The sequence below is a fragment of the Streptomyces sp. NPDC036764 genome, assembly GCF_055609385.1.
On sequence record NZ_JBVJPT010000001.1, the window covers coordinates 2,089,188 to 2,308,440 of the forward strand.

The following is a 219,253-nucleotide window of genomic DNA, read 5'->3' on the forward strand; positions in this document are numbered from 1 at the left end:
CGCGGCCACTACACCGAGGACGCCCGGCAGTTCGCCGACTGGAAGGTCGACGCCATCAAGGTCGACTTCCTGTGCGGCATCGGCGCGAAGCTCGATCCGGGGCCCGCGTTCAAGGAATTCAGCGACGCCGTCGCCAAGTCCGGGCGCAGGATGCTGCTGAACCTCTGCAACCCGCTCACCGACGACTGGGGCCTGCCGCACACGCCCGAGCAGGACGCACACAACACCTACGCCTACGCCCCGACGATCGCGGACTCCTGGCGCACCGGCACGGACATCGCCTGGGGCACGCCGAGCCCGGGCCAGTGGCCCAACGTGCTGCGCAACATGGACGCCAACGCCTGGCACCCCGAGGCACAGGGGCCCGGCCACTACAACGACCCCGACTACCTCATCCCCACGCGCCGCATGGCCGACGGCTCCTTGGAGCTGACCGAGGAGGAGTCGACCACCCAGTTCGTGATGTGGGCCGAGATGGCCTCGCCGCTCGTCCTCGGCTCCGACCCGCGCACCCTGTCCGCGTCGATGATCAGGACGCTGCGCAACCCCGAGATCATCGCCGTGAACCAGGACCCGCTCGCCATACAGGGCGTCCGGGTGGCCACCGACTCCGTGGGTGACGTCTACAGCAAGGTCCTCGAAGGGCACGGGCGGCGCGCGGTCGTGCTGCTCAACCGCTCGGACAAGCCGGCCGAGCGCACGGTGAACTTCGCCGACGCCGCGCTCGGCGGGCCGGTCAAGGTGCGCGACCTCAGAGCCCGCGCCGACCGCGGCATGCACACCGGGTCGTACACCGTCGAGGTCCCCGCGCACGGGACGGCGTTCCTGAAGCTCACCGGCGAAGACGCCCTGCCGGGTACGAGCCTGGGCGAGAAGGCCACCGCCAGCCCGGCCGTCGTACGCGCCGGGGACACGCTCAGCACCTTTTTCCGCGGACCGCGCGGGAACCTCGTCCAGCACACGGCGTCCGCCGACGGCGGCTCGCGCACGAGGGACCTCGCAGGTCCGGCGGGTGGCGGGATCCTCGGCCAGCCCGCCGCGTACGCCTCCGCCGGCGGCCGGATCGACGTGTTCGTGCGCGGCGCCGACTCCCGTGTCTACCGGCGCGTGTTCGCCGACGGCCGCTGGGGCGGCTGGCAGAGCCTGGGCGGGCGGGTGACCGACGCGCCGTCGGTGGCGTTCACCGACCCCGCGCACTGGACGCTCGTCGCGCGCGGGGAGGACGGCCGGGTCGCGCAACGCGAGCCGGCGTCCGACTGGACGTCGCTGGGCGCGCCGGGTGAGAGGCCGGTCTACGGCAGGCCCTCCGCCGCCGTCGACGCGCAGGGGCGTGTCCATGTCGCCGTGCGCACCGCGGCGGACGACATCTGGACGCGCTCACGGGACGCCTCGGGGGAGTGGTCGGGGTGGACCTCGCTCGGCGGGACCGTCAGCGGCAGCCCGACCCTGGTCGCCGTGGGGGACGCCGTGGTGCTGTACGCACGGGCGGGTGACTACACGCTCTGGCAGCAGCGCTACGAGGGCGGCGCCTGGCAGGGCTGGACGAAGCGTCAGGAGTTCCCCAGCGCCGCGTTCGAAGGCGCGCTCGGGGCGGTCGCGGGACCGGGCGGTGCTGTCGACGCCGTGTTTCGCGGGGTCGACGGGGACGTCCACCGGGCCCAGTTCAAATAAATTAGTAATTAATCTTGACGTGGCCGAAGTGCCACGCGAACCTGGATCCGCCGCGAGCGGGCCCCCTGTCGTCAGGAGGGCCGGCCCGCCGCGGGGATCCACAGGGAGCACTCCATGCCGAACCCGCACACCAGCCGACGGCGCTTCCTCGCCGGACTCGGCGCCACCGGCACGGCCGCGCTGCTCAGCGGCTGCGTCACCTCGACCTCGTCCTCGAAGTCCTCCTCCGGCGGCGCGGTCACCCTCCAGTCCAACCTGTCCGCGCCGCAGGCCAAGGCGGCGATGGAGGACCTGGTCGCCGCCTACGGCAAGACGGACGCCGGCGACGTCAGCCTCAACACGGTCGCCGCGGAGACCTTCCGCACCCAACTGCCGACGTATCTGACCTCCGCCAACCCGCCGGACGTCTACACCTGGTACCCCGGCTCGGTGGCGGACGCCTACGCGAAGAAGGACCTGCTGCTCGGCCTCGACGACCTCTGGGGCTCGTCCGACCTCAAGCGCTACTCCAAGGCGCTGCACTCGCTGTGCACGTCGAGCTCCGGCAAGAAGGTCTTCGTCCCGGCCACGTACTACTGGTGGGGCATGTTCTACCGGAAGTCCAACTTCGCCAAGTGGGGCGTGAGCGAGCCGAAGAGCTGGGACGACTTCCTCGACCTGTGCGACAAGCTCAAGAGCAAGGGCGTCGCCCCGATCGGCCTGGGCGCCGGCGGCAACACCGCCTGGGTGGCCTCCGCGTGGTTCGACTACCTCGACATCCGCATCAACGGCGCCCAGTACCACCGTGAACTCCTCGCCGGGAAGCACCGCTTCGACGACCCCGAGGTCCGCAAGGTCTTCGACCGCTGGCAGGAAGTGCTGCCGTACTTCGACCCGAACGGCACCGCCGGCGCCTTCCAGGACGCCACGACCGCGCTGCTCAACGGCCGCAGCGGCATGATGCTGATCGGCACCTTCTTCGCCGACGCGGCGCCCAAGGACGCCCTCGACGACATCGACTTCTTCCGCTTCCCGGTCATCGACTCCAAGGTCCCCCTCGCCGAAGAGGCCCCCACCGACGGCTACTTCGCCAGCGCCCGCACCGGACGCAAGGACGGAGTGCTCGACCTGCTGGGTTACCTCGCCACCGCCGAGGCCCAGGAGATCTACATCAAGGGCTCCTCCGGCACCGTCCTGCCCTGCCACCCCGACGCCAAGGACTCGGGCACCCCGCTGGTGAAGAAGGGCCGCAAGCACATCGAGGAGGCGGCCGAGATCACCCAGTTCTTCAACCGCGACTCCAGCGACGCCCTCCAGCCCACCGCCGACAACGCGCTGACCAAGTTCCTCGCCAAGCCCAAGGAGATCGGGTCCATCCTCACCGACTGGCAGCGCGAAGCCGAGAAGATCTGGAACGCCTGACATGGCCGTCCTGACCGCCCCCCACCACAAGCCCCCGGTCCCGGCGCCGTCCCGTGGCGGCCGGGCCCGGGGCCCGCGGCGCACACCCCCACTGGTGCTCGCCTTCGTCCTCCTCCCGCTGCTCGCCGAGGCGGTGTGGGTGTTCTGGCCCGCGCTCCAGGGCTTCTATCTCGCCCTGACCAGTTGGGACGGCGTGTCGGCGCCCAGGTTCGTCGGCCTGGACAACTTCCGGGAGATGGCGGGCGACGACGTCTTCCGCAGCGCCGTCGGCCACACGGTGCTCTGGCTGGTGCTGTTCGGCGGCCTGTCCGCCCTGCTGGGCCTCGCCGCCGCGATGCTGCTCCAGCAGGAGCGGCGCGGCGTCGGCTTCTACCGCGCCGCCCTCTTCCTGCCCGTCGTGTTCTCGCTCGTCGCCACCGCCCTGGTCTGGCAGGCCGTCTACCAGCCCGACGGCGTCCTCAACCAACTCCTTCAGTCCGTCGGCCTCGGCAGCCTGCGGCACGCCTGGCTCGCCGACCAGGACACCGCCCTGTACGCGGTCATCGTGCCCGCGCTGTGGCGGCAGATCGGCTATGTGATGGTCCTGTACCTCGCCGGCCTCAAGGGCATCGACCCCGCCCTGTACGAGGCCGCCAAGGTCGACGGCGCGAGCGCCTGGCAGCGCTTCCGCCACGTCACCGTGCCCCAACTGCGCAGCGTCAACGCGGTCGTCCTGTCGGTCATCATCATCGACTCGCTGCGCTCCTTCGACGTCGTGTGGTCGCTGACCCGCGGCGGCCCCTACCACTCGTCCGAACTGCTGAGCACCTACATGTACTCGACCGCCTTCCAGTCCCTGCGGCTCGGCTACGGCTCCGCGCTGGCCGTCGTCATCTTCCTGCTGGCGTTCGGCGTCATCGCCGCCTATCTCGTGCGCGCCTTCCGGGAGGCCGACTGATGTCCGCCAACTCCACGGCCGTGCGCCGCAAGCGGGCCGCCACCGCCGGGTTCCATCTCTCGGCCGGCGCGCTGGCGCTGCTGTGGCTGCTGCCCATCGCCCTGGTCGTGGTGACCAGCCTGCGCTCCTTCGACGACATCGCCGCGAACGGGCTGGGCAGCCCACCCCACTCCTTCACCTTCGACAACTTCCGCCTGGCCTGGGTCGACGGCGGCCAGCAGCGCGCCCTGATCAACAGCCTGCTCGTCACCGTGCCCTGCGTCCTGGTGACGCTGACCCTGGCGGCGATGGCCGCGTTCGCGCTCAGCCGCTACGAACTGCCCCTGCGCCGCTCCGTGTTGCTGCTCATGCTCGGCGGCAACCTGCTCCCGCCGCAGATCCTGCTGATCCCCGTGTCCAAGCTCAGCGAAATGATGGGCGTCTACGACACCCTGCCCGCGCTGATCGGCGTGCAGATCGGGTTCGGCGTCGGCTTCTACGTCTTCGTCCTGCACGGGTTCATGCGGTCCATCCCCGCCGAGATCCAGCAGGCGGCCGTCGTCGACGGAGCCGGACCCTGGCAGATCTTCTGGCGGATCATCCTCCCGCTGACCCGCCCTGCCCTCGCCGCACTCAGCGCCCTGTCCTTCACCTGGATCTTCAACGACCTGCTGTGGGCGATCACCGTGCTGCGCAGCGACACCAAGATGCCGATCACCGCGGCCCTCATCGGCCTCCAGGGCCAGTACGTGTCCATGTGGAACGTGATCGCCGCCGGCTCCGTCATCGCCGCCGCCCCCACCGTCGCCGTATTCCTGCGCTTCCAGCGCCACTTCGTGGCCGGCCTGAACCTCGGAGCGGTCAAGTGACGCCGTACCAGCGCTGGACTCTGCGCACCGAGAACACCAGCTACACCGTACGGCTGTCCCCGGACGGCCCGTGGGCCGAGCTGGACGCCTGGGGACCGCACGGAGTCGAGACCGGACCCTCGGCGCTCGACTGGTCGCACCGCACCCACTTCATCACGCCCGCCGACGCCGCCCCCGCCGAGTATCTGCCGCACGGACTGCGGCCGTTTAACGGCGCGGACCTCACCGCCGAGCGTGCGGACGGCGAGAGAGGCGTGTGGTGGGACTTCGAAGGGGCGGAGGAGACCGAGGGGAAGCTGCGCCTCGCCTTCACCGACGAGGTCCTCGGGCTCCGCACGGTCCTCTGCTACGAGACCGTGCCGGGCACGGATGTGATCCTGCGCTGGACCGAGCACACCGCCTCGTGGGAACTGCGCCTGGAACGCCTCGACTCGGCAGCCGTGAACGTGCCCGTGACGGCCGGGGCCCGCCTCACCTACCTCACCGGCCAGTGGTCCCAGGAGTTCCAGCGCACCCAACTCGACCTGACCCGGGGCACGTTCACCATCGGCAGCACCCAGGGCGTGCCCGGTCACGCCTATGTGCCCTGGCTCGCAGTGCAGGACCTCGCCACGGACCACGGCCCCGCCTACGGGCTCGCCCTGGAGTGGCCCGGCAACTGGCACATCACCGCCGAGGCCGAGCCCGGCGGCGCGGTCCGCGTGCGTGCCGGACGCGTCCCGCACGAGGGAGCCGTGCTCCTGGCGCCCGGCGCCACCCTGACCACGCCCCGCCTGGCCTGCGCGTTCAGCCCGGACGGACTCGACGGCCTGTCCCGAGTCTGGCACCGCTACGACCGCCACCTCACCGGCGACCGCCTGCACCGCACCCGCAAGGTCCTCTACAACTCCTGGGAGGCCACCGGCTTCGACGTCGACGCCGCCGGCCAGCTCGAACTCGCCAAGGCGGCGGCCGGCATCGGCGCGGAACTGTTCGTCGTGGACGACGGCTGGTTCACCGGCCGCCGCGACGACACCGGGGGACTCGGCGACTGGTACCCGGACCCGGCCGCCTTCCCGCAGGGCTTCGACCGGTTCGTCGAGGACGTACGCGGTCTCGGCCTCGACTTCGGACTGTGGGTCGAGCCCGAAGCGGTCAGCCCCGGCAGCCGCCTGCACACCGAACACCCCGACTGGGTCTACCGCATCGACGACCGGCCCGCCCGGCTCGTCCGCAACCAGCTCCTGCTCGACCTCGGCCGCACCGACGTCCAGGACTTCGTGATCGGCACCCTGGACCGGCTCCTCGGGACCTACGCCATCGGCTACCTCAAGTGGGACATGAACCGCCCGCCCACCGAACGAGGCCGACCCGGCGCCGGGCACGTCGACCTCGACGCCGAGCACGTCGCCGGATACCTGCGCGTCCTGGACCACCTGCGCACCGCCCACCCCGACGTCAGCGTCGAGGGCTGCGCGGGCGGCGGCGCCCGCATCGACCACGCGACGCTGGCCCGCACCGACGTCGTCTGGCCCAGCGACAACACCGCCCCGCTGGACCGGCTGAGCGTCCAGTACGGCTTCCTGCATGCGCACGCGCCGCACGTCATGAGCTCCTGGGTCACCGACGCACCGGGCGTCTTCGACCCGCGCCCGCGCAGTCTCGCGTTCCGCTTCGTCAACGCCATCTGCGGAGTGCTGGGCATCGGCGCCGACCTGCGCGTCTGGACCCCGGACCAGCGGGCCGAGGCCGCGCGGTGGATCGCCCGCTACAAAGAGGTGCGGGACGTCATCCACCACGGCGAGGTCCGGCTGCTCGGCTCCCCGGCCGACGCCACCTGCGGTGTCCAGTACGACGCCGGCGAGCGCACGGTCGTCGCCGCGCTGAGCACGGGCCGCCTCGACGGCGCACCCCTCGTGCCCGGACGCCCCGACCGGCTCCGGCTGCGGGCCCTGAACCCGGCGGCGCACTATCGGGACACGGCGACCGGAACGACGTACAGCGGAGCCCATCTGCTGCACTACGGGCTGCCGTTCGCCTGGAGCGCCGATCATGACGCGGATCTGGTGGTACTGACACGTGAGTGAGCCGCATATGTTTCCCCAACGGCCTGTCTCCGCACCCGGACCCCCCAGGGGCGCGGGGAACTGCGCGACCAGCCACGACGAACCCGCAGCCACCGGAGCTCACGAAGGAGTCGACCCCACGATGGACCAGTCCCCACGCCGGCACGGTGACCGCTTCGCCGGCCGCACGGCCGTGGTCACCGGCGCGGCCTCCGGCATCGGCGCCGCCACCGCCGTGCGCCTGGCCGCGGAGGGTGCCGCAGTGGTGCTCGCCGATATCGCGGAGGAGACCGGCGCGGCGGTCGCCGAACGGATCGCGAAGGACGGCGGCCGGGCCCGGTTCGTGCGGGCCGACGTGGCGGCCGAGGACGACTGGCGCCGGATCGTCGCCGCCGCCCACGACTTCGGGCCCGTGGACGTCCTCGTCAGCAACGCCTACACCGTCGACGTCGCTCCGGCCGATGAGCTGACCCTGGAGTCGTGGCAGCGGCAGCTCTCCGTCAACCTCACCGCGAGCTTCCTCGGCTTCCGGGCGGTACTGCCCGACCTGCGGGAGCGGCGCGGCGCGACCGTACTGACCTCGTCCGTCCACGCGCGCGTGGGCATCCCCGGGCACCCGGCCTATGCCGCGTCCAAAGGCGCCCTGCTCTCCCTGTGCGGTCAGCTCGCCGTCGAGTACGGGCCCGAGGTGCGCGTCAACGCCGTCCTGCCCGGGCCGATCCTGACCGCCGCCTGGGACCGGGTGCCGCCCGAGGACCGCGAGCGCAGCATCGCCGAGACGGCCGCCCGCCGCTTCGGCAGCCCCGAGGAGGTGGCCGCGGCCATCGCCTTCCTGAGCGCCGACGAAGCCTCCTACATCACCGGCACGAGCCTCGTCGTGGACGGGGGCTGGAGCGTCGTGAAGGCCTCGGCATGACCGGCACCCCCGTCCGCACCCTTCAGCAGAAAGGCTGTACGACATGACGCCCTACGCCCGCCGCGGCGTGCACGGCCAGACCGTGGAGGCCCTCGCCCGCCGCATCCTGGGCGGCCGGATCCCCGAGGGAGCCACGCTCGACCTGGTGGCGCTCCAGAGCGAGTTGGACGTCAGTCTCACCGCGCTGCGCGAGTCCCTGAAGGTGCTCGCCGCCAAGGGCATGGTCGACGCACGCCAGAAACGCGGCACGTTCGTCCGGGCCCGCGCCGACTGGAACCTCCTCGACGCCGATGTACTGCGCTGGCAGTTCGAGGGCGCCGACGAGGCCACCGACGCCGACCGGACCCTGCTGCGCAACCTCGCCGAGGTCCGCGCCATCGTCGAACCGGCCGCCGTGCGCCTGGCCGCCGAACGCCGCACCGACGCCGACCTCGCGGCCCTGGAAGCGGCCCTGGATGCGATGGGCGGGCGGGGCACCGACCCCGGGCAGGCCGTGGAGGCCGACCTCGCCTTCCACCGCGCGCTGCTGACCGCCACCCACAACGAACTGCTTCAGCGCATGGAGATGGTCATCGAGCCGGGCCTCGCCCACCGCGACCGCATCGTGCACAGCCACCCCCACAGTGAGGACCCCGTACCGGCCCACCGCGCCGTCCTGGACGCCGTACGCGAGCAGGACGCGAGTGCCGCCGAGACGGCGATGCGGGCCCTGCTCGTCCAGGCCGGGCGCGACCTGGACCGCATCGACGGCCCCGACGACACGAAAGGCACCGGCGGCAAGTGAAGATCACGCGCATAGAAACCTTCCTGGTACCGCCGCGTTGGCTGTTCTGCCGGATCGAGACCGACGACGGCGTGGTCGGCTGGGGCGAACCGGTCGTCGAGGGCCGGGCCGAGGTGGTCCGTGCCGCCGTGGACGTCCTCGCCGAACACCTCGTCGGCCAGGACCCGCTGCGCATCGAGGACCACTGGCAGGTGCTCAGCAAGGGCGGCTTCTACCGTGGCGGCCCGGTCCTGTCCAGCGCCGTCGCCGGGATCGACCAGGCCCTGTGGGACATCGCCGGCAAGACCTACGGAGCCCCCGTGCACGCCTTGCTGGGCGGGCCCGTGCGCGAACGCGTCCGCGTGTACGCGTGGGTCGGCGGCGACGAACCGGCCGAGCTCACCGAACAGGTCGCCGCCCAGGTCGAGGCCGGTTTCACCGCGGTCAAGATGAACGCCGCCGGCGCCACCTCGCCGATCACCACCCCGGCCGAGACCGCGGCCGTCGTCGCCCGCGTGGCCGCCGCCCGTGACGCCCTCGGCCCGGACCGTGACGTCGCCGTCGACTTCCACGGCCGCTTCACCGCCGCGAGCGCCCGCCGTGTACTCGCCGAACTCGCTCCGCTGCACCCGCTGTTCGTCGAGGAACCCGTCGTCCCCGAGCACGGTCACCTGCTGCCCGGCCTGGTCGCCTCGACGCCGATCCCCCTCGCCACCGGCGAACGCCTCTACTCACGCGCCGAGTTCCTGCCCGCATTCACCGCCGGCATAGCCGTCGCCCAGCCCGACCTGTCCCATGCGGGCGGCATCTCCGAGGTCCACCGCATCGCCTCCCTCGCCGACACCTACGGCGCACAGCTCGCCCCGCACTGCCCGCTCGGCCCGATCGCGCTGGCCGCCAGCCTCCAAGTGGCGTTCGCGACACCGAACTTCCTGATCCAGGAGCAGAGCCGCGGCATCCACTACAACAAGGACGCCGACCTGCTGTCCTACCTCGTCGACCCCGCCCCGTTCCGGTTCGTCGACGGCCACGCGCCCCGCAACGACGCCCCCGGCCTGGGCATCACGATCGACGACGCCGCCGTACGCGCGGCCGACCGCTCCGGACACGCCTGGCGCAACCCCGTCTGGCGGCACTCCGACGACTCCTTCGCCGAGTGGTGACGTAAGTGCTGACCATCACCACCGACGCCGAGCACGGCGGCCGCTGGACGTCCCTGCGCTCACCCTCGCGCGAATGGCTCTGGGGCCGCGCGGCACCGGAACGGGACAAGGCCGCGCCGGGCGACGCGTTCGTGGACGCGGGCGGACTGGAGGAGTGCGTCCCCACGGTCCGCGGCCTGCCCGACCACGGCGACGTCTGGTCACGGGCCTGGACCCGGACCGGCGACACGGAACACGTCCAGGGCGAGTCCTTCACCTTGGCGCGGACCATCCGCACCACGGCCGACGGTGTGCAGGCCGACTACACCCTCACCGCACCGGCCGGCTACCGGTTCGTATGGGCGGCGCACGCCCTGCTGGACCTCTCCGGGCGCGCGACCCTGCACATGCCCGACGGCGCCCCCACCCGCCTGTTCCCCGAGGCCGCACAGCTCCTCGGCGAGCCCTGGCCCGCCGACGCCCCCTGGATCACCGGCCCGTGGCCCACACCCTACGGAGTACCGATGGGCCGGCTCGGACCCGACGACGGCACCGCGGTCGGAGCCGTCGTGGACACACCGCTGGCCTGCGTCCACGACGACCACGACCGGCTCGCCCTGGAACTGCGGGCGGACGGACAGCCCGTGTCGATCGCCCTGTGGCGCAACCTCGGCGGCTTCCCGCAACCGCACCCGTACCGGAGCACGGGCGTGGAGCCCATGCTCGGGCGGGTCTTCGACCTCGCCGACGCGGGCCCCGACGACGCCGCGCGGGTACCGCCGTCCGGCGAGGTCCGCTGGCGGCTCATGCTCACCGGGGCCTGCCGATGCCCCTCGACCCCCGCACCGAAGGAGCACCGTTCGTGGACCTGACAGCCGCGCTGGCCGCCCACCGCCTGGTCGCGATCGTGCGCGGCGACGACGCCGACGCCGCGCTGCGCACGGTGCTGGCCCTGGTCGAGGAGGGCGTCGAACTGGTCGAGGTCTCGCTGTCCGGCAAGGACGCCCTCTCCGTCATCGAACGCGCCCGCCACGCCCTCGGCTCGGACCACCCGCTCGGTGCCGGTACCGTCCTGACCGCCGAGGACGCCCGCGCCGCACACCGTGCCGGAGCCGGCTTCGCGGTCACCCCGGGACTGGGTGAAGGCGTCGTCGCCGCACAGGAGTTGGGCATGCCGGTCCTCGCCGGAGTGGTGACCCCGACCGAGATCATCGCCGCCCGCGCCCTGGGCGTGGCCGCGTTGAAGGTCTTCCCGATATCCCAGTTCGGGGGAGCGGCGTATCTCAAGGCCCTGCGCGGGCCGTTCCCCGACGCGCCGTTCGTCCCCGTCGGGGGTGTCGACGAGACCGTGGCCCGCGCCTGCCTCGCGGCCGGTGCCCTCGCGGTCGGCGTCGGCTCACCCCTGATCGGCGACGCGGCCGACGGCGGCAGCATCGACTCCCTGCGGGAACGCGCCCGTCTGTTCCGCACCGTCGTGGCCGAGGCGGCGAGGCCGTGACCGCCGAGCTGCGCCCCGACCGCCTCGAACTGGGCGAGGGCATCCGCTGGACCGGAACCGGCATCATCCTGGTCGACATCCTGGCGGGCCGCCTCCTCTCCGCCCCGCACGAACCGACGGCACCCCTGCGCACACTGGCCCAACTCCCCGTCCCGCTGGGCGCCGTGGCCCCGGTGGCAGGGCACTCCGGCACCTGGATCGCCGCTGCGGGCACCGGCATCGCCCTGCTGCACCCCGACGGCACCCTCGACTGGCTGGCCCGGCCGGAGGACGACGCCCCGGTACCGATGCGCATGAATGACGGCGTCGCCGACCCGTTCGGCCGCTTCTGGGCCGGCAGCATGGCCTACGACGCCGACGAGGGCGCCGGTTCCCTGTACCGCGTCGACCGGGGCGGAACGGCCGTACGGGTTCTGGACGGCATCACGGTCCCCAACGGGCCCGCGTTCACTGCCGACGGCGGTCTGATGTACCTGGCGGACAGCGCCCGGGGCCTGGTCCGGCGCTACGCGGTGGACCAGGTGACCGGCGACCTCGGGGCACCCGAGGAGTTCGTGACGATCCGCGACGGCAGCCCCGACGGTATGGCGGTCGACGTCGAAGGCGCCGTGTGGATCGCTGTCTGGGGCACCGGCACGGTACGCCGCCACCTGCCCGACGGCACGCTCGACCGCACACTGCGGCTGCCGGCCCGGCAACCGGCCGGCGTGTGCCTCGCCCACGACGTCCTGCACATCACGACCGCCCGCGTGGGTCTGGCGGTGCCGGGTGATGACGACGGCGCCCTGTTCACCGCCCGCGTCGACGTGCCGGGCACCCCGACGCCGGTCTGCCGGCTCGACACCGTCCGGCAGGCCTCGGCTCTCGGGGGTCGGTCATGACCGGCGCTCGGGCAGCCGGGACGGCCACTCCCTGGCGCCCTGCTCCCGGCCTGGTCGTCCCGTCCGGCACCCCGGCGCCCGCCTGCTGGCTCGACATCGTCTGGCATACGTCGGGCCCTCGGGGATCGGTCGTGATCGGCGCTCGGGCAGCCGGGACGACCGCCCCCTGGCGCCCCGCTGCCGCCCCGGTCGTCCCGCCCGGCACCTCGACGCCGGTCTGCCGGCTCGACACCGTCCGGCACCCCTCGGCTCTCGGGGATCGGTCATGACCGGCGCACGAGCGTCCGCGACGACCGCCCCCTGGCACCTCGCTCCCGGCCCGGTCGTCCCGCCCGGCACCTCGACGCCGGTCTGCCGGCTCGACACCGTCCGGCACCCCTCGGCTCTCGGGGATCCCGCATGACCGGCGCACGAGCGTCCGCGACGACCGCCCCCTGGCACCCCGCTCCCGGCCCGGTCGTCTGCGTCGGCGAGACGATGGCGGCCCTGGCCCCCGATCCACCGAGCCCTCTGCTGACCGCGCCGCGGCTGCGGCTGTCGGTGGCGGGGGCCGAGTCGAACGTCGCCATGTACCTGGCCGACCACGGCATCCCCGTCGCCTGGCTTTCGGCCCTCGGCGACGACCCACTGGGGCATCGCGTCCGCGCCACGGTCGCCGCGCCCGGCGTCGACGTGTCGCACGTGCGCACCGACCCCGACCGCCCGACCGGCCTGCTGATCAAGGACCCTGACCCCGCCGGAACGCGCGTGCACTACTACCGGCGCGGCTCGGCAGCCTCCGCCCTCGGCCCCGACCTGCTGGACGGTCCGCCGGTGCGCACGGCCGCGCTGCTGCACCTGACCGGGATCACCCCGGCGCTGTCGGCGTCCTGCCGCGAACTGGTGACCCGCGCGCTGACCGGCGAGCCCGGCACACGCCCGTACGCGGTGAGCTTCGACGTCAACCACCGCGCCGCCCTCTGGCCGGCCGGCACCGCCCCGGCGGTGCTGCGCGAACTGGCCGACCGGGCCGACATCGTCTTCGTCGGCCTGGACGAGGCGCAGGCGCTGTGGGGCGAGAACCTGACCGCGCTGGCCGTACGGGCGCAGCTCCCGAATCCGCGCATCCTCGTCGTCAAGGACGGGGCGAGGGCCGCGACCGCGTTCACCGAAGAGGGCGCCGTCACCGTGCCGACGCCGCGCGCGACGGTGGTGGAGGCGGTGGGCGCCGGCGATGCCTTCGCGGCCGGCTTCCTCGCGGGTCTGCTGCGGGGCACGGGTACGACCGGCGCCCTGCGCCTTGGCCACATCACCGCCGGGTCCGCCCTCCAGGTGACGGGAGACCACGGCCCGTTGCCCGACCCGGGCGAGACGGAGGCACTGCTCGCCCTCTCGACGCGGGAGTGGGCGCGACGCGCGCTCGTGTCGCCGTCAGCGTGAGCCTCTCCGGCGCTTCGATGCGCGCTCATGTCGCCGTCGGCGTGAGCCTCTCCGGCGCTTCGATGCGCGCTCGTGTCGCCGTCGGCGTGAGCCTCTCCGGCGCTTCGATGCGCGCTCATGTCGCCGTCAGCGTGAGCCTCTCCGGCGCTTCGATGCGCGCTCATGTCGCCGTGGGCGTGAGCCTCTCCGGCGCTTCGATGCGCGCTCATGGCCCCGTCGGCCTGAGCCTCTCCGGCGCTCAACGCGCGACAGGCGATTCGCCCGCCTATGCTCCATTTGTGTGACGACTATCTTCCAAGAGCTGGTGGCGAAGGAGCGCGCGGCCGAGCAGGCGCACAGCCGCGTGGAGGAGCTGCGCGGCATGTACGGGCCGCCGACGCAGCAGGGCGGCTGGAGTCCGGTGCAGACCGAGACGTACAACACGGCCCTGCGCGCCTGGCGGGACCTGGCCCGGGAGGTGCGGGTCGCGCTGGCCGACTACGCCAGGGAGCAGGGCGAGGCGCGTGGTGACGTCGAGGAGCAGGTGAAGAAGGCGGTGTGGCACACGGACCAGGGTGGCGCCGGGGCGTAGAGGAGCGGGGTCCCGGCTGCCGGCCCTGCTCTTGACGCACTGGGTCTCGTTACGCAACTCTGGAGGTCAATAACCTTCAATGAAGAAGGAGTCGGTGCGGGGTGGAGTGGACGGGCGCGCGCTATGCGGACACACCCACGGTCGAGGTACGGGCGTGGATCGACGCGCCACCGGACCGGGTGTGGGAGATCGTCTCCGATGTGTCGTTGATGCCGGGCATGAGCGACGAGCTCCAGTCGGTCCACTGGCTCGACGGCGTGTCCCGGCCTGCCGTGGGCGCTCGCTTCGTCGGCCGCAGCAGGCATGAGGCCCTCGGGGAGTGGGAGACCACCTCGCACGTCATCGAGTGCGCGTCCCCGCGCGTCCTCGCCTGGGCTGTCGAGGACCCGTCCCGGCCCTCCGCCGTCTGGCGCTTCCGGCTCGAAGGCAAGGACGGCGGAACAGAGCTCTCGGAGTGGATGCAGATGGGACCCGGCCGGTCCGGGCTGTCCTTCGCCATCGACGAGATGCCGGACAAGGAGCAGAAGATCGTGTTCGTGCGCATGCGGGAGTTCGAGCGCAACATGACCGCCACGCTGGGGCACATCAAGAAGCTGGCGGAGGGGCGATGAGGACCGCGACGACGATCGAGGCGTCCGGACTCGGTTCCTGGCGGCAACAGGCGGACTTCGTCGCGGAGGCGGAGAAGCTCGGCCTCGACATCTGCTGGGTCGCCGAGGCCTGGGGCTCCGACGCGCCCTCCGCCCTCGGGTACTACGCCGCCCGCACCGAGCGCATGCTGCTGGGCTCCGGCGTGATGCAGGTCGGCACACGGACGCCCGTGGCCCTCGCGCAGACCGCGATCACCCTCTCCAACCTGTCCCAGGGGCGCTTCCTGCTGGGCCTCGGTCCCTCGGGCCCGCAGGTGATGGAGGGGCTGCACGGCGTCTCCTTCGCCCGCCCGCTGGCCCGCGTCCGCGAAACGGTCGAGATCGTGCGGCAGGCCCTCGACGGCGGCAAGATCGACCACACCGGCGACGAGTACCGCATCCCGCTGCCCGGCGGGGACGCCGTCCCCATGAAGCTGTCGATGCGGGCCGAGCACCCCGTGCCGATCTACCTGGCCGCCCTGTCACCGGCCATGCTCCGGCTGACCGGCGAGGTGGCCGACGGCTGGCTGGGCACCAGCTTCGTGCCCGAGGGAGCGGCGGACGCCTACTTCGCCCCGCTGGACGAGGGCCTGGCACGCGGCGGACGCGCCCGCGCCGACCTGGACGTCTGCCAGGGCGCCGAGGTCGCCTTCGCCCCCGACGAGGAGGCGCTGAGCGCCATGGTCGCCGGCCGCAAGAAGGAACTCGCCTTCAGCCTCGGCGGCATGGGCTCGGCGTCCACCAACTTCTACAACCGCGCCTACAGCCGCCAGGGCTGGGCCGACGTCGCCGCGGAGGTACGGCAGCGCTGGCAGGCCGGGGACCGGGACGGGGCCGCAGCGCTGGTCACCGACGACATGGTGCTCGCGACGACGCTGATCGGCACCGAGAGCATGGTCCGCGAGCGGCTGCGCGTGTGGCGCGACGCCGGCGTGGACACCGTCCGCCTGTACCCGGCCGGTGCGGACCTGACCGCCCGCCTCGACACCCTGGGCCGCGCGATCGAGCTGGTCCACGAGGTCGGAGAGCGGGCATGAGCGCGCGTACGTCCTTCGCGAACTGGCCGTGCTCCATCGCGCGGACCCTGGACATCGTCGGCGACGCCTGGACGCCCCTGGTCCTCAGAGAGGCGTTCTACGGCAGCCGCCGCTTCGACGAGTTCCAGGGCGAGTTGAGGATCGCCCGGAACACGCTCGCCGACCGGCTCCGCCGACTCGTCGAGGCCGGGCTGCTGGAGAAGCGGCTCTACGAGAGCGAACCGCCCCGGCACGAGTACCTGCTGACGGAGCAGGGCCGGGACCTCTTCCCGGTGCTCGCCGCGATGGCCCGCTGGGGCGATCGCTGGCTCGCCGGCCCCGAGGGACCGCCGATCACCCTGCACCACGAGGCGTGCGGCCACGACGGGCATGCCGAGGTGGTCTGCTCCGCCTGCGGAGAGCCGCTGCACGCCGACGACACCGCCGCGCGGCTCGGCCCCGGCTACCCCGACCGGCTCAGGTCCCGGCCCGATGTGCGGCGCCGCTTCGCACCGGAGTGAACGGGAGCCGGCCGACGTCAACGGATGCGGTGCTGCTTCCAGAAGGGGTTCAGGTCCTTGTCCGTCACGGACTGCGCGGCCTTCTTGAAGGCGGCGGTGGTGGAGACGCCGTACCAGTGGTCGCGGGCGTAGCGCTTGAGCAGACGGGCCATGATGTCCGCGCCGAGCGTGCGTTCCAGGTCCGCGAGAGCGCAGGAGCCGGCCGTGTAGACCAAGTGGTACTCGCCCCGGTGCGCGGCCCAGTACGCCATCGAGTTGGTCAGCGCCGTGCTGTCGCTCGGCCAGTCCTCCTCCGACCAGCAGTCGCGGGTGTCCCAGCCGTAGAAGCGCGCGTTGGCGTACTGGGCGAAGCTCTCGTCCAGCCAGGGCGCGCCGTACTCGTCGTTGCCGACGATGCCGTACCACCACTGGTGAGCCACCTCGTGCACGACGGCGCCGCCCTCCTCGGTGGTCCCGAGGAGGACCAGGCCCGGATACTCCATGCCGCCGCCGAACCCGCTGGTCATCACCAGGTCGATCTCGCCGTACGGGTAGCGGCCGAACTCCTTGCCGAACCGGTCCACGGCGGCGGCACCGTCCTTACGCGTGAGGCGCACTCCCGTCGCGGACGTCTCCGGCGCCCAGTACGACTTCACCCGCACGCCCCCGGGCGTCGTGTCGACGGCGGTGCGGAACGGACCCGCCGCCCAGGCGAAGTCCCGGACCCGCTGCGCGACGCTGACCGTGAGGGTGCGACCGGGCCTGCCGGGACGCGTCGAGGTGCGGCCGGTGGCGGGGATCTTGAGGTTCGAGGGGTGGTCGAGGGCCACGCGGAAGTCGCTCGCCAGGGTGTAGAAGCTCTCGCCCGTCGACACATACGGATCGAGGTGCCACCCCTTGGCGTCGTGCACGGCGAGCACGGGCAGCGCGTTGCCCAGGAAGCGGAAGGCACCCTCGCGGCCGAAGCGGTCGTTGCGTTTCGGCACGGTGATGGACACGTCGAAGGAGACGGAGGCGCGCTCACCGTGCGCGAGTGGCTTCGGCAGGGCGATCCGGAGCGCCGTGCAGTGCACGGTCGGCCGGCCCGCGGTACCTCCGCGCACCCTGGACACCTGGACCGCCGCGGGTGTGCCGGTGGCCGTACCGCACTTGTCCACGCCATTGCCCCACAGGCGTATGTACACCTCACGCAGCGGATCTGCGGCGGCGTTGCGGAAGGACACCCGCTGCCGTCCGGTCCAGCGGGAGCCGTCGGCGTTGCCGCGCAGCGACACCTCGTAGCGAGGCCGATCGGGTGTCGCCGGCTCGCTGCCGCGGACGCCGGTACCGGTCGGCGCCGCGGCTGCGGTGAGGGCCTCGGGCCCGGTGCCGCCCTGCGTCATGAGCAACGCGAGCAGGACAACGAGCAGACGGGCAACGGCTTTTGACGTCCACGCAGGTAACGAGGGCATGACAGCGGATCATGCCACAATGTGTGAAGTATTGGCCCAGACTGTGGGAATGGAGTTCTTCTGCTACCACCGTGACCGGCCCGATTCCCTGGCACTGCGCGAGCTGCTGGTGGAGGAGCACTGGTCGTACATGGACCTGTTCGCCGAGCAGCTCATCGCACGCGGCCCGACGTTCGCGCCGGACGGTGAGACGCCGACCGGCAGCGTGCACATCGTCGACCTGCCCGATCCCGCCGCCGCCCGTGCGTTCGCCTTCGACGAGCCCAACTACCAGGCCGGCGCGTACCGGGACGTGCTGCTGCGCCGGTGGCGCAACATGCTGGGGCGCACCATGTGGGACTTCCCCGGAGGCCGCAGCGAAGGCAATCGGTACCTGGTGCTGGGCCTCGGCCCGGACCGGGCCGCCGAGCCGGCCGAACCGCCCGAGAACGACGAACTCATCGCCTACGGACCGCTGCTGTCCGACGACGGCACCGCCTGGCTGGGCACGGCGGCGCTGGTACGCGCAGCGGACGCGACGACGGCACGCGCCGTCCTGAAGGTCGACCTGTACGCCGATGTCGAGGTCCACGACTGGGAGTTCGGCGGCCGCCGCTGAGGCGCCGGCTTCAGGCGAGCGGCGGTCGTAGCGTCGCGGGCGTGGGGCCGTCAGGGCGGACCGTGAAGCCGTACTTCGCCTTCGCGGGGGTGGCGGAGAACGCCACGACGTGGGCCGGCAGCAGATGTTCGAGCAGGACGGTCGACTCGCGGAGCGCGAACTGCACGCCCAGGCAGGCACGAGGGCCGATGCCGAAGGGGAAGTAGGCGCCGGTGTCGGTGGGGCGGCCGCCGGGGGAGAGGAAGCGCCGAGGGTCGAAGTGCTCCGGATCCGGCCACAGTTCGGGATCGCGGTGGGTGAGATAGGGGCAGACCAGGAGATCGGTGCCCGCCTCGACACGGTAGCCGTCGAGGGTGTCGTCCTCGGCGGCGTGGCGGGGCATGAGCCACGCGGACGGGTACAGGCGAAGCGTCTCGTGGACCAGTGCCTGGATGGCCTGGCGGCGTTCCTCTGAGTTTTCCTCCCCGGCGGCGAGCGCTTGCTCGCGAGCGGCGGGGTGCCGATCGAGAAGCAGATACAGCCAGGTCAGGGTGCTGGCCGTGGTCTCGTGCCCCGCGGCGAGCAGCGTCACCAGCTCGTCGCGGATCAGTCGGTCGGTGTACTCGGGCCGCTCGGCGCCGGCTTCCGTGAGTACCTGAAGCAGGCCCGGCCCGTCAGGGCCGACCTCCCCGGCGCGGGCGGCCTCGATCGCGTGCCGGGCCACCGCGTCGATCCGGGCGAGATCGGTGGCGACAGCCGCCCGGGCGGCCTCCGTGTCGGCGGGCAGCGTCGGCAGAGTTGCCCCCACGGCCTCGATGGCCTCCAACTCGCGCTGGGTCTCGTCGTCGAGAGGGTGGCCGGTGAGGGAGCGCCAGATGGCGTCCAGGGCGAAGCGATGCATCTCCCGCCCTACATCCAAGGTCTTGCCGGTACGGGCGTACTCGGCCCAGCGCTCGGCGGTCGTCCGGGCCGCCTCGGTGATCCGCCGGTCGTAGCGGCGCATCCCGGTTCCGGTGAACTGGGACTGGAGCAGACGGCGTTGCCGCTTCCACGCCTCGCCCTCGGCGGACAGGACGCCGTCGCCGACCAGCAGCCGGGCGCGGTGGGAGCGCTTGACGTACTGCTCCGGGTGGCGGGCGAGTACATGCTGGACGGCCCGCGGCTCCGTGACGAGAACGGTGCGGGCGGGCCCGATCCGGAACGCCGCGACACCGCCGACGCGCTCGCGCACCTGAGTCAGCAGCTCGAGCAGTTCGCCGCTCTGCGAACGCCACCGCTCCACGAGCTCCGGTTCGGCTTCGGGCACCGGCCGGGCCGTGCCGGACGGGTGCGGGAGGGAGCCGGGGCCGGCTTCGGTGTCCATGTTCCATCTCCTGGGTGAGCCGCTGGAGTCGGCCGCGACGGCGCGTGCCGACGCCACGGACTGTACGGGAGCGGACCCACTTGACGGAGGTATGTCCGGGGGCGGTCGGGAGCGCGGGCGACGCACCGGCACCCCCCCCGCAACGCCGGACAGGTCCGCCTACTTGGCGACCCAGAGCCCCAGACGGTTCCCCTCACCCTCAGCCGCCCGCCGCAACGCGTCCGGGGAACCCAGCAGGCCCGACGGCAGATAGCCGGACCGTACGGTCGGCTCCCATCCGTGCACCTGGACCGCGAGGGCGGCAAGGGCGAGGGCGTCGAGCGGCAACAGGGTCCTGGGAGCGGGATCCGTTTCCACGGCCGAGGACACGCTCTGCCGGTGCTCGACCAGCCGGGCGGCGAGAGCCTGCTCGAAGGCCGACGGGTCGTCGTCGAGGAGGATCCGCAGGAGCCGGTGGTCCGGCGACAGGGCACCGGCCGCGTCCAACTGCCGCGCCGCCTCGGCGCGCTCGTCGGCGTCCGGCTTGCACAGGGTGACGGTCGGCCAGTCGCGGGGCAGGTGTCCGCTCGCCTGGGTCAGATAGCCGCACAGCGCGTCCATGGCGGCGAGGTCCGCCGGGTCCGACGCCGACGTCAGCTTCGAGTACGGAACCCCCTCACGGATGGCGGGCGCGTAGTCTCCGCGCAGCAGCAGACCGATCACCCGCTGCCACTCCCACACCGCGCCGCTGACCACGCACAGCGCGAACGCGTCGAGCCACGCCCGGGCATCGGGAGCCTCCTCCACGGCGTCCGCGAAGGAGACGTCGTCGGTGCTCAACGTCTCGCCGATGAGCGGGAAGGGGATCTCCTGATCGCCGTTGGGGAAGCAGCCGGCGCTCAACACCCCCAGAGCACACTCCGCCGCCGTACGTAGTACGGCCCGTGACGGCTCGTCGAGTGCGGGGTCCTCGATGGCGCGAGCCGCGGCATGGTCGAGGAGCTCGTCGCGCATCCTTCGCAACATCCCCAGGGACGGGCCGTCGTATCGCATCGAGTGCCAGTACCGCCTGGCCCGCCCGCCTATGTCGTCCAGTGCCCGGGCCGTGAGCTGCTCGCCGACCTCGTGGCACGCCACTTCCCGCACGCCGCCGTCCTTTCATGATCCTCACTCGGACCCGGCATGTTACGCGGAGGCGGTCCACGCCCGTCGGTCACCTTGCGCAGGCTGCTCGGAGGGAGGCCGGCGGATGTCGTCGGCGTCGCCGTCGTCCTCTTCGAGGTCGGGCCGTCGGGCGGGCTGAACGACGGCTTCAACCCTTCGTTCGCTCGTCCGAGCTCGCGGCGAACGCCCCCGCCGCGGACGTCCCTGCCGGCTCCTCCGCCGCTTTCGGCGTCACCGCGCGACCGCCCGGATGGCGAATCGCGCACAGGAAGCCGACGCCCAGGGCGATGGCCATGCCGTAGAACACCCACTGGTTGGCCTCGGCGAAGTCCATGCGGATCGCGCTCATCGCGTTCCGCGTCGCCGTCGCGGCGGGCCCGGTCCCCGTGGGCGTACTGGAATCGCCGTTGCCCGTGATGGACTCGGTGATGTCATGGGCCACGTCGTGCGCGACGTTCGACGGCAGGCCGCGGGACTCCAGGGTGTTCACCACGTTGTTGTTGGTGGCGTGGCTCAGGATCGTGCCGAAGACCGCCATACCCACGCTCGCCGCGAAGTTGCGCACGGTCTGGGTGACTCCGGTGACCTCGCCGTAGGAGGGACCGATGGCCCGGTTCACGGCATCGGTGGAGGCGGGGGCCAGGATGAAGCCGATGCCGGCGCCGGCCAGGGCGGCGTACGGCCACTGGTCGTGCATCGAAAGGTCGGTGAGCTTGCCGGCCCACAGGGCGAACCCGACGGCACCCACGATCGTGCCCGTCTTCAGTGCCGGGCGCGCCCCCTGCTTGTCGAGGATCCGGCCGCCCCACTGCGAGGCGATGGCGAACCCCGCGAAGAAGTACAGCAGGAACAGCGCCGCCTGGTTGGGCGAGGCGCTCAGGGACACCTGGGCGTACACGGAGGCGAAGAAGAACAGCGGTACGAAGGCGAGCATCGAGAAGAACAGCACCGCGGCGTCCACGCTGAACGCCTTGTCCCGGAACACCCGCAGATCGATCAACGGGTGCCGCACGCCTCGCTCGTACCGGACGAACGCGTAGAGAATCGCCAGGCCACCCGCGATGCAGCCCCATGTCGCGGCGCTGTCCCAGCCCCACGCCCACGCCTGTTGGAAACCGAGGACGCACAGGCCCATGCCGACGGCCATCAGTACGGCGCCGGGCACGTCGAGAGTGCCCGGGCGGCGCCGGTCCGCGATTCGGGCCCAGGCGGTGAGGACGAGCGCCACGATCGCCACGGGAACGTTGACCCAGAACACCGCGCGCCAGGTCCACGCCGTCAACCAGCCGCCCAGCAGCGGGCCGAGGGCGGTCAACGCGCCGGACAGCCCGAAGAACAGGGCCAGGGCACGACCGCGCCGCTCGGGCGGGAACACCGCCACCACCACGGCCAGCGCCGCGGGGAAGAGCAGGGCCGCACCGAAACCCTGGGTCGCCCGGAAGGCGATCAGCCAGCCCTGTGCCGCGTCGCCCTTGGGCACGCAGCCGCACAGCACCGACGAGACGACGAACACCAGCGTGCCGGCCACGACCACCCGGCGCGGCCCGTACAGGTCCGCCATCCTGCCGCCCAACGCGAAGAACGCGGCCAGGGACAGCAGGTAGGCGTTGACGACCCACTGCATGCCGGAAGCCGACAGGCCCAGTTCGCGGACGATGTCGGGAGCGGCGATGGAGACGATGGTCTGATCGATGAACGTCATCGCCACGGCGAACATCATCGCCGCGAGGGCCACGGTCTGTCGTGGTGCCGACCGGGATGCGGACGCGGTCTCGCCACGTCCTGGAGACGTGCCACTCACCCGTCCAGTCTGCGTCAGACCGGCCGACGTCGCATCACCAGCGACTCACGCGGACATCGAGGCTCCCGGCGCCGTTCGCGGTGGAGGACGGTCCGTCCGGGGCGGCCGGTCGCGAACCGACGTACCGTCATGTCCCCCCGGCCGGCGCGTCCATGGCCGGCGTGGCCCGCCCGCAGGTGGTCAACCCGCCCTGTCCACCGCTGCGTCGAGCATCGGGCCGAGCTCTCGGGACACCGTCGTCAGGGCCCGTACGTCCCGCTCCGCCCGTGCCATCAGGATCGCCCCCTCCAGCGCGCTGATCATCAAGGTGGCGAGCCGCCCGGCCCGCTCCTGCGGTACGCCCATGTCCACCAGGGCGCGGCCCACCGGCCCGGCCCAGGCGGCGAACGCGGCGGCCACGGCCTCTCGCGTGGAGTCCGTGGACTGCGCGCAGTCCACGGTGGCCGCCGCCACGGGGCAGCCGCCCGCGAACCCGACGGCCTCGTACTCGTCGGTCCACTGGCGGACCATCTCCGCGAACAGCCCGCTCGGTGTCGGCTCGGGCAGCGCGGCGAGGAAGCGGGCGACCCGGTTGCCGGCGTACCGGCCCGCCCACCCGACCGCCTCGTTGACCAACTGCTCCTTGCCGCCGGGGAAGTAGTGCTGGAGCGAGCCGCGCGGTGCCGAGGCGTGCGCGGCGACCTCACGCATTCCGGTGGCGGCGACCCCGTCCCGCCGCAGGAGTTGGGCCGCGCTGAAGACCATCCGCTCGCGTGGCCCCCGTTCCGACACCGCCATCCCGACCTCCGTCCCCGTCCATCCGCTTTTTCGAAGCTGTCGGCTCCCATCCTATGACAGCGGTCATATCGGCCCGGTACTATGACCGCTGTCATAGGCAGTAGTGGCCGCTACGACGCCTCGGCCTCGGCACGCGAGCGTGCGACAGCGGTACTGGAAAGCGGCGGTGCATCGTGTACGTGGGTTTCATCGGCCTCGGCGTCATGGGACAGCCCATGGCGCTCAACCTGGCTCGGGCGGGAACACCCCTCGTCGTGTGGAACCGCAGTCGCGACCGCTGCGAACCCCTGCGCGCCGCCGGAGCCGAGATCGCCGCCGGCCCCGCCGAGGTCTTCGAGCGGGCGGGGACCGTCATCCTCATGCTGGCCGACGAGACCGCCCTCGACACGGTCCTCGGGCGAGGCACCCCTGACTTCGCCACCCACGTCGCCGGCCGCACCGTCGTCCACATGGGCACGACCTCGCCCGAGTACTCGACCGCACTCCAGGACGCCGTACGCGCGGTGGGCGGCCGCTATGTCGAGGCCCCGGTCTCCGGCTCCCGGGCCCCCGCCGAACAGGGCGAACTCGTGGCGATGCTCGCGGGCGACGACGACGCCGTCGCGGCCGTACGCCCGCTTCTCGCCCCGATGTGCCGCGAGACGTTCGAGTGCGGCGGCGTACCGGGCGCCCTGCTGATGAAGTTCTCGGTCAACCTGTTCCTGATCACCCTGGTCACCGGCCTGACCGAGGCGTTCCACTTCGCCGGGCGGCACGGGCTTGACCAGGGCCTGCTCCGGGACGTCCTGGACGCCGGCCCCATGGCGAGCGCGGTCTCCCGGGGGAAGGCGCCCAAGCTGCTGGGCCGGGACTTCGCCGTCCAGGCGGGGGCAGCCGACGTCCTGAAGAACAACCGGCTGATCGCCGAGGCCGCCCGCAAGGCCGACATCGCGTCCCCGCTTCTCGACGTCTGCCACGCCCTGTTCGGTGAGACCGTCGACCAGGGACACGGCGGTGAGGACATGGTGGCCGTCCTCCATGCCCTGGAGGCCCGCACTGCGGGCGGCCACACACCACCCACGTTCCCGGGTTCCGCAACCCGAGTCACCGGCGGCTAGGCGCCCGCCCGTTCCTGGAGCAGCGCGCGCTCGGCCGGGCCAGGCCCCCGTCGATGGGGCCGCCGAGCCGCCTTCAGGGCAGCAGTCGCCGTTCCTTCGCCACGGCCACCGCGCCCGCGCGGGTGTCGACACCGAGTTTGTCGTAGATGCGGCGCAGATGGGTCTTGACCGTGGCCTCGCTGATGAACAGGGCGCGGGCGATGTCACGGTTGCCGATGCCGCGGGCGAGCTGGGCGAGGATGTCGCGTTCGCGGTCGGTGAGGGTGGGGCGCGGCCGGCGCAGGCCGGCCATGACACGGCCGGCGACCGGGGCCGACAGGGCGGTCCGTCCCTCGGCGGCCGCGTGGATCGCGGCGAAGAGCTCGTCGGGGCGCTCGGCCTTGAGCAGATAGCCCGTCGCCCCCGCCTCGATGGCACGGGTGATGTCGGCGTCCGTGTCGTAGGTGGTCAGAACCAGGACATGGGTGCGGGCGCCGGGGGAGGAGGTGAGGCGTCGGGTGGTCTCGACGCCGTCGATGCCCTCGCCCAGTTGCAGGTCCATCAGCACCACGTCCGGGGTGAGCTTCGCGGCCAGCGCGAGCGCCTCCTCACCGGTGCCGGCCTCGCCGACGACCTCGATGCCCGGGGCGCTGTCGAGCAGGGCGAGCAGCCCGGCCCGTACGACGGCGTGGTCGTCGCAGAGCAGGATGCGCACGGGAGCGCGGTCGAGGGTCATCGGGGCGCCTCCAGGGGGACGGCTGCGGACAGGACGGTGCCCTCGCCGGGCATGGACTCGACGGTCAGGGTGCCGCCGAGCGCGCGCAGCCGGGCCCGCATGGCGGGCAGTCCGTGGCCGCGTCCGCCGCCGGGGGAGTCGGGCAGGGCGGCGGGATCGAAGCCGTCGCCGTCGTCGGAGACGTCCAGGACGACCGCGTCGTCGAGGACGGTCAGGGTGAGGGCGGCGCTACCGGCGCCGGCGTGCTCGCGGACGTTGGCCAGCGCGCCCTGGGCGACCCGCAGCAGGGCCGAGCGGACCCGGTCGGGGAGCCGGGGGAGCCGGCCGTCACCGTCGATGTGGACGCGTACGGCCAGATGGGCGCCGGACTCCCGTGCGGCCAGGGCGCGCAGCGCCTCGTCGAGGCCCTCGCCGTCGGCCAGGTCGGCGGGCGCGAGGTCGTGCACGAAGCGCCGGGCCTCGGCGAGGTTGTGCTCGGCTACGGACGCGGCGGTGCGGACATGGGCGCGGGCCTTGTCCGGTTCGGTGTCCCACACCCGGTCCGCCGCCTGGAGCAGCATCCGCTGGCTCGACAGGCCCTGGGCGAGCGTGTCGTGGATCTCCATGGAGAGCCGCTGCCGTTCGGCGAGGGTGCCCGCGCGGCGTTCCGAGGACGCGAGTTCGTGCCGGGTGCGGATCAGGTCGTCGATCAGGACGCGCTGGCGTGCGGTGTGCCGTTCCATCTGGAGGAAGACGGCGGTGGCCAGGGCGGCGACGGCCGGCGGCGCCAGGACCAGGTTCGGGTCGAAGCGGCCCGCGAGCTGCACCTGCGCGGCCACGACGAACACGGTCAGGACCGCCACGAGAGCCAGGGCCGCGCGCGGCGGCAGGGTGCGCAGACCCGTGTAGAACAGGGGTACCGCGCACCACGCGAAGCTGGGCGCGAGCACGACCAGGACCATCCACACGACGACGGTCGACGCCAGCCATGCCGTGTGCCGCCGGGCGGGCCGCAGCCCCGAGTCGCCGGCTCGGGGCCCGACCAGATGCAGCACCGCCAGCACCACGGACAGCGCGATGATCCACGGCGTACGCGGTTCGCCGGGGTGACGCAGCAGGAAGCGGGCGAGCGCACCGCCGAGCAGCAGGAAGAACGCCGCGTGCATCACGGCGCCGAGCCACCTGGTGTCCACGGTGGACGGTTCGTACGACCGGTTCCCCATCCGGGGCCGCCTCCCTCCCTGCTCGTGGGCCTGAACTGGGCAAACACCTCCATTGTGGCCCGGTGCGGCCCGGGGTGGGTCAACCGATCGGATGACCCCGGTGTCGTCCGTCCCGTTGCCCCATGGCAGCCGGAACGTCGACCGTCCGGAGCCGTTTGCGGGCCGAGGGTGGAGAGCGGACGAAGCGGGGCGGCAACCGGGCCGCCCGCCCACCGAAGGAGTCGACCGACCCATGAACCCCGTGCACAAGAAGTTCTCCCGCCGTGCCCGCGTCGCCACCGGCGGTGCCGTGCTCGCCGTCGTCGCCCTGGCGGGCTTCGGCGCGGTGTCCGCGAACGCCTCGGCCCCGGCGACGACCCCCGCGGCCACTTCGGCCGCCGCCCCGGCCCGGGCCACCACCACCTCCACCCACCTGACGATCGATGCCGCCACCGAGGCCGCGCAGGCCGCGCTCGACGCCGCCGAGAAGGAGAACCAGCGCGTCACGGTCGCCGTCGTCGACCGCAACGGCAACACCATCGTCACCCTGCGCGGCGACGGCGCCGGCCCGCAGTCCTACGAGTCCGCCGAGCGCAAGGCGTTCACCGCCGTCTCCTGGAACGCCCCCACGTCCCAGCTCACCGAACGTCTCCAGCAGGCCCCGACCCTGAAGGACATCCCCGGCACCCTGTTCCTGGCGGGCGGTGTCCCCGTCACCGCCGACAACGCCCCGATCGCCGGCATCGGCGTCGCGGGGGCTCCGTCCGGCGCGCTGGACGAGAAGTTCGCGCAGGCGGGCGCGAAGGCGCTCGGACGCTAGTCCCCGCAAGCGCGGAGCGAGTTCATCTCCCGGTGGCCGCGGCGCACGGTGCCGCGGAGGGGGCGGAGCACCACAGGGTGCCCGCCCCCGCCCTGCTCACCCCGCGGCGCGTGCGCCGGTACGGCGCCGGCGAACGGTGTCGGTGGAGGCCATTAAGCTCCCGCCCATGAGTGAGGGAGACAGAGGCCCCGGCAGACGGGTCGTCGACGGGCGCTTCGAGTTGGAGGCCCGCCTCGGCGGCGGCGGGATGGGGACGGTCTGGCGGGCCAGGGACCTGGTGCTGCACAGGCTGGTGGCGGTCAAAGAGGTCCGTCCGCCCGACCGGGACCTGGCCGAGTACGACCCCGAGGGCGCGCGGATGCTGCGCGAGCGCGTGCTGCGCGAGGCCCGGGCGCTGGCCCGGATCGACCATCCGAACGTCGTCACGATCCACCACATAGTCGACGGTGGTGAAGCCACCTACCCGTGGATCGTCATGGAGTTGGTCAGCGGCGGCTCGCTGGCCGACCGGCTGGAGCAGGGGCCGATGCCGGCCGCCGAGGCCGCCCGCATCGGCCGGGGAGTGCTGGCCGCACTGGCCGCCGCGCACGACGCCGGGATCCAGCACCGGGACGTCAAACCCGCCAACGTCCTGCTGCGATCCGACGGGCGTCCCGTGCTCACCGACTTCGGTATCGCCGCGATCCGTGAGACGACGACCAACCTCACCGCCACCGGCTCCATCATCGGCACGCCCGACTTCATGGCCCCGGAGCGCATATCGGGCCACGAGGGCGGTGCCGCCTCCGACCTGTGGTCGCTGGCGATGATGCTGTACACCGCGCTGGAGGGCCACCACCCGCTGCGCCGCGGCACGCCCCTGGCCACCCTCGCCGCCGTCCTCAGCGACGACGTCCCGCCACCCGTGCGCGGCGGCGCCCTGGGCGGAGCCCTGATGAGCGTGCTCGTCCGGGACCCCTCGGCACGGCCGTCCGCCGCCGAACTGGACCGCAGGCTCGCCGAGTTCGAGTCATGGCCGACCGGGCCGGCGGCCGCGGCGCACACGCCCACCTCCTACCCGCTGAACCCGCCGACCCCTTCCACCACCATCTCCCCCTCGTACCCGGGGACTTCCGCCTCGTCGACGTACCCGGGGACTTCCGCCTCGTCGACGTACCCGGGGACGTCCGCCTCGTCGGCCACGTCCGCCCCGTTCGGCGCCCCCACCCCGGCCCCGATGCCCGCGCCCGTCCCCGCCGGTTTCGGGCCGCCGCTTCACCCCGGATCCGCGTACGCCGCACCCCAGCCGGTCACCGCGCCCGTGCGGGCGGGACGTCGGCGTACCCCCAACCTGCCCGTCCTGCTGAGCGTTTCGGGGACCTCCCTCGCTGGCGCCGTGGCCCTGCTGTGGTGGCTGCTGCCCCTCGGCGGCGGCTCGGGCGATTCGGGTGATTCGGGTGCGCGAGGCCCGTCCACCACCTCGGCGTCGAAGCCGACCCCGTCATCGACCGCTTCGTCGGACGGGTCGTCGAGCGCCGGGGCCCCCGCCGCACAGCGGTCGCAGGACTCGGAGTCCGCCGGGCTGCTCACCCCGGACGGCATCCGTACCGCCATCAAGGCCCTGGAGAAGGAGACCGGCCGGAAGAGGTTCGGTGACTTCAGCGTCTACCAGGACTTCGTGTCGGCCGATGTCATGGTCGACGGCAGCGACACCAAGTGCGACTCCTACACCTACCGCCTCGGACGCGGCGTCGAGAAGGGCATCATCAAGAGCTCCCTCTCGGGCGGCGATCAGCCCTTCACCCTCGACGACTTCAACTGGGACGCGGTTCCCGCGCTGCTCGCCGAGGCCGACAAGAAGCTCAACGTCAAGAACCCGGACATGCGTTACATCCTGGTGAAGCAGCCCAACGACCTCTTCGACACCCCGCTCGGTATGGCCGTCTACCAGACCGACGAGTACGGCGCGGTCGGCTACCTGGAGGCCGATCCCCAGGGCAAGGTGACCGACGTGTCACCGGCGGAGGGCTGACCGCCCAACGTCGGAGTCGTGCCGCGGGCAGGCAGGTGAAGAGACCTCCGCGGTGAGATCCCGCGGTCATGAACTGTCGACGCCCTCGTCGAGGAGCTGACGAAGTAACACCATGGCCGTCACCGCAACACCTCCCGCCACCCGTCCGCCGACGGCCCCGTCCCGGACCGGCGCGGCCGCCCTCGTCCTGCTGGTCGCGGCCCTCGCGGTCGTCGACATCACGCAGGGCACGGCCGCCGTCGGCGCCGGTGAGGTCCTCAAGGCGCTCACCGGCCGGGCGGATGCGGCCGACGCCTCCGTCGTCATCGCCTCCCGGCTGCCGCGAATGGCCGCCGGACTCCTCGTCGGAGCCCTGCTCGGCATGGCGGGCACCGCCTTGCAGGCGGTCAGCCGCAACGTGCTCGCCTCGCCCGACACCCTCGCCGTGAACGCCGGTTCCTACATGGCGCTCGGGCTGGTCGCGGTCACCGGTGTGTCGCTGCCGCTGCTCGCCTCCTCCGGCGTCGCGTTCGTCGGGGGCCTCGCGGCGGCGGCCGTCGTGCTCGGACCGTCCGGCCTGGGCACGGGCACCGTCCGCCTCGTGCTCGCCGGCAGTGCTCTCGCCCTCGGCCTGTGTCCGGGCGGGGACTCATGGGACATGGCCCGGTACCCGGCTCAGGTTCCGGGGAGGATACGGCGCGTTTCGTAGGCCCACATCGCGATCTCGACCCGGTTGCGGGCGCCGAGTTTGGCCATCAGGCTGGCCAGATGCGTCTTCACCGTGCTGAGGCTGATGTGCAGTGCATCGGCGATCTCGGTGTTGGTCAGCCCGCGAGCGACGGCGAGGAGCACCTGCTCCTCGCGGGCGGTGACGGGGGAGACCGGCTGGGCCACGGGCCGGCCGGCGGGCAGGTCCGCGAATGCCTGGAGCAGACGGACGGTGACGCTGGGCGCGATGAGCGCCTCACCGTCGGACGCCGACCGTACGGCCTGCGCCAGAAGGTCCGGTCCCGTGTCCTTGAGGAGGAATCCGCGGGCGCCGGCACGCAGTGAGCCGTAGACGTACTCGTCGAGGTCGAACGTGGTGATGACGACCACGGCCAGCGGGTCGGCGACGCCCGGGCCGGCGACCAGCCGGGTGGCCTCGAGCCCGTCGAGTACGGGCATGCGGATGTCGAACAGGCAGACGTCGGGGCGTAGTTCGCGGGCCAGACGTACCGCTTCCCGCCCGTCGGCGGCCTCGCCGACCACCTCGATGCCGGGCTGGGCGTTCAGCATGATCCGCAACCCGGTGCGGATGATCGTCTGATCGTCAGCGACGAGGACGCGAATGGACACCGCTCTCGTTCCTCGCTCTCGGCAGTTCGGCTTCGACATGCCAGCCCCGGTCGGTACCCGGGCCGGCTCGTAGTGTGCCGCCGAGCAGGGTCGCGCGCTCGCGCAGTCCGGTAAGTCCGTATCCGTCGCGACCCCGGCCGGTGCGCCGGCCGTTGTCGCGCACGCTCACCCGTACCGTGTGCCGTTCCTCGGCGACCCGAACGACGAGCTCGGTCGCGTCGACCGCATGGCGCAGCGCGTTGGTCACCGACTCCTGCACGATCCGGTAGACGGCCGCGTCCACGGCCGGGGGCAGCGCGTCCAGTTCGCCGTCGAGCCCCAGGTCGACCCTGAGGCGACCACCCGGGGTGCGCACCAGGCGCTCCAGATCCGCGACTCCGGCAGGGGGCGCCAGCTCGGCGCCGACCCCGCGGTCGCGCAGCGCGGCGACCATGGCGCGCATTTCCTCCAGCGTGCGCGCCCCTTCCTCCTCGACCCCCTCCAGCGCCTCGACGGCTGCGGACGGGTCGGCGCCCGCGAGCACCCGGCCCGCCTGGGCGATGATCACCATGGCCGACACGTGGTGGGCCACCGTGTCGTGCAGTTCCCGGGCGAGCTGCTCGCGCTCGCGGGAGCGCACCTGCTCCAACTGCCGCTCGCGAGCGGTCACCCGGAACCGCACAGCAGCCCCGATCACGCCGGGCAGCAGCAGGAAGGCGAGGCCCACGACGTTTTCGAAGACCGGGGTCTCGTCCGTGACGGAACACAGCGTGCCGGACGCGAGGATCACCGCGCCGCCCAGCACGGTCTCGCGTCCCGATCCCCACCGGGGCAGCGCGTACACCAGCACGAGCACGACCGCGCCGGTGTACAGGCCGACGGGCTCGCGCGGTGCGCCGACGAGCGAGGCCAACGGAAGCAGGATCACCGAGCCGAACGCCAGCGTCACCATCGCCAGCGGGCGGGTCCGGCGCCACAGGGGCAGCAGGCACAGCCATACGGCGAGCACCACCGCCACCGGCCGCCACACGACGTCCTCGCGCAGGGTGGCCTCCAGCGCAACACCGGCAAGGCCCGCGGCGAGCAGCGCCCAGTCACGCCGCACCCGGGCGGGCGCGTCGGGCGGCCGGGGTTCGGTCCAAAGGGTTCGCAGGTCGTCTCGGAGCACGGTTCTCAGCCTAGGGACCGCGGCGTGCCGCGCATCGGCCGAAAGGACGGTTCGTCACTCCGCCCCGGGGCCGACGGATCCGCGGCCCGCGGGCCGATGCCGAAGAGCGCCGTGGCGACGAGCCTCGGCATCGGCGGCCGTACAAGGACGGCCGACGAGGTGGTTGGAGGACCCGATGCTCTCGAAAGCCCTGTTGCGCCTGGGCGCAAGCGCCGCCCGCCATCCCTGGCGGGTGATCGCGGCATGGCTGGTCGCCGCCACGCTCGCCGTCCTCGCCGCCGTCGCCTTCGGCGGGCGGAATGCGGATTCGATGACCGCTCCGGGACTGGACTCCCAACGGGCCGCGCAACTGATCGAGCGGGCCGGCACCGGCCAGGAGGGGATGACCGCCCAAGTGGTCGTCACCCCCCTCGACGGCGCTGCGACGTTCTTCGACCACGGCGGCGCGCGCACCGCTCTCACGCGGCTGCAGACCGAGATGCGGCGGCTGCCGCACGTGCTCGGCACGAGCGACCCGGCGGGGGCGCTCGACGCGGGCGGGGACACCGCCGTGCGCGGCGGCCTCGTCTCGGCCGACGGGCGGATCGCGGTCGTCCGGGTGCAGTACCCCGACCAGAGCCGGCTGTCGGCCGAAGACCTCGACGCCCTCGTCGATCTCGGCGACCGGCTGCGCGCCGAACTGCCCCTGCGCATCGAGATGGGCGGGAACCTCTTCTACGCCTTCTCCGACCCCGACGGCGGCGCGAGCGAGCTGATCGGCCTCCTCGCCGCGGCCGCGATCCTGTTCCTGGCGTTCGGTTCGCTCGTCGCCGCCGCGCTGCCGATCGGCATGGCGGTCTTCGGACTGACCGTCGGTGTCGCCACGATGACCGTACTGGCGGGGGTCACGGACGTCCCCACCTTCGCACCGGTCCTGGGCAGCATGGTCGGGCTCGGAGTGGGCATCGACTACGCGCTGTTCGTGCTCGCCAGGCACCGGGAGTACCTCGCGCGCGGGCTCGATCCGCACGAGGCGGCCGGACGAGCGGTGGCCACGGCGGGGCGGCCGGTGGTCTTCGCCGGCGGAACCGTCGTCGTGTCGATCCTCGGCCTGGCGGTCGCGAACGTGCCGTTCATGACGGTGGGCGGGCTTGCCGTCTCGATCGTCGTCCTGACGATGGTGCTCGCGTCGGTGACGCTGCTGCCGGCCTTCCTCGGCGCCGCCGGCCCGCGCCTGGCCCGGGCCGGCCGGATCGGCCGGGCTCTGCAGACCAGGAAGCCGGCCCGACTCGCACGGCGGCGGGACCCGGCGGCAGGCGCCGCCCCTGCCGCCGGGTGGCGGCGCTGGATCGGGCACGTCAGCCGGCACCCGGTGCCGTACGCGGTCGGCGCGGCGGGGCTGCTGCTGACCGCGACGCTGCCCGTGCTCGGCCTGCGCGTCGGCCTGCCCGACGACGGCTCACTGCCCCACAGCCGTACCGAGCGCCGGGCCTACGACCTCGTCGCCGAGGGGTTCGGCCCGGGCACCAACGGTCCCCTCGTCATCGCCGCGGACCCCGCCGGTGATCCGGGAGTGCTGGACCGACTCGTCGGGGCGGTCGCGGCGGATCCGGGCATCGCATCCGTCGCGCCGACGCACATCGATCGGGCCACCGGCATCGCGACCCTCGTGGTGTTCCCGACCACCAGCCCTCAGGACAAGGCCACGGCCGACACCATCGCCCGGCTGCGCACCGACGTGCTGCCCACGGCGATCGGGCACGGCCCGGCCAGGGCCCACGTCGGCGGTGCCGCCGCGAGCCTGTCCGATGTGGGCCAACGCACCAGTGAGCGCCTGCCGGTGTTCGTCGCCGCCGTGCTGGCGATGTCGTTCCTGCTGCTGATGCTGGTCTTCCGCTCGATACTCGTACCGCTCAAGGCGGTACTACTGAATCTGCTGAGCATCGGCGCGGCCTACGGCATCATGGTCGCGGTCTTCCAGTGGGGCTGGGGAGGCGCACTCATCGGGCTGGAAGCGACGGTTCCGATCGTGTCGTTCATCCCGATGTTCCTCTTCGCCATCCTGTTCGGCCTGTCGATGGACTACGAGGTGTTCCTCCTCTCCCGCGTACGCGAGGAGTACCTGCGCACCGGCGACAACGGCACGGCGATCGTTGAGGGCGTCTCGCGCACCGCCCGGATCATCACCTCGGCCGCCCTCATCATGGTGGCGGTCTTCCTGTCCTTCGCCGTCGCCGAGGACCCCTCCACCAAGATGTTCGGGCTCGGCCTGGCCACCGCGATCTTCATCGACGCCACGGTCGTACGCATGGTGCTGGTACCGGCGACCATGACACTCCTCGGCCGGACCAACTGGTGGCTGCCGAAGTGGCTGGACCGGATGCTTCCCCGCGGCCCGGTCGGCACCGACGACACCGACGCGGAATCCACGGGTGAGGCCCCGCGTCCACGGCTGGTTGACCGTTGACTCAACTCCTGCCCGCCCTTGGCGTCCGGCACCTCAGCGCGTCACCCACGGGCATATCGAGTCGTGATCATCGGGTGGTCCTGGTGAGGTCCTTGATCCAGATCATCGAGGCGCGCAGGTGGAGACCGGCGAGGTGGCTGTCGGGAGTCCTGTCGTATCGGGTGGCGATGCCTCGCCATGCCTTGAGCTTGTTGATCAGGCGTTCGACGGTGTTCCGCTCCTTGTAGAGATCGGCGTCGTGGCTGACGGGTCGGCCACCTCTGGAGCCCTTCTTCTTCCGGTTGGCGGCCTGGTCCTTCTTCTCCGGGATGACCGCCTTGATACGGCGTTTGCGCAGGTGGGCGCGGTTTCCGCGGGACGAGTACGCCTTGTCCCCGGCGACCGCGTCCGGCCGGATGCGGGGTCGGCCGACGGGCCCGCGTACCCGTACCTTCTTCAGGACTGGCGGGTGCGCTCCCTGCCTCCCACGTTCACCAGCATGTTGAGATCGCTGAGGTAGGTGACCGCGCTGACGCTCACCTCGGCCCGGGCGGCCATCTGGACGCCTTCGAGGGACGTGCCGCCGAGAGGGTGGGCGACCTCCCAGCCGTTGTCGGCATCGCGGCCCCCGCGGGTGAGGCCCGCCTGCTGTGTGCGCATACCTCTACGGTCGCCGACTTCGCGTGCCCTGTCTTGGACGAAATTCCGGCGGCCCGCACCAGGGCGCGGGCCGCCGGAAGAGACGGGCGAGACGGGCGTCAGGCCGTGGCCGGCAACACGTGGTCGCCCGCCTTGTCCGTGCTCAGGCACAGGGAGCAGACCACCGCGTCATGGGCGGCGCAGGCCGTGAGGTCGGGGCGTTCGTAGGGCTGGTGGCAGACGTGGCAGTCCAGGGTGAGCGCGCTCGGGTTGCCGTCGGAGTCCAGGAGGGGCTCGGCGATGCCGTCGTCGGCGCGGCGGAGGTAGTACCTGCCCTTGGTGACGACGGCCATCAGCGGTGTGAGGACGAAGGCGATCACCGCCGCGGCGACGGGGGAGTACGGCTGGAGGGCGTCGCCCAGGGCGTGGAAGTACATCGCGATCGACAGTCCCGACGCGGCGACGAACGACACCACGCCGACCGGGTTGACGGCATGGAGCATGCCGCGGCGGAACTCGGGCTGGAGCGGGGAGAGCTTCAGCAGGTACTTGTTGACGCCGATGTCGGTGGCGACGGTGACGACCCAGGCGATGGCGCAGTTCGAGTAGAAGCCGAGGATGCTGTTGAGGAAGCTGAACATGTCGGCTTCCATCAGCGCCAGCGCGAAGGCCAGGTTGACCAGGACGAAGATCATGCGGCCGGGGTAGTGCCCGGTGACACGCGTGAAGGAGTTCGTCCAGGCCAGCGAGCCGGAGTACGCGTTCGTCACGTTGATCTTGATCTGGCTGATGACCACCAGGGCCACGGCCAGCGGGACAACCATCCAGGACGGCATCATCGCGTCGAAGGCGCTGCGGAACTGCTGGATCGGCTCGGGCGCCGCGGCCGGTCCGACCTCGGCGAGGATGTACACGGCGAGGAAGACGCCGATGGCCTGCTTGAGCGCCCCGAGCACCACCCAGCCGGGCCCGGCCATCACCACGGCCGTCCACCAACTGCGCTTGTTCTGCTCGGTCTTGGGCGGCATGAAGCGCAGATAGTCGATCTGCTCGCCGATCTGGGCGATGAGGGACAGGCATACGCCCGCGCCGAGGAGGACGGAGGCGGTGTTGACGCCGCCTTCGCCGTCGGTACCGGCGTAGGAGAGGAAGCGGTCGACGGTGCCGGGGTCGTTGGCGATCAGGTAGACCAGCGGGGCGACCATCAGGATCAGCCAGATCGGCGTGGTCCACACCTGGAGCCTGCTGAGCGCCTTCATGCCGTAGATCACCAGCGGGATGACCATGAGCGTGGAGACCAGATAGCCCAGCCACAGCGGGAGCCCGAGGCCGAGCTTGAGGCCCTGGGCCATGATCGAGCCCTCGAGGGCGAAGAAGATGAAGGTGAAGCTCGCGAAGATGACGCTGGTCAGCACGGAGCCGTAGTAGCCGAAGCCGGAGCCGCGGGTGATCAGGTCGAGGTCGATGTTGTAGCGGGCCCCGTAGTAGGCGAGCGGGAAACCGGTGACGAAGATGACGACGGCGGCGACGGCGATCGCGACGAGCGCGTTGCCGGTGCCGTGCGCCAGGCCGATGCCGGCGCCGATGGAGAAGTCGGCCATGTAGGCGATCCCGCCGAGGGCGGTGGTGGCCACGACCATCGGGCTCCAGCGGCGGTAACTGCGGGGCGCGAAACGGAGGGTGTAGTCCTCCAATGTCTCCTTGACCGCCTGGTCGGCCCCGGTTTTCCCTGGGTCCGCCGGTCCTGACGTCGTCACTCGTGACTCGGTCGTGCTCATCACGCCTCCCGGTGGGGCTGGGTGCGGGTGCTGCGGTGAAGTGGGCAGCCCGGCATGACGTCATCGGCAGGACGGGGGAGTCGACGGACCGTCATGAGCGGTTGCGGCGGCCTGTATACGACGCTGATCCCACAGCCGGTCACGTTAGATAGGTGTTGTTACCACGGGGTTTTCCTTGTCGTGAACACGACGTTTCGGAGGGTCGGCGGCCGGGACTTCTCGGGGCTGTCGTCGCGTCCCGCGGGGCCGGCGTGGTCGGGCATGAGCAGCAGGTTGGCGACGTGCGGGCGCGCCACCGGCGACCGCCGACGCCGGCCCGCCGGCATCTGTGGCCCCACCTTTCCGTGGCGCCACCGCGGATCGCACCGGTTTCGCACGCGTAGCCGGGCTCTGCCTGGGAACCAGCAGCGGTGGAAGCAAGAACTAGTCACCACGGCCGCAACGCAGAGTGGGCCGAAGAGGGTGTGATGGCGACCGAATCGCGTGGCGGCGACAAACCGTCGTCCGAGGAGACGCAGAAATGGCAGGCCACATTCGACGGGGGCGTCGGCGATGTGACCAGAGCCCGCCTGAGCGCGGAGCGGTTCCTGACGGCGCTGGAGCGAGCCTCACCACCGGCGACGCCCGAGTACCGGGACGACATCGTGCTGGTCGTCACCGAACTGGCGGCCAACGCCGTCCAGTACGCGCCGGGGCCGATCGGACTGACCTTGCGCAGGGCGTTCGACGGTGTGCATGTGACGCTCAGTGACACGAGCACCACCGAACCTGCGCCGCGCCCGTTCCACCCCGGCACCGGCCGTGGCGGCGGCATCGGCTGGTATCTGATCCAGACCCTGTGCGACGAGGTCAGCGTGGTGGTGCGGGCGGACGGCAAGGACGTGCACGCCTTCCTGCCCTGGTGAGCCGCCGCCCGGCGAACGGGCGGTTCACATGAGCGGCACGAACACGCTGACCGTCTTGCCGCCCTCCCGGCGGCGGTCGATGTGGATCTCGCGGGACAGCCGGATGATCAGCGGCCACCCGTATCCGCTGCCCTCGTGCGCACGGGGCAGAGTCCCGGGCCCGTACGCGGCCGAGGGGACGGCGTCGCTGTAGTCCTGCACGCTCAGCCGCACCCCCTCGGCGAGCGGGGTCACCTCGAACCCCGCCAGGCCGCCGCCGTGCCGGATCGCGTTGGCGACCAGCTCCGACACGACCAGCAGGAGATCCATGACGGCTGTCTCGCCGGCCGTGCCGGACGCGGGACGCCAGCGCTCCTCGACGACCGACCGCGCATAACTGCGCGCCGCCGCGGCACTGGTGATCGGTACCGGCCGGGTGCGCGCCCTGGGGCTGTCCCGGTCCGGACGGCGCTCCGCCGGCCTCATGGCCGCTCGTCGGTCGCCTGCGGGATGCGCATCAGGTGCCGAGCATCTCGGGCGCGCACCAAGTGGACTGCGGTCGCCGTCACTTCACCACTCCTCGCTCGCTGTCGTCCGCGCCTCGTCGGCCCCGTCCGTCCGTGCTGCTTCGTACCCCTGGGGCTCCGCTACCCGAGGGCGTCCGAATCATCGGGCAAGGAGGCGTAGTAGCCACCGACGGCGGACAGGTACTCGGGATCGAGTGTCTCCCGGTCGGTGCCGAAACGCGGAGCAGCCTTGGCCTCCGCGCGGGTACAGCTCACGGTGATCACCCGGGTCTCCTCGGCGATGCCGCTGACCAGGCCGGCCGGGATCAGCAGACTCCTGCCGAATACCCAGGCGCCCGTGTCCACGATCAGATGCTGCAAGGGAGTGTCGTCGGCCTGGCGATCCACATGGCCGATGGTCCCGTCGCTCGCCTCGACGGTGTACCCGGTGAGCGTCCGTCCGTGCTGATGACCGCTGTCCGGCGGGTACGACCAGATTCTGTCGGTGCTCACATCGTTTCCTTCTCGGTGTCGTCGGTTTCCTCGCGGTGGCTCGGGCGGGTCAGGCGACGGTCGCCGACTCTCTCGCCGCGGCGAGCAGGTGGTGGGCCCGCTCCAGGGCCCGTCCCACTTCGCGTGTCCCGGTCGACACGCACAGCGTGTATGCCAGGTCCTGCGCGCGCAGTTCGCGCCGGCGGCCGGTGGCCTCCGGCCCGTCGCCGTCGTGTGCCATGAGCGCCTCGTACTCCTCGACGAGGCCGCGAAGTATCGCCGGATGAGGCGTCAGCACGGCTCAGCCCTCCTGGGAGTGTTCGTCGCACCCGCCGCCGAGCGCCTCGTCGCGCACCCGTGCGCAGCACCGGCTGATGAGCCGGGAGACGTGCATCTGCGAGATGCCGAGCTGGTCGGCTATGCGGCTCTGGGTCATGTCCTCGAAGAAGCGCATGTAGAGGATCGTGCGCTCGCGTTCGGGCAGGCGCCGCAGCCCTTCCTTCGCCGCCTCCCGGTCGACGACGACGTCGTACGCCTCGTCGCACCCGCCGATCGTGTCGGCGAGGCTGAAGCCGTCCTCGCTCGAGGACATCTCGGCGTCGAGGGAGAGGGTGCTGAAGCTGTCGAGCGCCTCCAGGCCCGCGTTGACCTCGTCCTCGGTGAGTCCTGTGTGGGTGGCGATCTGGGCGGCCGACGGGTTTTCGCCGCCGCAGGCGGTGAGGTCGCGGCGAGCCACGCGGACCTTGTTGCGCAGGTCCTGGACGCGACGGGGAACCCTCAGGGCCCACATCCGGTCGCGGAAGTGCCGCTTGATCTCACCGGTGATGGTGGGCACGGCGTAGCTCTCGAAGGCGCCTCGTCCGGGCTCGTACCGGTCGACGGCCTTGACCAGTCCGAGGGCCGCGACCTGGCGCAGGTCCTCCAGGGACTCGCCGCGGTTGCGGAAACGGCCGGCGATGCGATGGGCCATGGGCAGCCAGGCCCTGGTCAGTTCGTCGCGGATCGCCTCCCGCTCGGGCCCGTCGGGCAGAGCGGCGAGGCGGGCGAAGTCGGATCCGGTGTCGGGGGCGTCGTCGTGGACGCGCCTGCCGGACACGCGGGGGCGGGCGGTGTTGTCGGAAGCTTGCGCGGACGTCTCGACCAACATGAGGGAACAGCTCCTGAAGTGGCGTGCTCAGAGATCTCCGTGGGAAACGGTGCACGGGGCACGAGGCCCCGGATCGGTCACGGCTGTCGCACCGGTGCGCCTCCGGTCCGAAGCACGAAAACCCGCATGCCCCGCCATCGACGACGCAAACAGGGTGCGGCGGATGACGACGCCGACCGGGAACACGAGGGATTGGCCTCCGGCAAGGGGGCGTTCGCGTACGACGTTTCGCGTACGACATGTCCGGATCGGCCGCGTCCAAGGGCGGTTTCCGGCCACAACCCACCCCCGATCGGTGATCCCTGTCACGCAAGGGGAGTGAGTCGGGCGAGTCCGGGCACGCGGGCAATTGGCAACTGGTTCCGGTAAGGGAGGGCGTCATGGGAGCCGTGACGGCGGCGCGTGCAACGGCCACGGCACAAGACAGGGGCACCGCGGACGAGGCGGCACTGCCGCTGATCGAGGATCCGACGAGGGTGAGTCCCAAAGACGCACGGGAGTTGTCGCGTCAGTTCTTCGACCGACTGGTCGTGCTGGAGGAGGGCACGCGCGAATTCCAGTACGCACGCAACACCCTGATCGAGCTGAACCTGTCACTCGTGCGGTACGCGGCATCCCGCTTCCGCGCCCGCGGGGACTCCGTGGAGGACGTCGTCCAGGTCGGGACCATCGGACTGATCAAGGCCATCGACCGCTTCGAGGTGTCCCGGGAGGTCGAGTTCACCACGTTCGCCGTCCCGTACATCGTCGGCGAGATCAAGCGGTTCTTCCGCGACACGAGTTGGGCGGTCCATGTGCCGCGCCGGTTGCAGGAGGCGCGCGCGGAGCTGGCCAGGGCGACGGAGGAACTCAGCTCGCGGCTGGGCCGTGTGCCGACCACTCGCGAGCTCTCCGAGCTGATGTCGCTGTCGGAGGAAGAGGTCATCGAGGCCCGTAAGGCGTCCAACGGCTACCAGTCCGCCTCCCTCGACGCGGCCGTCACCGGCGACGCCGAGAACGGTGAGTCCGTCCTGGCCGACCTGCTCGGCGCGGAGGACCCGTCTCTGGAACTCGTCGAGGACTTCCACTCGTTGGCGCCCCTGATCGCCGGGCTGGACGAGCGTGAGCGCCGGATCATCCATCTGCGCTTCGTCGAGGAGCTCACCCAGGCGCAGATCGCCGAGCGGATCGGCGTCTCCCAGATGCACGTCTCGCGTCTCATCAGCCGCATCCTCAAGCAACTTCGCGCGGGTCTGCTGGAGCCCGGGGTCGCCTGAGCAGCGCGTCGCACGCGCGACGCCGTCCGAGATGGGCCGCGGCCGACCAGGCCGCGGCCCACCGCCGTTCGGACCGGGTCTTTCGAGGTTCCAGATTCCGGCCGGCACCCGTCGAGACCAGCTCCGGCCGGCGCCCGTCGTGACCAGCTCCCGCCGGCACCCGTCGAGACCAGGTCCCGGCAGCACCCGTCGTGACCAGCTCCCGCCGGCACCCGTCGTGACCAGGTCCCGGCAGCACCCGTCGTGACCAGCTCCCGCCGGCACCCGTCGTGACCAGCTCCCGCTCTGGCATCCGGCGGGACCAGCTCCTGCCGGTCTCCGGCGATGCCCCTCGGGGCCTGGCGCCGTGGACACCGGTTCCGACCGGTCTCCGGCGATGCCCCTCGGAGCCGGGCTCCGTCGAGCCGCGTTCCCGGCGTGCTCCGCCGGCGCCCGTTCCGAGTGTTTCCTTCAGCCGCCCTGATCCGACGGACAGGCCCTAGTCGACATCACCCGGGTGCCCGCACCGCGCCGCCAGTGGAATCACCGCGGTCACGCGCTTTCCGCCGGTGGGAAGATCCGACACCAGCACGGTGCGGGACAGCCGGCACACGATCGGCCAGCCACGGCCCCCGCACCGATGCCGGCCCTGCTGGTCGAGCGGGTCCAGAGCCACCGGCCGCTGTCGCTCGTGGTCGCTCACGGACAGATACAGGTTCTGGCCGACGACTTCGACGTCGAAGCCGGTGATGCCGCCGCCGTGCAGCAGGGCGTTGGTCGTCAGCTCGGACGCCACCAGCAACGCGTCCGACAGGATGTCGGGCGCGCAGGCGGCGCCCCGGATACGTGTCTGTTCGGACAGGAACCGCCGCACCGCTCCGCGTGCCTCGGCCGGTGAGGCCGGGCTCCGCGGCTCGTGACGGCCACGGCCCGCGCCCGCCGAGCTCCTGGTGGCGCCGGTCCGGTAGTTCTCGCTCATCCTTTCGCTCCCTGACAGAGGCGGGGAGGCGGAGGAACCCGCCGACCGTCCGTGACGACGCCCGATCAGGCCCGAGTCCTCTTTCCCCTCCCATCGCGTGTGGCGTTCTCCTTATTCGCGTGACCGGTCCGCGGGCCGCCAAACCGCCGCACATGCACCAGAGTGCGAAAAGCGGCCAGAGACTCGACGGCGTACGTCTCGCTCGCACGTGCCCTGTGTGGTGGGGATGTTCGGGGGTAGGCGGGCGAACGCACCGACGGGCCGTCCCGCGAGGTTTCCTCGCACCGGTGAGGCATCGAATCCGGCAGCCGGGGCACCCGTCACCGTCGCCGACGCCTATGGGAGGTACTTGTGTCCGTTGCCCAGAATCCCTTGTCGATCAAGGTGGAAGTGCCCCGGGAGGACGCCGTGCTGCTGACCGTCGAGGGGGACCTGGACATGGATACGGCGACCGAGTTGCAGCACCACCTGGCCAACCAGCTCCATCACGGCCGACGGCACTTCGTGCTCGACGTCGCAGGCGTCCCCTTCATGGACTCGTCCGGTATGAACATCGTCCTGCGGGCGTATCAGGAGGTGCGGGAGATCCCGGGAGGGGTGTACCTCATCTCCCCGAGGCCCGCAGTCCGGCGGATCATGGATCTCACGGGCGTCAGCATCACCGTCCCGATCGTGGAGAGCCTCGAGGAGGCACTCGCCGCCGCGGACGCCCGACCGGCGAACCCGGAGCCGTAGGCCACGGCCGCCGGCGCCTGGCCGGGGGAGTGAAGACCGCTCCCCGAAGAGGCAGTTCAGCGATCGACACCCGCACCCGAATCGATAACAGTTGCCGTTTGACAACTATGGCCATGAGGCAACAGAGTGAGCGGGTCAAGCGCGGGAGGGGTGTGGAACGTGCCGGTCAGCAACGACGACGGCCCGCGTCGCCGGGCAGCGGTGCGCACGCCGTACCGCCCCGGCGCCGAACCGGGACGCGGAAGTGTTTCAGGCGCTTTTGACGTCGGCGGCCTCGCCCGCCTCGTCGCCCTCGTGGATCTCCGCGGACGCCGCGGCGCAGAACGCCTCCAGGCCCTCCAGCAGCGCGGTGCGCTTGGCTACGGGCATCTGCTCCAGCACGGACTGGAGCGCGGCTTCCCGTCGCGCGCGCAGTTCCGCCAGGAAGGTCCGCCCGCGCCGGCTCAGGTGCAGTTGCAGTTCGCGGCGGCTGGAGGTGCTGGGCGCGCGCTCCACGAACCCCACCGCCTGCAGGCGGTCGCACAGCCGGCTGGTCGACGGAGGCGTGGAGCCGAGGGTCTCGGCGAGCATGCGCAGGTTGATGCCGTCGCTGTGCTCCAGGATGAACAGCACTCGGATCTGAGAGGCGGACACCGGGGCCGTCGACGCGCGGCCCCACAGGACCTCCAGCAACTCGGCGGCCTCGGAGGTCACACGCGCCACCTCGTCCGGCCGCGGTTGCGAGTACGGGGAAGTCACGGCTCCACTCTTCCAGGCTTCGTGGGCACTGTCAGCCCACCGGTTCGGGCAATAGGTGCAGAACACTAGATACGGACAAGAAGGACCGGCGGGTGGCGTCCGCAGCAGCGGGTCCAACACCGTCACCGTGACAAGAATGGCGTATCCAACATCGTGAACAGATTCGTGGCAGCCGAGCGGGCGCTTCGCTCCGCGGCCCCGCACCAACTGGTGGACGCGGTCCGCGAAGCCCTGTGCAACGACTACGCGGCGAAGTCCGTCCAGCTCCTCCTGGCCGACTACGCCCTGGCCACGCTCCAGCCGGTGCACCCGGCCGCGAGCGCGCCCGAGTCCGTGCCGGCGCACGGCAGCCCGGCCGGACGGGCCTTCGGTTCCCAGGAACCGTTCGTCGAGAAGCTCACCGACGGCGAGGTGCGCCTGTATCTGCCGGTGACCGTGCGCGGCGACCGGCTCGGCGTCCTGGCTGTCACGATGCCCTCCGCCGGCCAGGCCGAGGACTGCCTGGACGAGCTCGCCGACGTGGCCCAGGTGCTGGCGCACGAGGTGATCGTCGCCGACCGGGACACCGATCTCTACCTGCGGGCTCGCCGCACCGACCGGCTCACCCTGGCCGCCGAGATGCAGTGGCAGCTCCTGCCCGGCCGGGCCTGCGCACGCCCCGAATACGCGCTGGGCGCCCAACTGGAGCCCGCCTACGCGATCCACGGCGACAACTTCGACTGGTCGGCGTCCGCCGACCGCCTGATGCTCTACATCACCAACGGCATGGGCGAGGGCATCGAGGCGTCCCTGCTGACCAACCTGGGCATCAACGCCCTGCGCAACGCCCGCCGTGCGGGCCTGTCCATCGCGGACCAGGCCGCACTCGCCGACCAGGCCGTCTACGCCCAGTACCGCGGGGACGCCTACCTCTCCGTGCTCCTGCTCGACCTCGAACTGAGCACGGGCCGGCTCCAGGTCGTCGACGCCGGCTCCCCGCAGATGCTGCGGCTGCGCGGCCGTGGCGTCGACGCCCTCGACATCGAGGCACAGCTCCCGCTGGGCATGTTCGAGGAGACGGACTACGTCGCCCATGAGCTGGAGATCGAGCCCGGCGACCGGCTCCTGTTCGCCAGCGACGGGGTGTACGCGGTCGTCGCGCCGGGCGGGGAGCGGTACGGGGAGCGCGCGCTGGCCCGCGCCATCGTCTCGACCAGCCTGCTGCCCGCCGCCGAGGTCCCGCGTGCCGTCCTGAGGGAACTGGCCGGTCACCGCGGCACGTCCGTGGCCGACGACGACGCACTCGTGCTCTGCCTCGACTGGTTCGGACCGCGACAGTCACCCTGAGTGAACCGTCCGGCGCTCCCCGGACGGTCGGGGCGGCGCGCACCACGAAGAAGGAGGGAAGCAAGTGCCGGAGCAGCAGACGGCAGAAGGCCCGACCGGTCCGGCGCAGGAGGTGGGAGACTTCCTGCGGCTGCGCCGCGAGCAGATCGCCCAGCGGTGGGCCGACGCGGCGGTGTTCCGCACGGTGTTCACCGTCTCCCGGGACGAGGCCGTGGAAGCGGGCCGGGCCGTGGTCGAGGCGCTGGCCGCGGTGGCCGCCTCAGGGCGCGTGGAGGACTCGGAGGCAGACGGATTCACCGTCGTCCGCGAGCAGTTGGCGCGCACGGTGCACTCACGGGCCCGCGCCGGCGCCACCATCGGACAGATCTCGGCCGAGGTGGACGCGCTGCGCCCGCCCGTGACCGACCTCTTGCTTGAGGAGCTCAGCGGCAGGCCGGCCGAGCACCGACGGGAATGCGCCACGGCCCTCGCCGTGCTGATGGGCACCCTGCGCCTGGTCATGCTGGAGACGACCATGGTCTCCGGACAGGAACTCATCAACCGCCAGCGGCTCGAAATCCTCGAGATCGCCACCCCCGTCATCAAGCTGTGGGAAGGTATCGTCGCCGTACCGCTGATCGGCACCCTCGACAGCGCCCGCAGCCAGGTGGTGATGGAGACGCTCCTGGACGCCGTCGTCGAGCAGCACGCCCGTTTCGCGATCCTGGACATCACCGGAGTGCCGACCGTCGACTCACTGGTGGCGCAGCATCTGATGAAGACCGTCGCGGCGGCGCGGCTGATGGGGGCGGAGTGCATAGTCTCCGGGATCCGGCCGGCCATCGCGCAGACCATCGTCCACCTCGGCATCGACCTGAGCTCGGTGCTCACCCGCGCCAGCCTCGCGGACGCCCTGGCCTACGCCCTCCAGCAGCAGGGCGCGCACATCGTGGCGAACCCCGCCGCCGCGGAGCTCCGGTGACGGGCGCCGCCACCTTCCCGTACGAAGGCCATGTGCCCGTGCTGCGGCTGGGCAATGTCCTGCTGATCGCCCTCCAGGGCGATCTGTACGACAGCACGGCGGAGCAGCTCCGGCAGGACATCGGCGAGACCGTCTCCGACAGCGCGATCAGCGGGGTGGTCATCGACCTGTCCGGCGTCGAGATCGTCGACTCCTTCATGGGCCGTGTCCTCAGCGACGTCGCGGCCATGACCCGGCTGCTGGCCGCGCAGACCGTGGTGGCGGGGATGCGCCCGGCGGTGGCCATCACCCTGGTCGAACTCGGCCTGACCCTGCCGGGACTGCGCACCGCTCTGCACACCGAGGAGGCCCTGCGTCTGCTCGGCGCCGCGGTCTCGGCCCTGCCTCGCGACGGGCGTGCACGCCGGGAGAGCCCGTGACCCACAGCACCGGCAGCGTCTCGGCCCGCCTGCCGATCCAGTCGGACCTCGATCTGGTCCGGGTGCGCCAGCATGTGCGGCAGATGACGGCCCGACTCGGGTTCGGTCTGGTGGAACAGACCAAACTCGTCACCGCCGCCAGTGAGCTGGCGCGCAACGCCCTCGTGCACGGCGGCGGGGGCCGGATGGAGTGCACGGAGGTCACCAGCGGCGGGGTACGGGGACTGCGGCTCGTCTTCAGCGACGACGGCCCCGGCATCGCCGACCTGGAACAGGCACTGTCCGACGGCTACACCTCCGGCGAGGGGCTGGGTATGGGCCTGGGCGGCGCCCGCCGTCTGGTCCACGAGTTCTCCCTCGACAGCCGGCGCGGCGTCGGTACCACCGTGACGGTGACGTCCTGGATGTCCGGTCCGCCCCGCCCGCGGAAGGCGCCCTGATGCCGCGCGTCTGGGAGGTGCCCGTGCACGACTCGACCCGCGTACGCGACGTCCGCGTGGCGGCCCGGGACGCGGCTCGCCACGCCGGGCTGGCCGACGACCGGGTCGCCGTCGCCGAGCTCGTGGCCACCGAACTCGCCACCAACCTGCTCAAGCACGCCGGTGGCGGACGGGTGCTCCTCGACCTCGTCGGCCCGCTGGTACCGGCCCACGGCGACGAGCGGATCCTCCTGGTGCAGATCATGGCCATCGACCACGGCCCGGGCATGCCGGACACCGCCGCCGCCCTGCGCGACGGATACTCGACCGCCGCCTCCCTCGGCGCCGGTCTCGGCACCTGCCTGCGCACCGCGGACGACTTCGGCCTGCACAGCACACCGGGGCGCGGAACGACGGTGATGGCGAGGATCGCCCCCCACCGCCACCGCGACACCGTCGGCCCGCACCCGGCGCCGCCTCCGGTACGGGCCGGAGGAGTCAACATCCCCCTCGCGGGAGGGGAGTTCTCCGGCGACGCGTGGGCCTGCGTCCGCGCCGCCGAGCGCGTCACGCTCCTGCTGGCCGACGGCCTCGGCCACGGCCCCCAGGCGGCCCGCGCCTCCTCCGCCGCGGTGGCGGCACTGCGGACCGCACCCAGTCTGCCCCCGGCCGACCTGCTGCGGCGCATGCACACCGCCCTGCGCGAGACCAGGGGCGCGGCCGTGGCTGTCGCCCAACTCGACCTCGGAACAGGTCAGTTGCACTTCGCCGGAGTGGGCAACGTGGGGGCCCGGCTGCGCCACGGCGACCGCTGGCAGGGTCTGGTCTCGTACCCCGGCATCGTCGGTGCCCACCTCCCCGCGCGGCTGCCGCAGCACCAGGAGCGCTGGACCCACGACAGCCTCCTGGTCCTGCACAGTGACGGCCTGCCGAGCCGCTGGAGTCCCGGACCGGCCGCCGAAACCCTCTCTTCCCTCGACCCCGCCGTGATCGCCGCCTCGATCGTGCGGGACGCCAGCAGCCCCGCCCGCCCGGTACGCGACGACACCGCCGTCGCCGTGCTCAGACCTCTCCCCCCGGACCGCCCCTGATGACCCGCACCTGGAACGTCCGCACCGTCACCGACGCCGCGCAGGCCCGCATCGCCACGGCCCGGCTGGCCGCCGCGTGCGGTGTGACCACCGTGGAGCGCACACGCCTGGTGACCGCGCTGACCGCACAGCTACGGCAGTGCCTCACCAAGGGAGGCGAATGGCGGGTCGGCGCCCGAGCGACCCTGTCGCCCTGCGGGGGCGAGTTCCACATCGAGGTGGCCCCGGCCAGGCGCCGCCCCGAGGACAGACAGCCGCCGTGGCGTGCCTGCGTCCCCTGCGCCGAGGACGCGGACCTCTCCGGGACCGAACCCGCGGCCGACGACCCGGCGGTCCTGGCCGAGGCCCTGTTCGGCGCCGACGAGGACGCCGCCCTGCTGCTGGACCGCCTCGACGAGCAGGAGTCGCTCGTCGCGTTCCACCGCGAGGAACTGCACCAGACCAACCAGGGCGTCCTCGCGCTCCACGCCGACCTGGACGCCGCCGGCCGGGCCCAGCGCGAACTCTTCGACGCCGAGCAGAAGGCCCGCCAGGAGGCGGAGAACGCCCGCGGCCGGCTGACCTTCCTCGCCGATGCCAGCGCCGCCCTCACCGCCTCGCTGAACCACGAGGCCATCGTGCGGCTGCTCCCCACACTGCTCGTTCCGCGCTACGCACGCACCGTCGACGTCTGGCTGTTCGACGACGTGGACGACGCCCTGCGCGGCGGCCCCCGCCCCGCCGCCGCCGTCCTCGCGGCCCGCCGCGGCCGCCCGCAGTACGCCGCCGACCACCCCGGGGGCCTCCCCGGCGTCGACGACCAGCCGCCCTCGGCCATCGACTCCGGCCGGCCCCTGCTCTGCATCCCCCTGCTCACCCGCCGGGCACCCCAGGGCGTCCTCACCCTGTCGCCGCCCGACCAGCGCTGGGACGCCGACGACGCCGTCATGCTCATCGAGCTCACCCGGCGTGCCAGCATCGCCCTGGACAACGCCCGGCGTTTCGAGCACAACCGGGACATCGCCGAGACCCTGCAACGCGCCCTGCTCACCGAGTTGCCCACGACCGCGGGCCTGAGCCTGGCCGCGCGCTACCTCCCGGCCACGCGGGGCCTGAACGTCGGCGGCGACTGGTACGACGCCATCCGCCAGCCCGACGGCAGCCTGATCACCGTCGTCGGAGACGTCACCGGGCACGGCCTGCACGCCGCGGTGATGATGAGTCAACTGCGCACCGCCCTGCGCGCCTACGCCGTCGACGGCAGCAGCCCCGGGCGGCTCCTGACCCGACTGCACGAATTCCTGCACCGCCTGCGCCTTGACCTGTACGCCACCGCCGTCATCGCCCGCATCCACCCGCACCAGGACACGCTCACCTGGGCCGCCGCCGGCCATCCGCCACCGGTGCTGCGCGCCCCCGACGGCCGTGTGCACACGCTCGACGCCAAACCCGGCGCCATGCTCGGCATCCCGATGGAGCAGCAGATCGACGACCACACGGTGGCCCTCCCCGCCGGATCGACGCTCGCGCTCTACACCGACGGTCTGGTGGAACGCCGCTCGCACGGGATCGACCCCGGCATCCAGCGTCTCGCCGAAGCGCTCGGCGGCTTCGACCCCGCCGAACTCGACGGCGACCTGGAGGCGACGGCCGACCGGCTGCTGCACCCGCTGCTGCGGGACTCCGAACACGACGACGACGTATGCCTGTTGCTGTGCCATGTGCACGGCGACGCGGGCGGGCAGCGGACGACTCAGTCCTGAGCGCAGCCCCCGGCGTCCGCCTCGTGAAGGGTACGCAGCACCTGTTCGAGCCGCCTGCGCCGGTCGGGCGGAACGGCGTCCAGGGCATCCGCCAGGCGCAGGGACAGCCGCTCGCTGACGTCCGAGAGGAGCCGGCGCCCCTGGAGGGTGACCTCCAGGCGCACCTCACGCCGGTCGCCGGGGCGGACGTACCGCCGCAGCAGCCCCGCCGCTTCGAGCCGGTCGCACAGACGGCTGGCGGTCGGCAGTCCGATGCCCAGGTGCTCGGCCAGGGCGGTGACATTGAGGGAGGGGCGACGGGCTACGGCCTCCAAGGCGCGTATCTGCCGCGGCGGCAGGCGCGGACGGACGTCGTCGACGGCTGAGAACCACAGCGCCACCAGGTTCTTCACGGCATCGGCGAGCTGCCCGCCGACGACGTGGGAGGGGCTGTCGGGTTCCTGTTCGCGGCACATGGTCCGTCATCCTTCGAAGACCGCGGTCGACACCGGCCTGGGCTGCATCAATGCAGGGGCCTACCCGAACCGGTCGAGAGTACACGGCCATGACAGACGCGATTGGGGCGTTGCCGGGTTCAACGGGCGGCGCTACGGGGGTCCACATGGATCTTGGGGCCGGGGCCGGCGCCTTCCGGCCGCCCGCCCGCGAGGACGGGGCCGACCTCGTCCAGGCTCACGGTGGCCGCGACGAGGGGCCTGGGATCGACTGCTCCGGACGCGTACGCCCTGATGGTGGCGTCCAGGCCGGGAGAGGCGGACAGGACGCCCACCGCCGTCACGTCCTTCAGCACGAGCGTGCGGGTGTCGATCCGGCTCGGTTCGGCGGCCAGCCCGATGTACACGACACGCCCGCCCGGTTCGACCAACTCCAGTGCCCTGTCCGGCAGATGGGCGGCGTTCGAGGCGTCGACGACCGCGTCGAAGGGCAGATCCGGAAGCGAGCCCTCGTCCCACATGTGCTCGAAGCCCAGGGCCCGGGCGAAGGCGGGTGACCGGCCGGCGCGGTCCAGCAGGTGCACTTCCGCGCCCGCCGCCCGCAGGAACATCGCGACCAGCAGGCCGATCGTCCCGGGCCCCAGCACGAGCACACGGTCCCCGGCGCGGGCCCCCGTCGCCTGCGCGGCACGCAGGGCGTTGCCGCCCGGCTCCACGAGCGCGCCGAGCACGGCGTCGACCGAGTCGGGAAGCGTGTGCAACGAAGATGCCGGTACCGCGAGTCGCTCGGCCAGAGCACCGTCCCGCGCGCCGCGGATCCCGACCTCCTGGCGCTTCTCGCACACATGCCGACGGCCCCGAAGGCACCGGCGGCACTCGCCGCAGCCGAGCATCGTGTCGCCCATGACGCGCCGGCCGACCCACCCCGGGTTGACACCGTCGCCGACCGCAGCCACGCGCCCGGCCCACTCGTGGCCCGGCCGCATCGGGTAGGTGGAGTGCCCCTGGTGGAGGTAGGCCATGGCACCGGTGAAGAACTCGATGTCGGTTCCGCACACCCCGACCCGCTCGACGTCGACCACGACCTCCCCGGGCGCGGCCACCGGCACCGGGACGTCCCGCACCTCGTACGTGCCCGGGGCGGTCAGGACGAACGCGCGCATGTGGTCCACCAAGGTGCTCTCCGGAGTGGGCGGGTGTGGGGGCCAGTTTGTCCGTGCGGATCGCGCGTCAGGTGTACGGCTCGCCGAGCGGACCGAGCAGGGCGCGGATCTCGTCGAGCGCGTCGACCAGCTCCGCGAGCGGGGTCCGGTACGCCAGCGCGCTGACGCTCACCGCCCCGGAAGGAACGGCCGGCGAGGTCGGATAGACGGGAAGGGCCAGGCAGTTGACGCCGGTCTCGTTCTCCTGGTCGTCGAGGCCGTAACCCCTCTCCCGGGTGACCGCCAGCTCTTGGTGCAGGGCGGCGGCCGTACACAGCGACCGTGCCGTGCGACGCTCCAGCGGCCGGTCGCCGATCCACGCCGCCACCTCGTCCGCGCCGCCCAGCTTCCGGGCGAGCAGCAGCTTGCCGACGGCGGTGGTGTGGGCCGGATTGCGCCCGCCGATCGTGGACGTGAGGCGCACAGCGCCGGTGGGCGGGTCGACCTTGGCGCGGTAGACGATCTCGCGGCCGTCGAGCACCGCGTAGTGCGCGGTCTCGCCGAACCGGTGCGCCAGCGCTTCGAGTACGGGGTGCAGCCGAACCTGTTCGGGACGGGCCTCGTGGTGGGCGAAGGCCATCCGCAGGAACTCGTCGCCCAGCACATAGCGGCCGCGGGCGCCCCGGTCGGCCAGCCCGGCCCGACGCAGCGCACCCAGCGCCCGGTGGACCGTCGGCTTGGGACTGTCGACGACCCGGGTCAACTCCTCCAGCCCCACCCCTTCGGGATACCGGGCGAGCTGCTTCAGCACCGCGAGCACCCGGTCCGAGCCCACAAGGCGGTTGCCGTCGGCGGCAGGTGATCCGTCCCCGCCGGGGGCTGTCGATCCGTCGTACCTCTGCGTATGCTCCATGGCGTTCCAGACTGTAGACCTCCATACCGACTGCCGGAAGAGGTCCCATCGTGAGGCTGCGCAGCGCACAGTGGTACGAGGGCCAGGACCGCAATGCCTACATCCACCGGGCGTGGATGCGCAGAGGCGTCCCCGGCGACGCCTTCACCGGCCGGCCGCAGATCGCCATCGCCAACACGGCCTCCGACCTGACCCCTTGCAACGCCCACCTCGACGAGGTCGCGGCTTCCGTGCGCAACGGCGTGTACGAGTCCGGCGGCATCCCGCTGGACCTGCCGGTGGTGTCGCTCGGCGAGACGAACGTGCGGCCCACCGCCATGCTCTGGCGCAACATGGCGGCCATGGCCACGGAGGAGATGCTGCGGGCCAACCCCATCGACGGCGTCGTCCTGCTGGGCGGCTGCGACAAGACGATCCCGTCGCTCCTCATGGCCGCCGCGTCGGTGGATCTGCCCGCGGTGGTCGTGCCCGGCGGGCCGATGCTGACCGGGACGTTCCGCGGTGTGCCGCTCGGCTGCGGCACCGATGTGTGGCGGCTGTCGGAGGAGGTGCGGGCCGGCACGCTGTCGCAGGAGCAGTTCACCCGCTCCGAGTCGGCGATGATCCGCAGCCGTGGCCACTGCAACACCATGGGAACCGCCTCCACGATGGCGCTGGTCGCCGAGGCGCTGGGCACGGTCGTCCCCGGCGTGGCCGGAACACCCGCCCCCGACAGCCGCCTGCTGGAAGCCGCTCACCACTCGGGCAAGCTTGCGGTGGACATGGTGGCCGCGGACCGCCGCCCGGGCACGTTCCTCACCAAGGCGTCCTTCCACAACGCGATCGTCGCCCTGGCCGCGATCGGCGGCTCGACCAACGCGGTCGTCCACCTCCTCGCCATCGCGGGCCGCCTCGGCGTCGACCTCTCCCTCGACGACTTCGACCGCATCGGCTCCCACGTCCCGGTCCTGGTCGACCTCCAGCCCGCCGGCCGGTTCCTGATGGAGGACTTCCACCGCGCCGGCGGCCTGCTCGCCGTCCTGCGCGAGGTCCGTGACCTGCTCGACCCCGACGCCCTCACCGTCACCGGCAAGCCGTTGGTCGACGCGCTCGGCGACGCCCCGATCCGGGACGGCGAGGTCATCCGCACCCGAGCCGCGCCCCTGGTCGCCGAGGGCGGCATCGCCGTGCTGCGCGGCAACCTCGCCCCCGACGGCGCCGTCATCAAGCCCGCGGCGGCCTCCCCGCACCTGCTGCGCCACCGCGGCCGGGCCGTCGTCTTCGACTCCATCGAGGACTTCCACGCCCGCGTCGACGACCCCGGACTCGACGTCGACGCCGAATCCGTCCTCGTGCTGCGCGGCTGTGGCCCCAAGGGCTATCCCGGCATGCCCGAGGTGTCGAACATGCCCTTGCCGAAGAAGCTCCTCGAACAGGGCGTGCGCGACATGGTGCGCGTCTGCGACGGCCGGATGAGCGGCACGGCGTACGGCACGGTCGTCCTGCACGTGGCCCCCGAGGCAGCGGCGGGCGGCCCACTCGCCCTGGTGCGGACCGGTGACTTCATCACCCTCGACGTCGAGGCCCGACGCATCGACATCGACGTACCCGCCGACGAACTCGCCCGCAGAACCCCGAGCGAGGCCACGGTCGACGCCTACGCCAACCCGCGGCGCGGCTGGGAACGCCTCTACGTCGACCACGTCCTCCAGGCCGACACCGGCGCCGACCTCGACTTCCTCGTGGGGTCCAGCGGTTCGGAGGTGACCCGGGAGTCGCACTGACCGCAAGCGGGCTGGTCAGACGGAATCTCCCTGCGAGCCCTCTACCGGCTGGCTGTGCGAGGAAGGCGGGTTGAGCCTGGAGAAATGGATCACCCGCCGCCGGCTGGAAGGCGCCCGCACCGACCTCGCCGCGACCGACCAGTCCCACCGGACCATCGAATCCATCGCCCGCGCCTGGGGATTCGCCAACCCCGCCCACTTCTCCCGCAGCTTCCGCGAGGCATACGGCACCACACCGGGCTAATGGCGGCGACATGCCCAGAGCGGCGTCCACCTCCCGCAGAGGGACGAGCCGTGACGGCGTGATCCGTACCCGCGCCGCCCCGACCGGCATCGGCGTACAACCCTGAAGCCGGGTGAGTGGTCTCTACCACCGTACGAACCAATCAGACCGTTCGGTACAACTCGGTTCAACGGGGGAACACATGAGCCTGTCCAGCAAGCACCGGCGCAACCGCGCCGCCCGCACCGCCACGGCCGCCGTCACGCTCTTCATGGCGGGTGCGCTCGGGGCCGCGGGGGCCGGTACGTCCAACGCCGGTACGTCCGACGTCGGTTCGTCCGGCGCCGCCAAGGCGGCACCGCAGACCCGTCAGATCGCCTCGTCCGTCCTCGGCAGCGACTACAAGATCACACTGACCGCACTGCGCTCTCCCGAGGACGAGCTCGCCGCCTCCGTGCGGCTGCAGGTCTTCACCCAGAGCGGTGGCGCCTGGAAGGAGTCCGACCGCGTCACCGTGGGCGAGGTCGACGGCTGGTTCTGGTACCCGCTCACGGGCAAGGGCGCCGTCTGCGACTTCACGACCGCGAGCACCGAGCCCGCCCCGCTGACGGTGAGCCTGCTGGTCACGCCGTCCATCGGCTGCTCCGACCCGGTCCACTACCTGGTGAAGGAAGGCCGGGTGTACGCCGACTGACGGCCGGAATCCGGTCAGTTGCGGGTGACCGCGGCACGCGCCGACTCGTCGACGTGGAGCGTGAAGACGTCGGGGCGGGCGTAGTGGCCGGTCGGATCGAAGTCGAAGCGGGCGCGGGTGAGGTCGTCCAGGTCGAGTTCGGCGGTGAGGATGCCCTCGCCGTCGCGCAGCGGGCCGGCGAGGACCTCGCCCAGCGGAGAGACGATGACCGAGCCGCCGCCGATGAGGACGGTGTCGGGCTCGTCGCCCTGGACGGGGTGGAGGTCGGCGGGCAGGGCGTCGCGGCGCAAGTACTGGTTGGCGCTCAGCACGAAACAGCGGCCTTCCAGGGCGATGTGCCGCATCGTGGCCTGCCAGGCGTCTCGGTCGTCCACGGTCGGCGCGCACCAGAGGTCGACGCCCTTGGCGTACATCGCCGTACGGAACAACGGCATGTAGTTCTCCCAGCAGATGGCCGCGCCCAGGCGGGCGGCGCCGGTGTCGACGACCGGGAGGGTGGAGCCGTCGCCCTGGCCCCACAGGTAGCGTTCGGCGGCCGTCGGCATGAGCTTGCGGTGCAGGCCCAGGTAACCGTCGGGGCCGAAGAAGAGCGCCACGCAGTACAGGGTGCCGCCCTGCCGCTCGACCGCGCCGACGACGGCGTGGCAGCCCAGTTCCCGGGTGAGCGCGGCCAGAACGTCGACCTCGGGGCCGGGGACGTCGATGGCGGCGGCGTGATAGCGGCGGAACAGCTCGCGGCCGGCCGGTGTACGGCGGCCGACGCTGATGTCGAAGTCCAGGCCCTTGGGGTAGCCGCCGAGGAACGCCTCGGGCAGTACGACGACGTCCGCCCCGCGGTCGGTGACGGCCTCCCGGACGAGCTCCTCGGCGCGGCTCAGCGCGGCCTTCGTGTCGAACAGCGGGGCGGCCGCCTGGACGACGGCGGCCGTCACGGTGGAGCGGGACGTGCCGGCCGCGGCGGTGGAGGGGCTCGTTGAGGTCATGGCGTCGACCCTAGGAAGCCGATCGATCATCCAGCAAGCACAACGCCGTATCCCATCGGGACCTGTCAAAGACTCGCGAGCAGGTCGTCCAGCGGCGCCGGTACGCGGTCGGCGTCGAGGGCCTCGACGAGGACACGGCCGTAATGGATCTTGCGGCCCTTCTTCGTGCTGAGGAAGCGCCGCAACTGCTGCTGTGGGGCACGTCCCTGCTGCGCGGGCTGGTTCAGGAAGGTCCGCAGGGCCCGCAGTTCGCCCTCGGCCCGCACGAGCTCCTGCACCCGGTCCACGCCCAGCGCGCGGATGAGTTCGTCCTCCAGGTCCGCCGCGCAGACGAAGAAGCTCGGTCGGGTGGCGTCGGAGTCCGCCAGGCCGCGGGTGTAGTAGCCGCGCTCTCGCTCGTCGCACAGCCCCGTGAGACGCAGGCCCAGGCCGGATGTGCCCAGGAGACGGGCGTAGCGCCCGATGCTCATCGCGCCGCCCATCGCCAGGACGCAGATTCCCTCGGCCTCCAGATCGCGGCCGCGTCGCTCGGCGAGCGCGTTGACCGCCGCGACGTCGCTCGGCCCTTCGAGCAGGACGGCCGCGCGCACGGGCAGCCGCGTGGCCAGTTCGCGTGCGGGGCCGTCGGGGCCACCGGCCGCCCACGCGGTGACCGCTTCCCGGAACGCCCCCATGTCGTCCATCAGGGCCTATCCAGGCGACGCCCCGGTATAGCGGGGTGGGGGATGGCTTCTCTGGGCTGCCCTGACCCCAACTTGGTGTAAGGATTTGCAGTGTTCACCTGTCCACTCTCCACTGTGCTAGACCGGTTGTGTCTGTGTAGTCATTGTGTGACTGTGACCAGGACGGTTCGCCGGTTCCCCAGCGGAGTGTACGACCTCGGGCTCCATGTGGTGTGGTGCCCGAAGTACCGCCGTCCGGTCCTCGACGGCCGGGTCGCGGAACGCCTGGACGAACTGATCCGGCAGAAGGCGGACGAGCGCGGGTGGGAGATCATCTCCCTTGAGATGATGCCCGATCACGTGCACCTCGTCGTCAAGCACGACCCGAAGTCGTCGGCCTCGTACGTCGCGAACCAGTTCAAGGGCTTCACCTCCGGCGTCTTGCGGTCGGAGTTCCCGCGCCTGATGTCACGGATGCCCACGCTGTGGTCGTCGTCGTACTTCGCCGCCTCGGTCGGCTCGGTGAGCGCCGCGACGGTGGAGAAGTACATCAACACCCAGTGGGAACGTCCCGGGAGCAAGGGGAAGGAGGAGCGGCCTTGATACGGGCGTACAAATTCCTCCTTCGCCCCACGACTGGTCAGGAAGCCTTGCTTCGCGCGATGCTGGCCGATCACAGCTCGCTCTGCAACGGAGCGTTGCAGGCCACCTTGCGGCGGCTGGACAAGGCGTTCCAGGCATTCTTCCGGCGGGTGAAGGCAGGCCAGAGCCCCGGTCTACCCCAGGTTCAAGGGCGTCGGCCACTTCGACACCGTCACGTTCCCGAAGGACGGGGAGGGCTGCCGCTGGGACTCGACCCCGCACGATGCGCAGACTCGTGTACGCCTGCAAAGCATCGGACATGTGCGCGTCCACCGGCACCGGCCCGTGAAAGGCTGTGTCAAGACAATCTCGGTGAAGCGGGAAGGCCGGCGCTGGTACGTCGTCCTCGCCTGCGACAACGTGCCCGCCGAATCCCTTCCGGCCACCGGCTCGATCGCCGGTATCGACATGGGAACGGTGCACTTCTACACCGACTCCAACGGCGAGCACGTCGAGAACCCGCGCTTCCGGGGACGCATGGCTGACGAGCTGTCCGCCGCACAACAACACCTCTCGACCTTCCCCAAGCGCACCCGTCGACGGACCAAGAGACACTGGGCCGCCGCCCGCAAGGTCGCCAGGCTGCACGTCAAGATCCGGCGGCAGCGCCTTGACTACCACCACAAGACCGCGCTCGACTCTCGCCGACCTCGGCCTTGACGCCGCGCCCCGCGCTCGGGTGTCCACCCGGGACCCGGTCGCGCATGGCTCCCACAGTGCGGGTGAATCCGCCGCCCAGTGCGTTGATTCCGGGGACCTCTCGTGCGGCGATCCCGGCGATCTTCTCCACCACCCCGTCCGCGATGGTCGTCCGGCCGCGGGTCTCCGGTGGTTCTGAGGCCCGGGCCGTGCGGCCTTCAGCGTCGTGCCCGCGCCGGTGCGGGGCTCATCGGGATCAGGTTTCTGCAGGGGTGAACCGTTCGGCTCCGTCATTCGAAGCCACCTCCTGGGGCGGTGCGTGGACTGCCGTACCCGGGCGGCTGTCGGTCGCTGCGTTTCGTGCTGTCCGCCCAAGTACCGTGCAGAGCACCGGACATGCCCGGGCGGCATCATGTCCTGGCACCGCCCGGGTACGCCGCCGCCGAGGCGGTGATCGCACGCGGCTGCCCGAGCACGAGGAACCACGCTTGGATCACGGGCCGTGCTTGTGGAGGCGCGGTGCTGCTGGTGCGTCGCTGCCGGCTGACGCCCGCCGTGGTGCGGCTGCTGCTGGGCTGATCTCGGGCTCCGGGCCCTCGCCCTCGGCTGTCCCGACGGACCGCCCCGCCGTCCCCGTCTCTGTCACTGTCGCTGTCCAAGCGGCGCAGTACAGCAGCAGCCTGGCCATGAGGTTGATCCACAGCACGACGGCGACCGGCACGGCGAAGGCGCCGTACATGCTCTTCCCCGCAACGCCCTGCAGGTAGCCGGTCAGCAGCCACTTGAGCAGTTCGAAGCCCACCGCACCGATCAGCCCGGCGACCACGACCGCACGCCGGCCGGGATGCACCCGCGGCAGCCGGGTGAGCACGTAGACCAGCAGGAGGAAGTCGACGACCAGGGCGATGACCAGGCCGGCGAAGAACAGCAGCGCTCGTCCCGCCCCGCCCTCGATGCCGGCCTTGTCGGCGGCCCAGCCGACGGCGATATTGGCGAATACCGAACTGCCGATCGCGCCCAGCCCGACCGCGCCGAGACCGACCAGCACGACGGCGTCCTTGACCCTGAGCAGGATGGGATTGCCCGGGTCCTGCTCCTTCTCCCACACCGCGCGCAGGCTCCCGCGGAGGGCGCCGACCCAGTTGATGCCGATCACGAGCAGCAGCGCGCCCGCGATCAGCCCGACGGATCCGGCATGCGCGACGAGACTGTCCAGGTCCAGCAGGTCGGAGAGGCCCGGCGCCTGGTCGGCGATCTCGTCCTGGAGGTCCCCGAGCTGGTCGTCGCTGAGCAGCTTGGCGCTGATCGCCGCACCCACGGTGATCAGTGGAAAGAGTGCGACGAAGCTGGTGACGGTGATGGCCGCGGCGAGCCGGGCCCAGTGGACTGCATCCAGCCGCTCGAACGCCCGCCCAGCGTGCGTACGCATCAGCTTTCCGATCACAGGCAGCCTGCTCAGCCATTCCATGAGAAACACCCATTCCCTGCGTACCCACAGCCCAGAAGATAGGCATCCAGCGGAGGGCTCGCACCGCCTTCCGATGTATGAGAGCCCGCCGGCCTGGATCGTCAGTGGGCGGCCCGGTGGTGGAACCAGTGGACCTTGTGACGGGGGCGTTCGACCAGTCTGGCAGGGGGCTTCGTCAGCCCCTTCCGCCTGCGCCGTCTGCGCGCGGGCGGAGCCGCGTTCGTTGATCAGAACGACCCGTTCCTGTTCGCCCGCGGCAGTCTCGCGCTGAGGCTGTTTGAGCCTGCGACGTGCGGTGCGGCCGCGACGAGTGGCGTGGCGTGTACCGGTCAGGATCAGGATCGGCCCAAGCAGAGCCGCCGCCCCGACGACGATGCCGTAGAGGAAGAGGGTGCCGGTAGAGCCGCTGACGTGCCGAGGGCGATCCGGATGGCCAGTACACCGATGAGGACGTACACCACGCCCCGTGCTCAAAGCCCGCCCGCCCGGCGGCAGTCAGTGTCTGCTTCTCCGCCGAGTGGCGGGTCCTGGGCCTGGCGGCCCGGCGCTGCCCGTGCATCCGGGACGTTGTCACGGCGCTCTCCTCCGATCGTTGGCCTCGGCCATGACATGGTCGCGCAGGCGTCCACAGGTGCGGGTGATCAGGCGGGAGACGTGCATGGGAGATGCCGAGTTGCAGGGCGATGCGGTGCTGTGTCATCTCGCAGAAGAACCGCATGCAGAGGATCTGCCGTTCGCGTTCGGGCAGCGCCCGCGGCAGCGGGCGGAGCGCTTCACGCTTGACGATCAGGTCGAAGCCGGGTTCGCCCGCACCCGGCTCGTCGCCGCCTTCCTCACCGGAACTCTCGCCCGCTCCCGCGTCTACCAGGCCACCACGGTCACCCGGTTGCGGATCGACGGGATGAGCAAAGAAGAGGACTACGCCCATGGCGGCGAAGTAAGTCCGGCCGCCGACACACTCCACCTCGACAAAGCGACACATACGTTCACCGTCTACCTGCCGCCGCCGCGGTGACGCCGTCGGCGGGGTGGCGCTCTTCGAGCGTTCTGCCTGCTCAACGGATTCGGGGGCAGGGAAGGGGCAGGCCGGAGTTTGAGTTCCACGAGGTGGGCTGCACAACGGAGGCGTCCGACGGCCGTCCTGGACGAGCGCACCGCAGAGTTGAGCTCACAGCTCCCGGTGCCGTCCGCTGGGCACGCATGCCGTCACCGCCGGTCTGGCAGGCGGAGGTACCGCAGCCCCCGGCGCAGCTCCCGCTGTATCGGTTCCGGGAGCGCCTCGTCCTTGGTCGTGGCGACCAGGGCCGCGGCAACGTCCCGGAGCTTGATGTTGCAGTGCTGCGACACGTCCACCAACAGGTCCCAGGCCCTGTCGCTGGGACATGGGGCCAGGACCATCACCATGCCGCGTGCCTGGTCGATCACCGCGCGGCTCGTCAGCGCGCGTCCCAACTGCTCGTTCCTGGCGCGCAGTTCGACGACTTCGGTCAGTAGAGCCGTTTCCTCCGACGACGCCACGGCCGTCAGCAGCGGCTGTTCTTCGCGGGGCGTGGTGAGCCGGCGCATGGTGCATACCTCACTGGGCAGTCATCCCGTCCATAGGTGGTCAGCGGCGCGCCAGTTGCCGTTCTCCGGCCGCACCGGGCCGGTAGGCCAGTCCGTAGTGCTTGAAGATCGCTTCCTCTTGTTCGGCGGGCAGCACGTCGTCGGTCCCGATCGAAGGGGCCTGCTTCACCAGCGTTCTGACATAGCCGACCCTGAGATAGTCCGGCCCGGCGATTGCGTCCTCAAGGGGGACGAAGACCAGGCGGTGCCGGGTGGGCAGTCCGGTCCGTACCGTGGCCATGGCCGGCTCATCGGTGGTGGTGTCCACATAGACCGCCTCGAGAACACCGATCTTGTGCGACTCGGTGTCGACGACATCGCGGTTGCGCCATTCTCGGACGTCGGCTGCGTGAATCATGACCTTCTCCTTCCTGATGGCTCGTCCGCCGGCGGCGAGTCGCACCCCCGGTCTTCCGCGTAGAGCCGCCCCAGCGCCCGCCGCAGCGCCCGCTGCATCAGCGGCGAGAGCGGATCACCCTCCCAGGCAGCGACCATGGCCGCAGCCACGTCCGGAAGACTGGTGTTGCACTGCCGCGAGATGTCCACCAGCAGGTTCCTGGCCGGCCCACGGCGGCAGGGGGCAAGGGTCATCACCATGCCGCACGCCTGATCGATGACCATACGGCCGGCCAGTGCCCGCCGCAGATGATCATTCTCGGCGCGCAGCGCCACGACACCCTGGCCCGCCGCATTCTCAGCCCAGGCCTCAGCCGCCACATCCCACCAATTCTCTGGGAGCAAGGTTGTGCGATGCATGACATCTACCTCTCCACGAATTCCAAGCGTCCGGTGTGGTTGAAGCCGCCCCGGATTCTCTGGATGTCGGGCAACTTCATCGGTCACCCGCGGCGTTCATGGTCCCGACGGTCCTCGCGCCTCCAGCGCGCCCGGTGCCGGCGGCTGTAGCGACGGTTCCAGCGGTCCTGACGATGCCGGCGGTTCTCGTAGTCCCGGTAGTCCCCGAGATCGGAACCGTCGTCACGGATCCACCCTCCCCCGCGATCGCGGCCGTGCCGGGTGGCGCCGAAGACCAACACGGCCGCGGCCACCCACCAGATGGGGTTGATGAAGCCGAGGCCGAACAAGAACACGACCAGGATGAGAAGCAGAACGAACACGGCGGGCCTCCCGGAGCGGAACAAAGCATCACTGCCGGGGGCTGGGGCCTGTACGAACAGCGTAGCCCTCCCCGGAGGTTGCGGATAGCGACCCACGTCAGCGTGCTCCGCCGGGACCGGATGGCCACTTGCCGTCTGTCCACGGAGTGCGGCGAGGGCTAGCGTGTGCGGTACGGCCCGAGTCCCCGGCAGCGTCGATCACCTCTCGCGCTCCTTCGAGGGCGCACCTTGTGCATCAGTGCCGGAACCTGCCCCGCCCCCAACGGGCCGCTCCCGCACCCGCCGTCGCCACGCGATCCCGGTGCGGCCTCGATGCGCCCCATGCGGGCACCGTCCATCCGCTGTCCGCCGTGTCGCACCTATCCACCGACAGGCGATACACATGTACGCGCTGATCGTTCCCGCTTCGACCCCCTTCGTCCTGCTCGCCACCCTGATGGCCCTGTCCTGGTGGGAGGACCACATCCTGCCGACGCCGCCGACCGAGCAGGCCGAAGCCCCCGCCGAGCTTCCGTTCCCCCCGGCGGCCCCAGCACAGCTCCCAGAACTCCTCAGTGTCGACACCGCGTTGACAAGGGAGGTTGCCGGGCGTTGACTGGCAGTACGGTGTAGGGCTGTGCCACTCCGGATTGTTCGGCGGCATTCCACCTTCCCGCTTCGCCCGGACCCCGCGGAATCAAGGAAATCCCCGCGATCTGGAGGTCCGGCAATGATCCTTTGGATTCTTCTCCTTCTGCTGATCCTGGTGGTGTTCGGGTTCGGCTTCACTATGCAGATCCTGTGGTGGGTCGCCGCCGTCCTGCTGGTCGTCTGGATCGTCGGCTTCGCGATGCGCGGACGCGGCGGTGGCGGCCGCCGTTACAGCCGCAGGTAGTCCATTCCGGAGCTCGACCCTGCCCGCAGGAACAGCGGCCTGTACAGCGATCACAAGCGGGACCCCACTCACCAGACAATCAGGAGGCCGGCCATGAGCGTCGGACGGACGATCAAGCACAAGACACAGGCATTCAAGGGCCGGGTCACCGAGCGCTTCGGCCGGACCACTCGCAACAGGCGACTGCAGCGCGAAGGCAGGACCGACCGGGTCGCCGGAAACCTCAAGCAGTCCGGCGACAAGGCCAAGGACGCCTTCAGGCCGTGACCACGAACGCCCCGAGTGGTGCCCACGTCGTGTGGACACCACTCGGCGGGCCCCAACGCTCGTTCAGCCGACAGGAATTGACGGCAATGAAGCAGACCCACGTGCGAACCGAGAGCCAAAGAGGGCAGCCATGTTCATTGTCGTGATCATCGCTGTGATCGTCATCGGCTCGGCCACCCTCCTCTACCTCGGACGCGGACGAGTCCGAGGCCATGGCGGGCGCGGGCTGAAGCGGCGTTTCGGCCCCGAGTACGCCCGCGCCGTCGCCCGCCAGGACGGCGACACCAGGGCCGCCGAGCAGGAACTCGGCGAGCGCGTCAAGCGGCACGGTTCCCTCACGGAGCAGCCGCTGTCCGCCGAGGCCCGCGAGCGCTACGTGACGCAATGGGCCGCCATCCATGAGCAGTTCGTCGAATCACCGCAGCAGTCCGTCAGAGCGGCTGACGCGTTACTGGCGCGCCTGGCAAGGGACCGCGGCTTCCCCGACGGCGAGCGGTTCGAGGACCAGATCGCCGCCCTCTCCGTCCACCACGCCCACTACGTCCAGGGCTACCGCAGCATGCACGCGGCGGCCCGCGGCCAGAGCGGCACCGAGGAAATGCGGGAGGCCATGGTCGAAGCCCGAAGCCTCTTCGAGGCACTGGTCACCGAACAGCCGACCGTCCCGCCCCGGCCCTCCGCCCCTGACGGCCAAGGCCACGCGCCATGGCCACTGACCCGACGCCACGCGAAGGGAAGTAGCACCTGATGTCCCACGACGCAGCACACACACCGCAACTCCAGACTGGGGGCCCGGATCCGACACAGCTCGCCCCGCAGGCACCCCGCACCGAATCCGCTCACTCACCGCGCGAGCCCGGCACCAGCCTCGACGGCCCCGATCGCGAGCCCGGCCCGGACCTGATCCCGCAAGAGTGACCGGGACAAGCTGACCCTGCGCCTCCAGCAGGCCCTGACCACCTTCGTCGACAACCCGCTCCAGGCGGTGGAAGAGGCCGACGCGGTCTTCGACGAGGTCGCCACCGAGTTCACCGACGCCCTCGCGGAACGACGGGGCGTCCTGCGTTTGGCAGGCCCCGGACACCGATGTGCAGACCGAGGAACTACGGCTCGCGCTCACGCGGTACCGGGAAATCACCGATCGGCTGCTGTACATGTCAGCGTCTGCCGGTCACTGATCCCGTCGCCTCTGCGGGAAGCACGGCCGCCGCGGTCCGACCGGGGAACACCACGCCGGTCGGACCGCGGAGGCCGTGTTCTGGAACCAGGGGGATCCCACGGCTCGCCGGAATCACAGTCACGGTCGGCAACGGCGTTCGGTACGACCGGCATCACTCGTGCCGCCTTGCGCCCACTCGGCCTGCTTCGCTCGGCGGTCCGAGGACCGCCCTGGCCTCGGACCGCGCGGCGTGCCGCCTGACGAACTGCGGCAACAGCCCCCACAGGCCGCCGCACACCATCAGTGTCGCGCTCCCCGCGATCACACCCTCGACCCGGCCGAGCACCACGTCCACGACCAGGAGCACGGAACCGGTGAGGGCCAGCATCAGGACGCTCATCCCCGCCCCCGCGAGCCGTGACGAGGCCCGCACGATCTCGGGCTTGGCCCCGCGCTGAAACAGCGTGCGGTGCAAGGCGGGCGGCGCCGTGAACACTGTGCCCAGACAGCGGCCCGAGGTGAGTGGGTCTCTCGCCCCCTCACCGGGTCCGCTCTGGGGGGCTTCATCTGCCTAGGTCACGTCTGGATACGGATGTCGCCATCGACCACAATGAGCGGATAGACCTTGAGGCTCCGGTAGGACTGGCCGTTCTTCACGGCGCCCGTGGCGATGTCGAACTCGGAGCCATGGCACTGGCACATGATCACCGTGTCGGCGAGCAACCCTCCGGAGAGCGGGCATGGGTCTTCAGCGCACGTGCACAGATCATCGAACGCGTAGAGATCGCCGCCGACCCGCGCGATGGAGATACGAAGTTTGACATCGCTTAGGTAGAAGGGGACGACAGAGCCGTCATCAATCGCGTCGGCCCGCGCGACCGTTCGGAAGGCTCCGGCTGTGAGTTCGGTCATCTCACTGCTCCTTGACGCGGGTGTTCGGTTCAGTAGGGGTATTCAGGGATGACGTCGGCCTTCTTTGCGTCGAGTCGCAGTTCGCCCGGAGCGCCGGCGGGCACGACGGGCCGGTGCGGCATCAAGGGTGCGATGCGCTCGTAGCCGGAGCCCAGCGGCGGCCTGATGTCCGGTTCTCCCTTGTTCGGCCAGAGCGACATCGCCCGCTCTGCCAGGGCGGTGATCATCAGGGACGGGTTCACACCCGGATTGGCCGGCATGACGCTTCCGTCCATGACGTGCAGCCCCGGCTGACCGAACATGCGCAGGTAGGGGTCGACAGCTCCGCTGTCGCTGCTGTCACCGATGGGGATCCCTCCAACGAAGTGGGCCGAGGCGCCACGGTTGATGACTTCGAACAACAGTGCTCCCTCGTGGCCGCCCATCTTCTCTGCGAGCCGGCCGACGTAGTCCTCGACTGCTGGGATGTGCACCAAAGGCGCGGCTTCGGCGCCGTGGCGGCTTCGCAGTCGGCCTTCGCCCCAGTACAGCTCAATCGAGGTGTCGGTGGTCTGCGAACACAGCATGATGACAGTCCGCTCGGACCAGCGACGCGCATCGTCGAAGGCGAGAACCGGACCCGGATGTTGCACAAGGTCCTTGATCCAGGAAGCTGTCGGGTGCTTCTGCTCGCCGTCGTGGTGCTGGGTCACCAGGTAGGCGAACAGGTTGCTCCCCTTGCCCCAGTAGACAGGTTCGATGCTGGTCACCGGGTCGGGCCAGACGCCAGACGTGATCGACACCGACCCCGGGGTGAGCCAGATCCTCTCCGGATCTTGCGTCCACTCGCCATGAGTCTGGGATATCGCCAGCAGCTGCTCTGAATTCGTCCTGGCCCGTTGTCCGAGCTGGCTGGACAGACCGGTCAACCGTCCCTTGTGCTGCATGTGATGCAGGAGCTTCGCCGAGCCGTAGGCGTGGGCGGCGACGATGACCTGTCCGGCGGTGTAGGTACTGCGTTGCCGGTGGCGGCGCTCAACTCGCTGCGCCCATCCCGGGTGACGGGTACGGACTTCGAACCCGCCGCCGTCTAGCGGCGCGAGATCGTACGCCTCGTTCAGCTCGTGGACTTTCGCTCCGAGTTTCTCCGCGAGGTAGAGGTAGTTCGTCGTCAGCTTGTTCTTGGCGTTGCGCCCGCAGCCGTTGTTGCAGTTCCCGCAGGAGATGCAACCGGTGCGCCGTGGCCCCATACCGCCGAAGTAGGGGTCATCGGCCTCGACACCCGGGCGGCCGAAGTAGACACCGACCGGTGCCTTGTTGAAGGTCTCACTTCTGCCTATCTCTTTCGCGACCTGCAGCATGTACCGGTCAACATCGGTAGGCAAGTAGGGATAACGGACGACACCCAACATCCGGGTCGCCTGGTCGATGTAGGGAGCGAGTTCCTCGGACCAATCCGTGATGTCCGCCCACTCCCGCGCCTCGAAAAACTTCCTCGGCGGGACGTAAAGCGTGTTGGCATAGACATGCGAGCCGCCCCCGACGCCCGCCCCGGACAGGATCAACACATCGTCGAGGTACTCCATCCGCTGGATCCCATAGAGCTCGGCGGCTGGGAACCACAGGAATCCGGGAAGATTCCACTGCGTTCTCGGGATCTCTTCATCGCTCCATCTGCGGCCCGACTCCACGACACCAACGCGGTACCCCTTCTCCGCGGCCCGTAGCGCCGCGACGCTTCCCCCGAACCCCGAGCCGATGATCAACACGTCGTAGTCGAAGCTCGTCATGAGTTCACTCCTCTCGGGCTATCGCGACTCGCTGCCACAAAACAGGCATCAGTGCCCGAGACTCGCCCCCGACGTCGCAGGGAGCTCATGCCATACCCTTACTAAGCATCTCTCTACGTGTCGCTCGCCGCCTGTTGGCGCCCTCACAAATCCACGTCGCCCGGTAGCGCACGACGGCCGGGGCGCGCCGTATCTATTGATCGTTCATGGCAGGAGCCACGCAAAGCATTGGTTCCGATCATGGATGGGTAGGCGCGTTGGCGACTGTCTGCGCAGGCGTAGCCGCGAGTCGGTGCTATCTCCCGGGTAGCTGTCGCGTTTCCGTATGCCGCGGTGTCTCGCGCCGGTCGGGGCGATCCGCTTACGTGCCGAACTGGCTTGCCGCAGCCACCAGCAGTGTGTACTGATTGCCGTACGTTGCGTACTTGTCCATCATCCGTGTGACGAGGTCATTCATCGAGCGACTTCGGGCTGCTGCCTTGTCGAAGTCCTCGATGTAGCGCCGGCTTTGATCGAGAATCCGTTGTGCGTTGTCATCGGGCGCATCCGGGTCCTTATGACCCACGATGATTTTCTCTGGTCGGAGGGCGGCGAGGGCGTCGAGCGTGTCGAGCCACTCGCTTCGGGTTTCCGGTGTGGAGTTGAATAGCCACATGTGGATGTTGTTGTAGGCGACATCGCCGGAGACAACTGTGGCGAGATCTGGAACGTGGACGACGGTGTTGATGACGCCGTCGCTCCGACCGAGAGCGATGGGACGTACTGCGTGACCATCGATCTCCAGTTCGGCTGACATGAGTTCTGTGGGTATGGCAGCGTTCTCGTCGAATTGCCCCCCGAGCCAGCCTTTCCAGTGCTCCAGTGATTGAGCTGACCGGTGCGCTTCGGCAACCACCTCAGGGAGGGTGACGAACTGGGCCTGCGGAAAGGCCGCCAGCGTCGGCCCGGCACCGAAGAAGTGGTCTGGGTGCCCGTGGGTGATGTAGACCATCGAGAGGTTCTTGCCCGAGGCCTGCACCCAGGCGGCCAGCCGTTCACCCTCCGTGGTGGTGATCAGGGCGTCGACCAGGAGGGCGTCCGTGCTGCCACTGATCAGCGTCGCCGTGGTGGCTGGCCATGTTGCCTGTTGCGGTGCGGTCCACCCTGGTGGATTGGGAATGGGCTTGTAGCCGCTGTTGAACACATCGATGGAGATGGTCATTTGATCTCTCTCGTCTCAGGCGTGTGCTGGTGTGCAGTGCCGTGCGGTTTCATTGGATCGACCTGTCCGGCCTGTCCACCGTGGCGACGACGCCGGTTCGGCGCTCCAGGGCAACAAGCGCTGGAGGCCCACGGGATTTGGTGAGCAAAGCCGCGGGGCTGATCGGAAGCCGCTTCTATGCCGACAGGCGTAGCCTCTGCGGGATGAAGAGCTTGAGCTTCCGTGGTTCGTCTGCCCTGGCACAGTGAGACTGAGCCCGTCGCTACCAGCACATCAATGCCGACCCGATCACGCATGTTGAGGCGAGGCCGCGGCGATGAAACAACGACTGGGGCGCGCAGGGCTACGGGCACTTTGAACCCGTAAATACCCGGATATGACCTGAATGGGTGTGGCGATTCGCTCGTGTGCTTCGCCGCGAATGCGGGTCTATCGCGCGGGGACAGGCTTCCATCGGCCAGCCCATCCCTCGAAGGAGAGCATCCATGACGCCGTCCCCTGCGCCGCGACCCCGCCGCCGCCGAATACACGCCGCCGCTGCCGCACTGCTCACCGCGGCGGCTCTGTCGACGTCGGTGCCGGCCTTCGCCGACGGAGGGGCCGTAGCCCCAGGCACCGACACCGAAGCAGGCGCCGCCGGCAGTAAGCCCACCGTCGTACTCGTGCACGGCGCGTTCGTCGACGCATCCAGTTGGAACGCCGTCGTCGGACGCCTTCAGAGCAACGGCTACCGGGTCATCGCTGCTCCCAATCCGCTGCGCGGTCTGCCTGCCGACTCCGCCTACATCGCCAGCGTCCTGCGCAGTGTCAAAGGCCCCATCGTCCTGGTCGGCCAGTCGTACGGTGGCGCGGTGATCAGCGAGGCCGCCACCGGCAACCCCAACGTAAAGGCGCTCGTCTACGTCTCCGCCTTCATGCCGGACAAGGGCGAAACGCTCGGCCAGCTCGGCGCTAAATTCCCCGGCAGCGAGCTCAATCCGGCCCTGGTGCAACTGCCCATCAAGAACGCGGACGGCTCCACGGGCACAGATCTGTACGTCTCGCCAGACAAGTTCCGCGCCGTCGCGGCCGCGGACCTCCCCGAGGCCGCCACAACGGTGGCAGCCGCAGCCCAGCGTCCCATCTCGGCCACGGCCTTCACCGACAAAGTCACGTCCGCCGCGTGGAGGACCATCCCGTCCTGGGTCGCCGTCGCCACCAACGACAAGGCCATCTCGCCCGACTTGGAGCGCTTCCAGGCCAAGCGCGCCGGCTCGCACGTGGTCGAGATCGACTCCTCACACAGCGTGATGATCTCCCACCCCGAGGCCATCACGGACCTCATTCTCTCCGCCGCCCGCGCGGAGTCCCCCACCCCGGCCCTCGCCGAAACAGGACTCACCACTCTCGAGCGCGTCGGGGCCGGCGGGGCCGGCGCAATGCTCATCGCGGGCGCAGGACTTGTTGTGGGCAGCCGAAAACGGCCCGCCAGCAGACACTGACAGGCACAGTTGTTCGTTACCAGCTCAGGCCGTCGGACGTCGTACTGTTCGGTAGTGGCGTGAAGGCGCGAGAAGGCGCCGCCGACGACCAACTGATCCCCATGCTGTGGCTCGACCCGTCGCGCCAGCTAATCGGCGCCCAGTGCTTCGGTGCGCTGGTGCTCTCCAGCCCTGGGATGGCTGCAGGGCATGCCGGCCTGCACGAACAGGAAGCCCCGTCCCTCGTCGAAGCTCGCGAGGGGGTGGCCTGCGCAGTTGCTCGAAAGGCGCATGCTGGAAGGCAGGGTGGATTGCTTCGCTTACGGAAAGGCGCGGGCCCTGAATCCACCTAGGACGGCAGTGCGGCATAGCATCATCAGCCGGATGACCGCAATGTCGGCAGCAGGAACCGTCTGTCTCGCCAAAGGAGCAGGTCATGTCAGTCCTGCGATTTCATGTGGACTCCCGATTGAGCCTGCCGGAGGTGATGGGGGTTTTGACCGATTTCAGCCCGGCCCGTCCGCAGGAGTGGCCCACGATCGACGCGGAGCATTTCAAGGTCCACGAACAGGGGCGACTTGGGCCGAGGTGACCGAGGGAACAGAGAGCGCTTGGGAACGCGCACGCTACGACTGGGATCCGTCGGGTGACGAGGTCACCGTCACTACGCTGGACTCGAAGGTCTTCGGACCGGGCGGAGGCTGGGTATTCAAGATGACACCCGACGGTGAAGGCACTCGTGTCGCCGGGCCGGTGTTCCGCAAGTCCTTCAAGAACCCGCTGAAGACTGTATAGCCGTCGGCTTGGGCAGAGTGGTTGTTCCCCGTAGGTGTGGTTGGGGCATTCGACTTGCGCCGACATCCCCTCTACGTCACCCGACCAATCCCAAGCGGCAAGAAGGAAGGGAGGTTGGGGCAGGAACGGAACGGTCGGCGCACGAGGGGATTCGGGCACGGCTCTAGCTGTTCCGCCCGGCGCACACCGTGCGGCTGCTGCGCAGGCGCCGGTTACACCTGCCGCTGCGCGCGTAATCGACGCTCATCGGGACTGGAAAGACGTACTCACTGTGAACAATCGTGCACGATCGGAGCATGCACCGGACTCTGTGCGAGCGCATACGGTTCGGGGGCGGTTCTGAAGTGGCCGGCCCGGTCGCTGTAACGGAGGAAGACTCAGGGGCATCTCCCCCACGAGCTGAGCCGAGAGCATCTGGCAGCTCCAGTCGGCCCGCCTTATGAACTTCCCTAAAGATTGATCACGACAGCCTCAGTGCACCGCCACCTCGCCCGCGTGCACAGCCCGCATCGCCCGCTCCACCGTTTCCTGGTTCTCGCCGACCGGGGCCACGTAGTCGATGACACCACGCGCCGCGTCCTCCCCGAGCGTTCGCGTCATCACCCACGCGGCCAGGTACTGGGACGCCAGGCAACCGCCCGCCGTGGCGATGTTCCCCTCGGAGTGGAACGGCGTGTCCAGGACGGTGACGTCGAGGGCCTCGACAAAGGGACGGGTCTTGATGTCCGTGCAGACCGGCATGCCGTTCAGCAGCCCCAGCCGGGCCAGCACCAGCGCGCCGGAGCACTGGGCGCCGATCAGCTGTCGCGCGGGGTCGAGCCGCAAGCGGGAGAGCATCCGGTCGTCGGCCGCCACCTCGCGGGCCTTCACGCCGCTGCCGATCAGTACGACCTCGGCCTCGGTGACGAAGTCCATCGGGCGCTGCCCGGTCACCTCGACGCCGTTCATCGACGTGACCACCGGCGTCGGGGTGGTGATGAGGGCCTCCAGGCCGTCCTTACGGCATCGGTTGATCAGCGCGGAAGCGATGAAGCTGTCCAGTTCGTTGAACCCGTCGAAGGTGACCACTGCTACCTGCATCACGACTCCTTGATGTGCGGCACCAGGTCCGCAGTCTTCCTGGCCCGCCATTCCGGCGCGAGGGCCAATCGGCGGCCGGTGGCCTGCCTAGCCTGCCTGGGCTGCGCCAGGAGTTTCGAGCTCAGGCGTCCGAGCACCCCTACCGGTCCGTCGATCCGATGGTGCCCAAGGCGTCTCCGAGGTCCAGTTCCGTGGCACCCCGGGTCTGGAAACCCTGCTTGAACAACTCGGCCACACGTTGCTGCGCCGTCTCGCTCCGGACGAGTTGCTGGAACAGCGCTGCGTCCGCGCGTACGTCGGCAGGTGCCGGAAGGCTGATGTCGTTGATCGCCGACTTGGCCGCGATCAACGCCTCGCGGGGGAAACCGCCCATGCGCGCGGCCATGCCTGCCACGAACTCGTCCAGTTCGGCGTCAGGAACGGCTCGGTTGATCCATCCGTAGCGTTCGGCGAGGTCCGCGTCGAAGTCCGACGACGTCAGTACGGCCTCGAGGGCCCGGCCGCGGCCCAGCAGACGAGTGAGGTGCTGGATCGCGCCCGCGCCGGGTGGAGCTCCGACCGCCACTTCCAGTTGGCCCAGGACGGCGTTCTCCCGGGAGGCGAAGCGCATGTCGCAAGCGAGGAGGAACTCGCTGCCGGCCCCCCGGGCGCGACCGCGCAGCTTGCCGATGGTGACGGCGGGGAGCCGGCTCAGCTTGCGGAACAGCATTCCCAGGGAGGCATCACCGGGGCCTCCGGCCTTCGCGGCCTCGGCGGTGTACTCGGCGACCTTCGTCATGTCGACGTGCGGGAAGAAGTATTCGGCGTCCGCGCTCTCGAAGATCACCACACGTGGGGCGGTGGGCTGTGACAGTTCGTCCAGCAGTGAGACCAGGTCCCGCACCACCTCGGGACCGATGAGGTTCATCGGCGGTGCGTTGAAGGCGGCGGTCAGGACGTTGCCGTCCACGCTGGTGTCGATGGTTTCGTACGAGCCGGTCATGGGGTCTTCCTGTCGTCGCTCGGCACGACCCGGCGGCTGTCAGCCCACTGAAAGCCGGTGATCATTGCCCTGGTGCCCTGGTGCCCTGGTGCCCTGGTGCCCTGGTGCCCTGGTGCCCGTCGCCGTGCCGTCCCCGGCGGCGCCCTCCCGCCATGATCTTGCCCTTGAACGTGGTCGGGTCGACAACCCCCGCATGTATGCGAACGCGAAAAGATCAGACCAGCTCCTCCTGTTCGGATCACCGCGGCTCAGATAAACAGAGCGCTCTCGACGTCGATGGTGATCAGTTCCAGGTCCCGGGACACGGTGCCGTCCTCGGCCAGAGGGTGGACGCGTCTGCGGGTCGGCACCAAGATGCCGTCGAACTCTTTGTGCTCCGAGCAGTAGTGCGCGGTCGCGCCGGCATTGATGACCTCGGCGGTGTAGTCGTGTCTGCGCAGCAGCCCGTCCTGATCGAAGTAGAAGATCTGGTCCTTGCAGTGAGTGGCGATGCGGTCGGGGAAGGAAACCTTCAGGCGCCGCAGGATCTGCCCGTCCTCCGTTACGGACGGCAGTTCCTCGGTCTGGAAATCCGGGGCGGCGAAGGTGAACGGGGACGTGAGATAGGTCCACATCGCATAGCCGGCGAAGTACGCGACGTGCAAGTCGTCCCATGGGGTTTCGAGGGAGTGTCCTACGAACGCCGCGCGTGGGTCGAGCCGCTCAGCTTTCACCTCGCCCGCAGCGTTTTCGACAGCCACCCGCTCGGCGGTGAGAGAGGTGTGCAGGTCGGGTGACTTGAAGGGGTAGTGACTGGCGTGCTCTCCGTGGAGGTCAAGCCGTACACCGGCGTGATCGAATACGCCTTCCTGCCCCTTCAGCCCCCACAGTGCACCGCCGGAACGGAAGTGCACAGTGACCGTGCTGAACTGGTTGTAACGCTCCAAGCCACCCTGAGCCTCTATGACGGTGCTGGTGAGATCGCCCATCAGGAACTCCTCTCAAACCCAGGCTAACCCCCTACATCAGACAAAAGAGGCCGGGGGCTCGCGAGGCGCCTGGTCAACCTGCCCGGGCTGACCGTGCACCGCGCTTCTGGCCCGTACGAGCGGGCTGCATGGCTCGTACATGCCGGGGGAGACCAATGACGACCATCGGCACCTCGCCGCCTACCGTGGGCGTCGGGATCGCCACGGGCGTGCGTCGTGCCCTCAGCGGTACCGACAGGTGCGCGGCACGGTGTGGAGGATCGGGTAAAGCTCGTCGTCGGGCTCGCCGTGACGCCAGACGGGGACAGGATCAGACGGTGATGTCGGCGATGACACCGGCGAACAGATCGTCCTCCGGCAGCGAGGTGGCGACCAGCGAGCGTGCCAGCTCGTACTCCTCCGTCGGCCATATCTCCCGCTGGGCGTCCAGAGGCACCAGGAACCACGGGCCGTCCGGGTCGATCTGGGTGGCGTGGGCGAGCAGCGCGCGCTCGCGCACGTCGAACCAGTCCGCGCACTGGACCCGGGTCGTGAACTCGCGATCCTCGAGGCCCACGTGCTCCCAGGCGGCGATCCACTCGCCGTAGGGAGACTCGTGGCCGTGCCCTACAAGGTAAGCGTGGAGGGCGCGGATCCGGGCCATCGACAAGCCGTGGTTGTAATACACCTTCAGCGGCTGCCAGGGCTCACCGGAGTCCGGGTAGGCGTCGGGGTCCCCGGCCGCGTCGAAGGCGGCCATCGTGACCGTGTGGGTCATGATGTGGTCGGGGTGCGGGTAGCCGCCGGTCTCGTCGTACGTGGTGATCACGTGCGGGCGGAACTCGCGGATGAGCCGAACCAAGGGCTCCGCGGCCTTCTCCAGCGGTTCCAGGGCGAAGCACCCCTCGGGCAGTGGGGGCAGCGGGTCGCCCTCCGGCAGGCCGGAGTCGACAAAACCCAGCCATGCCTGTTTGACGCCGAGGATCTCCCGCGCGGCGTCCATCTCCTTGCGTCGGACCTCGTGGATGTTGGCTTCGATCTCTGAGTCGCCCCGGAGCTTGGGGTTGAGGATGGAACCGCGCTCGCCCCCTGTGCAGGTGACCACCAGGACGTCCACGCCCTGGGCGAGGTACTTCGCCATGCTGGCCGCACCCTTGCTGGACTCGTCGTCCGGGTGGGCGTGGACCGCCATCAGCCGCAACTGCTCTGTCAACGTAAGTTCCTTCCGCATCGCCCCGCTGCGGGACGGGAGTGTTCGGCGGGGGTCCCCGCATGGTCCATGGGGACCACTCGACGGCCTGCCATGACTTTCATGGCGGTGACGTCGTGCGGGTGTCGGTCCACCGATGCCATGGGGTCAATTCAGGTTCGCCGTCGAGCATCTGAGCACACGTCATGGTGGGCACGCCTCGGTGCCCCGACGCCGTGGGCTGTGCGGGCCACCATGAAGATGGCCTCCGAGTGTGGCCCGGTGACTCAATGGGCAACCACCGGCAGCGCGACCTCGTCCTCGCTTTCCTCGCTGCTCGCGCGGCCGGCGTCGACCAGGGCGAGGACGATCACCGTGGCGATCAACAGCATGGCGATGGCGAACCAGATGGCGATGGTGTAGCCGTGCACCACGCCCTGCAACTGGAGCAGTTGCTGCTCCGGCTTCGTCGCGGCGCCGGCGATGTGGTCCCTGACATACGCGGTCGTCACGGAGGCGGCGATCGTGTTCAGCAGGGCCGTGCCGACCGCCCCGCCCACCTGCTGCGAGGTGTTGATCATCGCGGAGGCGATGCCGGCGTCCCGGGGCTCGATCCCCTGGGTGGGCAGGGACATGGCCGGCGTGAACGTCATACCCATGCCGAGACCGAGCAGCAGCAGCGCGGGCAGGACGGTGGAGGCGTACGACGAGCTGACCTCCAGCTGCGCGAGCAGCAACATGCCGGCCATGGCCACCAGGAAGCCCGGGCCCATCAGATACCGGGGCGGGACGCGGGTGACCAGTCGCGTCCCGATCTGGGTGGAGCCGACCATCATGCCCACGACCATCGGCAGGAAGGAGAACCCGCTCTTGACCGGTGAGTAGCCCTTCACGACCTGTAGGTAGTAGGTCAGGAACAGGAAGGTGCCGAACATCGCGATGACCGCGATGCCGAGGGAGAGGTAGACGCCACCGCGGTTGCGGTCGGTGACCACGCGCAGGGGCAGTAGCGGGGCCTTGACCTTGGCCTCGGTGAGAACGAAGGCGAGCAGCAGGACCACCGACACGACGAACAGGGAGATGGTCGTGGTGTCGCCCCAGCCGTCGGACTCGGCACGGGTGAAGCCGTAGACCAGCGAGACCAGGCCCAGGGTGGACAGGGCGACGCCGGGGATGTCGAGCGGCGAGCGGTTGCGGCCGCGCTCGGGCTCACGGACGACGAAGTAGGCGCCGGCCGCCGCGACGATGGCGAAAGGGATGTTGACAAAGAACGTCCAGCGCCAGTCCAGGTACTCGGTGAGCACACCTCCGAGGATGAACCCGACGGCGCTGCCGCCACCGGCGATCGCGCCGTAAATACCGAAGGCCTTGGCGCGCTCCTTGGCGTCCGTGAACATGACGGCGAGCAGCGAGAGCGCTGCGGGGGCGAGCAGGGCGCCGAAGACGCCCTGGAGGGCGCGGGCGCCGAACATCGTCGCGCCGGTGGTCGCCGCGCCGCCGAGCGCGGAGGAGGCGGCGAAACCGATGAGACCTGTGACGAAGGCGCGCTTGCGGCCCCACAGGTCGCCCACCCGGCCGCCGAACAGGAGCAGACCGCCGAAGGCGAGGGCATACGCCGTGACGACCCACTGGCGGTCGCCGTCGGAGATGCCGAGATCCTGCTGTGCGGAAGGCAGGGCGATGTTCACGATGGTGGCGTCGAGGACGACCATCAACTGCGCGAGCGCGATGAAGACGAGCGCCTTCCAGCGGTTGGCGTGCGCGTCACCGTGGGCCTTGAAGGCTGATCGAGACATGAGGGTATCCACTTCGGGACTTCGTGAGGACGTGAGGAAATTGCGGGCTGACGATGGCCGAGGACGTGCCTCGCAGGGATCTCGCCCCGCACGCGGCAGACCGTCCGCAGGACCAGCCGCCGCTGGGCGGGCCGTCCGCCAAGGGGGAGGTGGCGACGGCCGCTAGGAGGACAGTGCGGACACGTTGAGCGAGTTGGCAGGGGTGGCGACAGCCGGAGACGGTGTGAACTCGTCCCCGCCGTCCCGGTTGCCCCGGACAGCGATGGTGCGCCGGGTCACGACGCGGCCCGCGGGCGCGCACGGTCGAAGACCTCGTCGTGGCGCGGTGGCGAAAATCGTGAGGCGATCAGGCGCAGCCCCGGAACGGAAACGCCGTCCGTTCCGGGACTCGCCTGCTGAGGGACGGTCTCCTCGTCGCCCGGCTTCCGGCGGGCGTGGGCGTCAGACCCGGACCGTCGCGAGGGCGCGGGCCCAGGACTCCAGCTGGTCGAACAGGGTGGTCGCCGCGGCGTCGTGCTGCTCGGCCGGCTTGAAGACGGAGAAGTGCTCGAAGTCGGTGAACAGTGAGAACGACAGTTGCTGACGCACGTGGGCCAGCTGAAGTTCGCTCGCCACGCCTCGCAGGTGCTCGATGGCCCGAGTGCCGCCGAGGGAACCGTAGGAGACGAAAGCGGCGGCCTTGTTATTCCACTCGCCATACAGGTAGTCGATCGCGTTCTTGAGTACGCCCGAGGTGGAGTGGTTGTACTCGGGGGTCACAAAGATGTAGCCGTCGAATTCGGCGATCTTGGCCGCCCACGCCTTGGTGTGCTCACCCTGGTACTGGCCCATGGCCGGCGGAATGGCCTCGTCGAGGTGGGGCAGCGGGTAGTCGGCGAGGTCGACCAGCTCATACTCGACGCCGGTGCGCGCGCCGGCCCGGTCCACCACCCAGTCCGCGACAACCTTGCCGTTGCGGCCGGGACGGGTGCTGCCGAGGATGACGGCGATCTTCAGGTCACTCATGGGTCTTCTCCTTGATGGGCCACCGATGCGGAGTCGGCCCTTTCACTTGAACCTTCATGTGAGACTCTACGGAATGACTCATGAATGTTCAAGTGAGGGGTCGCGACTCCTGAACGTTCACGCCAGCTAGACTCCGGGGCATGCCTGAACAGCCTCCGCACCCGAACGATCAGCCCCGCTGGCTGGCTCCGGCAGAGCAGGAGACATGGCAGCAACTCGGCCTGATGCTGCACAGGCTGCCGACCGCTCTGGAAGCGCAGCTTCAGCAGGACGCGCACCTCAGTTACACCGAGTACTACGTCCTCGCCGGACTGTCCGGCCGGCCGGGACGCCGCATGCGCATGAGTGACCTCGCCGTCCTCGCCAACTCCGAGCAGTCCCGTCTCTCTCACATGATCAGCAGGCTGGAACGCCGGGGTTTCGTCAGCCGCGAACCCGACCCCACCAACGGCCGCTACACCCAGGCGATCCTGACCGACGCCGGCTACGCCCATCTCACCGAAGCCGCCCCGGGACACGTCGCCCTGGTACGCGACCTCGTCTTCGATGTTCTCGACCCCGCCGAGCTGGCGGGCCTGCGCGCCGCCGCCGAGAAGATCAGCGATCGGATCGACCGCTGGGAGCAGCAGGGCCGGGCCCGTAAGGGATCACGAGTGGCTGACCCGCAGTGACCTGCAGGCCGTGCTGGACCCGGCGTCCTGCATCGCTGCTCCGCGCGACGGATTCCGCGCCCCCGCCTCCCCGATCGCCGGGCAACGTGTACGTACGGATCTGCCGTTTCCCGGCACTGCCACGGCTCTGATCCCCGGTGTGCTGCCCGGCATCGAGGCGTACACGGTCAAAGCCAACGCCAAGTTCCCGGAGCCCGACCGGCCCTGCGCGGAGTCGTCTGCCTCCACAGTGGTTACGACGGCCGGCTCCTCGCCCTGATGGATTCCGCCACCATCACCGCATGGCGCACCGGTCTGGCCGCAGCCCTGGGAACTGACCTTCAGGCCGGCCCCGGGTCGGTGGACGGCTCAGCAGTGGGAGTGATCGGCGCGGGCGCGCAGGCCGAACTCATGGTGCAGGGGCTGACGGCCTTGCGGCGGCATCGTGAGATCGTCGTGCACGATGCGGATCCGGATCGCGCCAAGGCTTTCGCCTCACGCCACGACAGCCAGGTGGCGGCGCTGGAGACCGGCCACGACTACCTGCGCGTCGTCCTGGCGGACGGCACCGGCATCGACAGCCGCGCCGTCCTCATCGCCACCGGCGCCCGCCACCGCAGATTGCCCCTTGCGTCGTGGGAACGGTTCGAAGGCTATGCGGCCACCAACCTCGAAGCCCAACTGTGCGCCGGTCAGCCGGTCTGCGTCGTGGGGGGCGCCAACTCCGCTGGGCGGGCAGCGCTGTACCTGACCTCACACGGCTGTGGTGTCATGCTGACGGTCCGGGGCGAGAACGTCGCATCAGGCATGTCGACCTACCTCCTCGACCGGCTTCGCGCCGATCCGCGAGTGACGGTACGTCCCTCCACCGAGATCACCGAACTCCACGGCGGGGAAGGGCTGGAGCGGATCGCACTGAACAACCGCGCATCCGGGAAGAGCGCGGAGCAGCCGTGCCGCGGCCTGTTCTGCTTCATCGGTGCGTCCGCGGCCACCGACTGGTTGCCCGGTCTGTCCACGGACCCCCATGGCTTCCTGCGAACCGACGTGCAACTGGACCCCCACCCGCACAGCCCGGTGTGGGCCGCCCTCGGCCGTAGCCCGCTCCCCTTCGAAGCCGGCGAGCCAGGCGTCTTCGCCGTCGGCGACGTCCGCTACGGATCCATGAAACGGGTGGCAGCCGCCGTCGGAGAGGGAGCCGGTGCCGTCCACTCCGTTCACGCCGCCATCGGGACACCCGTCTGACTGCCACCAGCGTGCAGCGACCCAGCCGATCCTTGGCTCCGCGCGGCCATCGTCGAACGCCTCACCTTCGCTGGGAACATCATCGAGACCGGCACTACCGGCGCCAGCACCACGGCGTCCCGAGCCCGGGACACCACGCCAGCCTCACCACGGACGCACGATTCACTTCTGAAGACGTCAGACGTCGCGCACAAGGGCGTAAACGGCGCTGACGAAGATGAGGCCACCGACCCCAGGCCACAGAGCCGATGCTCCCGTCACCCTCCCAGGGCATCCGCTCGGCCGGCGTGCAAAGGCAGTACTCCGGAACCGCCGGGCGCACCGAGAACAGCCAGATCGGTATGTTCCTCGCCTACGCCACCGGACGTGGACGCACTCTGATCGACCGTCGTCTGTATCTGCCCGCCTCCTGGACGGATGACCGGGCCTGCTGCCGCCGGGCCGGATCGACGACAGTGTCGCCTTCGAGACGAAGGTGGCCATGGCCAAGGCGATGATCCGCCGGGCCATCGCCGGCAAGGTCCCGTTCAGCTGGGTGACGGCGGACGCCGCTCACGGCTGCATCAAGGGCTGGCGGTTCGAGCTTGGGCAGGCGGACGTCTTCCACGTCATGGCCACCTCCCGGCACGACACCGTCGTCACCCGCTGGTCCATCGACCACCCCGTCCACGACCTGTTTCCCGGCCTGCCACGGCAGAAATGGAAGCGCCGTTCCCGCGGTGAAGGAGCCCATGGCCGGCGGATCTTCGACTGGGCACGCGTCGAAGTCAGGCCCTGGCACCGCGAGGACCGCCGGCACTGGCTTCTCGCCCGCCGCAGCGTCAGCAGGCCCGAGGAGATCTCCTACTACGTCGTCTTCTGTCCCGCCGACACGACGCTGGTCGAGCTGATCCGCATCGCGGGCAGCCGATGGGCAGTCGAGGAATGCTTCCAGACCGCCAAGCGGGAATGCGGCCTGGACGACTACCAGGTCCGCCGCTACCCCGGCTGGCACCGCCACATGACCCTGGCCATGGCCGCCCACGCCTGCTTGACCGTCCTGCGGGCCCGCCAGTTGGACACGGACAAAGCAGAAACGGATCCTCCCAGCTCATCCACCTCAGCCTCGCCGAAATCCGACGCCTGATCCATCGCCTCACCGACCGCCGGCCAACACCGGTCGAGCACATTCTGCGATGGCCAACGTGGCGCCGCCGACACCAATATCAAGCCCGCCTGAGTCACTACAAACGACGCGGACACAGCCCCTGAAAACTGCCCAGCACTCAGAACAAGCACCGTTGCAGTACTAGCCCTGTCAGGTCGCGCGAAGAGTGCTGGCGGCCGTCGGGAGGCGTCCGGTCGCGGTGGGGAATCGGCCGCTATTGCAGTGCGTGGACGGCGGCTGAGAACACCGGGGGCATGCGGGATGCTGCGGGGACGATGAGGCGGGCGGTGCCGGGACGGCGGCCGGCGGCCAGCAGGGCTCCGGTCAGCAGTCGGTGGCGGCGGGTCAGCCGGATCCAGGTGCGCTCGTACTCGTCCGGCCGCCCGGCGGCCAGGCAGTGGACGGCTGCCCCGGAGGTCGCCAGTGCGAGGGCGATGCCCTCGCCGGTGAGGGCGTCCAGGTAGCCCGCGGCGTCGCCGACGAGCAGGACACGGCCGGCGGTTCTGCGCCGCACCCGCTGCCGCAGTGGTCCGGCGCCGCGTACCTCCGTCGCGGCCGGGCCGCGCAGCGACGCGGTGAGGGCCGGGAAGGCAGCCAGGTGGTCGTCGTACCCGCGGCGGCTGCGGCTGAGGATCGCGACGCCCACCAGGTCGTCGCCGACCGGTGTCACATAGGCTTCGCCGTGCCGGGACCAGTGGACCTCCACGAAGTCCGTCCACGGTTCGACGTGGTAGTGCCGGCGCAGTCCGTAGCGGCCGTGGGGGCGGTTCGGCAGTTCCAGCCCCAGGCCGCGGCGCACCGGGGAGTGCAGGCCGTCGGCGGCGATCAGCCAGCGGGCCGTGGTTCCGGCGGCGGTGACCGTGTCCGCGTTCTGGCGCACCTCGCCGACCTTGCCCGGCAGCATTCGCACGCCGAGGTCGAGAGCGCGCTGGTGCAGTGCGGAGTGCAGCGTCGTACGGCGGATTCCCAGCCCGTTGTTGCCACGGAAGGACGCTTCGGCGCGGGTGGTGCCGTCCATGTAGCGGATGCCGCGCAGTTCACGGCCGGTGACCTCGACGCCCAGTGCTCGCAGCGCGGCGACACCGCCGGGCATGACTCCTTCTCCGCATGCCTTGTCCACGGGCGAGGTCCGGGGTTCGACGACGACGGCCTCCAGGCCGGCGAGCGCGGAGTGGATCGCGGCGGCCAGACCGGCCGGCCCACCGCCGGCCACCAGTACGTCGATCACGCCGGAACGGTCGTGGTCGAGGTGGTCGCGGCGGCCAGCGCCCGGTTCTCGCAGCGGATGCGCACGGTGAGCAGAGCGGCGTTGAGCACCGTGAACACGGCAGCGGTGACCCAGGCGGTGTGGACGAGTGGCAGGGCCACGCCCTCGGCGACGACGGCCACGTAGTTCGGATGCCGCAGCCACCGCCACCGGTAGGGGCCGCCCGTCACCAGCGGCAGGCCGGGTACGACGATCACCCGGGTGTTCCAACGAGGGCCCAGGGTGCGGATGCACCACCACCGCAGTGCCTGGGCGCCCGCGAGCACGGCCAGCATGGGCCAGGCCAGGGCGGGTACGAAGGGCCGGTCGGCCAGCCACACCTCGGCCGGGCAGGCGATGAGCAGGCCGGTGTGGAGGGCGACCATCGCCGGGTAGTGGCCCTGCCCGGTCACGGTCGCGCCGCGGGCGGTGCTCCACAGCTCGTTGCGGCGGGCGACGGCAAGTTCGGCGACGCGCTCGGCGGCGACGGCGGCCACCAGCAGTCCGTACCAGATCATGTATCCCGATGTCCTTCGTGTCCCTCGACGGTCCGAACTACCAGCGCAGCAGGACGAGTTCGCAGGCGAAGCCAGGCCCCATGGCCAGCAGTAAACCCGGCGTGCCCGGCGGCGGGCGGCGTTCCGCCAAGGTGTCGCGCAGTACGTGGAGCACCGATGACGAGGACAGGTTGCCGACGTCGGCCAGGTGACGCCAGGTCACATCGAGCGCGTCGTCGGGCAGGTCGAGGCTCTCGGTGACGGCTTCGAGGACCTTGGGGCCGCCGGGGTGGCATACCCAGGCGGTCACGTCCTTCCGCTTGATCCCGTGGTCGCCCAGGAACCCCTCGACGTCATCGGCGAGGTAACGGCGTACGACATCGGGGACCTGCGGGTCGAGGACGACCTGGAAGCCGGTGTCCTTGATGTCCCAGCCCATGACGCGCCCGGTCTCCGGATACAGGTGACTGCGGGAGTCCACGATCGTCGGGCCGACGGTCTCGTCCGGGCGGCTCGGGCGGTTCCCGCCGCAGGCGACGACCGCGGCGGCGCCGTCGCCGAACAGTGCGGTGGCGACCAGGTTGGCCATGGAGGCGTCGTTGCGCTGGAAGGTGAGCGAGCACAGTTCGACCGAAAGCAGCACCGCCACGTGGTCGGGCCGGCCCAGCAGGTAGTCGTGCATACGGGCCAGGCCGGCGGCGCCGCCGGCACAGCCCAGGCCGAACAGGGGCAGTCGTTTGACGTCCGGCCGCAGTCCGAGCCGGCCGACCAGCCGTGCGTCGATCGAGGGGGTGGCGATGCCAGTGACGGAGGTGAAGATCAGCAGGTCCACGTCGGCGGCGGTCAGGCCGGCCGTGTGCAGAGCGCCCCGGACGGCCTTGGCGCCCAGGCCGGTGGCGGCGGCGATGAAGGCGTCGTTGGCGGCACCGAATCCGTCCAGTTCCCCGTACCGTTCGAGCGGCAGCGTCATGTGACGCGAGCCGACCTTCGCGCTGCGGTGCAGCCGGTCCAGGACCTGGCGGTCGGTCCCCTCGGGCAGACAGGTGCGGGCCACCATGTCGGTGATCTCGGACTGGGTGCGGCGGTGCGGTGCGAGGGCACCGTGAACGGCGGCGATCCGCGTCATATGGTTCCCGTCCGGTTACCGACTCGGGTTAGTTGCTTCCCACGTGTTCCCCTGTCCGGGGTTTCGACACCATGAATCGCCCGTCCGGCCGTCGCCCTGGGGGCGCGTGTGCCGGCCGGGTGGGCCCGGGCGCTTACGATCGGCCGGGTGGGTACTCCCGAGCAGTCGACGACCGGCGGCCCCGAGGCGAGTTGGGCCGGCCGGGTGGCTGGTCTGGCCGGGTCGTGCCACCCCGGGCCTGTGGTGGCGGTCTCCGCCTTGATGGTTGGGCTGGCCGTGACCGCCGGCCAGGCCGCCGAGCGTTGTGTACTGACCGGCGCCGCCGTGCTGACCGGGCAGTTGTCCGTCGGCTGGTGCAACGACGCGTTCGACGCGCACCGGGACATCGCGGTCGGCCGTCGGGGCAAACCCGTCGTCGACGGCACGGTCGGCGTGACGGAGGTGTGGGTGGCCGCCTATGCCGCGCTGGCGCTGTGCGTGCCGCTCTCGCTCGCCTGTGGCCTGTGGGCGGGCGCCGTTCACCTGGCCGGGGTGGCGGCGGCGTGGGCCTACGACCTGCGGCTCAAGGCGACAGCATGGTCCTGGGCGCCGTACGCGGTGGGGTTCGCCGCGCTCCCGGCATTCGTTGCGCTGGGGCTGCCGGGGCACCCCTGGCCGGCCTGGTGGGTCGTCACCGCCGGGGCGCTGCTGGGGGTCGGCGCCCATCTGGGTGACGTACTCCCGGACATTCGCGGGGATCTGGCGACGGGCATACGGGGATGGCCGCACCGGCTGGGCCCGGACGGCGCGCGGTTGCTGCTGCCGGTGCCGCTGGTGGCCGCGTCCGCGGTTCTGGTGCTGGGTCCTGCCGGGCCGCCCGGCAGGTGGGGATCGGCAGTGCTCGTGGTGACCGCTCTGATCGCGACGGTGGGGACGGTGCTGGGACGCCGCTGGGAGCGGTTGGCGTTCGCGGCGGCGGTCGCCGTGGCGGCGGTGGACGTGACGTTACTGCTGCTGCGCGGCACCGGAATCACCTGACCGCGCCGCCTTAGACGTCGTTTCTTATGGTGCAGGTGAGGGCTCAGCGGCCTGAGGGAAGCCCAACTCGTTGAGCAGTGTGCTGAAGAGGTCTTCCACGGGGGTCTCGTGTGAGCGAAGCAGCTCTTCGATCCTGACAGTCCGTGTCGTCACGGGAATGCCGGCGGCTGCGGCCCATACAACTGCGCCCTCGGCGTCGGTGGGAATCTCCGCGTCGAGCTCCGCATGCTTATGTCTGACTGCGTCATGGAACTCTGGTGTGTCCAGCCACAGGAGCTGATCTTCGAGATCTTCGGGCTCCTCGGCCATAAGCCTGGCGGCGATGTCCAGGTTGAGCCATGCCTGCCAACACTGGCCGGTGGTGTCCAGCCCGGTCACGAGAGCGAGGTCACTGTCGGAGACCTCGGCGACACAGGCCGGTGCCCTGCTCCACTCAACTAGGGCGGGCAGGTCGGCGTCGTCCCATGTCCCGAAATCCAACTGGAGCGTCTGCCAGCCGCCCGGCCGTGACTCCCATGTGCACACGGTGGCCTTGAGTTCTTCGTCGAGGCTGTCGAACACGGGAGCTTCGAGCAGAGGCTGGCTACTGCGAGCAAAGACCAGGTGACCCGAGAATCCCACGGCAGTTCCTCCTTCGAGATGTTGGGCGCACCTTATGGGCTGCCGCTGACAACGCAGGCATGGCTGGCATCTGCTCGCGGTCAGTCCGGCTCATCGCTGAAACGGCGATACCCGATGAGGGCTGCGGCGATGGCAACGAACGCGAGGAAGTGCTCGGCCTTGCGTTCATAGCGTCGGTGCAGACGTCGGCAGCCGGCCAGCCAGGACACGGTTCTCTCGACCACCCAGCGGTGGCGTCCCAGCCGCTGGGACGACTCGATGCCCCTGCGGGCGATGCGGTGGCGGATACCCCTCTTGCGCAGCCATTTCCGCAGGTGATCGTAGTCGTAGCCCTTGTCGTCGTGAAGCTTGGCGGGGCGTCGGCGGCGGGGTCCGCGGCGAGAGCAGATGGGCGGGATCCCGCGCACGAGCGGCTTCAGGCCGAGGCTGTCGTGCATGTTGGCGCCGGAGATTCCCAGCGACAGCGGCAGACCGTTCCGGTCCGTGATGAGGTGGATCTTCGATCCCAACTTGCCACGGTCGGTCGGATTCGGTCCGGTCAGTAGCCCCTTTTTGCGGCCCGGACGCTGACGGAGTCGATCGCGCACCGCGACCAGTCCAGCTCACCCTGACTGCCGAGTTCGTCCAGGACGACACGGTGCAGCCTGGCCCAGACCCGGTCCCGACTCCATTGGGCAAAGCGTCGGTAGACCGTGGGCCAGGCCGGCCCGAACACCGGCGGCAACTGCCGCCAAGTGCAACCCGAGGTGGCCACGAAAATGATCGCGCTGAGCGTCTCCCGATCACCGGCACGACGCCGGCCCCCGCCCTGCGGCCGCTTCACCTCCACCGGCGGTACAACCCGCCGGAACAGCACCCACAACTCGTCCGGCACCAACCGCTCAACCAGATCCGTCATGCACGGTTCAGCGAACGATCACGCCATAAGAAACGATGTCTTAGACCGTACGAAACCCACAGGCGGAAACAGGAGCTCCCCGCACCTTGTTGCGGCTGCCGTCAGCTCGCAAGTTCTGTCCGACATCAGCAACCTGAGCACGCCTGGCACATGCGACTCGCCCGACCGCCGTACACCCCGCCTGCCGCACCCCTGAGGCACTGACGCGCTCCCCTCGCGCACTCACGAGCAGCCGGAACTGACCAGGCATCAGTCAATCCCGATAGCACCTCGGTTCTTGATGGTCCGTGAAACGGTCATGGCCGGCCGCGCTGTTGTCGGGTCGTGGGTTTCCGCGGGGTCTGGGCGAGGCGGGAAGGCGGAATGCTTCGCCGTGGGTTCCGGAGTGGCATGGACCCGCACCGTGCGGCCGGTCAACGTCCTGCCACGGCCCGTGTCAACGCGGTGGCCACGCGATCCGGCCCGCCCCGTCCCGGAGCGTGCGGGAGTACGGCGGAGGAACGAGGGCTCTTCGTATGCCGGTGTCCGAACCGGCCCCGTTGTCTCGACTCCCCTCACATGGGCAGCTCGTGGCCCCGGCGGCACGGCGCCGCAACGCTGGCCCACGCGGCCGGGGCCGACCTGAAGGACAACCGGAAGACGGCCTCGGCCACTCCTGGATCACCAGCACGGCCGACACGTACACGAGCCTGCTTCCCGAAGCGGACGTGTCGACCGATCGCCGAGGCCGCGGCCCGGCTCGTACCGCGTGCTCACACCACCCCGGAGGAAACCGTCCCGAAAGAGGGGCGCGAGCCCGACGGGGCCGAGGAGTCCGGGGAGGGAACCGTGCCGGATGGCGCCGTGAAATCCGCTGTGTGGGGCTGCGAACTGCGGAGACGTCGGACGTGGTGTGCCTGGCCCGGGGAAGCACCCCTCCGTGGTTCACACCTGTGCACGGGGGTTCCCGGCCTCACGTGTGCCGAATCCGCTCTGCTCTGCCCTGCCCTGTCCGACGACGAGCCGACGTGCTCTTCGCCGTGCTCCTGGACCGGTGCGTGCCGTCCGTGACCACCTGACTGCCGCCGATGACTGCGGCCCGTCTTCAGGCAGGGACGCGGGCGTGCCGGAGTGGTGCTCCGGCCTGATGGAGACTTGCGAGGGCCAGCCGGTAGGAGGTGATCAGCCCGGTCTCCACGTAGTCCAGACCCAGTTCCTGGCAGTGGCGCCGCACGATGGTTCGGGCCCTGGGCAGGTTGGGGCTGGGCATGCTGGGAAACAGGTGGTGTTCGATCTGATGGTTCAGCCCGCCCAGTGCGATGTCGGTGAACCTGCCGCCGCGCACGTTGCGTGAGGTGAGTACTTGGCGGCGGAGGAAGTCCGGGCGGTCTTCGCCTGTCAGGATCGGCATGCCTTTGTGGTTGGGCGCGAAGAGGGAGCCGAGGTAGACGCCGAACAGGCACTGGTGGACCGCGAGGAAGGCGATCGCCATGCCGGGCGGCAGCAGCCAGAGCAGGACGGTCAGGTACGCCGCGAAGTGCGCGAACAGCAGAGTGCCGTCGAGCGTTCGGTGCTTGAGTGAGCGATTGGCCAGCGCCTTCACGCTCGACACGTGCAGGTTGAAGCCCTCCAGCGTGAGGAGCGGAAAGAACAGGAACGCCTGCCAGCGGCCGATCAGGCGGGGGAGACCCTTGGCGGCCCGGGCCTGATCCTGGGACCAGACCAGCAGGTCGGGGTCGAGGTCGGGGTCGAGTTCCTCATGGTTGGGGTTGGCGTGGTGGCGGGTGTGCTTGTCATGCCACCACCCGTAGCCCATCCCGATACCGGCACCGGCGATCCGTCCGGACACCTCGCTGGCCCGGCGTCGCCGGAACACCTGACGGTGGGCTGCGTCATGGGCGAGCAGGGCGACCTGGCCGAAGACAACGGCCAGGAAGGCGGCGACCGCCAGTGTCCACCAACTATCGCCGACGAGCGCGACGGCGGCCCAACCACTGACGTAGAGCCCGGCCACCACGGTGATCCGCAGTGCGTAATAGCCGGGACGGCGTCCCAGCAGGCCGGCATCAGCGATCTTTCTCGACAAGCGGGCGAAGTCGCTGCCTGATGTCTCCGAGGGCGGGGGGCGAACCGTGGTGTTTCTGCTCATGATGGTGAAACTCTCTCCGAAGGAGGCAGAGGCTCGGCGCCGCCTTGGGAGCCGCTGAGACCGGGCCGCATGTGGGTATGCGCTTACTCCGCAGCGGGAAGCGCATCTGAATTTCGGGTGCCCTGCCAGGCAGGTCTCACACCGTGACAGGACAGGACTTCCGGAGCGGTCCGGGCGCTTTCGGTCCGGGCGCTTTCATGGCAGAACCGAACCCGGCCGGTGAAGCGGGTCCGGCTGATCACTGAGGGGCGCTCAGCGCGGTGATGGCCGAATGCGTGGAGCTGCGTTCCGGCCCGTCACGCCAGGGTGCACCCGTCCGGGTCCGCCACCGTATGCCGTCCATCAGCGGCCGCCGCGTCCATACCGGCGGACGGCCCGACTTGATGCCTCGCGGCAACAGCGGCTCAAGTCGGGCCCACTGGCCGTTCGTCAGATCCCCACGCCCCACAAGACATGATCATCAACGATCAAGATCAACTTTCGCGACAGACCCTAGATCACTCGGCAACCCCTCGGCCCCCCCCGGAGGGTCGGTTGCCCACCTGGCCCGTTCAACTTCCAAAGACATGCATCGATCCACGCGACAAGTCTTGTCAATGATCAAACGGACTCTTACAGTCCAGCCACAAAGTGGAGCATGGGATCGCTCCCACCCCCCCTTCGTTCCTCCAAGCAATGGAGCCGCGATGTACCCCCCACCCCGCAGGCCGAGCCGCAGACGCATACTCGGTGCCGCGCTGGCCGTACCTCCCGCACTGATGCTGGGTGCGCAGACCGCACGCGCCGCGTCCTGGGGCACCCCAGTGACCGTCAACTCCTGGAACAAGATCAACGCAAGGTGGACCGCCAACAACGAGCTGCAGACGTATCGGCCGGACTGCGTCTGGTACGAGGGCAACACTCTGGTGATCAAGGCGTATAACGCCGGGGGCGGGGTCTACCACTCAGGCCGTGTGGAGTCGACGGCGCTGTACGGGTACGGCACATACAGCTTCACCGCAAACATGCCCAACGGACGGGGACTGCTGCCGGCAGTATGGGCGGCGTACCTGAATCCGTGGCTGCCGGAGTTCGACGCCGCTGAAATCGTGGGACAGAACCCGGGTGTCGTCTACCAGACGTCCCACGACATCAACAACGTCCAGCAGCAGTTCTCCAAGACGAACTCCGCCGGCTGGACGAACTCGTACCACACGTACTCGTTCAGCTGGTTCCCGGACCACATCGACTTCGCCGTGGACGGCGCCATCACGGGCACCACCTGGTACAGGGCCCCGGCCGGGACGGGCCTGCGCTTCATCGCCAACATCGCGGTCGGCGGTGACTGGCCTGGCAACCCGGACTCCTCCACCTGGGCCACCGCTGACGGCGCCCGTTACCTCAAGATCTCGTCCATCACCCACACGCCGTACCACCCATGAGGTGAACCCACCAAAGCCCCCTGACCGGTATGTCAGGGGGCTACCGGCCGCCACGCGCTGAATTCCTCAACGAAGCTCGTGGGTTTCCCCAGCGCGGGGACAGGGTGCGCTCGATCGGGACGCCCTGCGCGCCCCCTTGGGCTGTGATGGAGCCCGAAGAACGTGGGGTCGCCGTCCCAAGAAGTGCGGGCCACGCGCGGTGGCCCGGGTTCCCTGCGTCCGTCAGGACAGGACGGCCATGAAGCGGTCGCGCAGGCCATCCGAGCGGCCCGTGGCGACGCCAGGGTCTGTCGCGAAAGTTGATCTTGATCGTTGATGATCATGTCCTGTGGGGCGTGAGGATCTGACGAACGGCCAGTGGGCCCGACTTGAGCCGCTGTTGCCGCGAGGCATCAAGTCGGGCCGTCCGCCGGTATGGACGCGGCGGCCGCTGATGGACGGCATACGGTGGCGGACCCGGACGGGTGCACCCTGGCGTGACGTGCCGGAACGCTACGGGCCGTGGACCGGGTCTATGACCTGTTCCGGCGCTGGCAGCGCGATGGCACCTGGGCCCGGATCGTCACTCAGATGAGGCCGAGGCGGATGCCAAGGGTCTGATCGCCTGGGACGTGAACGTCGACTCCACGGTCTGCCGGGCCCACCAGCACGCGGCTGGGGCGGCGAAAAGGGGGATCTCCAGAAGGAACCGCTCGGCGGGATCACCGTCGAGCCGGCCGACCACGGGCTCGGACGCTCCCGGGGCGGCCTGACCAGCAAGATCCACCTCGCCGTCGAGCAGGGTCAGAAGCCGCTATCGGTGGTGATCACCGCCGGACAGCGGGGTGATTCGCCTCAGTTCGAGCCGGTCCTGGAAGCGATCTGGGTGCCCCGGCTCGGAGTCGGCAGGCCGCGCAAACGGCCGGACCGGGTCCGGGCCGACAAGGCGTACGACTCCCGCAGCAATCGCGCCTACCTGCGCAGACGCGCAATCAAGGCCACGATCCCGGTCCCGACGGACCGCGTCCGCAACCGGCTCAAGCGCGGATCGCGAGGCGGACGGCTGCCCAAGTTCGACAAGGACGACTACAAGCAGCGGCACGCGGTCGAGTGCGGGATCAACCGTCTCAAGCGCCACCGGGCTGTAGCCACGAGGTATGACAAGCTCGCGGTCCGCTACGAGGCGACCGTGCTGGTCGCAGTCCTCAACGAGTGGCTGTGACCAGCACTTTCACAACAGACCCTAGGCCGCGGTCTCTGTGATGAGGACGGCGGCGGTGACCGGGCCCGGAGTGTCGGTGGTGGCTGCGGCGGCTACGGCGTCCCGGACGGCGCGGGCGACTTCCAGTGGATGGTGTCCGGGGGCAACCGCGAGGTGGACCTCGATGTGTCGGCCGGGTGGATCGTCATGGTCCTCCATCCTGACCGGGCGGCTTCCCAGCACGGTGGTGAGGTGGGCGACGCCCGGGACACCCGTCGCGACGTCCGCGAGCTCCCCGACGGGCCCTTGCATGGATCCTGTTCCGGTCACCGGGGGCGAGCTTCGCGTGGCCGCCGCTTCCGGCTCCGACCTCATGGCCCGCGCTGCGGTACGCGGCTTCACGGCTGTCTTCGGGCCCTCATGGAGATCCGTGACGCGTAGGTCGGCTGTCACGGCGGCCAGGCCGAGCCGTTCGGTGGCCGCGTTGAGCAGTGCGCTCCTCAACTGGTCGGCGGTCTCGGGGAGGGGCTGCGCGAGGGATGCTGTGAAGGCGGCCTCGATCCTGAGCGGGCCAGGCGGTAGCGCGCTGGCCGGTGGACGGACGGCCGGCTCGGACACGGGCTCGAGCGGCGCCGACCCGATGCGCACAGAGTCCAGCCACACACCGGGGATATCAGCGGCAGCACGCCCGAGGGCCCGGACGGCCGCTCGCTCGGTGATCCATGTCCCGTCGTCGGGCCCGCCGAGCGGGAGCAGTCGGCCCAGGTCGAGCCGGTGCCGTACTGCGTGCATCCACGCTTCGGTTTTCACCGGCCTCTCACCCTCTTCCTTGCATGGCCGCGGAATCTCTTCCTGCCGCACTGCGCCCGGAGTGTCCGCGAGTGCTCCGAGCAGGGGTGCTCGGGCCACTCGTGGACCATTCCGCCTCATAGTCGACATTTAGAACAAAACGTACTAATGCGAATATAATCGGTATAGAAGGTGCAATGCGTCCTTCCGGAGGGAGGAAAGCCCTGATGACTGAGAACGCCGGCGCAAAGTATGGCGGTGCGCCCGGTTCTCGTGGCCGGACGACCATCGCCGATGTGGTGGTGGAGAAGATCGCCGGAATGGCGGCACGGGACGTGCTCGGCGTCCATGCTCTGGGCAGCGGATTCGCGCGGACGATGGGATCCATGCGGGAGCGGATGCCTGGCGCCGGTAGCGGCAAGTCCGCCACACGTGGCGTCAGTGTCGAGGTCGGAGAGCTGCAGGCGGCCATCGATCTGGAGATCGTCGTCGAATACGGCGTCTCGATCACGGACGTGGCCGGTGCGGTGAGGGAGAGCGTGATCTCCGCCGTGGAGCAGATGGCAGGTCGGGAAGTCGTGGAAGTCAACATCATGGTCAGTGACGTGAAGCTGCCGGACGAGGAGGACCAAGGCGACGAAGGGGAAGAGCGGCAGCGGATCCAGTAGCCGGGGCGGAGCAGCCCGGTTGAAGTGAGGGAGCGCGTGATGAGCAGGGCCGTGGTCGGCTTGATGGCCGGGATGACGCTGGGTTTCGCCGCGTATTTCGGTGACTTCTGGGCCTTTCTGCTGGTGCTGGGGCTGGGCGTCGTCGGTCTCGCGGTCGGGCGGTTCATGGAAGGTGATCTCGAACCGGGCGACTTCGTCCGCCGCCGAGACCGACAGGACCGGATCCGCGATGACCGGCGCCGGGTTCGGGGAGACTGGCGGCAGTGACCGGTGAAGCAGATCGGCGTCCACGCGTCCCTCGCGGGGAGCGCGGCGGGATCACCGTCGCCGACCGGGTCGTTGCGAAGATCGCTTCCCAGGTGGCGCGCGAGGCGCTGAGCCGGTTCACCGAGTCGGCCGGCCGCGTGCCACCCGGCCGCCGGACGCCACGCGTGACCACATCCGTGCGGCGGGCACCGGAGCGGAAGACCGCAGGACGAGACGCCGAATCCGCCGCCGGACGGCAAGCGTTGCTCTTCGAGGCACGGATGCGCATCGCCGTCGAACTCGGCTATCCGTCCGACATCGGGGCGCAGTGCGCCGCGGTGCGCGGGGAGGTGACCGAACGGCTCAGGACATGGGCCGGCATGGAGGTGTCCGACCTCGTGGTCTCGGTCGAGAGGCTGCACTCGGTGCACACACGGCACATGGACCAGGGGAGGGTGAGATGAGCGCGAACACCTGGCGGCAGCCGGCCAGTGACAGCGACCTTCCCTCCGATTCCGGACCGACAGCCACGTCCGCCGATGGCACCCCGGGGGCGGGTGAGGACGCGACGGCGGCGAGGGATGAATCAGGCCGGTCAGGGCGCCGCTTCTGGTCTGCGCGGCGGATTCCTGCGGCCTTGGTGGCCCTGCTGTCCGCCGCGGCCGTTGGACTGCTCCTGTACGACGTGGTCTCGGTGCGGGCAGACCGGACTGCGATGCGCTGGCGGCGGCGGCTCGCCGAGGAACTGGCCACGCGGCCACTGGATGACGTCTGGATGATCGTCGGGGCCGCGGTCGCGATGGCCCTCGGCCTGTGGCTCTTCCTGCTGGCGGTGACACCGGGACTGCGCAGGCTGCTGCCCATGCGGCAGCCCACCGGTGTCCGCGGGACGGACGAGGTCCGCGCCGCGCTCGACCGCCGCGCGGCGGCCCTGATTCTCCGCGACCGGGCCATGCAGGTGCCCGGTGTCCAGTCGGCACAGGTCGCTGTCGGCCGCCGGAAGGTCAAAGCCCGGGCACGGGCGCATTTCCGCGATCTCGAGGAGGTCCGCACGGACCTGGACGCCACGCTGGACGAAGCCGTGAGGTCCTTGGGTCTCGCCCGGCCACCCACGCTGACCGTGCACGTCCGGCGCCCGAAGGGCTGAGGTGATCCCGATGCTCAAGACAGTGAACCGGGTGCTGCTGGGGCTTCTCGGCCTCGGACTCTTCGCCCTGGGCGGCGGTGTGCTGCTGGGCGGGCTGGATCTGCAGCGCCACTGGGATTTCGGCATGCCGGGCTGGTGGCCCTTCCGCGGGCCGGACGATGTGGTGCTGGGCGACGAGGGGCGCACCCGATGGCGGGATGAAGGCTGGTGGTGGCCGACCGTCATCGCGGTGCTCGCCGTGCTGCTGGTCCTGTTCCTGTGGTGGCTCCTGGCACAGCGCAGACACCGCCTGGACCGGGTCCTCGTCGACAGCCAAGACGGCGCGGCGGCCCGACTGGACGGCCGCACGTTGGAAGACGTGATCGAGGAAGAGGCGCAGGCCCTGGACGGGGTCTCGCGGGCTCATGTACGGCTGACGGGCCGACGTACCGCTCCCACCGCACGCGTACGGCTGTTGCTGGAGCCTCACGCGGATCCAGCGCGGACTCTGGGGCGACTGAGCCGGGAAACGCTCGTACACGCACGAGACTCGGCCGGCCTGGACCGGCTCCCGTCGAAGGTACGACTCCGGGAAGTCCGCCACCGCGCCCGACGCGCCGCCTAGGCCCCGTGGGTCGAAGTCTTATGGGGGTACCGGCTGTGAGGTGTTCCGGATTCCTGTAACCCGAGCACTTTGGCATGCAGAGGATCGGTCGAGCTGTACGTCGCCTGCGCGCATTCGCTGCGCTGTCGGCGAGGTCGAAGACACCGGCCAGGCCGGTGACCAGTGCGGCGAGCAGCGCCGAGGACGGTCCTGCGGCCTAGGGGCTGCTCATGAGCCCGAGGATGACGTTGTGGTTGGCATCAGCCTGTGGACCCTGGGATCGGTGGGGCATGCTGCCGGCGGACGCCGCCACTGCTGGTGGGGCCTGTGTGCCGAGGCCGTCACCTACCAACTCCTCGGCCGACGCGACACCCGAGCACGGTCACAGCGTGTCCCGCCTTACTCGAGAGACCACGCAGATCCCGTGCGGTTCCTTCCCAGGAGGCATTCCGTCATGGTCCTCTTCCTGACCCTGCTCATCGCCGGAATCGCTCTGGTCGCCATCGGCGCGGCCGTCGACGGCATGCTCTTTGTGTTGTCCGTCGGCGTACTACTCCTCATCGCCGATCTGCTCTACCTGACGGCCCGCTCCATGTGGCGCTCCACTCGGCGTCCGGCCCGCTGAAGAGCCCGGCCAAGCGGTTTCCTCTGACTGCCTCCGATCGCCTCTGCAGCACGTCCTACCAGTTCACAGCCGATCTAGCCCGCGCAGGCAGAGGTCGGAAGGGTGCGTCACATATGGTCGTCGTCCCGACCGAACCGGCTCTACCCGCGCGTCCCGAAGCGGGCCTGCCACAGGTCGCGCAGGAGGGCGATCTCCGCCATGTGGTGGATGAATTCGAGGTTGGCCCCCCACAGCACGTCGTGGTACGGCTCGCCGGCGTCGGAGCCGTACGGGTACTGGGAGAAGCCGACGGTGTCGAGCTGCTCGTCGGTCACGGTGCCGACGCTGTCGCGCCAGCGGTCGATCGCCGCCCAGAACCGCTCCTGCGCCAGGGCGGCGTCGGGGGTGAAGTCGACCTGGAGTTTCGGATCCAGCCGGCGTTCGCCGAAGGTCCACTCCCACTCGCCCGCGAAGCAGTAGTGCAGGTGTCCCAGCCGCCAGGCGATCGTCGTCACCGGGGTCACCTCGGGCTCCGGCGGGCCGGTGTGGTGGAGGATCTCCTCGACCCGCTCGACGGACACGCTCCAGTCCTCGGCGATCTTGGCCACGGACATGCCGTCGGCGGCCTGCCGGGCGACCTCCGCGTACTCGCCGGCGGGGATGTACGGGGCGCCCTGGTCGATCACCCACTCACCCGGCCCGAACGCCCTGGGCGTCACCGCCTCCTCGCGGCGCCGGATCGACCAGCAATCAGGTACCGGTTCCCACAGGTACTCCTCGTCGCCGAGCCCCGTCAGCCGCACCTGGGCCCGTTCTCTCGCGCAGTCGAACTGCTCCAGCAGCAGACCCAGACGGTCACTCCGCACGCGCTCGGTCCCCATGCCCGGCTCCCCTCGCGGTCACCCACGTCGTTCCGCTCAGCCGGAGGCTAGCGGTCAACTCCCGCCGCGCACCACGGAATTTGGGCCGGGGGCGGTTCACAGGCACGCGGTGCCGCCTGCGAACCGCCCCCGGCCGGCGTCGAGCCCGGAACACCGGTCAATGTCCGCGCTCGCTCATCTGCGCTCACTCAGTTGAAGGGATCCAGCGTCAGATACGCCTGCCGCGGATTGCCGTCATGGACGAGCGACTCGTGGTTGCCCACGTCGTCGAAGGCGAACGCATAGGCCTTGCCGTCCTGCATCTGCGCGTGGATGACCCGTGCGTAGTGGTTGGTCACCCCGTCCTTGTAGAAGTTCGCCGCGGACGTGTCGGGCTGGTTGGCGTTCGCCAGCAGAGTCGAACGGTTCAGGCCCGCGCACAGCGTGCGGGAGATCGGGCCGCGGACCGCGTCGTTGGGGGCGTCGAGCAGTTTGTGGCAGCCGAAGATGCTGTCCGCGTCAGGCTTCTGGAAGCTCGTGACGACCGCGCCGGCGCTGTTGGTGAAGTTCATGACGCTGCCCGAGACCCGGCCGAAGTACTTGGTGTTCGGCTGGTCGGCGAACGGCGTGACCGTCAGCGTCGTGGTGGCGTACTTCTGCCAGACCCGGTTGACGTAGTCGTTCATCGCCGACGCGGGCAGGGCGCCGGTCTCCAGTCCGTGACCGGGGGACAGGGCCCGAAGGACGGTGCCGTCGGAGCGCGTCTGGATCAGGCCGGCCCACCCGCCCGACTGGGCGCGCAGCCCGTTGAGGACCGCGTTGTAGCCGCCGGCCTTGAGATGGCCGGTGTTCACGGTGCTGCCGTCCGCGCGCTGCACGCCGACCGCGTACGGCGCGGAGAACATGTCGACCTGGGTGCTGTTGAGCCACAGTCCGGCGTCGTTGAGCGTGTACTCCGACCAGTTGAACAGGATGTCGCGGTTGGGGTCGCTCGGGTTCTGCACGGCCGGCTGCACCAGGCCGCCGGTGGTGAGGCGGAAGTCCAGCTTGCGGCCGTAGGAGAAGTAGATCCGCCCCGAGAACTTCGGAATGCGGATGGTCGTCGACTGTCCGGCGGCCGGTCCTTGAATCGACGCGTCCGGCGCGGGCGTCGGCGGGTTGCCGCCGGCCGGCCAGGGGTGGAAGGTGCCGCCCGCGTCTGCCCAGCCCTGCCGGCCGGTCGAGAGCTGGGTGCCGAGGTTGTAGACGTAGACCGGCTCATTGCGGCCGGAACTGTTCGTGATCTTCAGCGGGATGGTGTCGGGCACGGCGGCCCGGGCCGGCGCCGGTGCGGCGAGATTGAGCAGCCCGCCCAGCAGGGCGGATGCCGCGGCCATGGCGGCAAGGGGCTTTGTGAGTCTCCGTAACACTCTCGACCTCCGTGTCAGTGGGGGGACGGAGCTTGGCTGGCGAATTCTTGAGAGCGCTCTCACAGTCGCGCCGGGTCAAGGACATGTCAATGAAGTGGGGGCGGTTCGATGAATTTCGTACGGTCGGCCGGCGTGGGCCGACCGACCCCTGTCACCCGCTCCGGCTCTCCTCGCCCGGCGCCACCACCGACTGCGTGAGCGGGATCCGTGACAGCGCGAGGACTCCGGCCGTGATCAGTGCGACGCCGAAGAGCTGGGGGAGCAGCCACCACCCGGAGCGGATCTCCTCCTCGTACAGGGTGATGCCGAGGGCGAGGCTCACCAGGGCGTCCCCGAGGGTGAGCGCCGGCTGCGAGGCGACCAGCGGGCCGGCCTGCATCGCATGCTCCAGCAGGAACAGCGCGCACACGCCGGTCACGGCGAAGCCGTACGTCTGCCAGGCGGAGAAGAAGCCCACGAGCCCCTGTTCGTCGAGGATGTGCGTGGACGTCTTCAACAGTGCCGCGGTCACGGCGTAACTGATCGCCGTCGCGGCACCCAGACATGCGGCCCGTGCGCGGCCCTCCGGACGCCGGAAGGCGGCCAGGGTGAGCGCGACGACGATCCCCGCGCACACCGCGAGCGCGGGGATCCAGCGGTCCAGCTCCACATGGGTGCGATTGCCGGTGGGGGAGGCGGCGGCGAGCGCGACGCCAAGCCCCGCCACGACCACCGCCACGGCCAGCCAGCCGCCGCGCGCCAGATGGCGGCGCATCAGCAGCGAGGCCACGATGAGGGTGAGCGGCAACTCCAGCACGAACAGGGGCTGCACGATCGTCAGCGGTCCGGTCACCAGGGCCAGCGCCTGGCAGACGGCGGCGGCGATCACCGCGAGGATCCCGGCGAGCCAGACGGGTTGCCGCAGCAGGTCGAGCATCAGCCCCGCCCGGAACCCCTGGGACCGCGGCACGGTGAGTGCCGCCTTGCGCTGCAACACCGTCGCGACGGCGTTGCTGGACGCGGCGCAGAGCGCGAACACGACGGAGAGCGTGGTGTTCAGCGTGGTCACCTCTGGGATCGGCGGACGTGTGACACCGGCCGAGCATGCCGTGAACGTCCTTCGAAGCCCGGCTTATTGACGCGATGTCACTCCAGTGGTTCAGTGGCTCAGTCACTGAACCACTCAAAGGCCGGGGGCCGGGATGGAAGCACTGCCGCGCGAGACGACCGTCGATGTCCTGGAGAAGCGGCTGCGCGAGGACATTCTCGCCGGCCGTCATCCGGCCGGGAGCATGCTGCCGCCCGAACGTGAACTGGCCGACAGGTTCGGGGTCAACCGCACCACCCTGAAGCACGCCTTCGGCCGGCTGGTGCACTCCGGGCTGCTGGAGACGCGGCACGGGGTGGGCACCCGCGTACGGGACTTCCTGCGGCTGGGCGGCGCCGATCTGCTGCCGATGCTGGTGCGGCACAGCCCCGACTGGATCGGCGAGATCTTCGAAGTGCGCCGCAGCATCGGAGCGTTGATCGCGGAGCGCGCCGCCGCCCGCGCCACGGCGGACCAGATCGCCGAACTGCGGGCACTGGTGGCGGCCGTCGGGGACGCGGTCGGCGGGGAGGACGTGCAGCTCGCGGACGCTGAGGTGCACCGGGCGCTCGCCCGGGCCACGGGCAACAGGGTCTACGTCCTGCTGACCAACACCCTGTTCAACGCCTACCTGCCCGTGCGCGCGGCACTCGTCGAGCCCTTCCTCGACGCCCGGGCCGCACACGACCGGCTGGCCCCGGTCGTCGAGGCCGTCGCCGCCGGCGACGAGGAGGCGGCACGCGTCGCGGCGGGCGCCTACCTGTCGGCGACGGAACGCATCATGCTCGAAGGACTGGCAGCCTCTCGCGAGCGCCGGGACGGTGCCCGGTGACCTCTCGAGGGACGGTGTTCCAGGAGACGATGCTGGGCCGCGTGCGGCTCGGCGACGAGGAGCGCGAGCGCGCCGTACGCATGGACCTCGTGGTCCGTGCCGACGCCGTGATGCTGCCGCACCGCACCACGCGGGCCCGCCTGACGGGACGGGTGCGGATAGCGGGGCGGGCGGACGACGCCGAAGCCGTGGGTGAGATGGAGATCTCGCCCCTGGCCCGCCGCAGGATCCGCTACCGGATCACCTTCACCCTGGAGGGCCGGCGGCTCGTGCTCGACGGCTGGAAGTCCGTCTCGCCCGCACGGCCCATCGCCTCGCTGACCGTGCTGCCGTACACCCTGTACGAGGACGAGGAACGCGTGGGCGAGGGCACCCTGCGCTTCCCCCTCGCCACCGGCCTGCTGCCCTTCCTCGCGAGCTTCCGCTTCCCGCGCGAGGCCGCGGCCGATCGGTATCCGGCGCCGCGGTGGGACGGGAAACCGGGGCGCACGGAGGTCTGGTACACCACCCTCACCGACCCCGCGACCGGCAGCGGAGTCTGGCTGCACCACGAAGTCGTCGCCCCCACCGACGGTTCCGGCGCCTACGCACACGGCTGGGTCGCCGTCTTCCCCAAGGACGGCCCCGCCGAACACGCGCGCTTCGGCCCCGTACCGTGGACGAAGGACCCACAGGGCTACGCCGCCGAAGGCATCGACGCCCGGCCCGGCCGACTCAGCGGCTCCGCGGGGCCGTTCACCTGGTCGCTCACCGAGACGCCCCGCGGCGAGCCCGTCCACACCTTCCCCCGCTGGTCCTGGCGCCGCCCCTGGCTGCCGGCCAGCCACATGCTGCCCGCCGCCCGTTGCCACTACGACGGAACCGTCCGGTACGGCGACAACGAACTGAAGCTGGACGACGCCGTCGGCGCCACCGCCCGCATCTACGGCCATGGCAATGCCCGACGCTGGGCCTGGCTCCACGCCGACCTGGGCGGCGGCGACGTCCTGGAGATCGTGGCCGCGGTGTCCATGCGAAGCGGACTCGACCGGCTGCCGCCCCTGGTGTTCCTGCGGCTGCTGCGCAACGGGCGTACCTGGCCCCGTCGCGCGGAGCGAACCGCCGTGGGCTGGGCGGGACTCGGCCGGTTCCGGGCGGACATCGGCCTGCCCGAGTGGCGTGTGGCCGGCCGCGCGGGCCGGCGCCGGATACGGGTGACGGTGACCCAGCCGCCCGAGCGGACGCTGGCACTCGACTACACCGACCCCGACGGTTCGCCCGCGGTCTGCCGCAACAGCGAGACCGCCGACGCGGTGGTCAGCCTGGAGCGCTGGTGGGGCAGATGGCGGCAGGAGGCCACATGGCGGCTCTCCGGCACGGCCCACGCGGAGGTCGGCGACCGATGAGCCCTTCGACCTCCCCCCGCCTCACGGCACTTGCCGAGGCGCTGCTCGCGGACGACGGCACCGCCGAGTGGACCCGCGCCGTGCCACGGCGGGTCGAGGCACTGCTGGACGCCATGCCGGCCCACACCCGCACGGCGATACGCGGCGCGACCTCGGCGATCAACGCCTATGCCGTTGCTCGCACGGGACGCCGACTGCCCGCGCTCGGCGCCGCGGAACGGGAGCACGTCATGGCGTCGCTCGCCTCCCACCGTGCCCTGCTGCCCCTTCTGGAGGCGGTCAAGGTACCGGTCCTGCTGGCCGCCGGCACCGCACGCACGGCACACCGAGCCGCCGCGCATCCAAGCCCCGCACCCTCCGCGCCCGCCCCCGACGATCCGCCGCTCGACTGCACCCCTTCCCGTGAGTGGCCGACGCGTTCCACCGCCGACGCCGTGGTCGTCGGATCCGGCGCGGGCGGCGCCATGGCCGCTCGGACACTGGCCCGCACGGGCATGCGCGTCGTCGTGCTGGAAGAGGGAGAACACCACACCACCGCGTCGTTCGCGCGCCGGGCTCCGCTCGACCGCTTCACCGACCTCTACCGGGACGGCGGCGCCACGATCGCCCTCGGCAACCCTCCGCTGGTCCTGCCCGTCGGCCGCGCGGTCGGCGGCACCACCGTCGTCAACTCCGGCACCTGCTACCGCACCCCGGACCATGTCGTCGCCCGCTGGCTGGACGACCACGGATTCGACGTCGCCGACGGCTTCGGCACCCACCTCGACGAGGTCGAACGCACCCTGCGCGTGGCACGCCAGCCACTGGACGTCCTCGGCAACAACGGACTCCTCGCTTTGGCCGGCGCGAAGGAACTCGGCTGGGCCGCCGCGCCGCTGCGCCGCAACGCCCCCGGCTGCCGGGGCTCCTGCCAGTGCATCGTGGGCTGTCCCACCGGCGCCAAGCAGAGCGTCCAGCTCTCCGTGCTGCCCGAAGCCTGCGCGGCCGGCGCCGTGATCGTGACGGGTGCCCGCGTGCTGCGGATCCTCACCGACCGCGACCGGCCTGGCGGTCCACGGGCAGCCGGAGTCGTCGTGAGCCGCCCCGACGGCAGCAGATTGGAGATCCTGAGCCCGCTGGTCGTGGTCGCCGCCGGCGCCCTCCAGGCTCCGCAACTCCTGCGCCGCTCGGGCCTCGGAGGGCACCCCGGCATCGGCCGGAACCTCAGCGTCCACCCCGCCATCAGCGTCGCGGGCCGCTTCAGCAGTCCGGTCACCGGCTGGAAAGGGGTCCTCCAGAGCGTCGGCGTGGAAGAACTGCACGCCGACGGCATCCTGATCGAAGCCACCGCCGCGCCCCCGGGCATGACCTCGTTCGTCCTGCCGGGCGTCGGACGCGAACTGCGACGCGAGATCGACGGTACGGAACAACTGGCCACACTCGGCGCGATGATCGCCGACCGGCCCTCCGGACGGGTCCTCGGCCGCGACCGCACCCTGCTCCGCTACGACCTCGCGCCGCACGACGCCGAACGCCTGCTGCGCGCCCAACGAGCCATGGGCCGACTGCTGTTCGCCGCCGGTGCCGAGGAAGTGCTCACCGGCGTCCCGAACGCCCCGCGCGCCCGCACCATGGACGAACTGGACGCGCTGCTCGACACGGTGACGGCACGTCAGCTCCACGTGTCCGCGTTCCACCCCACGGGCACGGTCGCCGCGGGGGCCGACCCCGAACGGTCACCGGCCGACCCGCAGGGACGACTGCGGGGCGTACACGGCGTACTGATCGCCGACGGTTCCGTACTGCCGAGCTGCCCGGAGGTGAATCCGCAACTGAGCATCATGGCGGCGGCCCTGGGAGTGGCCGGGCGTGTCACGGCGAACGCGTGAGGGAGTTGCAGGTGCCGGAGGGCAACCCGGGCGTCTCTCCCGCGGGACCGTATCCCGCTACTACCCGAGCGAGTCGGCCAGTTCGGCGATGACCTGTGCGTGGCACGCCTGCGGCACGCACCAGCAGCCGAGCCTGCGGCCGCGGAGGGCGGGCAGCAGGGCGAGCAGGTCGGGACGGCTCAGCAGGTGGGCACGGTACTTCTCGACCACCGCTTTCCGGGTGCCGTCCCGGCCCGGCCTGAAGGGACTCGCGAGCGGAGAGCCCGCGAGGTCCCATCCACCGCGGTGCATCGCGCGGCCGACGTATACGACGTCCGCGTAGTCCGGGTCGTCGCGATGACCCTTCATGTTGACGACCGTGGTCCGCTTCATGCCGTTCATGGTGCCCCTCAGCCCACTCCGGGCAGCGCGAGTACGGCGCAGGTGGCGGTGCCGTGCGCGAACAGCCTGCCGTCGGCGGCGCCGACGAGCCGGGCCTCGGCGGTGGCGGTCGGGAGGCCGACGTGAACCGCCCTGCCCTCGCAGCGCAGCGTGGGCGTGGTGCCCAGGCCCACCCGGACCAGCTCGATGCCCGTATGGGTGCCGGCGTCCGCGTAGCTCGTCGGGGGCTGCCAGGTGTGCGTGCGTGAGCGGGATCCGTTGGGCGATGCCTGGCGGGTCCGTGTGGCGGGCTGTGCCATGGCCTGTCTTTCCTCGGGTCGGCCCGTGCGGGGCCGTGGCCGACGGGTGGGGGCGCCGGGCGGCAGCGCAGGTCGTCGCGCTGCCGCCCGGCGGTGGGATCAGGGAAGCTTGACCGCCAGCAGGTCGACCGGCCGGATGTCCGGTGCCTCACTGAGCATGGTCCCGGCGGCCTCCGTCAGAGCCGCGGCGATCCTCCCCCTCAGGTGCCCCTGACGCCCCTCCTCGTCCTCGAAGGTGTCGAAGACGCCGAAGGTGGTCTCGCCCTGCCGGAACGCGAACCAGGTGACGGTGTGGTCCTCCTGCCGGGCCAGCTCCAGGGCGTCCCGCAGCAGGCCCTCCACCTTCTCGGCGTACTCCGGCCGGGCCTCGATCCGGGCCAGCAGTCCCAGCTTCGACATGGCGCGCTCCTGTCTGTCGTCATCGGTGATCGTGGGGAACGTGCGGTGCCGGTACCGGGCACCGGTTGTCGTCCGGACACCGAAAACGCTATGCCGCCCCACCGACCGCGCCCAGTGTCGGAAACGACGCGTCCGATATCGTTTCCGTCATGGATGTGGCGGTGCTGGCGTACGACGGCGTGTTCGACTCCGGGCTCTCCGCCCTCCTCGACGTGCTCGACGGGGCGAACGCGATGCGCGCGGAACTGCCCAAGCCCCCGCCCGCCTGGCAGGTGTCCACGATCGGCTTCCGCCGGCGGATCCGCACGGGAGCGGGGCACCTGGTCGAGACGCTCCCCGTGAGCGCCGCGAAGGATGCGGACCTGCTGCTGGTGCCCGCACTGGCCGAGCGGCGGCCCGACGCCCTGATCGCACATGTCTCAGGCCCGGACGCCGAGCCCGTACGACGTCTGGTGGCCGCGACACGTGCCCGCCGTACCCCGGTCGCGTCCGCGTGCACGGGCACGTTCCTGCTGGCCGAGTCGGGGATCCTCGACGGCCGCCGGGCCACGACGAGCTGGTGGCTCGCACCGTACTTCCGCAAGCGCTACCCGGCGGTCACGGTCGACGAGAGCCGCATGGTCACCACGTCGCAGGGGGTGACCACGGCCGGAGCGGCGTTCGGGCACGTCGACCTCGCGCTCGCGATCGTACGGATGACCAGTCCGGCCCTCGCCGATCTGGTCGCGCGCTATCTCGTCGTCGACGAACGCCCCTCGCAGGCGGCGTACACGATCTCCTCGGCGCTGGCGCAGAGCGATCCGACGCTGGCGGCGTTCGAGCGCTGGGCCCGCGTGCACCTGGACCGGCCGGTCTCGATCGCCGACGCGGCACGGGCCGTCGGCGTCAGCGAACGCACGCTCCAGCGTGCCGTGCGCCGCACGCTCGGTACCTCACCCGTCCGCTTCGTCCAGGACCTGCGCGTCGAGCAGGCCTCCCACCTGCTGCGCACCACCGATCTGCCGCTGGAGGTCATCGCCCGCAAGGTCGGCTACGAGCACCCCAACACCCTTCGCGTCCTGCTGCGCGAGCGCACCGGGGAGACGGCGAGTTCGCTGCGGGGGCGATGACCTCGTCCGCCACGTCATCGGCGGCGGCCTAGCCGTTGAAGTAGTGCCCCTTTGCCAGGTCTTCGAGCAGGCCGGGCCGGGTCGGCCGCCAGTCCAGCATCTCCCGTGTCAGGGCGCTCGACGCCGGCGAGTCGACTCCGAGGAATGTGCTCAGCCAGGTGAAGTGCCCGGCAGCGGCCTCCTGGGACACGGAGGTCACCGGCACATCGAGGTGACGGCCTATCACTTCGGCCACGTCGTGGAGCGCGATGCCCTCCTCGTCGACGCCGTGCAGCACTGATCCCGCGGGCGCCTTCTCGACCGCCAGGCGGAACAGCAGTGCTGCGTCGAGGCGGTGGACTGCAGCCCAGCGGTTGGTGCCGTCGCCGAGATAGCCCGAGACCCCCTGGGCCCGGGCGATGCCGACCAGGGTCGCCATGAACCCGATGTCCCCTTCGCCGTGGCAGGTCGGAGCCAGTCGCACCACCGACGAGCGCACGCCCCGTGAGGCGAGCGCCAGAGCCGCCGCGGCGGTGGCCGCGCGGACGGACGTCGGTGAGCCGTCGATCGTGGGCAGGTCCCGCTCGGTCGACACCTGCCCCGGCTTCATCCCGACCAGGCCGGAGGCGAGGACGAAGGGGCGGTCGCTGCCGGCCAGCGCGTCGCCGAAGGTGTCGACGGCACGGCGGTCGGCCTCCGCCGCGCCCTGGTAGTCGCCGGTGAAGGCGATGTCGTGCTTGAAGGCGAGGTGCACCACCCCGTCCGAAGCGGCGGCCGTCGTGCCCAGGACGTCGAGGTCGTCCACGGTGCCGCGGACCACCTCGGCCCCTGCGGCGGTGAGGGCGTCGGCGGACGCCGAGGAGCGGGCCAGCCCCACGACCTGGTGCCCCGCTTCGATGAGTTCGGGCACGAGGGCGGAGCCGATCCAGCCGGACGCGCCGGTCACGAAGATACGCATGGGAGAGTCCCCCAACTGTTGATGTCAGTGACTGTCATCGACGCTAACACCTGATGGCAGTCACTGTCATCACGTAGGATCTGCGCATGGGTAGATGGGAGCCGAACGCCCGCGAACGCCTGGCGACAGCGGCGTTGGAGCTCTACAGCGAGCGGGGCTACGAACAGACCACCGTGGCGGAGATCGCCAAGCGGGCGGGGCTCACCGAGCGCACCTACTTCCGGCACTACGCCGACAAGCGCGAAGTGCTGTTCGACGGCTCCGGCGGGCTCCAGGACCTGTTCGTGAACGCCGTCGCGGAGGCTCCCGCGTCCGCGGCGCCGATCGATGCGGTGGCGGCCGGGCTCGACGCCGTGGCCACCGTGTTCGTCGACCGCGGCGAACACGCCCGAAAGCGCCAGGCCGTCATCGTGGCGAACGCGGAACTCCAGGAGCGCGAACTCATCAAGCTCGCCTCACTGTCGGCCGCGCTCGCCGACGCCCTGCGCCGACGCGGCGTGCAGGAGCCGGCCGCGAGCCTGACCGCCGAAGCCGGGATCGCCGTCTTCAAGGTCGGCTTCGAGCGATGGGTCGCGGCGACCGGGGAAGGCACCCTGGCGGAGGCGATGCGCGAATCCCTGGAGCAGCTCAAGGCCCTGACGGCGGGCGGCTAACCGGCGGCTGGACGGACGACGGCACGGTCAGGACTCGTCGTGATCGGCGTCGCCGGGAGGTGACGTCGGCGTTCCGAGGCGCCGCCTGAGGAAGGGCTCCTGGGACAGTACGGCGCCCACGCTGAGGCCGACGGCGACGGCGACGCACACCACGATCAGCCAGGACAGCAGGACGAAGACCGAACCCGCGGAACCGTAGTCGGCCAGTGCCCGGTTGAGCGCGCGCGGCATGTAGAAGTGCGCGGTCACGGACAGGGCACTGACCGCGATCGCCGTGATGACGGCGCCCGGCAGGAGGGGCGACCAGCGGATGGCGCCGCCCAGCAGCAGATGCTGGGTCCACCACCACATGGCCACCTGGATGACGAAGATCACCGGAGCGCCGAACTCCGCTCCCCACCCGAACCCGTTGTGCAGCAGCCCTTGCACGATCAGCGCGCCGAGCCACAGGAGGATCCACGCCAGCCACCGCCACGGAGCGACTTTCGCCTCCGTCCGGGGCACCTGCCAGGCCCGTTTGCACAGCCGCTGCACCGCGCGGCTCACCGCGGTGGCCGACAGCAGCACCATCAACGCGCCCACCAGGCCGGTCGCCTGGAGCAGATCGTCGGACGGTGGCTGCAACGCGTGCTCCAACTGGGCCTTCGACTGCCCCGTCAGGCCGAAAACGGTGGTGACCGAGGTGATGACCTGGTCCTGCACCGCTTCCGGCGCGTACGCGCTGAGCACGAACAGCAAGGGAACGGCGGTCAGGAAGCACTGCGCCGCGATGCGGGTCGCGGAGTCGAAGACGTTCACGGACACCAGTCGGTCGACGAGTCCCGTGATCACCGGAAAGCGGGTCTCCAGGCGTGCATGGAAGGCATGCAGCCACGCCGTCGACCGCTGGGTACGCTCACGCCACCACGACGCGCGCAGCACGGACCGGATCCGCGGACGGGCGCCGGCTTCGCGTCCTGCTCGGTCGGGCCGGCTCGACGGCGTACCGGAGCCGGACCCCTCGCCCGTACCCCCGTGGTTCATCAGAGGCCGGTGCGGACGGCCCCGGGGCAGGGCGCCAGGACCCCCGCCGCCGACGGCATCCCTGCCGAACTCTCCATCGAGCCGCTCCTTCCCACCTCAAGAGTGCGCGAGGAACCCGACCACGGCACCCCCGGCCGGTAAGGGAGGGTCAGGCGTGCTCGGGGCTGCCGCCCGGCCGGTCGGAGTCCCGGTCGGGCGGCGGCTGGGCCGGCTTGCCCGGCAGGGGCACGGCACGGCCGGGCGGCAGCCTCTGGACCGTCACGAAAGCCACCACGGCCGACAGCATCACCACGGGAGTCATCGGGGCGCTCCCCATGACCAGGACGACCAGCACCGCGCTGCTCACCGGCAGCCGCAGCGCCGCGGCGGACGCGGCCGCCATGCTCGCCGCCATGCTGGCCAGCAGCGCCGGGAGCATGACGGCGAACAGTTGCGGGCCGCCCACTCCGACAGGGCGAGGCCGCTGCCGAGCGCGATCAAGGGCGCTTCGGGGCCGAGCGGGGCCCCCAGCGGCAGACTGGCGTAGGCCGCGAGCACGACCCCGGCCGGGAGGACGCGCCCTGCCCCGGAGCGTGCAGACCAGCGGCCGGGATGTGGCCGCCGGCTCCCGGCAGATGCTTGACCACGAGAGCGACCGCGACGCCGGCCACCGCCAGCAGCGGTAACGGCCACCACCAGGGAGGGGTGTCCCACCCGAGCTCCGAGGGCAGGTCGGCCCACAGCGCCTGCTCCAGTTCGTGCACCGCGGCCAGGAACCAGAACGCGGTCAGGGAGACCGGGACACCGATCCGCGCGGAGAAGACGAGCGACTTCTGGTAGGCCGGGCGCCGCAGCAGCTCACGTAACCGGTCGGCCTCTTCCGGCTGCGTATGGGCCGGCACAGCCGCAGACCCCGCGTCAGGCACGACCCCGTTCCTCCCGTGTCCGTCGCCGTCCGAGGAACAGCGGCCTCAGTCATTGCAGCACCGGGCCCGGCCTCCTGCATGTTCGCGAAGGGCCCTCCGGCCCCCTCCTCGCGTCCGCCGATTGAGCGCGTGCGGTTAATTGCGGCGTATGCATGTAGCGCGCGTATGCATCTGACCTCACGGGTACCCAGGAAGCACATCCACCCGCGCCATCCACACGCGAAAGGGGCTGCGAGGCATGCAGATCGATCTGAAGGGGCGCACCGCGCTGGTCACCGGATCCACCCAGGGCATCGGCGCGGCGATCGCCGCGGGCCTCGCCCGCGCGGGTGCCCGCGTGGGTGTGAACGGCCGCAGCCGCGAACGCGTGGAGCAGAGCGTCGCCGCACTGGCCAAGGAGGTGCCGGGCGCCGAGTGGGTGCCGGTGGCGGCGGACGTGACCACCGAGGAAGGGGCGGACCAGGTCGCCGAGATGCTCCCGGACGTGGACATCCTCGTGAACAATCTCGGCATCTTCGGCGCCGCCGACCCCTTGGAGATCAGCGACGCGGAGTGGCGCCGCTACTTCGAGGTGAACGTGCTGTCGGCCGTACGGCTGACGCGGCTGTTCCTTCCGGGCATGACCGAGCGGGGCTGGGGCCGGGTGCAGTACATCGCGAGCGACTCGGCGATCGTCACCCCGGCCGAGATGATCCACTACGGCATGTCAAAGACGGCGCTCCTCGCGGTCAGCCGGGGATTCGCCAAGCAGGCCGCAGGCACCGGGGTCACGGTGAACTCGGTCATCGCCGGGCCCACCCACACGGGCGGGGTGGAGGAGTTCGTCTACGAACTGGTGGACCGCGACCTGCCCTGGGACGAGGCCCAGCGCGCCTTCATGCGCCGGCACCGGCCGCAGAGCCTGCTGCAACGGCTGATCGAACCGGAGGAGATCGCGAACATGGTGGTCTACGTCAGCTCCGACCAGGCCTCGGCCACCACGGGTGGCGCGCTGCGGGTGGACGGCGGGTACGTCGACTCGATCCTGCCGTGACCGCCCCGGCTCAGGGAGTGCAGGTCCGGATGCCGGGAAGCTCATGGCCGTTCACGTCTCGGCAAGACGATTGGGCTGGAGCAGGAGCAGGGCGATGTCGTCGATGGGCTGGCTGGTGCGGCGCGTGTGGCGGACGAGGCTGTCGGCGAGTTGGTGCAGCGGGAGGTCGCCCGCCTCGCCGAGGTGGCGTGCGAGTTCGCCGATGGTCTGGGTGATGTCGGTGCCGGGGTCCTCGACGAGGCCGTCGGTGTAGAGGGCGAGGAGCGCCTCCGGAACCAGGGGCAGTGTGGTGACCGGGTACGAGGTGGCGCCCGCGCCGATGCCGAGCGGCGGACCCGGAGTGATGTCGACGACCTGGGCCCGGTTGTCGGGGTGCCGCAGCAACGGCGGAGGATGGCCGGCGCTGGCGAGGGACACCTCCTGGCGGGCGAGGTCGAGGTGAGCGTAGAGACAGGAGACGAAACGGCTGGTGTTGAGGTCGGCGAGGTCGCGGTCGGTGCGGATGAGGACCTCGTCGGGGGCGGCTCCGGCGGTGGCGTGGGAGTGGACGGCCATCCGGACCTGGCCCATGAGGGCGGCCGCCATCATGTCGTGCCCTTGCACGTCTCCGATGACCGCCGCCGCGGTGGTGTTGGTCAGGCGGATGAGGTCGTAGAAGTCGCCGCCGATGTTCATGCCCTGCCCGGCCGGGAAGTAGCGCGCGGCGACTTCCAGTCCGGCGACGGTGGGCAGCGCGTGTGGGAGAAGAGTTTGCTGAAGGGCCAGCGCGAGGCCGTGCTCGGCGTCGTACAGACGTGCACGGTCCAGGGCCTGGGCGATGAGACCGGCGAGCGGCGTGAGGATGGAGCGCTCGGCGACCGGGAACGGGTGCGGGTGGTTGTAGGCGAGGAGAAGACAGCCGATCGGGCGTCCGGAGCTGAGGAGCGGCAGGAACGCCCACGCCTGTTTGTCGCTGAGCTGTGGTGCCTTGGGATAGAGGCGGGTCAGCTCGTCGCGGTCGGCGAAGAACGAGGAGGCGCCGGTGGCCAGGGTGTGACCGGCGGGCGTGAGGTCGGCGTCCGTGGGCAGACCGTCGAACTGGTCGATGAGGGCGGGCTCGTAGCCGCGGTACCCGATGATCCGGATACGGCCGGCGTCGGCGGTGGACATGATCATGCCGTGGGCGCCGAAGGCGGGCAGGATCTGGTTGCCGACCAGATCGACGACGTCCTGGACGCCGATGGTTTCCGTCAGTGCGGCGGCCAGGCCCATCAGGAGATGGATACGGCTGTCCGGCGGAGCGCCGGTGGAGGCGGGCCGAGTGCCGATGGGCCTGGACGAGTGGTCGGGCGTCACCAGGATGCTGGTCCCGGAGTCGTCCGTGTGGAGCCGCAGGTCGAGCCATTGGTCCGGTGGGCGCAGGACCGTCAGACCGAGAGCCTCACGGCTGCTCATCGCGACGCGGTACGCGTCCATGTAGGCGATGTTGTCGAGCCATGGCAGTGACATCCACGGCTCGGTTCCCAGCAGTTGTTCCACAGGGCTGCCCAGCAGACTCGCGGCAGCGGTGTTGACGTAGGTGACACGCCCCGCGGGATCGAGGGAGAGGGTGCCGACGGGAAGGCGTTCGACCAGGGTGGCCGCCTCGTGCGCGGACTGCGCGCTCGTATCCCTGTCGTGGGGACGGACGAAACGAGGACGGTCCGGAATGTCGGGAGGGGCGGGGGCCGAGTTCAGCACCCGGGAGATCCGCCGCGCGGCGGAGGCCATGCGCCCGCGCTCACGAGGGCTGAGACGGGGGGACCGGTCGGGGGCCCACAACAGCAACATCGTGCCCCGGCAGTGCCGCACCCCTCTGAGGGGGACGAGCGCGAACGCCACCTCATAGGGGAGGCTCGCCGCGACGCGCGGGTAGCAGCGCGACAACTCCTCCAGGGAACTCACCCAGACGATGCGCTCGGTGCGCACCGAATCCTGGGCGGGGCCGTGGGCGGCATACGCGGTACGCCACCAGGGGGTGAAGGCGTCGATCGGTATGCCGCACAGCGCGATCAGCCCCAGCACTTCCTCGGCCGGGTCCAGTACGTAGACGCCTCCGTACCGGGCACCGGTGCGGTGCACAGCCGCTGCCAAGGCCTCACCGAGCGGATCAGTTGCACCTGGCGTCTCACCGGCCCCGGTCATGCGGCGCAAAACCTAACGCCCATATCAAGAACGCTAAGCCCGAGAGGGGGGTAAGGCATGTGGATCAGGCGTGGGGAGGTGCGGGACGACGGCGCTCTCGCCGACTGTCATGCCCCCTCTGCCGTGAGCCGGCCGATGGCTCGGATGACCTGGCGCCGGCTGGCCAGGCGGCGGGCGAGGAAGGCCATCGTCCGGTTCAGGCGTCCCGCGATGACGCTGGGCGGCGGGTTTCTGCGGTCCAGGGCGGCCAGTGCGGTGCGGACGACGTCGACGGGTGAGGCGAGCCGGTTTCCTCCGGCGGCCCGCATGGTGCCCACGACGTCGAAGAACTCGGTCCGGGTGGCGCCGGGGGAGAGGGCCAGCACCCGCAGGCCGGAACCGCGCGACTCCTCCCACAGCGCCTCGGTGAGGCTCAGCACGAACGCCTTCGTCGCTCCGTAGAGAGCCATGCGCGGGTTGGGCTGGTACGCCGCCATGCTCGCCACATTGACCAGCACCCCGCGCCCGGCCGTACGCAGCGGCTCGATGAAGGCGCGGCTGATGTCGGCCACCGCGGTCACATCGACGGCGATCTCCTTGCGCAGCCGTACCGGATCCGCCTGGTGGAAGGAGCCGAACGTGGCGAACCCGGCGTTGTTGATCACGCTGGTGACGTGCAGGCCGAGTTGCTCGACCCGCGCCGCCAGCGCCTGCCCGGGGTTGTCCGTGGCGAGGTCCATCTCCACGACATGGACCTGGACCCCGTGGTCCGCGCGCAGTTCGGCGGCCACCTCCTCCAAGTGGTCCTTGCGGCGGGCGACCAGCACCAGGTCGGAGCCCCGAGCGGCGAGCTGACGCGCGAACTCGGCGCCAAGGCCGGCACTGGCGCCGGTGATCAATGTGGTCTGTCCGCGGTAGTCGACGGCTGCCATCGCATGTCCTTCTTTCAGTCGATGCCTACCTGGCAGTTAATGCCAGGTAGGCGGTCGCTGTCCAGAAGGGGTAGCCTGACGCCCATGACGACCTTGTGGGACCGCTCACGGCAGGTCGCCGTCGAGGCGATCCTGGACACCGCGGTCCGCCTGTTCACCGAGCAGGGCTACGAGCAGACGACCATCGCCCAGATCGCGCGGGAGGCGGGGATCTCGCAGCGCTCCCTGTTCCGCTACTTCGGCACCAAGGAGGACCTGGTCTGCGGCGACCAGGACGCCCTTGGCGAATTGCTGAGGCAGACCGTCGAACAGCAGCCGGCCGACGCCTCCGCCTGGGATGCCCTGCGCGCCGGATTCGAGGTCGTCCTGACCGTCAACCACACACCCGAGCGGGTCCTGGAGCTGTCGCGCCTCATCTTCGACACGCCGTCGCTGCACGCCCGGTACATCGAGAAGCGGCTGCGCTGGCAGGCCGAACTGGTCCCGGTCGTCCAGGCGCGGTTCACCTCCGGCGCCGGTGGCGGTGCCCTTCCCGGTCCCGCTACGGACCCGCGGGCCAAGGCGATCGTCGCGGCGGTCTTCGCCTGCGTCGACACGGCAACCGAGCTCTGGGTCAAGGGGGACGGTCAGCTCGACCTGGCCGACCTCTACGACCAGTGCCTCGCGGCGGTGCGGGGCACGGACTGAGGCAGAGCTGACCTGATCACGCCGGAGGGGGCGAGAGCGCCGAACCCTGGACACCATTTGTGATGATCCGGCTACCTTGTGGAGTCGTCGGTGTCAGGTGAGGAGAAGCGTATGGACTCGGGCAGGCGTCAGTTCCTCGGCAGGTGCGGAGCCGTGCTGACAGGCGCCGCGGCGCCCTTGGCCCTCCCGCAGCACATGCTCCAACAGGGTCATGCCCGCCCGTACCCGGACGCCGAGGCGAGCGGCGTGGCGGACCGGCGGGCAGGCGCCGGCCATGAGCGGTTCATGTGGCTGGCCATCGAGCAGGCCCGCAGGAACCCCGAGTGGCCGTTCGGCGCGGTCATCGTCCATGCCCGCACCGGCGAGATCCTGGGGAGCGGGGTCAACACCGGGGCGGACAGCCCGCTGCTGCACGGCGAGGTGGTCGCCATGAACGACTACGTGCGCCGGCAGGGCAACCAGGGCTGGGCCGACACCACCCTCTACACGACGGGCGAGCCCTGCTCGATGTGCATGAGCGCGATGGCGTGGGCGAACCTGCGGCGCGTCGTCTGGGCCAGCTCGATCGACGAGATCCGTGGGACCGGGATCATCCAGATCGACCTGACCGCACGCCAGGTGGCCGACTCGGCGAGCTCCTTCTACACCCCTCGGCTACTCCTGGGCGGTGTCCTCGCGAACGTAACCAACCGCCTCTTCGAGGAGGCCCAGCGGCTGCGCGAGAACCTTCCGGACGCGCCGGGAGTGAGGTACGGGTAGGCGTGCCCGCCGCTTCGTACGGATAGTTATGCTCGGCCGGGACAGGCGACGGGCGCGACCGCGGCTCCCGACTCCTCGGACGCGCGGATGTCCGTCGAGCCCTGGCAGAGCACGACTTCGCAGCCGCATTCGCCCTGATCTCCTCGTCCTCCCCCCCATCAGTCCGCCGACCGGCAAGCCTACGAAGCCGCCAACGCCGTCCTCATCGAACGCGCCGACCGCCTCGTCGCCGTATGGAATGGCGAACCACCCACCGGTAAGGACGGCGGCACCGCCGACACCGTCCTCGAAGCGCAAGCGGCCGGTATCCCCGTAGACGTGGTCTGGCCGGAGGGGGGCAGCTCGCAACGGCTGAGCAATGTCCACACTGCGCCTGCACCAGCCCTCTCGCCGTAGGAGTTCGGTTCTCCTCGGATGCCGGTAACGATCTCTGTGCCAGAACTTGCCCGCGACTGAGCCGGCAGACCGGGTCGGTCGATGGGGCACGGGGCATGGGTTCGGTCCGCGTCGTCGGATCGCCAGTTGTCCGTTGACAGCGAAGCCAGTCGGGAGCGAGGTGCTGACCTGCGCGCCGCGTCACGCGACGCGCTCCTGACCAGCGGCTCTCAGTCGATCTCGGCCGGTCCCGGTGGCGGGACTGTACATCCGTACCCCGACTGGGAATTCGTCGACCTCGGGGATGTCCGCCGGTTGGCGGCGGCCGGTGAGTTGTCCGGTGAGGGCGCGGACGCCGTCCGTCAAGCGATGAAGGGTTTCCGGGGAAGCGGTGGTGCGGACGGTGGCGTCGACGAGCAGTCGCAGTTCGTGGCCGCGGGCGGCGATCGTGTCCCGTTGACGTTCCAGGTCCTGGGCTGCCGGATCGTGCGGGACGGTGTTCGGGGTAGTGAGGGGCGGGGTCATCAGGTGTCTCTGTGGGCGGTCGCGGTGCGCGATGTGGTGGTCAGTGTGCAGTCGGGGGCGGCTCCCGCCTCGGCCGTCCCGTCGGACGGTAGTCGGCGTCGTCCACCGCCGCGTAACCCCAGTCGCCGGCGTCGTCGAACTCGCACTTTCCGCTGCCCGTGCAGTAGTCCTTGGCCTTGAGGTAGTCGACTTGGCCATGGTCCGGAACGGGTCTTGAACGGCACCCAGGCTGAAAGCAGGCCATGCCGTGGCAAAGACGCGATGGTTACGACCGGACGAACGGGGCCGTTCTCCTGCAGCCGGCGGACCGGACGACTGGTGCGAAACGGGCTGGGGGTGTTCGGGTGTGGGGATGTGCGGGTGTTCGCAAGGGTGAAGGACGCGCGACCATCCGGGCCCGGTCCGCGTGGCGCGCGTCGGAGCCGCGGCGCGTGTGGTGTGCCCTGAGGTGACAGGACGGCTCACCCGTGAAGGAGACACACGGCATGCTCGGACAGTCGCAGGCCTTCAGCGGCTTCTCGGTCGACGACCTCGACGAGGCGCGCCGGTTCTACGGTGAGACCCTCGGGCTCCAGGTCGAGGAGACCGGTGAGGGGGACATGCGCATGCTGACCCTCAGGCTCGGCGGCGGCGCGCAGGTCTTCGTCTACCCCAAGGCGACGCACACCCCCGCGACCTTCACGATCCTCAACTTCCCGGTGGACGACATCGAGGCCGCCGTCGACGAACTGCAGCGGCGAGGCGTGAGCCTGACGCGCTACCCCGGATTCGACCACGACGAGAAGGGCATCGTCCGAGTCGGCAACGGCGGCCCCGCGGCGATCGCCTGGTTCACCGACCCCGCCGGAAACGTCCTCTCCGTGCTCCAGGAACACTGACCGGCCGGCCCCGGCCTGCCACCCTTGGTGCCCTGTTCGTCCCGGCTCGAGCAACCTCCGAGAGCGCCGAGCGGTCTTGCCAGATGCCGTCGCCCGGCGCAGTGCCCCCTGCCGATGCGGCGGCATGACGCACAGGACGCCTTGCCGAACGGCTGAGCGAGGGTGGTTATGACGGGTCTGAACACCGTGGTGACATGGGTTGACGCACGCGAGAGGCTGCCTCGGAGCGGTACACCGGTGGCGGCGGCGATCACCGGCCGGTATCCCGCCGAGGGCGCCACTGAACCCGATCCGGCGACGGGGGAGGAGTTCTGGCTGGTGAGGCCGATGGTCTTCACGTCGCTGCACTGGAGCGAGGACGGCGCGGAGCACAGGGACTGCTTCGTCGACTCCGACGGGGTCGTCCGGCTGCCGTACGGCCTGACCGGTGAGGAAACCGTGACCCACTGGGCCGAACTACCCACCCTGCCGACGGGCAAGACCCACGTCGTACTCGGGCAGGACGTGCAGTCGGCTCTCCAGCACGCGTGGAGCGCTCGTCCCCTCACCTGACCACCGGAAAGCCCCGTACGTCGGACGTGGTGCCCGGCTTCCTCGCCGGGCACCACATCCGACATACGAGGCTGCGCCCGGCCGTGTCAGTGCGGCAACGGTGCCGCCTTGGCCGTCGGCGTACGGCGGGTGTTGCTGCGGTAGGTGGAGATGCCGAGGGCGAGCAGCCAGTAGCTGAGGATCGCGCCCATGAGCGCGGTGGTGCCCCAGCCGTTCGCCGCGTAGAAGTTCGCCGGGTTGTTGCCGAAGAACAAGGACGGCACGAAGAGGAGATTGACACCGGCCAGGGCATAGGCGGAGCGACCGGTCCAGCGGGGCAGCAGGTTCGTACGGGAGATGGCACAACCCACCGAGGCCAGGAACAGGGCCAGCAGCAGACGTCCGATGGATCCGTAGAGGATGTAGGTCCCGCTGACGGTGATGGTCGGATCGATGGAATGGTCGGCGGCGATGACCGCACCGGCTTCCAGCCCGCTGGAGACCAGGGTGACCGCGGCGTAGACAAGGCCGCTGGCGAAGGCCATCGAACCCACCCACTCGTAGGCGGGGTTCACGCGCCTGACGAGCTCGCGGAAGGCCGTCACGAACACGATCAGGAACGCCAGTGCGACGATTGCGATCAGCAGCCTGGCGAGGACGTTGGAGTCCGGCGGCGGACCGGAGTAGATGAAGTACAGCGGTACCTCGATGATCAGCGCCGCCGCGGTACCGATGCCGGCAAGGCCCGTCAGCCGCCTGGCGAAGGTCTCGTTCATTGGGGGTCCCCCGAAGGTCCGTTGGTGGATTCCTTGTCGGTCCGTTTCCGACGAAAAGAATCCTGCCGCCCGCGACACGGCCCGTCCCTGGGCCTGGACACCGGATGCAGGGGTGGCCCTGTCGACACCTCCGACGGTGTCGGCAGCGACCGCCGGTGACGCTCGTCATCGACGCGCGTGCCCGGGCTCACCTCCTGGGCATGCATTCGGGCAGGGTGAGGGCCGAGTGGGCCGGTCGTCCCTGCGCGGACGGCATGGCGCTGAGGCTGCGCAGCATGTCGTTGCGCTGCTCCAGGGCCCGAGCGGTGGTCGGGAAGAGTGCGGCGTCGCCCTCGCCGACCTGTTCCTGGTTCACGGTCACGAAGTCACGGGTGGAGTGTTCGTAGGCGGCGAGGCCCGCGGTGTGGTCCCGGTCGGCCAGGGAAACGGCGAGCATGTACGCGCCGACGAGCGCGAGGCTGGAGCCCTGCCCGGTGAGGAACGAGGGTGCGTACGCGGCGTCGCCCACCAGCGCGACCCTGCCGCTGGACCACCGGGGCATGCGGATCTGGCTGACCCCGTCGAAGAACAGGTCATCCGCCTCGCGCATGGCGGCAAGCATGCCCGGGACCTCCCATCCCGCATCGGCGAAGACCTCGGCGACCAGATCCCGTTGGGCCTCCGGGTTGCGGAACGCGTCGAACGGCGGCTCCGGTCGGGCGAAGTTGAGGAACGCGTGCACGTCGTCGTTGTCCCCCACGGCGTAGAGAGCCGCGGCCCGGCCCGGGGCGTTCCACATCACCGTCTCGAGGGAGAGCCCGAAGGTGTTGCGCATGGTGAATCCGGCGAAGCAGTAGCCGAGATACCGGTGGAACTGCTTTTCGGCGCCGAACAGGAGCTGGCGGGTACGTGAGTGCAGACCGTCCGCACCGAACACCATGTCGTACGTACGCCTGCCGCCCCCGTGGAAGGTGACATCGACCCCGTGGCCGGACGACTGGTCGAGGGTGTCGATGGAGTCGTCGAACAGGAACTCCACGTCGTCACGGACCGCGGTGTGCAGAGCGTCGGTCAGATCTCCGCGCCGCACCTCCAGGTCCCGTCCCGCGACACCGCCGGTGAGGGCGTGCGGGTTGACCGAGGCCACCTCGCCGCCGTCCCCGTCGAGGAAGGTCAGCCGGCGCAGGTCGATGTGCGCGTCCTGCAGTCGCGGCAGGATGCCCATCCTCCGGACGACCTCGAGTGCCGTGCCGCGTACGTCGATGGGGTAGCCACCGTCACGGAGCGAGCCCGCTTTCTCGACCACCGTGACCGCGAATCCGTAGCGGTTCAGCCAGAACGCGAGGGCGGTCCCCGCGATGCCGGCCCCGGATATCAGGACCCTGCGCCTCGGCTCGGTACGGGTGTCCCTCAACTGATCGGCGTGGGTCATGACTTGACTCCTTTGCTCATGGTGCGGGCGACCAGCAGGGACAGCGCGGTGACGAGGCCCGCGATGACGAAGCCGGTGACGAAGGCCGATTCGGCCGGGACATCCGACCCGGCAGGGGTGCCGGCGGTGAGGATCGCGCCACTGATCTGCACACCCACGGCGAAGCCGACCACGCGAGTCACCAGGACCAGGCTGGTCGCGATGCCGGTGTCGCTCTGCTCGACGGAGGTGGCGGTGCTGGTCACCATCGCCGTGACGCACAGGCCGTTGGCCAGCGAGATCAGCGCCTTGCCGACGACGAGGTGCCAGACCTTGGTGTGTACGGCCGCGAGGGCGATCAGGGCGGTGGCCAGAATGACGATCCCGGCGGTGACCACGGCACGCGAGCCGAGACGCCGCGCCCCGATTCCGCTGATCGGTCCGGCCAGCGACGCGGCCACGGCGCCGGGCAGCAGGAACAAGCCGATCTCGGTGGCGCTCGCCCCGAAGCCGTATGCGTCGGCGGGCACCGCGAACAACTGCGGGACGAGGAAGACCGGTACCGAGGTACCGAGGCAGATCACGAAGGTCAGCACGCACGACTTCCACACCGCGGGCCGTGCCAGCATGCGCAGATCGACCATCGGCGAGGCCGCACGGCGCTCGACGGCCGTCCATCCGATCACGAAGGCGGCCAGAAGCACGAGGAGGCCGCCGAGCACGAGTGGCTGCGACCCGAGGTCGGGCGCCAGCGCGAGCACGAGCATGAGCGTGATGATCGTCCCGCTCAAGAGAACCAGGCCGGGCCAGTCGACTCCGGCGCCGTCCGACCGGCCCGGCGGATCGTGCGGCATCAGGCTGTTCACCAGGATGGCGGCCCCGATGACCGCGATCGTCGGCAGGGCGAACATCCAGTGCCTGGACAGAGCTTCGGCCACGGGTCCGGCGGACAGCGTTCCCGCCATCCCGCCGCCCACGAACAACCCGCTGACCACCCCGATGGCCACCTTCGACTCGCCCGCGGGGAGGTTCTTGCGCACCAGGATGAACGACAGGGGCAGCGCGCCGACCATCGCCCCCTGCAGTACCTGACCGACCAGCAGCACCGGCAGGTTCGGCGCCAGGGCGGACACCAGACCGCCGGCCGAGACCACCGCCATCAGCCGGATCAGGACCCGTTTTCCGCCGTAGCGGTCGCCTAACTTGCCTGCGACCGGTGTGACGAGCGCGCCGGTGATGAGGAGCACGATGCTGAGTAGCCCCCCTTCGGCGGGACTCATGTCCAGCTCGCGTTGCAGAAGCGGAAGCGTCGGCGTCACCACCGACTCCAGGGCACCGGTGGCGACCGCCAGCATGCCGAGCGCCGCGACAGCGGCCTTACCGATGCGGACCGGGGGAGCCAGAGTTGCGGTCATGGACGTCCTTTCCGTCGGTGCCGGGCGAGTTAGGGGACGGTCGTACGCGTAGCGCTGCCGCAGTGCCGGGCCCGGCGCGGACACGGCGGCCTTCATCATGAAACTACACTACACCGTGCAGTGTAGGACGGTTAAGATGTGCCCATGCCGACCACGAAGACACTGCGCGAGGGGTCCACGCCGAAGCGGGCCGCCATCCTCTCGGCGGCCCGGGAACTGTTCCTTGCCGACGGCTTCGACCGGTCAAGCGTCGACGCGGTAGCCGCCAGGGCCGAGGTGTCCAAGCGGACGGTCTACGACTACTTCGGCGACAAGCAGACGCTGCTGCAAGCAGTCGTCGACGCCATCGGCCAGTCGATGATCACCACGATCCGGCGCACCCTCGACGACACCCTCACCGACCTCACCGAGGCCGCCGACCTCGAGGACGCCCTGGTCACGTTCTCGATGCGCATCTCGACCGACATGCTCGACTCGGCGGAGTACGCCACGTTGCAGCGACTGGTCCGGGTGGAATCCGGCCACCTGCCGCACCGGGGCTACAACTCCATGGCCGACACCCCCGACGAGGCACTCGCCGAGCGGTTCGCCGCCTTCGGCGCGGCAGGGCTGCTCGACGTCCCCGACTCCCGGCTCGCGGCCGACCAGTTCATCGCGCTGACCTTCGGCGTCGCGCTGGACAGGCTCGGCTCCGCGAACGCCGCCGAGGACACCCGCGTCCGGCCGCTCATCGTCGAGGGAGTGCGGACCTTTCTCCGGGCGTACCGGACCGTGTAGGCCGGGCGGCGCGAAGCAACGAGTGCGCCGTCAGCCCACGACCCTTCCCTCAACCAAGGTCGTGTCGCGGGCTCTACGGCAGGCGGAAGACCCGTCCGAGGGCGTCGGACAGCTCGGACGCCGCCCCCGGAGCGGTCAGCGATGACAGCCGGGCGCCCAGATAGCCGTCCGGGCGGATGAGGAAGGCCGTCGGGCCGTCGACGCCGTACAGCCGCTCGAACTGCCCCGCACCGTCCCGGAAGACAGGCAGGTGCCGACCATTCGGGTCGATCGGTCCGCGGGCGGCTTCCGGCACGGCTCCATGCCGGCTGACGACGAACGCGTCCAGGTTGTCACCGGTCAGCCGATACCCGGTGGCGGCGGCCTCGCGGCACGAGTCGAGCGCGTCGGCCGAGTCGGCGTAGAGCACCAGGACGTGCTCGCGCTCGCGCAGCAGGTCGTACAGGCGCAGGGGCGTTGCGGCCACGCCCGCGACGAGACCGGGGCAGTCGGGCGCACGCTCACCGGCCCTCGGACCCGGCGCTCCGGCACCGCCGGGCGCCGCACCGCCGGCCGCCACCAAAGGACTGCGCGGATAGGCGACGAGCAGTTGGGCCTCGCGCAGCATGACCGCCGTCATGTCGTCCGGCGCCGCCCGGATGCCCTCGGTGGCGTGCTCGACCGTGCGTCCCACCTCCTCCTCGCCGACGGGGCGACGCTCGGCGTCATAGCTGTCGAGCAGCCGGGGATGGGCGCCGCCCTCCAGCGAGAGCGCCAGCTTCCAGGCGAGGTTGTAGGCGTCCTGGATACCGGTGTTCATGCCCTGGGCACCGGTCGGCGGATGGATGTGCGCGGCGTCCCCGGCGACGAAGACCCGGCCGACGCAGTACCGGTCGACGAGACGATGACTGATGCGGAAGACGGACGACCAGCGCATCGCGGACGCGGTGGTGGGCTGCGGGGCGAGCCGGTCGAGGACGGCCTGGATGTGCCCGAGTCCGGGCGCGCGCCCGCCTTCCAGCCCGTGGGTCACCGAGTCCTGCGCCGCACCCTGACTGTCGGTCGAGAGCTCAGCGGGCACCAGCATCGACATGCGGTACCGGCGATCCCCGGGTAGCGGGATGCAGACGAGGAGATCGTCGACGCGGCCGTCCGCGTCGTGGTGCATGGCGCGCACTCCGTAGCCCTGCGGGAGGCTCCAGTCCACCTCCACGTCGGCAAGCATGTACTCCTCGGGAAACGCACCCCCTTCGAAGGAGAGCCCGAGTCCCTTGCGGACCGTGCTGTGCGCCCCGTCGCAGCCGATCAGGAAGCGTGAACGCACCTCCTGCTCGGCACCGGATGCCGTGACGATCCGGCTGACCACCCCGTCCGTGTCCTGCGTGAACCCCACCAGCTCGGTGCCCCGCTCGATCCCGGCACCGAAACGGGCGAGATGCTCCTCGATGATCCGCTCGGTCTCGTACTGGGGCAGAGCCGCGAAGACGTACGGCACCTCGGGCGGCAGCCGCAGCTCGAAGCGCGCCTGCTCGACACCGTCGGCGTACACCACCTGACCGCGCATCGGCACGGCGACCTCGAGAGCCGCGCGCACCATGCCCATCCGATCCCAGATCTCCAGCGTCCGCGGCTGTACGCCCACAGCCCTGGCGTACGGCAACCGGGCCGGAAGCCTGTCGATGACACGGCATGCCACCCCCTGCCGCCGCAGCTCGGCCGCCGCGGTCAGCCCGACCGGCCCCGCACCGACGATCAGTACATCCGTGTCCACCACCGGTTTCTCCCGCCACAGGCGCCCCATCTGCCCTGGTTCCATCGTCCACCGCCGGAAACAGGGCAGCGACTCAAGGTGGGGCGGTCCTGCGAGGACGATGCGCCGGACATCCTCGGTGTGCTCGTGTGTCCGGGTGTCAGAGCATCCAGGCCCGGGTGCCGAACGAGGCGCACGCCCGTGAGGCCACGAGGGCGGCGGCATGCAGCGCCGCAACGAAGCCCTGCGCGGTCAGCGGCCGCTGGGCGGCAAGGTGATGGGTCAGGGCCCCGTGCAGGACGTCTCCGGCGCCGAGTGTGTCCGCCACCGGCACGGCGGGCACCGCGACTGTTCCGCCGCTGTCGGGGCCCGCCCACTCGATGGGCCGGTCACCCCGGGTGACAGCCGTCCATCTGACCCCCTGTTGCTGGAGGAGACGCAGCGCCTCGGAGGGGTTGCGGGTGCCGGGCGGGTGGAAGTCGGCGGAGCAGACCGCTACGTCGATCCACGGCAGCAGGTCCTGCGTGCCGGGCTTCCAGCTCCCGGCGTCGAGGACCGTGAGGCGGCCGGCGGCACGCGCGGCGCGGGCGGCGGCCGTGGCCAGTTCCATGTGGTGGCCGTCGAGTTGGACGATGTCGCAGGCGGCCACCCGGGCAGCGAGATCGGCGGGCGGGGCGAGCCGGTGCGCGGTGGCGTTGGTGGAGGCGACGGCGCGTTGTCCGGTGGAGGCGGTGACCATCACGGAGGAGACGGCGGGCGGATCGGTCGCGTGGGGCGCCAGGTCCGACACGGTCACACCCGCCCGGTCAAGGTCGGCAGTGACCGCGCGCGCCAGCGGGTGGGAGCCGATGGCGGTGAGCAGTGCGGCCCCGCCACCCAGGTGGGCAAAGGCCACGGCCGCGTTCGTCGCAGGGCCGCCGGCGGCCACGGTCTGCTCGCGGGCGGTGAGCTTCTCGTCGGGACCCGGGACGTGATCGACGAGCTGGATGACATCCAAGGTGCACAAGCCCACGAACAGCCCTTCAGGCCGCCTGCCCGTTCCCGACTCCATCCAGGTGCACATCCTCTCAGTGACCGAACCCGCCGACCGCCCCCGAGATCACGGGGCCGGCTTCTTCAACCGTGCCCCAGGCCGCCATGGCCATACCGTCCGCGCCCGCCGACGAGACCGGTCAGGAATCGAGAAGCCCTGGCTACCGGGCCGCCTCTAGCGTGATGGACATGGAAACCACCGCATCCACCACGTCCCTCGCATCCGTCACCCTCGAGGTCGCCGACCTCGAGGCCGCCCGCCTCTTCTACACCGCGTTCGGAGTGGACCAGCACATCCGTCTGCGGGCGTCCGAGGCACACTCCACCGGCTTCCGCGGCTTCACCCTGGCGCTCACCGTGTCAGGGCCGGCCACCGTCGACGCCTTCCTGGGCGCCGCCGTGGACGCCGGCGCCACCGTACTGAAGCCCGCCGCGAAGTCGCTGTGGGGCTACGGCGGCGTCGTCCAGGCACCCGACGGGACGATCTGCAAGGTCGCGACCTCGGCGAAGAAGGACACCGGCCCGGCCACGCGCCAGATCGACGAGGTCGTCCTGCTGCTGGGCGTCGAGGACCTGAAGGCCACCAAGCAGTTCTACGTCGGCCGGGGCCTGACCGTGGCCAGGAGCTTCGGCGGCAAGTACGCAGAGTTCGCGTCCGGCGAGTCCAGCCCCGTAAAGCTGGCGCTGTACAAGCGTCGCGGCCTGGCCAAGGACCTCGGCGTCCCCGCTGACGGCACGGGCTCGCACCGCGTCATCCTGGGCAGCACCGCCGGCGCGTTCACCGACCCGGACGGATTCGTCTGGGAAGCGGCCACGCGCCTGGACCACGCCCCTTCCAGGGAGTCAGCAGTGTCCTGATGCCGGCTCCCTGTGCCGGTCGGACCTGGTGTTCTGTCCTGCAACTCAGAAATCTGTGGGCAACCCGCTCACCTCGGCGATGCCCCGCAGTTCCTCCGTCTGCCGGTGCCGTTCCCTGATGTAGTCGGCGATCTCGTCGAGACGGTCGGGGTCGGAGGCGGTGGTCGCGTCGGTGACGATCCTCACCGGGCCGGTGTCATCGACGTCGATCTCCACCAGTTCGTTGTCGAGGCGGCCCGTGACAGCGGTGGCGATGACGAGAGCGGCCTCGTCACGGACCTCCTGGGGCAGGTCGTCGCCGTCCGAATCGAGCGCGAAGTCGAGGGTGGAGAGACGTTCCTCGTCGATCGCCTTGAGGACCGGTTCCACCACACGCAGCAGGAGCCGGTAGTCCTCTGTGTCCATCCGGATACGCAGGAGGTCCAGGTACACCTCCACGGGCTGGCCGTCGCCTTGCGGAACCTCGTATTCGCTCATCCACCCCGTGTTCCCCGTCGGACGCGGATCAGACGTGCTGCCGGCGCGCCATGGCGAAGGAGAACATGCCGAACAGCATCAGCCCGGCCGCGACGCAGACCAGCAGCGATGGGCCGAGCGGGGTGTCGGCGAAGGTACGCAGGGTGTCGTCGAGGCCCTTGGCCCGGTCGGGCTGGTAGTCGACGGCCGCGCGGACGGCGAAGGCGCCGACGGCCGCGAACACCAGCCCTCGGGCGGCACCGCCGACCACGCCGGTGACATCCACGAGCCGCCGCGTCCGCCGGCTCATCCGCCCGAGGTCAAGGTCGTCGTGGTATTTGCGCAGGACCGCCCATACGCCGATCCAGATGCCGCCCACGAAGACGCCGATCCCGGCCGCGCCGACCAGCCACTGGCCGGCGGGCAGCTCCAGGGCCCTGGCGGTGGCGTCACGGGACTGCTGGTCGCTGGATCCCGCGCCGTCGGCGTTCCGGTTCACCGCGAACGACAGCACGGAGTAGGCGACGAAGACGTAGCACGCGAAGCGGCCGGCCGCCAGCAGTCGCATGCGCGCGGTGCGGCCGTCCTTCCCGACGGAACCGAAGAGCGCCTCGGACAGTCGCCACAGAGCCATGCCGACGAGTCCGACACCCAGCGCCCACAGCAGTACGGCGCCGAACGGCTGCTGAGCCAGCTCCTCCAGGGCCCCTCCCCGGTCGGCCTGCTTGTTCGTGTCGCCGAAGGCGACCTGCAGTGCCAGCGCACCGACGAGCAGATAGATCACGCCCCGGGCGGCGAGGCCCGACCGGGCCGCCCCCTCGGTGACCGAACCCCGCGCCACCGCGTCCGTGACCGAACCCCGAGCCACCCGCCAGGCCCGGAACCGCCCGGTCCATGCCCACCCACCCGTGTCCATGTAGACCTCCCGGCAATCCGAATGCCCCGACCCGGCCGCGGCATACACGGCCCGCCGGCAGGCGCGGCCCGAGGGCGCACCCCGGACTGCCACGGCGGACTCGATCCGGCAACCTGCCTGAAGGCCGGCGAAGGTGCCGTAGCCGAGCTGAAGGAGCCGTAGGGCCTCAACCGCGGGCCTTCCGCGATCGGCGAGGGTACGGAGAGGGAGGCCAGCGCAGACGTACTCCGGTGAGCCGGGCGATGGCACGAAGATGTGGTCCCGTATTTCCGATGAACCAGACCGAACGATCCGCGTGCGACCACATATAGGCCGGAACGCCGTCGTCAAGGAGGGATGTCAGTCGCGGCTCGTCGAGCTCCTCGGCTGCGAACTCGTAGAGCGCAGGAAGCCGTGGGGCGATGAGCCCGTAGTCGAGCATGCGGGCGACGGGATGTTCGGCGAAGACGACCTCCTCGACGGATCCCGCCACCGGGTAGTTCTTCGGGAACGACCGAGCGAGGTCGAGGAACAACTTGACGCTACGGTGCCGGGGATCCACCAGCCGAGGGCCGGGGAAGCCGAGCCACCCCAGTGCGAGGCGCGGATTCGCCAGCATTGCATGCGTATAGATAACTCGAAGAAGCGCGACGTTCATCATGAATCGCTCTACTTTGAGTTCTTGTGCCGCCAGGCCCTCATACTTCAGATATCCCGCGACAATGCTGGCGTTATGCGCGCGGTACCAGCGAGTCGGCGAGGGTTCGCGAATGAAATCGATCCAGCACTGAACACTGTGGCTGCTGGCATCCCCGGAGGCGCTGTCGGTCAAGAGGCCGGCCTCGATCTTGTCCCTGAGCAGTATCGCGTTCACGCTGCGCCACCAAGGGCTGCCGGCCGGATCAGAGGACTCCGGCTCCAGCACTCCGCGAGCGGCCGACCAGCGCATGAAGCTCAATTCGGCATGCCCGTACCGAGGGAAGCGTCCTGACGTAGCGTCATAGAAATGCTGCGCAAGGGCGAGACGTCCAGCCGTGTTGTTCCGCACAAGCTCGACCCGCTGCTCTGCGCGAGCGGCGGCGTCAGTCACGGTGACTCAATCGGATTGGCGCCATACGAGAACCTCGTAAACCCTGAGGACTGGACCCTGAAGCATTGCGCACGCGGCAACCGCAAACACTCGGAATCACGGTACCGCGGCGGATGCCGATCCCAACAAGGCGAACCTGCTGGACGCCGGGCAGGCGGCCGGCTGCGTCCGCACGGACGTGGACGCCCACGGGGTCCTCGTGCTCGTCGCCTGCCTCAGCCGGCTGGAGCGGGAGGAGCGGGAGCCGAGGGCCCGGCCTCTGATGAACGTCATCCTCGACGGCCTTCGCCGACAGGACCCGGACCGAGTCACTCCTCCGAGTGGCGCTTGTGGTCTCTCCCGGAAGAATCGCGATGGCCCTGCTGGACCACAGCCGCATGGGCGGCCGGTACGACGTGGTCGCTCACCCGTGGATGCCGGACGTGCTGCGCAAGCAGTCCTCTACCTGCCCAACCCCATCTGCAGCCGGGACGAGCCCGGCCTGCTCTGGGTGACGGAGTCGACCCTGCGCCTGCTGCTGCGTATCTCGGGCCCGAAGTAGGGTCTGTGCGATCCGCCCGAGATCCACGAGTCATGGACCTCCGGGGCGACCGAGGGCCTGCTGGAGAAGTTCCGCATCACCCTCAAGGACGCCCGCGACCGCGCGATCGCCGAAGGCGACGACGTGACGCTGGAGTACGTCAAGGCGATGTACTCGAAGTTCGTCTCCACGATGGGGGAGTCGAACTACAACCGGGAGCTGTACCGCACCGACTGGATGCACCTCATCCGCTCCCAGGCGTTCGCGAACCTGTGGTGGAAGGTGCATCGGGCCTACGACGAGGGCCTGATGGTCGTCCGGGCGATGGGCACCGACGAACTCCACGTCATCGGCGACTGGCGAGCGGTGTTCGCGGAGGACCGTGGCGTCACCGAGGTGAAGATCAAGGACGTCTACACCATCGGCACCGCCACAGGACTGTGAAGCGGCCGTATGACGACCACCTGCGAACTCGGGCTCATCGACGGCCAGTTGCGGCCAGGTGGTCGGCCACCCGGGACCCCGTTGTTCCGGGTGGCCTGTGCTTCCGCGCCGTCAGGAGATGCGGATGCTCGACCAGTTGGTGGCCTTGCCGACCTGGGACCGATTGGCGAAGCCGCCCTGGCCGTTGCCCCGGTTCAGCCAGGCGCGGCCGTCCTTGTCGAGGGAGATCAGGTCGGCCCGGCCGTCCCCGGAGAGGTCGAGCCCGCCGACCACGTCCTTGTAGGAGGTGCCCCAGTCCTTGAAGACCAGCGACCGGGGCTGGAAGGTGCCGGCGCCGGTGCCTCGGAACCGCCACAGTTCGTTCGACGCGTCGATGCCGAGCAGGTCGTTCTTGCCGTCGCCGTCGAGGTCCCCGGCGGCGATCAGCTTCTTGTAGCCGCCGAAGCCGGACCCGGCGAGCGTACGGGCCTTGAAACCGCCGGTGCCGTTGTTGGCGTACAGGTACAGCTTCCCGGTCGAGGCGGAGCGGGTCAGCAGGTCGGCGCGGCCGTCGCCCGTCAAGTCGGCGGACGAGAGGACCGCGTCGTACGCGCTCCAGTCCGACGAGACCTTCACGTGGAACGACTGCGGGTCGGGCAGCCCGCCGCAGATCGTCGGATAGACGTCGGCCTCGCCCCTCGGCCGGCGGACGAACACGTCATTGCAGCCGTCGCCGTCGAGGTCGCCGAACGGCAGCACCAGCGTGCCCGTCGGCCAACTACTCGCGCGCTGCCCCGCCGACAGCTTCGTCGAGTCGCCCGCGTACACCTTCAGCCCACTGCTGCCCCGGCCGAACAGGTCGGCCTTGCCGTCGTCCGTGTAATCGCGCCACTTGGGCAGCGCGCGGCTGCTGGTGGTGGCCTGGTAGACGCCGTTCAGAACGGCGCTGTTGGTCTCGGAGCGCTGGTACTCGTCCCACAGCACGAGGGGCCGGCCCAGCGCGTCGGCGGCCACCTGCGGCGCACCGGCGAACTGGGCGCTCGTCGAGCTCAGCCGCCGCGGGGCGGACCAGGTGCCGCCCTTGAAGACGGCGGCCATCGTGTACTCCTCGTACGAATAGCCCTCCCGCCACGTCACCGTGACCGTGCCGCCCGAGGTGGCGGCAGCGCGGACCGCGCGCACCTTCTTGTGCGTGGAGAAGAGCTGGGTGTACGGCTGCCAGCCGCCGGTGGCAGCCGAGCGCAGCGCGTACCAGGAGCCGGTCGAGTAGCCCGGCTCGCCCGCGACGAACAGGTCGCCGTTGGGCAGGTACACGGGAGCCGTCATCCCGGATGTGCTGCCGTAGTTGGCGGCGGAACGCGGGGTGCTCCACTGCGTGGCGCCGGCAGCGCGGCGGGTGTGCATGAGGTGCGCGAGGTTGTCGTAGAACACGTCGAAGCCGCCCTGCGGACTGGCGAACGCCTTCGGGCGCGCCAGGTCCGTGCCCGGGACCGGGAAGCCCTGGACCGTGGTCCAGGCGGTCGCGGCGGGGGCCTTCTCCAGGGCGACGACGGCCTTGCTCGACTGCCACTGCCACACCAGCAGGGACGTGCCGTCCTTGGCGACCGCCAGGTCCATGCTGGAGATGTCCCGGCTGCCGGACGGCGGCTGCGCGTTGAGGTCGGCCGGAGCGCTCCACGCGGCCTGCGGGCCGGTCTTCTCGACGGCTTTCACGACGCCGGAGACCGCCCACACGGCCACCAGCCGGCCGTCGGGCGCCGCCGCCAGGTGGTGGTAGCCCTTCTCGGGGACCGCGGCCACGTACTCGGGCTCGGAGAAGGAGCTCGCGCCGGGCTTGAGGGTGGCCACCTTCAGCCAGTAGTCGTTGTGGTCGTCGGCGCGCTTGGCACGCCAGGCAAGGCGCACCGAGCCGTCGCCGAGCGCGACCAGCTCGGTGTTGTACCCGCCGGCGTCCGCCCAGGTCTGCGGGGCGAGCCAGCCGGTGCTGCCGGCGGGCCGGATCCGGGTGGAACGGGAGAGTCCGTCGCCGGTGAGGGAGACGAGCGCGCCGTCCCCGGCCGACACCAGCGCATTGATCCCGCCCGAGGCGGAGGCGGGGTCGGGGTTGGCGGTGTGCAGGGTGCGGGTGCCCCACAGGCCCGGCGCACGGGTGGCCGAGGTGGCCGCTGTGCCGGCCGCCGTGGCGGCGGTGTCCGTGACCGCTGCGGGAGTACCCGTGGCGGCGGTGTCCGCGACCGCTGCGGTAGTGCCGGTGGCGGCGGCCGGGGCCGTGGACGCCAGGGCGAAGACGGGAGTGAGCGCGATGCCGAGCACCGCGCGGGACTGCGTAGCCATGGGAATGCCCCCCCGGGCAGAGCGAATCCGTTGACACGAATTCGCCGAACTGTTCGATCAAGCCAGGCGCAGCGTATATCAGCCAAGATCGTCTGGCTCCGTCCAGGGCCTGTCCGGCGGATGTTGCCGGACAGGCCCTGGACTCGAGGAGGGCTCAGCGCTTGAGCGTGAAGGTGAAGTCGCCGGAGAGCTTGCCGCTCAGCCGGACTGCCGACACAAGCTTCCCTTCCGTGATCAGACTCTCGACCTCGGCCCGTGAAAGACCGCAGCCTTGAGCGATCAGTCGCACCGGCCGGACAGGGATCCGCGCCGCGAAGCGGACCGAGACGTCGATCACCTCGCGGTCCAGGTGATCCCAGCCGCCGGTGTCGAGACGCCAGGCGTTGTCCCAGTCGAGGGCGATGCGACTACGGCGCTGCACGACCGGATCCTGGAGCAACTCGGCTGCCAGGCCAGGGTCGTTGTCATGCATCCGGTCCAGCAGTTCGGGCCGTACGGAGCGCACATTCATCCGCTCCAGGACCGTGAGCTTCGCCGTGTCCCCGCAACCCGTGCAGAGGACGAGCAGCCAGGCGTCGATGAGCTTGTGGTTCGCGTTGACGCGAAATTTGCCGTTCGCCTGGAATCGCTCGGACGCGCAGGCGTGGCAACTGCGGATGACGAGTGGCAGGCAGGTGGGCATGACCACCCAGCTATTGAGCACAGAAGTACACCGGTTTCAGTGAGAAGTCCGCAGCAAAAAGCAGCGCGGCGCGAATGCGCGACGCGCGACAAATCAGCGCTCGGGAGGTCTCAAACGGTGTACAACGGCACGTCCTTGCCTGGACAACTTGAGTCGGCAGCACGGTAACTGCGCGCAGGGGCGCTGTTCCATTGATTTTCGAGCGCCGCACCGCGGGTTTTGGTCCGGCAGTACGGCGAATGCTCGCGGTGCCCCGTCGTCACTCGCCGTCCGGGTTCGCCTTCCGCCGACTCCACCACCAGAGCTCGTTGGCGCGATGGTCGTGCTCGAAGCCGGGGCCGAGTGGCCCCACCCGCTCGATCGCCTCGTCGGTGCGTGGGTCGTCACGGAGGGCGAGACCGTAGGCGGCTTCGAGGCGTACGAGTTGGTTGTCCTCGTCTAGCAACGCCGCCAAGGCGTCGGCGACCGCGGGCGTACGGTCCGGGGAGGCGGCCAGTTGCACAGCGACCGAACCTCGCACGTCGGGATCCGCGTCCTCGGCCAGCACAAGCAGGGTTCTGGTGACTTCCGGGACGAGAATGTCGTCCGGCATGCTCGCCGTGCACGCCCTGAGGCGCACCACGCTGTCCGGGTCGTCGTGCATGAGGGCGAGCAGTGCGGCTCGGGCCTCGGGTGTGCGGGGAACGCCCTGCGCGCAGAGGGTGTTGGGCACCTCGCGGCGTACGCGCGGGTCGGGATGACCGGCGTGGCGAAGGCCGATGGCCTGCTGGCTTGGATGGTCGTGCTCGGTGAAGGCGTCGAGGACTTTTGCGAGTATCTCGCTGTCCGTTTCCTCGGCCGCCCAGGCGGCCAGGAGGTCGCTGTCGTTCTGCACGTGGTGGGGGCTGGTTTCGAAGAACCCTCGTGTTCGCAGGTAATCCACCACGAACCGACGGTACTTCCGGTCCTCCTTGTGACGATGGTCCACCACGGCGGACCAGGTCTCGAAGCTGCGCCGCTGAGTGAGGATCCAGCAGACCGTGGACCAGTTCACATGCTGCTCGTCCGGCTGCTCGACAGCGCGGGCGATCAGCTCGTCGACCGGGGTCAGAACGCGGAAGGCCCACTCCAGCGAGGTCAGGATGGCGCCGTGCCCAGCCCGCACGACCTGGCCGGCGAGCGAGACCTGATCGACCCAGTCGTATTCGCCGTCCTGAAGCCGGACCGTCGTGGCGGGACCCGTCGCGCCCGTCCTGCGTCGCAGTTCCTCGGCCGCGCCCGTCTCGTACCAACTCCGGGCCAAGGCGAGCAGCCGTTCGCGGGCGGCCTCCGAGAGCCGCAGCCGAGGCTCCTTGCCCAGCACCGCCGAGAAGACGGCCGCGGAACCGCCCTCGACGGCTCGCCACAGCGGCGTGCTCCCGTCCGGCAGCACCCGGTCGGGATCCGAGCCACCCTCCACCAACGCCTCGGCGACCGGCGCGTCGTACGACGCCACCGCCACGCACAGCACCGGCAGTCCATTCGCGTCCAGCGCGTCCGGATTCGCGCCCTTGTCCAGCAGATCCCGCACGGCCTCGGCGTCCCCCGCCCGAACCGCCGATCCGAGCCGATCGTCGAGCCCGACCTCGCTCATGTCCCCCCTTGATCCGAACTACAGTGCCATCCTGCCGCGTGGAGGCCGCAACCCGCCGGGAAAGCCGCGGGATCAGGTACTCCAGGCGAGCGGTGCTGATGGGCGGCCGCCTGCCTGCGAGGTCTGTCGCACTCGGCGCACGTGGAGGAGGCCGATCGACGGTCGGTTCAGTCGGTGTCCTCCTCGACAACAGGGGCTGCGAGATGGCGCAGATCACCGTGGCGGGCGCGATGGCAGGATATGCGGATGGTGGTGAATCAGCCCTGGTCAGGGGTTCAAGGAGACTTGCTCGCGGCGAAGGTACTGGTGTACGACCCGAGTGGCTTTGCTTGCTCGCAACCCGTGCCCGAACCGGAGAGCGCCGAGTATTCGGCTCATGGGTTCACGCTGGACGGCCTGTCGGTCAGGTTTCGCGTGGCCAAGACGACCCCGACGAAGGCGGGTCAGTTCGTCACCGTGTGGAAGCGGTCCGCGGACGGCCCGATCCGGCCGTTCGATGCCGAGGACGGGGTTGATCTCATCGTCATCAGCAGCCGGGACAGCGGCCGCTTCGGGCAGTTCGTGTTCCCGCGAGAGGTGTTGTGCCGGCGCGGCATCATGTCCCGGAGCGGCTCCGGCGGCAAACGAGGCTTCCGCGTCTACCCGCCGTGGGTGACCACGACCAGTCGTCAGGCAAGCAGCTCCCAGGCGTGGCAGGTACAGCACTTCCTGAATCTCGGGGACGCCAAGCGCGTTGACGCGGCACGTGCCCACGCTCTCTACCATCCGTAGGTGCGTGGGCGCCCCTAGGGCGGCCCTGGCCCGATTGGCTCAGGCTCGGCGCGCCTCGGTCGTGGGGACGCCGGCCGGTGGAGGATCGGTCGGGCGGCGGCCTTGGAACGGGCCGCCCGGCAACGCCCCGCGGTGTGAAGAGGTACGGCCATGAAACTCCTCGACGACCCGTTGTACCGGTTTCTCGGGCTTGACGATGCCCGCGGCGTCACGTCGGCGGCCCCGTGATGGCCGCTTCGCGGGGGGACACGCCGGGCGGCGGCCGCTATGGCGAGGCCGTCTTCCGTCCCGAACAGGCGGGCGAGGGCGAGCGGATCGACTTCGGGGCCCTTGCCTACGACGACATCACCATGTCGAGGCTGCGGGCACTCGGGGCAGGTCCGGGATGGCGTTGCCTCGATGTCGGTGCCGGCACGGGCACGGTCTCGCGCCGGCTGCTGGACGAGGCCGGGGTCGAGAGCGTGCTCGCTGTGGACCGCGACGTGCGGTTCCTCAGCGAGCGGCCCGGGCTCGAGGTGCTGGAGGCCGACATCACCGCCCCGGATTTCGTCCGTGGCCGGTTCGACCTCGTTCACGCGCGCTTCGTGCTCATGCATCTGCCCGAGCGCGACAGCCTGATCGGCGCGCTGGCCGAGGTCGTGGCGCCGGGCGGTGTGCTGGTGCTGAGCGACGCGGTCGACCTGACGAGCGACCGGACGCCCAGCACGCCGTACACCAAGGCCATGCGGGCGATGTGGGAGGGGCTGCGGGCCACCATCGGCACCGACGTCTCCTGGGTGCCGTCCTACCCGCGGCTGTTGCGTGCGGCCGGGCTTGTGTCCGTCGCCGCCGAGATCCATGTGCCCCCGCTGGTGCCGGGAAGTCCCATCAGCCGCTTCTGGGCGGACACATGGGAGCGCAGCCGGGCGGCGATGGTCGCCACCCGGCTGCTCGACGATGCGGGCGTCGACTCGGCGGTCCGCTACCTCGATTCCGACGAGTGCGCCGCGCTGTCCGGAGGCATGCTCACCTCCTGGGGCTGGAAACCGCAGGAGGCTGCCCCGCGCTGACTCCACTCGGGGCAGCCCGTTCAGGGCGTGCGGTCAGGACGTTCAGTACGGTGTTCGGCTCGGTGGGTGCCGTCCGGCAGGCCCTCGGGCGAGGGCGCTCAGCCGAGCCCCAGTTCGGGCCTTTGGTATGTCATTGGCCCTTCTTGGCGAACATGTCGATCAGGCCCTGGGCGGTGTTGTCGTCGGAGTCGATGCGCATGATCTCGGCCCCTTCAAACATGGCGACCTCGGCGCTGCGGGGGAACATGACCTGCTCGTACTCGGCGAGCGCGGCCTCGATGTCCTCGGGGTGCGCGGCTATCGCCTTGCCGAGGTCGGCGCCGTCGAGCATGGCAAGGTTGGCGCCCTCGCCGTTCGGGACGGCGAGGTGGGCGGCGTCGCCGAGCAGCGTCACACCGGGGACCCGGTCCCACCGGTGCTCGGCCGGCAGGGCGTAGTGACGGCGCAGGACCGGCGCGGTGTCGCTGTCGGTGATCAGTGCGGTGAGCTCAGGTGCCCAGTCGGCGAACTCCGCCGCGATCCTCGCGGTCGACGAGGCGGGATCGGTGAAGTCGATCGCGTCGAACCAGTCCTGCGGCTTGGCCAGGATCGCGTAGGTGTGCAGGGTGTCGCCGCTCTCCCGATGAGCGAAGAGGTCCTTGCCCGGCGAGGGCGCGATCATCGACCCACCGCCTACCGCCTTCGCGGCGACGGGATGCCGGGTGTCCGCCTCGTAGAGATAGGTCTCCACCGCCGACGTGCCGGCGTACTCGGGTGTGACGCCGGAGAGCAGCGGCCGTACCCGTGACCACGCACCGTCAGCGCCGACGAGTAGATCGGTGACGACGGTGGTGCCGTCGGCGAAGGCAACCTCGTGGCGCCCTTCGCCGAGGGCACGGGTGTCGGTGACCTTCTGTCCCCACCGGACGGTGTCGGCCGGAAGCGAGTCGATCAGTATTTGTCGCAGCTCGCCACGCATCACCTCCGGGCGTCCGCCCGTGCCGTCGTCGGCTTCCTCGTGCAGAACGGTCCCGTCCCGGTCGAGGACGCGCATCGCCTGGCGGCCCTCGAGGACGATGGCGTGGAACGCGTCCATCAGACCCGCCGCCTCCAGGGCGAGCTGCCCGTTGTAGTCGTGGATGTCGAGCATTCCACCCTGCATGCGCGCCGACGGGGAGGGATCGGACTCGTAGACCGTGGAAGGGATTCCCTGGACGTGCAGGACACGGGCGAGGGTGAGTCCGCCGAGGCCGGCTCCGACGATCGTGACATGGGTGTGCATGGTGGGCTCCTTCGGAATCGGGCCCCCGGTGTGCTCCGGCGGCCGTCCCTGAAAGGTGCCAAGCCGTGCCGACGAGCCACCGACATCCGACCGACAGCCCCGACAGACAACCGACAGCCTCGACAGACGGCCCACACGGGAGAGGCGCATCGGCTCTTCGAGGTGTCGCCGTCTGCTGCATCGTCGCGGGCGCCGCGAGCACGGGCGGCGCCGGCGGACACTAAGCGAAGAGCGGGGCCTTCCTCGTCGACGGTCACAAGGCGCGTGCCGAGGAACCAGGCCGCGTGTATGCCTGCCGTGGGTCGAGGGGCCCGTGATCGCCGGTGCAGACGACGATCGCCTCCACCGGTTCACCGCAGTCACGGTGACGCACCTCAAGGGGTGGCCCCTCAGGGTCCGCCACGTAGCGGTCGCCCCACTGCTTCAGGGCGATCATCACCGGCCACAGATCCCAGCCCTTCCGCGTGATCCGGTACTCGTGACGAGTGCGACGGCCCTCCTCGCGGTACGGGACGGTGTCCAGGAGTCCGGCGGCGACCAGCTTGCGCAGCCGGTCCGCCAGCACCGCCTCCGACAGTCCCACGTGCCGGTGGAAGTCGTGGAAGCGGCGCACGCCGTTCATGGCGTCACGCATCACCAGCAGCGACCACTTCTCGCCGACCAGGTCGAGGGTGCGCTGGACCGTGCAGTTCTCGGTGCTCGTCTCAAGCCAGGTCATGGTGTCATCGTAGGCTGGCTTCGCCATTGACAGCCAGCCGTCCGTGTGACTAACTTCGATTATCGAAGCCAGCCGGGGAGGAAGAGGCACATGACGAGGTCACGCACGTACGAGTGGCAGGATCCGAGCATTTCCGCGGCCGACGTCGGTCAGGAGAGCGGCCTCGAATTCCTGCGCGGCGTGCTGAGCGGACGTCTGCCCGCCGCGCCCATCGCCGCGACCCTCGGTTTCACCCTTGAGCAGGTCGAATTCGGTCACGCCGTCTTCGCCCTGGCGCCGGGGGAGGAGCACTACAACCCCATCGGCAGCGTCCACGGCGGCGTCTACGCCACACTCCTGGACTCGGCGGCGGGCTGTGCCGTGCAGTCCGTTCTTCCGGCCGGCATGGGGTACACCTCGCTGGACCTGAGCGTGAAGTTCCTGCGTCAGATCACCGTCGACACCGGCAAGGTCCGTGCGATCGGCACGGTGCTCAACCACGGCCGCCGTACGGCTCTGGCGCAGGCCGAACTGCTCGATTCCGAGGACCGTTTGCTCGCCCATGCCACCAGTAGCTGCATGCTCTTCCCTGTCACGGCAAGCTGAGAACGGCAACCGCACGACCGAGCCGGGTCCCGTGCCGGCCTCCGAGGTTGGGGGCCGGGGACTCCCGTGCGTCACCGTCGTAGCTGCCCCGGAGCTGGGCTGAACAGCATGTCGGCGCCCGCAGGAAGTCGACGCCGGCCCTTCGACGCTTTCGCCTCGACGCGTTCGACCTGTCGGCGGGCGCCGCGCCCCAGTACAACCTCCGGCCCGGTCGCTGGTCTGACTCACCGGGGTGTTCATGGGATCGCAGCAACAAATTGCCTTCTTCCTACGGGAGTTGCAGGACGGCGATCCTTGGCGGCGCGCGGCGGCGGCCAAGGGGCTGGGTCGGACCGGGGGGCACGAGCACGCATGGGTGCTCGTCGGATCGGCGGACGACCCGGCGCCCGAGGTGCGTGAGGCCGCGGCCGGTGGACTGGGCCGACTCGGGGTGGCCGAGGCGGGCCGTGCGGTCCTGCCCGGCCTGATGGGCGACGAGGATCCGTGGGTACGGCGCAGGGCCTCACGCGCCGCGATCCGGCTCGGCCTCGACGGCCCGGCGGTCGTGAACGCGTACTCGCGCCTACTGCGCGACCCGGACCATCACCTCCGGATCAACGCGCTGGACGGCCTGCGGGCCCTGGGCACGCCAGGTGATGCGCGCGGCCTCGTGGCACTGCTGGGCGACCCGGAAGGAGCCGTGTGGGGACGCGCCCGCAGCCTGGTGCACAGCCTGCGGGACGACCCGGCCGTCAGTGCGGAACTGGTCCGTACTGCGGAGCAGGGCGCGGCAGACGCACGCGTGCGCGCTCTCGAAATGCTCCCGAGGCAATGGGTGGTCCGCGTCCTCGATTCACTCGTCAGGGGGTTGCGTGACGAGTCCCCCCAGGTGCGGACCACCGCGGCCCGGCGACTGATCGACGTGGAGGATGCGCGAACCCAGGACGCCTTGGCCGAAGCCCTGGAGGCCGAAAAGGACGCCGATGTCGCGGAGTTGTTGCTTGGGCGACTCGCTGGACGGGGCGACGAACGGGTGACCGGGCCGGCGGTCCGATGGCTCACCGATGCCACCGCGGGGTCCTCAGCGGCGGCCGCGCTGGGAGCCACGGGAACTCGGGCGGCCGCCCACGCGCTGCGCACGGCCGTCACCGACCCCGCACTGCCCGGCCGTACGCGCGCGGCCGCCGCCAAGGCCATCGGGCAGGCGGGACGTTGGGACGCCGTGTGGCTGCTGCTTCCGCTCCTGGACGACCCCTGCGGCGATGTGCGCGCGGGCGCGGTGGAGGGCCTGGACGCGCTGGTGGCCGAAGGGCTACGCCCCTGGGAACGCCGTTCCGTGGCACGGACGTTGGTGGCCCATCTCGCCGCCGACCCGAACACGGTCTGGCAGACGCACAACGCCCTCATCGGCCTGGCGGAGGCCCTGCCCGGGCTCCGGCGGATCGCGGACCGGACCCCTTCGGCCGATGTCCGCGCCGCCGCGCTCTCGCTCCTCGACACGCACAACGCCACCGACGAGCACACCGGGCAGGACCTGGCGCGCTTCGTCCGCGCCCTGGACGACCCGGACGAGACGGTCCGCCACCATGCCGCGGAGGGGCTGGCCCACTGGGTGGTGACCACCGGCAGACTCCCGCAGGACGAACAGCGGCTGCGCGCCCGGCTCACCGCCCTCGCCACGGACGCCTCGCAGGCACAGACCCGCGCGGTGGCCGACGAGGCGCTTCGAGCACTGGACGAGTGCCGCTCCTGCTCGTCGTGAGTGCGGCTGCCGCGCAGGCAGCCGTGCTTGGACCGGACCGCGGCCGGGCCGACCAACTCAGCGTAGGAGCAGCGGTCTCACCACCTCTCACCCGCCAGCGCCACTTCTCCCCACTCCCGCCCGCGGAACACGCGGGGCGCCGCCCGCTCCAGCCTTGAGGGTGATGGTCCCGTAGCCGACCCCTTGCGAGGCTTGCATCGGGAGGCTCACATGACACTCACAGTCACGTTCACGGGGCGTACGGCAGTGACGGCGCCCGGAGTTCGGACCTGGTACCAACTGTGGACGTACACCGTGCAAGGAGGCGGGGCGGGCGATCTGTTACCGGGGCAGCGGGTGGCGATCGCGTTGCCCGCCGACTGCGGGGTACGGGATCCGCGGCTCTTCCCCCAGGTCCCCGAACTGGCGGGCACTTTCCTGGAGTCGGACAGCGGTGCCGGACGGCTGTATGTGGGCCGGACGGTCACCAGTGTCTCCGGAGCCCTGACGCTGGCCTTCCTCGCGCCGCCCGCACAGGTCGAGCGTGAGCTCTTCGTAGTGACACAGGTGCAGAACCGGCCCTGGGTGGTGGTCCCGTTCTCGACGCGGCCGGGCGGCCCGGCCGAGAACACCCATACGCTGCCCGCGCCCGCGGCCCGCACGGCCGGTGCAGGGCGGCCGGTGAGCGACTTCGCCGGCACCTTCCCGTACGCGAGCGAGCTGTTCGGCGTCTACCAGCCGCTGCCCGGCTGGCTCAGCTACTCCGGTGCCCGCCTGCTGGCCGCCGGCGCGGGCGCGCCGGCCCCGCGTGAGCTGTTCAGCGGGGCCGACGCCCGGGCACTGCTCCGGCCGGAACTCGCGACGCTGCCGAAGCCGCCCACCGAGGGGATCCTGTCGCCGGTGGGGCTGGTGAACCTGTTCCGCCAGTACTTCTTCGAGTTCGACACCTTCCTGGGCGCGCCCGTGGGCCATCTCTGGCTGAGCCCGGGCGGCACGGTCGAGGTCGTGGAGTCGTCCACCCGCCGCACCCTGGTGGAGCGGACCGCCGAGCAGTCCGAGGAGAGCACCCGGAAGACCGAGGAGTCGCTGACCGAGCAGACGGACGTCGCCGACGCGGTCAAGGAGGACAACGCCAACGAGACCTCGCTCGGTGTGACCGCCAGCGCCGGGGCGAACTACGTGGGCATCGCGCAGGCCGACGTGAGCACCAGCTACAGCACGAAGAACACCACGCACTCCTCATCCGAGGTCACGCACAAGCACACCCGGGCGCAGAGCTCCAAGGTGAGCAGCGAGATCACCCGGAACTTCAAGACGACCTTCAAGACGGTGACCGAGACGACGGACACCTCCAGCCGCCGGTACGTCGTCCAGAACACCACCGACCAACTGGTCAACTACGAACTGCGCCGCAAGATGCGCAAGGTCGGCATCCAGATCCAGCACATCGGCATCCAACTGAGCTGGCAGGTCCACGTCCTGGACCCTGGCCTCGCCCTGGGGCTCGGCGAGCTGGTCGATGTGGTGGCGGCCCCTGATCTGACGGGGCTGAAGAAGCCCGAGCCGCTGGAACCGCTCGTCCCGACCACCACCACGGTCACCGAGATCTATCCCGCTCAGCGGATCGGCTCGAACGGCCCCCACCTCGACCAGGACTGGTTCTACGTCGAAGGCGAGGACCACCTGTCACACGGCCATTCGGACGAGTACCTGGTCGCGCACTTCGACTACACCGCCGTCCCGCCCGGGCCGGGCTGGACCATCGACACCTCGCAGCCGGAACCGATCCGGGTGGTGGAGGCCAAGGCGAGCAACGGCAGCGGCACCAAGTACCTCGGCAAGTGCAAGATCGTGGACCTGGCCGGCGGCAGGTACCAGATCCGGACCGAGCTGGTGAACTTCGCCGGCGGCAACTTCGTCTCACTGTCCGTGCGGATCATGTGGAAGCCGCCGTCGGTCCACCCCGGGCAGGAGACCTACGACCGGGCGGTGGCGGAGTACCGCACGGAGGTGGACAGGCTCCAGCGGACCGCGTACGTCGAGGCCGTGCGCAAACGCGTCGAGACGGTCAGCGGTCTGCGCCGGCGGCCCGCCGGGGACCTGCGCAAGGAGGAGCGCTACTGCGTCTTCGAGCGGCTGATCGCCCAACTCGACCTCTACGACGGCCACAACCCGCAGCTCACCGCCGAGTTGATCCGGCAGATGTTCGACGTGGACCGGATGCTGTACTTCGTGGCTCCGGACTACTGGCGGCCGGGCACTGCCCCGACCGGCGAGAAGTCGCTCGGCCGGCATCCGGTGCCGAAGCACAACTGGGAGCCGACCCCCGGGGACGAGCCGCTGCAAGGCGCCACGATCTCCGGCCACTACTCCCACACCGCCGTGAACAACCCGCCCAACGCCGTCGGTCCGGTTCCGGACGAGGCGCTGGAGTGGCGGGTCAACTACCCCCTCACCGAGGACAGCCAGCCCGCCCCGGTGGGCAGTTCGCTCGGCTGGCTGGTGCAGATCGACGGCGACGAGCGCCGCAATGAGTTTCTCAACTCCGCCTGGGTCAAGGCAGTCCTTCCGATCCGCCCGGGCCACGAGCCGGCCGCGCTCGGCTGGCTCCAGGAGGCGCACGTGGAGGGCGAGGCCGCACTGGACAAGCCGTACACCTGGCAGACCGGGGACCCGGACGAGTACCGGGACAAGACGATCGGCCAGGTGCTGGAACTGCTCGCCGCCGAACTCCAGCGCAAGAACACCGACATCGCCACCACCCTGGCCACCGAGACGGTCTTCGAGACCGGCTTCGACCCGCTCGACGGTGGCTTCCGACCCGCCGAGCCGTACCAGGTGTTCGACCAGTGGACCGAGGTGCTGCCGACGGACCAGGTGGTCGCGGTGGAGGTCGAGTACGACCCGCGCACGGGACAACAGCGGTGAGCGCGGGATGAGCCCGCTCACCATTCGCTGGCGGCCTCCCGGCGAGAAGGAGCACTTCCTGCTCCGTAGACGATCGTTCGGGGGAGCGGCGGACGGCTCGGTCGAGCTCGCCCTGCACGCCCTCACCTCGCGAGAGGAGGTCGAGGACTGGACCGACCCGGCGAACGGGCTGGCCTGTCTGCTGCGCACCGCCTCCGACCGGGAGGCCGCCTTCGAGGTACCCCGGGCGACGGAGCACCTGCGGCTCTCCTTCACCGTCACCCCGCGGATCGCAGGGAAGCAGGCCGAGGCGCTGACGGTGCTCCAGCGGCTGCGGATCGCAGGCAACCGTGCCGTTCCGGACGCGTACGCGGTGCCCGCCCGCACCCTGCTGACCGACAAGCGCGGCAACGGCGACGAGGTCACCCAGCACGTGCCGTCGTGGGTGCGGAGCGGCATCCGCCGGTTCCTGGGCTGCCATCCGCTGCTCACCGTGCCGGCCCAGGCCGGCGTCCTCGACATCGACACCGAATTCCTCGACCTCACCGACCTCTGGTGGCAACTGCACTTCAGAACCTGTCCGAAGAACCGCGAGAACGGCTTCAACCCCTGGTACCTCTCACCGCACCTCACCGAGCGGCCGGGCAGGCTGCGGGTGCTGGCCAACACCCGCACCGCACCCCTGCTCTGGTTCGCCAGCGTGCCGCGCGCCGCGGGCGGCAACAGCGACCCCGGCGGGCCACCGGCGCCACCCGACGGCACCACGGTCGGCGGGTACGTCTTCTTCCGACCCGTGGCCGGCTCGTATCCGTACGCCCAGGACGGTGCCGCGGGGATCACCGACCCGAAGCACGCCGTCCGCGGCATGCGCACCCTGTGCCGGTACCTGCTCTCAGGACGGACGAGGACGCAGCAGGCGGCGATCGGCGACCTGCCGGACCTGCACGAGCTGCTGGACCACGCCCTCAACCGCGAACTGCCGCTCAACAGCCACGCGTACCTGCCCTGCGGCATGGACGCCGCGCTGGACCGCTCGGCGCCCCGGCTGCTGAAGGAGACCCGGACGCTGCGCGTGCTGTTCCTGCCGCTGTCGTCCGCGGGAAGCTACGGCGGCGCCACCGGACCCCGGCTGGCCGACCGGGCGGCCACCGCCCTGCGCCTGCTGTGGAGCTGCGGCGCGCTCGGCGGACCGGGCCAGCAGTTGGCGCAGCGGGACGGCACCGTCTTTCCGGTGCCGTCGCAGACGGGCCCCGGCGCCTCCGTCACCGGCACTCTGCGTCTCGCCCCCGACATCTGGGTCGGCGGCTACAGCAGCGGGGGCGAGGCTCTGTGGGGCGTGCTGAGCGACCCCGGCAACCGGCAGCGGGTCGGCCGTGTGATCGCGATGGACCCCAACGGGTTCCGGGCCCGGGGCGCGGACCGGCTGAGGGCCACCGCGCGGGAACGCGGGCGCGCCTTCCAAGCGCGCGTGGTGTGGAGTCCGTACGACATGGGCGGGCCGCCTGGCGCGGACCTGGTCGGCGCGATCAGGGGCACCGGCGCCGAGATCACCGTGCTGCCCCGCGCGGCGGGCTACTACCGGCCACCACCCAACTCCGAGAACCCCTGGGCCGAGTACGTGTTCGAGGACGCGAAGCCCTGGCGGCCGGAGATGTTCCCGCGCGGTCAGATGGCCGACTGGTGGCATCAGTTCGCGGTCTTCGCGGGGGAGCGGCTGACCGGCGACCCGCAGCACGAGGACTCGGTCGGCTTCATGGAGGCGACCATGGGGCCGTGACCGTGATCCGGCGTCCGGCCCACGGCCTCTCAGGTGCGCAGCGCCGCCCTGCCCGGCAGGGTCGCTGACAGAAGGCCCAGGCCCACCGCGCTCCCGGCGAAGGCCGCGTACACCAGCGGAGGTATGTACGGGGCCTCGCCGGTGAGACCGCGCATCATCGGGATCAGCGTCGCCGCGGCGATGGCCGTGCCCAGGACGATGCCGGCGAGTGCCACGAGCAGCCCCTCCCAGCGCAGCATGCGCATGACCTGACGACGGGTGGCGCCGACGAGGCGGAGCGTACCGAGCTCGCGGCGGCGGTCGAGGACGGTCATCACGAGGGTGTTGGCGGCGGCGACGGCGGCGAAACCGCCGAGGACGGCGGCCATCGTGTAGTTGGCCCAGGCGTTGAGCTCGCGCTCGGTGTTCTGCTCGACGGCGTAGCCGGTGGCGTCGGTGACCTCGCCGAGTGGAGTGAGGGCCTTCGCGTCTCCGCCCCGAACCAGCAGCACGCTGTCGAAGCCCGAGGTGACGTGGGCCGCGAGGGAGGCGCGGTCCATGGTCACCGTCGCAAGGCCGAGCCCGCGGCCGTACACGGCCACGACTTCCGGGCTGGTCCTGGTGCCGTCGGGAAGGTACATCGGCAGCTTGTCGCCCACCTCGACCTTCGCCGACGTCGCGAGCGTCTTGTCGACGGCGATCCGCCCCTTGCCGACGCGGTCCAGGCTGCCGCTGCGTACGGCGAGGTCCTGCACCTTCGCGAGATGCCCGCCGGAGCCGGAGATGCCCTGCGTCGTCGAGCCTTGCAGCCACCGGTCGCCGCCGGAGCCGACCTGCACCAGGACCTGCGTTTCGAGCAGGCCCACTGCCGCGTTGACGCCGGGTGCACGGGAGGCCCGGTCGGCGGCGTCGGTGGCCAGCCCGGCCGGGTGCGTGACCACGTGGTCCGCGGTGACGCCCGCGCGGAGCTGCTGTGCGGCTACATGGCTCTCGCTCGTGTGCATGAAGACGAGGGTCGAGGCGAAGGCCATGGCGAGCACGATCGGGGTGATCGCGGAGGCGAGCCGGCGGGCGTTCGTGCGGGAGTTGGCTGCCGCGAGTGACGCCGCGGCGTCGCCGCCGCTCAGCACGAGCCCGTACAGCGCCGCGAACAGCCGGGCCACGAGCGGGCCGAGCAGCGCGACGGCGAGCATGAAGAGCATGACGACGCCGAGGGCCGCGTTGGCGGCGTCGTCCCCGGCCGAACGGGCGGCGAGGCCGGTGAGGAACCCGCCGCCGACGAGTGCGGCCACGCCCAGCAGAGTACGGATCACGCCCGGCCGCAGCCGCTCCACCGACGCCTCGCTGAGCGCCTGCCCCGGCTTGATCTTCGCGGGCCGGCGCCCGGCCGCCCAGCCGGCCGCGAGCGCGGTCAGCAGCCCCGCGCCGACGGCTACGACGAGTGGGATCCATGAGACGTGCAGAACGACGGCCTGAGGGATGGCCCCGCGGTCCTTGAGCTGTCCGAACCACCAGTGCGCGAGCCCGATCCCGGGCAGGCAGCCGGCCAGCCCGGCGAGCGGCGCGACGAGCAGCGCCTCCGCGGCGACCGCGCGGCGGACCTGCCGTGGGGTCGCGCCGACGGCACGCAGCAGCGCGAACTCCCTGGCCCGCTGGGCGACGGACAGCGCGACCGTGCCGGACGCCGTGAAGACGGCGACCACCGCGGCGATCCCGCCGAAGGAGCCACCGAGCCCGGTGAGCATCTCCTTGGCGTACCCGAGCCCGCGGTCCTCGACTGCGCCGCGGCTGTCGCCGGTGTGCACCTGGGCGCCGGAGCCGGCGAGCGCCTTCTTCACGCCGGCGGCGACGGTGTCGGCGTCCGCCCCGTCCTTGGACAGTACGGCGATCGCGTCGGCCTTGCCGGGATGCCCGGCGAGGGCGGGGGACTGGGCATCGGTGAACCAGGCGGTGGCGCCCTCCGCCCCGTCGCTGGCCTTCGCCAGTCCGCAAACGCGGAAGCCGACGCGTCCGGTGGCGGTCTCGAGGGCGACGGTGTCGCCGACGCCGGCCTTCGCGGCCCGAGCAGCGGCGGCGCCGAGGACGACCTCGCCGGTGCGGGGCGCGGCCCCGGAGGTGAGCGCGGCACCGGTGAAGGCGTGCGATCCCCAGCCTTGGCCGGTCAGCGTGCCGTCGCCCTGGCGCACCGGGAACGTGAAGTCCGGTATCGCCGCCTCGACGCCGGGCACGCGGCCCGCCCTGTCCGCCAGCGCCGCGTCCAGGCGTGCCGTGTCCGGCAGCGGGTCCGCCGACTCGGACCGGCTGTCGCCGCTGCCCGTGACGAGGCGAGCGTACTGGTCCGCCGCGGCGACGACCGGCGCCTTGGCGTACCGCTCCGGAGGCACCGCGGCGCGGGCGCCGGTCTCCAGGAGGATGCCGCAGGCGGAGACGATCAGCGCCGCCATCATCAGCGCGACGAACGTGCCCGCGAACGCCGCGGGTTTGAAGCGCACGGCCGCGCGGGCAAGGCCGTTGGGGCCGATGCTCCTCACGCCGCCGCCCTCACCATCGCGCCCGAAGGGGCGGTGAGCGCGGCCATCCGGGCCGATGCTCCTCACGCCGCCGCCCTCACCATCGCGCCCGAAGGGGCGGTGAGCGCGGCCATCCGGGCCGCGATCTGCTCGACCGAGCCGCCTTCGAGGCCACCGGCGAAGTCGCCCTCGGCGAGGAACAGCACGCGGTCGGCCCAGGCGGCCGCGGCCGGGTCGTGGGTGACCATGACGACGGTGGCCCCGAGGGCGTCCACCGCCTGGCGGAGCAGGCCGAGGACCCCGGCGGCGGTGCCGGTGTCCAGTGCTCCGGTGGGCTCGTCGGCGAAGATCACATCCGGGCTGGTGACCAGAGCGCGGGCGATGGCGACCCGCTGCTGCTGGCCGCCGGAGAGCTCGCCGGGTCGGCATCGCGCCTTGTCGGTCAGCCCGACCTGCGCGAGCACCGCGGCCGCCCGGCGCCGATCCCGACGCTGCCCCGCGAGGCGCATCGGCAGCAGCACGTTCTGCTCGACAGTGAGAGAGGGCAGGAGGTTGAAGGCCTGGAAGACGAAGCCGAGGCGGCTGCGGCGCAGCTCGGTGAGCCGGTTCTCGCGCATGCCCGTGATCTCCGTACCGCCCAGGCGCACGGAGCCGGCCGACGGCCGGTCGAGGCCGGCGGCACACTGGAGAAAGGTGGACTTGCCGGAGCCGGAGGGGCCCATGACGGCGGTGAACGTGCCGTGCGGCAGGGCGAGGTCGATGCCCGCGAGCGCGTGCACGGCGCCGGCGCCGCGACCGTACTGCCGCCGTACGCCGCGCAGCTCGACGGCGAGACCCGGCGTGCCCTGCGCCTCCGGCCGGTCGTCCGTCTCCCGCCGCTTGCCTTTGCGCAGCCTCATGGTCCGCCCTCTCGCGATCTTTTTCGAGCCGATGACTCGAAGCTACGGATCACGGTCGTCGCGGACCATGGTGGCTGCTGGCGAATGCCGGGTGGGGATAACCCGAGGTGGCGCAGGGGGCACCCGGGCGGATGCGGACCAGCGGCCGTGGCGGGGGCCGTGGGTGTCTCGGGCGGCCGGCACCGCGGGGGCCGGGTGAGAGAGTCTCCCGGCCCCCGCCGTCATGTATCCGTGTGCACGCCACTCACTCCAAGGGCGTCAGGAAGTCGCGGGTGGACAGCGCCCGGTTCACGATGCGGGTGTCGCCGATCCATCCGTAGAAGCCCTGCCCGAACTTCTCGTCGAACTGGGTGGCTCCGATGACGAAGGGCTTGCCGAGCGTGGTGATGCCGGTCGACGGCTGCGCCGGATTGCGGGCGATCTTCGAGCCGTCGACGTACATCACCGTGCGTCGGCCGTCGTTGACGAGCGCGATGTGCATCCAGCGGCCGACCGGCACGGCGTGGCTCCAGGACGTCGGGTCGGCGTCCTGCGCGTGGGGGTACACGACGAACTGGAGGAATCTCTCCGGGGAGAGGTTGAGGCTGCAGGTGGGCTCCAGCGGGGACCAGCCCGTGGTCTTGCCGGCGTCGCCGTTGCGGCCCTCCCAGCTCAGGATGCCCATCCAGTTGTGGTCGCCCTCGAAGGGCTCGGGCAGCATGATGTGCGTCTCGATGGTGTAACCCCGGGTGAACTTCGCGCTGTTGACGGGAGCGCCCGCGGTGGTGGTGAGGATGGCGCCGCGGTCCGGGCTCTTTCCACCGTCGAAGCGAAGGCTGGCGTGCGCCGGCTGGTCAGGGTGGTGGTCGGCGGACCAGGTGAGGGCGTCCGGTCCGCTCGAGTGCAGTCGGCTCACCGTCAGATCGTTGCCGTTGCCCGTGAGATCGCGTACGAGTACTCCGTCGGCCACGGGAGCACCCGGAGTGCCGGCGGCAGTCGTCCCGGAGGCGTCGAAGCGCCAGTAGGCGACCGTGCCGCGGGGCATGACGGCGGACGCGGGGCGCGGCTTCGGCGCGGGGACCGGCGCGAAACCCTTGAAGCGCTCGTCGAAGTCGATGCCGAGGCTGAAGCGGTCGGCGGGGCCCGTCAGTTCGATCGACTCGGCCGCCAGCGGCGAACGCTGCTCGGGGTCACGGGCGAGGAACCACGGCGAGAACGTCTCGACGTCGATCACCCCACGCACCACGTCGAAGCCGTAGAGGCGGATCATGCCGGCGCCGCCGTAGTAGCGGTCCTGGTAGTTGGTGATGTGGACGTGGACATCGTTGTCAGCATCGTTGGTCAGGACGGTGCGCCCCGGCGGCCAGTAGTGGCCGCCCAGCGCGAGGAAGATCTGGTCGTTGCCGCGGATGAGGCCGTCCCACAGCCGCTTGCCGTTGTCCGACAGTTGCGCCGCGCCCTCGTCGTCGGACCAGGCGAGGTCATGCGTGGTGAGTACGGCGGGCAGCGTGGGATGCCCGTCGAGCACGCCCTGCGCCCACTGCAGCCCCATGTCCGACACCCGCCAGTCGAGGGCGAGCACCAGCCACTCGCGGTCCGCCGCGCGCAGCACATGGTAGCTGTTGTAACCGTCGGGCGAGGCACCGCGGAAAGTTGGCATCGAGGCGTAGCGCTCGGGGCCGAATGCCGCGAGATAGGCGGAGTCGCCGCGCTGGTCGTCCGTGGACGAACGGATGTCGTGGTTTCCCGCCAGGACGCTGTACGGCACCTTGCCGTGGATGCCCTTGAAGGTGTCGGCGGCGAGAGCGATCTCCTCCTCGGTGCCGTGCTCCGTGACGTCACCGAGGTGCGTCATGAACGCGATGTTCGCCTCCTCCCGCTCGGCGACGAGGTAGCGGAACGTGGCGCGCAGCGGCGCCGGATCGGAGCTGTCGGCATCGAAGAGATACTGGGTGTCGGGAAGCACGGCCAGCGCGAAGCGCGGACTCTCGGCGTCGAACCTGGACCGACCGCCGCTTACGCTCGTCGAGTCGGCCTGCGCCGCGCCCGCACCGGCCGCCGTGACCACCGTGCCGGCCGCGGGTATCACCACCGCGGCCTGCAGGAGTGTCCGTCTGTCCAGTCGGTGCGGGTGCTCTTCTGTGCTCATCTGCCCTCCAGGTCACGAACGTCCGGGTAGGAAGGCACAGTGCTGAGCGGCCGTGGCCGCGTGATGGCAACAGCCCGAACGGCGGACCCACAAAGGGCGAATGACCGCTCGCGCGGGCCGTCGGGGCATTCGGGACGCCGCCTACTTCACGCGGGCGCCGGCGGGGGTGTGGTTCGTCGTCCGTGCGAAGAGCCGGGGGCGGGGGCGTGTCGGCGCGTCGTCAGTACACGGACAGGCCGTAGGCGCTCAGCACTTCCCCGATCGGCTGGTAGTAGGTGGTCCCTCCTGTGGCGCAGTTGCCGGAGCCGCCGGAGAGGATGCCGATGACCTTGTCGCCGGCGTAGAGCGGACCTCCGCTGTCGCCGGGTTCGGCGCAGATGTTGGTCTGGATCAGCCCGTGGACGATGTCGCCGCCGCCGTAGTTCACTGACGCGTTCAGGGCGGTGACCACGCCGCATCGGACTCCGGTCGTCGCGCCCCGGGTGCAGACCCGTTGGCCGACGTAGGCGGACGCAGTCCCGGTCACGTCGACCGTTCCGATGGTGCCGGGGTGCGGCACGGCCGGGTTGGCGTAGCGGACGACCCCGAAGTCGTCGCCGGGGAAGCTGCTGCCGGTCGTGGGGCCGACGGCCGTGTCCATGGCGGCACTCGTGTACCAGGTGGGCAGGTCCGCGGTGCAGTGCCCGGCGGTGACGAAGTAGTACGTCGAGCCGCTCTGCACATTGACGCCCGCCGTGCAGCGCCGGCCGCCGGCGTAGATGCCGTCGCCGCCGGAGACGAGGGTGCGCAGCCGGCCGTCGAGCCGTTCGAGGCTGACGGCACCGGCGAACTGGTCGGCGGCGTGGCGAAGCCGGGCAAGTTCGGTGTCGGTAACCGTCGAGTCGGCGAGGATTCGCAGCCTCCCGTTGCGTTCGTCCACGGCCCACGCCGTCCCGCTGATGCCCAGTTTCGCGAGGGCCGAAGCCGGGCCGGACACCGGGGACGGCGTGGTCGGCCGGGTAGCGGTCGCCGCCGTCGCGCTGGTGCCGGACACGGTGAGAGCGGCCACTGCGAGCAAACTTAGGGCACAGGCGATCAGTTGTGAGCGTCGTTTGGTCGTACGGCGTGCTGTCATCCCGAATCTCCCCGAGGACGGTCGGTCAGTTTCGGGCACGCCCCTACAGGTCACCGGGCGTGCCGGGCTTGCATGCCGTGGTGCTGGAGTCGTGCGGGTTGCGAAGGGTGGGCCCGCGCCCCTTGATGTCTTCCCGTCATGTCCTCGCCTGCGACGCAGGGCGGAGGCGAAACAGCGCACATTGTGCCCGGATGTGTGGGGCGGGGGTAGGGCGCGTTTACTCGCGCTGCGTCAGCAGCTCGATCAGCCGACGGGTCGGTGGCAGGGTGTCGAACACGTTGATGATCTGCGGGTCGGCGATCTGCTCCCGATTGCGTGCCATCCACTCCGGGAGGCGCTCGGGTGAGCGCGCGGCCAGCGGGATCCAGCCGTCGCGCTCGACCTGGACGATCCGCTCGTCGACCCCGAGCGCCCGCAGCCGGTCAAGGACTCGACTCCTCCACGGCGGAGTCCTGCCCGGTCACTCCGATCGACGCACGCACCTGGTCGGCCTCTCGACGCACGTCGTACCCGGCGACCCGAGCCTCACCGCCGTCTGCGGGCAGCAACATCGACAGGATCCGCACGGTGGTGGTCTTGCCGGCCCTGTTGGGCCCGAGCAGGGCGTAGACGGTGCCCTGTGCCCACTGCGGGCGTGGTCCTGACGCAGGCCTCCGGGCCGGACGCCACTGCGGGCGCGGTTCTGACACAGGCCTCCGGGCCGGACGCCACTGCGGGCGTGGTCCTGACGCAGGTCTCAGGGCCGGACGCCACTGCGGGCGCGGTTCTGACACAGGCCTCCGGGCCGGACGCCACTGCGGGCGTGGTCCTGACGCAGGTCTCAGGGCCAGACGCCGGAGAAGTCGATCTCGCGTGCCCAATCGGGGTTGTCTATGAGCGGATTCCGGTTGCCCTGGATCTCCGCGATGGCCGCGTTGCGGTGCTGTTCGTACTCGGTGACCGGCTCGCTCTCGTGCCACCTCAGCAGGACCGGCAGCCGGTCCTCGGGGAACTCTCGCTCGACGTCGCCGACCTGCCCCGGATAGCGGAGCAGGAAGTACAGGGTGGCACGGGCGACCGTGCCCCTGCCCTCCTCCGGCTCGAATCCGACGCTTTCGCGCATCCCGCAGTCCTCGCGTTCCGCTTCCTCGAAATTGGGGAAGTCGAAGTACGGGAAGTTACCGCGGAAGCTGTTGCAGCCGACCTCACAGGCGAACAGATGGTGCAGGTCGCCTCGCATCGGCTCCCTCTCATCGAACCACGACTGCGGCACCACGTGTTCGCAGTTGAACGGCATCGACGCCTCCAGAGCGTCGAACTCCGCCCTGAACTCGAACGGTCCGGCCGTGCTCTCCAGCAGCAGGAGTTCCTGTACGCGAGCCAGTCGGGCCTGGGCCACGGCGGCGTCGGCCCGTATGAGCTCCTCGGCGGAGAAGCCCTTGCCCGAGTAGATGCTGCGCAGCCGCCCGTCCTTGTGCAGGTCGACCCAGGGATAGACCATCCTCATCGGCTTGTATTTCGGCCGGGGATCGTGGGTGTCCGTCAGCAGCGTTGTCAGCGCTTGGCGCAGCCCGTCACCGTCACGGGCATGGATGTTCGCGTAGTACGCCTCGCGCGCGGCCGCGTCCGCGACGCGGTCGTAGTAGGGACGATCCCGTGCGACACGGTGGTTGGTCAGGGCCGCGTCGACGTCCCTCTCGACCGCTGACACGACGTCCGGCCGCGCGGCCGGCGGCTGCGGTGCGGCCTGCGGCATCGGTGCGGTCTGCGCTATCGGTGCAAGAGGGGGCAGCGGGGCCAGGACGCCGGCCGACGAGGATGACGAGTACGACGGGGACTGCGGGGAATCGAAGCCGATGCTGATCCGTAGGGGAAGAAGGAACTGGGTTGCGGTGTCGGCCTCTTGAGCCCTTGTCGGGGCCGCGGAGCCATTGGTACCCGGCAGGGTGGAGCCGCCGTTGAAGGAGACCGCCGGCGGGGCGCTCGGCACAGGAGGCGGGGTGAGCCCGGTGGTGAACACCTCGTCCCGCAGTTGTGCCGCTTCTCCGGTCAGGGGTATCTCGTGCAGGGCCCCCAGCACGCGGCTGATCCGTACTCCCTCGTTGGCCCGCCATGCCAATTGCTGCTCGTCCATCCCGGGCTCCCACACCGTGCCGTCGACGCTCAGCGGCCGGCCCTCGGCATCGGTCTTCGGAACGGCCGAGTGATGCAGCGCGACGACCTCCCATTGGTCGTTCAGGACCGGAGAGCCCGAAGAACCCTCACGGGTGTCGCACATGTAGTGCAGGTACCGGTCCAGAACGTCGACGATCTGGTTCTCGCGCAGCGCGATCTGCTTCGGCTCGCCCCTGGGGTGCTGGATGATGTTGACGAACTCCCCGATGAGGACCTTTCCTTGCGCCTCGCTGAGGATCAGCCGGCCGAATGACGACAGTGCCTCTCCCTGTGCGCCACGCGGGGCCACCGCGACGAGGCTGTAGTCGAGTGCTCGGTCGGTGACGAAGAACCGGAGCGGCTCAAGCTGAAAGACCGCCGGTACGAGCGGGCTGCCGTCGACGGTGTCCTGGAACGCGAAGGCGACCTTGCTCCGACTCGCCTCCTGCTTGCCGCGCAACACGTGGTTGTTGGTGAGCAGCAGGGACGGGGAGACCATGAAGCCGGTTCCGTGTCCGCCTCCGGGTCCGCTGATGGTGATCCGACCGACCGAGCGCGAGACCTGGACACCCTCCTCCAGGAACGCGACCGGGGTGAGGTTGTTGCGCCCCATCAGGCGCTCCAGCCCCAGCGCGTCACTGGTGAAGGCCTCCGGGGGCAGTCGCAGGGTGCTTCCCGCGCTGCTGGCAGGTTCCGTCTGCGTCCGCTCGATGGCCCGCGCCATGGCCCAGTCCGCACCGAGGCGCGCCAGCCGCTTCTCGACACGTTCACGCGAGTCCGCGTACAGCACGCCGCGCGAATTCAGAACCGATTGGTTCTCCTCGCGTCGCTCGGTGCGGTTCGCATAGCGGGCCGCTGCCATGGTCAGTTGTGACAGATAGTCTGATTCTCGTTCTGAAGCGAGTTGCGCCGTGGCCATGATTCGCCTCCAGGCCTCTGCTGGTTGTCGCGGTGGTTTCTCTGCCAGGGATGCACGCGGATGTGGCACAGCGCGCTGTGACTCGTGCAGGCCTTCCTCCTATCGATGCTTACTGGCGCCTGGCGTATATGGGCCAAGCGGGCGCAGCGCCATCTCGACCGTCCTGCGTGCGCCTCGCCTCAGCCCCCGCGCTCCGGCGGCAGCAGCCCGTCCACCGGCAGCAGGTCGAAGTAGTTGTGTTCAGCCGCGGGCGTGTACCGAACGAGGCCCGCGAAATTGGGGACGCGGACCGTCACCTGCGCGATGGCCTCGGGAGCGGCCTCCTCCAGGGACTCGGACGCCGTGCCGTGCCAGTAGCCCATGTCGTGCAGGGCGTCGCCGGTCGGCTCGTCCGTGGACTGCGAGGAGGACAGGTTGACCGGCAGGTAGAGCTGCCCTACGCCCTTGTCGGCACAGGCCCGTGCGAGCAGCCGGCCGGTGAGGCCTTCGCCGCCCCTCTCGCCCGGGGCGAACTGCGCCAGCATCACCAGCAGCGGCCGCTCGCCGACGCACGGCCACATGTGCGCGAACGAGAAGGTCGTCCCCTCGGGTTCGCCACTGTCCCGCGGCCCGTACCCGCCGACGGCATCGTGCTCGGGGCGGGCCTTTCCCTCGAAGTAGGCCCACCGCCAGCCCTCGGTCCGCCCGTCGGCATTGCCCGCCAGGGCCCCCTGCGCCCAGGCCGCGGCGTACTCGGAGTCGCGTACCAGCGGTGTCCGGGGTACGTCCGGCGGCGAGCTGATGCCCGCGTCATAGCCGTCCTGCCAGGCTCTGACACCGACCGGCACGAGCACGCCCGGCTCCACGGGCACCGAATGCGGATTGTGCTGAGCCATGATCGGCCCCCTTCACCAATTGGGCTTGGCGACGTTGCCGTACGACCAGGCGGAGCTCTTCGACATCTCGAAGTGCAGGTGCGGTCCCGTGGAGTTGCCGGTGTTGCCGACCTGTCCGAGCTGCTTCCCGGCGCTCACCTTCTGGCCGGTCCTCACCTGCCGCAGCGAGAGGTGGCAGTAGGTGTAGATGTGGCCGTTGTCCGCGCGCAGCCCGATCCACTCCCCGTAGGCTCCCCCCTTCTTGTTCGACCAGGCGATGGTGCCGTTGCGTACAGCGACCACAGGAGTACCGGGTTTTGCGGCGAAGTCCTGGCCCGTGTGGCGGCCGATCCCGTCCGGCTCCGGTTTCCAGGCGTACGGACCGCGGGCGTAGAAGCCGAAGGTGACCTTGTGTCCGGGCACGGGCGAGGGCACCCGTTTCTGGGGATGGGGAGTGGCCGGGGCGCCCTTGCAGTTGACCTTGAATCCGGCGTGGTGGCCGAGGGTGGTGAGGGAGGTGCAGCCGGGGTTGCCGTCGGCGTCGGCTCCTTTGAAGCCTTGGGCGATTTGTTCGGCGCGGTAGGCGGCTTTGGTCTGGGGGCCGAAGAGGCCGGTGGGGCCGTCGGGGATCTTGCGGCCTCGGGCTATGAGTGCTTTCTGTACGGTGCGTACGTCCTCGTTCCGTTTACCGAACTGGACCTTCGACAGGGCCACCATGACGGCTCCTAATACGGGTGGGGAGGCCGGTGCGGATCGGCCTGCTGGACGCGGGCGGCGAAGTTCGATCCCGACTTGTTCACGTGGTATCGGGTGCGCACGTAATTGACCGTGGCGCACATGTCCGCGACCACGTCGTAGGGAGTGGTCGCCGTGCCTGCCTGATGGTGAGTGGCGAACGTGGGGGGAATGCACTGCGTGGCGCCTCTGGAACAGTTCTGCGGGTGGCCGTCGGACATGATGGGGCCATGCGCGTTCGAATCCGTCCGGTTCACCCGGAACTTCGGATGATTCGATGCGGACTCGCGGCTGGCGATGGTGGCCAGAGCCGGAACTCCGAACTGCGGATCCATTCCGGTCAGCGCACACGCCTTCTCGGCGTAGCGCCGCATGGCCGCGCCCCCGGCGTCGTCGTCGGGATCGACGTAAGTCACCTTGCTGAGGGGAAGCTTGCCGTTGCCGCTGGCGGATGCGGCGCCCTTGCAGTCGACTTTGAATCCGGCGTGGTGGCCGAGGGTGGTGAGGGAGGTGCAGCCGGGGTTGCCGTCGGCGTCGGCTCCTTTGAAGCCTTGGGCGATTTGTTCGGCGCGGTAGGCGGCTTTGGTCTGGGGGCCGAAGAGGCCGGTGGGGCCGTCGGGGATCTTGCGGCCTCGGGCTATGAGTGCTTTCTGTACGGTGCGTACGTCCTCGTTCCGTTCACCGAACTGGACCTTGGACAGGGCCACCATGAGAATTCGCCTTCTCTCCGGACACCTGGGGGTACTGGTCGGTCAGGGCTGAGTCGTGGGCCGGGGGCTGCCTGCCTGATGGAGCCGCTGATCTCGGAGGGCCAGGTGGCTGAGAGCGTTTCGGGGGAGACGTCGCCCGGAGAAGCCGACCGGAGACGTCGTCCGGAGACGTCGTCCACCAGGGTGTCGTGGCGGCCAGGGCCGGCCGGACCGCTGCGCGGGGGAAGGTGTGCGCCAGGGGGACCGCGGCATCGCTTTTCGATGATTGCGGAGTGCCGCCGTCTGGAAGTCGGACCGGACCGGGCACCAGCGAGCGGTCGTGCGTAGGTGCATCATGATCTGCGGGCCGCGCACCGGCAGGCCGACCGTTGCCCGCCAGGCCGTGCCGTTCCGGGTCGATATCGCCGGGCGCTGGCACACGACCTCTTCGATGGCGCTGTGGCGGTCATACCGTTGTCCCTCCGTCCGCGCCGAAGGTGGTCAATTCGACGCTACGGAACCGCCGTCAGCCCCGCGTCATCCTGGCGTCAAATCCGCCCGCCGGGGGCGGGAGCATGCGGGCGAACGCGGGAGAGGGCTCGACTCCCAGCTCGTCGTTCAACAGGCATCGAAACGCGTGATAGTGACGTACCGCTTCGGCGAGATTGTCCTCGGCGAGATGAGCCGATACGACCGCTCGATGGGCGCTTTCGCGGAGGGGCTCGCTGCGGACGCTTGCCCACGCGGCCTCCAGCGCCAGTGCGGGTTTTCCCTGCCGGGTCAGGGACTCGGCCAGCGCGTCGAGCGCGTGCAGGCGCAACTGACGTAGCCGCTCGCGCTCCAGGAGGACCCAGTCCTCGTCCCAGCCGGGCAGCAAGTCCTCACCCGACAGCATTGCCAGGGTCGGCACGCCATTCAGTGGAGAGTCGCATTCCTGTATGAGGCTGAGTGCTGTTTTGGCGAGGATGTGCACGTCCACACACAGCGCTGCCGCGGTTGCGAGGTAATCGCCGCAGCAGCGGATCAGGGGCGGGTCGCCGCGGGGCAGTTTCCACAGCGTGGTGCGCAGGCTGCCCCGGGCGTGCTCTTCGGATACCTCCGGCCACAGTGTTCCGGCCAGGACCGTGCGCGACACGCGGCCTCGGAGGCCCAGGAACGCCATCAGCCGCTGGCCGTTGCGGCACAGCTCGACGGCCTCGGAACCGAATTCCAGCCGGAACTGGCCGAGCAGGCGCAACTGAGGAGGAGGTGACACCAAATTGATCGCCTCGCGTGCAGCGGGGTTTCAGCGCGGAATCGTGCGGCCACTCCGAGGGAAGGGCTCGTGCTCCGAGGAGGCGCGCCGATATCAGTTTCAGTCGCTCGCACAAGCGGTGCAACTTCGGCGCAGTGGGGTTTTGGCGGTCTTCGCGGCTGAGGGCTTTCGTACCGGCTGTGGCGGATGAGCTCGGTCCTCGGGTGGATTCTGCAGGCCTCTACGCGTGCGCGTGCGCCTTCGCCAAGGCGGTGAGGATGCGTCGGGTCTTGTTCTCGGGGTGTTCGGAGATCGTCACCCCACGCTCCCGCACGGCGTCGTTCAGCTTTTCCTGTCGACGCTCGGCCCGCTCGGTGAGCTCTTCGGCATCGTCCTCATCCTTGGGCTTCACCCGGATCGACGCCTCCAAGAAGTCCAGACCGGCGACCGACCACGCCTCCAGGTCCACGTCCAGATCATCGAGCGGAACGTCGTCGAACTTCATGGCCCGAATCGGCCCCAGCGCGACCAGCCCGTCGAGCCGAACGGCGGGAGTGCAGGCTTGCAGGAACTGGTCCTGCACGGCGTCGATCACCGCCGCGGGATCACCCCCGGGCTCCACCGCGCCCGACAGCGTCCCCGGGGAGTGATCGTGCACCAGGGAGGCGGCCAGCACACGATTGTTCGCCGACCAGTCCTCCTCGATCTTGTATGTGAAGGGATCCGCCTCGAACGGATCGGAGAACCGGCCGACGAGCTGCTGCCGGAGACACGGGCGCAGTTTGACGGTCAGGTCGTCCGACCCGCCCCCGATCCTGAAACGCAGGATCACGCCGCGGTCCAGTAGGGGCACCCGCCCCTCGGCGATGCCGTCCCGGTCCTCAGCGAACCAGATGCGACGCGTGGTCATCGCGTGCCCCGACGTGCCGAGAGCTGACAGCGCCGCTGCCACGTCGCCCTCGATGTTTACCTTGATCTCGACCGGCAACAGGTCCATGCGTTGCTCCCGCAGGCTTTCCCAGATGGTGTCGCCTACGTCCTGCCCACACCGCTCGACATAGGGACTGGACGTCGCCGACTTGTCCTACAGCGCCTTCATCTCGGGGTCGTCCGGGCCGGTTCGAGCGCGTCGGGCCCTAACTGACAACTCCCGAAGCACAGCCCCCAAATGGTGAATCCCATCCAGGGCCTGTCAGGCGCGCGGCCATGCTCGTCATGCCTCTCACTTCAGGCTATCCACCCCACGCCCGGGCCGCAGTCCGGAGGCCGACTACCTGGCCCCGGGCCCTCTGAAAGGCGCCCTTCGATGGCGCCGGGTCCCGACAAGTGCGGCCGGAGTCAGTGGAGTTGGCCGGAAGGTTGCATTGCCGTAGTCGATCGGTTGCTCAGAGTGGTGAGCATGCGTGACGTCGGAGAGAGGGGTGCCGACACAATTCGCTGATGCGCGCCGAAGGCCCCATCGGCCCCACCCCCTCGCCCCTCCTCATTCGACTGCCCGCAGATACGACCGCTCAGCGCTCAGCCCGCTCCCACCACACCAAGTTGGCGGCCGCCTGGGCCGCCGGCTCGATGGTTTCCCAGCACTCGGCGACCAGCCCCTCCTCGATCCGCCAGATATCGACGACGGAGATCTCCGGCCCGCCATCGGGGAGAAGACGACGCGAGTGCATCACCACGAAGTCCCCCTCCGCCAGCAGGTGGCGGACCTCGACCCGCATGTCGGCGAGCGGGACGAGCGCCGCCTTCAGGTTTGCCAGCCATTGCGCCTTGGTCGAGGAGGTCGAATCCGGCCTGTGGTGGACGAACTGATCACTCAGCAAGGGTTCGAGTACATCGGCACTGCCCGACTCGATCAGTTCCGTCAGGGCCCGTTGAACGATGGTCTTGTTGTCTGTGGTCATGGACGCAGTGTTTTCCGCGGCAGCGGCGGTTGTCGATGAAATCGGATTTCATGGCGCGCGGCTGCAGGATGAGTAGTCTCGACGACCGTGCATACGGTGGGGGAGCTCCTGCGGCAGTGGCGGCATCGCCGACGACTCAGCCAACTCGACCTCGCGATCGCGGCCGATGTCTCGGCTCGGCACGTCAGCCTGGTCGAGACGGGCAAGTCCAACCCGAGCGCCGACATGGTCCTGCGGCTCGCGGACCACCTCGATGTGCCGCTGCGTGATCGCAACCAGCTACTGCTGGCGGCCGGTTTCGCACCCCGGTACGCCGAGCGGCCGCTCGACGACCACGCACTGTCGGCGGCTCGGGACGCGGTCGCGAGGGTGCTGCGCGCGCATGAGCCGTACCCTGCCGTGGCCTTCGACCGCCGATGGAACATCGTGATGACCAACCGCGCCGTCGAGCCGTTCTTCGCCGGCGTCGATCCGCGTCTGCTACGGCCGCCGGTCAACCTGGTACGGCTCGGGCTGGACCCGCGCGGCCTCGCTCCCCTGGTCGTCAACCTGGCTGATGTGCGGACGATGTTCCTCTCCCGAATCAGGCGTCAGCTAGCCATCGCTCCCGATGCCGAACTCGCCGCGCTCTACGCGGAATTGCTCGAAGTCGAACCTGCGGCCGACTCCGTCGAAGGGGCGAGCCGAGCGCTCGAATCCGATGTGGTGATCCCGATGCTCCTTCGCTTCGAGGGGCGAGAGCTACGGCTGTTCTCGACCATCACCACGTTCGGCACCCCTGTGGACATCACGCTGGACGAGGTGGCGATCGAGTCGTATTACCCAGCGGACGCGGAGAGCGCCTCATACTTCGCGCAGAGCGCCGCATACCTCGAGGACTCCGGCGGCGTTGCCCCCGCGACAGCCTGACAGTGGCCGCCCTCGACCGGCTCGTGGCTCGAAATCCCGGTCCTGTTCGGGAGATTGAGCCATGATGATCACATGATGGCTGTGCCGCTCTCCGTGCTGGAAGTCGCGATGGTTCAGGCCGGCAGCAGGGCTGCCGACACCCTGCGTGACACGACCACGTTCGCCCAACAGGTCGAGGGCATGGGCTACCGGCGGCTGTGGTACGCCGAGCATCACCACTCACCTGCCATCGGCGCCTTCCCGCCCGTCGTGCTGATCGCCCACGCCGCCACATCGACGTCGTCGATCCGGCTGGGCTCCGGTGGTGTTCTCGCCCCCAACCACAGTCCGATCCTGCTGGCCGAACAGTTCGGCACGCTTGCCGGGCTGCACCCGGAGCGCATCGACATCGGCATCGGACGAGGCCCAGGAACGTTGGACGAGCCGACGGCGCGGGCCCTGCGGCGCGGGGCGGGACCGGCCACCGACGACGAGTACCGTGCCGACGTGGCGGCCACGCTGCGGTTTCTCGTGGACGAGGTCGCGCTCGACGAACTGCCCGAACCCTGGCTGCTCGCCTCCAGCACCGCTGGTGCCGCGCTCGCCGCGGACCTGGGCCTGCCTGTCGCGATCGCCCACCACATCCGACCCGACAACACCGCTGCCGCGATTGGTGAATACCGTGCCCGCTTCCAGCCCTCGCGCTGGTGTGCGAGCCCGCGTGTACTGGTCTGCGTGGAGGTGGTGTGCGCCTCCACGGAGCGAGAAGCCGAGTGGCTGGCCGGACCCATGAACGTCGTCAAGGCCGGGCTTCTCCAGGGCCGCGGCGACATTCCCTTCCCCACGCCGGCACAGGCCGCGGAACTTCCCTTCACGGAGCAGGAGCTACAGGCACTTGACGGCTTCCGTGCCCAGCAGGCTCACGGCACACCCGATGCCGTGGTCCAGCGCCTCACAGAACTCGTCGATGCAACGGGGGCCGAGGAGTTGATGCTGGTCACACCCGTTTACGCGTTGAAGGACCGTCTGCGGTCCTACGAACTCGTTGCCACAGCCTCTGCCGGGCGGCGCCCTTAGCGGCGTGATGAGGCCTCCGTCATCGGGGCCTCCCCGGTGACGAGGTCCGGTCGCCACCGGGGAGTCAGCCTGCCCGGGCCAGCCCCGGGACGTCCGCAGTCGCGACGAGACGTATCGTCTTGCCAAGCGCTTCGTCATGTCGTACTGTCCTCCGCATGGGTTCCCTGTGAGAAAGCCGGCGCCGCTGGCGTAGAGCACCGCTCCGCCATCGCCGCGCCCCATCGCGCCCTCTCATCCACCCGAACCGGCCCGGGCTGAAGCCTGCGGCCAGGAGGGACCCGCTCATGCGCGGCTCACAGCTCACCCTTCACCACGTCACCAAGCGCTATCCCGGCCGTGCCGTCCTCGACCAGGTCTCCTTCACCCTGAAGCCGGGGGAGAAGGCCGGGCTCATCGGTGAGAACGGCTCCGGCAAGTCCACCCTTCTGCGGCTCATCGCGGGCCAGGAGCGCCCGGACAGCGGCGAGTTGACCGTGACCGCCGCCGACGGTATCGGCTACCTGCCGCAGGCCATCCCACTGCCCCCGACCGCCACCGTCCAGGACGCCGTCGACCTGGCCCTCGCCGACCTGCGCGCACTAGAGGCGGAGTTGCGCCAGGCCGAGCAGACTCTCGGCAACGACGCGGACCCGGCGGCACTCGCCGCGTACGCGGCCCTTCTCCAGCGCTACGAGGCGCGCGGTGGCTACGACGCCGATCATCGCGTCGACCTCGCCCTGCACCATCTCGGCCTGCCCGCCCTCCGCCGCGACCGGCAGCTCGGCACCCTCTCCGGCGGCGAACGCTCCCGGCTCGCCCTGGCCGCCGTTCTCGCCGGCCGCCCGGAGCTGCTGCTCCTGGACGAGCCGACGAACGACCTGGACGACCGGGCCGTTGAGTGGCTTGAGGCGCAGTTGCGCGCACACCGCGGCACGGTGCTCGCGGTCACCCACGACCGTGTCTTCCTGGAGCGCCTGACCTCCACGGTCCTGGAGGCCGAGGCGGGAAAGGTCACCCGGTACGGAGACGGCTACGCCGGCTATCGCACCGCCAAGGCCGCGGAACGCCGCAGTCGACTCCAGGCGTACGAGGAGTGGCGGGCAGAGCTGGCCCGCAACGAGCGGCTCGCCGTCGGCCAGGCGATCCGCCTCGACGGCATCCCGCGCAAGTCCCCGCCGGCCAACTTCGGCCACGGTGGCTTCCGGGCGCGAGGCCGGGCGCACGGCGCGATGGCCCGTATCCGCAATGCCCGCGAGCGGGTCGACCGGCTGACTGCGAACCCGGTGGTGCCGCCACCGCAGCCGCTGACGTTCACCGCACGCATCGGCACGGCGGGGGCCGGCGCAGCTACGTCAGCGGCGGAGCTCCCCTCGGTACAGGTGTCGGGCGTACGGCTGGGAGACCGCCTCCACCTGGACTCCCTCGCCCTCGGCACTTCCGGCCGGCTACTGGTCACCGGACCCAACGGCGCCGGCAAGACCACGCTGCTGAAGCTGCTCGCAGGTGAGTTGCGGCCCGACGAGGGCGAAGTGCGGGTGTCGGGCCGGGTCGGCCATCTGCGCCAGGAAGAGACGCCGTGGCCGCCGGACCTGACGGTGGCGGAGGCGTTCGCGCTGGGCCGCGTGGGCTCCGCCGAAGAGCACGCGCACGCCCTGCTCACCCTCGGCCTCTTCCGCCCGGCAGAGCTCCGGCTGCGCATCGGCGAGCTGTCGTACGGCCAGCGCCGCCGCGTTGACCTCGCACGGCTGGTGTCCGAGCCCGCTGATCTCCTACTGCTCGACGAGCCGACCAACCACCTCTCCCCAGCGCTGGTCGAAGAACTTGAGACCGCGCTGGACCATTACGAGGGCGCGGTCATCCTCGTCACCCATGATCGCGCGTTGCGTACGCGGTTCCGGGGCGAGCATCTTCACTTGCCGCAGACGGCCTCGGTTCGCTTGGGGTGACAGCCGGGCGGGCGGCTCGGCACCGGCCGCGACGGCAACCAGGCCGCCGTACCGGGCCGCCCCGGCATCGGCAGCCGGGCCGCGCCCGCTGACCGCGGCGGGCCGGCGTCACGCGTCGCCGGGGGCGAGGCTGTGGTTCAGGGGGCATCCGGGGGCCCGGAAGATCAGCCGATGTCGCGCCAGGTGACCGGGTGGACAGGGCGAAGGCGCCGCGGCCGTCGACGACGCGCGGGGTAGTGGTGCGCGGCGGGTCGCCCCGGCCACGGCCGCGGCCATGGGAATCTTCGCCGACGGAGCCGAGTTGCCCCTACAACGATTTCAAACGGAGGACTGCGGTCCACCGCAAGGAGGGGACGGGAGCCGATGAGCCTTCGTCAGTACGAGTACGCCCTGGCCGTCGCCGAGGAGGGCTCGGTGACGGCGGCTGCGGAGCTGCTGCACGTCGCTCAACCGTCGGTGTCCCAACAGATCCGAGGCCTGGAACGGGAACTCGGCGTGAAACTGTTCGCCCGCACGCCGACCGGACTCGTCCCCACCGTGGTCGGCCGCGCGTTCCTGCGGGAGGCGGAGGTCGCGGTGAGCGCGGCGCGCCGGGCGAGGGCGACGGCACGGGCCGGTGCCGATGAGCTGGTGGGCGAGCTGGTGGTCGCGGTCCAGTTGGGCTTTGGCACGCGGCAACTGCCGAGCGCCCTGGGCGCGCTGCGTCGCCGCTTCCCGCGGCTGGAGGTCACCGTCTTCGAGGAGCCGAGCCACGCCGAGTTGGAGCGCCTGTGCCGGCGGGGCCTGCTGAACCTCGCCCTGATGGCGGCATGCGAGCGCAGCCCCGCCGACGCCCACCACCTCGGCGACGAGGAACTCGTCGTGGTGCTGGGCGCCGGGCACCGGCTGCTCGCCGCGGACCGGGTCGAGCTGCGCGAGTTGGCGGGCGAACCGTGGGTGAGGTTCGACCGCGACAGCTCCCTCGACGGCGTACTTCTGAACGTGCTGCGGGACAACGATCTGACCCCGAACACGGTCGCCCGCGTGTCCCAGACGGCGACGGCGGTGCGCTGGGCGGCCGAGGGGCTCGGCGTGACGCTCGTCCCGGCCTCCGCGGTTCCCCACGGTCACGAGCACCTCGCGCGCCCGGTGTTCCCCGTCGTGTCCCAGCCCGTCATCGCCGTGGTCCGGCACGGCGCGGGGCCGGCGGAGAAGGCCCTGCTCGAACTCCTGGGTAAAGAGACCTGGTCCGAGTCCGCCTTCTTCTCTCCGGTGTCCTGACGGCCTGGAAGGAAGCGGGCGCCGCGGAATTCTTTCTGTCGAAACCGAAGTTCCGGAATTCCGCCGGCGTCAACTCCTCGGGAATTCGCCGCCGTCCACGACGAGATTGCTCGCGGTCAGCCAGCTCGTGCGGTCGGACACGAGGAACAGCACCGCCTGGGCAATGTCGTCGGGCTGACCTTCGCGCCCCAGCGGAGGGGTGTTGGTGGCCTGGCCGGGCCCCTCGTCCAGGCGCGCCCACTGTTCCCGCGTCGCTTCGCCGCCGGGGGTGGCGGTCCTGCCCGGAGACACGGTGTTGACCCGGACTCCGAACGGGGCCAGCTCCGCGGCCAGCCCCCGGCTGTAGTTCTCCAGTGCCGCCTTCGCCGCCGTGTAGTGCAGGAACGGTGGTGGCGTGGGCGGAACCGCCGCCGAGGAGACGTGCACGATCACTCCCGAACCCTGTTCCCGCATCCCCGATGCCAGCAGCGAGTCCAGTCGCACGGACGCCAGGAAGTTCAGATCCAGCGCGTCCTGCCACACCTCGTCAGGGATGGCCAAAGCCCCCTTGTACGGTTGCGCCCCGCCCGCGTTGTGAACCAGGATGTCCACCCCGCCGAGCGCCTCCTGCGCGGCCGCGGCGAGCGCCTCCGCGCCGGCCCGCGTCCGCACGTCGGCCGTCACGAAGGCGGCCCCCTCCGGCACCGTGTTCGTCGCCGACCTGGCAGTCGTGAGCACCTCGGCACCGGCGTCCAGGAGTTGGCGCACGACGGCCGCCCCGATTCCGCGAGAACCACCCGTGACCACGGCTCGCTTTCCCGCGAGTTCTCGCTTTTCCGATCCGTTCTCGATCGTCGTCATACTACGGTCCTCTCGATCGTAAAAATGGCCTGCTCGATTGAATAAGGGTCGACGTGCGCAGGTCGCGAATATCCGGAGAAATCGCGGCGAGCGCCTCATCGAGCTGTTTCACCGTACGGCCGGGAAAGAAGGAGAGGCAAAGACGAAAAGGCAGCAGGTGCTATAGGGGATTCCTATGAGCTCGCGACAGGATCCTGCGGAGGTCCCTGGTCGGGCGTGACCGTTGGCGGAGTCCTCGAGCGGTTGCGGCGGGCCGACCGGCGGAAGACGGGCAGCGAGCATCACCCGGTCTGCGGCGGCAGAAAAGGAATTGAGCGAGGTGGCGCCCGCTGCTACTTTCGCGGTGGACCGTGAAGTCGTCGTATGGAGGTGAGCCCCGTGAACACAGTTACCCATGGGTGCTCCCTCAACCCGTCACGGTCCGGCGGCTGACGTTCGGTGTCGCCAGGAGCGCCTGAGATCGAGGCACTCCTGGAGGGAAACTCCGATGAACACAAAGCCTTTCACGTCTGGCCTGAGCGAGAGCGCGGTGATGATCACACGCGTCGCGGACAGGCAATGGCATGCGCTGGATGACGACCTCGTGGTCGGCCGCGGACATGCGGAGCACCGGCCCGACGGACGCTTGTTCGTCAGCATCGACGCCTGGCGCGAAGCCGCCTTCGACCGGCTCGCCGAGGCGATGCTGGCGGAACTGCCGGCGCCGCTGTACACGGTGGTCGACGAAGCCGACGTCGAGCTGACGGCCAACTGGCGGCGGGCCGGGTTCACGATCCGGCGCCGCGAGTGGGAGTACGTCGTGCCGACCGACCCGCGGGTCACAGGGCTCGAAGCAGTTCTTCCGCCTTCGGGCGTGACGATCGTGCCCGCAGGTGAGGCGGACGAGAGTCTGCTGCGGGCGCTGGACCGCGCGATCCGTGACGAAGTCGAGGCGACCGTCGGGTGGCAGTCGATGCCCGCGGAGGTGATTCCCCGCCCTGAAGGCGACACCATCGTCGACCCGTCGAAGTACTCGGTGGCCGCGGCGCAGGACCGCTACCTGGGTCTGATCCGTGTGGTGACGGTGAACCGGCCGCGCATCGGGCTGGTCGCGGTCCGGGCCGGCGAGCAGCGTCGCGGCATCGCGCGGGCGCTGCTGGCCCACGCGCTGGGGACCCTGCACCGCTCCGGGTTCGCCGGGGCCTGGACCGAAGTCCACGAGTCCGACCGAGCAGCCTCGGCGCTGTTCGAAAGCATCGGCGCCCGGCCGATGAGCAGCAACCTGGAGCTGGTGCGATGACCAAGAACAAGAACGTCATCGAAGTCGAGGGCAGGGTCGTCGAGTGCCTGCGCAGCGCCATGTTCACCGTGGAGCTCGACAACGGCCACCAGGTGCTCGCGCACATCAGCGGGAAGATCCGCAAGAACTACATCAAGATCGTGCTGGAGGACCGGGTGCTGGTGGAGCTCCCGCCGTACGACCTGACGCGCGGCCGGATCGTGTTCCGGTACCGGAACTAGTGGCGGTCGGCACCCTCCGCGCCGGCTGATCCTGGGGCCCCGGTCACGGCGTTTCCGTGACCGGGGTCCCGGCGACGGCTCCCACGGGCGCAGCCACGTCCACCGCCGCACTGCGTGAGCCCTGTCTCACCCGCGCACCGCCCCTTGGCTATGCAACGAGTTGCATATGAAGATCGTGGGATGGCGCTTGAGCACGCGATCCTCGTCTCCCTGCTGGAGAAGCCCGGCTCCGGCTATGAGCTGGCCCGGCGCTTCGAACGGTCCATCGGGTACTTCTGGACCGCCACGCACCAGCAGATCTACCGCGTTCTCAAGCGCATGGAGAGCGACGGTCTGCTCGCCGTCCGCGGGCTGCCGCAGCAGAGTCGGCCGGACAAGAAGGAGTACTCCGTCGTAGGCCCCGGCCGAGCCGCTCTCTCTCAGTGGCTGCACGAACCGATCGAACCCGAGAGCATCCGGCACGACCTCGCCGTGAAGATCCGCGGCGCCGCCTTCGACGACCCGTCCGCGCTGATCCATGAAGTCGAACGGCACCGCCAGGTGCACAGCGACCGGCTCGCGCACTATCTCGCCGGGGAACTGCGTGACTTCACCGGCCCGACGGCGCCCACCGCGCTCGACGCCGGTCAGGAGCTCCAGCATGTCGTGCTGCGCGGCGGCATCGCCTACGAGCGGATGACGATCGCCTGGCTCGACGACGTACTCGCCACCCTCCACCGGCTCGGCACGCCACACCCGCATCCCTGAGTCGCCGGCCACCGCCGCCCGCGCTCCGCGACCTTCATTCCCGTACCTTCACCCTCAACCCACGGAAGGCGGACCTCCATGGCCGACTCCCTCCTCTTCAACCCGCGCACGTACGACCCGGCGCAGTTCGACCCCGAGACCCGCAGGTTGCTGCGTGCCACGGTCGACTGGTTCGAGGACCGCGGCAAGCGCAGGCTCATCGAGGACTACCGTTCCCGCGCCTGGCTGGCCGACTTCCTCGCGTTCGCGGCGAAGGAAGGGCTGTTCGCCACCTTCCTCACCCCGTCCTCCGCCGCCGGACACGAGGACCAGCGCTGGGACACGGCCCGGATCGCCGCCCTCAACGAGATCTTCGGGTTCTACGGTCTCGACTACTGGTACGCATGGCAGGTGACCATCCTTGGTCTCGGACCGGTCTGGCAGAGCGACAACGCCGCGGCTCGGGCCCGCGCGGCGGAACTCCTCGCGCAGGGTGAGGTGTTCGCGTTCGGCCTCTCCGAGAAGACCCACGGCGCCGACATCTACTCCACCGACATGCTGCTCACGCCGGACGGCAACGGCGGCTTCAGGGCCACGGGCTCCAAGTACTACATCGGCAACGGCAACGCCGCCGGGCTCGTCTCGGTCTTCGGCCGACGCGTCGACATCGAGGGTCCCGACGGCTACGTCTTCTTCGCCGCCGACAGCCGCCACCCGGCCTACCAGCTCGTGAAGAACGTCGTCGACTCCTCGAAGTACGTCAGCGAGTTCCGCCTGGAGGACTACCCCGTAGGCCCGGACGACGTCCTGCACACGGGCCGCGCCGCCTTCGACGCCGCCCTCAACACCGTCAACGTCGGCAAGTTCAACCTCTGCACCGCCTCGATCGGCATCTGCGAACACGCGATGTACGAGGCGGTCACCCACGCGCACAACCGCATCCTGTACGGGCGCCCCGTCACCGCATTCCCACACGTGCGCCGCGAGCTGGCCGACGCCTACGTCCGCCTCGTCGGCATGAAGCTGTTCAGCGACCGCGCCGTCGACTACTTCCGCTCCGCCTCGCCGGACGACCGCCGCTACCTCCTCTTCAACCCGATGACGAAGATGAAGGTGACCACGGAGGGCGAGAAGGTCATCGACCTGATGTGGGACGTGATCGCCGCCAAGGGCTTCGAGAAGGACACCTACTTCGCGCAGGCCGCCGTCGAGATCCGCGGGCTGCCCAAGCTCGAGGGCACGGTCCACGTCAACCTCGCGCTGATCCTCAAGTTCATGCGCAACCACCTCCTGAACCCGGCCGAGTTCGCACCCGTGCCGACCCGCATCGACGCGGCCGACGACACGTTCCTCTTCGAGCAGGGACCGGCCCGTGGCCTCGGCTCCGTGCGCTTCCACGACTGGCGCCCCGCCTACGACGCGTACGTCGGCGTGCCGAACGTCGCCCGCTTCCGGGAGCAGGCCGACGCCCTGTGCGAGTTCGTCACCACCGCGGCCCCCGACGAGGAGCAGAGCCGCGACCTCGATCTGCTGCTTGCCGTCGGCCAGTTGTTCGCTCTGGTGGTGCACGGCCAGTTGATCCTGGAGCAGGCCCGCCTGACGAACCTCGACGAAGACGTGCTCGACGAACTCTTCTCCGTCCTTGTCCGCGACTTCTCCGCCTTCGCCGTCGAGCTGCACGGCAAGGACTCCGCCACCGCGGATCAGCAGAGCTGGGCGATCGGTGCGGTCCGGCGTCCCGTCGTCGACGAGGCGCGTTCGAAGCGCGTCTGGGAGCGTGTCGAGGCTCTGTCCGGGACGTACGAGATGGCGCCCTGACAGCGCGCCCGCGCAGCGGCGGGCCCCGGTGAGGTGACCGCGGCCCGCCCTGCCCGCGGCAGGGGTTCCCTCACGGGTCAACCCCTGCCCGCAGCGATCAGGTGTGAGTTCCCGCGGTCTGCTCGTCCTCGTACGCCGTGGACTGGTGCTCGGCGCCGGCGACGAAGTAGTCGGCATCCTTCGGCCGCTGGGCCCCCGGGCGTGGGCGTGGCGCCGGTTCGAGGTGGGGGATGTGCTTGGAGCAGTGCACATACGCCTCCTCCACCGTGATGTGCACCCAGAACTCGGGCCTGCGTCCGGGAGCGGTGTCCACCGGAAGGCCGGGGTAGTCCCGCCGCTGCTCGTCGTCGCGGTGGAGCCGAGCTGCGCCATTGACGTGCAGGCCGATGTGGTCATGGCCGAAGTCGACGAAGAGCAGACCGATGTGCGGGTTCTCGGTGATGTTTCCCGCGCTGGCGAGGACTCCGTTCCCTCGGTACTCGGGGTAGGTGAGGGTGCCGTCGTCCAGCACCGTGACGAAGCCCGGGGGACCGGCACGGAAAGTGACGTCGCAGGCTCCGCCGGCGTCCGACGTGGACAGGAACGCCATGGTCTGCCGGCCTATGAACTCCGTCATCTGTGGGGTCAGACGGGTTTGCACCTGGCGGTCGTAGAAGGCGGCGGCCTGGTCGGCGGTGCCGAGAAGGTGCTGTAGGCGGCGCTCGCCGACGGAGCCGGTGGACTCGTGGGGGTAGTTCACGGAATGCGCTGCCTTCCTATGGCCTTTGGCTGGGCGTGGGGGCGACGGCACTCTAACGCCGGACGGAGCACGGTGTCGTGGTCGGGCCGGGTGAGCGACTCGCGACCCTTGGCGGGTGGCTCGCTTCAGTCCCAGAGCTCGTCCGCCTGACTGTCCTACTGCCTGTGGAGGGCCGGCGTCGCCCGGCGATACGACGCCGGCCCTCACGTCCAGTAGTCGTCGGCGATCAGGTGCCTCCCGTCACCTGGTCGGCCTGACGGCCCGGCCTCACCTCAGGTGCCGGTCGTAGAACCGGCCCCCGTCCTCCACCTCGAACCACGGGGTGCCGACGTGCCCGCCCATATTGGCGTGCAGCGTCTTCTCCTTGCTGCCGAAGGCGTCGAACAGGTCCAGGGCGCGCTGCCGCGGATTCCCTTCGTCGTCCCACTGCAGCAGGAACAGCAGCGGAACAGTGACCTGCCGGGCCTCCTCGCGCTGGGCGCGGGGCACGTAACCCCCGGCGAAGAAACCGGCGGCCGAGATGCGCGGCTCGACCACCGCGAGGCGGATGCCGACGGCCGTCCACCCCGAGTACCCGACCGGGCCGCCGATCTCGGGCAGCGCAAGGAGGGCGTCCAGGGTGGTCCGCCATTCCGGGACCGCCTTTTCGACCAGCGAGCCGACGAGGGACTCGAAGATCTCGTCGACCGGCTCGCCGGCCTGCATCGCCCGGCGGAGGTCCGCGCGAACCTGCTCATCGGCGGCGGAACGGGGCCGGTCACCGCACCCGGCGGCGTCGATGGTGGCCACCGCGTAGCCGTACGCCGCGGTCTGCCTGGCCCGGGCCACCAGCCGGGGTTGCGACTTCGGCAGGCCGTTGTTGTGCGCCATCAGGACCAGCGGAGCCGGTGCGGCGGATTCAGGCGTCCACAGGGTGCCGGGGATCTCGCCGAGTGTGAATTCGCGTTCGAGGACGCCGTCGTCGAGGCGCTGCTCGGAAGTGAAGCGCATGATCGTGCCTTTCGGGAGTGCACTGGAACGGCGCTCCCGGACGACCTAACGCCCGACCGTGACCCCGGAGGGGAGCACCCATGTCGATACTGCGTTCACGGGTACCACCTCCTCGTTCTCTCGCACGGCCTGCGGAAACGTAGCAGTGGTCCCGTGGTCCGCCCAACTGGTTTTTTGCGCAGGCTCCGTGGCCGGATGCCACAGGGTCGGAGCATCAGGCAGAGCTTCGTGGGGCCTCTTCGCGGCTTCCCGAAGTGGGGCCCAGCGACGGCCGGGAGCCGCTGACGGGCCGGTCCGCCGTACGGCCTGCTGCGGTCAGGCCAGCCGCCGCAGGCCCTCCAGGTAGCGAAGGACCGCGGCCACCCGCCGGTCAACCTGGTCTGCGGGGGACAGGTCGAGCTTGGCGAAGATGCTGCGGATGTGTTTGTGGACGGCGCCTTCGGTGACGACGAAGCGCTCGGCGATGGCGGTGTTGCCGAGTCCCTCGGCCATCAGGGCGAGTACGTCCCGTTCGCGGGGGCTGAGCCGGTCGAGGCGGGTGTCCTGGCGGGAGCGGGTGAACAGTTGCGCGACGACCTCGGGGTCGATGGCGGTGCCCCCGTCGGCCACCCGGTGGAGGGCGTCGAGGAACTCCTCCACCCGTCCGACGCGTTCCTTGAGCAGATAGCCGAGGCCGCCCACGCCGCCGCCGAGCAACTCGGTGGCGAAGCTCTGCTCGACGTACGCGGACAGCACGAGGACGGCCAGGCCGGGCCGCCTGCGCCGGGCCTCGACCGCGGTGACGATCCCCTCGTCGGTGTGGGTCGGCGGCATCCGTACGTCGAGGATGGCGACGTCCGGCTTGTGCTCGTCGATGGCGGCCAGCGCCTCGTCGGGGGTGACCGTGGTGGCCACCACGTCGAGCCCTTCGGCGCGCAACAGCAGGGCGAGCCCCTCGCGCAGCAACGGGTCGTCCTCGGCGATCACGATCCGCATGGAAGTCCCACCTCGAGGGTTGTCGGGCCGCCGGGCGGGCTGGCCAGGGAGAGAGTGCCGTCGTGTGCCGCGACCCGGCGGCGGATGCCGGTGAGTCCGGAGCCGCCGTCCTCGTCGGCGCCGCCTCGGCCGTCGTCCTCGACGCACAGCAGGAGACGGCCGCCGTGGCTGCGTGCCGTGACGGTGGCGTGTTCAGCGCCGCTGTGCTTGGCGATGTTGGTCAGGGCCTCGGCGACGACGAAGTAGGCGGTGGCCTCGACGGAGGCGGCGCATCGTTCCGGTACCTCCACTTCGATCCGGCAGGGCACAGCGCACTCCGCCGCCAGCCCCGAGAGCGCACCGGCCAGACCACGGTCGTCCAGTACCGGGGGCAGGATGCTGCGGGAGACGGTGCGCAGCTCCGCGAGGGCCTGCTCGGCGGCGGACTGGGCGCGTTCGAGGAGTTCGTCGGCGCCGGCCGGGTCGCGGGCCACCATGCGGCGGGCCGCGCCCAGCAGGACGGTGACGCTGACGATGCGGTTCTGCGTGCCGTCGTGCAGCGACCGCTCGATACGGCGCAGTTCGACCGCGTGAGCGTCGAGCGCCGCTGCGCGCGTCGCCGTCAACTCCGCGACGCGCACGGAGAAATCCACGTCGGGACCGGCCGAGAGGAACTGCCGTCCGGGCCGGGCCTGCAGACGGGCCATGCCGGGGCCGAGTCCGAGGATGATGAGGATCCAGCCCAGGCCCAGCATGGCCACGGCGAGGGCGTCCGGCCAGGAGTGCGCGTTGCCGTACCCCACGGACGTGGCGGTCATGTCCTTGGGCATGAACTTCCAGTACAGCGGAAAGACGGTGTCACGCACGGCGGAGATCGGCAGGATGACGCCGAGAAGCCCCAGCAGGAACCCGAGGGTGGCGTGCCGGACCAGCCAGCGCAGCTCCCGCCGGGTGGTGGGGTCGGCGAGAGCGGGCCTCAGCCGCGTCGGCGGAGGCTCCGGCGCGACGACCTCGGGGCCCCGGCGACCGAGCCGCTCGCGCTCCCGGCCGGCCAGGGCATGCAGCGCGCGCAGGAACGCGGGCGCCATGAGCAGCCCCACGCCGACCGCGCTGGTCACCGCGGTGACAGTCAGCCAGAGCAGCATGAGCAGCGCCAGGAGCGCCGTATTGAGCCCGGAGGCGAGCTCCGCGATCGCGGTGCCCGCGGCGCTCAGGGTCCGTACGACGGTGTCCTTGAGCCCCGCTCTGCGGCCGTCGGCCGCGGCGTCCTGCGATACGGCCATGCGCCCTCCTTCCGTCGCGAAGGACCTTATGGCGTGGGCCCGTTCGCCGTCAGCCCGGAGGCCGGGAAGTACAGCCTGCTGTACCTCGAACCGGGCGGACTGCGGGATCGGCCGACGGGGGTCGTGATCCCTAGCGTCGGTGACGACAGCCGACCTCGGGAGGAAGCCCCATGCCGGACACCGACCCCTACCGCCTGACCAGCGCCGACGCCACGCCCAGCACGTCGTCGCCCACCCTGACCCGCGGGGACGTCGCTCGTGCCCTGCTCTGGATCCTGGTGGTGATCAGCGCGGTCGCCAACATGGCCGCCTCGTACGGCAACGCGCACACCTGGGTGAGCCTGGCCTGCGGCGCTGTCACCGTGCTGTGCGGCGGCACCCTCGTCGTGCGCCACCTGCGGGGCCGTCGATGAGCCCCGCCTTCGCCTGGGCCGGCCGCTCGGCGACCACTGCCCCGGGCGCGCCGACGTCCGCCATTGCCCTGGACCGCGTCAGCAAGGAGTACGGGGGCGGCGTGCGCGCTCTCGACGAGGTGTCGCTGACCGTGGAACGCGGCACATTCCTCGCCGTGATGGGCCCCTCGGGCTCGGGCAAGAGCACGCTGATGCACTGCGCCGCCGGGCTGGACTCCCCGACCTCGGGCAGTGTTCGCATCGAGGGCCACGAGATAGCCGGCCTGAACGAGACCCGCCGCACCGAACTGCGCCGCGAGCGCGTCGGGTTCGTGTTCCAGGCGTACAACCTGATCCCCTCCCTCAGCATCGAGGACAACATCACGCTGCCGCTACGCCTGGCGGGCCGCACCCCGGACCACGACTGGCTGCGCACGCTGGTGCAGCGGGTCGGTCTAGACGACCGGCTGACCCACCGCCCGGCCGAGCTCTCCGGCGGCCAGCAGCAACGGGCCGCCGTCGTAAGGGCGTTGGTGGCCAAGCCGGCCGTCGTGTTCGCCGACGAGCCGACCGGGGCGCTCGATCTGCGCAGCGCCCACGAGGTCCTGGACCTGCTGCGGGACCTCGTGAACGACCTGCGCCAGACGGTCGTGATGGTCACCCACGACCCGGCCGCCGCGGCCCGCGCGCACCATGTGCTGGTGATGGCCGACGGCCGGGTGGTCGAGGCCCTCGAAGCGCCGACCGCCCCCGAACTGGCCCGCCGTCTGGTCGCGTTGGGAGAAAGCTGAGCCATGCTGTCCCTCGCGATACAGATGGTCCGGCACCGGGTCACCGCGCTGGTCGCCGTGGCGTGCGCGGCTCTCGGCGGCGCGGCCCTGATCACCGGCACCGGCGTACTGGCAGAGTCCGGCCTGCGCTCCCACCTGCCCGCGGGCCGCCTCGTCGGCGCGGACGTCGTCGTAGCGGCCGACCAGGAGTTCCATCCGGCCGGCGACCTGCCGCTCGCGCTGCCGGAGCGTCGTACGGTCCCGGCCGAACTGGCCGGCGAACTGGCCGACCTGCCGGGCGTCATCGCCGCGGTCGGTGACATCGGCTTCCCCGCCGCGCTCGTCGACGCGCACGGGCGGGTCGTAGCGACCGGGGATCCCCAGGCGTCGGGGCACGGCTGGTCCTCCACGAAGCTGCTGGACGGCGCGCACGTCGACGGGAGCGGGCCGGCCGGTTCCGGTGAGGTCGCCGTGGACAGCGCCACCGCTACCGCTGCGGGCGTGAAGGTGGGCGACCGCGTCCAGGTGGTCGCCAATGCCCGTCCCGCCGCCGGGTATCGCGTCTCGGCGGTCGTCGACGCGCCGGGCGCCGGTGTCTTCTTCGCCGATACGACGGCCGTACGACTCTCCGGGCGGGACGGCGGCACGCGCGGCGGAACCGTCGACCTGATCGGCCTGCGCACCGCACCCGGCGCCAGGGAACGGGTCGCCGACGAAGTCCGTACGAAGCTGAAGGGCACCGGTCTTGAGACGGTCACCGGCGCGGGTCGCGGAGACCTCGTGTCGCCCGGAGCGGGTGCGTCCCGCTCCCTGCTGATCCTCCTCGCCGGTTCGCTCGCCGGGATCATCCTCCTGATCACCGCCTTCGTGATGGCGAGCGCGCTGGCCGTGTCGATCGCCGGGCAGCGCCGTGACCTGGCGCTGATGCGGGCCGTCGGCGCGACTCCGAAGCAGATCCGGCGGCTTGCCGCCGCCCAGTCGACCGTCGTCGCGGCCGTGGCGCTCGTGCCCGGTGTGGCGCTCGGCTATGTGCTGGCGGGGCAGTTCCGCGGGGTGCTGGCGGACCGGGGTGTCGTCCCGTCCGAACTCCCGCTCACCCTCAGCCCGTTGCCCGCCCTCGTCACCATCCTGCTGATGGCCCTGGCCGTGCAGGTATCGGCTCGGGGCTCGGCGTGGCGCACCTCGCGGATGCCGGCCACCGAGGCGGTCGCCGAGTCCCGCAGCGAGCCGCGCAATCCCTCGCGGACCCGGACCGGTGTCGGCCTGCTGGCCATCGTCGCCGCGACCACCATGTCGGCCCTGCCCCTCTTCTCCCGCACGGTCCTCGGCGCGACGGCCACGTCCATGGCGGGCATCATCGGCGCGATCGGCCTGGCCCTGTCCGGCCCGGCGCTCGTGCGGGGCATCGGGAGCGCCGCGGTCCGCCGCACCCGGTCCGGCGCCTCCGCCCCGACGTGGCTGGCGATGGCCAACGTCCGCGCCTACGCCCTGCGCAACGCGGGGATCGTCAGCACCCTGGCCATGGCGGTCGTGTTCGTCCTGACGTACACCCTCACCCAGACCACCGTGCTGGCCGCGACCGCCGACGACACCCGCACCGGCACCCTCGCCCAGCATCGCCTGACCGCACCGGGCCTCGGCGGACTGCCCGACGGCACGCTCGCCGCCGTACGGAAGAGTGCCGGGGTACGGGCGGCCGTCCCCGTCAGTGACACGACCGCCATCTGGACGTACGACATGTTCGGCGACCCCGAGACCGAGTCCGGCTCGGCGATGATCCTCACCCCGGCAGCGTCCGACGTCCTCGACCTCGACGTACGGAACGGGAGCCTGGACCGTCTCACCGGCGCGACCGTCGCCGTCAGCAGCGACGTCGCCCGCTCGCGCTCCGCGTCGGTGGGCCACCGGGTGCGACTCGTCCTCGGCGACGGAGCGGAGGTCGAGGCCGAGGTGGTCGCCGTCTACGCCCGGGGCCTCGGCTTCGGCACGGTGGTGCTCTCCCACGACCTGGCGGCCGGTCACACCACGACGGGGCTCGACCAGAGCATCCTGATCCGTACTGACGGCACGGCGCCCGCCGACAAGGCTCTGGCCGCCTTCGCCGCGTCCCACCCGGGCCTGGCGCTGGAGGACACGAACCCCACGTCCGCCGGTGGCCTGAAGGACGCGCCGCCCGAGGTGTGGATCAACCTGGCCACGATCGTCGTCCTGCTCGTCTACCTGCTGCTGAGCATCGCCAACAAGCTCGTCGCGGCGACCGCCCAGCGCCGGGTCGAGCTGGGAGCCCTGCGCCTGAACGGGACGACTCCCCGTCAGATCCGCGCCATGATGCGCCGTGAGGCAGCGGTCACCGCAGCCACCGCGCTGACCACGGCCCTGCTGCTGTCGGCCGTGCCCCTCGCCCTGCTGGGCCAGGGCTTCCTCGGCCGCCCCTGGCCGGCGGGACCGGTGTGGCTGCTGCCCGCCCTCGCTCTGACGGTCACCGTCACGGCGTTCCTCACCATCGAACTCCCCACCCGGCGGGCACTGCGCACACCGCCCGCGGACGCCATCCGCGCGCAGTGAGCACACCTCCCCATAGGCGGTCAGCCGGCCAGGGTGGCCCACACGGCGAAGCCCAGGAAGACGATGCCACCGAAGAACAGGAACACCACCGGCCCCACCGTGTGCCGCCACATGAGCACCCGAGCGGTCTGCGGGTCGTGCGGCAGATACACCACTCCCACTTCCCGCCCCGTCGCCAGCCCCATCCCGCTTCCCCGGGCCCGCGGTGAGAACTCGACCCGGTACCCGCGCTGGTCGGTGAAGGCTATGACCGGTACCCATGTGGGCCCGTCGGAGTCACTGGTCCGCACGTTGTCGACCACGATGCCCTGCGTCCGGGTCCCGCGCTGCCGCAACCGCCGCACCACCACGATCTCCCGCAGCGTGGCCCAGAAGAGCAGCAGGGCGGCAGCACCGCACAGCAGGGCACCGATCTGCATACCGCCACCTCTTCCTCGCTCACGCCTCTTTGAGCCCACACGACATCGAGCCTCGAACCCAACAGACGCACTGACCTGGTGCTCGGTTGCGACCTCCGCCGGGGGAGCGGCGGCGGGCGGTCACGGCACCGACCTGATCGTTGAGCCTTTTCCCTTGGAAGATCCCGACCAAGCTGCGCTGCGGCCCGTCCCGGGCGACCGTAATGGTGCAGGCCGTCCTCGTTCTCCACCACGTCGAACCCCGACCTAACAAGGATGAGAAGTGCTCAGCCATGCCGACCGACCCTGGTGATGAGTTTTCCCACCCGCGCCCGTCACACCTACGACGGGACACGACGAGGCGGAGGGATGACGTGATGAGTGCGGACACGCGGCTGGAGGAGCTGGGAGTGAGCGGGCTGGGCGAGGTCGACGAGCCGGCGTTCTCGGGGCTGGCGGAGCGGCACCGGCGGGAGCTGCACGTGCACTGCTACCGGATGCTCGGGTCGTTCGAGGACGCCGAGGACGCCGTGCAGGAGACGTTCCTCCGTGCCTGGCGGCGAAGGGAGACCTTCGCGGGGCGCTCGACGTTCCGGGCCTGGCTGTACCGGATCGCCACCAACGCCTGCCTGGACCTGCTCGCCAAACGCCGCCCGGAGCCCGCGACCGGCGGCGAGGTGCTGTGGCTGCAGCCCTACCCGGACCGGCTGCTCGACGAGCTGCCCGCGGGCGAGGCCGACGAGCCGGAGACCGTCGCCGTCGCGCGGGAGACGATCGAGCTGGCGTACCTGGTCGCCGTCCAGCACCTCGCGCCGCGCCCGCGGGCCGTGCTGATCCTGCGGGACGTGCTCGGCTGGCCGGCGAAGGACGTCGCGGAGGCCCTCGGGGACTCCGTCAACTCCGTGAACAGCGCGCTGCAACGGGCCCGCGCCGGCATGCGGGAGCACCTGCCCGCCGAGCGGCAGGACTGGACCGGCGGCGAGGAGGACGCCGGGACGCGCGAGCTGGTACGCCGCTTCACCGACGCCAGCGTGGCCACGGACATCCCGGCGCTCGCCTCGATGCTGCGGGACGACGTCCGCTCCTCGATGCCGCCCACGCCGGGCCTGTACGTCGGCCGCGACACGGTGGTGAATTACTGGGTAGAGAGCGGCTTCGAGGGCATGAAGGGCCTGCGCGCCGTCCTCACCTCCGTGAACCGGCAGCCCGCCGTCGGCTTCTACCTCTGGCAGAAGCAGGAAGCCGCGTACCTGCCGCTGACGATCGACGTCCTGCGCATCACCGGAGGGGCCATCACCGAGATCGTCACCTTCCACGACGACCAGTTCCCCCGGCTCGGGCTGCCGGAGAGCCTGCCGGCGGACGGCACGGAGTAGTCCCGGTGTGGACGCTCACGCTGCGCGGTCGCGCGCGTGTCACGGTGGTCGCGGCGGAGTGGCGCGATGCGTTCGGTGTCGTCACCCGCGGGCGGGTGGAACTGGAACTGCGCGACGGCGAGCCCGGGCCGGTCCTCGGACGCGGCGCCGGGTTCTGGCTCCGCGGCACCGGCGTCCGCGCCCTGCGGAACCCCGGCCGTCGCACGGCGACGGTGCGCGTCGTCACCCCCAGCGCCAGGACCGTCACATGCCAGTCAACACACCCCGTACGTCAGTTGCCGAATGACGGAGGAACGACATGAACAGCATGAACGACACCGGGGTCGTCGCGGGCTCGGCATCGGGCCAGACCAGCCACACCCACCGATTCCGCGGGCTCGCCGGCACCGGCTTCATCGCCACGCTCGCAGCGATGGTGGCCACCACCCTCGTGGCCGCGCTTGCCCAGGCCGTTGGCGTCGACTTCGAGGTCCCCGACGGTGGTGAGGCGATCCCGTTGTCCGGGTTCGCCGTGGTGACCGGCTTCTTCTCGGTCGTGGGCATCGTCATCGCCGTCGCTCTTCTGCGTTGGAGCGTTCGCCCCGCCAGGCGATTCGTGTGGACGGCAGTGTCGCTGACCGCGATCTCGTTGGTCCCGCCCCTGCTCTCGGGGGCCGACACCGCCACCACCACCGCCCTCCTCGGGCTACACCTCGTGCCCGCGTCGGTGATGATCCCCACCCTGGCGCGGAGCCTGCGCACCCGGACCGATTGACGTTCCCGCAACGGGACGACGCGCGGCGCAAGGGCGGGCGCGAGCGCACCAATGTGGCTCCCGGTGCTGCCACCCTCCACCTCCGGGTTCCTTTTTGTTGATCAGTTCAGGGCCCGCTTCGCGGCGTAGGAGTCGGCGAAGTCCCAGACCACGGTGAGGAGTTGTTCCGGGGTCTCGATCTGCGGCATGTGGCCGGTGTCGGGCAGCAGCTCGAACCGGGCTTCCGGGATGGCCTCCGCGTACGCGCGCCCGTACTCGGCGTCGACGACCTCGTCGCTCTCGCCCCACGCCACCAGGGTGGGGTGTGTGACCTTGGCCAGGCGTTCGCGGAGGGTGGGGTCGGCCATGGCATGCGGCCCGGAGTAGACCTCAAGGGCGGCGCGGTTGGCGGCCATCCCCGCGCGTGCGGCCTCCGGGAGGGTGGCGGGGTCGACGGCGAACCGCGCGGGGTCGTGGAAGGCGAGGCGGGTCAGTTCGGCGGGGGTGATGGAGAAGGCGTCGGCGATGGGGTGGCCGGGGACGTCGATGCCGACGGCGTTGACCAGGACGACGCTGCTCACCCGGTCGCTGCCGATCAGGGCAAGCTCTGCGGCGATCCAGCCGCCTATGGAGTTGCCGACGACGGTGACGTCCGTGAGGCCGACTTCGTCGAGCAGCCGCACGTAGGCGTTGGCGAGGGCGGGAACGTCCGTCAGCCAGTCGGGCCGGGCGGTACCGCCGAAGCCGGGGTGGACCGGGGTGATCACCCTGGCCGGCCGCTGTGCGGCGAGCAGTTCGGCGAAGGGCGCGACCGTCTGCGGACCGCCGCCGCCGTGCAGCAGGAGGAAGCAGCGGCCCTGCCCCTGGTCGTCGACGGTGACGTCGAGGTCGCCGGAGGGGAGGGAGAGGGTGTGGGCGGTGCTGGTCATCGTGATTCCTCCGGAAAGTCGGGCGTGGGCCGGTTCAGGCGAAGTCGGTGGCGGGAACGGTGGCGTCGCGGCTCATGACGTCCCCGATGGTGAAGTGCACCGTGCCGGAGACGACGTAGAAGCCTTCGTCGTGCTGCGCTGACGGTGCCGCGGCGGGTTCTCGGCGTGCGGGGCGAGGGTGATCTCACCGATGCCGAGGCGGTGTCCGGTGGTGCTGCCGTCCTCGAGGATGCGCATCTGGGCGGGGCCCAGCCGGATCGTTTCGCCGTCATCAGGGCCGACCACCGAGACCGCGCTCATTGCTCCTCCTTCGTGAGAGCTGACTCTCATGAGAGTAGGGAAGTCTGGTCTTGTAATGCAAGTGCACTCTCATGAAGAGAGTCGACTGCTAAGATGTGGGCGACCCGACAGGAGGAGTCGCAGGGATGACGGCGCAGGTGGACAGTGGCCGTAGCAACCAGAAGCAGCGCACGCGTACGGCGATCGTGGCGGCAGCCCGCGAACTCATCGGAACGGGCGCCGAGGTGACCATGCCCGCCATCGCCCGCGCGGCGCTGGTCTCGGAGGCCACCGCCTACCGCTACTTCCCCGACCTTCCGTCGCTGATCAGCGAGGCCCTGGCCGGCGTCTGGCCGTCTCCCGCCGAGGCGCTCGCTCCGGTCGCGGACTCCACCGACCCCGTCGAACGCATCGCCTTCGCCTGCGAGTTCCTGCTCCGCGGCATACTCGCCCGCCAGGGCTCGGTGCGCGCGATGATCGCCGCCACCATCACCCGGCCCGAGACGGTGGCCAGGAGGCCCGGCATCCGTTTCGGCCTCATCGACCAGGCGGTCCTACCCCTGGAGGACACGCTGGGGGCGGCGAACCCGGAGGCGTTCGCGCAACTCAAGCGGGACCTGGCGGTGGCGGTCGGCGCTGAGGCCCTGTTCGTCCTCACCGACCTGTGCGGGCTCGCCCCCGAGGAGGCGGTCGCCAGCGCCGTACGCACGGCAACGACCTTGACGGAGGCGGCAGTTCGCGAGGCCGGAGCACCGAACGGCGGTGCCGGCTGAGGCGCAGTCCACCGAGCGCGGTACAGCCTGCTGTATCCCCACTCGGGGCGTGCACGGCAGTGATCCGCGGACGCGTGACTGATGTGCTGACCTCCGCCGGTCCGCTCGACCGAGACACCCGAGTTGGCACGTGCCCACTGCGGTCACGTGCCAACTGCCGTTCTCCTGGCGGGCGTTCAGCCCAGGATGGCGTGCTCCCGGGCTCAGGCGGTTGCGGGCTGGCAGCCCGTCCTGGATCCGGCGTGCCGTTGAGGAGAGCCGTCACGCTGTCTCGGTGAGGCGCTGAGCATGCAGGCTCTCGTCGTTGCGAACAGGGCTGGGTTGCGCGCTGCGGAGCTGCCACCGCGTGGAGACGCCGTCAGGGCCGTCGAAATGGGTCCGGGACAGGGCGGTCTCGATCCGCATGCGGGCTTCGGCCTCGTTCGCGGGCTCTGTCGCGAACAAGACGCGCACCCGAACCTCGTTGCCGGAGCGTTCGGCAGTGGTGTGATGCGCGGCCAGCGGGCACGGGGGCTGGTGTTCCCAATGCCCGCAGAGGGCGACCGTGACGGCTGCGCCGGGTGCTCTCGCATCACCGTCGGCTTCGATGACGAGGACCGCGTCATGAGCGAATGCTTTGCGCACCGGTTCAGTATGGACCTCTTTGGTCATCAAGGGTCTGGTGTACGCCCTCAAGGCGGCCGACGCTCCGTTCGGTCTGCCGCGACGATTCTGGGACCACGCCCCGGAGCTGCGGTCGTGTCGTGGAGCGATGCCTCGACGACAGAGAGTTATCGTCGCTTGAGGGTCGGCCTTGCTCGTCACTCCCGAGTGTGGACCGCTGAGACACAGGGTCTGCGGCTCCTGCGTCGCAGCCAACACCGCAGGCAGGTCCAGACAGCGCAGGACCGTGTCCCTATTGGAGTGCCATGACCTCAGCGGGTTCCGGGCAGCAACAGCCATCGCTCGCACGCGCCTTTGTCGTGGTGCGTCACGGAAAGCTCTGGCTGGTGCCGACCATCCTGTGCGCGCTGGTGGCCCTGTGCCTGACGCTGCTCTACATGGGCGGCATCCTCAACCCGAACGGGAACCTGCGCGACCTGCCCATCGCCCTGGTCAACGCGGACCAAGGCCCGCCGCTGCCAGGACAACAACAGACCTTGGGCGCGCAGGTGAGCCGGAAGGTCACAGCAGCGACCCCGGCGGGCACCGTGCAGTGGCGCCGGCTCAGCCAGGCCCAGATGCAGGACCAACTGGCGTCGGGCAAGGTCTACGGCGCCTTGGTCATCCCAGCCGACTTCACCAAGTCGGTGTCGGCGCTCACGACCCCCCGGGCCACGGCACGGCCCGCGCTCACGGTCCTGACCAACCCCGGGCTGGGCAGCCTCGGCTCCAGCCTGGCCAGCCAGATCACCCAGCGCGCGGCGCACCAGACCTCCCTGACGATCGGCCGCCAGCTCACGACCCAGTCCTCCGCCCAGGGCGCCAACACCACGACCCGCGTGCTCCTCAGCGACCCGATCACCGTCACCGTCCGGGTGGGGCACCCCATCGGCAGGCACAGCGGCCTCGGCCTGACCGCCTTCTACTTCACTCTGCTCCTGGTGCTCACGGGGTTCGTGGGCGGAAACATCATCACCAACGGCGTCGACGCGGGTCTTGGCTACACCGACAACGAGATCGGGCCCTGGCACACCCGGCGCCCCACGGTGCCGATCAGCCGCACGCAGACACTGCTGCTGAAGATGCTCATGACCGCGGGGATCACCGTGCTCACCACCAGCCTTCTGATGGTCGCCGCGATCGGGATCCTGGGCATGGACGCATCGCACCTGCCCCTGCTGTGGATCTTCTCGTACTGCGCGAGCCTGGCCGTGGGCCTTGGAGTACAGGCCATCAACGCGGCCTTCGGTGGGATCGGCCAGGTGGTGTCCATGTTCGTGTTCATCGCCCTGGCCCTGCCGTCCTCGGGGGCGACGATTCCCCTCCATGCCGTTCCGGGCTTCTACCGCTTCCTGGCGCTGTTCGAACCGATGCGGCAACTGAGCGAGGGCGTGCGGGCGATCCTCTACTTCGACGCAAGGGCTGACGCCGGGCTGACCCGCGGCTGGATCATGATCGCCATCGGCGTTGCCCTCGCCCTGCTGTTCGGGTTCGCCATGACCCTGTACTACGACCGCAAGGGGCTGCACCGCCTGACTGCACGGCCTGCGGACACGGCAGGCCAGGCACCGTGATGGGGGCGGGCCTTGAGCAGGTGCCGAGTACTGAAGGTCCTTGGCCGGGCAGCGAACCGGTCCAGCAGTGATTGGTCACCGATGGCCGCGGACCGCTGACGTGGCAGCCGCGGCGGCCCGGTCAGCCGCGGCGGTCGCTCCTCTTGTGGTAGCCGAGTTCGAGGTATCGGGCGCGAGTGCTCCAGGCGCCGAGGTCGGGCGTGTTGGCCAGGATGTCGTGCCAGGACTGGGCGCCGGGAGCTGCCCTACCGGAAGGGTCCCCCTCCTCCTGCGAGGGCAGCGAATTGCCTGGGCGCCCGGCCCAGAGCCGCACTCCCGACCGCGCTTCGGACTCGCGGACCGGCTCCCACCAGCCCACCGAGAACATGCCGGCGAGCTGGTGCATCGCGATGAAGCTGGCCACGCCCTCCTCGGGGTCCGTGCGGTCCGGGCGCTCGGTGAGGGCGTGCCACAGGATGTACATGTTCGGCAGCCGTACATCGGGCTGGAAGCGGTACACGAGCCGCTCCAGCCTGATGGAACCGATGCGCGGTAGCTCTACCCGGGCGAGCGGTACGACCTCGCGCGCGCCGCCGGTCCAGGTCAGGCTCCTGTTGCGGCCCATGTAGCCGGGCTCGCTGAAGACCGTTACGTGGAGGCGTTCCCTGCGATCAGGCCGGCGGTTGTGCAGCAGGCCCGCCCCGGCGACGGCGCCGCCCACGGCGGCCAGGCCCGCCAGGAGGTTTCTGGTCTTGCGGTTCATCGGCAAGTGGCACCTCGCTTCTGACGGGGCGGGCGCCTCCATCATGCGCCACCGGCGGCCGGTTGATCTACCGTCAGGCACACTGCCGAGGAAGACTTTCGGGAGGCCCGGTAGCCTCTGCCGCCCGCGTCGCCGCCCGGCCCAACTCGGCCGTCCGATATGGACGTTCACCACGGACGAGGAGGGATCGTGGTGCGAACTGGCAGATGATCAGAGGCCGTGCCGGAGTCACCTCTGCCGGCCGCGGCGACGGCGCGCAGGCCTGAGACAACCGCCTTGGCCCAGTCGATTCCGCGAGTCGCGATGAGTCCTTCGGCGTCCGACGGTCGTACTGTTGAACCCGCTTCCGAGGAGGACGTCTGATGCGCAGCGTGACCTATTCGATGAATGTCTCGCTCGACGGCTACATCGCCGGGCCGGACGGCGGCTTCGACTGGACGGGGCCGGACGACGAGGTCTTTCGCTTCTGGATCGACAAGACCCGAGACGTCGGCGTCTACCTGATGGGACGGCGGCTGTACGAGACGATGCTGTACTGGGAGACGGCCGACCAGGAATCATCGCTCGACGACGCACAGCTCGAGTGGTCCGCGCTCTGGAACCCGCTTCCCAAGGTGGTGTTCTCCACGACGCTGTCGGCGGTGGAGGGCAGTGCCCGCCTGGCCTCCGGCTCTGTGGCGGAGGAGATCGAGCGGTTGCGAGCCGAGCCGGGGGAGGGCGACATCGCGATCGGCGGTGCGACTCTCGCCGCCGAGGCGGCCGCGTCGGGTCTGATCGACGAGTACCGGGCCATCGTCTACCCGGTGCTGGTCGGCGGTGGCCTTCCGTTCTTTCCCCGACACGAGCGGCGGGTGGATCTCGAACTCGTCGAGACCCGCAACTTCAACTCAGGAGTCGTCCACCTCCGCTACCGCGTGACGCGCTAGGCCGTCTTGGCGGGCGCCCGCCCCCGGCGCCCGCTGCACATCCCCGACGGCCACGACGGCTAGCTCTTGCCTGCACATGTGAAGCAGCAGCGAGACTCGCCATTCAGCGTGCTCACCCTCTCGACTGACGACGTGCCCAGTCCCGGTCGCTCGGCGTCGGCTCCGCACGGCCCCGACACCACGCCGAGGAAATGCCGGGGGAGGTGAGACGCCGGTGGAGATGGCATCGCAAGTAGCCTCCCCGGCCGGCCGCGGTGTCGCATGGCGCACCACGACCCCACACGCCCATGATCACCGGTGGCCGCACCCATTCCCGAATCCGCCTCCAACGAGGCGGCAAGGAAACGTAGTTGGTGTATTGACGGTTCAGGGAAAGGGCGAAGGGCCGCCGATGTCAGTGCCGGGTGATACGAAGCCGGGATGACCCAGACACCTGCCTTCGAAGACCTGCTGGCCCTGGTTCAGGATCGCTCCGTCGCCCTGCGCAGCAGCGTCGCGGGCTCCGCCGATCTGGATGTCCGCGTCCCTAGCTGCCCCGACTGGTCGCTCCGCGATCTGGTCGAGCACCTTATCGGGGTGCACCGGTTCTGGGCGGCGGCGCTCGCGGCCGGTCCCGGCGAGAAACCCCGACCGTGGCACCGGCCGACGACACGCTGTCTGCCGACCTATTGGCCCGCTCCGCCGCAGCCACCCAAGAGCTGATCGCCGCCCTGCGAGCCGCAGGTCCCGCGGCAGGCTGCTGGACATGGTGGGGCGACTCAGACGTCCCGACGACGAGTGGTGCCGTGGCACGCCATCAGGTTCACGAGGCCGCCGTCCACGCCTACGACGCGCAGTTGGCCACCGGAACTCCCCAACCCGTCCCGGCGGTTGTCGCACTCGACGGCATCGCCGGGTTCATCGACGTCAGCCACGGCACCGCTGACCCGTGGCCGCATGAGCCTGCCCGGGTCGGCCTGCACGCCGCCGAAGGCGAGTCGTGGTTGATCGGCCTGACGGGGTCGGGCTCACACCTCATCGACGGCCAACACGAAACGGACGCCGACCTTCACGGATCGGCAAGCGATCTGTTGCTCGCCCTGCACGGCCGCCTCCCCTTGCACAACCTGCGAAGCCAAGGTGACCGCGTCACCCTGGAGAACCTCCTGAACTGGCCGGACCTGGGGTGACCTCCAAGCCCGAGGGACCCAAGCGGGACGGAGTAGACGTAGCCACGCTCCTGGTTCTTCTGGGCCGATGCCCTCCCGCCGCAACCGGCTGGAGGGCAACGACCCAGGTGCGCGGGTGGGCGGAATGTCAGGTGGTGATGGTGAAGACGGGTTCGAGACCGTAGGTTCGCGCGTAGCCGTTCTCGGTGCCGACGAGAAGGTCGACGACCTCGAAGTAGCGGTCCCAGAACGGGGTTTCGCGCAATGCGTCGATGAGGCGCTGGTACGCGTCGTGGTCCACGGCTTCCCACACCCAGACGTCGGTGACGCGCGCGGAGTAGAACTCCGTGTCGTAGAAGCGTGACCGGACTCCGGTGGTCTTGGCCTCGATGGCCGGCAGGACCTGGGTGGTGAAGGCGTCCACGCGTTCCTGGACGGTCAGGGCGAGCCATTCGGGTGTGGTCTTGACCAGCATGAACGCCGTGACCAGCGGTTCGGTCCTTTCAGCGGGCATCAGGGTGCCTCCAGGGTTGCAGGTGGGATTTGATTCGCCGAGCGCCTTGTGTTCCGGCGCCGGGTGCCGGACTTCAGAACAGGACGGCGGGCTTGAGGGTCTGGGCGCACCACTGCTCGAAGCCGGTGGGGGAGGTGGTGTCCGCAGTGCGCGCGACGCCGGCGTCGAGGCCCTCGTCCTTGGCCCGCTTCATGTCGACGATGCCCTGGACGAATGCCTCGTTGAGGCCGTGGCCGACGAGGGTGGTGAACAGCTCGTCGAGCGGCTGGCGTTCGTAGCGGACGGGGCGGCCGAGCTGTTCGGTCATGATGCGGGCCAGGTCGTTGGGGGACAGGTCCTGCGGCCCGAGGACCGGGACGCTGTCGGTGCCGGTCCACGAGCGGTTCAGCAACAGGCCGGCGGCGGTGGCCGCGATGTCGGCGACAGCGACCAAGGGCGCCTTGCGGTCGGCGTCGACGGAGTCGGTGAACAAGCCCTTCTCGCGGATCGAGTCGGTTTCCTCCAGGAGGTTCTCGAAGAAGGACGGGCAGGCCAGCGCCCGATAGGCGACGCCGGTGCCGGCGATGAGGTCGTCCATGGCAAGGGAGGCGGTGACGAGGCCGGCCCGGTCGGCGAGCCGCGTGCCACGGCCGAGCGCGGAGACGCCGACGACATGCTCGACGTTGTGGGCGGCGAGCGCCTTGAGGGCGGGGAGGGTGAAACCGCTGTACGCGTCGTACGGGTTCAGGGAGGCGTCCGGGGGGACGAGCCAGAAGACGGCGTCCGCACCCTCGAAGGCCCGGTCGAGGACACCGGCGTCTGCGTGCGATCCGGTGACGACCTCGACGCGGCCGCGCGCCGCGTCCGGAAGCCGGGCGGGATCGCGCACGATCACGCGCAGTTGCTCCCCCGCCGCGGGAGCGGACTCAAGGAGCCGGGAGAGCAGGTGGCGGCCGATGTTCCCGGTGGGAGCAGTGATGACGATCATCAAAACCTCGCAGGTCGTGCCGGTTCGGGTACGCCCCTCATCCTGCTGAGGACCTCCGTGCTGCCACAATGGGAACTTCAGCATGGAATCATTGCTCGAAATGGAATGATGCTGGTGAACAGCCCGGATCCGGTCATCGACGCCAACCTCGCCATCGCGCTGGACGCGCTGCTGGCCGAGCAGAGCGTGACCCGTGCCGCCGCACGTCTGCACACCTCGCCCGCCGCCATGAGCCGCACCCTCGCCCGGCTGCGCCGTGTCCTCCAGGACCCCCTCCTGGTCCGGGCCGGACAGACCATGGTTCCCACCCCACGCGCCCAGGCGCTGCGCGAGGAAGCCGCCACAGTGGTACGCAGCCTCGGAGCGCTGCTCAGCCCCGGCGCGAGCGTCGACCCCGCCAGCCTCCGCAGCACCTTCACCCTTCAGGCCGCCGACCTGGTCGGCGCGGCACTGGCCCCCGGGCTGCTGCAACTGGCCCGGAGGGAGGCGCCGGGGGTCTCGTTCCGGATCCGGGCCGAGGAACTGGAGGGCGGACCCGCGCTGCGCGACGGCCGGATCGACCTGGAGATCGGATCCATCGACCACGTGGACCCCGAGACCCAGATCGAAGAACTGGTCAGCCTCCGAATGGTCGCGGCCGTCCGGCCCGGCCATCCACTCACCGAAGGGCCGCTGACCCCAGCCCTGCTCGCTGCCGCCCAACACGTCGTGGTCAGCCGCCGCGGCCGGTTCACCGGCCCGCTCGACACCGCCCTCGCCGAGCTGAACCTCCGCCGGCGGGTCAGCGTCGTCCTCCCCAGCCACCTGGCCGCGATGACCCTCGCCGCCCGCAGCGACCTCGTCAGCCTCGTACCCGCCGCACCCCCCGGCGCGGCCCCCTCGCCCCTCACCCACGACGCCAACGCCCTCGGACTGCAGCTCCTCGACATTCCCCTGGCGCTGCCACCGCTGACCATCGGCATGGCCTGGCACCCCCGACACACGGCCGACGGCGCCCACCGCTGGCTTCGCGACACCGTCCGCCGGACTCTCTGCACACCGTCAGCGGCTTCGGAGAGCACCGCGGGGGACGCCATCGACTTCGAGTAGTACGACACCGCCCTTCCCCGCAACCGGTCAAGTGTGCCGCGGTCAGGTGTCAGGAGGAACGGTTCAGCCGGGAGGGAGACCCTGTCGTCTGACTGCCCTCGTTACCCAGGGTCAAGGTGTCGGCGCCGGTCTTCGCCAAGGTGTAGAGATTGCCTGGCGCGCACAGCACGCCGGCCGACGGATCCGTGGGAGCGCTTGTGACCGCCTCGAAGACCATGGACGTTTCACGCGTCTCCCGCAGACGCAGCGTCTCCGTGCACCCGAGGTCCCGGCCCGTGCCGTCCTCGGTCACATGGCTGACCTGTCTGCCCACAATCCCGCCCCGGTCCGCAGCATGGAGAGTGACGGTCACGGCCACCCGGGTCGTGCGCGCGTTGACGATGCCGTCGCCGACGAGGCTGCCGGGGCCGGTGCCCTTCCAAGTGCCCACCCAGGTCGCGGGCAGGGCATCGGCGGTAGAGGTGGGGGAGGGAGAGGAGGAGGCGGGCGGGCTCGTACGACCGCTCCCGCCGCCCGCGTCCTCAGTGCCGTCGGGCCAGGCCAGCGCCGTTACGACGGCCGCGGTCACCGCCGCGCCCGCGGCCACAGCCGCCGTCCATGCCCGTGCCGACGGCCGGCCTGGCGCGGACCCGGCCCCGGGCGGGGCGAGGGGCGCGGGGACGGGAGCGGGACTCGACGGGAGGGCGGGGGGAGGACCGTACGCGATGGGTGAGCCGTAGGGGGTCGGTGGCCCGAATCCGCTCTGTGGTGCCGGGCTCGGCCCTGGTTGTGACTCTGGGGGGAGGGGCGCCGGGTGTTCCAGCAGCGCTGCCAGCTCGGTTTCCCGCGTGGCGATGTCCGCCACCAGGTTCGGCGGCAGTGCCGAGGCCCAGACGCCGGGCCCCGTCTGGAGCCGCTCCAACAGCGCGTCCGCCGTGGGACGGGCCTGCGGTGACTTCTCCAGGCAGGCGGCCAGCAAGGGCGCAAGCGTCTGCGGCACGCCGTCGAGCACGGGCTCTTGGTGCGCGATGCGGTAGAGCAGTTGGGCGGCGGAGGGATCCTCGCCCGGGTGCATGAAGGGCCCGTTCCCGGTGGCGGCATACACCAGGACCGCGCCCAGCGAGAAGATGTCACCGGGCTCGGCCGATATCGCCCCGGTGACCTGCTCCGGCGCCATGAAGCCGGGGGAGCCGATGACACCGCCGGTACGGGTGTGCCGGGTGTCATCCGCGGCCCGGGCGATTCCGAAGTCGATGAGCAGCGGATGGCGGCGGGCGAGCAGCACGTTGGACGGCTTGACGTCGCGGTGCGCGAGCCCTGCCCGGTGCACGGCCCGCAGCCCCTCGGCGAGTTCCACCGCCAGCGCCCTGACGGCGGACTCGGGCAGCGGGCCGTCGCGCACCACCCAGTCCGCGAGGGAGGGTGCGGCCACGTACTCGGTGGCCAGCCATTGCGGCCGGTGCCCCGCGGGGCTGTAGTCGACGACCGCCACCGTCCACGGGGAGCGCACCTGGTCGCTGCTGGCGATCTCGCGGGCGAACCGCTGCTCGAACCCCGGGTCCAGGCCGAACTCGGTGCGTACGGTCTTCAGCGCCAGCGGACGACCCGACGCGGTGCGGGAAAGGAACACCTGCCCCATGCCGCCGGCGCCGAGTCTCGCCAACAGGGGGTAGCCGCCGATGGCCGGCGGATCGGTGGGATCCAGACGTCTCATGAAGCTCTCCGGGCGCTGCTCGGGCCGCATGTGCGGTACACCGTGGGTGCGGGGGACGTAGCACCGTCCGTGATGCACGCGGGCCCGTCCTGCCCGCGACGCATTCATATCAGTTCATATCCAGCGGGGCCCGGCCCGGTGGCTCTGCCGTCCACGGCGTGAACGTCCCTGAGATCAGCCGCTGTTGACCGGGTCGCAGGATTGGGGGCACGGTCAGGATGCGATGCGGACGATCGCCATTGACTGCCGCGGTACGCAACCCTCGCTGCTCCGCCCTGCCGAATTACCGGCAGCCGTCCGCCATACTGCGGCGTGCCCGTGGTTACCGCGGCAGTGCAGCCGTCACCATCACTGCGCCACACGTTCGGCCGCGCCATACTGGAGCCTCACATGTCCGACAGTGCCCCCGAGCCCCGTCCCGTCACCGCAGAGGCAGTTCCGCTGGGCACCGGCACCCGCCGATGGCTCTTCCGCCCGCCGCGGCGCCACGGCGAGGTCGACACCAGTCGCAGCGTCAGCTTCCTGGAGCTCTTCTACGACCTCGTCTACGTCGTCCTGGTCGGACAGGCGGCCCACACCCTCGCGGAGGACGTCTCCTGGCGGGGCACGGCGACCTTCGCGGTGGTCTTCGGGCTGATCTGGATCGCCTGGGTGAACGGCACACTCTTCTACGAACTGCACGGCCGCGAAGACGGTCACACCCGCTTGCTGGTCTTCTTGCAGATGCTGTTGCTGTCCCTCATGGCGGTCTACGTCGGCCACGCCGACGGCGACGACGGCCGCACCCTGGCGGCACTCTACGCACTGCTGCTGGCCCTGCTCAGCTACCAGTGGTACTCCGTGTACCGGCAGGACCAACCGGAGCTGCGCAGGACGCCCCGACGCTATCTGATCGTCATGATCGCGGGCATCATCCTGATCGCTGCTTCGGTACCGCTGTCGGCCGACGCCCGTCTCGCGGTCTGGGCGGTGTTCGTCGTCGGTTGGTGCAGCGTGGAGTGCGTCATTCTCATCTTCTGGCGCAGAACGGCGAGTTACGACGTCGTGACCGACCCCATGGTCGAGCGCTTCGGGCTGTTCATCATCATCGTGCTCGGCGAAGTCGTCATCGGTGTCGTGAACGGCCTGACCGAAACCGAACGCAGCGCAATCGTCACCACCACGGGCCTGCTCGGGCTCGCCATCGGGTTCGGCTTCTGGTGGAACTACGCCGACTTGGTGTCCCGACAGTGGCCCCGCGAGGGCGGCCACTCCCTGGCGATCTGGATCTTCACTCACCTGCCGTTGACCATGGCCGTGGCGGCAGCCGGCGCGGGCATGGTCGGGCTTGTGGAGCACGCCACCGATCACCGGACGCCCGTCGCCCTGAGCTGGCTGATGGGCGGGTCCGTAGCCGCGATGCTGCTCACTACCGTGGTGCTGCTGGCCACCCTGGCGGAATACGACCGCCGCCTCTCCGCCTACAAGTCAGTGCAAGCCGTGCTCGTGACGGCAGCCGTCGCCGCCCTCCTCGCCGGCTGGTCCCGCCCGACTCCCTGGCTCCTCGCTCTCATCTTGTTGCTCCTCCTCTCCGCGACCTGGGTTTTCGCGTTCGTGCGGTGGCTACGCCAAGGCTCACTGATCAACGAGAGGCCGGCCCTCTGAAGCCGAGGGCTGGCGTGGTGCTACTGGAGCAGGGCCAGCGCTTCCTTCGCGTTGTGGTCGGCGATCTCCCGCATCAGCGTGCGGTGTGGGAAGTCGCCGTCGAGAAGGCGCAAGGGGCCGGCCACCAACGAGAGGCGCATCGCGAGCATGAAGAGGTCGAGCCGCGCCGGATCGAGTCCTGGGCGTGACAAGGCTCGGTACTGCTCGCCGAAACGAAGCCGCAGGAACACGTGCTCCCACTCGACATCGAAAAACATCAGGCCCTCGATGTCGATGAGGACGGGGTGTCCGGAGGCATCGACCAGGACGTGATCGGGCCCGAGTTCGCCGTGGATCAGTCCGTGTTCCCTGCGCGGAGACACCCGCGCGGCCAGCTCCTGCAGGCGATCTTGCAAGGGGGCTACGGCTGATCCGATCCTGGAGTCGCGTTCGGCCGCCTCCGCGACATCCCCGAGGGCACGCTCAAGAACCAATTGCTCGCATGAAGGGCCGATCGCTTTGTCGCCACGTTCCAGCACGTCCACCCTGCCGTACTGCCGACTGCGCTGCCGGTGCATCACGTCGAGCATTGCTGCCAGCTCGCTCAAGGCATGCGATGCGCGTGCGGGATCCGTCTTCAGGAGCGCTTCCAGAGTGCCGCCGGCAACGTCCTCGACAACTGCCACATCCGCCGGGTAGCGGTGTCGGCTGTCGTCAGCCAGGAGTACGCCTGGAACCCGGACTCCAAGGACGTCCAGCGTCCGCTGAGCGGCTAGGAAGGGGACCAGCCCAGTGGCGGGAGCGAACGGGTCTGCCGCGTCGATGGCCTCCGCAGACGGCCAGAAGTTCTCGGCCTCGGCCCAGACGTAGACGATCACACTCGCTGCACGTGATCCGTCAACGTGAACCCGGTAGACCCCCTTCTTGCTCCCGCCTCGCAACCGGTCCACTCCGACAACGCGGGCTCCCGCCCCCAGTGCCTCGTGCACGATCCCGGACAAGACTTCAGTCTCCGTGAACTGGCGCATCAACCGACCTTATGAGCGGGCGTCCACCGTCACAGAAGGCGCAGGACGCCAGGGGCGCGATCTCCGAAGATCTCGATCAACCAGTCGAAGACGGTCGTTCCGCGCTCTTCACGCGCCGCGGACAGATCGGCACTGACTGCTGGACGGTTCAAGGGATGGCAGCGCGACAGGCGGATCTCCAACTGCCGGGCAGTCTCCGGATAGCCCAGATTCTCGCGAGACACCTGATGGTCCCGCCACTCGACCACATAGTCATCGTCGTCGGGTGCCCCGAAACCGCCGCTGAGACAGTCGGCGAAAGCGTCGAGATTCTTGCCGAAGTAGCCACCGGGACCGTTGATCGCCTCACCGATGACTCGCCAGAAGTCTTCCAGCGTCCTGATCTGAGTGCCGTCCAGCACGTATATCGCGGTCACAGCCCGCAGGATATGTGCGGCTCCGTGACGTGTGCCTCCAGTTATTCGGTGGCGGAACGCATGATCACGCGAAGGCCGCTCTGCGGTGCAAGCCCATCTTGGGCGTACGGTCCGTTCGGCGGCCTTCAGCTGAGCTGTTCGGCGAGTCCGACGATGATGCCCTCGGGACCGCGGACGTAGCAGAGCCGATAGACGTTCTCGTACTGCACGATCTCGCCGACGAGTTCGGCGCCCTGGTCCCGCAGGCGGGCGACGCTGTCCTCGATGTCGTCGACGGCAAACATGATGCGACGAAGGCCGAGCGTGTTCGCCGGCGGGGCATTCGGCTCGGGGGTGATGGCCTTCGGCCTGTAGAACTTCGCCAGCTCCACTCGCCCGTGGCCGCCAGGGACCCGGAGCATGGCGACGTCCTGCCGGACGTCGTCGAGCCCGATGACACGTTCCGCCCCGCGCCACTCGAGTGGCCCCTTGCCCTCGAGCTCCATGCCGAGTTCGACGAAGAACGCGATGACAGCCTCAAGGTCGTCGACGACGATGAGTACGTTGTCCATCCGCTGGATCGCCATGCTGGGCCTCCGGAACCGGAACTAGAGATCTCTGATGACTGAGGTTACGGAGGCTCGAGGTCGAGCGCGGTCTTGGCGACGAAGCCCTCACTGAAGCTGAAGCTGAGGCAGCGGCGGTACTGCACTTGTTTCAAGCGGCGACCGGGATGTCCAGTCGCTCAGCCACGGTGGTGAGGGCTGTTCCCAACGGGAGGGCGACGCGGGTGACGGCGTGGCCGTCGCCTCGGGTCGGATCCCGGTTGATGATCAGCACCGGTTTGCCGGCCTGGACCGTCTCGCGGACGAACCGGAGCCCGGACATCACTGTCAGTGAGGAACCCAGGACCAGCAGCGAGGTCGCCTCACGGATCAGCATGCGGCAGTGTTCGACCCGTTGCGGGGGGACGTTTTCGCCGAAGAACACCACGTCCGGTTTGAGAATGCCGCCGCAGAGCGTGCAGGGTACGACTCGGAAGTCGCCCACCTGTGCGTCCGTGAGGTCGGCGTCACCGTCAGGGTTGATCGCTGCCGCCACCGGATCGAAGCCCGCGTTGGCCGCCTCCAGGCGCTCTGCCAGTTCAGCGCGCGGGCTGAAGGTGCCGCAGGAGAGGCAGACGACCTGCGCCAGGCTTCCGTGGAGTTCCACGACATCCTCGCTGCCCGCGGCCTGGTGCAAGCCGTCGACGTTCTGGGTGATCACAGCGGTCAGCAGACCGTGCCGCCCGAACGCGGCCACGGCCCGGTGCCCGGCATTGGGCCGGGCCCGGCCGAACGTGCGCCAGCCGAGGTGGCTGCGTGCCCAGTAACGACGCCGGGCCCGGTCACTGGCGGTGAACTCCTGAAACGTCATCGGCGTGTGCCGGCTCAGGCTCCCGCCCTCACCCCGGTAGTCGGGGATACCCGACTCCGTGGAGATGCCCGCCCCGCTGAGTACCAGCACACCGCCGGTGCTCAGCGCATCGGCGACCGGCTCCAGATCCGTGGTGGCCGACGGCCAGTCCTGGGGCGGGGTCCAGGCGAGAGTGGGGCGCATGCGCATGCCGCCAGGGTACGCAGCGGGCTGCGCCCGGGTTCTCTCGCACGGCGGCCTGGTTCCCCCCGGCCGCCGGCGAGGCCGGGCCAAGGGGCGTCGGTGAGGCACGATCCGCTGGTGTGGGCGAAGCAGCCCCGGGTGTTATTGAATGAGGTGTGCGGTCAGGAACCTCGGGACCCTGTCGCCCGGGTTCTGGTACGGCCCCGGTGCTTTGCCGGGGTCGGCGAGCGAGCTGAGAGAGCCGCATGGACTCCACCCCCCACCCCTCGTCTGCGTCGCCGTTCGACATGGTCAGCAGCGCTTTGGGGCGGTACATCCCACGCGGCGCAGCGGCAGCCGCCGCCGGTTCCGCCGACTCGCAGGGCGAGGGCGCCGCCCGCCAACGCGCACAAGCCAATCCGGCCCCCGGCCGTCAGGAGCAGATCCTTGGCGCGGTCAACCTGGACCGGGATCTGAGAATCACCCGCAGCAATCTGGACGCCCCCGTTTTCGCGGGGGTCGAGGCCGTGACCGGGAGCCCTTTCGTCGATCTTCTGCCTCCCTGGGACGTTCCGACCGTCACTCGGCGGTTGCGGCAGGTCCTCGAGACCGGTGAGCCGCACGTCGCCAGGGTTCAGCGCCTGAGGCGCAGCGACGGGTCGGAGCTGGTGGTCTCGATGAGCATCCTGGCCGCCGCGGCGCCCCAGGACGGCCTGACCGTGTCGCTGATCGCCATGGCCAAGAGGCTGCACCTGTACGCCGCCGAGACCGCCATCGGCACCTCGTTGGACATCGGCGAGACCGCGCAGTCGCTGGCCGAGTCTCTGCTGGCCTGGGGAGACGTGGCCGCCATCGACCTGGACCTCGCCGTGTGGACGGGCGAGGTGGTCGCCGAGCAGCCGCAGCGGCGCATCCGGCTGCGGCGGGCTGCCCTGGTGCCGGACCGGGCGTGGCCCGACGGCTATGTGACTCCGGGTGACGATCTTCCCAGCGATGCGAGTCGTCTGCTGTCGCAGGCGATACGGCGTGACGATGCAGCGCAGGCCATCGTCATCCCCGACCGGGCGGCGATCGAGCGGGTGCTCGGCAGTGCGCGACTGGTACGAGCCCTGGTGCCCAGCGACCGAGCGGCGGGTGTGGCGTACATACCGCTGGTCCTGGACGGCGCCCCGCCGGTTGTTCTGGGGGTGGCAGAGGTCTGGAGGCGGGCGGACCGCCCCTTCCACGACAGTGAGCTGCTCGACCTGCAGGAGCTGGTGGCCAGGACCTCCCATCACGTGGACCTGGCCCGTCAGCACCAGCGCGAGCACACGCAGGTGCTGGCTCTGCAGCGCCGACTGCTGCCACGGTCCGGCGGCGACACCATCGAGACGGCCAGCATCTACCAGCCCGCCACTCCGGACAGCGCGGGCGTCGGCGGTGACTGGGTGAACAGCTTTCCGCTGCCGGACGGCCGTACCGCGCTGGTGGTCGGTGACGTCGTCGGGCACGGCCTGGGAGCGGCGGCGACCATGGGGCAGCTCAGCATGGAGGCCCGCGCGCTGCTGTCCGCGGGGCTGGCGCCCGACGAGGTGCTGGAACACCTGGACGAGACCGTGACGCTGCTGGACGACGCGGAGTCGGGGCTGGCCGCCGGTTACAGCGCCCTCGGGTCGACCTGCTGCATCGCCGTCTACGACCCGGTCAGCCACGAAGTGGCGCTGTCCAGCGCCGGCCACCTCCCCCCGGTCCTGGTGCCCCCGGACGGCCCCGGCGGCCCGGTCGAAATACGCCCCCACCCCGGGCTGGGCGCCGAATTCGCGCTGCGGGAGCCGTTCGACGTACACGTGTTCGCCGCACCCTCGGGCTCGCTGCTCGCCCTCTACACCGACGGCCTGGTCGAGGATCCCGCGCTGCCGATCGACGAGGGCATCGGCAGGCTGGCGGACGCCGTGTCCACGGTGCACCCCTGGGATGCCCTGCCGGAGGCCGCGCGTCAATTGGTCGCAGCCCTGGCACCTGCGCGCCGGCGCGACGACGTGACCCTGCTGCTCGCGCGGATGATCGGCTACCGCAAGGGGGACACCGCGACCTGGCGTCTGCCCGCCCGAGGCGACGCGGCAGCCCAGGCCCGCACGCTGGTCGCCGCGCTGCTGGGGCAATGGGGCGTCAGAGACGACACCCGCGACAGCGTGCTGCTGGTCGTCAGCGAACTGGTCGCCAACGCGGTCCGCTTCGCCGCCGGACCCATCACGCTACGGCTGATCAGGACCGGTGACGGGCTGCTGTGCGAGGTGGGCGACACCGGAAACGGCAGGCCGCGGCTGGGCCGCAGCGAGCTTTTCGACGACGGTGGTCGTGGCTTGCGCGTCGTGCATGGACTCACCACCCGGTGGGGGGTGCGGTGGACGGACACCGGAAAGGTGGTCTGGGCGTCGGTCGCGAGGTGACGCGGTTGCGGGTGGGTGGGGTGACGTGCGCTCGTCAGACGGCGCGACCAGCGTAGCGGGCGGCGAGGGCTGGTACGGGTTGCCGAGCCCGCACTACAGCCACTCGCCTTCCAGGGCGGTGGCCGTGAGGCCCGGGGCCGCCGCGTACAGGACGGCGCGGCTGCCCGGTTCCTGCCCGGCGTCGTGTGCCCTCCGCATGATGTCGAACACGGCGGCGCCTCCACGGTTGCCGCTGGTGTAGCTGTCCCGGCTGTAGTCCAGCAGCCCCGACGGCCAGCCGTCGGGCATCGTCTGCTCCATGTACTCCAGCACTCGCGTCCCGCCGGGGTGCGCGAGCAGCACGTCGGGGTGCCAGGAGTTGGGGTCGTCCTGGTAGCGGGTGCGCAACCACTCCCACATCGCGGTGACCGTCTCCTGTACGGCGCGCGGTCCGCGCCGGTCCATCACGAAGTGGGTGCCGTCCGCCTGTGTCTCCAGGCGGTGCAGGTCCTGGGTGCCGGGCAGGGTGTGGTTCCAGGCGGCGTCCAGTCGCAGCACCGACTCGGGCCTCGGGCGGCCCGTGACCACCGCGGCGACCGCGGTGTCCGCGAACAGCAACCGGACGATCAAGGACTCAAGAGTGTCGTCCGCGGGCTGATAGGTAGTGCTCAGTGCCTCCGCGATCACGACCAGGACCACCCGGTCGGGGTCCGCGGCCACGAGATCCGCCGCCAGCGCCAGGGAGCGGGTCCCGGCGATGCAGGCCCACTGCGTGGCCGGCAGCAGCATCACGTCGTTGCGCAGCGGGAGCTTGTTGGCCAGGGCGACGTCCAGCCCCGGCAGCGCCGGGGTGGTGGAGTTGCTGGTGATCAGGCAGTCGACGTCCGCGGCGTCCAGCCCGGCGATCTGCAGGGCACCGCGCGCCGCACGCTCCCCGTAGGACTGCACGGCCGCCCAGGCCGGCGCCGTGCGCTCCTGGACCGTCTGCGGCGCGGGTATCGACTCAAGTGCGGCGATCACGCGATCCATGTCCCCTTCGGTGAACCCGTTGCCGGCCAGGGCCTCTCGGGTCGGCCCGACGCCGGCGGCCGGCAGGCCACTCCCGTTGCCGGGCGCGACGGCGGTCTCCAGCGGCAGCATCCACCCGCGGGCGTCGATGCCCGTACTGGCCGCGATGCCGTCAATTCGCGGCGTCCAGGCCGCGTGCGGGTGCCGGTCGTGCACCTCCGCCACGATCTGGCTGGTCTTCACGGTGTGCTGGCCGTGTATCACGGCAGGCGGGCACAGGTAAGCGGCCATGGGTGGCACCTTTCTACGGGGGATGAGGCAGTTCGTCACGAACGCTGTGGCATGCATCACTTCGGCACGGTGTGTCCAAGTCAATGCCTGTGCGCTCTACTTCGGGCTTCTGAATCCGCTTCGAGCATGGGGGCTAAATGGACATTTGCGCTGTGATCTGGGCAACTTGGATCAGCCCTGTGATGCGTGATGCGGCGCACACTGCTGTGCGTGGAGCCCGACGCGGTGCCGTACCTGTCTGACGCATCGCCAGTCCACGGTTCAGTGGTCGGGGTGCACTCTGCTCATCGAGCTGGTGCAGCCTCGGTCTCGCCGGTGAAGGGCTGCCGCCTGATGGTCAATAGGAGAGCTCCGGCTCCCTCGCGGGCGCCCGCTCGGCGCCTCTTGCCGCCGTCATTGGTTACGGGACGGGACGCCTGCTGGGCTTCAGGCCCACAGGGACGAGCTTGCTCAGCGGACTCGAGCCACTCCTGCGTAGATGCCGCTGTCCTCCGCCTCCGAGGCCGGGGTGGCGGCGAACCAGTCCGTCGCCGTCACCAGGCCGGGTGACACCAGGTCCAGGCCGTCGAAGAAGCGCTCCACCTCTCCGCGCGTGCGGAAGGCGAGCTGGATACCACCCTTGGCGTACTCGGCGACGACCTGCTCGGCGAGTTCCGGAAACAGGTCGGACGCGGCGTGCGACAGGATCAGATAACTACCCGAGGGCAGCGTGTCGACCAGGGCGCGGACGATGCCGTGGGCGTCCTGTTCGTCGGTGATGAAGTGCATCAGCGCGATGAGCGACAGCGCGACGGGGCGGTCGAACTCCAGAACGTGTCGGGCATGCTGGACGATCGCTTCCGGGTCGCGCACATCAGCTTGGATGTAGTCGGTCGCTCCCTCGGGACGGCTGATCAGCAGCGCTTCTGCGTGACGCAGGACGATCGGGTCGTTGTCGGTGTAGACGACCTTGGCCGACGGCACGACGTTCTGCACGATCTGGTGGAGATTCGGCTCGGTCGGAATTCCCGTGCCTATGTCCAGGAACTGATCGATACCCTGCGCGGCGAGCCACGCGGCCGCCCGGTGCATGAACTGTCGGTTCTGCCGCGCGGCGTCCCTCGCCTCGGGCGGCAGCATCTCACCGACCGCTTCGTCGACCGGGTAGTTGTCCTTGCCACCGAGAAGCCAGTCATAGATCCGCGCGGGATGTGCCTTACTGGTGTCGATCGGCAGAGACGGCTGTGAGTTGGTCGTCATGGCAGCTCCATCGCGCCGGTGTAAGGATGCAGACCGGGTTCGCCATGATCGTACTCGGGTATCTCATCTTCCTTGCGTGCGGGCCGAGTTGAACAGCGGCAACTGGACCGGGGGACCAGTGACTCTGTGACGAGGCGGAGTTCGGAGGCCCCGGCCGACGACGTGCGAGGCGTTCGGTCTGCTGCCTGCCTGTGCGGTCCGGGACGCATGCGACGTGCCGTCGGGGATCACGCGCCTGTGGGGCGAACTGCTGGTGGTCCGGTTCTCGGGAAGCGTGCTGGGGCGGCGGGCGCGTGATCAGAACCAGTGCAGGCAGTGTGGGGAGCGTTCGGTGCGGAAGAGGGCGTCGGCGAGGGCGGCCGCGCCCGGGCTGTGGGCGCGGATGTGGCCGGCGCGAACGAGGCTGCTCGGGGCGGTACCGCCGAGGTAGACCGAGCCGAGGTCGCGCACGTCCAGGGACAGGTCAGGCGCCCGGTCCGTCGGGACACAGTCGGCCTTGCTGTCCCGGACGGTCAGCAGGTAGCGGTTGTGCTCGCCGAGGAAGGGGTCCTCGACGTCGAGGACGAGCTCGCCGTCCATGAACCATCCGCGCGCGGTCAGAGCACGCGGGACGTCCAGCAGTCGCACCCAGAGCCAGTCGGTGTCGCCGCTCACCTCGCCGGCGCGGAAGTCCGCGAACTGCCAGCGCAGCGGGTGCTCGGCCGGGACGTGCTTGAACACGACCTGGGAGACCAGGTCGTGTCCGAGTACGAACCGTGCCAGGGCCGTGAAGACGGCGTCGTCGTCGGTGATGGTCTCGTCGACGGTCAAGGTGTTGGCCTCGCCGATCGAGTAGCTGGCGTACCCGTCCGGGACGCCGTGGGCGTCGCGGTGAACGGCGACATAGCGAGGCGCCGGCGAGATCGGGGGCTGGCCCGCGCGCAAGGCCCACCAGCGGTGCGGCCGGGACAACGCGCCGGGCTGGGCGCGGCGGTACCGGTCGTAGACCTCTTCCAGAATCTCGCCGCACTCTGCCCGCCGCAGTACCTCGACCGAGCCGTTCGCCCGCGCGTCGGCCGCTCCGCGAGCCCGGGGGACGGTGAGGGCGGCCCTGTGGCGCGGCACCGTCAGCCGTGCCGTGTAGGTCGCCGGTCCGTAGCCGAACCTGCCGTAGATAGGAGCCTCGGAAGCCAGCAGCACGGAGAGGAGCTCCCCGCGGGCACGCAACTGGGCGAGCTGATGACGCATCATCGCGCTGAGTACGCCCTGGCGCCGGTGCGAGGGCAGGACTCCGACGGCGGTCACCCCGGCGGCCGGGATGAGGACCTCACCCGGCAGGGTGAGCTCGAAGGAGTGTGTGGCGGCGGTCCCGACGGGGCGCCCGTCCGCGCTCAGGGCGAGCAGGCAGCGGTCCATTTCGAGCGCCGACCACCAGAGCCCGCCTCCCTCGATCGGGGTTTCCGTAAAGCGCCCGAACGCGGCATGGACTGTGTCGACGAAGACGTCAAGGTCCTCATCGGTCGCGGAACGAACATCCATTGCCGCTGCTGCCTCCTCGACATACCGACACCACGACGCGCGGTGTCCGGCCACAGTGCAGCGTTCACCGGTGGCCGGCGCAAACGAATTACGAGCGGGCCCCGCAGCCGATCACAGTGCCCAGCCTGGCACCGGGGGTGAGTTGCGGCGCCGGGGCTGGGCGGCGGGGCCTCCCCGCCGCCGCGGACAGCACTTGCGGCGCAACGGGGAAGCAGCCCTATCCGTTCGACTATCGTCATCCGCGGATCGGTTCATGTAGGCAGGGTCATTCGTCAACGTGCGTGAAGGTGACACCCGATGCTGAACTATGGCCTTGATGTCTCCGGGGTTAGGGCGCGATCTTGCTCTCTCCGACTTGGTCGCTGAGGGGGATGATCTCGACGCCCTGGTATCAGCGCATAGTGACTGGACCAAGCCGACACCGGCAGCGGGATGGACGATCGCCCATCAGATCGCTCATCTCGTTTCGGCAGATGCGAACGTTCTCATCGCCGTGCGAACTCCCGAGACTTTCGACGCCGTACTGAAGCAGGCCGAAGCCGCAGGCAGCGATTACGCTGATCTCGACGCCGCCGCAGGAGCCGCCAAACCGCGTTCGGTGCTGCTGGAACAATGAGTCGCGTGCATCGTGAAGCCGCAGGTCACGGGTCTGGTGTGAGTAGCGAGTCGGGTACTCGCGCTGGTCGGCGGCCGATGACCACGGCGTAGATCATCGGGCAGGTCCCGTTCCGGCGGTCTACCGGGTTCGGCTGCGCCCACGACCGACCCCCGCCTACGATCCGTCGGCAGGCTGGCACGCCATGAGATCGAGGGGGCTGCGGAGATGCAGGAGTGACAGTGGATCACCACTCGCCGAGGCGAACTGGACGCCCTTGCCCAGCAGTTGACCAAGCAGACTTTCGTCACTCAACTTTTTTCTCCTCTCAGACAGCGAAAGGTGTGGACGTCCATGTCCACAGGTCCACACTTTTTGGCCGTGGACTGTGGACTTCCGGCCCCGAAACGGCCCTTACGAAACTCTTAGGTCGGGTCCGCACGCCGGCTCAGTCGTCGTCCTCTTTCGTCCTCGTCGTCGTCGAGGAACGCCCACGGGTAGGTTCCGACCTTGGGACCCTGAAGCCTTTCGCCGTTGGACAGCAAAACTTCAATCCGCATGCGGTCGCGGTCCTCCCGTTCGGAGAGGTAGTGCGCGGGTACGTAGAACGAATACGTCACACCATCAAGACCGGGAACCACCGGGGCCGTCGCTGGTTCCTCATGGAACTTGTCGCTGATGATCAGCACACGTTCCCCCCGCTCATAGACCCTGGGAAACCACACCATGTCGACGCGCTCGATCTTCACCGGGGTCGTACCATTGTTTCGGAACCTCAAGACGAACCCGTATGCCTCGGGAAGCTGTTCGGTCGCAGGTCTCACCTCGGTAGTGAAGAGCCGAAAATGGACCTTGGGGTGAACTCGGCGGTACGTCAGGCCCGTGAAGATGACGTTGCTAAGCGCGGCACACGCACCCCCGATGGCGATACCCCGAGCCCACCAGTCAGCAGTCATAGTTACTCCGTCTCTCCCTCTGGAGTCGTACGGAGGCGATGTACCCCCTCTGCGTGCTCCATGAGGTCGTCGAACGTGAGTTGACCTCCATCGGCCGAAGGCTGGTCGAGCGATTTACTTAGCTCCTCCTTGATCCGCAGGCGGAGAGCTGGGTCATAGAAGTCCTTCACGTCCTTCAACCTTGGCCCCTTCACCAAGCGGCCGTTCGGCAGGATGGCTAGGACGCGAGCACTCTTGACGCGGTCGAGATCAAGGATGGCGAGCATGGGGATGTAGGACGTCCACTGAACCCCACCGAATGGCTCTAGGGTTTTTTCCAACCCCTCTTGCTCTACGTCGAGTGGGAAGGCGAAGCGACGACGCTTTCTGGTGTGAATGGGATGCTGTCCCACTCCCACGATAAAGAGCTGGTCCAGCTTGATCGGGGTTGCACTGCGATTGATGAAGTGCACATAAACGAACCCGATGATGGGTCGAGGGCTGCTCTCGGGCTCTGCCCACTCAACGACCAGCTCAGACCTGATCTTCACCTTCGGCCTCGAACGCCGGTAGGTGGCGTACGAGACCAGCATGTTGCTGGCGGTGAAGAGTGCGCTGACCCCAGCGACGATGATCGCGATGACCGAAAGCGACATGGCCCAAGGATGCCCAGCAGCAAGCTAGTTGGACCCCTGCTTGAGGAACCTCAGCGCTTCCGGTCACTGTTGCCTCTACGTCCCCATCTGCCCCTGAAAATGGGCGGTATGCGGCATACTTGGTGCTACCACAACAAAAAACGATCACTATAGGGAACGCACCGTTGGCCATTGCGCCGCAGAACGCCCAGCCCAACCCTGAGCCTCCCCGGTCCCCCCGCGATCGGATGAGGGACGTACTGATCGGGATCTTGCTCTCGATCATCGTCGGGTTGCTGGCGGGCATCATCCACCGGCAGTCGTCCGAGAAGGTCACCTTCTGGGAAGCGGTGGAGACGGGTTGCACGGCGGGAACCTGGACGGCCGTCTTCGTTGTTGCCGTCCTGATGTACGTGTGGCACGGGAAGTAAAGCCACAGTTCTAACCCCATATTGCGCGGCTGTCGACCAGGAACACCCCTCCTGGAGACAGCTTCTGACTAGGCTCGGGGCTCCGAACAGCTCTCGCCCTAGCGAACGCTTGAAGGGCCCACGGCAGACCGCGCGTAGGGCCCTTCCGTCGTTTCAGGACATCAGCGGGGTGGCCTGGTGGTGCTTGCGCACCAACTTCCGGACCCCTGCGGCCTCCCCCGAGCCCCCAAGTCATCCAGCAGTCTCCTACCTCGGTAGGAGGGGAGGAGTCCTACCGCCTACCCGAACCGTTGCACCGCTACGGGCGGCCACCTGGTAGGCCATTGTGCGGTAGGAGCCACAGCGGGCCATCTACGGCTCAGGGGGCGAGGCGCTGCGACAGCCGCGTCACCGACATGCATGAGGTCCAGGTCGAGCGGGACGAACTGGCGATCACAGAACGAGTGTTGAACCGCTTGGCCGAGCAGGCCCAGGCCGATGCCGAAGCTGTCGCTCCGGTATCCGCGAAGGTGGCCGGGCGGACGGTACTGCTTATCCCTCACCGCAGCGACGCGGCCGCCGAGGACGTGTTGCCCGGTGACTACCGCGAAATTCTGGCGATCGTGCGGGAGACCGACGGCCCGGTGCAGGTCAGGGCGGTTGGCGAGCGGCTGGGCCTGGACGCTGTGGTCCGCGGCAAGCTGGAGCCGCTGCGAGCGAAGATGACCAAGCTCGCCGATCGTGGCTGGCTGCACAAGCGGCCCGACGGGCGGCTCACCGCGCGTCCGTGACCGTGCGGGGCGGGGCGTAACTGGCGTGCCTCCAACGGCAGTTGGGTTTGGTGTGAAGAAAGCCAACAGCATCGTCGAGGGCCCTGACGGCCTTGTCTGCACCGCCCGCCTGCCCCTGTCGAGCGGCACTTTGAACTATCTCGCGGCCCTGATGCGCGGCCACCTGAAGAAGACCGGCTCACGGTGGCGGGCCCTGCCTGCGGGAAGGATCGCCGCCATCGCGCTCGCGGTACCGCGCTGTGACCAGCGGCCGGGCGATCTGGCGGGCGGCAACGGGATACACCGCACCACCGTCACCCGGTGGGTTCGCGAAATCGTCGACTTGCTGGCCGCCCGCGCCCCGCGCCTTGAGCGGGCCCTGAAGAAGATCGCCCAAACGGGCGGCGGGGGCGTACTGCTGGACGGCACGCTGATCCGCACCCGGCGGCGCACCGGCACGGCGAACCGGAAGAACTACTCGGGCAAGCATAAGTGCCATGGCCTGCTCGTGATCGCGCTTACCGACGACAGGGGCGGGCTGCCCTGGGTCTCGGCGACCCGGCCCGGACGGACCTCGGAGATCAACGCCTGCCGTCACGATCAGCTCACCGCCCAACTCCGGGCGGCCGGACTCGGCGCCATCGCCGACCTGGATTCGTCGGACTTGACGACAGCGGACCGGACACCGACCCGGCGGTGATCACCGGTTACAAGGCCACCCGGAACCGGCCCCTGGCACGGGGGCAGAAGTTGTCCAACAAGGCACTGGCGACCGTCCGGGCCCCGGTCGAGCACGGATTCGCCCACCTCAAGAACTGGCGCGTGCTCGGCAGGCTCCGCACCGACCCCAAATGAGCGACCGCCCTGGTCAGGGCCCTGCTGGTCCTGACGAACCGCGAAGTCTCCCCGGTGACCGACGATCTTCACCGAAGTGTGACGGGCGCCGAAAGTACCGGGGCGCCGCCCGCCACCGCAGGGGCGTTTCCCTGACCCATCCTGTACGTGAACCGGACCGGGATCCCCTGGCGCTACCGCTGCTCGACCACTCGCAACGGCTCGCAGGGTGGTAGGTTATAGGTCGACCACTAACGTAGGAGTGAAGATGACAGCCAAGGAAGACGACGCCGCCCGCCGCGCCGCTGCCCAGCACGCCCTGGCCGAGCACCTGCGCCTCACCGCCGCCGGACGCACCGACGAATGGGTGAAGCTGTTCGCGCCGGACGCGGTGCTCGAGTTCCCGTACGCGCCGGCCGGCGTGCCCCAGCGGGTAACGGGGCGAGACGCACTGGTCGCGCACATGAGCAACTTTCCCGACACCTTCGACGTCGAGTTCGTCGACCTGGTGTTCCACGACACCGTCGACCCGAGTCTGGTGATCGCCGAATTCCGCTCGAAGGGCACGGCGCTGCCGACCGGCAAGCCATACGAGCAGACGTGCATCTCCGTCGTCCGGACCGATGACGACGCACTCATCACCCACTACCTGGACTACTGGAACCCGCTGGTGGCGATCGAAGCCCTCACACCCGACGACGTGCCGTCCGACCCCGACCTCGGCGTGACTTTTGGAAGCTGAAAGGAGCCGTGTTTAACTGACGCCCATGCCCGCCCCCGGCACCAGCACGAAGAGCGACGAACGACGTCGGACCATCATGGCCGCCGCGGTCGAATGCTTCGCGCAAAAAGGTTTCTACGGCACGACGACGCACGAGATCGCAGACTGGGTCGGCATCTCTCAGCCGTATCTCTACCGCCTGTACCCGAACAAGGAAGCACTGTTCGCGGCGGTGGTCGACCACGTGTCCATCGTCATGACCGAAACGCTGCTCGCTCACTCGCCAGCCTCGGGTGGGGCCGGGCCGGCGCCCGAGGCGGCGTTGGATGCCGCACGCGGCGCCTACGCTGCGCTCGTCGCGGACCAGAACATCCTGCGTTTCCTCATGCACGCGAACTGTGCCGCCGGCGAGCCGCTGGTGGCACAGGCCGTGCGCCGGTGCTACGCCAAGCAGGTCGACACCGTCCGGCAGCTACTGGGCGACGACGAAGCCGTGCGGCGCTGGTTCGGCGCCGGAATGCTCGACAATGTCGTCGCCGTGCTGGGTCTGGCCGACATCGATGAGCCGTGGGCGCACGTCCTCACCGCTCGATGATCCGACACCGGCAGTTCGGCGACGACGGCCCCGATTCTTCCTCGTAGGCCAGCTCGGCCGGTGGGACTCGCCTTCTTCGCCCAGGCGATCACTAGCTCCTCCCGCTCGGCATGGCCCTCCTACAGTCTGCTTGGCCAACTCCGCAGCGAGCGTATTCAGTTCACTCCGGCGAGCCGTGATCCGCTCCAACTCATGCATCCCCGCACCCTCCCACGCTCTCCCGGCGTACCTGCCCGGCCACGGATCGTAAGAGCGGCGCAGCAGAGCCCGAAGACGGCCCCGAACGACATGTCAGATGATCTTCGCCATGGACTTCGGCCGACGACCAGCGCGAGTAGTCTCCCTGCCCTCACGCCAGACCCGTGACCAGCAACTTCACGATGCACACCACTCAATGGCGCGCTGGTCGAGCCGAGGTGGCGGCGGCGCTAGGTGATTTGCCACAGGATCATGGGTTTCCTTGGTACGGCTCGCAGATGACCGCAGCGCTCATGGCACCGCGTCGACTGATGGAAGTGTGGGCCCACGGGCAGGACATTTTTTGATTGTCTGGGTGCGTCACGCACTCCGACGGTCGGCTCAAGCATGTGGCGTCCTTGGGAGTGATAGGACGAGAGCTGTCGTTCTACGCTGCTCAATTGCCTGGTCCGACAGAGCCGTTCCGCATTGAGCTGACCGGTCCCGGTGGCCAAACCTGGGCATGGGGCTCAGAGAATGCGATGCAACGGGTTCAGGGCAGTGCCCTCGACTTCTGCCTCCGAGTTACCCAGCGCAGGTCCCGAGCTGAGACTGGCCTCAAAGCCGTTGGTGAGGACGCGCATAAGTGGCTGGACATTGCACGCGTGTTCCTCTGAAGAGGTCAGCGAACCTTGAGGCCGACGTGGTCCTCGTCTGCGCGTCTGCCTTGATAGGGGCAATGACCTGGGCCTTGCCAGAGCCGATGCTCGCCGCGTCCACGCCTGACCCGGCTCTGCCGTCGGGGTGGGCTGCCGAGGTGAAGTGGGATGGCTGGCGGGGCCTGCTCTCCATGGACGCCGCTCCGCTCGCGCAAGGACACCGACTTGTACCCCGCCTTCCTCGAAGTCCGCGCCGCCGACAGCCACTGCCGGACATGACCGCGGTGGATGGCGTCATGTGACCTGCACCGGTGTCTCGGACCTCGGATGTCTCAGGCGGTGCTGGACGCGACGTGTTCGCCGCTGCTAGTTCGGGAGCCGAAGGAGAGAGTAGGGCCGCGCGGCCCTCGGCGCGGCACAGATAACCTGCGCGAATGAAGCGGATTCAGCGGGCCGCCGGTGCGATCGTCGGCTCAGCGGTGGGTGACGCGCTGGGTGGCCCCTTCGAGTTCGGTCCTCAGGGAGCGTTCTCCGCGCGGTTTCCGGCGCCTGGTGTCGGTGGCGAGATGTGCGGAGGCGGTGGCTGGGACCCCGGCGAGGCGACCGACGACACGCAGATGGCCGTCCTGGTCGCGGAGTCGTTGCTGGAGCGGGGCGGACTGGATCTGCCGGACATCTTCACCCGCTTCCAGCGGTGGGCGGCATCAGACCCCAAGGACATCGGCTTGCAGACCGAAGACGTCCTGACCAACGGCATGCCCTGGGACCTCGCCGCCGCGATCCATTTCCAGGTCAACCAACGAGCAGCGGGAAACGGCTCCTTGATGCGGGCATCGACCTCCGCGGTCCACTTCGCGGCCGCCGGCCAAGAAGCCACGATGGACGCGGCCCGCCGGATCGCTGCCCTGACTCACGGTGACCGCGCGGCTTGGGAAGGCACCGCGATCTTCCACGAACTCATCCGCGTCACGTTCGAGGACACCGACCCCCTCACCGCGCTCCCGGACATCCTGGCTCTTGTCCACCCCGACCACCGCGGCCGCTACGCCACCGTCCTCGCGCCTGACTGGCATCCCGATCAGGCGACCGAGTTCAACGGTGCCGTCTGGCCCTGCCTGGGATCCGCCGTCTGGGCCCTACGCACCACCGCCAACTTCGAAGACGCGATACGCGCGGCGATCGACCTCGGCGGTGACACGGACACCGTGGCCGCGGTGACCGGAGGCCTCGCGGGTGCGTACTACGGCCTGGACACAATCCCCGCCCACTGGACCCGGCCGCTCCACGTCCCCCTCCCAGGCTTCGACGGACGGGTGCTGCACCTGGCCGATCTGCTCCACCTTGCACACCGCCTCGGAGGCTGAACCGGGTGCTGCTCCGCGATATCTTCTACTTCGACGGCACCGACCTGTCCTGGCGTAGTCCTTGATGCCACTGGTCGGGGGCCTGTCGGTGACCACGTTCCACACCGTCTGGAACAGGCAGCCCGCCGTCAGATACCAGCCGGGCAGCTCCAACGTCGCTGCCCTGGTCATCACGTCGGCCAGGACCTCGTTCTGGGAGAGTATGGACCGCAAGCCATCGAGTTGCTCAACGAGCGGCAGTCGGCCAAGCATCCGTACTCCCTATCACGAACAGTCGCTCTCACAAGACGCGTTGGCCTCAAGCCGGCGCCTCAGCCCGCGAGGCGAGCAAGGTCAGGACTGCGCGGTCCGGAACGCGAGATATCGGCTGAAGGCTTCGTGGCTGTCGGGGGTGAAGCGCCACTCCAGCAGGGCCGACCGCAGCTCCGGTTCGGTCAGCCAACCATGCCAGGCGACCTCATCGGGATCGGGGACCATGGCGTCCGGCACCACGGCTTCGTGCACGCCGAGCCAGTGGGGGCTCAAACCGCTGCGGTTGATGAATGTGAACAGCAAGCGCGGCAGCACACGGATGCCCAGCTCTTCGGCCAACTCTCGTGCGGCGGCCTGTTCATAGGATTCGCCGACATCCACGGCGCCACCGACGATGACCTCATAGAGCCCTGGGAAGCGCGACAGATGCTCCGACCGCCGGTGGACGAGGATCCGGCCACGCTCATCACGACACACCGTCGAGGCGACCCGGTGCAGCCACCCCTCCCGGATGGCCTGCCGACGGCTGACCACCCCGAGCACACGACCTTGATCGTCGACACGCTCCACCAGTTCATCCACGACACCCACCCTGGCAGAGCCCACCGACAACGCTGCTTCTCGGCGATCCGCGGAGGTCGGCCCAAGAGCACTGGCACCAGGGGGTCGGACGCGTATGACGACAGTTGTCGTGCAAATACGGCACCTATCGTGCTCAGGCTCGGCGGTGATAATCGGGTCGCTGCCCGTCGGGCCTCGCTGATAGACAGATGCGATGGCGGATGACGACTCGAGTGGGTTCCGGGCAGGGCAGTCGGGGTTGATCGTGAGGGTTCCGGAGGCGGAGCCTTTGGTGGGAGGGTGGCGTGACAGGCTTGACTCCTCGGCCCGTGCAGGTGTTCCGGCCCATGTGACCGTGCTCTTCCCGTTTCTCGATGCGAGCCGGATCGATCAGAGTGTCCGCGCCGCGATCGGCGAGGTACTCGGTCGGCATCAGCCCTTCGAGGCGCGCTTCGACCACTGTGGCAGGTTTCCCGGAGTGCTTTATCTCGCCCCCGAGCCGGACACGCACTTCAGGCGTCTCACCGAGGCGATCGTCGAGCGATGGCCGGAATACCCGCCGTTCGGCGGTCAGTTCGACGATGTTGTCCCCCACCTCACCGTCGCCCAGGGGCAGGACGAGGCTCTCGTGGAGAAGGCCGAGGCCGACCTGCTCACCGGTCTTCCCTTCGTGGCGAAGGTGTCGGTGGTCGACTTGTTGGTCCACGACGGGACGCGGTGGCGGCAGCGGGCCGCTTTCCCGCTGGGGTAGGCCCGGTCCTGTCAGCCGTTGCTCTGTTGGGTCTTGGCGTATGCGAGGCGGTAGGAGTCGGTGCCGGTCTCGATGATGTTGCCGCCGAAGGTGAGCCGGTCCACGTGCACGCTGTTCTTACGGAACCGCTGGCGAGGCTGCGGGGCAAGTGACAGGGCGACATGGTCGATGATGCGGAAGGCGGCCGACTTCGAGATCCCGAAGAGCGGGGCGAGCTGCCGCAGCGTCAGGTTCGTCCGCCAGTAAGCGGCGACCAGTAGGACCCGGTCCTCCAGCGGCAAGCTCCACGGCCGGCCCCTGTGAACACGGTCTGCACCCTCGCGGCGCAGTGCAGTGACAGGCTTGACGAACTGGCGCGGGCTCAGTCCGCTGAAGGGGGCTATCCAGGATGGCTCCGACGCCGTGAGTACTGCGGCCTGACTGGTGATCACCGCGTCTGGCAGAGCCTTAAATCGCATGCGGATGAGATGTTGATCGTCTATACCTCCACGGCAGGGTCCCACGCCGTCTCGCGTCCGGTCAGCGGCCTGGTCGCCGGGCTGGCAGGAGGAGGGAAGGGACGGCGTCGTGCACCTGGTTCATGCACTCAACCTCGCTGCCTATGGAGCCCTACGTGACAAGTGACCTGGTCTTCCGCCCCATCACCGGTCTGGAGGAGATCAAACTCTTCAATGCTCTGCCTGGCCCCTACAACGACCGTCTCGCAGAAGATCTCCAGAACGGACACTGCAAATCCGACTGGATGTGGGTGGCCCTGCGAGAGGGCCGACCGGTGGCACGGGTCGGCTGGTGGTCACGCAGCGGCATCAAGCCCGAAGTCATGGAAACCCTCGACACCGACGACGCCCACGGCGCCCCGCTCCGGATGGACATCGGCGCGCGTCTTCTGCGCACCGCCCTCACCGCGCTCTTCCCTGCGGGCACCCTGCCGCCCCCGTACGTTCTCCAGCCCCTCCCGGCGAATTGGAGAGACGACGCTTCTACTGAACGTCGCGTCACAGAGCGGATAGAGGTGGTGGAGCGCACCGGCGGCAAGATTTTCGTTGAGAGGCTTCGCTATCGCTGGACGTCCAGCACACCAGTGCCTTCACACGGTGGCCGTCTGACCTTCCGCCCGGTCAGCAGCGATGACGAAGCGATCGATCTTCTCACCCGCATCCTTCCCGGCACGCTGGATGCCTACAGCCAGGCCGACGTCGCCCGTTCCTCAGCCCACGACTACGCACGCGTGCAGTACCACGACGAACTGCTGAGCTATCCCAGTCCGCGGTCATGGTGGCGGATTGGGATCCGCCCGGACGGCGAATCGATCGGCTTGGTAGTTCCGGCGCAAAGTCCGAACGGCTTCGTGATCGCCTACCTCGGCGTGATCGACGGCCACCGAGGCCAGGGCTTCGTCAACGACCTGCTCGCCGAAGGGACCCAGGTGCTGGCTGCCCAGGGCGCCGAACGCGTCACCGCAGACACCGATCTGGGAAACCAGCCGATGGCCCGGGCATTCGAGCGTGCCGGGTATGACAACTTCGCTGGGCGCATTGATATGCGCTGGGACTGACCGGCCACTGCCCAACCTCGCCCTCACCCCCCTCGCCCCCTGGCTACTGACCTTCGATTTGCGGACATCCCTTGGAAGCGCGCACTCGGCCGGCGCTCCTGACATGTGTCAGGACGCATCGCCGCTTCAGCGGGCTACCGTCGCTGAAGCCGCTCGTGGTGACCGCTTCGTGCGGCGGCGGATCCCGGCAAATGCAGGAGGAGACCATGCGCAGAGCCGTACTCGGCTTGTTGATGGCACTGGCGGCGGTGTTCGCGGTAGTGCCGCTCGCCGGCACCGATCAGACGGAGACTGTCGCCTGCTGTGGCGGTACTCCCGGCTTTCCGTAAAGGGCAATCACTGCCAGGTCGTGTTTTGGACGTGGGTTCTGCGTCTCGCCCTATGTCGTGATGATCTCGATGTGGGCTCTGCCCGCTCGAGAATCCAGTACGACTTCTTGGATACGTCGCCTGGCGGCTTGAGTGGACGCACGCTTAGGGAACTCAACCCTGCGGGTCCTGCGGTTTGACGTCGAGCTCGCGCAGGCTTTGGTCTTTGAGCTCGGTGCGGGCCTCCGTGCGGTGGCCACGGGCGATGTAGTCCCGCACGATCGCCTCGATCGCGTCCTGGGGCGAGCCGATCCCGGCCAGGACCATCACTTCCACTACGAGTTCGGCGTCGAGACTGATATTGACCTTGGCCATTGTGTCCCCCCATCGCGTCGCATCCGCACTCTAGTGCTGCAGCGGTGGAACGGATCGGGCAGGGCAGTTCCTCGGACGCGCCCTGCCGGGACGGCGGTAGTTGTCCGTCGCGCCGCTTACGGTCCTCGGTCGTCCAGTCCCGTAGGGGCAGCCGCACGTACTTCACGCGGGCCCGCGCCGAGTTCACGGCGGCACGCCTTGTTGAAGGCCTGGAGGTCGGCGATGCCCACGGCCGCGGCGATGGCGGTGATGGACAGGGTGGAGGACAACAGGAGGTGGCGGGCGCGTTGGAGGCGTCGGTGCCGGATGTACGACACGACCGTGAGGCCGGTTTCGGCACGGAACACGCGCGTCAGGTGTGTGTGGGAGATTCCGACGGCGCGTGCGACGTCGGGTACGGACAGGGGGCCGGCCAGGTGTTCCTCGACGTAGGCCTGGGCGGCGGCCACGAACGGGTGGTGGCGCCCGGCTCCATCGTCCCTCTGCAACTCGGCGATGCGCCACAGCACGGTCCAGACCTCGGCGGTGGCTCGCGGGGCAGAGGCCGGCATGGCCGTAACGGCGTGGCGGAGCAGATCGGCCAGGCGTGTGCTCTCGGCCGCGGCGTCCTGCATCACCGGCACCACCCGGGCGGTTCCGCCGTCGTGCAGGCGCAGATGGACGTAGAAATGCTCCGACCTGCCCCGGTAGTGAAAGTGGACCTCCGTGTTCGGCGGCACCAGGCTGACGTGCCCGGGGCGTATGGGATGGACCGATTGCCCGAGAGTCAGCGCACCTTCGTAGTTGTAGAGGTGTAGCTGCCACAGGTCGGGCAGCCGGAAGACGTCGTGGGTGGTGGAGACGCCGTGTACCCCGATGCCCGCATTGACCACGGTGGGCGCCTCGTCGAGCCGTACTGTTGCGTGTTTCACGAGGACGGAAAATTACCAGCACTGGACGAATTCAGCCCACGTCTGTGCCGACCAGTGCACGTACGTTCGTCGCATGTCTACCAGCAAGCAACTCCTGACATCGGTTCAGGTGGCGCGCTTCGTCGCGCAGGGTTTCCTGCGCCTGGACGGGGTGGTGCCGCAGGAGATCAATGAACGGGCCATCGCGACCTTGGCGGAGGGCCTGCCCGACGTGGCCTACGGCACTCCGCTGGGCGAGGCGTTCGCGCAGGACACCTTCGTCCACGAACTGCTCGCCCTGCCCGTCGTCGCAGGCGCTGTCGAGAGTCTGGTCGGCCCCGGGCCGACCGTCGACCACCACGCGGTTCATGTGCGCTGGCCGCACGAGGGAGAGGCGCAGCCGCTCCACGGAGACGCGATCATCGACGTGCGGCCGGATGCATTCGACATCCAGCTCATGTACTACCCGCACGAGGTGACCGCCGACATGGGCGGCACCCTCAGTGTGCCCGGAAGCCATCTGCGCAGGATCAACGAGACGGACGTCGGCCGCGTCCAGAACCTCAGGGGGCAGACACGGCTGACCTGCCCGGCAGGCACGGTCGTTCTCGTGCACCACGGCATCTGGCACAGCGGCCGCCGCAACGACACCGCGGACCGTCGCTACATGTACAAACTCCGCCTCAACCCGACCGTGCCGCAGGTGCGTCTGTGGGACGTCTCCGACCTGCACGACCCCGCGGTGACCGCGGAACTCAACACGTATCTCCCCTGGTACGAGCAGGCCACGGGCCGACTGGAGATCTACAACCGGGTCCTGCTGTGGCGGGCCCTGACCGGTGACGACTCGTTCGATGTCGAGTACTGGGTCACGCGCGTCAGCAACCGGCCGACCCTGAGGAGTCACGCATGAGGCAGCAGGTTCTGGTCCTCTATCTCTCGACGTCGACGCTGGACTCCCACGTCGTGGGCTGGTCCCAATACGACGGGACCGGCCGGACCCACCCGACGACCGGTGACAGCGACGAGCCGCCCTATCCCACGGGGCTCGCCGCGCTGCTCGACGGGTGGTGCCTGTTCCAGGCCTCCCAACTGCTGCCGCCTCAGTCGGGTCACGAGTACGACGTCTCCTTTCTCAAGCACGAGTTCTTCTTCGAGAAGCTGGAGGACAGCTAGCGGCCTTGACCGCTCAGCGGTTGAACGTCAGGCGCGGTCCCGCATTGCGGGCCAGTGTGTGGGCCTGGTCGGGCCACTGGGTGCCGGCGCGCGGGTCGACGATGCGGTACTCGGGGTCGATGGTGCCGCCGGATTTGCGCGTGCAGTCTGCCGTCCGACTCGCCTGGGAATTTGATCCAGAGGCAGGCGTCGACGATGGGCACGCCCGTGTCGGCGGTGGGACGCGGGCCGAGACCGCGGCCGGGCGCGTTGCACCAGATCTCCGGATCCCCGCTGTACTTGCCGGGCTCCGAGGTCCAGGCGCCCAGACCGTTGCGGCTGGTGTCGATGACGAAGGGCTGCAGCTCGCCGGTGGGCGGGCTGCCCACGTTCTGGGCGAACCAAGTGTCGGTCCACCGCCAGGTGGTGGGGTCCCTTCCACCGCCAACCACACCGCCCGCAAGGGCGCCCGGACCGTCCTCGTCGAGAAGGGCAAGGTCGGCTCGGGCGCCTCCGGGCGCAACGGCAGCATGTGCACCCAGGGCATCACCGGAGGCATCACCTCCAACACCGAGGCGCTGCGCCGGACCGTGGAGAACTCCATCGGCCTGGTCACCGTCCTGGACCCGCACATCGAGAACACGGCTGCCACCGACATCGCCAAAGAGGCACTGGTCTCCGGCCGGGGCGTGGCCGAACTCGCCCTGGAGAAGCGCCTGTTGCCCGCCGAGCCCCTCGCCGACCTGCTCCGGCCCGAGGCGGTCGCGGGAGCCCGCCAAGCCCGGGCCTGACGGCCGCAGGTATGCCGAACGGCCCTTCACGAGGCCCATTGTTGCGATTTCATCTATCTAGGTAGATCAAGTAAGGCTCGCCTTATATGCTGACGTGGCCCCCTCGATCCGCCTGGCGTGCAAGGGGGCAGATCCCCCTATTCCGCGCGACAGGACCTCCATGCGTACGACCCCCCGCCGTCTCGTCACGGTGCTTGCTCTCACTCCGTTGCTGGCCGGCTGCTTCATGCCAGGGGAAGATGGCTCGGGTACGGGCGACAAGGGCGGATCGGGCGGGCGGCTGCGGATGGCCCTCGCCGTACCGCCGGTGCAGGCGCTGTCGCCGTACAGCAACGACGCCACCGTGCTGAGTAAACTCTCCGTGGCCGAAGGCCTCACCGTGCTGGACAAGGACGGCGCCGCCGCGCCCGCGCTGGCGAAGTCCTGGGCGCAGAAGGACGCCACCACCTGGACCTTCGAGCTGCGCAAGGCCACCTTCCAGGACGGCACGGACGTCACCGCCGAGTCCGTCGTCAACGCGCTCGACCACGCGGGCGCCGCCGAGCCCAAGCCCCGTGTCCTGAGCGATGTGGCTCTCACCGCGAAGGCCGAGGACGCCGACACCGTCACCATCAGCACCAAGGCCGTCGACCCGGTTCTCCCGCTGCGGCTCGCCAGCCCGGCGCTGGGCATCCTCGCCCCCAAGGCGTACGGCAAGGACGGCACCGTCAGCCCGGTCGGCGCCGGCACCGGTCCCTTCGAGATCACCGAGCTCACCGGGAAGTCCAAGGCCACGCTCGACCGCTACGACGGCTACTGGGGTGGCAAGGCCAAGGCGTCCGGCATCGACGTCACGTGGATCGCCGACGGTACCGCCCGCGCCAATGCCCTGCGCAGCGGCGACGTCGACATCGCCGAGTGGATTCCCACCGCCCAGGCGAAGCTGCTGGAGAAGGGCACCCGCCACGAAGTCCCGTCCGTGCGGACCGACAGCCTGATCCTCAACACGCGAAGCGGCATCTTCACCGACGCCCCGCTCCGGGCGGCCGCCCGCGAGTCCGTGGACGGTTCCGCCCTCGTCGACTCGGTCTTCGGCGGGTACGCCGACCCCGCGCAGGGCCTGTTCGGGTCGGCGGTCTCCTGGGCGGCCGACAAGCGCGTCACGGTGACGGGCCGCGCGAAGGCCGCGACCACCGCGCAGGTGAAGGCCAAGACCAAGGGCAAGACCCTGCGGCTGGCCACCTACACCAACCGCGCCGAACTGCCCGAGGCCGCGAGCGTGCTGCAGCAGCAGATGGAGAAGGCCGGGTTCACCGTGAAGCAGGACGTACGCGAGTACACGCAGATGGAGGCCGACCTCCTGGCGGGCAAGTACGACGCGCTCGTCTTCTCCCGGGTGACTCTCCTCGACACCGGCGACGCGGTCGCCTACCTCGCGAGCGACTTCACCAGCGACGGCGTCTACAACATCGCGGGTCTGAAGGACGCCAAGGTCGACCAGGCCATCAAGGCCGCCGCCGAGGAAGGCGACACCATGCAGCGGCGGCAGAAGACCATGCGGGCCGAGGCCGAGATCCTGCGCACGGGCGCCGTCGTGCCGCTGGTCCACGAGAGGGTCGTGCAGGGCATCAGCACCGATGTCGAGGGCGTGCTCCTCGACCCGCGCGAGCGGTCGCTGATCGACGTCGACACGCGTCTGCAGTAGATGAGCGTGACATCGGCCGTCGCCGACGCCCGTCGCTTCCCATGGGGCACGGGCATCGGCCGCCTCACCGCGGGGGCCGCCCTCCTGACGGCCGTCGCCCTGCTGCCCTGGCTGTCCGGCACCGACCCCGCGCTGACCGTCCTGCGCGCCCGCTCCGCCGACCAGGACCCGACCCCCGCGCAGATGGCGGCAGTACGGGAGCAACTGGGCCTGGACGAGGGGCCGTTCATGCACCTCGCGCACTGGCTGGGCGGGCTGCTGCGCGGTGACGCGGGCACGTCCTGGGTGTCGGGCGAACCGGTTCTGCCTCAGGTGACGACCGCGTTCGCGGTATCGGTGACGCTGACGTTCGGCGCACTCCTGGTCACGGTCGCGGTCGCCGCGCTGGTCTGCACCCGCACTCTGTACCTCGGCTCCCGGCGACGGCTGCGGCGGGCGCGGGCGGGTATCGCGGCGGCCGTCCTCGCCGCGCTCCCCAAGTTCCTGCTCGCCTCGCTGCTCGCCACGGTGTGCGGGGTGTGGCTGGGCTGGTTCCCGTCCAGCGGCTGGGAGGGGCCGGCGTCGATGGTGCTGCCCGCGCTCGCCCTCGGTGTCCCGTCCGGGGCGATGATCGGCGGTCTGCTCGACCAGTCGCTGCCCGCCGCCTTCAACGAGCCGTGGGCCCGGACCTGGCGCGCCCACGGCTTCGCGCCCGGCCGCATCGCCCGGCATGCGCTGCGTCGCACGCTGGCCGGTGTGCTCCCGCAACTCCTGCCGACCGTCGTGGGGTTGGTCGGCGGTGCCGTCGCGGTGGAGAAGATCTTCAACATTCCCGGGCTCGGCCGCCTGGCCCTGGACACCGCCATCGCCCAGGACCTCCCACCCCTCCAGAACGCGACGCTGGCCCTCATCCTGCTGGGCGTCGCCGCCGGCCTCCTCATCCAGGCCCTGCGTCGCGCCCTGCTCGGCCCGGCCCTGCGGGACGGAGCTCTGCACACCCTGCACGCGCCGGCCCTCCCCCGAGGGCGCTCCACGCGCTGGACCGCCGGAGCCTGCGCCGTCGCCCTGCTCATCCTCGTCATCGCCGGACTCCTGCGCGATCCCCTCCACGTGGACACGGCGGCCCGGCTGCTCCCGCCCTCGGCCGCGCACCCGCTGGGCACGGACTCGCTCGGCCGTGATCTGCTGGCCCGGCTCGGGCACGGAGCAATGCGCACAGCGGGCGTGGCCCTTGCGGTGACGGCGGTCAGCATGCTGGTCGGGCTGCTGCTCGGCAGCGCGGCACGGGTAAGCGCGGGACTGGTGGAGGTCGCGTCTACGCTCCCGGCCGTTCTCGCCGGACTGTTGACCACAGCGGTGACCGGGCCGTCGGTGTGGGGTGCCGCGCTCGCGGTGTGCCTGGTCGGCTGGACGCCGTACGCCGCCCAGGCCGCGGCGCTGATCGAAGAGGAACGGGCCAGTGGTCACATGCTCGCGTCGGTCTCGTTCGGCGCCGGCCCGGGGTATCTGCTGCGCCATCACTACCTGCCCGCGGTTCTGCCCGCCGTCCTGCGCAACGCCCTGCTGCGGCTGCCCACCACGGTCCTGGTGCTGGCCTCCCTCGGCTTCCTCGGTCTGGGCGAGCAGCCGCCCACGCCGGAGTGGGGGCGGCTGCTGTCGGAGAACCAGCCCTACGTGGAACTGGCGCCCTGGACCGTACTCGGCCCTGCGTGCGCGCTCGTCCTGCTTTCCGTTGTCGCCGTATCCGGTACTGCCTCGGGTCGGATCGGTCCCAGACTCGGTGCCGGGCGAACCAGACCTGGGCCGGTTGCACGACGTTGGACCGCAGGGCGATCACTCCGGGCCCGCTGTGGATCAGGGCGTCGGCCGGCACACCGGTGAGAGCGTTCATCCTTCAACCGGGCCCCGGCAAGCGCGCGGTGCATGCTGTCGTGGGCGGCGATGTCCTGGCCACCGCCCAGCTCGAAGGCCCGCTGCGTCGGACGGGCCGGGGAGAGCTCGTTTCTCGGAGTTGATCTCCTGCAGCGGCCAGGCGCCGTACAGCAGCGGTCCGGTCAGCGCTGCCTGGTCATGGGGGAGGGGCCTGGTGACCCACCGCCGCCCGGTCGGCGTGGAACGGGAATCCGGGCCGCGGCGGGGGGCCCGGGGAGGGGAAGGGGCGATTCGGCCAGGTCAGCGGCATGAGGTTGATCCGGTCCGAGGTGAGGGTCTTGATCGTCTTGAGCTGCCGGGCCAGCCGGGAGGAGCGGCAGCGGCTGTAGGGAGGAGGCGGCGTGGGTGGGGGGCGCCAGCGTCGGCGCGACGGCTGCGGCAACCGTCGCGGCGGCCATGCCGGGTCAGCACTCTGCGGCGACTGATCGGTTCGGTCACGGTTCTCTCCTGACTGTTCACAGAACAGCACGGACGGTGTGTCGGTTGGGTTCAAGAGCAAGCCTGTGGAGGGGCGTCCGGGTGGTGGAGCGTACGCCGTGATGCGATGGGAACATTGGATGTATTAGTTGGGAAGCGAAAGGTTGTTGTCCAAGCTGCAGGCTGAAGGTGCCTGATATGGCAGGCGTTTCGTACACCATCCTCCGGGCTGCCATCGCTTGACATGGGATGTATTTACCTCGCAGTAACTATTGACGAGGGCATGTCTAGTGCCTACTGTCCTGCGACGGATCCGAACAGATTCCAACAACAAGAAGCCTGCCGCTCGGAGCGGAGTACCGATGCCCAGCCGTGCGTTCGCCCCTCTTCTCGCCCTCCTACCGCTCGATCGACCCGAAGACCAGGGAGTTCAGACACAACGTGCTGACCCGGACCAGCGGTCCCGAGGTGACGGTCGCCGACATCGAGCGGCCGAAGGTCATTTACAACAGCACGACCGGCGCGTTCTTGCCACCGCCACCGCCACCGCCACCGCCACCAGCCTCTGCGGCCCTTGCACCGCCATGACCGATGTCGGCCACGCCACCGACCATGGTTCCCAGAACCGCGTTCGGGCCGCCGCCCACGCCGGTGACCGTGCCGGCCGCGGTGTCGATGTGCAACGGCGGCCTCAACCAGCCGTGGCGGCTGATGGATGCGGGCGACAGCTTCGTCCGTGTGCTGGCCCAGCGCAGCGGCCGCTGCCTGGATGTCGCGGACAACTCCACCGCCGACTGCGCCCGACTCATCCAGGGGGCCCGCGGTACCGATACCAAACCAGCAGTTCCAGCGGCCCGCGGTGTGAGACGGGGGTGCTCGGCGCACGTTCGGTGTCCGCCCGGCACACACTTCAGCGCGGCAGCGCCCTGTGTCGGGCACGCGCCCGGCGGATGAGCATGCTCACCCAGACCAACTCCACCTGCTGAGCGCTTGGTTCGTCACCGGGCAGCGACGCGTCCAACCGGAGGAGCCACTGCGCCGGGGTGCCGTCAACCGTCAGGGATGGGGCGGCATGGTGGACAGGCCCGGCAACGACTCGGGCCATACCGGCAACTCCTGGCGGACGTGGCGGCGAGGCGTTCCAGGCGTGTGCCGGGGTCGCGCTCGGGGTGACCGCGGCCGAGCAGACCGGCGAAGGCACCGTGGGCCGCGCCGTGGACGTCAGCCGGGGCGACGTGCAGCAGAACGACGCCGGAGTCCGCCGGCGCGTGGGCGCTGGCGGCGCCCACGCACGCGGGCCAGGCGCCCTCGACGATCCAGACGACCACAGACATGGGTCACCCTCCTCCGATGCGGCCAGCG

217 protein-coding genes and 20 pseudogenes (1 of these 237 running past the window's edge) are annotated in these 219,253 nt (G+C 70.1%); 120 read left to right on the forward strand and 117 right to left on the reverse strand.

From position 1 onward, the window contains the following. The 18 genes from ACZ69Q_RS08345 to ACZ69Q_RS08430 all read left to right on the forward strand — a co-directional run. A protein-coding gene (locus ACZ69Q_RS08345; protein ID WP_471038395.1) for a DUF8189 domain-containing protein crosses the window boundary here: on the forward strand, window positions 1-1,671 show its 3' portion. 441 nt of this gene lie to the left of the window's left edge; 1,671 of the gene's 2,112 nt are visible here — the last part of the coding sequence; its start codon lies beyond the left edge, outside the window; its stop codon occupies window positions 1,669-1,671. A gap of 114 nt (window positions 1,672-1,785) precedes the next feature. Continuing rightward, window positions 1,786-3,072, forward strand: a complete 1,287-nt coding sequence (locus tag ACZ69Q_RS08350) for an ABC transporter substrate-binding protein (RefSeq protein ID WP_471038397.1) — start codon at window positions 1,786-1,788, stop codon at window positions 3,070-3,072. A 1-nt stretch (window position 3,073) separates the two neighbouring features. Next, window positions 3,074-4,009, forward strand: a complete 936-nt coding sequence (locus tag ACZ69Q_RS08355; protein ID WP_471038401.1) for a carbohydrate ABC transporter permease — start codon at window positions 3,074-3,076, stop codon at window positions 4,007-4,009. Continuing rightward, window positions 4,009-4,857, forward strand: a complete 849-nt coding sequence (locus ACZ69Q_RS08360) for a carbohydrate ABC transporter permease (protein WP_471038404.1) — start codon at window positions 4,009-4,011, stop codon at window positions 4,855-4,857. Before ACZ69Q_RS08355 ends, ACZ69Q_RS08360 begins: the two co-directional genes overlap by 1 nt. After that, window positions 4,854-6,923: an alpha-galactosidase gene (locus ACZ69Q_RS08365; RefSeq protein ID WP_471038407.1), complete on the forward strand. Its 2,070-nt coding sequence runs from the start codon at window positions 4,854-4,856 to the stop codon at window positions 6,921-6,923. The genes ACZ69Q_RS08360 and ACZ69Q_RS08365 overlap by 4 nt, the downstream gene beginning before the upstream one ends. 121 nt (window positions 6,924-7,044) lie before the next feature. Further along, the gene (locus tag ACZ69Q_RS08370) at window positions 7,045-7,818 is read left to right on the forward strand and encodes an SDR family NAD(P)-dependent oxidoreductase (RefSeq protein ID WP_471038410.1); all 774 of its coding nucleotides are present in this window, start codon (window positions 7,045-7,047) and stop codon (window positions 7,816-7,818) included. Between the two features lie 43 nt (window positions 7,819-7,861). After that, window positions 7,862-8,602, forward strand: coding sequence for a FadR/GntR family transcriptional regulator (locus ACZ69Q_RS08375; RefSeq protein WP_471038412.1), 741 nt, complete (start codon window positions 7,862-7,864; stop codon window positions 8,600-8,602). Then, entirely contained in the window at window positions 8,599-9,744 is a 1,146-nt protein-coding gene (gene dgoD, locus ACZ69Q_RS08380) for a galactonate dehydratase (protein ID WP_471038414.1), read from the forward strand. Before ACZ69Q_RS08375 ends, dgoD begins: the two co-directional genes overlap by 4 nt. Before the next feature lie 5 nt (window positions 9,745-9,749). Beyond that, on the forward strand, window positions 9,750-10,595 hold the full coding sequence (locus ACZ69Q_RS08385) for a hypothetical protein (protein WP_471038417.1): 846 nt from the start codon (window positions 9,750-9,752) through the stop codon (window positions 10,593-10,595). Beyond that, entirely contained in the window at window positions 10,586-11,221 is a 636-nt protein-coding gene (locus ACZ69Q_RS08390) for a bifunctional 4-hydroxy-2-oxoglutarate aldolase/2-dehydro-3-deoxy-phosphogluconate aldolase (protein ID WP_471038419.1), read from the forward strand. Before ACZ69Q_RS08385 ends, ACZ69Q_RS08390 begins: the two co-directional genes overlap by 10 nt. Continuing rightward, window positions 11,218-12,102, forward strand: a complete 885-nt coding sequence (locus tag ACZ69Q_RS08395; RefSeq protein ID WP_471038422.1) for an SMP-30/gluconolactonase/LRE family protein — start codon at window positions 11,218-11,220, stop codon at window positions 12,100-12,102. Before ACZ69Q_RS08390 ends, ACZ69Q_RS08395 begins: the two co-directional genes overlap by 4 nt. Before the next feature lie 265 nt (window positions 12,103-12,367). Further along, entirely contained in the window at window positions 12,368-12,505 is a 138-nt protein-coding gene (locus tag ACZ69Q_RS08400; RefSeq protein WP_471038424.1) for a hypothetical protein, read from the forward strand. Continuing rightward, window positions 12,502-13,521: a sugar kinase gene (locus ACZ69Q_RS08405; protein WP_471038427.1), complete on the forward strand. Its 1,020-nt coding sequence runs from the start codon at window positions 12,502-12,504 to the stop codon at window positions 13,519-13,521. Before ACZ69Q_RS08400 ends, ACZ69Q_RS08405 begins: the two co-directional genes overlap by 4 nt. After that, entirely contained in the window at window positions 13,518-13,805 is a 288-nt protein-coding gene (locus ACZ69Q_RS08410) for a hypothetical protein (protein ID WP_471038429.1), read from the forward strand. Before ACZ69Q_RS08405 ends, ACZ69Q_RS08410 begins: the two co-directional genes overlap by 4 nt. Then, a complete protein-coding gene (locus ACZ69Q_RS08415) occupies window positions 13,802-14,092 on the forward strand; it encodes a hypothetical protein (RefSeq protein WP_471038431.1) in 291 nt (96 codons plus the stop codon). Before ACZ69Q_RS08410 ends, ACZ69Q_RS08415 begins: the two co-directional genes overlap by 4 nt. 101 nt (window positions 14,093-14,193) lie before the next feature. Further along, a complete protein-coding gene (locus tag ACZ69Q_RS08420) occupies window positions 14,194-14,703 on the forward strand; it encodes an SRPBCC family protein (RefSeq protein WP_471038433.1) in 510 nt (169 codons plus the stop codon). Further along, window positions 14,700-15,758, forward strand: a complete 1,059-nt coding sequence (locus ACZ69Q_RS08425; RefSeq protein WP_471038435.1) for an LLM class flavin-dependent oxidoreductase — start codon at window positions 14,700-14,702, stop codon at window positions 15,756-15,758. Before ACZ69Q_RS08420 ends, ACZ69Q_RS08425 begins: the two co-directional genes overlap by 4 nt. After that, window positions 15,755-16,258 carry a winged helix-turn-helix transcriptional regulator gene (locus tag ACZ69Q_RS08430; protein ID WP_471038439.1) on the forward strand — a complete coding sequence of 168 codons (504 nt, stop codon included), beginning with the start codon at window positions 15,755-15,757 and terminating at the stop codon, window positions 16,256-16,258. The genes ACZ69Q_RS08425 and ACZ69Q_RS08430 overlap by 4 nt, the downstream gene beginning before the upstream one ends. Window positions 16,259-16,275: 17 nt before the next feature. On the opposite strand, the gene ACZ69Q_RS08435 is transcribed toward ACZ69Q_RS08430, so the two are convergent. Next, window positions 16,276-17,688, reverse strand: a complete 1,413-nt coding sequence (locus ACZ69Q_RS08435) for a M1 family metallopeptidase (RefSeq protein ID WP_471038442.1) — start codon at window positions 17,686-17,688, stop codon at window positions 16,276-16,278. A 49-nt stretch (window positions 17,689-17,737) separates the two neighbouring features. On the opposite strand from ACZ69Q_RS08435, the gene ACZ69Q_RS08440 reads away from it, so the two are divergent. Beyond that, window positions 17,738-18,286, forward strand: coding sequence for a YciI family protein (locus tag ACZ69Q_RS08440; protein WP_471038444.1), 549 nt, complete (start codon window positions 17,738-17,740; stop codon window positions 18,284-18,286). A 10-nt stretch (window positions 18,287-18,296) separates the two neighbouring features. Here ACZ69Q_RS08440 and ACZ69Q_RS08445 read toward each other — a convergent pair whose 3' ends face one another. From ACZ69Q_RS08445 to ACZ69Q_RS08460, 4 genes are all read right to left on the reverse strand, one after another. Then, a complete protein-coding gene (locus ACZ69Q_RS08445) occupies window positions 18,297-19,628 on the reverse strand; it encodes a cytochrome P450 (protein ID WP_471038447.1) in 1,332 nt (443 codons plus the stop codon). A gap of 159 nt (window positions 19,629-19,787) precedes the next feature. After that, entirely contained in the window at window positions 19,788-20,753 is a 966-nt protein-coding gene (locus tag ACZ69Q_RS08450; RefSeq protein ID WP_471038449.1) for an immunity 49 family protein, read from the reverse strand. A gap of 166 nt (window positions 20,754-20,919) precedes the next feature. After that, window positions 20,920-22,491: an MFS transporter gene (locus tag ACZ69Q_RS08455; RefSeq protein WP_471040154.1), complete on the reverse strand. Its 1,572-nt coding sequence runs from the start codon at window positions 22,489-22,491 to the stop codon at window positions 20,920-20,922. 261 nt (window positions 22,492-22,752) lie between these two features. Then, complete coding sequence (locus ACZ69Q_RS08460) at window positions 22,753-23,349, reverse strand: TetR/AcrR family transcriptional regulator (protein WP_471038451.1); 597 nt, start codon at window positions 23,347-23,349, stop codon at window positions 22,753-22,755. A gap of 173 nt (window positions 23,350-23,522) precedes the next feature. Here ACZ69Q_RS08460 and ACZ69Q_RS08465 point away from each other — a divergent pair, with 173 nt between their 5' ends. After that, entirely contained in the window at window positions 23,523-24,446 is a 924-nt protein-coding gene (locus ACZ69Q_RS08465; RefSeq protein ID WP_471038455.1) for an NAD(P)-dependent oxidoreductase, read from the forward strand. Window positions 24,447-24,519: 73 nt separating this feature from the next. Here ACZ69Q_RS08465 and ACZ69Q_RS08470 read toward each other — a convergent pair whose 3' ends face one another. Both ACZ69Q_RS08470 and ACZ69Q_RS08475 read right to left on the reverse strand, forming a co-directional pair. Next, complete coding sequence (locus ACZ69Q_RS08470) at window positions 24,520-25,161, reverse strand: response regulator (RefSeq protein ID WP_471038459.1); 642 nt, start codon at window positions 25,159-25,161, stop codon at window positions 24,520-24,522. Further along, on the reverse strand, window positions 25,158-26,363 hold the full coding sequence (locus tag ACZ69Q_RS08475) for a sensor histidine kinase (RefSeq protein ID WP_471038462.1): 1,206 nt from the start codon (window positions 26,361-26,363) through the stop codon (window positions 25,158-25,160). The genes ACZ69Q_RS08470 and ACZ69Q_RS08475 overlap by 4 nt, the downstream gene beginning before the upstream one ends. A gap of 232 nt (window positions 26,364-26,595) precedes the next feature. Between ACZ69Q_RS08475 and ACZ69Q_RS08480 the strand changes: the two genes are divergently transcribed. The 3 genes and pseudogenes from ACZ69Q_RS08480 to ACZ69Q_RS08490 form a co-directional block, all read left to right on the forward strand. Beyond that, window positions 26,596-27,162, forward strand: coding sequence for a GlcG/HbpS family heme-binding protein (locus tag ACZ69Q_RS08480; protein WP_471038465.1), 567 nt, complete (start codon window positions 26,596-26,598; stop codon window positions 27,160-27,162). Between the two features lie 166 nt (window positions 27,163-27,328). Next, entirely contained in the window at window positions 27,329-29,173 is a 1,845-nt protein-coding gene (locus tag ACZ69Q_RS08485; RefSeq protein WP_471038469.1) for a protein kinase domain-containing protein, read from the forward strand. A gap of 112 nt (window positions 29,174-29,285) precedes the next feature. Beyond that, a pseudogene (locus tag ACZ69Q_RS08490) lies at window positions 29,286-29,786 on the forward strand (iron chelate uptake ABC transporter family permease subunit); the annotation flags it as partial. A gap of 41 nt (window positions 29,787-29,827) precedes the next feature. Here ACZ69Q_RS08490 and ACZ69Q_RS08495 read toward each other — a convergent pair. Beyond that, window positions 29,828-30,490, reverse strand: coding sequence for a response regulator (locus ACZ69Q_RS08495; protein ID WP_150497990.1), 663 nt, complete (start codon window positions 30,488-30,490; stop codon window positions 29,828-29,830). Further along, window positions 30,465-31,637, reverse strand: coding sequence for a sensor histidine kinase (locus tag ACZ69Q_RS08500; RefSeq protein ID WP_471038475.1), 1,173 nt, complete (start codon window positions 31,635-31,637; stop codon window positions 30,465-30,467). The genes ACZ69Q_RS08495 and ACZ69Q_RS08500 overlap by 26 nt, the downstream gene beginning before the upstream one ends. A gap of 175 nt (window positions 31,638-31,812) precedes the next feature. Here ACZ69Q_RS08500 and ACZ69Q_RS08505 point away from each other — a divergent pair, with 175 nt between their 5' ends. After that, window positions 31,813-34,083 (forward strand): MMPL family transporter, encoded by a 2,271-nt coding sequence (locus ACZ69Q_RS08505; RefSeq protein WP_471038479.1) that lies wholly within the window; start codon window positions 31,813-31,815, stop codon window positions 34,081-34,083. Window positions 34,084-34,150: 67 nt separating this feature from the next. On the opposite strand, the pseudogene ACZ69Q_RS08510 reads toward ACZ69Q_RS08505, so the two are convergent. The 3 genes and pseudogenes from ACZ69Q_RS08510 to ACZ69Q_RS08520 form a co-directional block, all read right to left on the reverse strand. Further along, window positions 34,151-34,531, reverse strand: a pseudogene (locus ACZ69Q_RS08510) (transposase); the annotation flags it as partial. Beyond that, window positions 34,519-34,722 carry a hypothetical protein gene (locus tag ACZ69Q_RS08515; RefSeq protein ID WP_471038484.1) on the reverse strand — a complete coding sequence of 68 codons (204 nt, stop codon included), beginning with the start codon at window positions 34,720-34,722 and terminating at the stop codon, window positions 34,519-34,521. The gene ACZ69Q_RS08515 and the pseudogene ACZ69Q_RS08510, both read right to left, overlap by 13 nt. A gap of 98 nt (window positions 34,723-34,820) precedes the next feature. Continuing rightward, window positions 34,821-36,479, reverse strand: a complete 1,659-nt coding sequence (locus ACZ69Q_RS08520; RefSeq protein ID WP_471038488.1) for an allantoin permease — start codon at window positions 36,477-36,479, stop codon at window positions 34,821-34,823. A gap of 467 nt (window positions 36,480-36,946) precedes the next feature. On the opposite strand from ACZ69Q_RS08520, the gene ACZ69Q_RS08525 reads away from it, so the two are divergent. Next, entirely contained in the window at window positions 36,947-37,384 is a 438-nt protein-coding gene (locus tag ACZ69Q_RS08525) for an ATP-binding protein (protein ID WP_471038492.1), read from the forward strand. A 24-nt stretch (window positions 37,385-37,408) separates the two neighbouring features. Here the strand turns inward: ACZ69Q_RS08525 and ACZ69Q_RS08530 are convergent, their stop codons facing one another. From ACZ69Q_RS08530 to ACZ69Q_RS08545, 4 genes are all read right to left on the reverse strand, one after another. Continuing rightward, window positions 37,409-37,849: an ATP-binding protein gene (locus tag ACZ69Q_RS08530; protein WP_471038495.1), complete on the reverse strand. Its 441-nt coding sequence runs from the start codon at window positions 37,847-37,849 to the stop codon at window positions 37,409-37,411. A 161-nt stretch (window positions 37,850-38,010) separates the two neighbouring features. Further along, window positions 38,011-38,382, reverse strand: coding sequence for a PRC-barrel domain containing protein (locus ACZ69Q_RS08535; protein WP_471038497.1), 372 nt, complete (start codon window positions 38,380-38,382; stop codon window positions 38,011-38,013). A 49-nt stretch (window positions 38,383-38,431) separates the two neighbouring features. Continuing rightward, a complete protein-coding gene (locus ACZ69Q_RS08540; protein WP_471038500.1) occupies window positions 38,432-38,659 on the reverse strand; it encodes a DUF5133 domain-containing protein in 228 nt (75 codons plus the stop codon). Between the two features lie 3 nt (window positions 38,660-38,662). Then, window positions 38,663-39,508, reverse strand: coding sequence for a SigB/SigF/SigG family RNA polymerase sigma factor (locus ACZ69Q_RS08545; RefSeq protein ID WP_471038503.1), 846 nt, complete (start codon window positions 39,506-39,508; stop codon window positions 38,663-38,665). A gap of 380 nt (window positions 39,509-39,888) precedes the next feature. On the opposite strand from ACZ69Q_RS08545, the gene ACZ69Q_RS08550 reads away from it, so the two are divergent. Beyond that, window positions 39,889-40,764: an RNA polymerase sigma factor SigF gene (locus ACZ69Q_RS08550; RefSeq protein ID WP_471038506.1), complete on the forward strand. Its 876-nt coding sequence runs from the start codon at window positions 39,889-39,891 to the stop codon at window positions 40,762-40,764. Between the two features lie 478 nt (window positions 40,765-41,242). Here ACZ69Q_RS08550 and ACZ69Q_RS08555 read toward each other — a convergent pair whose 3' ends face one another. After that, entirely contained in the window at window positions 41,243-41,722 is a 480-nt protein-coding gene (locus ACZ69Q_RS08555; protein ID WP_471038511.1) for an ATP-binding protein, read from the reverse strand. Window positions 41,723-42,073: 351 nt separating this feature from the next. Here ACZ69Q_RS08555 and ACZ69Q_RS08560 point away from each other — a divergent pair, with 351 nt between their 5' ends. Further along, window positions 42,074-42,457 (forward strand): STAS domain-containing protein, encoded by a 384-nt coding sequence (locus ACZ69Q_RS08560; protein ID WP_471038513.1) that lies wholly within the window; start codon window positions 42,074-42,076, stop codon window positions 42,455-42,457. A gap of 249 nt (window positions 42,458-42,706) precedes the next feature. On the opposite strand, the gene ACZ69Q_RS08565 is transcribed toward ACZ69Q_RS08560, so the two are convergent. Then, a complete protein-coding gene (locus ACZ69Q_RS08565; protein WP_471038516.1) occupies window positions 42,707-43,150 on the reverse strand; it encodes a MarR family winged helix-turn-helix transcriptional regulator in 444 nt (147 codons plus the stop codon). Window positions 43,151-43,348: 198 nt separating this feature from the next. On the opposite strand from ACZ69Q_RS08565, the gene ACZ69Q_RS08570 reads away from it, so the two are divergent. The 6 genes from ACZ69Q_RS08570 to ACZ69Q_RS08595 all read left to right on the forward strand — a co-directional run bounded on the left by ACZ69Q_RS08570 (window position 43,349) and on the right by ACZ69Q_RS08595 (window position 49,153). Beyond that, on the forward strand, window positions 43,349-44,521 hold the full coding sequence (locus ACZ69Q_RS08570) for a PP2C family protein-serine/threonine phosphatase (protein WP_471038519.1): 1,173 nt from the start codon (window positions 43,349-43,351) through the stop codon (window positions 44,519-44,521). 64 nt (window positions 44,522-44,585) lie between these two features. Beyond that, a complete protein-coding gene (locus ACZ69Q_RS08575) occupies window positions 44,586-45,482 on the forward strand; it encodes an STAS domain-containing protein (protein ID WP_471038522.1) in 897 nt (298 codons plus the stop codon). Beyond that, window positions 45,479-45,901, forward strand: a complete 423-nt coding sequence (locus tag ACZ69Q_RS08580) for an STAS domain-containing protein (protein WP_471038526.1) — start codon at window positions 45,479-45,481, stop codon at window positions 45,899-45,901. The genes ACZ69Q_RS08575 and ACZ69Q_RS08580 overlap by 4 nt, the downstream gene beginning before the upstream one ends. After that, window positions 45,898-46,341, forward strand: coding sequence for an anti-sigma regulatory factor (locus ACZ69Q_RS08585; protein ID WP_471038529.1), 444 nt, complete (start codon window positions 45,898-45,900; stop codon window positions 46,339-46,341). Before ACZ69Q_RS08580 ends, ACZ69Q_RS08585 begins: the two co-directional genes overlap by 4 nt. Next, on the forward strand, window positions 46,341-47,411 hold the full coding sequence (locus tag ACZ69Q_RS08590) for a SpoIIE family protein phosphatase (RefSeq protein WP_471038533.1): 1,071 nt from the start codon (window positions 46,341-46,343) through the stop codon (window positions 47,409-47,411). Before ACZ69Q_RS08585 ends, ACZ69Q_RS08590 begins: the two co-directional genes overlap by 1 nt. Next, window positions 47,411-49,153 (forward strand): PP2C family protein-serine/threonine phosphatase, encoded by a 1,743-nt coding sequence (locus tag ACZ69Q_RS08595; protein WP_471038536.1) that lies wholly within the window; start codon window positions 47,411-47,413, stop codon window positions 49,151-49,153. Before ACZ69Q_RS08590 ends, ACZ69Q_RS08595 begins: the two co-directional genes overlap by 1 nt. Here ACZ69Q_RS08595 and ACZ69Q_RS08600 read toward each other — a convergent pair. The 3 genes from ACZ69Q_RS08600 to ACZ69Q_RS08610 form a co-directional block, all read right to left on the reverse strand. After that, entirely contained in the window at window positions 49,144-49,608 is a 465-nt protein-coding gene (locus ACZ69Q_RS08600; RefSeq protein WP_471038540.1) for a MarR family winged helix-turn-helix transcriptional regulator, read from the reverse strand. The genes ACZ69Q_RS08595 and ACZ69Q_RS08600 overlap by 10 nt on opposite strands. A gap of 119 nt (window positions 49,609-49,727) precedes the next feature. Further along, on the reverse strand, window positions 49,728-50,750 hold the full coding sequence (locus ACZ69Q_RS08605; protein WP_471038544.1) for a zinc-dependent alcohol dehydrogenase: 1,023 nt from the start codon (window positions 50,748-50,750) through the stop codon (window positions 49,728-49,730). 67 nt (window positions 50,751-50,817) lie between these two features. Beyond that, complete coding sequence (locus ACZ69Q_RS08610; RefSeq protein WP_471038546.1) at window positions 50,818-51,642, reverse strand: IclR family transcriptional regulator; 825 nt, start codon at window positions 51,640-51,642, stop codon at window positions 50,818-50,820. 50 nt (window positions 51,643-51,692) lie between these two features. Here ACZ69Q_RS08610 and ACZ69Q_RS08615 point away from each other — a divergent pair, with 50 nt between their 5' ends. From ACZ69Q_RS08615 to ACZ69Q_RS08625, 3 genes are all read left to right on the forward strand, one after another. Continuing rightward, window positions 51,693-53,405 carry an IlvD/Edd family dehydratase gene (locus tag ACZ69Q_RS08615; RefSeq protein ID WP_471038549.1) on the forward strand — a complete coding sequence of 571 codons (1,713 nt, stop codon included), beginning with the start codon at window positions 51,693-51,695 and terminating at the stop codon, window positions 53,403-53,405. Window positions 53,406-53,475: 70 nt separating this feature from the next. Next, on the forward strand, window positions 53,476-53,649 hold the full coding sequence (locus ACZ69Q_RS08620; RefSeq protein ID WP_471038552.1) for a helix-turn-helix domain-containing protein: 174 nt from the start codon (window positions 53,476-53,478) through the stop codon (window positions 53,647-53,649). Window positions 53,650-53,830: 181 nt separating this feature from the next. Next, window positions 53,831-54,322 carry a hypothetical protein gene (locus ACZ69Q_RS08625; protein ID WP_471038556.1) on the forward strand — a complete coding sequence of 164 codons (492 nt, stop codon included), beginning with the start codon at window positions 53,831-53,833 and terminating at the stop codon, window positions 54,320-54,322. 14 nt (window positions 54,323-54,336) lie between these two features. Here the strand turns inward: ACZ69Q_RS08625 and ACZ69Q_RS08630 are convergent, their stop codons facing one another. Together ACZ69Q_RS08630 and ACZ69Q_RS08635 are read right to left on the reverse strand one after the other, a co-directional pair. After that, window positions 54,337-55,305, reverse strand: coding sequence for a nitrilase-related carbon-nitrogen hydrolase (locus ACZ69Q_RS08630; protein ID WP_471038560.1), 969 nt, complete (start codon window positions 55,303-55,305; stop codon window positions 54,337-54,339). Between the two features lie 65 nt (window positions 55,306-55,370). Beyond that, a complete protein-coding gene (locus ACZ69Q_RS08635) occupies window positions 55,371-55,988 on the reverse strand; it encodes a TOPRIM nucleotidyl transferase/hydrolase domain-containing protein (protein ID WP_471038564.1) in 618 nt (205 codons plus the stop codon). A gap of 147 nt (window positions 55,989-56,135) precedes the next feature. On the opposite strand from ACZ69Q_RS08635, the gene tnpA reads away from it, so the two are divergent. Together tnpA and ACZ69Q_RS08645 are read left to right on the forward strand one after the other, a co-directional pair. Next, on the forward strand, window positions 56,136-56,570 hold the full coding sequence (gene tnpA, locus ACZ69Q_RS08640) for an IS200/IS605 family transposase (RefSeq protein ID WP_471038571.1): 435 nt from the start codon (window positions 56,136-56,138) through the stop codon (window positions 56,568-56,570). After that, window positions 56,567-57,242: pseudogene (locus ACZ69Q_RS08645) on the forward strand (RNA-guided endonuclease InsQ/TnpB family protein); the annotation flags it as partial. The gene tnpA and the pseudogene ACZ69Q_RS08645, both read left to right, overlap by 4 nt. Before the next feature lie 7 nt (window positions 57,243-57,249). Here ACZ69Q_RS08645 and ACZ69Q_RS08650 read toward each other — a convergent pair. From ACZ69Q_RS08650 to ACZ69Q_RS08685, 8 genes and pseudogenes are all read right to left on the reverse strand, one after another. Beyond that, window positions 57,250-57,471, reverse strand: a pseudogene (locus ACZ69Q_RS08650) (Asp23/Gls24 family envelope stress response protein); the annotation flags it as partial. A 270-nt stretch (window positions 57,472-57,741) separates the two neighbouring features. Next, window positions 57,742-58,716 carry a YihY/virulence factor BrkB family protein gene (locus ACZ69Q_RS08655; protein ID WP_471038575.1) on the reverse strand — a complete coding sequence of 325 codons (975 nt, stop codon included), beginning with the start codon at window positions 58,714-58,716 and terminating at the stop codon, window positions 57,742-57,744. A 335-nt stretch (window positions 58,717-59,051) separates the two neighbouring features. Next, window positions 59,052-59,177: a hypothetical protein gene (locus ACZ69Q_RS08660; protein WP_471038578.1), complete on the reverse strand. Its 126-nt coding sequence runs from the start codon at window positions 59,175-59,177 to the stop codon at window positions 59,052-59,054. Window positions 59,178-59,416: 239 nt separating this feature from the next. Next, window positions 59,417-59,698 (reverse strand): annotated as a pseudogene (locus ACZ69Q_RS08665) (hypothetical protein); the annotation flags it as partial. Between the two features lie 224 nt (window positions 59,699-59,922). Beyond that, the gene (locus ACZ69Q_RS08670; protein WP_471038581.1) at window positions 59,923-60,282 is read right to left on the reverse strand and encodes an ANTAR domain-containing protein; all 360 of its coding nucleotides are present in this window, start codon (window positions 60,280-60,282) and stop codon (window positions 59,923-59,925) included. A gap of 40 nt (window positions 60,283-60,322) precedes the next feature. Continuing rightward, window positions 60,323-60,679: a PRC-barrel domain-containing protein gene (locus ACZ69Q_RS08675; protein WP_471038583.1), complete on the reverse strand. Its 357-nt coding sequence runs from the start codon at window positions 60,677-60,679 to the stop codon at window positions 60,323-60,325. Further along, entirely contained in the window at window positions 60,676-61,077 is a 402-nt protein-coding gene (locus tag ACZ69Q_RS08680; RefSeq protein WP_471038586.1) for an ANTAR domain-containing protein, read from the reverse strand. The genes ACZ69Q_RS08675 and ACZ69Q_RS08680 overlap by 4 nt, the downstream gene beginning before the upstream one ends. A gap of 83 nt (window positions 61,078-61,160) precedes the next feature. Next, on the reverse strand, window positions 61,161-61,439 hold the full coding sequence (locus ACZ69Q_RS08685) for a hypothetical protein (RefSeq protein ID WP_471038588.1): 279 nt from the start codon (window positions 61,437-61,439) through the stop codon (window positions 61,161-61,163). Window positions 61,440-61,821: 382 nt separating this feature from the next. Here ACZ69Q_RS08685 and ACZ69Q_RS08690 point away from each other — a divergent pair, with 382 nt between their 5' ends. From ACZ69Q_RS08690 to ACZ69Q_RS08705, 4 genes are all read left to right on the forward strand, one after another. Next, window positions 61,822-62,034 carry a hypothetical protein gene (locus ACZ69Q_RS08690; protein WP_471038592.1) on the forward strand — a complete coding sequence of 71 codons (213 nt, stop codon included), beginning with the start codon at window positions 61,822-61,824 and terminating at the stop codon, window positions 62,032-62,034. Window positions 62,035-62,148: 114 nt separating this feature from the next. Beyond that, window positions 62,149-62,313, forward strand: a complete 165-nt coding sequence (locus tag ACZ69Q_RS08695) for a hydrophobic protein (RefSeq protein WP_471038597.1) — start codon at window positions 62,149-62,151, stop codon at window positions 62,311-62,313. A 93-nt stretch (window positions 62,314-62,406) separates the two neighbouring features. After that, entirely contained in the window at window positions 62,407-62,580 is a 174-nt protein-coding gene (locus ACZ69Q_RS08700) for a CsbD family protein (RefSeq protein ID WP_471038600.1), read from the forward strand. Between the two features lie 130 nt (window positions 62,581-62,710). Continuing rightward, window positions 62,711-63,328: a hypothetical protein gene (locus ACZ69Q_RS08705; protein WP_471038602.1), complete on the forward strand. Its 618-nt coding sequence runs from the start codon at window positions 62,711-62,713 to the stop codon at window positions 63,326-63,328. A 583-nt stretch (window positions 63,329-63,911) separates the two neighbouring features. On the opposite strand, the gene ACZ69Q_RS08710 is transcribed toward ACZ69Q_RS08705, so the two are convergent. The 4 genes from ACZ69Q_RS08710 to ACZ69Q_RS08725 form a co-directional block, all read right to left on the reverse strand. After that, entirely contained in the window at window positions 63,912-64,214 is a 303-nt protein-coding gene (locus ACZ69Q_RS08710) for a DUF6328 family protein (RefSeq protein WP_471038604.1), read from the reverse strand. 101 nt (window positions 64,215-64,315) lie between these two features. Beyond that, a complete protein-coding gene (locus tag ACZ69Q_RS08715; RefSeq protein ID WP_471038606.1) occupies window positions 64,316-64,651 on the reverse strand; it encodes a Rieske (2Fe-2S) protein in 336 nt (111 codons plus the stop codon). A 29-nt stretch (window positions 64,652-64,680) separates the two neighbouring features. Continuing rightward, on the reverse strand, window positions 64,681-66,420 hold the full coding sequence (locus ACZ69Q_RS08720; protein WP_471038610.1) for a GMC oxidoreductase: 1,740 nt from the start codon (window positions 66,418-66,420) through the stop codon (window positions 64,681-64,683). A gap of 361 nt (window positions 66,421-66,781) precedes the next feature. Continuing rightward, window positions 66,782-67,621 (reverse strand): MBL fold metallo-hydrolase, encoded by an 840-nt coding sequence (locus ACZ69Q_RS08725; protein ID WP_471038615.1) that lies wholly within the window; start codon window positions 67,619-67,621, stop codon window positions 66,782-66,784. Window positions 67,622-68,106: 485 nt separating this feature from the next. Between ACZ69Q_RS08725 and ACZ69Q_RS08730 the strand changes: the two genes are divergently transcribed. Both ACZ69Q_RS08730 and ACZ69Q_RS08735 read left to right on the forward strand, forming a co-directional pair. Beyond that, complete coding sequence (locus ACZ69Q_RS08730; protein ID WP_471038618.1) at window positions 68,107-69,102, forward strand: alpha/beta fold hydrolase; 996 nt, start codon at window positions 68,107-68,109, stop codon at window positions 69,100-69,102. A 415-nt stretch (window positions 69,103-69,517) separates the two neighbouring features. Then, window positions 69,518-69,876, forward strand: a pseudogene (locus ACZ69Q_RS08735) (SRPBCC family protein). Window positions 69,877-70,347: 471 nt separating this feature from the next. On the opposite strand, the gene ACZ69Q_RS08740 reads toward ACZ69Q_RS08735, so the two are convergent. From ACZ69Q_RS08740 to ACZ69Q_RS08765, 6 genes are all read right to left on the reverse strand, one after another. Beyond that, window positions 70,348-70,956, reverse strand: coding sequence for a DJ-1/PfpI family protein (locus ACZ69Q_RS08740; RefSeq protein WP_471038621.1), 609 nt, complete (start codon window positions 70,954-70,956; stop codon window positions 70,348-70,350). 139 nt (window positions 70,957-71,095) lie between these two features. Further along, on the reverse strand, window positions 71,096-71,938 hold the full coding sequence (locus ACZ69Q_RS08745) for an enoyl-CoA hydratase/isomerase family protein (RefSeq protein WP_471038625.1): 843 nt from the start codon (window positions 71,936-71,938) through the stop codon (window positions 71,096-71,098). Between the two features lie 248 nt (window positions 71,939-72,186). Then, window positions 72,187-72,906, reverse strand: a complete 720-nt coding sequence (locus ACZ69Q_RS08750) for a hypothetical protein (protein WP_471038629.1) — start codon at window positions 72,904-72,906, stop codon at window positions 72,187-72,189. Between the two features lie 310 nt (window positions 72,907-73,216). Beyond that, complete coding sequence (mca, locus tag ACZ69Q_RS08755; protein WP_471038631.1) at window positions 73,217-74,098, reverse strand: mycothiol conjugate amidase Mca; 882 nt, start codon at window positions 74,096-74,098, stop codon at window positions 73,217-73,219. A 263-nt stretch (window positions 74,099-74,361) separates the two neighbouring features. Next, window positions 74,362-75,870, reverse strand: coding sequence for an MFS transporter (locus tag ACZ69Q_RS08760; RefSeq protein ID WP_471038634.1), 1,509 nt, complete (start codon window positions 75,868-75,870; stop codon window positions 74,362-74,364). A 441-nt stretch (window positions 75,871-76,311) separates the two neighbouring features. Beyond that, a complete protein-coding gene (locus ACZ69Q_RS08765) occupies window positions 76,312-76,875 on the reverse strand; it encodes an NADPH-dependent FMN reductase (protein WP_471038638.1) in 564 nt (187 codons plus the stop codon). A 140-nt stretch (window positions 76,876-77,015) separates the two neighbouring features. Here ACZ69Q_RS08765 and ACZ69Q_RS08770 point away from each other — a divergent pair, with 140 nt between their 5' ends. The 4 genes and pseudogenes from ACZ69Q_RS08770 to ACZ69Q_RS08785 form a co-directional block, all read left to right on the forward strand. Further along, window positions 77,016-77,546, forward strand: a complete 531-nt coding sequence (locus ACZ69Q_RS08770) for a MarR family winged helix-turn-helix transcriptional regulator (protein ID WP_471038642.1) — start codon at window positions 77,016-77,018, stop codon at window positions 77,544-77,546. A gap of 10 nt (window positions 77,547-77,556) precedes the next feature. Further along, a complete protein-coding gene (locus tag ACZ69Q_RS08775; RefSeq protein ID WP_471038646.1) occupies window positions 77,557-77,805 on the forward strand; it encodes a hypothetical protein in 249 nt (82 codons plus the stop codon). After that, entirely contained in the window at window positions 77,751-78,770 is a 1,020-nt protein-coding gene (locus ACZ69Q_RS08780) for an NAD(P)/FAD-dependent oxidoreductase (RefSeq protein ID WP_471040157.1), read from the forward strand. Before ACZ69Q_RS08775 ends, ACZ69Q_RS08780 begins: the two co-directional genes overlap by 55 nt. Window positions 78,771-79,036: 266 nt before the next feature. Beyond that, a pseudogene (locus ACZ69Q_RS08785) lies at window positions 79,037-79,896 on the forward strand (IS701 family transposase); the annotation flags it as partial. Window positions 79,897-80,131: 235 nt separating this feature from the next. Here the strand turns inward: ACZ69Q_RS08785 and ACZ69Q_RS08790 are convergent. From ACZ69Q_RS08790 to ACZ69Q_RS08800, 3 genes are read right to left on the reverse strand one after another with little or no spacing between them, the layout of a single operon-like run. After that, the gene (locus ACZ69Q_RS08790; protein ID WP_471038649.1) at window positions 80,132-81,145 is read right to left on the reverse strand and encodes an NAD(P)/FAD-dependent oxidoreductase; all 1,014 of its coding nucleotides are present in this window, start codon (window positions 81,143-81,145) and stop codon (window positions 80,132-80,134) included. Then, window positions 81,142-81,681, reverse strand: a complete 540-nt coding sequence (locus ACZ69Q_RS08795; RefSeq protein WP_471038652.1) for an isoprenylcysteine carboxyl methyltransferase family protein — start codon at window positions 81,679-81,681, stop codon at window positions 81,142-81,144. Before ACZ69Q_RS08795 ends, ACZ69Q_RS08790 begins: the two co-directional genes overlap by 4 nt. Before the next feature lie 37 nt (window positions 81,682-81,718). Beyond that, window positions 81,719-82,786 (reverse strand): type III polyketide synthase, encoded by a 1,068-nt coding sequence (locus ACZ69Q_RS08800; RefSeq protein WP_471038655.1) that lies wholly within the window; start codon window positions 82,784-82,786, stop codon window positions 81,719-81,721. A gap of 147 nt (window positions 82,787-82,933) precedes the next feature. On the opposite strand from ACZ69Q_RS08800, the gene ACZ69Q_RS08805 reads away from it, so the two are divergent. Further along, on the forward strand, window positions 82,934-83,803 hold the full coding sequence (locus tag ACZ69Q_RS08805; protein ID WP_471038658.1) for a UbiA family prenyltransferase: 870 nt from the start codon (window positions 82,934-82,936) through the stop codon (window positions 83,801-83,803). Window positions 83,804-83,827: 24 nt separating this feature from the next. On the opposite strand, the gene ACZ69Q_RS08810 is transcribed toward ACZ69Q_RS08805, so the two are convergent. From ACZ69Q_RS08810 to ACZ69Q_RS08825, 4 genes are all read right to left on the reverse strand, one after another. Further along, the gene (locus ACZ69Q_RS08810; protein WP_471038661.1) at window positions 83,828-84,424 is read right to left on the reverse strand and encodes a hypothetical protein; all 597 of its coding nucleotides are present in this window, start codon (window positions 84,422-84,424) and stop codon (window positions 83,828-83,830) included. A gap of 80 nt (window positions 84,425-84,504) precedes the next feature. Next, a protein-coding gene (locus ACZ69Q_RS08815; protein WP_471038663.1) for an IS5 family transposase occupies window positions 84,505-85,322 on the reverse strand; the annotation gives its coding sequence in 2 pieces (ribosomal slippage) (window positions 84,505-84,975 and window positions 84,978-85,322; 816 coding nt in all). A 1,084-nt stretch (window positions 85,323-86,406) separates the two neighbouring features. Then, complete coding sequence (locus tag ACZ69Q_RS08820) at window positions 86,407-87,450, reverse strand: fatty acid desaturase family protein (RefSeq protein WP_471038666.1); 1,044 nt, start codon at window positions 87,448-87,450, stop codon at window positions 86,407-86,409. Window positions 87,451-87,688: 238 nt separating this feature from the next. Continuing rightward, the gene (locus tag ACZ69Q_RS08825) at window positions 87,689-87,898 is read right to left on the reverse strand and encodes a transposase (protein WP_471038669.1); all 210 of its coding nucleotides are present in this window, start codon (window positions 87,896-87,898) and stop codon (window positions 87,689-87,691) included. Window positions 87,899-88,136: 238 nt separating this feature from the next. On the opposite strand from ACZ69Q_RS08825, the gene ACZ69Q_RS08830 reads away from it, so the two are divergent. Together ACZ69Q_RS08830 and ACZ69Q_RS08835 are read left to right on the forward strand one after the other, a co-directional pair. Next, on the forward strand, window positions 88,137-88,871 hold the full coding sequence (locus ACZ69Q_RS08830) for a glycoside hydrolase family 16 protein (protein WP_471038671.1): 735 nt from the start codon (window positions 88,137-88,139) through the stop codon (window positions 88,869-88,871). Between the two features lie 328 nt (window positions 88,872-89,199). Further along, window positions 89,200-90,072, forward strand: a pseudogene (locus ACZ69Q_RS08835) (IS5 family transposase). 21 nt (window positions 90,073-90,093) lie between these two features. Here ACZ69Q_RS08835 and ACZ69Q_RS08840 read toward each other — a convergent pair. Further along, a complete protein-coding gene (locus ACZ69Q_RS08840) occupies window positions 90,094-90,843 on the reverse strand; it encodes a hypothetical protein (protein ID WP_471040160.1) in 750 nt (249 codons plus the stop codon). A gap of 224 nt (window positions 90,844-91,067) precedes the next feature. On the opposite strand from ACZ69Q_RS08840, the gene ACZ69Q_RS08845 reads away from it, so the two are divergent. From ACZ69Q_RS08845 to ACZ69Q_RS08870, 6 genes are all read left to right on the forward strand, one after another. After that, the gene (locus ACZ69Q_RS08845) at window positions 91,068-91,508 is read left to right on the forward strand and encodes an Asp23/Gls24 family envelope stress response protein (protein ID WP_471038673.1); all 441 of its coding nucleotides are present in this window, start codon (window positions 91,068-91,070) and stop codon (window positions 91,506-91,508) included. Window positions 91,509-91,547: 39 nt separating this feature from the next. Then, window positions 91,548-91,775, forward strand: coding sequence for a hypothetical protein (locus ACZ69Q_RS08850; RefSeq protein ID WP_471038676.1), 228 nt, complete (start codon window positions 91,548-91,550; stop codon window positions 91,773-91,775). Then, window positions 91,772-92,218: an Asp23/Gls24 family envelope stress response protein gene (locus tag ACZ69Q_RS08855; RefSeq protein WP_471038678.1), complete on the forward strand. Its 447-nt coding sequence runs from the start codon at window positions 91,772-91,774 to the stop codon at window positions 92,216-92,218. Before ACZ69Q_RS08850 ends, ACZ69Q_RS08855 begins: the two co-directional genes overlap by 4 nt. Beyond that, window positions 92,215-92,901, forward strand: a complete 687-nt coding sequence (locus tag ACZ69Q_RS08860; RefSeq protein ID WP_471038679.1) for a DUF6286 domain-containing protein — start codon at window positions 92,215-92,217, stop codon at window positions 92,899-92,901. The genes ACZ69Q_RS08855 and ACZ69Q_RS08860 overlap by 4 nt, the downstream gene beginning before the upstream one ends. Before the next feature lie 10 nt (window positions 92,902-92,911). After that, complete coding sequence (amaP, locus tag ACZ69Q_RS08865; RefSeq protein WP_471038682.1) at window positions 92,912-93,505, forward strand: alkaline shock response membrane anchor protein AmaP; 594 nt, start codon at window positions 92,912-92,914, stop codon at window positions 93,503-93,505. Window positions 93,506-93,938: 433 nt separating this feature from the next. Next, window positions 93,939-94,109: a hypothetical protein gene (locus ACZ69Q_RS08870; protein WP_471038684.1), complete on the forward strand. Its 171-nt coding sequence runs from the start codon at window positions 93,939-93,941 to the stop codon at window positions 94,107-94,109. A gap of 140 nt (window positions 94,110-94,249) precedes the next feature. On the opposite strand, the gene ACZ69Q_RS08875 is transcribed toward ACZ69Q_RS08870, so the two are convergent. From ACZ69Q_RS08875 to ACZ69Q_RS08885, 3 genes are all read right to left on the reverse strand, one after another. After that, the gene (locus ACZ69Q_RS08875) at window positions 94,250-94,969 is read right to left on the reverse strand and encodes a DinB family protein (protein WP_471038687.1); all 720 of its coding nucleotides are present in this window, start codon (window positions 94,967-94,969) and stop codon (window positions 94,250-94,252) included. Between the two features lie 188 nt (window positions 94,970-95,157). Then, on the reverse strand, window positions 95,158-96,324 hold the full coding sequence (locus ACZ69Q_RS08880) for a glycoside hydrolase family 64 protein (protein WP_471038688.1): 1,167 nt from the start codon (window positions 96,322-96,324) through the stop codon (window positions 95,158-95,160). Between the two features lie 184 nt (window positions 96,325-96,508). Next, on the reverse strand, window positions 96,509-97,405 hold the full coding sequence (locus ACZ69Q_RS08885; RefSeq protein ID WP_471038692.1) for a DMT family transporter: 897 nt from the start codon (window positions 97,403-97,405) through the stop codon (window positions 96,509-96,511). 133 nt (window positions 97,406-97,538) lie between these two features. On the opposite strand from ACZ69Q_RS08885, the gene ACZ69Q_RS08890 reads away from it, so the two are divergent. Genes ACZ69Q_RS08890 through ACZ69Q_RS08900 form a run of 3 tightly spaced genes read left to right on the forward strand, consistent with a single transcriptional unit; the run spans window position 97,539 to window position 101,508 of the window. Then, on the forward strand, window positions 97,539-98,255 hold the full coding sequence (locus ACZ69Q_RS08890) for a FadR/GntR family transcriptional regulator (RefSeq protein ID WP_471038694.1): 717 nt from the start codon (window positions 97,539-97,541) through the stop codon (window positions 98,253-98,255). Then, the gene (locus ACZ69Q_RS08895) at window positions 98,252-99,640 is read left to right on the forward strand and encodes a hypothetical protein (RefSeq protein WP_471038695.1); all 1,389 of its coding nucleotides are present in this window, start codon (window positions 98,252-98,254) and stop codon (window positions 99,638-99,640) included. The genes ACZ69Q_RS08890 and ACZ69Q_RS08895 overlap by 4 nt, the downstream gene beginning before the upstream one ends. Then, window positions 99,637-101,508 (forward strand): GMC family oxidoreductase, encoded by a 1,872-nt coding sequence (locus ACZ69Q_RS08900; RefSeq protein WP_471038698.1) that lies wholly within the window; start codon window positions 99,637-99,639, stop codon window positions 101,506-101,508. Before ACZ69Q_RS08895 ends, ACZ69Q_RS08900 begins: the two co-directional genes overlap by 4 nt. 60 nt (window positions 101,509-101,568) lie before the next feature. Here ACZ69Q_RS08900 and ACZ69Q_RS08905 read toward each other — a convergent pair whose 3' ends face one another. From ACZ69Q_RS08905 to ACZ69Q_RS08915, 3 genes are all read right to left on the reverse strand, one after another. Continuing rightward, complete coding sequence (locus tag ACZ69Q_RS08905) at window positions 101,569-101,880, reverse strand: DUF4326 domain-containing protein (RefSeq protein ID WP_471038700.1); 312 nt, start codon at window positions 101,878-101,880, stop codon at window positions 101,569-101,571. A gap of 17 nt (window positions 101,881-101,897) precedes the next feature. Beyond that, window positions 101,898-102,188, reverse strand: coding sequence for a hypothetical protein (locus ACZ69Q_RS08910; RefSeq protein ID WP_471038703.1), 291 nt, complete (start codon window positions 102,186-102,188; stop codon window positions 101,898-101,900). A 99-nt stretch (window positions 102,189-102,287) separates the two neighbouring features. Then, window positions 102,288-102,587 (reverse strand): putative quinol monooxygenase, encoded by a 300-nt coding sequence (locus ACZ69Q_RS08915; protein WP_471038704.1) that lies wholly within the window; start codon window positions 102,585-102,587, stop codon window positions 102,288-102,290. 149 nt (window positions 102,588-102,736) lie between these two features. Here ACZ69Q_RS08915 and ACZ69Q_RS08920 point away from each other — a divergent pair, with 149 nt between their 5' ends. After that, the gene (locus tag ACZ69Q_RS08920) at window positions 102,737-103,696 is read left to right on the forward strand and encodes a GlxA family transcriptional regulator (protein ID WP_471038706.1); all 960 of its coding nucleotides are present in this window, start codon (window positions 102,737-102,739) and stop codon (window positions 103,694-103,696) included. Window positions 103,697-103,724: 28 nt separating this feature from the next. Here ACZ69Q_RS08920 and ACZ69Q_RS08925 read toward each other — a convergent pair whose 3' ends face one another. After that, complete coding sequence (locus tag ACZ69Q_RS08925; protein WP_471038708.1) at window positions 103,725-104,633, reverse strand: SDR family oxidoreductase; 909 nt, start codon at window positions 104,631-104,633, stop codon at window positions 103,725-103,727. An 86-nt stretch (window positions 104,634-104,719) separates the two neighbouring features. Here ACZ69Q_RS08925 and ACZ69Q_RS08930 point away from each other — a divergent pair, with 86 nt between their 5' ends. Next, window positions 104,720-105,286 carry a TetR/AcrR family transcriptional regulator gene (locus ACZ69Q_RS08930; RefSeq protein ID WP_471038710.1) on the forward strand — a complete coding sequence of 189 codons (567 nt, stop codon included), beginning with the start codon at window positions 104,720-104,722 and terminating at the stop codon, window positions 105,284-105,286. 27 nt (window positions 105,287-105,313) lie between these two features. Here the strand turns inward: ACZ69Q_RS08930 and ACZ69Q_RS08935 are convergent, their stop codons facing one another. Further along, entirely contained in the window at window positions 105,314-106,207 is an 894-nt protein-coding gene (locus ACZ69Q_RS08935; RefSeq protein WP_471038715.1) for a YhjD/YihY/BrkB family envelope integrity protein, read from the reverse strand. 111 nt (window positions 106,208-106,318) lie between these two features. Between ACZ69Q_RS08935 and ACZ69Q_RS08940 the strand changes: the two genes are divergently transcribed. Beyond that, window positions 106,319-106,450 carry a hypothetical protein gene (locus ACZ69Q_RS08940; protein WP_471038719.1) on the forward strand — a complete coding sequence of 44 codons (132 nt, stop codon included), beginning with the start codon at window positions 106,319-106,321 and terminating at the stop codon, window positions 106,448-106,450. Window positions 106,451-106,457: 7 nt separating this feature from the next. On the opposite strand, the gene ACZ69Q_RS08945 is transcribed toward ACZ69Q_RS08940, so the two are convergent. Together ACZ69Q_RS08945 and ACZ69Q_RS08950 are read right to left on the reverse strand one after the other, a co-directional pair. Continuing rightward, complete coding sequence (locus ACZ69Q_RS08945; RefSeq protein WP_471038722.1) at window positions 106,458-106,754, reverse strand: hypothetical protein; 297 nt, start codon at window positions 106,752-106,754, stop codon at window positions 106,458-106,460. 31 nt (window positions 106,755-106,785) lie between these two features. Beyond that, window positions 106,786-107,214, reverse strand: a complete 429-nt coding sequence (locus ACZ69Q_RS08950) for a hypothetical protein (RefSeq protein WP_471038727.1) — start codon at window positions 107,212-107,214, stop codon at window positions 106,786-106,788. Window positions 107,215-107,452: 238 nt separating this feature from the next. Between ACZ69Q_RS08950 and ACZ69Q_RS08955 the strand changes: the two genes are divergently transcribed. After that, window positions 107,453-108,247: an SDR family NAD(P)-dependent oxidoreductase gene (locus tag ACZ69Q_RS08955; RefSeq protein WP_471038730.1), complete on the forward strand. Its 795-nt coding sequence runs from the start codon at window positions 107,453-107,455 to the stop codon at window positions 108,245-108,247. A 51-nt stretch (window positions 108,248-108,298) separates the two neighbouring features. Here the strand turns inward: ACZ69Q_RS08955 and ACZ69Q_RS08960 are convergent, their stop codons facing one another. Both ACZ69Q_RS08960 and ACZ69Q_RS08965 read right to left on the reverse strand, forming a co-directional pair. After that, complete coding sequence (locus tag ACZ69Q_RS08960; protein ID WP_471038731.1) at window positions 108,299-110,410, reverse strand: SpoIIE family protein phosphatase; 2,112 nt, start codon at window positions 110,408-110,410, stop codon at window positions 108,299-108,301. 107 nt (window positions 110,411-110,517) lie between these two features. After that, on the reverse strand, window positions 110,518-111,321 hold the full coding sequence (locus ACZ69Q_RS08965) for an SDR family NAD(P)-dependent oxidoreductase (RefSeq protein ID WP_471038734.1): 804 nt from the start codon (window positions 111,319-111,321) through the stop codon (window positions 110,518-110,520). 84 nt (window positions 111,322-111,405) lie between these two features. Between ACZ69Q_RS08965 and ACZ69Q_RS08970 the strand changes: the two genes are divergently transcribed. From ACZ69Q_RS08970 to ACZ69Q_RS08980, 3 genes and pseudogenes are all read left to right on the forward strand, one after another. Further along, window positions 111,406-112,008 carry a TetR/AcrR family transcriptional regulator gene (locus ACZ69Q_RS08970; RefSeq protein WP_471038735.1) on the forward strand — a complete coding sequence of 201 codons (603 nt, stop codon included), beginning with the start codon at window positions 111,406-111,408 and terminating at the stop codon, window positions 112,006-112,008. Window positions 112,009-112,119: 111 nt separating this feature from the next. Then, window positions 112,120-112,767 carry a nucleoside deaminase gene (locus ACZ69Q_RS08975; protein ID WP_471038738.1) on the forward strand — a complete coding sequence of 216 codons (648 nt, stop codon included), beginning with the start codon at window positions 112,120-112,122 and terminating at the stop codon, window positions 112,765-112,767. A 153-nt stretch (window positions 112,768-112,920) separates the two neighbouring features. Then, window positions 112,921-113,163: pseudogene (locus ACZ69Q_RS08980) on the forward strand (hypothetical protein); the annotation flags it as partial. Between the two features lie 180 nt (window positions 113,164-113,343). Here ACZ69Q_RS08980 and ACZ69Q_RS08985 read toward each other — a convergent pair. Continuing rightward, the gene (locus ACZ69Q_RS08985) at window positions 113,344-113,667 is read right to left on the reverse strand and encodes a hypothetical protein (RefSeq protein ID WP_471038740.1); all 324 of its coding nucleotides are present in this window, start codon (window positions 113,665-113,667) and stop codon (window positions 113,344-113,346) included. 485 nt (window positions 113,668-114,152) lie between these two features. Here ACZ69Q_RS08985 and ACZ69Q_RS08990 point away from each other — a divergent pair, with 485 nt between their 5' ends. Both ACZ69Q_RS08990 and ACZ69Q_RS08995 read left to right on the forward strand, forming a co-directional pair. Further along, window positions 114,153-114,545 carry a VOC family protein gene (locus tag ACZ69Q_RS08990; protein WP_471038742.1) on the forward strand — a complete coding sequence of 131 codons (393 nt, stop codon included), beginning with the start codon at window positions 114,153-114,155 and terminating at the stop codon, window positions 114,543-114,545. A gap of 168 nt (window positions 114,546-114,713) precedes the next feature. Continuing rightward, window positions 114,714-115,097 carry an AQJ64_40280 family protein gene (locus ACZ69Q_RS08995; RefSeq protein ID WP_471038744.1) on the forward strand — a complete coding sequence of 128 codons (384 nt, stop codon included), beginning with the start codon at window positions 114,714-114,716 and terminating at the stop codon, window positions 115,095-115,097. Window positions 115,098-115,183: 86 nt separating this feature from the next. Here the strand turns inward: ACZ69Q_RS08995 and ACZ69Q_RS09000 are convergent, their stop codons facing one another. From ACZ69Q_RS09000 to ACZ69Q_RS09010, 3 genes are all read right to left on the reverse strand, one after another. Then, window positions 115,184-115,852 (reverse strand): hypothetical protein, encoded by a 669-nt coding sequence (locus tag ACZ69Q_RS09000; protein ID WP_471038748.1) that lies wholly within the window; start codon window positions 115,850-115,852, stop codon window positions 115,184-115,186. A gap of 187 nt (window positions 115,853-116,039) precedes the next feature. After that, the gene (locus tag ACZ69Q_RS09005; RefSeq protein ID WP_471038754.1) at window positions 116,040-117,263 is read right to left on the reverse strand and encodes an FAD-dependent monooxygenase; all 1,224 of its coding nucleotides are present in this window, start codon (window positions 117,261-117,263) and stop codon (window positions 116,040-116,042) included. Next, complete coding sequence (locus ACZ69Q_RS09010) at window positions 117,260-118,657, reverse strand: MFS transporter (RefSeq protein WP_471038757.1); 1,398 nt, start codon at window positions 118,655-118,657, stop codon at window positions 117,260-117,262. Before ACZ69Q_RS09010 ends, ACZ69Q_RS09005 begins: the two co-directional genes overlap by 4 nt. Window positions 118,658-118,801: 144 nt before the next feature. On the opposite strand from ACZ69Q_RS09010, the gene ACZ69Q_RS09015 reads away from it, so the two are divergent. Beyond that, on the forward strand, window positions 118,802-119,434 hold the full coding sequence (locus tag ACZ69Q_RS09015; protein ID WP_471038759.1) for a TetR/AcrR family transcriptional regulator: 633 nt from the start codon (window positions 118,802-118,804) through the stop codon (window positions 119,432-119,434). Window positions 119,435-119,507: 73 nt separating this feature from the next. Here ACZ69Q_RS09015 and ACZ69Q_RS09020 read toward each other — a convergent pair whose 3' ends face one another. Beyond that, window positions 119,508-121,214 (reverse strand): FAD-dependent monooxygenase, encoded by a 1,707-nt coding sequence (locus ACZ69Q_RS09020; protein WP_471038762.1) that lies wholly within the window; start codon window positions 121,212-121,214, stop codon window positions 119,508-119,510. A gap of 109 nt (window positions 121,215-121,323) precedes the next feature. Beyond that, window positions 121,324-122,214 (reverse strand): PfkB family carbohydrate kinase, encoded by an 891-nt coding sequence (locus tag ACZ69Q_RS09025; protein ID WP_471038766.1) that lies wholly within the window; start codon window positions 122,212-122,214, stop codon window positions 121,324-121,326. 164 nt (window positions 122,215-122,378) lie between these two features. On the opposite strand from ACZ69Q_RS09025, the gene ACZ69Q_RS09030 reads away from it, so the two are divergent. Continuing rightward, complete coding sequence (locus tag ACZ69Q_RS09030; protein ID WP_471038769.1) at window positions 122,379-123,053, forward strand: glyoxalase; 675 nt, start codon at window positions 122,379-122,381, stop codon at window positions 123,051-123,053. Window positions 123,054-123,098: 45 nt separating this feature from the next. On the opposite strand, the gene ACZ69Q_RS09035 is transcribed toward ACZ69Q_RS09030, so the two are convergent. From ACZ69Q_RS09035 to ACZ69Q_RS09045, 3 genes are all read right to left on the reverse strand, one after another. After that, the gene (locus ACZ69Q_RS09035; protein ID WP_471038773.1) at window positions 123,099-123,530 is read right to left on the reverse strand and encodes a hypothetical protein; all 432 of its coding nucleotides are present in this window, start codon (window positions 123,528-123,530) and stop codon (window positions 123,099-123,101) included. 28 nt (window positions 123,531-123,558) lie between these two features. After that, entirely contained in the window at window positions 123,559-124,425 is an 867-nt protein-coding gene (locus tag ACZ69Q_RS09040) for a DUF1206 domain-containing protein (RefSeq protein WP_471038776.1), read from the reverse strand. A gap of 166 nt (window positions 124,426-124,591) precedes the next feature. Next, window positions 124,592-125,494, reverse strand: a complete 903-nt coding sequence (locus ACZ69Q_RS09045; RefSeq protein WP_471038780.1) for a hypothetical protein — start codon at window positions 125,492-125,494, stop codon at window positions 124,592-124,594. Window positions 125,495-125,633: 139 nt separating this feature from the next. On the opposite strand from ACZ69Q_RS09045, the pseudogene ACZ69Q_RS09050 reads away from it, so the two are divergent. Together ACZ69Q_RS09050 and ACZ69Q_RS09055 are read left to right on the forward strand one after the other, a co-directional pair. Next, window positions 125,634-125,723 (forward strand): annotated as a pseudogene (locus ACZ69Q_RS09050) (TetR/AcrR family transcriptional regulator); the annotation flags it as partial. 121 nt (window positions 125,724-125,844) lie between these two features. Further along, a pseudogene (locus tag ACZ69Q_RS09055) lies at window positions 125,845-126,458 on the forward strand (transcriptional regulator); the annotation flags it as partial. 111 nt (window positions 126,459-126,569) lie between these two features. Here ACZ69Q_RS09055 and ACZ69Q_RS09060 read toward each other — a convergent pair. The 3 genes from ACZ69Q_RS09060 to ACZ69Q_RS09070 form a co-directional block, all read right to left on the reverse strand. Next, a complete protein-coding gene (locus tag ACZ69Q_RS09060; protein ID WP_471038785.1) occupies window positions 126,570-128,771 on the reverse strand; it encodes an FG-GAP repeat domain-containing protein in 2,202 nt (733 codons plus the stop codon). A 154-nt stretch (window positions 128,772-128,925) separates the two neighbouring features. Beyond that, window positions 128,926-129,453, reverse strand: a complete 528-nt coding sequence (locus ACZ69Q_RS09065) for a DUF1062 domain-containing protein (RefSeq protein WP_471038788.1) — start codon at window positions 129,451-129,453, stop codon at window positions 128,926-128,928. A 259-nt stretch (window positions 129,454-129,712) separates the two neighbouring features. Continuing rightward, window positions 129,713-131,065, reverse strand: a complete 1,353-nt coding sequence (locus ACZ69Q_RS09070) for a HEAT repeat domain-containing protein (protein WP_471038792.1) — start codon at window positions 131,063-131,065, stop codon at window positions 129,713-129,715. Window positions 131,066-131,311: 246 nt separating this feature from the next. Here ACZ69Q_RS09070 and ACZ69Q_RS09075 point away from each other — a divergent pair, with 246 nt between their 5' ends. Both ACZ69Q_RS09075 and ACZ69Q_RS09080 read left to right on the forward strand, forming a co-directional pair. Next, on the forward strand, window positions 131,312-131,836 hold the full coding sequence (locus ACZ69Q_RS09075) for a MepB family protein (protein ID WP_471038797.1): 525 nt from the start codon (window positions 131,312-131,314) through the stop codon (window positions 131,834-131,836). A 227-nt stretch (window positions 131,837-132,063) separates the two neighbouring features. Further along, the gene (locus ACZ69Q_RS09080) at window positions 132,064-132,885 is read left to right on the forward strand and encodes a class I SAM-dependent methyltransferase (RefSeq protein ID WP_471038800.1); all 822 of its coding nucleotides are present in this window, start codon (window positions 132,064-132,066) and stop codon (window positions 132,883-132,885) included. Between the two features lie 130 nt (window positions 132,886-133,015). On the opposite strand, the gene ACZ69Q_RS09085 is transcribed toward ACZ69Q_RS09080, so the two are convergent. After that, on the reverse strand, window positions 133,016-134,146 hold the full coding sequence (locus tag ACZ69Q_RS09085; RefSeq protein ID WP_471038803.1) for an FAD-dependent oxidoreductase: 1,131 nt from the start codon (window positions 134,144-134,146) through the stop codon (window positions 133,016-133,018). A gap of 253 nt (window positions 134,147-134,399) precedes the next feature. Further along, window positions 134,400-134,864, reverse strand: a complete 465-nt coding sequence (locus ACZ69Q_RS09090) for a winged helix-turn-helix transcriptional regulator (RefSeq protein WP_471038805.1) — start codon at window positions 134,862-134,864, stop codon at window positions 134,400-134,402. Window positions 134,865-134,954: 90 nt separating this feature from the next. On the opposite strand from ACZ69Q_RS09090, the gene ACZ69Q_RS09095 reads away from it, so the two are divergent. The 4 genes from ACZ69Q_RS09095 to ACZ69Q_RS09110 all read left to right on the forward strand — a co-directional run bounded on the left by ACZ69Q_RS09095 (window position 134,955) and on the right by ACZ69Q_RS09110 (window position 141,853). After that, window positions 134,955-135,449 carry a PaaI family thioesterase gene (locus ACZ69Q_RS09095; protein ID WP_471038807.1) on the forward strand — a complete coding sequence of 165 codons (495 nt, stop codon included), beginning with the start codon at window positions 134,955-134,957 and terminating at the stop codon, window positions 135,447-135,449. 238 nt (window positions 135,450-135,687) lie between these two features. Continuing rightward, the gene (locus tag ACZ69Q_RS09100; RefSeq protein ID WP_471038810.1) at window positions 135,688-137,190 is read left to right on the forward strand and encodes a HEAT repeat domain-containing protein; all 1,503 of its coding nucleotides are present in this window, start codon (window positions 135,688-135,690) and stop codon (window positions 137,188-137,190) included. Window positions 137,191-137,400: 210 nt separating this feature from the next. Then, window positions 137,401-140,097 (forward strand): hypothetical protein, encoded by a 2,697-nt coding sequence (locus tag ACZ69Q_RS09105; RefSeq protein ID WP_471038812.1) that lies wholly within the window; start codon window positions 137,401-137,403, stop codon window positions 140,095-140,097. A 7-nt stretch (window positions 140,098-140,104) separates the two neighbouring features. After that, the gene (locus ACZ69Q_RS09110; protein ID WP_471038814.1) at window positions 140,105-141,853 is read left to right on the forward strand and encodes a hypothetical protein; all 1,749 of its coding nucleotides are present in this window, start codon (window positions 140,105-140,107) and stop codon (window positions 141,851-141,853) included. A gap of 29 nt (window positions 141,854-141,882) precedes the next feature. Here ACZ69Q_RS09110 and ACZ69Q_RS09115 read toward each other — a convergent pair whose 3' ends face one another. The 12 genes and pseudogenes from ACZ69Q_RS09115 to ACZ69Q_RS09170 form a co-directional block, all read right to left on the reverse strand. Beyond that, window positions 141,883-144,363, reverse strand: a complete 2,481-nt coding sequence (locus ACZ69Q_RS09115) for an FtsX-like permease family protein (RefSeq protein WP_471038817.1) — start codon at window positions 144,361-144,363, stop codon at window positions 141,883-141,885. A gap of 62 nt (window positions 144,364-144,425) precedes the next feature. Next, window positions 144,426-145,241, reverse strand: a complete 816-nt coding sequence (locus ACZ69Q_RS09120) for an ABC transporter ATP-binding protein (RefSeq protein ID WP_471038819.1) — start codon at window positions 145,239-145,241, stop codon at window positions 144,426-144,428. Between the two features lie 244 nt (window positions 145,242-145,485). Further along, window positions 145,486-147,369 carry a LamG-like jellyroll fold domain-containing protein gene (locus tag ACZ69Q_RS09125; protein WP_471038821.1) on the reverse strand — a complete coding sequence of 628 codons (1,884 nt, stop codon included), beginning with the start codon at window positions 147,367-147,369 and terminating at the stop codon, window positions 145,486-145,488. Between the two features lie 220 nt (window positions 147,370-147,589). Further along, on the reverse strand, window positions 147,590-148,483 hold the full coding sequence (locus tag ACZ69Q_RS09130; protein ID WP_471038823.1) for a S1 family peptidase: 894 nt from the start codon (window positions 148,481-148,483) through the stop codon (window positions 147,590-147,592). A 437-nt stretch (window positions 148,484-148,920) separates the two neighbouring features. Beyond that, window positions 148,921-149,172 (reverse strand): annotated as a pseudogene (locus ACZ69Q_RS09135) (ATP-binding cassette domain-containing protein); the annotation flags it as partial. A gap of 131 nt (window positions 149,173-149,303) precedes the next feature. Continuing rightward, window positions 149,304-151,478, reverse strand: coding sequence for an endonuclease (locus ACZ69Q_RS09140; protein WP_471038825.1), 2,175 nt, complete (start codon window positions 151,476-151,478; stop codon window positions 149,304-149,306). 236 nt (window positions 151,479-151,714) lie between these two features. Next, entirely contained in the window at window positions 151,715-152,410 is a 696-nt protein-coding gene (locus tag ACZ69Q_RS09145) for a hypothetical protein (RefSeq protein WP_471038827.1), read from the reverse strand. Between the two features lie 12 nt (window positions 152,411-152,422). After that, the gene (locus ACZ69Q_RS09150) at window positions 152,423-153,106 is read right to left on the reverse strand and encodes a M23 family metallopeptidase (RefSeq protein WP_471038830.1); all 684 of its coding nucleotides are present in this window, start codon (window positions 153,104-153,106) and stop codon (window positions 152,423-152,425) included. A gap of 8 nt (window positions 153,107-153,114) precedes the next feature. Further along, on the reverse strand, window positions 153,115-153,834 hold the full coding sequence (locus ACZ69Q_RS09155) for a peptidoglycan-binding protein (RefSeq protein WP_471038832.1): 720 nt from the start codon (window positions 153,832-153,834) through the stop codon (window positions 153,115-153,117). 505 nt (window positions 153,835-154,339) lie between these two features. Next, window positions 154,340-155,044, reverse strand: coding sequence for an AfsR/SARP family transcriptional regulator (locus tag ACZ69Q_RS09160; RefSeq protein WP_471040163.1), 705 nt, complete (start codon window positions 155,042-155,044; stop codon window positions 154,340-154,342). Between the two features lie 244 nt (window positions 155,045-155,288). Then, window positions 155,289-156,044 (reverse strand): hypothetical protein, encoded by a 756-nt coding sequence (locus ACZ69Q_RS09165; protein ID WP_471038834.1) that lies wholly within the window; start codon window positions 156,042-156,044, stop codon window positions 155,289-155,291. 514 nt (window positions 156,045-156,558) lie between these two features. Then, window positions 156,559-156,948, reverse strand: a complete 390-nt coding sequence (locus ACZ69Q_RS09170) for a nuclear transport factor 2 family protein (RefSeq protein ID WP_471038836.1) — start codon at window positions 156,946-156,948, stop codon at window positions 156,559-156,561. Window positions 156,949-157,035: 87 nt separating this feature from the next. Between ACZ69Q_RS09170 and ACZ69Q_RS09175 the strand changes: the two genes are divergently transcribed. From ACZ69Q_RS09175 to ACZ69Q_RS09190, 4 genes are all read left to right on the forward strand, one after another. Beyond that, entirely contained in the window at window positions 157,036-157,857 is an 822-nt protein-coding gene (locus tag ACZ69Q_RS09175; RefSeq protein WP_471038839.1) for a helix-turn-helix domain-containing protein, read from the forward strand. Window positions 157,858-157,929: 72 nt separating this feature from the next. Beyond that, entirely contained in the window at window positions 157,930-158,913 is a 984-nt protein-coding gene (locus ACZ69Q_RS09180; RefSeq protein WP_471038841.1) for an LLM class flavin-dependent oxidoreductase, read from the forward strand. A gap of 284 nt (window positions 158,914-159,197) precedes the next feature. After that, on the forward strand, window positions 159,198-160,838 hold the full coding sequence (locus tag ACZ69Q_RS09185) for a TlrC/CarA/OleB/SrmB family ABC-F type ribosomal protection protein (protein WP_471038844.1): 1,641 nt from the start codon (window positions 159,198-159,200) through the stop codon (window positions 160,836-160,838). Window positions 160,839-161,201: 363 nt separating this feature from the next. Further along, window positions 161,202-162,098 carry a LysR family transcriptional regulator gene (locus ACZ69Q_RS09190; RefSeq protein ID WP_471038846.1) on the forward strand — a complete coding sequence of 299 codons (897 nt, stop codon included), beginning with the start codon at window positions 161,202-161,204 and terminating at the stop codon, window positions 162,096-162,098. A gap of 69 nt (window positions 162,099-162,167) precedes the next feature. Here ACZ69Q_RS09190 and ACZ69Q_RS09195 read toward each other — a convergent pair whose 3' ends face one another. After that, window positions 162,168-162,938 carry an oxidoreductase gene (locus ACZ69Q_RS09195; protein ID WP_471038849.1) on the reverse strand — a complete coding sequence of 257 codons (771 nt, stop codon included), beginning with the start codon at window positions 162,936-162,938 and terminating at the stop codon, window positions 162,168-162,170. Window positions 162,939-163,425: 487 nt separating this feature from the next. On the opposite strand from ACZ69Q_RS09195, the gene ACZ69Q_RS09200 reads away from it, so the two are divergent. From ACZ69Q_RS09200 to ACZ69Q_RS09215, 4 genes are all read left to right on the forward strand, one after another. Continuing rightward, window positions 163,426-164,217, forward strand: coding sequence for a GNAT family N-acetyltransferase (locus tag ACZ69Q_RS09200; protein WP_471038851.1), 792 nt, complete (start codon window positions 163,426-163,428; stop codon window positions 164,215-164,217). Further along, the gene (gene infA, locus ACZ69Q_RS09205; RefSeq protein WP_471038853.1) at window positions 164,214-164,438 is read left to right on the forward strand and encodes a translation initiation factor IF-1; all 225 of its coding nucleotides are present in this window, start codon (window positions 164,214-164,216) and stop codon (window positions 164,436-164,438) included. Before ACZ69Q_RS09200 ends, infA begins: the two co-directional genes overlap by 4 nt. 180 nt (window positions 164,439-164,618) lie before the next feature. Next, entirely contained in the window at window positions 164,619-165,185 is a 567-nt protein-coding gene (locus tag ACZ69Q_RS09210) for a PadR family transcriptional regulator (RefSeq protein ID WP_471038855.1), read from the forward strand. Window positions 165,186-165,263: 78 nt separating this feature from the next. Next, on the forward strand, window positions 165,264-166,982 hold the full coding sequence (locus ACZ69Q_RS09215; protein ID WP_471038859.1) for an acyl-CoA dehydrogenase family protein: 1,719 nt from the start codon (window positions 165,264-165,266) through the stop codon (window positions 166,980-166,982). Between the two features lie 97 nt (window positions 166,983-167,079). Here the strand turns inward: ACZ69Q_RS09215 and ACZ69Q_RS09220 are convergent, their stop codons facing one another. From ACZ69Q_RS09220 to ACZ69Q_RS09235, 4 genes are all read right to left on the reverse strand, one after another. Further along, window positions 167,080-167,721: a pyridoxamine 5'-phosphate oxidase family protein gene (locus tag ACZ69Q_RS09220; RefSeq protein WP_471038861.1), complete on the reverse strand. Its 642-nt coding sequence runs from the start codon at window positions 167,719-167,721 to the stop codon at window positions 167,080-167,082. A 267-nt stretch (window positions 167,722-167,988) separates the two neighbouring features. After that, entirely contained in the window at window positions 167,989-168,711 is a 723-nt protein-coding gene (locus tag ACZ69Q_RS09225) for a dienelactone hydrolase family protein (RefSeq protein WP_471038864.1), read from the reverse strand. Window positions 168,712-169,026: 315 nt separating this feature from the next. Further along, window positions 169,027-169,686 carry a response regulator transcription factor gene (locus ACZ69Q_RS09230; protein WP_471038866.1) on the reverse strand — a complete coding sequence of 220 codons (660 nt, stop codon included), beginning with the start codon at window positions 169,684-169,686 and terminating at the stop codon, window positions 169,027-169,029. After that, window positions 169,674-170,948: a sensor histidine kinase gene (locus ACZ69Q_RS09235; protein ID WP_471038869.1), complete on the reverse strand. Its 1,275-nt coding sequence runs from the start codon at window positions 170,946-170,948 to the stop codon at window positions 169,674-169,676. Before ACZ69Q_RS09235 ends, ACZ69Q_RS09230 begins: the two co-directional genes overlap by 13 nt. A 170-nt stretch (window positions 170,949-171,118) precedes the next feature. On the opposite strand from ACZ69Q_RS09235, the gene ACZ69Q_RS09240 reads away from it, so the two are divergent. The 3 genes from ACZ69Q_RS09240 to ACZ69Q_RS09250 are packed head-to-tail and all read left to right on the forward strand — an operon-like array spanning window position 171,119 to window position 174,675. Continuing rightward, complete coding sequence (locus ACZ69Q_RS09240; RefSeq protein WP_471038871.1) at window positions 171,119-171,361, forward strand: hypothetical protein; 243 nt, start codon at window positions 171,119-171,121, stop codon at window positions 171,359-171,361. After that, window positions 171,358-172,131, forward strand: a complete 774-nt coding sequence (locus ACZ69Q_RS09245; protein ID WP_471038873.1) for an ABC transporter ATP-binding protein — start codon at window positions 171,358-171,360, stop codon at window positions 172,129-172,131. Before ACZ69Q_RS09240 ends, ACZ69Q_RS09245 begins: the two co-directional genes overlap by 4 nt. Window positions 172,132-172,134: 3 nt before the next feature. Further along, complete coding sequence (locus ACZ69Q_RS09250) at window positions 172,135-174,675, forward strand: ABC transporter permease (RefSeq protein ID WP_471038876.1); 2,541 nt, start codon at window positions 172,135-172,137, stop codon at window positions 174,673-174,675. A 20-nt stretch (window positions 174,676-174,695) separates the two neighbouring features. Here ACZ69Q_RS09250 and ACZ69Q_RS09255 read toward each other — a convergent pair whose 3' ends face one another. Further along, window positions 174,696-175,094: a DUF3592 domain-containing protein gene (locus tag ACZ69Q_RS09255; protein ID WP_471038879.1), complete on the reverse strand. Its 399-nt coding sequence runs from the start codon at window positions 175,092-175,094 to the stop codon at window positions 174,696-174,698. A gap of 143 nt (window positions 175,095-175,237) precedes the next feature. Between ACZ69Q_RS09255 and ACZ69Q_RS09260 the strand changes: the two are divergent. The 4 genes and pseudogenes from ACZ69Q_RS09260 to ACZ69Q_RS09275 all read left to right on the forward strand — a co-directional run. Further along, a pseudogene (locus ACZ69Q_RS09260) lies at window positions 175,238-175,333 on the forward strand (IS5/IS1182 family transposase); the annotation flags it as partial. A 117-nt stretch (window positions 175,334-175,450) separates the two neighbouring features. Next, the gene (locus ACZ69Q_RS09265; protein WP_471040166.1) at window positions 175,451-176,449 is read left to right on the forward strand and encodes an RNA polymerase subunit sigma-70; all 999 of its coding nucleotides are present in this window, start codon (window positions 175,451-175,453) and stop codon (window positions 176,447-176,449) included. Window positions 176,450-176,454: 5 nt separating this feature from the next. Next, on the forward strand, window positions 176,455-176,751 hold the full coding sequence (locus ACZ69Q_RS09270) for a cyclic nucleotide-binding domain-containing protein (protein WP_471038881.1): 297 nt from the start codon (window positions 176,455-176,457) through the stop codon (window positions 176,749-176,751). Continuing rightward, the gene (locus ACZ69Q_RS09275; protein ID WP_471038883.1) at window positions 176,748-177,203 is read left to right on the forward strand and encodes a DUF6069 family protein; all 456 of its coding nucleotides are present in this window, start codon (window positions 176,748-176,750) and stop codon (window positions 177,201-177,203) included. The genes ACZ69Q_RS09270 and ACZ69Q_RS09275 overlap by 4 nt, the downstream gene beginning before the upstream one ends. Before the next feature lie 101 nt (window positions 177,204-177,304). Here ACZ69Q_RS09275 and ACZ69Q_RS09280 read toward each other — a convergent pair whose 3' ends face one another. After that, a complete protein-coding gene (locus ACZ69Q_RS09280) occupies window positions 177,305-178,111 on the reverse strand; it encodes an alpha/beta fold hydrolase (RefSeq protein ID WP_471038884.1) in 807 nt (268 codons plus the stop codon). A 73-nt stretch (window positions 178,112-178,184) separates the two neighbouring features. After that, window positions 178,185-178,411, reverse strand: a pseudogene (locus ACZ69Q_RS09285) (cupin domain-containing protein); the annotation flags it as partial. 125 nt (window positions 178,412-178,536) lie between these two features. Here ACZ69Q_RS09285 and ACZ69Q_RS09290 point away from each other — a divergent pair. Continuing rightward, the gene (locus tag ACZ69Q_RS09290) at window positions 178,537-179,163 is read left to right on the forward strand and encodes a TetR/AcrR family transcriptional regulator (protein WP_471038887.1); all 627 of its coding nucleotides are present in this window, start codon (window positions 178,537-178,539) and stop codon (window positions 179,161-179,163) included. Between the two features lie 261 nt (window positions 179,164-179,424). On the opposite strand, the gene ACZ69Q_RS09295 is transcribed toward ACZ69Q_RS09290, so the two are convergent. Further along, window positions 179,425-179,814 carry a hypothetical protein gene (locus ACZ69Q_RS09295; protein WP_471038891.1) on the reverse strand — a complete coding sequence of 130 codons (390 nt, stop codon included), beginning with the start codon at window positions 179,812-179,814 and terminating at the stop codon, window positions 179,425-179,427. A 257-nt stretch (window positions 179,815-180,071) separates the two neighbouring features. Between ACZ69Q_RS09295 and ACZ69Q_RS09300 the strand changes: the two genes are divergently transcribed. Further along, the gene (locus tag ACZ69Q_RS09300) at window positions 180,072-181,379 is read left to right on the forward strand and encodes a YhgE/Pip domain-containing protein (RefSeq protein WP_471038895.1); all 1,308 of its coding nucleotides are present in this window, start codon (window positions 180,072-180,074) and stop codon (window positions 181,377-181,379) included. 121 nt (window positions 181,380-181,500) lie between these two features. On the opposite strand, the gene ACZ69Q_RS09305 is transcribed toward ACZ69Q_RS09300, so the two are convergent. Next, window positions 181,501-182,121: a hypothetical protein gene (locus ACZ69Q_RS09305; RefSeq protein ID WP_471038897.1), complete on the reverse strand. Its 621-nt coding sequence runs from the start codon at window positions 182,119-182,121 to the stop codon at window positions 181,501-181,503. 362 nt (window positions 182,122-182,483) lie between these two features. On the opposite strand from ACZ69Q_RS09305, the gene ACZ69Q_RS09310 reads away from it, so the two are divergent. The 3 genes and pseudogenes from ACZ69Q_RS09310 to ACZ69Q_RS09320 all read left to right on the forward strand — a co-directional run bounded on the left by ACZ69Q_RS09310 (window position 182,484) and on the right by ACZ69Q_RS09320 (window position 184,216). Next, a complete protein-coding gene (locus ACZ69Q_RS09310) occupies window positions 182,484-183,047 on the forward strand; it encodes a dihydrofolate reductase family protein (RefSeq protein WP_471038899.1) in 564 nt (187 codons plus the stop codon). Between the two features lie 420 nt (window positions 183,048-183,467). Then, window positions 183,468-183,823 (forward strand): annotated as a pseudogene (locus ACZ69Q_RS09315) (maleylpyruvate isomerase N-terminal domain-containing protein); the annotation flags it as partial. 9 nt (window positions 183,824-183,832) lie between these two features. Continuing rightward, entirely contained in the window at window positions 183,833-184,216 is a 384-nt protein-coding gene (locus ACZ69Q_RS09320) for a hypothetical protein (protein WP_471040169.1), read from the forward strand. A 127-nt stretch (window positions 184,217-184,343) separates the two neighbouring features. On the opposite strand, the gene ACZ69Q_RS09325 is transcribed toward ACZ69Q_RS09320, so the two are convergent. Both ACZ69Q_RS09325 and ACZ69Q_RS09330 read right to left on the reverse strand, forming a co-directional pair. Further along, on the reverse strand, window positions 184,344-184,709 hold the full coding sequence (locus ACZ69Q_RS09325) for a darcynin family protein (RefSeq protein WP_471038902.1): 366 nt from the start codon (window positions 184,707-184,709) through the stop codon (window positions 184,344-184,346). A 73-nt stretch (window positions 184,710-184,782) separates the two neighbouring features. Beyond that, entirely contained in the window at window positions 184,783-185,676 is an 894-nt protein-coding gene (locus ACZ69Q_RS09330; protein WP_471038904.1) for an NAD(P)H-binding protein, read from the reverse strand. Window positions 185,677-185,781: 105 nt separating this feature from the next. On the opposite strand from ACZ69Q_RS09330, the gene ACZ69Q_RS09335 reads away from it, so the two are divergent. Further along, window positions 185,782-186,765, forward strand: coding sequence for a LysR family transcriptional regulator (locus tag ACZ69Q_RS09335; RefSeq protein WP_471038906.1), 984 nt, complete (start codon window positions 185,782-185,784; stop codon window positions 186,763-186,765). Between the two features lie 49 nt (window positions 186,766-186,814). Here the strand turns inward: ACZ69Q_RS09335 and ACZ69Q_RS09340 are convergent, their stop codons facing one another. Beyond that, window positions 186,815-188,458: a serine/threonine-protein kinase gene (locus ACZ69Q_RS09340; protein WP_471038908.1), complete on the reverse strand. Its 1,644-nt coding sequence runs from the start codon at window positions 188,456-188,458 to the stop codon at window positions 186,815-186,817. Between the two features lie 390 nt (window positions 188,459-188,848). Between ACZ69Q_RS09340 and ACZ69Q_RS09345 the strand changes: the two genes are divergently transcribed. Next, window positions 188,849-190,102, forward strand: coding sequence for a low temperature requirement protein A (locus tag ACZ69Q_RS09345; protein ID WP_471038910.1), 1,254 nt, complete (start codon window positions 188,849-188,851; stop codon window positions 190,100-190,102). Between the two features lie 20 nt (window positions 190,103-190,122). On the opposite strand, the gene ACZ69Q_RS09350 is transcribed toward ACZ69Q_RS09345, so the two are convergent. From ACZ69Q_RS09350 to ACZ69Q_RS09365, 4 genes are all read right to left on the reverse strand, one after another. Beyond that, window positions 190,123-191,109: a phosphotransferase family protein gene (locus ACZ69Q_RS09350; RefSeq protein WP_471038913.1), complete on the reverse strand. Its 987-nt coding sequence runs from the start codon at window positions 191,107-191,109 to the stop codon at window positions 190,123-190,125. Window positions 191,110-191,138: 29 nt separating this feature from the next. Next, complete coding sequence (locus ACZ69Q_RS09355; protein ID WP_471038915.1) at window positions 191,139-191,525, reverse strand: barstar family protein; 387 nt, start codon at window positions 191,523-191,525, stop codon at window positions 191,139-191,141. 125 nt (window positions 191,526-191,650) lie between these two features. Further along, the gene (locus ACZ69Q_RS09360; RefSeq protein WP_471038918.1) at window positions 191,651-192,091 is read right to left on the reverse strand and encodes a VOC family protein; all 441 of its coding nucleotides are present in this window, start codon (window positions 192,089-192,091) and stop codon (window positions 191,651-191,653) included. A gap of 130 nt (window positions 192,092-192,221) precedes the next feature. Next, window positions 192,222-193,109: an NAD-dependent protein deacetylase gene (locus tag ACZ69Q_RS09365; protein ID WP_471038920.1), complete on the reverse strand. Its 888-nt coding sequence runs from the start codon at window positions 193,107-193,109 to the stop codon at window positions 192,222-192,224. Between the two features lie 239 nt (window positions 193,110-193,348). Between ACZ69Q_RS09365 and ACZ69Q_RS09370 the strand changes: the two genes are divergently transcribed. Further along, window positions 193,349-195,511, forward strand: a complete 2,163-nt coding sequence (locus ACZ69Q_RS09370; protein ID WP_471038924.1) for an ATP-binding SpoIIE family protein phosphatase — start codon at window positions 193,349-193,351, stop codon at window positions 195,509-195,511. 93 nt (window positions 195,512-195,604) lie between these two features. On the opposite strand, the gene ACZ69Q_RS09375 is transcribed toward ACZ69Q_RS09370, so the two are convergent. The 3 genes from ACZ69Q_RS09375 to ACZ69Q_RS09385 all read right to left on the reverse strand — a co-directional run bounded on the left by ACZ69Q_RS09375 (window position 195,605) and on the right by ACZ69Q_RS09385 (window position 199,546). Continuing rightward, a complete protein-coding gene (locus ACZ69Q_RS09375) occupies window positions 195,605-196,789 on the reverse strand; it encodes a beta-ketoacyl-[acyl-carrier-protein] synthase family protein (RefSeq protein WP_471038927.1) in 1,185 nt (394 codons plus the stop codon). Between the two features lie 450 nt (window positions 196,790-197,239). Beyond that, window positions 197,240-198,028 (reverse strand): SAM-dependent methyltransferase, encoded by a 789-nt coding sequence (locus ACZ69Q_RS09380; protein WP_471038929.1) that lies wholly within the window; start codon window positions 198,026-198,028, stop codon window positions 197,240-197,242. Window positions 198,029-198,325: 297 nt separating this feature from the next. Then, window positions 198,326-199,546 carry a GNAT family N-acetyltransferase gene (locus ACZ69Q_RS09385; protein WP_471038930.1) on the reverse strand — a complete coding sequence of 407 codons (1,221 nt, stop codon included), beginning with the start codon at window positions 199,544-199,546 and terminating at the stop codon, window positions 198,326-198,328. A 355-nt stretch (window positions 199,547-199,901) separates the two neighbouring features. Between ACZ69Q_RS09385 and ACZ69Q_RS09390 the strand changes: the two genes are divergently transcribed. After that, window positions 199,902-200,162 carry a maleylpyruvate isomerase N-terminal domain-containing protein gene (locus ACZ69Q_RS09390; RefSeq protein ID WP_471038932.1) on the forward strand — a complete coding sequence of 87 codons (261 nt, stop codon included), beginning with the start codon at window positions 199,902-199,904 and terminating at the stop codon, window positions 200,160-200,162. Window positions 200,163-200,566: 404 nt separating this feature from the next. On the opposite strand, the gene ACZ69Q_RS09395 is transcribed toward ACZ69Q_RS09390, so the two are convergent. Then, window positions 200,567-201,097: a hypothetical protein gene (locus ACZ69Q_RS09395; protein ID WP_471038934.1), complete on the reverse strand. Its 531-nt coding sequence runs from the start codon at window positions 201,095-201,097 to the stop codon at window positions 200,567-200,569. A 2-nt stretch (window positions 201,098-201,099) separates the two neighbouring features. After that, on the reverse strand, window positions 201,100-201,732 hold the full coding sequence (locus tag ACZ69Q_RS09400; protein ID WP_471038940.1) for a hypothetical protein: 633 nt from the start codon (window positions 201,730-201,732) through the stop codon (window positions 201,100-201,102). Between the two features lie 227 nt (window positions 201,733-201,959). Between ACZ69Q_RS09400 and ACZ69Q_RS09405 the strand changes: the two genes are divergently transcribed. The 9 genes from ACZ69Q_RS09405 to ACZ69Q_RS09445 all read left to right on the forward strand — a co-directional run bounded on the left by ACZ69Q_RS09405 (window position 201,960) and on the right by ACZ69Q_RS09445 (window position 207,241). After that, entirely contained in the window at window positions 201,960-202,142 is a 183-nt protein-coding gene (locus ACZ69Q_RS09405; RefSeq protein WP_471038944.1) for a hypothetical protein, read from the forward strand. Window positions 202,143-202,537: 395 nt separating this feature from the next. Further along, window positions 202,538-202,912: a hypothetical protein gene (locus tag ACZ69Q_RS09410; protein WP_471038946.1), complete on the forward strand. Its 375-nt coding sequence runs from the start codon at window positions 202,538-202,540 to the stop codon at window positions 202,910-202,912. Between the two features lie 25 nt (window positions 202,913-202,937). Next, window positions 202,938-203,591: a transposase family protein gene (locus ACZ69Q_RS09415; protein WP_471038951.1), complete on the forward strand. Its 654-nt coding sequence runs from the start codon at window positions 202,938-202,940 to the stop codon at window positions 203,589-203,591. After that, window positions 203,588-203,746: a transposase family protein gene (locus ACZ69Q_RS09420; protein ID WP_471038954.1), complete on the forward strand. Its 159-nt coding sequence runs from the start codon at window positions 203,588-203,590 to the stop codon at window positions 203,744-203,746. The genes ACZ69Q_RS09415 and ACZ69Q_RS09420 overlap by 4 nt, the downstream gene beginning before the upstream one ends. 247 nt (window positions 203,747-203,993) lie before the next feature. Further along, complete coding sequence (locus ACZ69Q_RS09425) at window positions 203,994-204,467, forward strand: nuclear transport factor 2 family protein (protein WP_471038957.1); 474 nt, start codon at window positions 203,994-203,996, stop codon at window positions 204,465-204,467. 25 nt (window positions 204,468-204,492) lie between these two features. Next, entirely contained in the window at window positions 204,493-205,041 is a 549-nt protein-coding gene (locus ACZ69Q_RS09430; RefSeq protein WP_471038961.1) for a TetR/AcrR family transcriptional regulator, read from the forward strand. A gap of 362 nt (window positions 205,042-205,403) precedes the next feature. Beyond that, window positions 205,404-205,586 (forward strand): maleylpyruvate isomerase N-terminal domain-containing protein, encoded by a 183-nt coding sequence (locus tag ACZ69Q_RS09435; RefSeq protein ID WP_471038964.1) that lies wholly within the window; start codon window positions 205,404-205,406, stop codon window positions 205,584-205,586. Between the two features lie 57 nt (window positions 205,587-205,643). Further along, window positions 205,644-205,895, forward strand: coding sequence for a hypothetical protein (locus ACZ69Q_RS09440; protein WP_471040171.1), 252 nt, complete (start codon window positions 205,644-205,646; stop codon window positions 205,893-205,895). Between the two features lie 416 nt (window positions 205,896-206,311). Continuing rightward, the gene (locus ACZ69Q_RS09445) at window positions 206,312-207,241 is read left to right on the forward strand and encodes an ADP-ribosylglycohydrolase family protein (RefSeq protein ID WP_471038967.1); all 930 of its coding nucleotides are present in this window, start codon (window positions 206,312-206,314) and stop codon (window positions 207,239-207,241) included. Window positions 207,242-207,295: 54 nt separating this feature from the next. Here ACZ69Q_RS09445 and ACZ69Q_RS09450 read toward each other — a convergent pair. Beyond that, a pseudogene (locus ACZ69Q_RS09450) lies at window positions 207,296-207,493 on the reverse strand (nucleotidyltransferase family protein); the annotation flags it as partial. 81 nt (window positions 207,494-207,574) lie between these two features. Beyond that, window positions 207,575-208,084: an NUDIX hydrolase gene (locus tag ACZ69Q_RS09455; RefSeq protein ID WP_471038970.1), complete on the reverse strand. Its 510-nt coding sequence runs from the start codon at window positions 208,082-208,084 to the stop codon at window positions 207,575-207,577. 184 nt (window positions 208,085-208,268) lie between these two features. On the opposite strand from ACZ69Q_RS09455, the gene ACZ69Q_RS09460 reads away from it, so the two are divergent. Then, the gene (locus ACZ69Q_RS09460) at window positions 208,269-208,805 is read left to right on the forward strand and encodes a 2'-5' RNA ligase family protein (protein ID WP_471038975.1); all 537 of its coding nucleotides are present in this window, start codon (window positions 208,269-208,271) and stop codon (window positions 208,803-208,805) included. A 65-nt stretch (window positions 208,806-208,870) separates the two neighbouring features. Here the strand turns inward: ACZ69Q_RS09460 and ACZ69Q_RS09465 are convergent. Further along, window positions 208,871-209,263, reverse strand: a pseudogene (locus tag ACZ69Q_RS09465) (helix-turn-helix domain-containing protein); the annotation flags it as partial. Between the two features lie 155 nt (window positions 209,264-209,418). Between ACZ69Q_RS09465 and ACZ69Q_RS09470 the strand changes: the two are divergent. Continuing rightward, a complete protein-coding gene (locus tag ACZ69Q_RS09470; RefSeq protein ID WP_471038978.1) occupies window positions 209,419-210,360 on the forward strand; it encodes a GNAT family N-acetyltransferase in 942 nt (313 codons plus the stop codon). Between the two features lie 482 nt (window positions 210,361-210,842). Here ACZ69Q_RS09470 and ACZ69Q_RS09475 read toward each other — a convergent pair whose 3' ends face one another. Further along, window positions 210,843-211,043, reverse strand: coding sequence for a type II toxin-antitoxin system VapB family antitoxin (locus tag ACZ69Q_RS09475; RefSeq protein ID WP_208036950.1), 201 nt, complete (start codon window positions 211,041-211,043; stop codon window positions 210,843-210,845). A gap of 116 nt (window positions 211,044-211,159) precedes the next feature. Then, complete coding sequence (locus tag ACZ69Q_RS09480) at window positions 211,160-211,954, reverse strand: helix-turn-helix domain-containing protein (RefSeq protein ID WP_471038981.1); 795 nt, start codon at window positions 211,952-211,954, stop codon at window positions 211,160-211,162. A gap of 73 nt (window positions 211,955-212,027) precedes the next feature. Here ACZ69Q_RS09480 and ACZ69Q_RS09485 point away from each other — a divergent pair, with 73 nt between their 5' ends. Further along, window positions 212,028-212,846 (forward strand): phytanoyl-CoA dioxygenase family protein, encoded by an 819-nt coding sequence (locus tag ACZ69Q_RS09485; RefSeq protein ID WP_471038984.1) that lies wholly within the window; start codon window positions 212,028-212,030, stop codon window positions 212,844-212,846. After that, window positions 212,843-213,109: a hypothetical protein gene (locus ACZ69Q_RS09490; protein WP_471038986.1), complete on the forward strand. Its 267-nt coding sequence runs from the start codon at window positions 212,843-212,845 to the stop codon at window positions 213,107-213,109. The genes ACZ69Q_RS09485 and ACZ69Q_RS09490 overlap by 4 nt, the downstream gene beginning before the upstream one ends. Before the next feature lie 13 nt (window positions 213,110-213,122). Here the strand turns inward: ACZ69Q_RS09490 and ACZ69Q_RS09495 are convergent. Next, window positions 213,123-213,522 (reverse strand): annotated as a pseudogene (locus ACZ69Q_RS09495) (glycoside hydrolase family 6 protein); the annotation flags it as partial. A gap of 120 nt (window positions 213,523-213,642) precedes the next feature. Between ACZ69Q_RS09495 and aspA the strand changes: the two are divergent. From aspA to ACZ69Q_RS09510, 3 genes and pseudogenes are all read left to right on the forward strand, one after another. Then, window positions 213,643-213,879, forward strand: a pseudogene (gene aspA / locus ACZ69Q_RS09500) (aspartate ammonia-lyase); the annotation flags it as partial. A gap of 160 nt (window positions 213,880-214,039) precedes the next feature. Then, complete coding sequence (locus tag ACZ69Q_RS09505) at window positions 214,040-215,563, forward strand: ABC transporter substrate-binding protein (protein ID WP_471038989.1); 1,524 nt, start codon at window positions 214,040-214,042, stop codon at window positions 215,561-215,563. After that, window positions 215,564-217,423: an ABC transporter permease subunit gene (locus ACZ69Q_RS09510; RefSeq protein ID WP_471038992.1), complete on the forward strand. Its 1,860-nt coding sequence runs from the start codon at window positions 215,564-215,566 to the stop codon at window positions 217,421-217,423. Between the two features lie 971 nt (window positions 217,424-218,394). On the opposite strand, the gene ACZ69Q_RS09515 is transcribed toward ACZ69Q_RS09510, so the two are convergent. Continuing rightward, window positions 218,395-218,574 carry a hypothetical protein gene (locus tag ACZ69Q_RS09515; RefSeq protein ID WP_471040216.1) on the reverse strand — a complete coding sequence of 60 codons (180 nt, stop codon included), beginning with the start codon at window positions 218,572-218,574 and terminating at the stop codon, window positions 218,395-218,397. A 28-nt stretch (window positions 218,575-218,602) separates the two neighbouring features. Here ACZ69Q_RS09515 and ACZ69Q_RS09520 point away from each other — a divergent pair, with 28 nt between their 5' ends. Then, on the forward strand, window positions 218,603-218,845 hold the full coding sequence (locus ACZ69Q_RS09520; RefSeq protein WP_471040172.1) for a hypothetical protein: 243 nt from the start codon (window positions 218,603-218,605) through the stop codon (window positions 218,843-218,845). A gap of 164 nt (window positions 218,846-219,009) precedes the next feature. Here ACZ69Q_RS09520 and ACZ69Q_RS09525 read toward each other — a convergent pair. After that, a pseudogene (locus ACZ69Q_RS09525) lies at window positions 219,010-219,225 on the reverse strand (universal stress protein); the annotation flags it as partial. Window positions 219,226-219,253 lie beyond the last annotated feature (28 nt).

What these genes read in the sequence shown, in the direction of transcription:
- ACZ69Q_RS09140 (WP_471038825.1), bottom strand. Translation starts at nt 151,478, where the DNA reads ATGGCAGCGGCCCGCTATGCGAACCGCACCGAGCGACGCGAGGAGAAC.
- ACZ69Q_RS09330 (WP_471038904.1), bottom strand. Translation starts at nt 185,676, where the DNA reads ATGATCGTCATCACTGCTCCCACCGGGAACATCGGCCGCCACCTGCTC.
- ACZ69Q_RS09145 (WP_471038827.1), bottom strand. Translation starts at nt 152,410, where the DNA reads ATGGCTCAGCACAATCCGCATTCGGTGCCCGTGGAGCCGGGCGTGCTC.
- ACZ69Q_RS09120 (WP_471038819.1), bottom strand. Translation starts at nt 145,241, where the DNA reads ATGAGGCTGCGCAAAGGCAAGCGGCGGGAGACGGACGACCGGCCGGAG.
- ACZ69Q_RS08765 (WP_471038638.1), bottom strand. Translation starts at nt 76,875, where the DNA reads ATGAGTGACCTGAAGATCGCCGTCATCCTCGGCAGCACCCGTCCCGGC.
- ACZ69Q_RS08695 (WP_471038597.1), top strand. Translation starts at nt 62,149, where the DNA reads ATGATCCTTTGGATTCTTCTCCTTCTGCTGATCCTGGTGGTGTTCGGG.
- ACZ69Q_RS08870 (WP_471038684.1), top strand. Translation starts at nt 93,939, where the DNA reads ATGGTCCTCTTCCTGACCCTGCTCATCGCCGGAATCGCTCTGGTCGCC.
- ACZ69Q_RS08545 (WP_471038503.1), bottom strand. Translation starts at nt 39,508, where the DNA reads ATGTTGGTCGAGACGTCCGCGCAAGCTTCCGACAACACCGCCCGCCCC.
- ACZ69Q_RS08975 (WP_471038738.1), top strand. Translation starts at nt 112,120, where the DNA reads ATGGACTCGGGCAGGCGTCAGTTCCTCGGCAGGTGCGGAGCCGTGCTG.
- ACZ69Q_RS09095 (WP_471038807.1), top strand. Translation starts at nt 134,955, where the DNA reads ATGACGAGGTCACGCACGTACGAGTGGCAGGATCCGAGCATTTCCGCG.
- ACZ69Q_RS08720 (WP_471038610.1), bottom strand. Translation starts at nt 66,420, where the DNA reads ATGACGAGCTTCGACTACGACGTGTTGATCATCGGCTCGGGGTTCGGG.
- ACZ69Q_RS09485 (WP_471038984.1), top strand. Translation starts at nt 212,028, where the DNA reads ATGTCTACCAGCAAGCAACTCCTGACATCGGTTCAGGTGGCGCGCTTC.
- ACZ69Q_RS08725 (WP_471038615.1), bottom strand. Translation starts at nt 67,621, where the DNA reads ATGACCATCTCCATCGATGTGTTCAACAGCGGCTACAAGCCCATTCCC.
- ACZ69Q_RS09180 (WP_471038841.1), top strand. Translation starts at nt 157,930, where the DNA reads ATGATGGCTGTGCCGCTCTCCGTGCTGGAAGTCGCGATGGTTCAGGCC.
- ACZ69Q_RS08355 (WP_471038401.1), top strand. Translation starts at nt 3,074, where the DNA reads ATGGCCGTCCTGACCGCCCCCCACCACAAGCCCCCGGTCCCGGCGCCG.
- ACZ69Q_RS08795 (WP_471038652.1), bottom strand. Translation starts at nt 81,681, where the DNA reads ATGATCTGGTACGGACTGCTGGTGGCCGCCGTCGCCGCCGAGCGCGTC.
- ACZ69Q_RS08860 (WP_471038679.1), top strand. Translation starts at nt 92,215, where the DNA reads ATGAGCGCGAACACCTGGCGGCAGCCGGCCAGTGACAGCGACCTTCCC.
- ACZ69Q_RS09250 (WP_471038876.1), top strand. Translation starts at nt 172,135, where the DNA reads ATGCTGTCCCTCGCGATACAGATGGTCCGGCACCGGGTCACCGCGCTG.
- ACZ69Q_RS09195 (WP_471038849.1), bottom strand. Translation starts at nt 162,938, where the DNA reads ATGACGACGATCGAGAACGGATCGGAAAAGCGAGAACTCGCGGGAAAG.
- ACZ69Q_RS09070 (WP_471038792.1), bottom strand. Translation starts at nt 131,065, where the DNA reads ATGAGCGAGGTCGGGCTCGACGATCGGCTCGGATCGGCGGTTCGGGCG.
- ACZ69Q_RS09210 (WP_471038855.1), top strand. Translation starts at nt 164,619, where the DNA reads ATGGCGCTTGAGCACGCGATCCTCGTCTCCCTGCTGGAGAAGCCCGGC.
- ACZ69Q_RS08525 (WP_471038492.1), top strand. Translation starts at nt 36,947, where the DNA reads ATGGCGACCGAATCGCGTGGCGGCGACAAACCGTCGTCCGAGGAGACG.
- ACZ69Q_RS09035 (WP_471038773.1), bottom strand. Translation starts at nt 123,530, where the DNA reads ATGAGCGAATACGAGGTTCCGCAAGGCGACGGCCAGCCCGTGGAGGTG.
- ACZ69Q_RS09230 (WP_471038866.1), bottom strand. Translation starts at nt 169,686, where the DNA reads ATGCGGATCGTGATCGCCGAGGACGACCCGTTGCTGCGCGAGGGGCTC.
- ACZ69Q_RS09490 (WP_471038986.1), top strand. Translation starts at nt 212,843, where the DNA reads ATGAGGCAGCAGGTTCTGGTCCTCTATCTCTCGACGTCGACGCTGGAC.
- ACZ69Q_RS08770 (WP_471038642.1), top strand. Translation starts at nt 77,016, where the DNA reads ATGCCTGAACAGCCTCCGCACCCGAACGATCAGCCCCGCTGGCTGGCT.
- ACZ69Q_RS09305 (WP_471038897.1), bottom strand. Translation starts at nt 182,121, where the DNA reads ATGAACCGCAAGACCAGAAACCTCCTGGCGGGCCTGGCCGCCGTGGGC.
- ACZ69Q_RS09445 (WP_471038967.1), top strand. Translation starts at nt 206,312, where the DNA reads ATGAAGCGGATTCAGCGGGCCGCCGGTGCGATCGTCGGCTCAGCGGTG.
- ACZ69Q_RS09310 (WP_471038899.1), top strand. Translation starts at nt 182,484, where the DNA reads ATGCGCAGCGTGACCTATTCGATGAATGTCTCGCTCGACGGCTACATC.
- ACZ69Q_RS08445 (WP_471038447.1), bottom strand. Translation starts at nt 19,628, where the DNA reads ATGGACACCGAAGCCGGCCCCGGCTCCCTCCCGCACCCGTCCGGCACG.
- ACZ69Q_RS09150 (WP_471038830.1), bottom strand. Translation starts at nt 153,106, where the DNA reads ATGGTGGCCCTGTCGAAGGTCCAGTTCGGTAAACGGAACGAGGACGTA.
- ACZ69Q_RS08845 (WP_471038673.1), top strand. Translation starts at nt 91,068, where the DNA reads ATGACTGAGAACGCCGGCGCAAAGTATGGCGGTGCGCCCGGTTCTCGT.
- ACZ69Q_RS09460 (WP_471038975.1), top strand. Translation starts at nt 208,269, where the DNA reads ATGGCGGATGACGACTCGAGTGGGTTCCGGGCAGGGCAGTCGGGGTTG.
- ACZ69Q_RS08745 (WP_471038625.1), bottom strand. Translation starts at nt 71,938, where the DNA reads ATGACCGGCTCGTACGAAACCATCGACACCAGCGTGGACGGCAACGTC.
- ACZ69Q_RS09295 (WP_471038891.1), bottom strand. Translation starts at nt 179,814, where the DNA reads ATGACCAAAGAGGTCCATACTGAACCGGTGCGCAAAGCATTCGCTCAT.
- ACZ69Q_RS08675 (WP_471038583.1), bottom strand. Translation starts at nt 60,679, where the DNA reads ATGATTCACGCAGCCGACGTCCGAGAATGGCGCAACCGCGATGTCGTC.
- ACZ69Q_RS08600 (WP_471038540.1), bottom strand. Translation starts at nt 49,608, where the DNA reads ATGTGCCGCGAACAGGAACCCGACAGCCCCTCCCACGTCGTCGGCGGG.
- ACZ69Q_RS08470 (WP_471038459.1), bottom strand. Translation starts at nt 25,161, where the DNA reads ATGACCCTCGACCGCGCTCCCGTGCGCATCCTGCTCTGCGACGACCAC.
- ACZ69Q_RS08900 (WP_471038698.1), top strand. Translation starts at nt 99,637, where the DNA reads ATGAGCCCTTCGACCTCCCCCCGCCTCACGGCACTTGCCGAGGCGCTG.
- ACZ69Q_RS08955 (WP_471038730.1), top strand. Translation starts at nt 107,453, where the DNA reads ATGCAGATCGATCTGAAGGGGCGCACCGCGCTGGTCACCGGATCCACC.
- ACZ69Q_RS08370 (WP_471038410.1), top strand. Translation starts at nt 7,045, where the DNA reads ATGGACCAGTCCCCACGCCGGCACGGTGACCGCTTCGCCGGCCGCACG.
- ACZ69Q_RS08625 (WP_471038556.1), top strand. Translation starts at nt 53,831, where the DNA reads ATGAGCCTGTCCAGCAAGCACCGGCGCAACCGCGCCGCCCGCACCGCC.
- ACZ69Q_RS08800 (WP_471038655.1), bottom strand. Translation starts at nt 82,786, where the DNA reads ATGACGCGGATCGCCGCCGTTCACGGTGCCCTCGCACCGCACCGCCGC.
- ACZ69Q_RS08435 (WP_471038442.1), bottom strand. Translation starts at nt 17,688, where the DNA reads ATGCCCTCGTTACCTGCGTGGACGTCAAAAGCCGTTGCCCGTCTGCTC.
- ACZ69Q_RS09275 (WP_471038883.1), top strand. Translation starts at nt 176,748, where the DNA reads ATGAACAGCATGAACGACACCGGGGTCGTCGCGGGCTCGGCATCGGGC.
- ACZ69Q_RS08475 (WP_471038462.1), bottom strand. Translation starts at nt 26,363, where the DNA reads ATGGGGAACCGGTCGTACGAACCGTCCACCGTGGACACCAGGTGGCTC.
- ACZ69Q_RS08730 (WP_471038618.1), top strand. Translation starts at nt 68,107, where the DNA reads ATGACGCCGTCCCCTGCGCCGCGACCCCGCCGCCGCCGAATACACGCC.
- ACZ69Q_RS09085 (WP_471038803.1), bottom strand. Translation starts at nt 134,146, where the DNA reads ATGCACACCCATGTCACGATCGTCGGAGCCGGCCTCGGCGGACTCACC.
- ACZ69Q_RS08350 (WP_471038397.1), top strand. Translation starts at nt 1,786, where the DNA reads ATGCCGAACCCGCACACCAGCCGACGGCGCTTCCTCGCCGGACTCGGC.
- ACZ69Q_RS09375 (WP_471038927.1), bottom strand. Translation starts at nt 196,789, where the DNA reads ATGGCCGCTTACCTGTGCCCGCCTGCCGTGATACACGGCCAGCACACC.
- ACZ69Q_RS08915 (WP_471038704.1), bottom strand. Translation starts at nt 102,587, where the DNA reads ATGTCGAAGCTGGGACTGCTGGCCCGGATCGAGGCCCGGCCGGAGTAC.
- ACZ69Q_RS08850 (WP_471038676.1), top strand. Translation starts at nt 91,548, where the DNA reads ATGAGCAGGGCCGTGGTCGGCTTGATGGCCGGGATGACGCTGGGTTTC.
- ACZ69Q_RS09110 (WP_471038814.1), top strand. Translation starts at nt 140,105, where the DNA reads ATGAGCCCGCTCACCATTCGCTGGCGGCCTCCCGGCGAGAAGGAGCAC.
- ACZ69Q_RS08405 (WP_471038427.1), top strand. Translation starts at nt 12,502, where the DNA reads ATGACCGGCGCACGAGCGTCCGCGACGACCGCCCCCTGGCACCCCGCT.
- ACZ69Q_RS09255 (WP_471038879.1), bottom strand. Translation starts at nt 175,094, where the DNA reads ATGCAGATCGGTGCCCTGCTGTGCGGTGCTGCCGCCCTGCTGCTCTTC.
- ACZ69Q_RS08715 (WP_471038606.1), bottom strand. Translation starts at nt 64,651, where the DNA reads ATGACCGAACTCACAGCCGGAGCCTTCCGAACGGTCGCGCGGGCCGAC.
- ACZ69Q_RS09505 (WP_471038989.1), top strand. Translation starts at nt 214,040, where the DNA reads ATGCGTACGACCCCCCGCCGTCTCGTCACGGTGCTTGCTCTCACTCCG.
- ACZ69Q_RS08670 (WP_471038581.1), bottom strand. Translation starts at nt 60,282, where the DNA reads ATGCGCCGGCTCACCACGCCCCGCGAAGAACAGCCGCTGCTGACGGCC.
- ACZ69Q_RS08590 (WP_471038533.1), top strand. Translation starts at nt 46,341, where the DNA reads ATGCCGCGCGTCTGGGAGGTGCCCGTGCACGACTCGACCCGCGTACGC.
- amaP (WP_471038682.1), top strand. Translation starts at nt 92,912, where the DNA reads ATGCTCAAGACAGTGAACCGGGTGCTGCTGGGGCTTCTCGGCCTCGGA.
- ACZ69Q_RS09340 (WP_471038908.1), bottom strand. Translation starts at nt 188,458, where the DNA reads ATGAGACGTCTGGATCCCACCGATCCGCCGGCCATCGGCGGCTACCCC.
- ACZ69Q_RS08555 (WP_471038511.1), bottom strand. Translation starts at nt 41,722, where the DNA reads ATGAGCGAGAACTACCGGACCGGCGCCACCAGGAGCTCGGCGGGCGCG.
- ACZ69Q_RS09025 (WP_471038766.1), bottom strand. Translation starts at nt 122,214, where the DNA reads ATGGAGTCGGGAACGGGCAGGCGGCCTGAAGGGCTGTTCGTGGGCTTG.
- ACZ69Q_RS08690 (WP_471038592.1), top strand. Translation starts at nt 61,822, where the DNA reads ATGTACGCGCTGATCGTTCCCGCTTCGACCCCCTTCGTCCTGCTCGCC.
- ACZ69Q_RS09020 (WP_471038762.1), bottom strand. Translation starts at nt 121,214, where the DNA reads ATGGGGCGCCTGTGGCGGGAGAAACCGGTGGTGGACACGGATGTACTG.
- ACZ69Q_RS08635 (WP_471038564.1), bottom strand. Translation starts at nt 55,988, where the DNA reads ATGGACGACATGGGGGCGTTCCGGGAAGCGGTCACCGCGTGGGCGGCC.
- ACZ69Q_RS09170 (WP_471038836.1), bottom strand. Translation starts at nt 156,948, where the DNA reads ATGACCACAGACAACAAGACCATCGTTCAACGGGCCCTGACGGAACTG.
- ACZ69Q_RS09430 (WP_471038961.1), top strand. Translation starts at nt 204,493, where the DNA reads ATGCCCGCCCCCGGCACCAGCACGAAGAGCGACGAACGACGTCGGACC.
- ACZ69Q_RS09510 (WP_471038992.1), top strand. Translation starts at nt 215,564, where the DNA reads ATGAGCGTGACATCGGCCGTCGCCGACGCCCGTCGCTTCCCATGGGGC.
- ACZ69Q_RS09185 (WP_471038844.1), top strand. Translation starts at nt 159,198, where the DNA reads ATGCGCGGCTCACAGCTCACCCTTCACCACGTCACCAAGCGCTATCCC.
- ACZ69Q_RS08960 (WP_471038731.1), bottom strand. Translation starts at nt 110,410, where the DNA reads ATGACCGGGGCCGGTGAGACGCCAGGTGCAACTGATCCGCTCGGTGAG.
- ACZ69Q_RS08750 (WP_471038629.1), bottom strand. Translation starts at nt 72,906, where the DNA reads ATGGGCGATCTCACCAGCACCGTCATAGAGGCTCAGGGTGGCTTGGAG.
- ACZ69Q_RS08425 (WP_471038435.1), top strand. Translation starts at nt 14,700, where the DNA reads ATGAGGACCGCGACGACGATCGAGGCGTCCGGACTCGGTTCCTGGCGG.
- ACZ69Q_RS09520 (WP_471040172.1), top strand. Translation starts at nt 218,603, where the DNA reads ATGGATGCGGGCGACAGCTTCGTCCGTGTGCTGGCCCAGCGCAGCGGC.
- ACZ69Q_RS09000 (WP_471038748.1), bottom strand. Translation starts at nt 115,852, where the DNA reads ATGAACGAGACCTTCGCCAGGCGGCTGACGGGCCTTGCCGGCATCGGT.
- ACZ69Q_RS08605 (WP_471038544.1), bottom strand. Translation starts at nt 50,750, where the DNA reads ATGCGCGCGTTCGTCCTGACCGCCCCGGGCACGTACGAGGTGCGGGAC.
- ACZ69Q_RS09365 (WP_471038920.1), bottom strand. Translation starts at nt 193,109, where the DNA reads ATGCGCATGCGCCCCACTCTCGCCTGGACCCCGCCCCAGGACTGGCCG.
- ACZ69Q_RS08705 (WP_471038602.1), top strand. Translation starts at nt 62,711, where the DNA reads ATGTTCATTGTCGTGATCATCGCTGTGATCGTCATCGGCTCGGCCACC.
- infA (WP_471038853.1), top strand. Translation starts at nt 164,214, where the DNA reads ATGACCAAGAACAAGAACGTCATCGAAGTCGAGGGCAGGGTCGTCGAG.
- ACZ69Q_RS09010 (WP_471038757.1), bottom strand. Translation starts at nt 118,657, where the DNA reads ATGACCGCAACTCTGGCTCCCCCGGTCCGCATCGGTAAGGCCGCTGTC.
- ACZ69Q_RS09060 (WP_471038785.1), bottom strand. Translation starts at nt 128,771, where the DNA reads ATGGCTACGCAGTCCCGCGCGGTGCTCGGCATCGCGCTCACTCCCGTC.
- ACZ69Q_RS09380 (WP_471038929.1), bottom strand. Translation starts at nt 198,028, where the DNA reads ATGACGACCAACTCACAGCCGTCTCTGCCGATCGACACCAGTAAGGCA.
- ACZ69Q_RS08360 (WP_471038404.1), top strand. Translation starts at nt 4,009, where the DNA reads ATGTCCGCCAACTCCACGGCCGTGCGCCGCAAGCGGGCCGCCACCGCC.
- ACZ69Q_RS08920 (WP_471038706.1), top strand. Translation starts at nt 102,737, where the DNA reads ATGGATGTGGCGGTGCTGGCGTACGACGGCGTGTTCGACTCCGGGCTC.
- ACZ69Q_RS08820 (WP_471038666.1), bottom strand. Translation starts at nt 87,450, where the DNA reads ATGAGCAGAAACACCACGGTTCGCCCCCCGCCCTCGGAGACATCAGGC.
- ACZ69Q_RS08680 (WP_471038586.1), bottom strand. Translation starts at nt 61,077, where the DNA reads ATGCATCGCACAACCTTGCTCCCAGAGAATTGGTGGGATGTGGCGGCT.
- ACZ69Q_RS09290 (WP_471038887.1), top strand. Translation starts at nt 178,537, where the DNA reads ATGACGGCGCAGGTGGACAGTGGCCGTAGCAACCAGAAGCAGCGCACG.
- ACZ69Q_RS09360 (WP_471038918.1), bottom strand. Translation starts at nt 192,091, where the DNA reads ATGGCGATCCAGCGGATGGACAACGTACTCATCGTCGTCGACGACCTT.
- ACZ69Q_RS09410 (WP_471038946.1), top strand. Translation starts at nt 202,538, where the DNA reads ATGCATGAGGTCCAGGTCGAGCGGGACGAACTGGCGATCACAGAACGA.
- ACZ69Q_RS09385 (WP_471038930.1), bottom strand. Translation starts at nt 199,546, where the DNA reads ATGGATGTTCGTTCCGCGACCGATGAGGACCTTGACGTCTTCGTCGAC.
- ACZ69Q_RS09075 (WP_471038797.1), top strand. Translation starts at nt 131,312, where the DNA reads ATGGTGGTGAATCAGCCCTGGTCAGGGGTTCAAGGAGACTTGCTCGCG.
- ACZ69Q_RS08840 (WP_471040160.1), bottom strand. Translation starts at nt 90,843, where the DNA reads ATGCACGCAGTACGGCACCGGCTCGACCTGGGCCGACTGCTCCCGCTC.
- ACZ69Q_RS09125 (WP_471038821.1), bottom strand. Translation starts at nt 147,369, where the DNA reads ATGAGCACAGAAGAGCACCCGCACCGACTGGACAGACGGACACTCCTG.
- ACZ69Q_RS09265 (WP_471040166.1), top strand. Translation starts at nt 175,451, where the DNA reads ATGAGTGCGGACACGCGGCTGGAGGAGCTGGGAGTGAGCGGGCTGGGC.
- ACZ69Q_RS09200 (WP_471038851.1), top strand. Translation starts at nt 163,426, where the DNA reads ATGAACACAAAGCCTTTCACGTCTGGCCTGAGCGAGAGCGCGGTGATG.
- ACZ69Q_RS08995 (WP_471038744.1), top strand. Translation starts at nt 114,714, where the DNA reads ATGACGGGTCTGAACACCGTGGTGACATGGGTTGACGCACGCGAGAGG.
- ACZ69Q_RS08700 (WP_471038600.1), top strand. Translation starts at nt 62,407, where the DNA reads ATGAGCGTCGGACGGACGATCAAGCACAAGACACAGGCATTCAAGGGC.
- ACZ69Q_RS09475 (WP_208036950.1), bottom strand. Translation starts at nt 211,043, where the DNA reads ATGGCCAAGGTCAATATCAGTCTCGACGCCGAACTCGTAGTGGAAGTG.
- ACZ69Q_RS08760 (WP_471038634.1), bottom strand. Translation starts at nt 75,870, where the DNA reads ATGTCTCGATCAGCCTTCAAGGCCCACGGTGACGCGCACGCCAACCGC.
- ACZ69Q_RS09370 (WP_471038924.1), top strand. Translation starts at nt 193,349, where the DNA reads ATGGACTCCACCCCCCACCCCTCGTCTGCGTCGCCGTTCGACATGGTC.
- ACZ69Q_RS08515 (WP_471038484.1), bottom strand. Translation starts at nt 34,722, where the DNA reads ATGCGCACACAGCAGGCGGGCCTCACCCGCGGGGGCCGCGATGCCGAC.
- ACZ69Q_RS08505 (WP_471038479.1), top strand. Translation starts at nt 31,813, where the DNA reads ATGCTCTCGAAAGCCCTGTTGCGCCTGGGCGCAAGCGCCGCCCGCCAT.
- ACZ69Q_RS09350 (WP_471038913.1), bottom strand. Translation starts at nt 191,109, where the DNA reads ATGCGCCAGTTCACGGAGACTGAAGTCTTGTCCGGGATCGTGCACGAG.
- ACZ69Q_RS08985 (WP_471038740.1), bottom strand. Translation starts at nt 113,667, where the DNA reads ATGACCCCGCCCCTCACTACCCCGAACACCGTCCCGCACGATCCGGCA.
- ACZ69Q_RS09245 (WP_471038873.1), top strand. Translation starts at nt 171,358, where the DNA reads ATGAGCCCCGCCTTCGCCTGGGCCGGCCGCTCGGCGACCACTGCCCCG.
- ACZ69Q_RS08480 (WP_471038465.1), top strand. Translation starts at nt 26,596, where the DNA reads ATGAACCCCGTGCACAAGAAGTTCTCCCGCCGTGCCCGCGTCGCCACC.
- ACZ69Q_RS09015 (WP_471038759.1), top strand. Translation starts at nt 118,802, where the DNA reads ATGCCGACCACGAAGACACTGCGCGAGGGGTCCACGCCGAAGCGGGCC.
- ACZ69Q_RS08655 (WP_471038575.1), bottom strand. Translation starts at nt 58,716, where the DNA reads ATGGAATGGCTGAGCAGGCTGCCTGTGATCGGAAAGCTGATGCGTACG.
- ACZ69Q_RS08965 (WP_471038734.1), bottom strand. Translation starts at nt 111,321, where the DNA reads ATGGCAGCCGTCGACTACCGCGGACAGACCACATTGATCACCGGCGCC.
- ACZ69Q_RS08610 (WP_471038546.1), bottom strand. Translation starts at nt 51,642, where the DNA reads ATGGAGCATACGCAGAGGTACGACGGATCGACAGCCCCCGGCGGGGAC.
- ACZ69Q_RS08375 (WP_471038412.1), top strand. Translation starts at nt 7,862, where the DNA reads ATGACGCCCTACGCCCGCCGCGGCGTGCACGGCCAGACCGTGGAGGCC.
- ACZ69Q_RS08520 (WP_471038488.1), bottom strand. Translation starts at nt 36,479, where the DNA reads ATGAGCACGACCGAGTCACGAGTGACGACGTCAGGACCGGCGGACCCA.
- ACZ69Q_RS09155 (WP_471038832.1), bottom strand. Translation starts at nt 153,834, where the DNA reads ATGGTGGCCCTGTCCAAGGTCCAGTTCGGTGAACGGAACGAGGACGTA.
- ACZ69Q_RS09400 (WP_471038940.1), bottom strand. Translation starts at nt 201,732, where the DNA reads ATGTCGCTTTCGGTCATCGCGATCATCGTCGCTGGGGTCAGCGCACTC.
- ACZ69Q_RS08455 (WP_471040154.1), bottom strand. Translation starts at nt 22,491, where the DNA reads ATGATGTTCGCCGTGGCGATGACGTTCATCGATCAGACCATCGTCTCC.
- ACZ69Q_RS09280 (WP_471038884.1), bottom strand. Translation starts at nt 178,111, where the DNA reads ATGACCAGCACCGCCCACACCCTCTCCCTCCCCTCCGGCGACCTCGAC.
- ACZ69Q_RS08910 (WP_471038703.1), bottom strand. Translation starts at nt 102,188, where the DNA reads ATGGCACAGCCCGCCACACGGACCCGCCAGGCATCGCCCAACGGATCC.
- ACZ69Q_RS09345 (WP_471038910.1), top strand. Translation starts at nt 188,849, where the DNA reads ATGTCCGACAGTGCCCCCGAGCCCCGTCCCGTCACCGCAGAGGCAGTT.
- ACZ69Q_RS09395 (WP_471038934.1), bottom strand. Translation starts at nt 201,097, where the DNA reads ATGACTGCTGACTGGTGGGCTCGGGGTATCGCCATCGGGGGTGCGTGT.
- ACZ69Q_RS09065 (WP_471038788.1), bottom strand. Translation starts at nt 129,453, where the DNA reads ATGCCCACCTGCCTGCCACTCGTCATCCGCAGTTGCCACGCCTGCGCG.
- ACZ69Q_RS09105 (WP_471038812.1), top strand. Translation starts at nt 137,401, where the DNA reads ATGACACTCACAGTCACGTTCACGGGGCGTACGGCAGTGACGGCGCCC.
- ACZ69Q_RS09100 (WP_471038810.1), top strand. Translation starts at nt 135,688, where the DNA reads ATGGGATCGCAGCAACAAATTGCCTTCTTCCTACGGGAGTTGCAGGAC.
- ACZ69Q_RS08460 (WP_471038451.1), bottom strand. Translation starts at nt 23,349, where the DNA reads ATGGCGGTGTCGGAACGGGGGCCACGCGAGCGGATGGTCTTCAGCGCG.
- ACZ69Q_RS09005 (WP_471038754.1), bottom strand. Translation starts at nt 117,263, where the DNA reads ATGACCCACGCCGATCAGTTGAGGGACACCCGTACCGAGCCGAGGCGC.
- ACZ69Q_RS08905 (WP_471038700.1), bottom strand. Translation starts at nt 101,880, where the DNA reads ATGAAGCGGACCACGGTCGTCAACATGAAGGGTCATCGCGACGACCCG.
- ACZ69Q_RS08890 (WP_471038694.1), top strand. Translation starts at nt 97,539, where the DNA reads ATGGAAGCACTGCCGCGCGAGACGACCGTCGATGTCCTGGAGAAGCGG.
- ACZ69Q_RS08440 (WP_471038444.1), top strand. Translation starts at nt 17,738, where the DNA reads ATGGAGTTCTTCTGCTACCACCGTGACCGGCCCGATTCCCTGGCACTG.
- ACZ69Q_RS09300 (WP_471038895.1), top strand. Translation starts at nt 180,072, where the DNA reads ATGACCTCAGCGGGTTCCGGGCAGCAACAGCCATCGCTCGCACGCGCC.
- ACZ69Q_RS08925 (WP_471038708.1), bottom strand. Translation starts at nt 104,633, where the DNA reads ATGCGTATCTTCGTGACCGGCGCGTCCGGCTGGATCGGCTCCGCCCTC.
- ACZ69Q_RS09030 (WP_471038769.1), top strand. Translation starts at nt 122,379, where the DNA reads ATGGACATGGAAACCACCGCATCCACCACGTCCCTCGCATCCGTCACC.
- ACZ69Q_RS08430 (WP_471038439.1), top strand. Translation starts at nt 15,755, where the DNA reads ATGAGCGCGCGTACGTCCTTCGCGAACTGGCCGTGCTCCATCGCGCGG.
- ACZ69Q_RS09190 (WP_471038846.1), top strand. Translation starts at nt 161,202, where the DNA reads ATGAGCCTTCGTCAGTACGAGTACGCCCTGGCCGTCGCCGAGGAGGGC.
- ACZ69Q_RS08930 (WP_471038710.1), top strand. Translation starts at nt 104,720, where the DNA reads ATGGGTAGATGGGAGCCGAACGCCCGCGAACGCCTGGCGACAGCGGCG.
- ACZ69Q_RS09130 (WP_471038823.1), bottom strand. Translation starts at nt 148,483, where the DNA reads ATGACAGCACGCCGTACGACCAAACGACGCTCACAACTGATCGCCTGT.
- ACZ69Q_RS08830 (WP_471038671.1), top strand. Translation starts at nt 88,137, where the DNA reads ATGTACCCCCCACCCCGCAGGCCGAGCCGCAGACGCATACTCGGTGCC.
- ACZ69Q_RS08485 (WP_471038469.1), top strand. Translation starts at nt 27,329, where the DNA reads ATGAGTGAGGGAGACAGAGGCCCCGGCAGACGGGTCGTCGACGGGCGC.
- ACZ69Q_RS09325 (WP_471038902.1), bottom strand. Translation starts at nt 184,709, where the DNA reads ATGCCCGCTGAAAGGACCGAACCGCTGGTCACGGCGTTCATGCTGGTC.
- ACZ69Q_RS09040 (WP_471038776.1), bottom strand. Translation starts at nt 124,425, where the DNA reads ATGGACACGGGTGGGTGGGCATGGACCGGGCGGTTCCGGGCCTGGCGG.
- ACZ69Q_RS09165 (WP_471038834.1), bottom strand. Translation starts at nt 156,044, where the DNA reads ATGGACCTGTTGCCGGTCGAGATCAAGGTAAACATCGAGGGCGACGTG.
- ACZ69Q_RS08530 (WP_471038495.1), bottom strand. Translation starts at nt 37,849, where the DNA reads ATGAGGCCGGCGGAGCGCCGTCCGGACCGGGACAGCCCCAGGGCGCGC.
- ACZ69Q_RS08875 (WP_471038687.1), bottom strand. Translation starts at nt 94,969, where the DNA reads ATGGGGACCGAGCGCGTGCGGAGTGACCGTCTGGGTCTGCTGCTGGAG.
- ACZ69Q_RS09215 (WP_471038859.1), top strand. Translation starts at nt 165,264, where the DNA reads ATGGCCGACTCCCTCCTCTTCAACCCGCGCACGTACGACCCGGCGCAG.
- ACZ69Q_RS08880 (WP_471038688.1), bottom strand. Translation starts at nt 96,324, where the DNA reads ATGGCCGCGGCATCCGCCCTGCTGGGCGGGCTGCTCAATCTCGCCGCA.
- ACZ69Q_RS08400 (WP_471038424.1), top strand. Translation starts at nt 12,368, where the DNA reads ATGACCGGCGCACGAGCGTCCGCGACGACCGCCCCCTGGCACCTCGCT.
- ACZ69Q_RS09335 (WP_471038906.1), top strand. Translation starts at nt 185,782, where the DNA reads ATGATGCTGGTGAACAGCCCGGATCCGGTCATCGACGCCAACCTCGCC.
- ACZ69Q_RS08630 (WP_471038560.1), bottom strand. Translation starts at nt 55,305, where the DNA reads ATGACCTCAACGAGCCCCTCCACCGCCGCGGCCGGCACGTCCCGCTCC.
- ACZ69Q_RS08550 (WP_471038506.1), top strand. Translation starts at nt 39,889, where the DNA reads ATGGGAGCCGTGACGGCGGCGCGTGCAACGGCCACGGCACAAGACAGG.
- ACZ69Q_RS09235 (WP_471038869.1), bottom strand. Translation starts at nt 170,948, where the DNA reads ATGGCCGTATCGCAGGACGCCGCGGCCGACGGCCGCAGAGCGGGGCTC.
- ACZ69Q_RS08970 (WP_471038735.1), top strand. Translation starts at nt 111,406, where the DNA reads ATGACGACCTTGTGGGACCGCTCACGGCAGGTCGCCGTCGAGGCGATC.
- ACZ69Q_RS09080 (WP_471038800.1), top strand. Translation starts at nt 132,064, where the DNA reads ATGGCCGCTTCGCGGGGGGACACGCCGGGCGGCGGCCGCTATGGCGAG.
- ACZ69Q_RS09405 (WP_471038944.1), top strand. Translation starts at nt 201,960, where the DNA reads ATGAGGGACGTACTGATCGGGATCTTGCTCTCGATCATCGTCGGGTTG.
- ACZ69Q_RS09090 (WP_471038805.1), bottom strand. Translation starts at nt 134,864, where the DNA reads ATGACCTGGCTTGAGACGAGCACCGAGAACTGCACGGTCCAGCGCACC.
- ACZ69Q_RS08740 (WP_471038621.1), bottom strand. Translation starts at nt 70,956, where the DNA reads ATGCAGGTAGCAGTGGTCACCTTCGACGGGTTCAACGAACTGGACAGC.
- ACZ69Q_RS08990 (WP_471038742.1), top strand. Translation starts at nt 114,153, where the DNA reads ATGCTCGGACAGTCGCAGGCCTTCAGCGGCTTCTCGGTCGACGACCTC.
- ACZ69Q_RS09225 (WP_471038864.1), bottom strand. Translation starts at nt 168,711, where the DNA reads ATGCGCTTCACTTCCGAGCAGCGCCTCGACGACGGCGTCCTCGAACGC.
- ACZ69Q_RS08595 (WP_471038536.1), top strand. Translation starts at nt 47,411, where the DNA reads ATGACCCGCACCTGGAACGTCCGCACCGTCACCGACGCCGCGCAGGCC.
- ACZ69Q_RS09425 (WP_471038957.1), top strand. Translation starts at nt 203,994, where the DNA reads ATGACAGCCAAGGAAGACGACGCCGCCCGCCGCGCCGCTGCCCAGCAC.
- ACZ69Q_RS09240 (WP_471038871.1), top strand. Translation starts at nt 171,119, where the DNA reads ATGCCGGACACCGACCCCTACCGCCTGACCAGCGCCGACGCCACGCCC.